The organism is Duganella levis (assembly GCF_009857605.1).
Taxonomy (GTDB): domain Bacteria; phylum Pseudomonadota; class Gammaproteobacteria; order Burkholderiales; family Burkholderiaceae_D; genus Rugamonas; species Rugamonas levis.
Genome location: NZ_WWCT01000012.1, coordinates 1 through 181,070, shown reverse-complemented (window position 1 = coordinate 181,070; position 181,070 = coordinate 1). Strand labels below are relative to the sequence as shown.

Here is a 181,070-nt window from a genome sequence, read left to right as displayed (position 1 = left end):
GTTTCCGCCCAATGGTGGACCGTCTTCGGCTCCGACGACCTGAACCAACTGGTCGCCGCCGCGCTGCAAGCCAGTCCCGACCTGCAAGCCGCCGACGCCGCCCTGCGCGCCGCCAGCGAAACCGCCGCCGCCCAACGCGGCGCCTTCCTGCCAACCGCCGACCTGCACCTGCAACCAAGCCGCCAGCGCGTGGCCGACACCCTGTCCAGCCCAACCGCCTCCGGCGCCAACCTGTACACGCTGCACACCGCACAACTCAGCATCGGCTACACGCCCGACGTGTTCGGCGCCACCCGCCGCCAGGTAGAAGCCGCCGACGCCCAAACCGACCTGGCCCGCTACCAGCGCGACGCCGCCCGCCTGACGCTGACCACCAGCATCGTCAACGCCGCCATAGTCGAAGCCGCCCTGCGCGCACAACTGGACGCCATGCAACAGCAAGCCACCATGGCGCGCCAACAGCTGGACGCCGTCCGCAAACAGCAACAAGCCGGCCAACTCGGCGCCGCCGACGTCGCCGCCCAGGAAGCCGCGCTGGCGCAAGTCGAAGCCACCCTGCCGCCATTGCAAAAGCAACTGGCCCAGCAACACAACCTGCTATCCGCCCTGGCCGGCCGCTACCCGAGCGAAGGCATCGCCGAACACCTCGACTTCAGCAAATTAACGCTGGCGACCGAACTGCCGCTCAGCCTGCCAGCGCAACTGGTCGAACAGCGCCCCGACATCCGCGCCGCCGAAGCGCAACTGCACGCCGCCTCCGCCCAGATCGGCATCGCCGCCGCTGCACGCCTGCCCAACATCGCCCTGACCGGCACGCTGGGCAGCTCCGCCCTGAGCGCCGGCACCCTGTTCAAATCCGGCGGCGGCTTCTGGAGCATCGGCGCCGACCTGGCACAACCGTTATTCCACGGCGGCACCCTGCTGCACCAGCAACGCGCCGCCGAAGCCAGCTACGACCAGGCCGCCGCCCAGTACCGCAGCACCGTGCTGACCGCCTTCCAGAACGTGGCCGACACCCTGCACGCCATCGACGCCGACGCCCAATCGCTGCGCGCCGCCGCCACCGCCGAACAGGCCGCGCACAAAAGCTGGAGCATCGCCCAGCGCCAATGGCAACTCGGCCTGACCGGCTACCCGCCGGTGCTGCAAGCCGGCCAGGCCTGGCAGCAGGCCAGCATCGCCCTGATCCAGGCCAAGGCCAGCCGCTATACCGACACCGTCGCCCTATACCAGGCCCTGGGCGGAGGCTGGCAAAGCGACTAGGCGCTAGGCGACCGTCAGCCGGATCGCGATCGACTTGGCGGCCGGCACCTTGCTCTCCAGCGCGTGGTGCGACAGCGCCATCAACGGATTGCACTCCGGGTAGTAGCCGGCCACGCAGCCGGCCGGCACGTCGTAGGCCACCAGCCGCAAGCCATCGACGCTGCGGGCGATGCCGTCCGACGTCACCGCATGCGCCTGCACCAGCTGATCTTCCGCCAGCCCCAGCCGAGCCAGATCGCCGGCGTTCATCAGCAGCACTTTGCGGCCGCCCTTGATGCCCCGGAAGCGATCGTCCTCGTTGTAGACCGTGGTGTTGAACTGGCTGTCGCTGCGCACCGTGAACAGGCGCAGCACATCGGCATGCGGCGCGGCCTGATCAGGATCGGCGTCCATCGTCTTTGGCACGATGAAATTGGCCTTGCCGTTCGGCGTCTTCCACTGCCGATGCGCGGCCGGCACCGGACGGCGGAAGCCACCCGGCGTCCACATGCGCTCATTGAAGTCATGGAAGATATCCGGGAAGGTCCGCGCAATGGCATCGCGCACGCGGCTGTAGTCGTCCACCCATTCCTGCCATGGCACCGCCGGATTGGCATCCAGCGTAGCGCGCGCCAGCCCGGCGACAATTGCCGCCTCCGAACGTAGCAACTCCCCGGCCGGCTCGACGCGGCCTTTGGAACCGTGCATGCAACCGGTGCTGTCCTCCACCGCCACCGCCTGCTCGCCGCCGGCCTGTCGGTCAATCTCGATCCGCCCCAAGCATGGCAGAATATACGCGATCTCGCCATGCACCAGATGGCTGCGATTCAGCTTGGTCGACACCTGCACCGTCAGCCGCAGCCGCGACCAGGCCGCCTCCATGCGCACCGTATCGGGGATCGCGCGCAGGAAGTTTCCGCCAAGGCCGATAAAGGCACTGACCGATCCGTCCAGCACACCCTCGCAGGCTTCCACTGTATTCAAACCTTTTTCGCGCGGCGGTTCGAAATGATAGAGCTCCTTCAGCTTGTCGAGCGGCGCCAGTTCCGGCTTTTCCGTGATGCCGACCGTGCGCTGGCCCTGCACATTCGAATGCCCGCGCACCGGGCATATGCCGGCGCCCGGCTTGCCAATATTCCCGCGCAGCAGCAGGAAATTGGACACCATCTGCACATTCAGCACGCCGTGCGGGTGCTGGGTCAGGCCCATGCCGTAGATGCCGATCACCTTGTCGGCGGCCGCATAGGTGGCGGCCGCCGCCACCAGGTGGGCCTGCGCCAGCCCGGACTCGGCTTCGATGTGTTGCCAGCTGGTGGCCCGCACCTCCGCCACAAACGCGTCCAGTCCGGCGGTATGCTCAGCCAGGAAATCCACATCCAGCACGCGCGCCGCACCGGCCGCTTGCGCCGCGTCGTCCGCCTCGATCAGCGCCTTGCACAGGCCAAGTAACGCGCCAATATCGCCGCCGGCACGCACTTGCAGGTACTGAGTGCTGATGGTGGTTTCGGCCGGCGTCAACATCTCACGCGGCGACTGCGGATTGGAAAAATTCAGCAGCCCCGCCTCTTTCAGCGGATTGAAAGTGATGATCGGCACGCCGCGCCGGCGCGCCTCCTGCAACTGGTGCAGCATGCGCGGACTGTTGGTGCCGACGTTCTGGCCGAAGAAGAAAATGCAGTCAGTCTGCTCGAAATCGTCCAGCGACACAGTGCCGATCGGCACGCCGATAGTCTTGGGCAGCGCCACCGAGGTGCTTTCGTGGCACATATTCGAGCTGTCCGGCAGGTTGTTATTACCGTACATGCGCGCCAGCAGCTGGTACATGTACGAGGTTTCCAGCGACGCCCGGCCGGAAGCGTAAAACACCACGCCCTTGCGTTTTTCCGCGGGCACCGCGCGCAGCTCGCGGCCGATCTCTGCAAACGCCGTCTCCCAGTCGACCGGCAGATAGCGGTCGCTGGCGGCATCCCATCGCAGCGGCGTGGTCAGGCGGCCGACCGACTCCAGCGCGCAATCGCTCCAGTCCAGCAATTCGGTGACTGTATGGGTGGCGAAGAAATCCGGTTCGCAGCGCTTGCTGGTGACTTCCCAGGCGGTGGCCTTGGCGCCGCTCTCGCAAAACTCAAACGGATGCGGATTGGCCGGCTTGGCCCAGGCACAGCTGACGCAGGCAAAGCCGTCCGTTTTGTTCTGGTGCAGCAGCAATTTGCTGCCCTCGATCAGCACATGCTCGTGCAGCAATGCGTTGCTGACTTCCTTGACCGATCCCCAACCGCCTGCCGCGTGCCCCTGTTCGCCGTGTTTCATCCGCTATCCTCCCAAAAAAGATAGTGTGCGATACGGCTGGCGGGCAAGCTGTACGCCAGCGTACCGAGACGACCTTCACGGCATGACGCTGCGCAGATAAGGCGCGGTTCGGCTGCTCTTGTGACGCGCCACCTCGGCCGGCGGACCGCTGGCGACGATGTTGCCACCCTCCTCGCCGGCGCCGGGACCGACGTCGATCAGCCAGTCGCTGTCCGCCAGCACCTGCATATTGTGCTCGACCACGATCACGCTATTGCCGGCATCCACCAGCTTGTGCAGTTGCGCCAGCAACAGGTCGATGTCGGATGGATGCAGGCCGGTGGTCGGTTCGTCCAGCACGTACAAGGTGTCGCCCCGACTGGTGCGTTGCAGCTCGGTCGCCAGCTTGATGCGCTGCGCCTCGCCGCCGGACAGCTCGGTAGCCGGCTGCCCCAGCCGCAGATAGCCGAGGCCGACGGCGCGCAGCACGTCCAGAGCGTGGCGCAGCGGCGGCACCTCCTCGAAGAATTCCCAGGCCGCGTCCACCGTCAGCGCCAGCACCTCGGCGATGTTGTGATCGCGATAGCGCACCGCCAGCGTTTGCGGGTTGTAGCGCGCACCCTCGCATTCCGGGCACGGCGCGTACACGCTGGGCAGGAACAGCAACTCGACCATGACGAAGCCTTCGCCGGAACAATGCGGGCAACGGCCCTTGGCGACGTTGAACGAGAATCGTCCGGCATCGTAATGCTTGGCCTTGGCCGCGCGCGTGCCGGCGAACAGCTTGCGCACGTGGTCGAACAGGCCGGTATAGGTCGCCAGGTTGGAGCGCGGCGTGCGGCCGATCGGTTTCTGGTCGACCTGCACCAGCCGCCGCAGCTGCTCCATGCCGCCGGCGATATGGCCTTGCAGCTCGCCTGGCTCGGCCGAATCCAGCAGTTCCTCACTCGATTCGACCGGCTCGGCGGCCACCGGCTGGCCCAGTTGCGCCTGCACCAGCTGGATCAGCGCCTGGCTGACCAAACTGGACTTGCCGGAGCCGGACACGCCGCTGACGGTGGCCAGCACGCCCAGCGGAAAATCCGCATCCAGCCCACGCAGGTTGTTGCGAACCACACCGCGCAGTTGTAGCCAGCCATTCGGCTGGCGCGGCTCGCGAGTGGTCCGCTCCGCCGCGCCGAACAGATAATGCGCGGTACGCGACTCCTTTATCGCTTTCAGCCCGTCGGGCTTGCCGCTGTATAGCACCTTGCCGCCATGCTGCCCCGCCTTCGGGCCGACATCGATAATCCAGTCGGCATGACGGATCACATCCAGCGCATGCTCGACCACGAACAGCGAATTGCCGGCTGCCTTCAACCGGTCCAGCGCGCGCAGCAGTGCTTCGGTATCGGCCGGATGCAGGCCGGCCGACGGCTCGTCCAGCACATACACCACGCCGAACAGGCTGGAGCGCACCTGCGTGGCCAGCCGCAGCCGCTGCAATTCGCCCGGCGACAAGGTCGGCGTGCCGCGCTCCAGATTGAGATAGCCGAGACCCAGGTCCAGCATCACTTCCAGCCGCGCCAGCAAGTCGGCGGAAATGCGCTGCGTCACCACTACCTTTTCCGGCGACTGTTTCCCCTTGCGCGCCGGCGGCTTGCCGGCCGCATACGGCTGCAACAACTGCGCCAACTGGCGCAACGACAGGCGGCTGATTTCCGTGATGTCATGCCCGGCAAACGTGACCGATAGCGCTTCCTGGCGCAGCCGCTTGCCCTCGCAAGTCGGGCACGCCATGCTGACCAGATACTGCGCAACGCGCTTCTTCATCAGCGCGCTCTCGGTGCCGGCAAAAGTCTGCAACACATACTTGCGCGCGCCGGTGAAGGTGCCCTGATAGCTCGGCGTTTCCTTGCGCTTGAGCGCGCGCTTGGTCTCAGCCGGCGTCAGGCCGGCGTACACCGGCACCGTCGGCTGCTCGTCGGTGAACAAAATCCAGTCGCGTACTTTCTTCGGCAACTCGCGCCACGGCGTATCGACATCGTAGCCCAGCGTGACCAGGATATCGCGCAGGTTCTGGCCATGCCAGGCGGTCGGCCAGGCGGCGACGGCGCGTTCGCGGATGGTCAGGCTATCGTCCGGTACCATCGATTTCTCGGTGGCCTCGTAGACGCGGCCCAGGCCATGGCATTGCGGGCAGGCGCCCTGCGGCGTATTCGGCGAAAACGACTCCGCATACAGCAGCTCCTGCCCGGCCGGATAATCGCCGGCGCGCGAGTACAGCATGCGCAGCGAATTCGACAAGGTGCTGACGCTGCCCACCGACGAGCGCGTGGTCGGCGTGCCGCGTTGCTGCTGCAAGGCCACCGCTGGCGGCAGGCCGTCGATGGCGTCGACTTCCGGCACCGGCATCTGGTGAAACAGCCGCCGCGCATACGGCGATACCGATTCCAGATAACGCCGCTGCGCCTCCGCATACAGCGTGCCGAACGCCAGCGACGACTTGCCCGAGCCGGACACGCCAGTGAACACAACCAGCGCATTGCGTGGGATGTCGACATCCACATTTTTCAGATTGTGTTCGCGCGCGCCGCGCACGCGGACGTAGCCGTCGAAGTCGGAAGACATGGGCAGTCCATTAAAAGGTGATAGTCAAAGCATAGCCGAACGGCAGTCTCAAGCACTGTACGCAGACGCACCGTGCCTCGGCGGCTCAGCCATTTGCGTGGGCGAGACAGTAGAAATACCAGCCCCGCGCCACGCCATAAGTTTGGCATTACCATCACTTTCCCGCGCTCACCGGCGCGCTCAAAACAGATAACAGGAGACTTCAATATGGCTACTTTCGTCCGGCAGTTCCGTATCCGACAGATCCTTCTTTGCACGCTGACCTGGGCCGCGTTCGCCGCCTCCGCCACCCCGGTATCGCTGCCCTCTTACAACATCGATCCAGCGCTGAGTTCGGTCTCCGGCCTATCGTCCGGCGGCTTCATGGCGGTGCAATTGCATGTCGCGTATTCCGCCACTTTCCGCGCCGGCGCCGGCATCGTCGCTGGCGGTCCGTTCGACTGCGCACAAGGTTCCGTGGTGACCGCGACCGGCCCCTGCATGGCCGCCACCAGCGCCAGCAAGCCCGCCACCAGTACGCTGATCAGCACCACCGACAGTTGGGCCAGCCAGGGTAGCATCGACGCCACCAGCAACCTCGCCGCCTCGCGCGTCTACCTGTACTCGGGCAGCATCGACAGCACCGTCAAGCAACTGGTGATGAACGAGGCCAACACCTACTATCAGCACTACATCAGCAGCGCCAACATCTTCTACAAAAACAACCTGGCGTCCGAACATGCGATGGTGACCGACGATTTCGGCAGCGGCTGCAGCGTCAAGGCCAGTCCCTACATCAACAACTGTAACTTCGACCTGGCCGGCGAAATCCTGAAATGGATCTACGGTCCGCTGAATGCCCGCAACACCGGCACGCTCGGCGGCAGTTTTATCGAATTCAATCAGGCCGAGTTCATCGCCAGCCCGGCCAGCCACGGCATGGCGACCAGCGGCTGGGCTTACGTGCCGGCCAGTTGCGGCGCCGGCCAGCAGTGCAAGGTGCACGTGGTACTACACGGCTGTCAGCAAGACCCGACCAAAATCCAGGACAAGTATTACCGCAACACCGGCTACAACCGCTGGGCCGACACCAATAACATCGTGCTGCTGTATCCGCAGACCGCTCCCAGCAGCAGCGGCAATCCCAACGGCTGCTGGGACTGGTGGGGTTATGACGACGTCAATTATGCGAAGAAAAGCGGCCGGCAGATGGCCGCCATCAAGGCCATGGTTGACCGCGTGGCGGCCGGTACCAGTGGCGGCGATGGCGGCGGCGGTGGCGGCGATGCCCTGCCCGCGCCAACCGGCCTGCAAGTCACCGGCGTGACCACCACGTCCGTCACGCTGGCATGGAACGGCACGGCAGGCGCCGCGGCCTACGATGTCTACCGTGGCGGCGCCAAGGTCAACAGCGCGCCGGTCAGCACCACCACTTATACCGACAGCGGCTTGGCGTCCGGCGCGACCTACAGCTACACCGTCAGGGCGCTGACGGCGGCCGGAGCCGCTGGCGCAGCGTCCACCAGCGTCACGGCGACCACCACGCAGTCCGGCTACGCGTGCACCACCACCACCGCCAGCAACTACGCGCATGTCACGGCGGGCCGCGCGATCTACAGCCTCGGCTATGCGCTGGCCATAGGCTCCAACCAGAACATGGGACTGTATAACGTGTTCATCACCACCACGCTGGCTCAGACCAGCGCCGGTTACTACGTAATCGGCAATTGCCCGTGAAGCATGGCTAGCGTTCGGCGGTCGGCGTGCTGGCGTTGGCATGCCAGCCGGACTGGGTCCGGCTGACGGCGATCAGGCCTGTTTTGGCATCGGGCAGCACCAGCCCGATGCCCTTGCGCAGCGCCTCGTGCAGGTCCATGCCATCATCTATCCATTGATACACTCGCATTGCCAGCATGGTGCGGATGATGTATTCGCCAATGCCGGTGGCAGCAACAGCACCCGCCGGCCCGGCGTAAAAACCGCAGCCGACCAGCGGCGTATCGCCCACCCGGCCCAGCAGCGACGGCGCCGAGCCACCGGTCGAGCCGGCCACGGCGAAGTGGCCATGGGCGTCGCGCACCACCGCGCCGACCGTGTCGCAGCCCTGGCTGCCGGCGACCGTGGGCACGCTGTCGTAATTCCAGAAACGGGCAAACTCGGCGTTATCGACGCCGGCCATCGGCTGTTCGCCGGCCGCCATTTTTGCCAGCAATTCCTTGTGCTTGCGGCGGGCGGTGTCGGCGATCACGTCATACGGCGCATGCCCCATCAGCCGGGCGAAACGCTGCGCGCCTTCGCCGACCAGCAGGTAATGCGGCGTGCGCGCCACGTCGCGCGCCACCAGGATGGGATTTTTGACGGAACGCAGCGCGGCCACGGCAGCCAGCGTGCCCTGCGTATCCATCAGCGCGGCGTCCATCTCGATGGTCTCGCCGTCCAGCCCCAGCGCCGCGCCGGTGCCGGCATTGAAGCGCTCGTCATCTTCCAGCACCAGCACGGCGGCAATCGCCGCTTCCAGCGCCGTATCGCCTTGCGCCAGTGCACGTGCGGCCGCATCGACGGCCAGCTCACACCCATCACTATGTTCCGCCCCGGCCCCGGCACCGCCGTGCACCACGATTGCTGGCCTCATTTCCATTGGTACCGCCTTCAGTATGCTCATCAAGGCATTATCAGGCGTTGTGGCTGCCGGTGGCATCGGGGCGCGTGCTGCGCTCACGTAAGATCAGGCTTACGCTGTTAGTGTTTTACATCCGGCACATAGGCGGTGATGAAGGCGTAACAGACGCGGGCGTCGCTGGCGATGGTGTCAAAGCGCATAGCCGGCCCTTGGCGCTGACGAAAGTCCGGACCGTGGCGGCGCGCGGACATATCGTCCGGCAGCAGCATGCTCCAGTGGGTGAACACGCGCCGCTTGGCGCGCTGATGGATGACTACCCGCACATTGCGGTGCAGCCCATTGCTGCGGATGCGTTCAAACGTTTCCATGACCTTGCCGTGTTCGCCCTCCAGCATCTGCATGAAGTGTTCGTTCTCATACAACAGGCAGCCGGTCAGGCCGGCGCGGGCGTTATTGTCACGGGTGCGTTGCAGCAGCCGCTCCAGCTGATCCGGCGACAGCGGCGTCACCGCCTCGCTGACGTATAGCAGGAAATACAAGCCGGTATCCTTGGCCGGCTCGACGTTGAGCGCTTGCCGCTCGACCGCCGCCACCAGCTCGGCAGCCGGCATCGGCCGGTAGAAATAATAGCCCTGGATCAGATCGCAGCCGTAGCCGCACAGTTCCAGCTGCTGGGCCGCCGTCTCCACGCCTTCGGCCACCAGCTTGAGACCGAGCGCGCGGCCGAGGCCGACCACCGCCTCCACCACCGCCCGGCTCTCGCCGCTCTCGGCAATATCCTTGATGAAGGAACGGTCGATCTTCAGCACATCCACCGGCAGGCGCGCCAGCTGCGCCAGCGACGAGTAGCCGGTGCCGAAATCGTCCATCGCCAGCCGCAGGCCCATGTCGGCGAAGCGGCCCAGCACGCGCAGCTTGGCGTCGATGTCGACCATCAGCATGCTTTCGGTGATTTCCACCAGCAGGCGGCGCGGATCGGCGCCGGTCTCGGCCAGGATGGCGGCAAACACGTCCGCCAGCGCCGGATCGTCCAGCTGCCGCACCGACACGTTGACCGACACATACGGCGCCGCCGCACCCCAGCGCCGGTACCAGTCGCGCTCGGCCACGCATGCCTGGCGGAACACCCAGGCGCCGATGGCGATGATGGCGCCACTGGCCTCGGCAATCGGAATGAATTCGACCGGCGACACTTCGCCCTGCTGCGGGAACCAGCGCAGCAGCAGCTCGGCGCCAACGATGCGGCCGCTGCCGGCGTCGACAATCGGCTGGAAGCGCGGCGCCAGTTCGTCGCGCTCCAGCGCCAGTTGCAGGCCGTGCGCCAGGTCCATGCGCTGCAAGGCGCGTTGATGCATTTGCGGGTCGAAGAATTGCCAGCCGTTGCCGCCCACCGCGCGCGCAGCCTGCACTGCCGCTGCGGCAAAGCGCAACAGCAGGTCGCCGTCTTCGTCGGCGGCATCGTTGGCCGTCGCCAAGCCGATGCTGGCGGTGACCACGGCGCTGTCGCTACCGATGACGAACGGCGCCTGCACCGCCAACTGGATGCGTTCGGCCAACGCCGCCAACGCGGCCGGCGCCGTCACCTGCTCGCAGACAATGGCGAATTCGTCCCCACCCAGTCGTGCCACCAGCTCGCCGGCGCGCGCCAGGTGCTGCAAGCGGCGGCCGATTTCGCGCAACAGCAGGTCGCCGTTGTCCTGACCGTGCAGGTCGTTAATCGTCTGAAAGCCATCCAGGTCGATCAGCACCAGCGCCACCTGGGCGTTGGCGCGCAAGGAGCGCTGGAGGGCGGAACGCAAGCCCTCGCGGAAGGCGGCGCGGTCCGCCAGGCCGGTCAATACATCAAACGTGCTCATTTAACATCCTGCAAAGCAGCTGTGGTAGTCGAAGAAACGACAGTATAAAGGCTTACCAAAAGCAATGCTTTTAACGCGCGTCAACATTGCGCTACTCGGCGTCGGTCACGCAGCGGAAGCCCAGCGTGGCGGCGCGGTCACGGCCCGGCGCCATCACCAACAGCTTGCCGTGCTGGTCGTTGCGGTAGGCCTGCGGGAAGTACCAGATTGACCCTTGCGGCTGGTAGGAACTGCCGCCGCGCAGGATGGCAAAGCGGGTGTGGGCGTCGCTGTACTCGTCGGTCCACTGCCAGACGTTGCCGACCAGATCCTGCACGCCGAACGGGCTGGCGCCTTGCGGATGGGAATCCACGTCGGCCGGCGTGGCCACGGCGCGGCCGGTGGCCGGCTGCGGCACCGCGTCGGCGCGCCAGTCGTTGCCCCACGGGTAGACGCGGCCATCGCTGCCGCTGGCGGCGTATTGCCATTCCCACTCGTGCGGCAGGCGCTTGCCGGCCCAGGCTGCATAGGCGCGGGCGTCCTCCAGGCCGACCCAGGTGACCGGCTTGTTGCCCCAGCCGGCGGGATAGCTGCCGTTCTGCCAATGCTTGAGGAAATTGGCGTCGTCGGCCGGGTGGTAACGGGTAGCGTCGATAAAGGCCTTGAACTGGGCGTTGCTGACCGGGTAGCGGTCGATGAAGAAACGCGGCATCTGCATGCTGCGCTGGTGGAAGCGGCGCGCGCCGTCTTCCCATGAATACTGCACATCCACGCCGACGCTGTTGCCGCCTTCAATCGCCAGCCCGCGCACGCTGAAGTCGAACGAGCCGGCTGGGATCTCGACCATGCCGGCCGGCGCGCTGCTGACCGGTTTGGTGGATGCAACCGGGGTTTGCGTCTGCGGCAAGGCGGCCCACTCGGCGGACCAGTCGCGCAGCGGACGCGCGGTCATCGCCTTCATCTTGTCCAGGCTGGCCACGGTGGCGGCATCCGGCGCGCCGTTGGTCATCAGCACGGCGCCAAAGCCGCGCGCTTCAATCGGGAACGACAGCAGCACGCCGTCGCCGTCACGCGAGGTAGCCAGTTCCACGCCATGATAGGCGTCGAAATAGCGCGCGCCGGCGTGGTACGGCACGCGCAGCTGCACGCCTGCGCTATCGTATTCGTTGCGATTGATGATGGTCCACAGCGTGGCGTCGGCCAGCGGCCAGCGGCTGGTGAACACGCCGTACTGGCGCGCCGGATAATGCGGTTCCCAGTCGGGGCTGACCAGGAAGCGCGCATAGCTGCGCTCCAGCGTGGCGACACGGCGAGTGGCTTCTCCGTCGCGCGGCGTGATGCCGTTCCAGATGCCCCAGATGTTTTCCCAGCTTTCCCAGCCGACGCCGTTGAAGAAGGCGAATTGCAGGTCATCGGTTTTGCTGCGGTTCCAGCGGTCCGAGATATTGACCATGTGGCGCGTTTCCAGCCACTTGTAGCGGTCCACCGTCGGCGCGAACGGGAAGGTGTACTGGCCCCAGGTCATCAGATTCCAGGCCAGCGCCTCGTCGGATGGCAGACCTTCCGGCTGGAATACCAGCGGGTGGGCTGCCTTATCGGCGGCCAGCGTAAAGGCCAGCGGCACGCCGTCCTGCGTATCGCCGTTAATGCCGTCCGCGCCGATTTCCTTCATCAACGCGGCCAGCTCGTCCGGCCAGGATTTCGCCAACGCGCGCGTGCCCTGGTCCCACAGCATCATCGGGAACATCACGCGCACGCCGCGGCGGTGGAAGTCGGCAACCATCTGCGTCACCGCCGGAATGCCGCCTGGCAGCGAGCGCACCATGTCGATGGTGTTGCGGTCGTCGAGACCAATATTCGGATAAGTCGGCCACACCAGCACCGCATCGATGCCGCCGAAGCGCTGGACCAGATCGTCCAGATAGCGGTCCACCGTGTACTGGCGGGTGGCTGGGTCGTAGAAATAGCGGTCCTCGACCATCATCTGTGCCTGCATGAAACTTGATTGCGTCCACGCCGCCGAAGGCCGCGCATAGCGGCTGCCATCGTAGCCAACGCGGATGCGGCGCTCATCGCGCCAGTGACGCAGGTCTTGTAGCCAATCCTGATGATCGGCCGCCGAGCATGGATTCCACTGCCCTTCCCAAGGCTGGTTCATCGTCAAACAAGCCGGCGCCGGAATCGCCAGCTGCGTGTACGACCCATGCGGCACATGCCGCGTATCCTGCGCCTGGGACGGCAACGTCAAAGCCAACAGCAGCGGCCAGCAGAATTTCAATGAAGGCAATTTCATGCAGCGGAGTTCCTGAAAATAGTAAATTTTTCCAATTTAACGTATCCAGCCGGTTTACACTAGGCGGGTTTGCCATCTCATCCACAAGGATTCCATGAAAGCCCGTCTTACCGCCCTTGCCCTGTCGTTGCTGCTGGGGGGCGTGTGCCACCAGAGCGTCCTGGCCGCCGATGCGCCGAAGTACAGCCTGCGCGAGCATTACACCAAGTATGAATTCAACATTCCCATGCGCGACGGCGTCAAGTTGTTCACCGTGGTCTATGTGCCCAAGGACAGCAGCAAGAGCTATCCTTTCCTGATGCAGCGCACGCCGTACAGCGCCGGCGTGCAGTCGGGCGGCGAACTGCATTACGGTGAAGACTACTACCCGGAACACATCGGCCCGTCGCAGGAATTCGAGGACAGCGGCTACATCTTCGTCAAGCAGGACGTGCGCGGCCGCTATATGTCGGAAGGCAAGTGGCAGGAGATGACGCCACACGTCAATCCCAACCGCGCCAAAGGCCAGGGCAACGAGAGCGAAGACATGCACGACACCGTCGACTGGCTGCTGAAGAACGTCGACAACAACAACGGCAAGGTCGGCATCCTCGGCATTTCGTATCCTGGCTTCTACACCTCAGCCAGCATCATCGATTCGCACCCGGCCATTAAAGCCGCGTCGCCGCAGGCGCCGGTGACCGACCTGTTCATGAACGACGACTCCTACCACGGCGGCGCCTTCATGCTGGCCGCCAATTTCGATTTCTACTCGGCCTTTGTGGAAGCGGAAAATCCAACGCCGCTGCCGAAAACCTGGGACCGCTTCGACTACGGCACCGCCGACGGCTATGAGTTCTTCCTCAAGCACCTGACGCTGTCCAACATCCTCGGCACGATGACGCCGAAGCAGCAAGCGCTGCTGCGTCCAACCATCGACCACAGCAGCTACGATGAATTCTGGAAGTCGCGCAATATCGCCGCTCACCTGAAGAACATCAAGGCCGCCGTGCTGACGGTCGGCGGCTGGTACGACGCGGAAGACCTGCAAGGCCCGCTGACCACCTACGCCAACATCAAGAAGAACAACCCGGCTACCTATAGCGGCCTGGTAATGGGTCCGTGGGTGCACGGCGGCTGGGCGCGCGGCGAAGGCAAGCGCCTGGGCTACGTGAACTTCGACAGCAAGACCGGCGAATACTTCCGCACCAAGATCCAGTACCCGTTCTTCGAGCAGCACCTGAAAGGCGTGACCAACAAGAACACGGCCGAAGTCTATGCCTTTGAAACCGGCAGCAACGTCTGGCGCAACTACGCGGCTTGGCCGCCGAAGCCAGCGCAGGCACGCACCCTGTACTTGGGCGATAACGGCACACTGAGCTGGAAACAGCCAGCCGCCGGCGCCGCCTTCGACGAATACGTGGCCGACCCGCGCAAGCCGGTGCCGTTCACCGCCTACCCGGCCAACGGCGCGCCGAAGGAATACATGGTCGGCGACCAGCGCTTCGCCTCCAGCCGTCCGGACGTGCTGACCTATCGCAGCGAACCGCTGACGGAAGACGTCACCTTCGCCGGCCCGGTCAAGCCCAAACTGTTCGTCTCCACCACCGGCACCGACGCCGACTGGGTGGTCAAGCTGATCGACGTCTACCCGCCGGAGTATCCAGCCAGCGATGACGGCGACGAGCGGCCGCGCGGCGGCGACGTCGCCAAACCGCAAGTGACCATGGCCGGCTTCCAGCAACTGGTGCGCGGCGACCCGCTGCGTGGTAAATTCCGCAACGGTTTCGACAATCCGCAGCCGTTCACGCCAGGCAAGGTGGAAACCGTCAGTTACAGCATGAGCGACATCAACCACACCTTCCGCCGCGGCCACCGCATCATGGTGCAGATCCAGAGCTCGTGGTTCCCGCTGGTCGATCTGAACCCGCAAACCTTCGTCGATATTCCGAAAGCCAAGCCGGAAGACTTCCAGAAGGCGACCCAGCGCGTCTATCACGCGCCGGCGATGTATTCGGGCATCGAGGTGCAAGTACTACCGGCAAAACCATAAGTCACCGCAGACGGCGGCGCTGGCGGATTTCATTAGGAAGGTTGGTGAAATTCGTCATTGCGCCGCCGTTGACGTGCTCGCAAAATGGGTTGGCAGTTCACAATAATTCGCACCCATGCGAGCATAAACGGAGACGACATGAAACACATCCTGTTGGCCATCGCGGCCTTCACCACCATCTTGCCAGCCCTGGCGCAAACCACCTCCCCTTTCGTCGCCTACGACGATGAACTCAAGAACGGCTGGCAGAACTGGAGCTGGGCCAAGGTCCAGTTTTCGGCGCCGATCGGCAGCGCCAAGCCGATCAAAGTTGAAGGCGAACCGTGGTCCGGACTGGCACTGCACCATGACGCGTTTTCGAGCGCGCCGTTCACCAAGGTCAGCTTCTACATCAACGGCGGCATGGAAGGTGGCCAGAGCCTGACCGTCAAGGCCATGGCCGACGGCAAGCCGATGGAGGCCGGCTACACCATCCAGCCCAAAGCCAAGACCTGGGCGGTGGTGGTGGTGCCGCTGAAAGAACTGGCCGCCGCCAACAAGACCATCGACGGCATCCTGCTGCAGGGCGGCGCCGACAGCTACAAGCCGTATTACGTCACCCGCATCCAGTTCGAATAATCGTACAACTGTATTTTTATGACGACACTATAGGTAAATTTATTCGTACTGATGTCATAGTGCCGTCATAAATTTTTCTTATTCTCACGGTTTTCCCACGTCGAGAGAGCAAGAAAACCATGAAACGTTTAGCCATGAGCGCCGCGCTGGCCCTGTGCGCCAGCCCTGCCTTCGCCCTGAATATCGTGCTGTCCAACGATGACGGCCTGACCAGCAACCTGAAGGCGCTGTACGACGAGCTGAAGGCCGCCGGCCACTCGGTGATCGTCTCGGTACCGTGCACCGGCCAGAGCGGCCGCAGCGCCGCCATCGTGATGTACAGCACCACCACCATCATTCCGGACAACGACAAGACCCAGATCGAAGCCGAAGGCGGCTGCCACAACGGCGCTGCCGTCACCGGCGCCCCAGCGGTCGGCCAGTTCACCAAGAGCGGCTACACCGGCGGCGACTTCAACTACGTGCACGGCACACCGGTGATGGCCACCATGTACGGCCTGGACGTGCTGGCGCAAGCCCGCTGGGGCAAGGCGCCGGACCTGCTGCTGTCCGGCCCCAACGAAGGCCAGAACGTCGGCAAGGTGGTGATCAACTCGGGCACCATCGGCAACGCCCAGTTCGCTGCTGGACGCGGCATCCCGTCGATCGCGCTCAGCGCCGGCACCGACACCATCGACAACGCCGGCCTGGCCAACGCCAAGTCGAAGACCGTGGCGCAGCTGACCACCAAGCTGATCACCGCCTTGCAGGCCAAGGCCGGCAGTTCCGCCCTGCTGCCGACCGGCACCGCGCTGAACGTCAACTTCCCGGATGCGGTGGCCGCCAACGCCGGCTGGGCCTTCTCGCGCATCGGCACCTACGATACCTACTCGCTGAAATTCAGCAGCGCCGCGCCGTGGGGCCTGAGCGGTTCGCTGCCGGCCGCCGCCACCGCCGACCAGGCGGAAGATGAAGCCATCGTCTACAAAACCAAGATCAGCGTGACCGCCATGCAGGTCGGCTACGACCAGCGTCCGGCCGGCCAGCAGTGGCTGCGCTTGCGTCTGCGTGATCTGTTTGCCCAGTGAGCCGCGCCATGAACCGTTCTCTTACCATTCTGGCCGGCGCGGCCGCACTGCTGTTGAGTGCCTGCGGCAGCAGCAACGATGTGCCGGCGCCTGACGTCAAGGTCACCGAACTGGCGGCCGGCGCTTACGCCGTCAGCTCCGGCGACGCCGCCAATCCAACCGCCGGCAAATACTATGCGGCGGCCGATGGCAGCCGTCTGCTGGTGCTCAACAACAGCGGCCAGCAGGCCAGCGCGCTGTATCGTCGCGACGGCAATGGCAGCTGGCAGATGACGCCTACCGCCACGCAGAACACCACGCTGGATCTGCTGAACAGCAGCGCCACGCCGTCCACCACCGTGACAGTCAGCGCGCTAGCGCGCAGCTACAGCGTGCGCCTGTCCAGCGGCGCGGCGGCCGCGTTTTCCGTCAGTAGCAGCGGCGACATCGTGGCGGGCGGCACTGGTTGTAAACTGTCCGGCAAGCTGAGCGCCGGCACGCTGCCCAACACGCTGAAGGCGTCGCTGAGCACCTCGGGATGCGGTGATTTGCCGGCGCAGTCGGACGGCTATCTGGTGGTGGATGGCGATTACGCGCCAGCCGTGTTCCGCCTGCTGACGTATAGCGGCAGCACGCTGGTTGACCTGTGGGCGTACGCCGAGTAAGCGAAGTCTACGGCTGCTGTTGCAGCCACTGCGCAGCCGCGCCGAACGCTGCGGCGACCGTCTTGTCGGACGCGTCGCCGGGCGGTTCGGTGTTGGTCAGGCCCGTCAGGCCCATCGAGATGACTTGCGCGCACAATGCATCGATGCCGGCCGTCTGCGGCAGATATTTCATGAAGACTTTCGCCAGATTGTTACCGCGCCGGCTACGCATGTCGGCCGTGTAGGTGCTCAGTTCGGGCATTCGCGTTGCGGCGATCGCCACGGCAAAGTTGGCGCGCGCCAGGTCCAGCTGCTTGCCGTCGCCTTCCACGCGCAGGCGTTGCAGCTCAGTCAGGCTGTCCGCGTCCACCGCAAAACGGATGTGGGCGATGATCGATTCCAGCCCGGCAATCACCAGATCGCGCTGCGCCGGATAGCGGTAGCTCAGCGTGGTGTGCGGAATGCCGATCTCCGCCGCAATGGCGCGATGCGTCAGCCCGTGCACGCCTTGCGCCGCCAGCCTGCGGCCGCAGATGCGCGCCGCCTGTGCGGCCCAGGCCGATGCGCCACCTGGCTCCTCTGATAAGTCACCGCTCACCACCTGCATCTGTTCCAGCAGCAGCGCGAACAGCGCGGCGTCGCCGGCATCGGCACGCGTTGCCACACCACCGGCAAACAGGCGGCGCAGGCACAGCCGGCGCAGTGTGCGGTACGACGACACCGGATTCAGCACCAGGCTGTACGCCAGCTCAGCAACCGTGTAGCCATGCCACCAGCCGCTTGTCAGCAAGGCCGGCGCCAATCCGGCGCGTTCGGCGAACAATTGCCAGAAGCTGTGCCGCTGCGCCGACCAGGCGGCAAACAGCGGCCGCAGCGCCTCGTCCCAGGTACAGGCATGCAGCACTTCCAGATACAGCACCGACACCGCGCGCTGTTCGGTAGCGCACTCTTCCAGCATGGTTTCCGCCAGCCCGGCGGCGATCGACGGCGACAGCGTGCCCAGCGTATCCAGCATCGCGCGCCAGCGCTCCAGCAATTGGCGGTCGTGCGCGCAGGCAGCATCGCACACGGCGGCGATGACGTCGGCGCGCGCGCCGTAGTGGCTGGTCAGCACGGTAACCGACACGCCCAGCGCTTCCGCCAGCGGCCGCAGCGTCAGCCCGGCCAGTCCCTCGGTGCTGACGATGCCGCAGGCGGCGGCCAGCAAAGCCTCGGGCTGCGGTGCTTTGCGGGAACGGCGGGTGACGGCGACTTCGGTCACGCCCCGCCCTCGCCTTCGGTCAGCGCCTTGACCCGCCGCGCCAGCACCTCAACGGCAAACGGCTTGGTGATGATTTGCATGTCGCGTTCCAGATGGCCGTGATTCAGCACGGCGTGCTCGGCGTAGCCAGTGACGAACAGCACCGGCAGATCCGGCCGCCGCGCGCGAATGGCGTCAGCCAGTTGGCGGCCGTTCATGCCGTTCGGCATGCCGACATCGGTGATCAGCAAATCGATGTCGGTATGGCCGGCGAACACCTCCAGCGCCGAAGGCCCGTCTTTCGCCTCGATCACGTCGTAGCCGAGATACTCCAGCATCTCGACCGCCACCGTGCGCACCAGCGGTTCATCGTCCACCACCAGGATTTTCTTTCGCCACACAATCGCCGGCGACGCGCTGCCGTCCGGCGCGGCCTCTTCCCACACGTCGTCGCCCACATAGCGCGGCAGCAGCAGGTTCACCGTAGCGCCCCGGCCCGGCTCGGAAGCGATATGCACCGAGCCGCCGGACTGGCCGGCAAAGCCGTACACCATCGACAAGCCAAGTCCCGTGCCCAGTCCCGCCGGCTTGGTGGTGAAGAACGGATCGAAGGCGCGCGCCAGCACCTCCGGCGTCATGCCGACGCCAGTATCGCTGACGGTCAGCGCGACATACTCGCCAGCTGGCAGGCCACGCTGTGCGGCGGCTTCCGCGTCCAGCGTCTGGTTGGCGCTGGCGATGCGCAGCGTGCCGCCGTCCGGCATGGCGTCGCGCGCGTTGATGCACAGGTTGAGCAAGGCGTTTTCCAGCTGGCTGACGTCCACAAAGCTATTCCACAAACCGGCCGGCGCCACCGTCTCAACCGCAATGGCCGGCCCAACGCTGCGGGATAACAGTTCCTGCATGCCGGCGATGATGCGGTTGAGATTGGACGGTTTGGGGTCCAGCGTCTGCCTGCGCGAGAAGGCCAGCAGGCGCTGCGTCAGCGACGCCGCCCGCTTGACCGCCGATTGCGCGGCGTTGACGTGGCGCTCCAGGTCCTCCACGCGGCCCTGCCCGAGCCGGATCTTCATCAATTCCAGGCTGCCGGAAATGCCGGCCAGGATGTTGTTGAAGTCGTGCGCCAGACCGCCGGTCAGCTGGCCGACCGCATCCATTTTCTGCGCCTGCCGCAACGCCGCCTCGGCATCCAGCAGCGCGGCGGTGCGCTGTTCGACGCGCTGCTCCAGCGTTTCATTCAGCCCCCGCAGCGCGGCCAGTGCGCGGTCGCGTTCGGCCTCTACTGCACGCCGTCCCTCAATATCGATCAGTACGCCGGGGAAGGCGCTGGCCTTGCCATCGGCATCCAGCTCGACGCGGCCGTTCGCTTCCAGCCAATAGTAGTTGCCGTCGCGCCGGCGCGTGCGATATTGATGGGCATAGGCGCCGCCGCGCGCCAGCGCTGCCGCCATCGCCGACGCCAGGGCTGCGCGATCGTCAGGGTGGATGGTTTCCACCACCTCGGCCAGCGACAGCCCGGCACGGCCCTTGGCGGGATCGAAACCGAAGGCATCGGCAAATCCCTCATCGACGCTGAACTGGTCCTTCGGCACGTCCCAGAACCAGGTGCCGATGATGGCCCCGGCCGCCAGCGCCAGCTGCACCCGCTGCACGTTTTCGCGCAGCGCCGCCTCGGTTTTCTTGCGCGCCGTGATGTCGCGGAACAGCACCGCCACTTGCGCCATTTCGACCGGCCCGACGCGCATCGCCGACACTTCGATATGCCGGCCGACGGCCTGGAACTCCTGCTCAAAGCGCGCCGTCTCGCCGGTGCGCAGCACGGTGCCGTACAGGTCGAGCCAGGTCTGGGCATTGTCCGGCTCGATCTCGCGCAGGCTCTTGCCGACGATGCCGCCGATGCCGGTATGCCGCTCGTAGCCGGAGTTGGCCTCGATGTGCAGGTAGTCGCTCAACGGCCCGTGCGGACCGTCCATGAACTGGATGACGCAGAAGCCGTCATCAATCGCTTCCAACAGCGCATGGCGCCGCACGCTGCTGTACGCCAGCTGCCGTTCCAGCTCGGCGCGGCTGAGCGATGCCAGTTCAATGTTCAAAGTAACGCCTTTCGTGATCGGAGTGATGGACCGCCGGGAATTATACCTCCGCGTCCGCACGGCGAGCACTACTGTGGCAGCACCTCGAACACCAGCAGCTGCGTCACCTGCTGCGGGCTGAAATTGTCGTCGGAAACCAGCACCAGGCTGCGGTGGCCATTGCGCAGACGCGGTCCCCAGCTCATGCCCTCCAGATTGTCGACCCGATCCAGACCGGCGGCGTTCAGGTCCAGCAGCAGGCGCTTGCCGGCCGGCCGGTAGACGGCGCCTTGCAGCGTGGCGTAAGTGCCGATATCGGAAGCGCCCGCCAGTTCCACCAGATACAGGCGGATATGGAACTCGAAGCGTCCGCCGGCATCCTGCACCCCGGAGCGCTCCAGCGCCAGCAGCCGGTGCGTATCGAGCGCCAGGATTTCCGCGACGCCGTTGTCGCCAAACCGGCCCGGCGCCGGCACGCCTTGCACCGGGTCGAGCGGATAGGCATATTGCGCCAGCATCCTGCCACTGCGGTCGAAGCGGCTGAAGCGGCTGACGGCGCCGTGTTCCGGCGTCGCCAGTGCGCCGTCCTGCTGCATGGGGGCTTCCATTCCCAGCCACAGCGACTGGCCGTCCGGCGCGAACGACAGCCCTTCAAAACTCAGATTGCTGCGCGGCCCGCTGACCTGCGGCACCGGCGTGAACATGGCCGGCAGCGGCAATTGCCGGCGATAGCCGCCATCGGCCGCCGCCTGGCGGATGAATGGCGCCATGCCCAGCGGTCCATTGCCTTCGCTGGCATACCAGATGCCGCCGTCCAGCGGATCGAAACGGATCGCCTCGACGTCCGCCACCTCGCCGCCGCGCGCCGGGTACTCTGCCGCCGACGGATAGCTGCTGCCGTCGGCTTGGCGTAACAGATCCACCGCCTCCAGCGTGACAGCGCGAAACTGCTGGTCGTCATAGTCGAGCCGCGCCGTGTAGAAACGCGCGGGGCTGTACTCGGAGCGGTCATCGCTTTCGATGATCCAGCTGCGGCTGGCGGCATCGTAGTCGATGCCCGACAGGCCGCCCACCACCGTGCCTTGGAACACCTGCCGGTATGGGATGCGCTGTTCGCCGATCAGGCGCAGCCCGGCCAAGGGCTCGTCGCCGGCCGGTGCAGGCGGCGGCGCGGCGGCGCACGCCGACAGCGCCAGCGCCGCCACCAGCAGCGGCACGACGGCGGCGATGCTCAAAACTTCACCCGCATGGTGGCGTACAAAGTGCGCGGGCTGCCGAGGAAATAGCGCCCGGTGGTGAGCGGATTGGAACTGGTCAGTTCAGCACCGACGCCGCCCAGATAGCGCTTGTCGAACAGATTGTCGACGTTGAAGGCGAACTCGGTGCGGCTGCCATAGCCGAACAGGCTGCCGCTCGGCTTGTAGCTGAAGTTCAGGCCGACCAGCGTGTACGCAGGCATGTACTGGCGCGGATAGACGGCCGGGCCGCCGGCGATGACGGTATTGGCCACGTCGCCGTAGGTGCCGGCCGCTTCGCTGACGTAATGGGCGTTGGCCGTCAGGCGCCATGCCTGCGTCGGCTTCCAGGTTGCCTCGGCAAAGGCGCTGCGGCGCGGTGCGCCCAGTACCAGATCGCCGGCCTTGATGCCTTCGCCCGGCGTGTCGGCGGCATAGTGCGCGTCGTTGTACGAGGCGTTGGCGTACAGCTCGTAGCTGGCGCCGCTGGCGCGCAGGGTCAGCTCCACGCCCTTGGAGCTGATGCCGCCCTGGTTGGCAAAGGTGGTGGTGGCGTCGCGCGAGAAAATGTCGCCATTCGGATTGCCGTTCTGGATCGAGATGCGGTCGCGGTAGTCGATCTTGTACGCGGTCAGTGCGGCGCCGTAGCCGTCGTCGCTGGTCCAGCGCACGCCGACATCCTTGTTGATCGCGGTTTCCGGTTTGATGCCGTTTTTCGAATCGACCGCCGCCGTGCCTTCAAACACCGAATCGGGAATCGCGCTGAAGTTCTTGGCGCCGCTGGCGAACACTTCCCAGTCATTGTTCAGGCGGTACAGCGCGGCCAGCTTCGGCAGCAGCCGCGAACTGACTTGCAACGCCCGCACGCCGGCAAACTCCACCGGCGAGGAATAATCTTCCTTGAAGCGCTGATAGGTCGCGCCCAGATCGAGCAGCAGACGGTCGTCCAGCAAGCTGAGTTTGTCCTGCGCGTAGACCATGGCCGTGTCGGACGAATAATGGCGGTCCTGGGTGACGGAGTACAGCGCGCTGTCCTTGTAGGCGCCGCTGACGGTGGGATCGGTGACGACGAACCAGTTGCGGTCCTTGTCGCGGGTGGTCCGTTCCAGCCAGCCGCCGACGCGGATATGCTGGATCTCGCCCAGCGCGGCGGATACTTCCGCCAACGCGCCCTTGCGGTCGATGGCGTTATCGCTGCGGCGCGTGCTGGCTTCGCGCGCGCCCCATTGGCTGATCGGATTCATGGCGTACTTGGCGGCGGCGGGGCAACCGGCGGTGGACAGTGCGGCAGCGCTGGACCCGGCCGGGATGGTCACCGCACTCACCGGAATCAACGCACCACCTGCAGTGCGCTGGTACTGGTTGGCGTAGCACTCCTGCACCACGGCGGTCGGCTTGCCGCCTGCCGCCACCGGGCTGTAGACCAGCCCATTGCTGGGCAGCTGGACATAGGGCACATAGAACCAGCCGTTGCCATCCTGCTTGTGCCAGTACGGCTTGACGGTCAGCTTGCCGCTGTCGCCGAAGCGCTGGGTCCAGTCGATATGCATCAACGTGTCTTCGCTGTTGATGCCGCGCGTGCCACGATAATTCTGGTCAATCGCCGGATTGCCGGTCCAGTGGTCGGTCAGGCCGTCGGTGGTCGGATTGCCATAGAAGGTAGCCTTGTATAGCTTGGACGACTCGGCCAGCAAGGCCACCGCGTCGTAATCGTTATCGCTGAATTTATTGTAGCTGACGGTGGCGCGCAGGCTGGAGCCGCCGCCCAAGTCCTGCAGCACCCGGGCGTCGAGGTGGCGGCGGGTGTTGCGGCCGGATTCATCGCCCGGCCAGGTGCGCACATATTCATGCGAATAATCCAGATAGGCGCTGGTGCCGGCGTCCGACTTGCCGGTGTCGACGCGGACAAATCCACGCTGGTAGCCATAACTGCCGCCGGACAGTTCCACTTCGCCGCCGCGCTGCTTGGCCGGGTCGCGCGTCTTGAAATCGATATAGCCGCCCAGCGCCTGGTTGGACGGCGTGCCCAGGTCGCCGGCGGTCTGCGACGCATCCACCCGCACCAGGTTGGCCGGATCCAACAGGCGGTTCGGCATGGTGCCGCCGTTGGACAAGGTGGAGCCGTTCGGAATGCCGTCGATCGAAATGCCGATCTGCTCCTTGTTAAACCCGCGCATCGACAAGCGCATCGAGAAACTGCCGGTCAGCGCGTCGCTGGAACTGACCTGCATGCCCGGCACGCGGGCCAGCAACTTGAGCGGATCGAGACCGGCCGGCTGTTCGGCGATCACCGTCTGGTCGATCACGCTGTTGGCGCGCGCCTCGCCCTTGCCCAGCACCTGCCCGGTAATCTGCACCACGTTCGGCACCGCCTCCTCCTGCGCGCGCGCCACACCACCCCATTGCAACATCGCCGCCGAGCCGGCCGCCAGCATTCCCAGTTTTTTCGCGTACATAAATCCCCCTGTAGTCATGTGCAAAAAATATTACAGTGGTACGTACCAATTTAAAAGCGAAAAATTCTAATAATGCTGATTATTGTGTAGGGAGAAATCACTTTATTTTTATTGGTACGTACCTATGTCATACGCAGGTCACAAATCACCGCAGCCGGCGCCGATTCGCTACAATACGTCTGCTCCTTATCACATCCTCTGCCAAGCCGAATGCGATCACCAACCACCGAGAATGCCGCCATGCCGAAAACCGCGCAGCCGTTGTACCAGCAACTGGCCGACACGCTGAAGCAGTTGATGGAGTCGGGCAGCATTGGCGCCCAGGAGCCAATGCCGGCGGAGCGCGAACTGGCGATCACCTATCAGGTCAGCCGCGACACGGTGCGCAAGGCGATCCGCCTGCTGGAGCAACAAGGCCTGCTGTACAGCGACCATGGACGCGGCACCTTTGCCGCGCCGGCGGCGGTGCGCCAGATGTCGCGCTTCCTGGACAGCTTTACCGACGACACCATCAAACGCGGCGGCGTGCCGGGGCAAACCATCCTGGCCATGGAAAGCGTGGCGGCCAACATGGCCATCGCCAGCCTGCTGCACATCGAACCGGACGAGCCGCTGCTGCGCATCAAGCGCGTGCGCCTGATGAACGGCAAGCCGGTTGGTTTGCAGGAATCGTTTTTGCGCCTGCCGGAAGGCGCGCAGCTGGAGCGCCAGGAACTGGAACGTACCGGTTCGCTGTACCGGCTGCTGATCGACAAACTGGGCATCAAGCCGTCGGAAAGCCTGGAGAGCGTAGGCGCGGTGGCGGCGGAAGCCGGCGACGCGGCGCTGCTGGAGGTGGCGGTCGGCACACCGCTGCTGCTGTGCGAGCGCGTGATGCTCTCGGACCGGCGCGAGCCGGTTGAATATTGCGAAATGAAGTACGCGCCGCCTTACCGCTACAAGACCCGCATCAGCAAGGGCGGCGTCAACTGAACAGACTTCAGCCGATCTGGCCGCGCAGCGCCAGATACAGCACGAATACGGCATCCAGCCCGATCACCATGGCGCCCGGCCAGCGGCGCCGCGCCAGCAGCATCAGCGTGTAGATAAAGCAGCCCAGCGCCAGCGCCACCATCAGGTCGGCGCTGCAAGCGGTGACCAGCAACATCAGCAACGGCGGCAGGCAGTGTTCCGGCGCGCTGGTGTCGAGCTCCCGCAAGCCGTCCAGCATGCACAAGCCCACCATCACCAGCACCGGCGCCGTGGCGCAGGCAGGAATCGCCGTCAGCACAGGGCCGAACAGCAGCGCAAGACCGAATAACGCCGCCACCACCACCCCGCTCAAGCCGGTGCGCGCACCCGCCTCGACGCCAGCCACCGATTCGACATAGGCGGTGACGGTCGACGTGCCGGCGACGGCGCCGATAACACTGCCCAGGGCATCCGCCGCGAAGGCTGCCCGCGCGCGCGGCAGGTCGCCGTTGGGCTGCAACAGCCCGGCACTGCGAATCACGCCGAACATGGTGGCAGTGCCGGCAAAGAATTCGATCAGCAGGAAGTACAGCGTGACAGGCAACAGCAGCATGAAATGCGAGGCGAAGCCTTTGAAATCCAGCGCGAACAGCAGCTCGCCGCTGACAGCCGGCAGGCCGAACCAGCTGTCCGGCAACGTGGTCAGCGGCTTGCCGTCAGTCCCCGTGACGACCAGCCCCAGTGCGCTCACCAGCAGCATCGTCAGCAGGAACGCGCCTGGTACCCGCCGCACCATCAGCATGGCGGTGAACAGGATGCCGCCCAAGGTCAGCCAGGCGGCGCCGTCGTGCAGGCGCGAGAAGCCCACCAGCGAACCGCCATCGGCCACCAGCAGGCCGCCGCTGCGCAATCCCAGCCAGGCGATGAACACGCCGATCGAACACTGCATGCCCAGCTTGACCGGTTCGGGGAAGGCCGCGACAATACGCGCCCGCCATTTGGTCAGCGACAGCACCAGGAACACCAGGGCGTTCAGCAGCACCATCGCCAGGCCGGTCTGCCACGGCACGCCCATCTGCCCCACCACCACCTGCGCAAATACGATGTTGGTCCCCATGCCTGGCGCCAGCGCGATCGGCAGGTTGGCCCACAACGCCATCACCAGCGTGGCTGTCATGGCCGACAGGATGGTGGCCAGGAACAAGCCGCTGCGGTCCATGCCGGCCGTCGCCAGGATCAGCGGGTTGACCACCAGGATGTAGCTCATGGCGGCAAAGGTGGTGCAGCCGGCAATCACCTCGCGCGCCGGCGTGGTGCCGCGCGCGCTGAGTTGAAAATAGCGGTCGGCCCGTTGAACAATATTCATGGGACGTCCTGCCATCCCTTTGCCAGCAGGGCCTCGACCTGCGCGCGCGTGGGCAGCGCCGATCGCGCGCCGGTTGCCGTGACGGCGATGCTGCCGGCGGCACAGGCAAAGCGCAGCGCCTGCGCCGGCTGCTGCCCTTCCAGCAGCGCGGCCAGGAAAGCGCCGTTAAAGCTGTCGCCGGCGCCGGTGCTGTCGACCACGGTGGCGGGAAAGGCCGGTTGTACCAGCGACTGGCCATGTGCCGCCAGCATCGCGCCGCGCGCGCCGCAACTGACCACCAGCATGCGCGCGCCATGCGCCAGCAGGTCGGTCATGCGCTCCAATTGCGGCGCCTCGCCGAGAATGGCGCGGTAGGTGGCGTCGTTCATGAAGGCCAGGTCGCACAGCGACAACAGCCGGTGCAGGTGCTCACGGTCCGGCACCATGGCCGCCTCGATATCGATCGCCAGCGGCACGCCGGCTGCCCGCGCCAGTTGATGGATATCGACAAATTCCGGCAGATCGTAGGGCATCGCATACAGCAGGCGGCTTTGCGCCAGCGCCGCCGGCAAGCTGTCCGCATCGAGGGTGCGCCCCGGCATCTGCGAATATACCAGCGCCTTCTCGCCGCTGGCGTCGATCAGGATCAGCGCCGTCGGCGACATGGCGCCCTGCACCACCCGCAAGTGGCTGGTGGCGACGCCAAAGCGCTCATATTCGCGGCGCAGGAAATCGCCATCGGCGTCGCCGGCCAGCCGGCCGTAAGCCAGCGTCGGCCGGCCCAGCAGGCTGGCCGCACACGCCACATTGGCGACGGTGCCGCCGGCGAATGATGGCAGGCGCCGGCCCAGCACCTTCTGGTCGGCCAGGGGCACGCGGTCGACCGTGAACACCAGGTCGACATTCGGGTCGCCAACGGCCAGTAAATCGAAACGGCGCTGAGCCGGGAAGCTGAACAAATCATGCATGCACATCACCTGTGGATCCACCATCGTTGGAAAAACCAGATTAAATTCTATCGTGGTACGGACCATATTTCCGATTTATTTTGCATATTTTTGCATTTTCACTGATATCGTGAGATTATGGTACGTACCACTTATTAAATGGCAGCCATGACGACAAACTACTCCGCTCCCGCCTATATCACCTTCACCGGCATCGACCGCGCCGATCTCCTGCCGGGCATGCAAGCACTGTCCGCGCGCTACCCGATTGAATGGGGCGTGCTGCTCGATGCCGCTCAGGAAGGTGCGCCGCTGTTCCCGCCGGCCAGCGTGCGCCAGATCCTGCAAGGCGCGCCGTTGCGCTTGTCGGCGCACATCTGCGGCGACGCCGCGCAGCAGATTGTCGAAGGCATCGATCCAGGACTCGATCTGGCCGGTTTTTCGCGCGTGCAGATCAACCATGCGCGCGCCGGCAGCAGCGACCACCAGATCCGCAACAGCGCCCGCTTCGCCGCACGCCATGGCGTGCGGGCGGCGCTGCAGTGCCAGGGCGCGTTTCCCGACGACCTGCGCGTGGACTGGCTGTACGACGTTTCCTTCGGCACCGGCGTGCGTCCCACCAACTGGCCGACAGCGCAGGCGGAGCTGCCGTTCTGCGGCTATTCCGGCGGCCTGGGTCCGGATACCGTGCGCGCCACGCTGCCCGCCTTCCCTATCGCCGCCGGCGCCAGCTACTGGATCGACATGGAATCGGGCGTGCGTACCGACGGCCGTTTCGACCTCGCCAAATGTGAAGCAGTATGCCGCATTGTATTTGACGAGCTTCCGGTTACACTGTCCGGCAAACTTTCCCCCACCTGACGCGGAACACCGATGCGGCGACTTCTCAACCTGACAGCCGGCCTGCTGGCACTGTGCGCCGCCATCCAGTGCACGGCAGCCAGCATCCCCAAGATCATCATCGACAGCGATTTCGGCACCCTGAACGACGATGGCCAGTTGCTGGCCATCGCCGCGCAATTGCAGGCGCGCGGCCGCGTCGAGATACTGGGCCTGACGCTGGTATCGGGGAATAAATGGCTGCGGCAGGAAAGCGCCGAAGCACTGAAGGCCGTCGAACGGCTCGGCATCGAGCAGCGCGTCGGCGTCTACGCAGGCGCCAACTACGCGCTGTCGCACGACCTGCCCACCATCCTCGCCGAACAACAGCGGCATCCGGGCGGCGATGGCTACCTGGGCGCGTGGAACAAGCCGGAACCGCGCACCGACGCAGAACTGGCATCGCCGCCGGACGGCTTTGCCAGCCACACCACACTGCGCGCGCAAAGCGCGGCTGATTTCATCGCCAACAGCATCCGCCAACATCCGGGCGAAGTGACGCTGCTGGCCATCGGCCCGCTGACCAATATCGCCTTGGCGGTGCGTCAGCATCCTGACATCGTGCCGCTGATCGGGCAAATCATCTACATGGGCGGCGCCTTCGAGGTGCCAGGCAACACCACCCGTACGGCAGAATTCAACTGGTGGTTTGATCCCGAGGCCGCGCGCGAGGTGTTGCGCCTGCCGGTGCGGCATGTGATCTTCCCGCTCGACGTCACCGACACCGTCAAGATCGACAAGCAAGTGTATGACCGCGTGGTAAACGGCGCGGCCAAAGATGGCGCCATCGCCCACCTGTTCCGGCAACTCAATGGCTACGGCTACGACGGCAAGAACGGCTTCGAAACCAACCCGTCTTACAGCACCGATGTGTGGGACACGCTGACACTGGCCTACCTGATGGATGCGGGCTACGCCACCGCCACGGCGCGGCGCTGGGTCGATGTCGACACCACCGTCGGCGCCAACAATGGCCATTCGATCGCCTATGCGACGGCGCAGCCGGGGCTACAGCCCGCCGTGATAGTCCAGCGCTTCGACAATCAACGCTTCTTCGATTTCTACGTCGACGGCTTGACCGCGCCGGTGCCGGTTAAATAAACCGCCAGCTGCGCACGGCAACGTTCGGCGCAGCGCAGCACGGCCTGCTCCACCGTGTTGCGCTGGCGCGCGAAACGTCCGGTCGGCAGCACCACCGAGATGGCCAGCGCCACGCCCTGATGCACGCCTACCGGCAGGCCGATCGCGCTGCGGCCCAGCGCATGCTCCTCCAGGTCGTAGGCGAACGCGCCGGCGCGGATGCCGTCGATTTGCTGCAACAGGGCCGGCATGCTGGCGACCGTATTCGGCGTCAGCTGCTGCAGCGGCGCATCGGCGTACAGCGCCTCGATCTCTTCATTGGACAGACAGGCCAGTAAGCCCTTGCCGCTGGCCATGGTGTAGGCCGGATAGATCGCTCCCACCGACGGCACCGCGCGCTCCGGCTGGTCCGACAGGAAGCGGTCCACGAACAGCACTTCGCCGCCGGTCAGCGTCGACAGGTCGATAGTCTCGTGCGTCGCCTCGAACAATTCATACAGCGCCGCCCTTAACTCCTGGGCGATGCCCGAGCCCGGCAACTCGCCCAGCCGGCGCAAGCCCCAGCCGGGCCGCACCCCACCGGCGCCGGCCTGCACCAGATGCTCCATTTCCAGCGCATCGACAATCCGCTGCACCGTCGAACGCGCCAATCCGGTGGCCTGGGCCAGCTTGCCCAGACTCAGCCCATCCGGCTGCGCGCCGACTGCACGCAAAATCGCCGCAGCCCGTGTGATGACTTGAATACCTTCCATCTTCGATTTTCCCTTGCTCAGCAAACTGTACCGCATCGTGATACACTACTGTACCGCCTAACGATACACCTCCATCATATGTCACGCAACTACATCCGGTCCACTTCGCCGTTCTACATCGTCATGCTGGGACTGCTTTCAGCGCTGCCGCCGCTGGCCATCGACATCGGCCTGCCAGCCATTCCAGCGCTCCAGGCCGCTTTCCACATCAGCATCGGCGAGGCCACGCGCACGCTGACCATGTTCCTGCTGGGCTTCTCGGTCGGGCCGATTCTGTTCGGTCCGCTGTCGGACCGCTACGGCCGCAAGCCGGTGCTGCTGTTTGGCCTGGGCCTGTTCTCGTTGGCCGCGTTCGCCTGTGCCTACGCCGACCAGATCGGCCCACTGCTGCTGGTGCGCCTGCTGCAAGGCGTGGCGGCCGGCGCGGCGGCGGCCTTGCCGGCGGCGATCATCCGTGACGTCTTCAGCGGCCATGCCGCCCTCACGCGGCAATCCTATGTCGCGCTGGTCAACGCCGTGGCGCCGCTGCTGGCGCCGTTACTGGGTGCGGCGCTGCTGCAACTCGGCAGCTGGCGGCTGATCTACCAAAGCCTGGGCGGTATCGGCTTGGTGCTGCTGTTGCTGGCTGCCTGGGGTTACCAGGAAAGCCGGCCGCAGACCAGTGGCGCGCCGCAACGCAATGTGTTCCGCGACGCCGTGCACGCCTATGGTCAGGTGCTGCGCAACCGCCACTACCTGATCCACGCGGCGCTGCTGGCGGCCTCGTTCGGCACCATGTTTGCCTACATCACCGGTTCGTCGGCGGTGTTCATCGATATGCTGGGCGTGTCGAGCGGCGTCTACGGCATGCTGTTTGCGCTGACGGCGGCCGGCACCATCATCGGCGCTGCCGCCGGCGGCCGGCTGGCGCGCGTGTGGAGCGCCGACCGCCTCCTGATCGGCGGCGTGCTCGGCTCCGGCGTCATCAGCCTGCTGCTACTGCTGGCGTCCACGCTGGGCCTCGGTTCGATTGCGCTGATCGCCGCCTGCGTGGTGCTAAGTAATATCTGCGCCGGCATCGTGATGCCCAACGCCACCCACCAGGCGCTGGCCTCGGTCGGCAATGTGGCCGGTAGTGCGGCAGCGCTGTTGCGGTCGATGCAGATGCTGGCCGGCGCCGCTGCCGGTGCATTAGTCGGCATCCTTGCCGGCAACCAGTTGACGGTGATGGCGACCGTGATGACCATCGCCGCGCTGATCGGCGTAGCCCTGATCTTCGTCAGGCAGTCGCTGCTGGGTTCACCGACCAGCCCGGCGGATGCCCGATAAAAACACGTAACGCGTCCAGCAGCGCCGTCACCCGTGCCGGCGGCTGGCGCAAGGCTCGCAAGGCGTAGATGCCGGTGCTGGCGCGCGCCTGCGCCGACCATGCCGGGATCAGTTGCCGCAGCCGGCCCGCCTGAATATCCTCTCCCACCACCCAGTCCGGCAGATAGGCAATGCCCATCCCTTCCTGCGCCGCCAGCCGCATCGCCTCGAAATCGTCGCAGGCGAACACCGGCTGGGCGCTGTAGGCGCGCGCGGGCTGGCCCAGCACATCGGTCCAGCCCAGCAGGTCGGCGCCGTGCAGTTTGTCGATCAGGCGGTGAGAGCTCAGGTCGGCTACCGCCGTGGGCGTGCCGGCCTGCGCCAGATAAGCCGGGCTGGCGCACAGGATGCGGGTCTGGGTGGCGATGCGGGTACCGATCAAGGTGCTGTCGGCGATGTCGCCGATGCGGATCACCAGGTCGAGCCGCTCGGCCACCGGATCGGCCATGCGCTCGGTCAGGTCCAGCTCCAGCCGCAGATCGGGATACTGGCGCGCCAGTTGGCCCATCACCGGCAACACATAGCGCTTGCCGAAAGTCGGAAAGCAGGCCACCCGCAAGATGCCGGTGACCGCGCCCTTCATCGACGCCAGTTCCTGCTGCGCATCGGCCAGCGAATCGAGAATCTGGCGTGCGCGCACCAGCAGCGCCTCGCCGGCATCGGTCAGCGTCAGCAGCCGGGTCGAGCGCAGGAACAGCGCGGTATCCAGATGCTGCTCCAGCATATCAATCTGCCGTCCGACCGACGACGGCGTGCGGCCACGGCGCCGCCCCGCGCCCGAGAAGCTGCCTTCGCGCGCGACATCGACAAACACCCCGAGGAATTCCGCGAATTTTTCTGACTGCATCTGTATTCCTTTCGTGGCCCCCCCCATGCTAGCAAACCCGGCCGCGCCTGGCTATCTGCACAAAGATAGGCGTTCACACGTACTCAGGGATAAGCCGCTTGTGCAAAAGGCGCACAACGGTTTATGGCTAATAGCTAGTTATCACGCCGACAAAACATTGCTAGGCTAAAAAGGATTTCATACTTTTTCAGGAGTAGTCCATGTCATTTACGATCAACGTCAACGGCCGCCAGCATGTGGTGGACATCGATGGCGATACCCCGCTGCTGTGGGCCATCCGCGATGTGATCGGCATGACCGGCACCAAGTTCGGCTGCGGCATCGCCCAGTGCGGCGCCTGCACCGTGCACCTCGACGGCGAGCCAGTGCGCTCCTGTGTGCTGCCGATCTCGGCGGTCGGCACGCGTGAAGTCACCACCATCGAAGCGGTCGGCGCCACCGACAGCGGCAAGCGCATCCAGGATGCCTGGCTGGCGGTGGACGTGGTCCAGTGCGGCTATTGCCAGTCCGGCCAGATCATGTCCGCCGCCGCGCTGCTGAAGCGCAATCCGTCGCCATCCGATGCCGACATTGACGCCGCCATGTCCGGCAATATTTGCCGATGTGCGACCTACGTGCGCATCCGCGCCGCCATCAAGCAGGCCGCCACCGGCAAGATCGTCGTCACGCAAGCGATTCCGGTGAGCGCCGTGGGAGGCCGGAAATGAGCGCCGATATCCTCTCCGCCAAACGCCGCAGCCTGCTGAAAGCCGGCGGCCTGTCGGTCGCCTTCGCCATCATGGCGACGCCGAAAGCGGCAGTTGCCATGATGAGCGCGCATCGCCAGCCCGGTGACGCCGCCGCCGCTGCCGCCGATGGCGCACCGGCCTTCGCCCCCAACGCCTTCGTCCGCATCGACACCAGCGGCACGATCCGGCTGGTGATGCCGATGGTGGAAATGGGCCAATCGATTTACACCGGCTCCAGCATGTTGCTAGCGGAAGAGCTTGATGTGGGGCTGGACCAGATCCAGATCGAACATGCGCCGCCCAACGAGGAGCTGTATGCCATGAAGCTGCTCAAGGGGCAGATCACCGGCGGCTCCACCAGTACCCGCAGCACCTTTGCCGAATTGCGCCTGGCCGGTGCGGTGGCGCGCGCGCTGCTGGTGAGCGCGGCCGCCAGCAAATGGAAAGTGGCGCCGGACACTTGCGTGGTCGAACGCGGCGTGATCTATCACCGCCCGTCCGGCCGCAGCCTGAGCTATGCGCAGGTGGCGGCAGCGGCCGGCAAGTTGCCCGATCCGGGCGACGTCAAACTCAAGCAGCCGGGCGAATTCCGCCTGATCGGCAAACCGATGGCGCGCCTCGACTCACCCGACAAAGTGCTGGGGCTGACCAAATTCGGCATCGACGTCAGCGTGCCCGGCATGCGCATCGCCACCGTCATGGCCTGCCCGACGCGCGGCGGCACGCTGGTGCGCGTCGACGACCGCAAGACCCGCGCCGTGCACGGCGTGATCGACGTGCTGCGCATCGACAACGCGGTGGCCGTGGTGGCGCAGCACTTCTGGGCCGCCAAGCGCGGCATGGAACTGCTGGACATCACCTGGAACCACGGTCCCAACGCCAACCTCAGCACCAGGCAACTGCGCGACGGCCTGGCCGACAGCCAGGCCAACGGCAAGGCTGTCGTCGCACGCGAAGTCGGCAGCAAGCCGCAAGGCGAGCTGGTGCAGGCCACCTACAAGATGCCGATGCTGGCGCATGCCACCATGGAGCCGCTCAACGCTACCGTCCACGTCACGCCGGAGCGTTGCGAAATCTGGGCCGGCACGCAGGTGCCGACGCGCGCGGTAGCCAGCACCGCCAAGCTGACCGGACTACCGGTCGATAAAGTGATCCTGCATCCGCAATACCTGGGCGGCGGTTTCGGCCGCCGGCTGGAAACCGACTATATCGAACAGGCGGTCGCCTTCGCCAAGCTGGCGCCTTACCCGCTGAAAATCATCTGGACCCGCGAGGAAGACATCCGCCACGACATCGTGCGGCCGATGTACCACGACGTGATTTCCGCCGTGGTGGACGCGCAGGGCAAGCCGGTCTGGTTCGGCGACCGCATCTGCAGCGGCACCGTGCTGGGCCGCTGGGCGCCGGCCGCGATGCGCAAGGACGGGCTCGATCGCGACGCCGTGGAAAGCGCGGCCGACCTGCCGTATGCCGTGCCCAACCTCAAGGTCGAATGGGTGCGCCACGACATGCCGCCCGGCCTGGTGGTTGGCTGGTGGCGCGGCGTCGGCGCACTGCACAACCTGTTCGTGGTCGAGAGCTTCTTCGACGAACTGGCGCACCGCGCCAAGGCCGATCCGGTGGCGTGGCGCAAAGCTCTCTTGCGCAACAATCCGCGCAGCACGGCGGTACTGGAACTGGCCGCCGCCAAGATGGGCTGGGGCAGCCCGCTGCCGCCGCGCGTAGGACGTGGCGTCGCGCTGGGCGAGCCATTCGGCAGCAAGGTGTGCGCCATGGTGGAAGTGGAAGTCAGCGCGCAGGGCGACGTCAGGCTGCGGCGCGCCGTGGTGGCGGTCGACTGCGGCGTGCCGGTCAACACCGGCTCGATCGAGGCGCAAGTCCAGGGCGGCCTACTGTTCGGCCTGAGCGCGGCGCTGTACAACGAAGTCACCATCGAACATGGCGTCGTCCAACAAAGCAACTTCAATGATTACCGCATGATACGCATGAACGAAACGCCCAACGTCGAAGTCCACATCGTCCACAGCAGCGAAGCGCCCGGCGGCATTGGCGAAGTCGGCACCGCGATTGCCGCGCCGGCGCTGGCCAACGCCATCTTCGCCGCCACCGGCGTGCGCTTGCGGGAACTGCCGATAAAACGCGAACAGCTGGCGCAGAAAGGCGGTGTAGCATGAAGCGCGGCCTGCTCCTGATCCCGGTCTGCGTGGCCGTCATCGGCGTCGCCGCCTATGTCTGGCTGACGCGTCCCGATCCCTCGCCGGGTACTGCGCCGATGCTGCATGGCGCGCTGGCCACCGCGCCGCAAATCGTGCGCGGCGAATACCTGGCGCGCGCGGCCGACTGCGTGGCCTGTCACACGGTGGCCGGCGGCAAGCCGTTTGCCGGCGGGCTGCCGTTCAAGCTGCCGTTTGGCACGCTGTACTCGTCCAACATCACGGCGGACAAGAAAACCGGTATTGGCAACTGGAGTGACGACGACTTCGTGCGCGCGCTGCATGAAGGCGTGCGCCACGATGGCCAGCGCCTGTATCCGGCCTTTCCGTACACCTCGTACTCGCTGCTGAGCCGCGACGATGTGCTGGCCATCAAGGCCTATCTGTTCAGCCTGCCGACGGTGGAACAGGCCACGCCGGAGCCGGGCTTGTCGTTCCCGTTCAACCAGCGCTGGGCGATGGGCTTCTGGAACGCCGCCTTCTTCCGCAGCGAGCGCTTCAAGCCGTCCACCGACAAATCGGCCGAATGGAATCGCGGCGCTTACATGGCCATCGGCCTGGCCCACTGCGCCGAATGCCATACGCCGCGCAACATCGGCTTCGCGCTGGAGCACCGCAACGAACTGGCCGGCGCCATCGTCAACGGCTGGCAAGCGCCGAACATCACCTCCGACCCGGAACACGGCATCGGCAAGTGGACCGACGCCGACCTGTACCAGTATCTGCGCTTCGGCCACGCCGCCGGCCACGGCCCCGCGTCCGGACCGATGGGCGAAGCGGTCGACAACAGCCTGCAATATCTGGATCCGCAAGATACCAAGGACTTGATCACCTACCTGCGCAGCATTCCGGCGCGCAAGGGCGACAATCCGGTGACGGTCAATCCCAAGCCGGATACCGTGGCCAGTTCCACCGCGTACACGCCAGCCGCCAACACGACGGCCGACTTGCAGAACGGGCTGAGATTGTTTGAAGGCAGCTGCGCCAGCTGTCACCAGTGGAATGGCCAGGGACCGCAAACACCATACGCCGCCTTGCTGGGCGCGCGCTCGGTCAACGATCCAAGTGGCCGCAACGTCACGCAAATGATTCTGCATGGCGGCAAAATGCGCATCGGCACCGAAGACGTCTTCATGCCCGCCTTCAGTACCCTCACCGATGCCGAAATCGCGCAGCTAAGCAACTACGTCATCTTCCAGTTCGGCGGCAAGCTAGGCAAGGTGACGGCCGAGGCGGTGGCAGCGCAACGCAAGGATTGAGCGGCGGACGCCCAACGAGCGCTAGCGAACATCCCGGGGCGCGCATTGGGCGTAGCATGGCGGTATTCTTGTTATTGCTACCATCATGACGCGAACAGACTTCTGCCCCGTTGCCCACATCCTGCCGGTACGCCAGCGCGCTTTCCACGCGCCGGCCTTCCCGCCGCCGCATGCAACGGTGTTGCGGGTGGTGAACCGGCAAGATCGGCGGGCGTCAGCCATCATCGACGAAGGCGTCCGTTATCTGCTATTTCGAGGCAGCAATGCGGCCGTCGATTTTCTGTGCGAGCAAGGCATTTCCCTGCGCATCATCGGGCGGGTATTGTTCCGCCCTCACCTGCGCCGCGCTTGCCCCTAGCGTTACGCCGTGCGGCGCGAACGCAGCCAGCCAGCCACGGCCGGTAAAATCGACAGCACCACAATGCCCAGCACCACCGCCGTCAGGTTGCGGCTGATCCAGGGAATATTGCCGAACAAATAGCCTGCGGCCACCAGGCTGCCGATCCACAGGAAGGCGCCGGTGACGTTGTAGGTGAAAAACACCTTGCGCGGCATTGCCCCCAGCGCGGCCACGAACGGCGCCAGCGTGCGGACGATCGGCACGAAGCGCGCCAGGATGATGGTTTTGCCGCCATGGGTGGTGAAGAACTTCTGCGTGTGCGCGATATGCTCGGCTTTCACGAACGGTATCTTGCTGGTGTCGAGCGCCCGGCGCTTGAACCATGCGCCGATAGTGAAGTTGAGCGCGTCCCCGCTTACGGCAGCGATGAACAGCAGCACGCACAGCGTCAGCGGATCGAGCAGCCCCTTCGCCGCCAGTGCGCCAGCGATGAACAGCAGCGAATCGCCCGGCAGGAACGGCATGATGATCACGCCAGTCTCGATAAAGATCACCAGGAACAGAATCAGATAGACCCAGTCGCCATGCGCGTTGATCAGCTCCAGCAAATGCGCATCCAGGTGGATGAACCATGCCATCAGGGTAACCAGGAAATCTTCCATCACATTAATCCTTAATCAAGTTTCAGCAATTGTAATGGAAAATGCATTAACACAGGGTTAACGTCGCCAGGTGGCGGACGCCCTCATAAGCTGAGGAAATAAACTTATGGCAACACGATTGAAATCATTGCGCTGGCGCCACCTATACTGTGCGGATGACTTCTTTTTCCACGCCTGACCTCAAACCCTGCTGCGCCGCGTCGCGCGCGCGTGCTGATAAATTGGCCGCAGTACCTGCCATCCCCCCTGTCGCCGCGCCAGCGCCGCGCGCTACGGTCGCTTTCCCCGCCGTGACTTTCCTGATGGGCACCGACTACGACCGCGCCAATCGCGGCGACGGCGAAGGCCCGGTGCGGCCGGTCGCGCTGTCGCCATTTTCCATTCACGCTTATCCGGTCACCAATGCCGATTTCACCGAGTTCGTGCGCGCCACCGCGTATGTCACCGAGTCTGAACGCTACGGTAACTCCTTCGTTTTCCAGGGACAGATTCCTGACGGGCTTTACGACGAGCTGGTGACGGACACGCTGGCGGCAGCGCCGTGGTGGTGTCTGGTAGACGGCGCGTCGTGGCGCGCGCCGGAGGGAGCGGGATCGGGCATCGCCGACCGCATGACGCATCCGGTGGTGCATGTATCGTGGAACGACGCCATGGCTTACGCGACTTGGAGCGGCGGCGCCTTGCCGACCGAGGCGCAATGGGAATACGCCGCGCGCGGTGGCCTGGAGCAAAAATTGTATCCGTGGGGCGATGAACTGAATCCTCAGGGCCAATACCTTTGCAACGTCTGGCAAGGTGAATTCCCGGACCTGAATACGGCGGCCGATGGCTACGCCGCCACCAGCCCGGTCGACGCTTTCCCACCAAATGGCCACGGCCTGTATTCGGTCACCGGCAACACCTGGGAATGGTGCCTGGACTTCTGGCACACCGCATTCAGCGCCGCGCCGAGTAGCGATCCACTCGGCCCGCCAAGCGGCGATGCGCGCGTGATGAAAGGCGGCTCCTTCCTTTGCCACCTGTCGTATTGCAACCGCTACCGTCCGGCCGCGCGCACGCGCAACACGCCGGACAGTGCAGCGTCCAACATCGGCTTCCGCTGCACGCGTCCCCTGCCCTAGATCTTGCTCGGCGCCGGGTCCGGATACTCGACAGAGGCGACGTGTTCGCGCGCCATGCCCTCGGCCATGCGGGCCACGATGTCCGGATGTTTGGCGGCCAGGTTCTGGCTCTCCTTCGGATCGCGCTCCAGGTCGTATAGTTCGAGCGGCCCGTTGCGTTTCAGCCGCACCGCCTTCCACTTGCCCCAGCGCGCCGCCTGGCGGAATTCCGGATCGTAGAATTCCCAGTACATGAAGCGCTCGGCCGGCTTGCTGTGCGGATCGACCAGCAGCGGCTTCAGGCTGACGCCATCGGTCCGTTCGGCCCGCGCGCCGGCCAGGTCGAGCGCAGTCGGCAGAAAGTCGGGAAAATACACCGGCACGTCGCTGACGGCGCCGGCCGGGATCTTGCCGGTCCAGCGCACAATCCACGGATCGCGGATGCCGCCTTCGTACATGTCGCGCTTGTAGCCGGTCAGGCCGCCGTTGGAGTCGAAGAAGTCGGCGACGCGGGTCTGCTGCACCGTCGGTTCCGAACGCGGACCGTTGTCGGAGGCGAAGAAGATCACCGTGTCCTGCTCCAGCCCGGCGCTGGCCAGCTTGTCCAGCAGCTTGCCAATGCCCTGGTCCAGATAGTGGATCATCGCCGCATAGTATTTCTCGTCATCGGCCCAGCCGGCGCGGTCAGCATACGGCCCGAAGTCCGGCGCCGTGTACGGCGAGTGCGGACTGTTGTAGGCCGCGTACAGGAAGAACGGCGCGTCCTTGTGGCGCTCTATGAAGTCGACCGAATCCTCGGTTACCATGAAAGGCTCGTAGCGGCCATGCTTGCCGTTGGCGTTTTCCGGAATATCGACCAGTTGGTCGCCATGCACGCGCTGGGTCGGCCAGTAACCGGGCGTGGTGTCGTGCTGGATCAGCCAGCCCTTGAATTCGTCGAAGCCGAATTTGGGCGGCGTGGCGTTGGCCTCGAAACCGTCGAGATGCCACTTGCCCATCAGACCGGTACGGTAGCCGGCCGCTTGCAGATACTGCGCCACCGTGCGGTCTTCCGGCAACAGGTTCGGACGGCGCCAAAGCTGCGGGCTGCCGCCCTTGGTGCCGAGCTTGCCGCCGCCGATGGACGTGTTGTCGCGGATGCGCGTATGGCCGGTATGCAGCCCCGTCATCAGCGAACAGCGCGACGGCCCGCACACCGGCGCGCCAGCATAGCCTTGGGTGAACAGCATGCCTTGGCGGGCCAGCCGGTCGATATTCGGCGTGGCGATCTTGCGCTGGCCGTAGATGGCGGTGTCGCCATAGCCCATGTCGTCGGCCAGGATGAAGATGATGTTGGGACGGCGCGCGCCCGGCAGCGGCGCGGCAAACACCGGCGTCGCGGCAATCGCGGCCAGTGCGCTGAGGATGAATTCTCGACGGATCATGATGTCATCCCTATCAGTAGCGGTAGCCGAGCGTGACGCCGAGCGTGCGTGGATCGCCCAGGTAGCCGGTCACCGAGCCGTATTCATTGTTCACCAGGCGCTTGTAGTAGGTGCGGTCGAAGGCGTTGTTGAGCCATATGGAGGCATTCCATTCACCGCGCTCGGTCTTGCCCGAGGTGCCGGCCGAGAACGCCGCCAGGCCATAGCCATCCACGCGCGAGAACTGGGAATCGTCCACCGTGCCGTACATCCAGCTGCGCCATGCATAGCGGCCGGAGACGAAATTCTTCAGGCCGCCCGTGGTCCACTCGTAGCGCGCGCCGACGTTGGCCGTCACGCGTGGCGCGTTGAACACGCGCTGGCCGTTCAGGCTGCACGATTTCGGCGGTTTGGCGCCGAGCAGGATCTCCGGCGGGCAACGGGCCTGGTCATAGTCGGTGTAGTAGGAGTCGTTGAAGACGGCGGCGGCGTCGAACTGCCAGCTGCGGTTGGGCGCCCAGTGCACAGTGGCCTCGGCGCCGCGCGAGATATAGGCGCCGGCATTCAGCAGATAGACTTGCTGATCAACCGCATCGTAGCCTTGAGTCTGGAAGTCGCGCACCTGTGTGGCGAACAAGTCGGCCTTGATGTTCAGGCGCTTGTTGTCGAAATCGGCCTTGATGCCCAGCTCGCCGCTGGTGGCGCGCTCCGGCTTGATGATCAGCGAATCCAGCCCTGCCTGCGCCGCCGCACCGGACGAGATATTCAGGCCGCCGGATTTTTCGCCGTAGGACAAGGCTGCGTAGCTGCTCAGGCCCGCCGCTGCCCGCCACGTCGCCACCACGGTGCCGGATGGCAGGTTGTTGGTGGTCTCCAGGTAGCCGGAGTTGAACGGCTGGCGGTTGTAACGGACGAAGCTGCCGCCGCGCTCGTCATGGTTGAGGCGCACGCCGGCCATGACGTCCACGTCCGGATTGATGTGCCAGGTGCCCTGCACAAACGGCGACAGCGAACGGTCGCGCAGCAGGCCCAGGCGGATGACGTCCAGCTTGCGGGTGACGCCGGCGGCGGTGCCCAGCCATATATCCGGCACGGTGGTATCGGCATAATAGGTGTGCGCCGTGATGTCCAGTTTCTGGCCCAGGTAGCTCAGGCCGAAGGCGTAATCGACCGGGCCGCCGGTGGGCGAATCCACGCGCAGTTCCTGCGACCAGCTACGGTCATGCTGCTGGAAACCGCTGTTGGAATAAATTTGCACCGACTGGTAATCCGCCAGTGACGGCGCCGAGTGGAAGTAGCGCAGCGATGTGACCGAGCGCAGGCGCCAGCCGCTGTCCAGTTGCCATTCCGCCAGTGCCGAGGCGCCGCCTTGCAGGATATGCGTGTGCGTCTCGTCGTCCAGATCGACGTTGGGGCCGAACACCACGTTGTTGCCGACCGCCTTGGAGCGCGCCAGATAGGTGTCCACGCCGTTGACCGTGTGGGTGGCGACCAGCACCTGGGTCGGTTCGCTGTTGCTGTTGTTATAGTCGGCCGACAGGCGCAGCTTGAAGCGTTCGCCGTCGCGGTACAGAAGCTGGCCACGGGCGCCGTTCGAGCGCGCGCCATTGAGGTTGTGGCCGTTGCGGATATTGGTGATGGCGCCATCGCTGCCGCTGCTGATCAGGTGCAGGCGGCCCGCCCAGTTGTCCGACAGCGGACCTGACAGCACCGCCGTCACCCGCTCGTAATTATGCTGGCCGGCCGAGACTGAAATCGACGCCTCAGGCACAAAGGTGGGTTCCTTGGTGTGCAGGTCCAGCACGCCACCGGTGGCGTTGGCGCCGAACATCGTGCCCTGCGCGCCGCTCAGCACGTCTGCCCAGGCGAGATCGTTCAGGCCGGACAGCATGCCCGGCCGCGCCAGGTAGGCGCCATCGACATAGATCGCCACGCTGCTCGGCATGCCGATATTCTGTTCGCCGCTGGGCTGGCCGCCGCCATCACCCACGCCGCGGATGGTGATCTGCATGTCGGCCGGGTCGGTACTCTGCACGTTCAGGCCGGGCACCAGTTGTTGCAGGTCTTCCAGCGAGTGGATGTTCTTTTGGTCGAACTGTTCGCCGGTGATGCGGTAGGCCGAAGTTGGCGTGCGGCGCGGATCGTCGTCGGCCGCGTCGGTGCGGCGGGTGGCGGCGACGGTTACGGTGGAAATCGGCGCTGCCGACGCGGCAACCTGGGCGACGACGGTCTCCGGGAGGCTGGCCAGCACGGCCAACGCGAGCGTCGTCTTTTGAAGCGTATGGAACATCGGTAATCCTCATGGCTGTCGTTGATACCTCTCTTGTGCAACGAGAAGTCAAAAGCGTCAGCGGCTGAGGAATTTATTTTGCGTGGCCCGTTACAAGGCATCCCGAGGCGTATGGCCGGCCAATGCGTCCATCACGTTGTCCAGCGCCCGGTTGCCCATAGCAGCCCTGGTCTCGACCGTTGCCGTGCCCATGTGCGGGGTCATGAACACATTCGGCAGATGCTGGAAACGCAGGTCGTATTCCGGCTCGGAACGGAACACATCCAGTCCGGCAGCGGCAAGTTGACCGTTACCGAGGGCGGCAATCAGGTCGTCTTCATTGACCAGCCCGCCACGCGCGGTATTCACCAGCACCGCACCGCGCGGCAGAAAATTCAGCATGGCGGCGTCGATCTGGCCGTCCGACTGCGGACCGCCCGGCGCGTGCAGCGACAGGATCTGGCAATGCGGCAACATGGCGCGCACATCGCCGAAGTAACTGGCGCCCTGCTCCTGTTCCGCCGGCAAACGCGTGCGGTTGTGATACAGCACCTTGACGCCAAACGCCCGCGCCCGCCGCGCAACCGCCTGCCCGATCCGCCCCATGCCGATGATGCCCAGCGTCTTGCCGTGGAAATCCAGACCCAGCATATCGCCCAGGCCGAACCGCTGGCGCCACCCTTGTTCCATGATGGCGGCGTATTCGCGGCCTCGGCGCAAGGCACCCAGCATCAGGAACAAGGTCAGGTCTGCGGTTGCCTCCGTGACCACGTCGGGTGTGTTGGTAACGAAAATCCCTTTAGCCCTGGCGGCGGCGAGGTCAATATGGTCGTAGCCCACGCTGCACGTCGCAATCAACCCGATTTGCGGCGGCAACATGGCGATCGCCGCCGCATCAAAACGGATGCGGCTGGAAATCAGCAGCGCCTGCACCGCAGGCTGTTCCTTCAGTACATCCATGATTTGCGGCGCGGACAGCTGGCCTTGCTGACAGGTGATGGCGTCAAACTCGGCCTGGGCGCGGTCGGCAATCGACTGCAACAGCGGCGACGCGCACAGCAGCCGGGGCGTCATGCTGCGCCGCCGCGCTCTGCCATCGCGTCCACCACACGCCGCGCGGAGGGTTCGCTCACCAGCGTTACCGGCGCGGTACTGGCCGGCTCAACCGGCTTCGGCATCGGCAGTTCGTGGCCTGCGGCCGCGGCGGCAAACGCCAGTTTCATCTGCTCGACATCCAATGCACCTTCCCACTTCGCCACAGCGATGGTGGCAATGCCGTTGCCGATCAGGTTGGTGACGGCGCGCGCTTCATTCAGGAAGCGGTCTATCCCCACCAGCAGCACCAGGCCGGACAGCGGAATCTTGTGCATCGACGCCAGCGTCGCCGCCAGTGCCACGAAACCGGCGCCGGCTACACCAGCGGAACCTTTGGAAGTCAGCAGCATCACGCCCAGAATGCCGAGTTGATCCCAGATGGTCATATCGACATTGGTGGCCTGTGCGATGAAGATGGCCGCCATGGTCAGGTAAATAGCCGTGCCGTCGGCGTTGAAGGTATAGCCGGTCGGCAGCACCAGGCCAACGATTTTTTTCTGGCAGCCCATGGCCTCCATCTTCAGCATCATTTGCGGCAGCACGGCTTCGGTCGAGGCAGTGCCCATCACGATCAGGATTTCGTCCTTGATGTATTTGAGGAAGCCCCACAGCGGCACGCCGCAATAGCGCGTTACGGTCCCCAGCACCAGCACCACAAACAGGAAGCAGGTCAGATACACCGCAATCATCAGCTCCGCAAACGAATTCAGCGTGCCGATGCCGTACTTGCCGATGGTGAAGGCGATGCCGCCGAACGCGCCTATTGGCGCCAGGTGCATGACAATCCGCACCACGCCGAACATACCATGCAAGAACATATCGAGACCCTCGATCAGCGGCGCCACTTTGCGGCCGAGGCGGTTCAACGCAAACGAGAACAACAGCGAAAACAGAATAATCTGCAGCATATTGCCCTGCGCGAAAGCACCGACCACACTGTTCGGCACGATGTTCATCAGGAATTCCAGCGTGGTGTTGTGCTCGGCCGCCTGGGTGTAGGACTTGATCGAGGCGGTGTCGATGTGGGCCGGATCGATGTTCATGCCGACACCCGGCTTCATCACATTGACCACGATCAGGCCGAACACCAGCGCGATGGTCGAGCAGATCTCGAAATAAATCATGGCCTTGGCGCCCACCCGGCCGGTCTCCTTGACGCTGCCCATGCGGGCAATGCCGACCACTACCGAAGCAAAGATAATCGGCGCCAGCAGCATCTTGATGAGTTTGATGAACAGGTCGCCCAGGGGTTTCAGCTCGACGCCGATGTCGGGATAAAAGTGGCCGAGCAGGATGCCGGCGGTCAGGCCGACGATGACTTGAATATAAAGCGTGGATGCCAGTTTCTTAAAGCGTTGCGCGTTCATGGGGGGTCTCCTCCAGCGAAACAGAATCAAAGGGCGAACGCCCGCGCAGGGCCGGCAAGCGGGATAACGCTTGCGCCCTGTGCGGCGTTCTGTGGGTAGTACCACCGGCAATGCACCAGTTCTGCGACTGTTGGCATTGCCACTGCCAGCTTATTCCGCCAGCTTGCGCATTTCCGCGTACAGATCGGCTTTGCCTTCAAAACCGATGCCCGGCAGGTCCGGCATGGTGATGTAGCCGTTGTCGACCTTGACGCCGTCCGGGAAGCCGCCGTATGGCTGGAACAGGTCCGGGTAGGACTCGTTGCCGCCCAGGCCCAGGCCGGCCGCGATGTTCAGCGACATCTGGTGGCCGCCGTGCGGGATGCAGCGCTCCGGCGACCAGCCGTGTTCGCGCAGCATGTCCAGCGTGCGGAGGTATTCCACCAGACCGTAGCTCAGCGCGCAGTCGAATTGCAGCCAGTCGCGATCGGCGCGCATACCGCCGTAGCGGATCAGGTTGCGGGCGTCCTGCATCGAGAACAGGTCTTCGCCGGTGGCCATCGGGTTCTTGTAGTAGTTGCGCAGCGTGGCTTGCAGCTCGAAGTCGAGCGGATCGCCCGGCTCCTCGTACCAGAACAGGTCGTACTGCGACAGCGCCTTGGCGTACTGGATCGCGGTGTCGAGGTCGAAGCGGCCGTTGGCGTCCACCGCCAGCTTCTGGCCGTCCTGCAGCACCGACAGGATGCTGTCGATACGGCGCAGGTCTTCGTCCAGCGACGCGCCGCCGATTTTTTTCTTGACCACCGTGTAGCCGCGGTCGATGTAGCTGCGCATCTCATCCTTCAGCTTGCCGTGGTCCTGGCCAGGGTAGTAATAGCCGCCGGCGGCGTAGACGAATATCTTGCGGTCCGGCGTGCCGTTGCCGTAGCGGTCGGCCAGCAGCTGGAACAGCGGCTTGCCTTCGATTTTCGCGACCGCATCCCAGATCGCCATGTCGATGGTGCCGATGGCCACCGAGCGCTCGCCGTGGCCGCCCGGTTTTTCGTTGGTGAACATGCAGTTCCAGATCTTGTGCGGATCGAGATTGCTGCCGTCATCGTTGACCAGCGTGGCTGGGTCCGCTTCCAGGATGCGCGGAATGAAACGTTCGCGCATCAGGGTACCTTGGCCGTAGCGGCCATTGGAATTGAAGCCATAACCGATCACCGGCTTGCCATCGCGGATGACGTCGGTCACCACAGCCACCAGGCTCAGCGTCATTTTGCTGAAGTCGATGTAGGCATTGCGGATAGGGGAGCTGATCGGGATGGTCTTTTCGCGGATTTCAACAATTTTCATAGTAAGTCTCCAGATGAGTAGATGTGCTGTGTTTAGCGCATGCGGTAGCTTACTCTTGAATTTCACTGCTAAAATTAACTTAGATTGAAACCTTTATTCACTTTAAATGAAAATTGAAACCGCCCCCGACCTGGCTTTTTTTGTGCTGCTGGCCAAATCCGGCAGCATGACGGCCACCGCGCGCGAGCTCGGCGTCACGCCGCCGGCCGTCACCAAGCGCCTGAGCCTGATGGAGCAAAAGCTGGGCGTGCGGCTGGTCAACCGCACCACGCGCCGCATCAGCCTGACCAATGAAGGGGAAACCTATCTGGCCCAGGCCTCCCAGATCCTGCACCAGATCCGCGAAATGGAAGAATCGGTGGCCAGTGGTCGCGCCGCGCCGAAGGGGCTGCTGCGGGTCAATGCCACGCCTGGTTTCGGCCGCACCCACATCGCCCCCATCCTGTCGCGCTTCGCCCATGCGTATCCGGAGGTGGAAGTGGAGTTGCACCTGACTGATCGCCCCATCAGCCTGGTGGAGGAAGCGTACGACCTGGCGATCCGCTTTGGCGAACTGCCGGATACCCGCCTGACGGCGCGCAAGCTGATGTCCAACCGGCGCTTTCTGTGCGCGTCGCCTGCCTACCTGAAAAAAGCCGGCGAGCCGCAGAAACCCGCCGAGCTGCACCACCACCGCTGCATCCTGCACCGCCAGAACGATGACGTGTACGGCACCTGGCGCGTTCAGAAGGGCAAGACGGTGGAGCTGGTCAAGGTGCGCGGCGCCGTCTCCAGCAACGACGGCGACGTGGTGATGAACTGGGCGCTCGACGGCCACGGGATTGTGCAGCGCTCCGAGTGGGATGCGGCCAAGTATCTGCAGAGCGGGCGCCTGAAGGAGGTCATGACCGATTACTCGCTGCCGGATGCGGACTTGTACCTGTATTACCTCAGCCGCAGCAACCTGCCCGCCAAGGTGCGTGCGTTTATCGATTTTATTGTCGAGGAATTCCGTGGCAAGGCCTGAAACCAACGCCATGGCCTGCGGTAGAATTGCCGACCTTTCACGCACGCCATGCCTTATGAGATTGCTCCCCCTCCTGGCCCCGCTTCTGCTGCTGGCCGCTTGCGCCGGCACGCCAAGCCGCACCGATCTGCCGCAGGAACCGACGCCGCACACCATCCACGTGATCCAATATGGCTGGCATACGGCCCTGCTGTTCGACGGCAAAGACATCCTCTCCCGCAGTACCAAGCTGGCGCAGGATTTCAAGGATCACAAATACATGCTGATCGGCTGGGGCGATGGTGGGTATTTTGTCGACGATGATCCCGGCGTGTCGCAGGCGGTCAAGGCGCTGGTGGCGTCCGACTACCCTGCCCTGCAAGCCGGCGGGCGCGAAACCAATCCGCCGCTGGGCGTGGCGCCGGGCGACAGCATTCCGCTCGCGGTCACCGAGCGGGGCTATAACCAGCTGGTCGCCTACATCGACCGCAGCATCGCCACCGGCGCCGATGGCAAGCCCGTCTACCTCGGCAAGCGGCTGGCCAACCTCAATCTGTTTTACAAGGGCACCGGCAACTACAGCCTGCTCAACAACTGCAACTCGTGGGTGGTGGGCGCGTTACGCGCGGCGGAACTGCCCGTCTCCGGCTTCAACCTGACCGCGCGCAGCGTTTTCGAACAAGCCCGGCGCATCTCTGAACTGCAACAGACAGATCGCGCCGGCGTCCGGCCGGAATAAATGGACGGACGTCACTCCCGGCGCACCGTCCGGAAACCGATGTGGGCGGCCGCGAGATTACGCTCCTGCGACTCGCGCGCCGAGGCCCGATAGCGCACGCAATAGTCCGGCGCGCACAGGAACGACCCGCCCTTGATCACCATCGCTGCATCAGGCGCATGCGCCGCTCCCGCCGCGACGGCCGTGTCGCCGTTGGCATGCGGCTGGCGCGGTCCCGTGTAGGGGTCGGCTGTCCACTCCCAGGCATTGCCGATCATGTCGTACAAGCCAAAGCCGTTGGCCGCGTAGCAGCCGACCGGCGCCAGGCCGGCATGGCCGTCTGCGCCGGCGTCCATCAAAGGAAACGAGCCCTGCCAATAGTTGGCGGTGGGCTTGCCCTGCGCATCGGTCGGCGCGGTGTCGAGCTGGTCGTCGCTGCGGCCGGCCTTGCCCGCGTACTCCCATTCGGCCTCGGTGGGTAGATCCCGTCCCAGCCAGCGGGCGTAAGCCAGTGCATCCGCCTGCGTGACCAGCGTTACCGGCAGATGGCCGCCGGCCGGCTGCTGGCCGCGCCATTGCGCGCCTTTCTGCAAAGTCCACCAGGCGTAGGGACGCTGCGTCAGCTCCTCGTCGGTCGGCGTATGGAACACCACGCCGGCGCCCTGCTTTTCGGCGTCCGTCACATAACCGGTGGCCGCTACAAACGCGGCGAACTGCGCTTGCGTGACTTCGGTGCGGTCGATCCAGAAACTCTTGACGCGGACCTGGCCAGGCTGCGCCGGCCGCTCGTCGGCATAGCCGCGCGCACTGCCGAAGACGAAACTGCCGGCGGCGACACGCACCATGCCGGCATGCGCATCCTTGCCCCAACCTGCCGGCAAGCCGCTGTAGGCGGCGCAGGACTGCTCGTTGCCCAGCGCCGGGGCCGGTGGCGTGCCGGTCAGCGCTGCGCTGATGCTGGGCAACAACAGCCATCCCAGCGCCGCCAGCAGCACCGCCACGCCCGCGCCTAGCGTCAGGCGCAGGCCACGAGGTACCAGAGACATCAGTAGTAGCCTTGCGGCTTCAGCGGTTCGACGCCGCCAACATGGGTCATGAATTGCTGCCATTGCAGCACCATGCCGCTGGTGACGGCGGGATTTTGCGCCGACACATCGCTGGTCTCGCCGCGATCATGCGTCAAATCGTACAGCTCCCAGTGACCATCAAGCGCGCCTACAGGTGGCTCGTTCCACAACGCCTTCCACTTGCCATCACCGCTGATCAGGAAAGCGCGGCCGTAGGACTCATGCCCCAGCGGATCACTGCGTACCGCCTGCGCGCTGCCTTCCAGCAGCGGCAGCAAGGACTTGCCGGTGACCGGATAGACGTTGCGGCCGTTGTAGACCACCTTGCCCAGGTTGTGGTCCACGCCAGCGGCGTCGACGGCCTTGGGCGCGGCCTCGCTCGGCAAGGGGATGCCGGCCAGCGCCAGGAAAGTGGCGGTGTTGTCGGTCACGTGCGTCAGCGCGCTCAGGTTGGGCAGTCGCGCGGTCTGTCCCGGCAGCTTCACAATCAGCGGCGTGGAGACGCTGCCTTCGCCGGCGTAGCCCTTGGTCAGACGAAACGGCGTGGCGCTGACCTCGGCCCAGCGCAGACCGTATTGCAGCCGCTTGGCCGCTTGCGCGCCATTGTCGGTGCCCAGCGCGGAATAGACCGGCTCGGTGGCGTTGGCTTCATCGGTTGGCTTCGGATCAGCGCCGCTGTCGATCGGCCAGCCTTCGGCGCCATTGTCGGACTGGAACATGACGTAGGTGTTGTCGTATTCGCCGATATCCTTCAGATGCTGGATCAGCAGGCCGATGTTGTGGTCGAGGTTATCGACCATGCCGGCATAGATTTCCATGTAGCGCGCCTGGGCTTTCTTCTCCAGCGGCGTCAGGCTGCCCCACTTCTTGTTCACCTTGCCTGCGCCGTATTCCGTGTAGCCCTGCGCCACGCCATTGTTGGCATTGATGTATTTGGCGCCGGCCTTGCCGTAGCCCGATGTGGCCGGCGTGGCAGCCAAGGTTTCCGGCGCGCCATCGTAAGGCTTGAAGTCGGCCGGCACCAGGCCCAGCTGCTTTTGACGGGCGATGCGCGCGTTGCGGACGGCGTCGTAGCCGGCATCGTATTTGCCTTTGTACTTGGACAGCCACGGCTCCGACACTTGCAGCGGCCAATGCGGCGAGGTGTAGGCGGCGTAGGCGAAGAACGGCTTGCCGTCGGCCTTATGCTGGTCGATATAAGAAATCAGGCGCTTGGTGTAGAAGTCGGTGGAGTAGAACGGTTCCGCCCCCGTGCCGCCTGGTTGGCCCGGCTGGCCCGGTTGCACGAATTTGCCATCCTCAGTGTAATTACTGGAGCCTTCTTTTTCGTGCGCATAGTGATTGCTGGCGGCGCCGGCCAGCAGTGCGTAGCTGTGCTCGAAGCCCCATTGGTCAGGCGTCTTGCCGGCAGTGGTCACGGCGCCGCCGGCGATGGCGGAACCCAGGTGCCACTTGCCGGCCATGTAGGTGTGGTAGCCGCCGTCGCGCAGCAGCTGGGCGAAGGACAGCGCGCTCTCGTTCAGGAAGCCTTCGTAGCCGGGCAAGCCTTTGCGCTCGTCGTTCGGCGCGCCCATATTGCCTTCGCCGACCAGATGGTGGTCGGTGCCGGAGACCAGCATGGCGCGCGTGATGGCGCACACGGTGCCGGTGTGGTGGTTAGTCAGCAGGCGCCCCTGTTTGACCAGCGCGTCCAGATTGGGCGTCTCGATCTCGCCGCCGAAGGCGCCGATGTCTGAATAGCCGAGGTCATCAGCCATGATGTACAGGATGTTGGGCTTTTTCTTGACGACGGGGGCTGGCGCTGCGGCGGTCTCCGGCGGCGCAGCGGAATCACCGCAGCCAGCCAGGATCAGGGCACTGGTGATGGAGAGGCCCAGCATGCCGTGTTGCACGGCGCGCTGTATGCGTGGAGCGAGTGTCATGGATTTCCTTGCAGTCGAAGTGTGCAAAGAATAATTGTTGAGCGGGAGATAACAAACTAAGCATTTCGCGTTACTTCATGCGCGTAACGGATATATCACTGGTTGAATTTTCAGATGGCGTTCAACGAAAAAAACCGCTGGCCCAAAGTGGGCGCAGCGGTTTTCTGTTTTTCTGGCGGAGACGGTGGGATTCGAACCCACGATACAGGTATAAGCCGTATGCATCCTTAGCAGGGATGTGCCTTCGGCCACTCGGCCACGTCTCCTAGTCGATTGCTCAACTATGTTCACTTTTCATGATGCACGAGCGAACGCGAGCCATGATATAGATCGCTAGCCGCTTGGTCAAGGGCAAGCCGCCAAATTCGCCCAGCCCCTCTCCCCACCCGCCGCGATGTTACATGAAAGATACCGGTCGATACTGGCAGGCCCGGCTGCGTAAGGCCATAGTTCGTTAGCGGCATGACAACACCTTGCGGCCGCAATCTTATTTGTTACTTACAACATTCCAAGGGGTTAAAAATGAATATCGTAAAAAAAGCCGCAGTGGGCCTGTCCCTCGCCATCGCGCTGGTCGCCTCCGCCCAGGCGCAGGTTACGCAAACGCTGTCCCAATCCGGCACCGATCAATACGCCTGGCTCAATTCTGGCAGGATTGACTTCGGCGGCGTGACGCTGGCGGCCGGTACCAACACCATCTACGCGCTGACCAGTTCATCGACGCTGGTGGATCAGGGCTGGGGCTACACCGATCCGAACAATGGCGTGTTTATCGGCCTGTTCCAGGGCACCACCCAGGTCTTCGGCTTCCTGGCTGCCGGCGCGTCCCACGAACTGGCGACCCGCAACTTCGATATCGCAGACAACAACGCCTTGCTGGGTCAACTCAACACGGCGCTGCGCGGCGTCAGCGGCAGCGGTCCGCTCAGCGTCCGCATGTACACCGACGCCTGGGGCTATCCGGGCTGGGAACTGCATACCAGCAACAATTCGTTCAGCGTCACCTCCGGCGTCAGCGCCGTCCCTGAAACGGAAACCTACGCCATGCTGCTCGCCGGCCTGGCACTGAGCGGCGCCATCGCGCGCCGTCGCAAAGCGGTGGCCACCGAAGGCGACGTGAAATAATTCTGACAGGAACGGTCTGCACTGGCGGGAGCGTAGTAAAATGCTAACATTGGTCTACTCCAAACCCGCCATGCAGCAACCGCGCACGCCCACCGCCCTGTTGTCACCTGCCTCGCCGCCACCGACGCCGACGGCCAGGTTTCGCTTTGGCGACTGGGTGGTGGAGCCCTCCCTGAATACCATTACCAATCCGCACGAACGGCGCCAGATGGAGCCGCGCACCATGGATGTGCTGCTGGCCCTGTGTGCGGCCGGCGGCGAAATCGTCAGCAGCGACGAACTGCTGGCCCGCTGCTGGGGCGGCGTCTTGCTTGGCGACAGCCCGCTGCACAAGAATATTGCCCAGCTGCGCCGCATATTGGGCGACAGCGCCAGCGCACCGGCTTATATCGAAACCATCCGCAAGCGGGGTTACCGCACGGTGGCGCCACTGGAGTTCTTTGCCGAGCGCGCCAAACATCCGGGCAACTGGGAGTCCGGCTCGCCGTTTCGCGGGCTGCTTGCCTTCGACCAGGCCCACGCAGCGGTGTTTTTCGGCCGCGACGACGTTACCCGCCATCTGGGCGCAACCGTGCTGGCGCAAGCGCGCAGTGGCTTGTCCCTGACGGTGGTGCTGGGGCCCAGCGGCGCCGGCAAGACCTCGCTGATCCAGGCCGGCCTGCTGGCCGGTCTGGCGCCGGAGCGCGCCACCGGGGAATTGGCGGTGCTGGCCGCCACCACGCTGGACTTGATTGACCTCGGCCAGCAATCGCTGCCGACGTCGCTGGCCTGCGCCCTGCTCGACCTGGAATGGGATGATCAACTGGCGTTTCCGGGAGAAAATGCCATGTCGCTCGGCGCGCGGCTCGCCCATGACTGCGCCGGCGTGGTGGCCGAGCTGGCGGCCGCACTGGCGCCCGCCGCCCGCCTGCGACCGGGCTTGCGCTTTGCCATCTTTATCGACCGCTTTGAAGCCCTGTTCAACACCGCACGAACCGACGAGGCCGCCCGCAACGCCTTCCTGGACATGCTGGAATTGCTCGCGCGCAGCCCGGCCCTGATCGTGCTGATCGCCTGCCGCAACGACTACTATCCCAGCATCGCCCGCTGCGCGCTGTTGAGCGAGGCCAGGCGCCTGGGCGGCCATTTCGACCTCGACCCGCCCGGCTTCAACGACATCCCGCAAATCATCCGCGCCCCGGCGGCGGCGGCCCGGCTCAGCTTCGGCGTCGACCGGCTCACGCATGCCCGGCTCGACGATGTATTGTGCGAAAGCGCGATCGCCAGTCCGGACGCCCTGCCTCTGCTGCAATACTGCCTGCAGGAGCTGTACCGGCTGCGCACCGACACCGGCGAACTCAGCTTCGACGCCTTCCGCCAGCTCGGCGAACTCGAAGGCGCCATCGGGCAACGCGCGGAACAGGTGGTGCTGGGCCTGACGCCACTCCAGCGCGATGCCCTGCCCCGCATCATGGCGCAGGTGGTGGTGCTGTCCACCGACGATGAACAGGTCGGCAGCCAGCGCGCGCCGTGGACCGCGTTGCCCGACGAGGCGGCCCGCCAGGCCGTGGCCGCGCTGATCGAAGCGCGTCTGTTTGTCAGCGACCTGGTGGCCGGCACGCCGGTGTTCGGCATCGCCCATGAAGCCATCCTGCGACGCTGGCCGCGCATCAGCGCCTGGGTCGACACCCATCGCGGCGCCCTGCGCGCCCGCAGCCGCCTGACCCAGCACGCCCGCCGCTGGCGCGCCGAAGGCCGTCCCAGCGATCTGCTGCTGCCCAAGGGAACGCTGTTGGCCGAGGCCACGCTGCTGCAACAGGGCGGCGTGGTGACGCTGAGCGATACCGAGCTGGAATGCATCCAGACGTCGGCGCGGCGGGTCCGCCAGCGCGACCGCTTGCGCCTGTCGGCGCTGGCGCTGATCGTGCTGCTGGCGTTGGTCGCCTCGCTGCTGGGAGTGAGCGCGCTGGCCGCCAAACGGTCGGCCGAGACGCGCCGCGAAGAAGCCGAGGGCTTGATCGATTTCATGCTGGGCGACCTGACCGACAAGCTGCGGCCGCTCGGCCGGCTGGACTTCCTCGACACCGTCAGCAGCCGCGCCCTGCAGTACCTGCGCGGCACCAGCAGCAACGAGCTCAACCCGACCGCGCTGACGCTGCGCGCCAAAGGCTTGCAGATGATCGGCGAAGTGCGGCGCTCGCGCGGTGACTCGGCCGGCGCCATCGATGCTCTGCACCAGGCCAGCGCTATTTTGACCCGCCAGCTGGAGCAGGCGCCGCGCGACATCCAGGTGTTGAACAACCTGGGCGCCAATGCTTACTGGATCGGCCAGCTGCACAAGGACCGCAATCAGTGGCAGCAGGCGCAGGACGCCTGGCGTGACTACCTGCGCTTTTCCAACCGCCTGTACGATCTGGAGCCCGACAATACCGAATGGTGGGTGGAGCGCTCGTATGCGCACAACAACCTGGGCAACCTGGCGCTGATGCGCGGCCAGCCCGAGCAGGCGATTCCCGAATTTCTCGCCTCGATCGCGCTCAAGCAGCGCGCGCTGGCGCGCAAGCCGTCGTCGCGCACCGTCATGGTCGAGCTGGCCGACAGCTATTCCTGGCTGGCTTCGGCCACCCAGTCGCTGGGCAAGCTGCAGGCGGCACGCCAGCTGTACGCGGAAGAATTGCAACTGGTGCTGCGGCTGGCCGACAGCGCCCCCGACGAGTCGCTGTGGACGCACCGTCACGCGGTCGCCCTGCAGCATCGGGCACTCAACAGTATGGCGCTCGGCCTGGACCGGGACGCGCTGCGCGACTATGGCCAGGCGCAGCGCCTGTTCGCCCGGATCGTCGAGCGCGATGGCAAACACCGTGGCTGGCAGGCCGAGAAGGCCAACCTGGAACAGGAACGCCTGTGGCTGCTCGCGCGCACCGCGCCTGCCGCCGAGGTGCTGTCGCAGTTCGCGGTGATCCGGCGGACCTGGCAGGACATGATGGCGCTCGATCCGAAAAACGTACTGTGGGCGCGCCGCGCCGCCATCGCCCATACCCACTTTGCCGCGATCCTGCTGAAATCGGGGCAGAACGCTGCCGCCGGCCAGGAGCTGCAGGCCGCGCGGACGACCTTGCAGCCGATCTACGACGCCAATCCAGACAATCTGAGCGGCCGCCTGGCCTTGGCGGAGACACTGTTGCTATCTTCGTCATTGCAACAAAAACAAGGAGATACCAAGCTGGCGATTTCCACGTGCCAACAAATCCGGGACATGCTCAAGAACGAAGGTGCGGCCCCGCCTAATTTTCAAGTACTGGAACTTTGGAGCCGGGTCAACGCGTGCCTCGGCGATCGGCCGGCCGTGCGGCTGGCCGCCGCCAGACTGCAAGACATCGGCTACGCCGATCAGGCCTATCTGCAATTTATTTCCCACCACCCCTAAGGAGCATTATGTCTACCGCACCAGCACAATTCCCGGTATTGGTCTCGATCAACCCCGGCCGCGTCGATTACACCTACTTCGATGCCAGCACCGGCGGGCCGGTAACCAAGCCGTTCATCAACCTGCCCATCGACCGTCCCACCAAGTGTCTGTTTGCCCTGGACTTCCGCTCGTCCGAGGACGGCTGGTGCATCACAGGCATCGAAGCGATCGAGGGCCCGGCGCTGAGCACGGTGCCGGGACCGTTTTCGCTGTCCCTGATGACCATCAATCCTCATCATGACCGCCACAGCATTCACCGTTTCTACCTGCTGTTCTTGAACACCTTGACGACGGACCAATTCAAGGACGATCCGCAGGAGACCAACGTGCCGCCGCAACTGTAAGGTAGCGTGACAAGCCGGCGCAGATGTCGCCGGCCAGCGCCTCCTGTCGCGCCATGCCCAGGTCGCCGTCGCAATCAAACTGCGCCACCCAGGCGATTTTCCCGGCCCCCGTCTCCACCAGCCGCATGCAGGCGCGCGCGCGTCCCGCCTCGACGCGCAGGCTGCCTTCCACCCGGTAGCAGGTGGCGGTCGCGCCGGCGTGCATGCCAGACTGCGAGTCTTGCACCATGACTGCCGCGCCGAATGTCCGGTACAGCCGCGCGCTCAGTTCCTCCTCCAGCCCCCATAAGAAAGCATCGCTGCCGCTGACCCGGCTCAAGTCCCGCAGTGGCGCCAGATGCAGCCTCAGGCCATCGTTGGCGGCCGGGCCAGCCGGGCCGACCACCTGCGGCTCGTAGCCTCCGGTGGGGATGGAAATTTCCGCCAGGTCCGGCTCGCCCACCGCGCGGTAGTAATCCGCAAGCCGCTCGCGCAAGCGCCCGGTCTGCACCCGCACCACCGGATCGAGCGCGGTGTCGTAGACGCGCGGATCGCGCCGGAACACGGCAAGGCCGATGGCGTACTCACTCAACTGGTCGGCGCTGCCGGCCAGTTTGGCATCGATCAGAAAGGACAGCAGCTGCCGCATGCGCGGCGCTTTGGCAAAGGTGGGGCTGCTTAATATCAGTGTGGCGGCGCGGCGCATGCGGTCGGCGGTTGGCGTCGGGCAGACTTCGTTGTTCATCAGCTCAAGATGGGCATTCATGGCAGTCTCCATTAACGGTACGCATTCCCCAACGCGTTCCCAGCAGACTGAACTGTATGATTTGCCTCATCTTTTAGCCTTACGGCTATCTTACGGCCCCACCTTGTGCTGCCTGAGATGACGTCGGCAGCTGGGCGATTCGGAGCGCCTGGGGCCGGCCAAACAAAAAAGCCTCCCGCAGGGGAGGCTTTTTTGTTTGTTCTGGCGGAGACGGTGGGATTCGAACCCACGATACAGGTATAAGCCGTATGCATCCTTAGCAGGGATGTGCCTTCGGCCACTCGGCCACGTCTCCTAGTCGATTACTCAACTATGTCTTTCCAGTCCTTGCGCACCAGAGCAGACGACCGCCATGGTATAGACCGAAAATGATCTGGTCAAGGACAGCAGACCATTTTTTTGAAAAATTTATGCCTTTTCCAGTTCGAACGCTTTGTGCAGCGCGCGTACGGCCAGTTCCATGTATTTCTCGTCGATCAGCACCGAAATTTTGATTTCCGACGTCGAAATCATCATGATGTTGATGCCCTCTTCCGACAAGGTGCGGAACATTTTCGATGCCACGCCAACGTGCGAACGCATGCCCACGCCGACCACCGAGATTTTCGATACTTTGGCGTCGCCGGCGATGCTGGCCGCACCCAGCGATTCCTTCGAGCTGTTCAGCACGTCCAGCGCGCGCTGGAAGTCGTTGCGCGGCACGGTGAAGGTGAAGTCCGTCTTGCCATCCACCGACTGGTTCTGGATGATCATGTCGACTTCGATGTTGGCTTCGGCCACCGGGCCCAGGATGTGGTAGGCCACGCCCGGACGGTCCGGCACGCCCAGCACGGTGATTTTGGCTTCATCGCGGTTAAAGGCGATACCGGAGATGACTGCTTGTTCCATGTTTTTATCTTCCTCAAACGAAATCAGGGTGCCCGAGTTGGCTTCCACTTCCAGGTCCAGCATCGGGTCGGTCAGCGACGACAGCACGCGGGTCGGCACGCGGTAGTTGCCGGCGAATTCCACCGAACGGGTCTGCAGCACTTTCGAGCCCAGCGACGCCAGTTCCAGCATTTCTTCAAACGTGATCGCCTTCAGCCGGCGCGCTTCCGACACCACGCGTGGATCGGTGGTGTACACGCCGTCTACGTCGGTGAAGATCAGGCATTCGTCGGCCTTCATGGCTGCGGCAATCGCCACGGCCGAGGTGTCCGAACCGCCGCGGCCCAGCGTGGTGATGTTGTCTTCCTCATCCACGCCCTGGAAGCCGGTGATGATGACGATCTTGCCGTCGTCCAGATCGCGGTTGACCTTGTCGTTGTCGATCGACTGGATGCGGGCCTTGGTGTAGGCGGAATCGGTTTTAATCGCGACTTGCCAGCCGGCGTAGCCGACCGCTTTCTTGCCGATCGCTTGCAGCGCCATCGACAGCAGGCCGACCGAGACTTGTTCGCCGGTGGCGGCGATCATGTCCAGTTCGCGCGGGTCCGGCTGCGATTGGATTTCCTTGGCGAGGCCGATCAGGCGGTTGGTCTCGCCCGACATTGCCGACGGCACGACCACAATGCGGTGTCCGGCGTCATGCCACTTGGCGACACGCCGCGCGACGTTCTTGATACGGTCCGTCGAACCCATCGACGTACCGCCATATTTGTGCACGATTAAAGCCATAACAGAGAGTTTTCCGCTCAAATAAAGGTAAATAGAACCCTAAACTCTACCTGCCGCAGTGCAAAATAACAAGTCAAAAAACTCATAATCTCATACTGAATAGACATATCTACATACAAAATTCGGCAGAAAGCGCCTCAATGTCTATACAGCTTGCCAACGCAGGCGAATCCGCCCTGCCCCATTGCTCAGATGGTGGCAGTCCATGCCGATGCCGGCGGCGAACAGCAGTTCTTTGGCATTTTTGACCACAGGCAGGCGGCCGCGCTCCCAGGCCGGAATATCCAGCGCCTGGTAGTGGTATTTAATGGCGCGGGTTGGCCGGTTGTGCGCCGGCTTGAGTTTTTCGCCGCCACGGCGGAATTCGATCAGCAGCGGCTGGCTGCGAAGCCAGTCGGGATCGAGGCCATCCTGGCCCTCCTCGACCGCCTCAAAGTGCAGGATGCCGCCGTAGGCCGGGAACGCCAGTTCGGTTTCGCCGTTCCAGCGGAAGGCGGTGCCGGGCTTGTCGTCGAACTGGTCTTCGCGCTGGCCTTCCAGCTCGGCCAGCTTGGGCGTCAGGTGCAGGCGGTCGCGGTAGCGGCGCACGTGGCAGTCGGGGTGGGTGACCAGCAGTTGGGCGTCGTATTTGGCTTCCAGCAGCTGGGTCAGCATCTCGGCCAGCCAGGCGGTGCTCGGCATGCTGTAGCCGCGCGTGGCGAACCAGTGGCGCAGCAGGTTGTAGGCGCGGTCCTGGCTCAGCGCGCGCAGCTTGCTGATGTCGAGCTGGTCGCCGTCTTGCGTGGCGATCAAGTCTTGCTCGGCCAGTTCGGTCAGCAGGCGGGTCGCCGATTGCGCGTGCTGGGCGCTGCGGGCGAAGCGTTCCTGGAAGCCGGGGAAATGCTGCTCCAGCGCCGGCATCACGGTGTGACGCAGCGCGTTGCGGGCGTAGCGCGGGTCGTCGTTGGATTCGTCGTGAATGTGGGTTACACCCTGTTGCGCGACATAGCTTTCCAGCTGCTTGCGCGCGACTTGCAGCAGCGGGCGGGCCATGACGAGGTTGTCGTTTTGCAGCAGGCTGGCGGCGGTGTTGGCGGCGTCCATGCCGGACAAGCCGGCCGGGCCGGAGCCGCGCAGCAGTTGCAGCAGCACGGTTTCAGCCTGGTCGTCCAGGTGGTGGGCGGTCAGCAGCAGTTGGGCGTCGTGTTCCTTGCACAGCGCGCCGAGGGCGGCGTAGCGGGCTTTGCGGGCGGCGGCTTCGGTGCCGGATTTTTTGGCGTCTTGCAGCTGGATGCGGCGCGCTTCAAACGAGATGTTGAGCGCGGCGCATTGCTGTTCGCAGTGGGCCAGCCAGGCATCGGCGTTGGGGCTGAGGCCGTGATGGATGTGGAGGGCGCACAGCGTCAGCTCGTGCTGCTGGGCATAGGCGTGCGCCAGGTGCAGCAGCGCCGACGAGTCCAGGCCGCCGCTGAGGGCGATGGCGATGCGCGGCGTGGCGCCCTCGCCTGTGCCGCGCTGCGCGCGGGCGGCGGACACGGCTTGCTCAAAGGTGGACGTGAGGGTGGGCTTTTGCTGCTTCAATCGTGACTCCGAAATGCAAACCGGGAGCAGCGCAATTGCGTGCTCCCGGCGATGGTGTATGGATCCCGGCTTGCGCCGGGATGACGGCGGGCGTCGCCCCGGCGTAAGCCGGGGTCCATGCTGAGTAAATTATTCCTGCGGCGTGGTCTCTTTGAACTTACCGTAGCTCATCAGTTTTTCGTGACGGGCTTCCAGCAGGTCTTTGGTTTTCATGCCGTGGAACTGGCGCAGCGAGTCCGCCAGTGCGCGTTTCAGCAGCGTTGCCATCTGTTTCGGATCGCGATGCGCGCCGCCCAGCGGTTCGCTGACGATCTTGTCGATCAGGCCGATCGCTTTCAGACGATGCGCGGTCAGGCCCAGGGCTTCAGCCGCATCGGCCGCGCGTTCCGAGGTCTTCCACAGGATCGAGGCGCAGCCTTCCGGCGAGATCACCGAGTAGGTCGCGTATTGCAGCATGATGACCTGGTCGGCCACGGCAATCGCCAGCGCGCCGCCGGAGCCGCCTTCGCCGATGATGGTGGCGATCAGCGGCACTTTCAGTTCCGCCATCACATACAGGTTGTGGCCGATCGCTTCCGACTGGCCGCGCTCTTCCGCGTCGATGCCCGGGAAGGCGCCCGGCGTATCCACAAACGTAAACACCGGAATGCCGAACTTCTCGGCCAGCTTCATCAGGCGCATGGCCTTGCGGTAGCCTTCCGGCTTCGGCATGCCGAAGTTGCGCAGTGCGCGTTCTTTGGTGTCGCGGCCCTTCTGGTGGCCGATCACCATGCAAGCCTGGCCGTTGAAGCGCGCCAGGCCGCCGACCACCGACAGGTCGTCCGCATAGGTGCGGTCGCCGTGCAGTTCGTGGAAGTCGGTGAAGATTTCGTTGACGTAGTCCATGGTGTATGGACGTTGCGGGTGACGCGCGATCTGCGAAACCTGCCATGGCGTCAGCTTGGCGTAGATGTCTTTGGTCAGTTGCTGGCTCTTTTTGGCCAGACGGTCGATCTCCTCAGAGATATCGACTGCCGAATCGTCCTGGACGAAGCGCAATTCTTCGATCTTGCCGTCGAGTTCAGCAATCGGTTGCTCAAAATTGAGGAAAGTCGTTTTGGTCATTGTACCTCCGTGTTTATTCTCGGCTGCGGCATAGTGGCCCGCTTGTGACGGGCACAAAAAGGCCTCGCGCAGCGATTAGAGTATCTATTCTACAGCAACCGGATCCAAACTACGCCATAAGTACCACGTGGCGACGGTCCGGTACGGCTCCCAGTTGGCCGACACCTCGCGCGCATCGCTGCGCGAGACCGGTTCGCCGGAGAAGTAATTCTGGCTGATGCCCTGGATCAGACCGGGGTCGTCCAGCGGCAAAACGTTGGGGCGCAGCAGATTAAATATCAAAAACATCTCGGCTGTCCAGCGGCCGATGCCGCGGATCTGCACCAGCTCGGCGATCACGGCCTCGTCGTCCATCTGGTCCCACTGGGCCGTATGCACGCGCTTGTTCTTGAAGTGGTCGGCCAGGTCGAGGATGTACTCGGTCTTGCGCTTGGACAGGCCGCAAGCGCTCAACTGCTCGGCGCCGGCCTTGATGATCTGCGCCGGCGAGCATTTCGGGCTGATCACCAGCAGCTTTTTCCAGGCGACATCCGCCACCTTGGCGGTCACCTGCTGGCCGACGATGGAGCGCGCCAAGGTGGTAAACGGGTCGTGGTGGCCCACGAGGTGCAGGTCGCCGAACTGCGGGATGAGCTTGTTCATGATGCGGTCCCGCTTCATCAGCTCGATCTTGGCTTGCTCCCAGTACGGCGGAACGGCCGATACCGGGCTGGCTGCGCCCTCGTTATCCTTGGCGTTGACCATAATTATGCGCGGCGCCAGTTGGTGGTGCCGTCAGGCTTGTCTTCGAGGATCACGCCCTGGGCCAGCAGATCGGCGCGGATCTTGTCCGATTCGGCGAAGTTGCGGGCTTTCTTGGCTTCCGCGCGCTGCACAATGGCGGCCTCGATGGCGCCATCGTCGCCGCCGGCGTCACCCACTGCAGCCTGGCGGAATTGCTGCGCGCTGCGCTGCAACAGGCCGATCACGGCGGCCAATTCTTTCAGCTGGCGTGCCAGCACCGGCGATTTCGACTTGTTCAGCTCGGTCACCAGGTCGAACAGCGCGGCCACGGCCAGCGGCGTGTTGAAGTCGTCGTCCATCGCTTCAGCGAAGCGGGCTGCGTGTTCTTCTTGCCAGTCGAGCGGCTGGCCGTCGCCTTCCACGCCGTCCAGCGCGGTGTACAGGCGGGTCAGCGCGCCACGGGCGTCGTCCAGATGGGCGTCCGAATAGTTCAGCGGGCTGCGGTAGTGGGCGCGCAGGATGAAGAAGCGCACCACTTCGGCGTCGTACTTCTTCAGCACGTCGCGGATGGTGAAGAAGTTGCCCAGCGATTTGGACATTTTCTCGTTATCCACGCGCACGAAACCGTTGTGCACCCAGTAGTTGACCATCTGGTGGCCGAACGCGCCTTCCGACTGCGCGATTTCGTTTTCGTGGTGCGGGAACTGCAAGTCCGCGCCGCCGCCGTGGATGTCGAAATGTTCGCCCAGCAGTGCCGAGCACATGGCCGAGCACTCGATGTGCCAGCCCGGACGGCCCTTGCCCCACTTGGAATTCCACTTGGCCTCTTCCGGCTCGGATTCCTTGGCGGCTTTCCACAGCACGAAGTCGAGCGGATCGCGCTTGCCGGTGTTCACATCGACGCGCTCGCCGGCGCGCAGGTCGTCCAGCGACTTGCCCGACAGGCGGCCATAGTTCGGGAAGTTACGCACCGCATAATTGACGTCGCCATCCTCGCCCTGGTACGCCAGGTCTTTCGACTCCAGCGTCTCGATCAGCGCCAGCATTTGCGGCACATATTCGGTGGCGCGCGGCACCTGCGTCGGCGGCAGGATGCCGAGCGCATTGGTGTCTTCGTCCATGTACTGGGTAAAGCGAGTGGTCAGCTGGGTGATGGTCTCGCCATTTTCCACCGCGCGCTTGATGATCTTGTCGTCGATGTCGGTGATGTTACGGGCGTAAGTGACCTGATAGCCGGAGGCCAGCAGCCAGCGGTACATGACGTCAAACGCCATCATCATGCGGGCGTGGCCGATGTGGCAGTAATCATAGATGGTCATGCCGCAGACGTACATGCGGACTTTGCCCGGCTCGATCGGTACGAAGGTCTGCTTGTCACGTGCCAGCGTGTTGTAAATCTTTAAATTGCTCATCGGACTCTTGCGTTTTGCTGGAGGTCCCGGGCAATACGATGGCCTGGCGCACTGGTGAAACCGCGCGCACCTGTCGTCATCATGTGCCTGGGGGAACCTCGGGAATGTTCTTGTTTCCACCTTCTAAGGGGTAGAATGACCAAAGTATAGCATTGATAAAAACAGCATAGGCCTCATCTGTAATCGGATTTTGCCTATCTAACATTGATAAGAGGAAGCTCGATGCACCAAAAACTGATGACCGCCCTCGTCGGCCTGACCCTGTCCGGCGCCGTGCTGGCCGCCACGCCACAAGTAGAGCTCAAGACCACCATGGGCGATATTGTGCTGGAACTGGACCACGACAAGGCGCCCAAATCAGTCGATAACTTCCTCGCCTACGTTAAATCCGGCTATTACAAGAACACCATTTTCCACCGCGTGATCGACGGCTTCATGATCCAGGGTGGCGGCTACGACGAAAAACTCAAGGGCAAGCCGACCAACAAGGCGATTCCGCTGGAAGCCAGCAACGGCCTGCACAACGTCAAGTACTCGCTGGCAATGGCGCGCATGGGCGATCCCAACTCGGCCACGTCGCAGTGGTTTATCAACGTCGAAGACAATGCGGGACTGGACGCGCCGGGGCCGGATGGCAGCGGCGGCTATGCCGTCTTCGGCAAAGTCATCAAGGGCCAGGAGACCGTCGACAAGATCAAGGCGGTGCTGGTGGATGACAAAGGCATGTTCCAGAACGTGCCGGTAGTACCGGTGGTGGTCAAGTCGGCGACGATTTTGAAGACACCAATCCAGCCAAAACAGTAAAATAGCGGCCTTGCCGATATCATTAACCCATTCAGGATAGCAAAATGACCAAAGTAATCATCAAAACCAATCTGGGCACCATGACCGCCGAACTGGACGCGGAAAAAGCGCCTAAAAGCGTCGCCAACTTCCTGGCCTACATGGAAGCCGGCCACTACAACAACACCATCTTCCACCGCGTGATCGACGGTTTCATGGTCCAGGGCGGCGGTTTTGAGCCAGGCATGAAGCAAAAGCCGGCCGACACCACCGTGGAAAACGAAGCCAAGAACGGCCTGAAAAACGAGCCGTACACGCTGGCCATGGCCCGCACCTCGGCGCCGCACTCGGCATCGGCCCAGTTCTTCATCAACGTGAAAAACAACTCCTTCCTGGACTACCCAGGCCAGGACGGCTGGGGCTACGCCGTGTTCGGCAAAGTAGTTGAAGGCACCGACGTGGTCGACACCATCAAGAAAGTCAAAACCACCCGCAGCGGCATGTTCGCTGACGTGCCGGCAGAAGACGTGATCATCGAAAGCGTCACCCTGGCCTGAGCATGAGTGAAGTCTGCGCGCTGTTCGTCTCCGATCTGCATTTGCAGCCTGCGCATCCCGCGACCAGTACGGCGTTTTTCAGCTTTCTGGAGCGGCATGCGCGGCACGCGCAGCAGTTGTATCTACTCGGCGACCTGTTCGAGTATTGGGCCGGCGATGATGACATCGCCGATCCCTTCCACCAGCAGGTGGTGGCGGCGCTGCGCGCCGTCAGCGATGCCGGCGTGGCGGTCTACTGGATCGCCGGCAACCGCGATTTCCTGGTCGGCGCCCGCTTTGCCGAGGCCGCCAACCTGACCTTGCTGCCGGAAACCTGGGTAGCCGACATCGGCGGCCGGCAGGTGGTGGTGCTGCACGGCGACGCCCAGTGCACCCAAGACATCAAATATATGGAATTCCGCGCCATGGTGCGGCAGCCCGCGTGGCAACAGCAGTTCACCGCCATGCCGCTGGCGCAGCGCAAGGCGATTGTCGAAGGCCTGCGCGCCGACAGCCGCAAGGAACAAAGCGGCAAATCGTATGAAGTGATGGATGTGACGCCCGAGGCGATTACCGAGGTGTTTGCGCAGACTGGCGCCAGTGTCATGATCCACGGCCACACGCACCGCCCCGCCCTGCATCATGTCGGCGACAAGCTGCGTTACGTGCTGCCCGATTGGGAGCCGGATGCAACGCCGCCACGCGGCGGCTGGATCGCCATCGATGTCGATGGCGTCATCACGCGCCACGATCTCAGTGGCGCGGTCATTCTCAACGATTAATCAGCGGATCGAGCCCATCGCCGCGTTCAGGCGGCGCACCAGTTGCTGGTTGAGGTCGCGCGTGTGGCGTGCCCATCGCTCCATGGTGCGTTGCAATTCGGTGTTCAGCTGCCGGGCTTTGTCGGCATCGCCGACGCCGGCCGCCCAGATGGCAAATTCGGCCTGTACCGTAAAGCTGTTGTAGCGGCTCAGCGCAAACTCAAACTCTTCCCGCGCCTCATCCTGACGGCCCGCTGCGGCCAGCGCCTGCGCCAGCAGCAACGACACTTGCTCAGGACGGAACTTGTCATCGCTGCTGCGGATGGTTTGCAGATGCGCCACCGCTGCTGCCGCCCGGCCGCTGGCCAGCGTGGCGCGCGCGGCGCCGTAGCGAATTTCCAGGTCACCCGAGAACGGACCGCTGAGGCAAGCCTCGTAAGTCGCGGCCGCTTCTTCAGCGTTGCCGGCTTCCAGCTGGGCGCTGGCCAGCCGCATCTGATTCTGCGCAGTCGGCGTGAACTCGTAGGCGTCGCGCGCCTCGCGCAGTTCGCGACCCGGGTCCAACGTCTTGGCGGCGGCGCTGACCGCCTTGCGGGCGCCGTGCTGCAACTTCGAATTCGGCAGGTAGATGGCGAAGAAATACACCACACTGCCCAAGCCGGGGAACAGGAACAGAATCATTACCCAGTACAGCTGCTGCCCGCTGCGAATGGCATGGATGGCGAAGAAGATCGCCACCAGCACATGCAAACCGATACCAAAAATAGTCATACACGACCTCTACAAGCTTGAGAACGACCGATTGTAGAGGCATCTGCTCCGCATCACAAGGCAGCGACTGCCACCGGCTGACGCTGCCAGGCTGCGGCGTAGCGGGCCAGGCGGCCGAGGAACAGGCCGTTAAACACGCCATACAGCAGAGCGACGGAGGCGGCAAACGGCACGCTATGCGGTAATTCAGGGTGCATGGCCGACATCACAGCCACGGCGTATTTTGTGGCAAAAATCGCAACCATCAGCACCAGCGGCATCCAACTGCCACGCTGCACGATGGTGCCAGCGGCGCGGTTGACCACGATTTCGCCGCTGGAGAGCTGCCAGATCGCCGCTGCCGATGCTGCAACGCCCAAGGCCCACAGTGCCCATACGCCGTCGCCCAGCGGGCCGCTGCTGCTGATGCTGGTCACCGCCAGCCCCACCATCACCAGCGGGATCAGCGCCACTTTGCGCAGCGAGGCTTCACGGTCCTGGCTGGCCAGCCAGCCGCGGTAGATCAGGAAGGCCAGCAGGGCCCAAACGTAGACAGGGGTGTGGGAAACGACTTGCTGAATCATGGTGAGCTCCGTGAAGTAAGTTAAGTGGCTGGGTTGATGTAGCCACTATGCGCTGAAGCTCAGCGCCACGGATCGCCATGCGACGAAATGCGCCGGACCGGCGCGAAATGCAACCGGCCGGCGCGAAATACTCCCTATTGTGCCGGCTGCAACCGGGCCACCAAGCCGCCGGGACGGGTATCGATGCCGGTCAGCACGAACTGCACGCCGGCATAGCGCAAATCTTCCGGACGGAAGGTGTGCAGCGGCACATCGCGGATCACCTTGTCGCTGAGCAGGTTGGCCACGCTGGCGAGTTGCGCCTGCTTGCCCTCGTCCATGTTATCGACGATGAAGCGGTCGACATGGGCGTCGGCAATGTAAATCGCGTTGTGCGGGCTATCCACCCGCAGGCGGCCGGAGATCAGCATGCTGCCATGCCAGGACTGGCGCGCCAGCAGCGGCGACACGCCCAGGTCGACCGACAGCGACACCCGGTCGTTTTCCGCCAGCACCGCCAGGCGCGGATGGCTCAGCTCCACCTCGAACACGCCCAGCACGCGCTGATGCATGGGGAATTTGCGATCCAGGCTGGTTTGCAGACGCTCTTGCGGCAACTCGACCTCGCGCGGACCGATCAGGGTGGCGCAGGCGGTCACCAGGCCGGCCAAAAATACAGCCAACCACAGTGGCGCGGCGATTTTGGCGATGCGTTTAAGATCCATCGGGACATCTTTCAAAAATACGGAATCTGCGCATTATATGACTCTCACGCGATTGGGTTGCGCCGGTTGGAGCATCAGCCGCGACGCCGCCCCCTCCTTCGCCGGTCCCGGCAGCCATCTGGAACGCTACGCCGCCGTGTTCAACGCGGTGGAAATCAACTCCTCGTTTTACCGTCCGCATCAGCCGCAGACTTACGCGCGCTGGGCCGACAGCGTGCCGGCCGATTTCCGTTTCGCCGTCAAGCTGCCGCGCACCATCACGCACGACCGCCGGCTGAAGGACATCGACGCCACGCTGGCCCAGTTCGCCGCCGAAACCGGCACGCTGGGCGACAAGCTCGGTTGCGTGCTGGTGCAACTGCCGCCCAGCCTGGCGCTGGACGCGGCTGTGGCCGATGAGTTCCTGCAACGCCTGCGCGGCCATTTCGACGGCATGCTGGCCTGCGAGGCGCGCCACGCCAGCTGGTTCAGCGACGACGCCAGCGCGCTGCTGCAACGCCACCGCATCACCCGCGTGATCGCCGATCCGCCGGCCGGCCAGCCGGGACCATACGTGCCGACCACTGACGACGCCTACGTTCGCCTGCACGGCAGCCCACGCATCTATTATTCATCGTATGACGAGGCCTATCTGGCCAGCGTGGCCAAATGGCTGGCCGAACGCGATGCCTGGTGCATCTTCGACAATACCGCGTCCGGCGCCGCCATCCTCAACGCCTTGCAGCTGCGCTCAACGCTGGGGCTGTAGCGCCTGCTCAAGGTCGTCGAACCTGGCTGGCTTGACCAGGTGGTAGTCGAAGCCCGCTGCGCGGCTGCGCTCGCGGTCCTGGTCGGAACCATAGCCGGTATGGGCGATCAGCCGCGTGTGCGCGAAGGCCGGCTCGGCCCGCAACATGCGCGCCAGCGTGTAGCCGTCGATGCCCGGCAGGCCGAGGTCGAGCACGATGGTTTCCGGCTGGTGCGCGCGGGCCAGCGTCAGCGCGTCCTCGGCGTTGTTGGCGGTGACCACGTTGTGCCCCATCATCTTCAACAGCTCGGCCATGATGCTGACCGAGTCGACATTGTCGTCCACCAGCAGCAGACGCAGGCTGCCCGGCACGGCCGGTTCCACAACGGCAGCAGGCACCACCACCGCCGGCAGTTGCAACGGGAACTCCAGCACAAAGGTGCTGCCTTTGCCGATGCCGTCGCTATAGGCTTCCACCCGGCCGCCATGCATGTCCACCAGCTTGGACACCAGCGACAGGCCGATGCCGAGGCCGTCGTGCATGCGGTCGCGGGTCGAGGCGCCCTGCGTGAACATGCCAAAGATGCGCGCCAGGTTATACGAGGTGATGCCGATGCCGTTGTCGCCCACCGCGATGCGGATGCGGTCGGTCTGCGGCAGCGTCACGGTCAGCGTAATCTCGCCGCCGGGGTCGGTGAACTTGGCGGCGTTGTGCAGCAGGTTGCCGAGGATCTGCGACAGCCGCACCGGATCGCCATGCAGCCACACCGGTTGCGGCGGCACATCGACGCGCAGTTTATGGCCGCGCGATTCGATCAGCGCCTTGACCGTTTCGACGGCCGGCTCGATCACCGCATGCAGTTCCACATCCTGCTGCCGCAGAGTCAGCTTGCCTTGCGAGATGCGCGCCACGTCCAGCAAATCATCCACCAGATGGGTCAGGTGACCGACCTGACGCAGGATCACGTCGCGCGCGCGCTGGTGCACCTCGGCTTGCGTGGCCGGCACCGTGTTCATCAGCGTGACGGCGTTGCGGATCGGGCTCAGTGGATTGCGCAGCTCGTGCGCCAGCGTGGCCAGGAAATCATTCTTGTGTTCGTCCGCCTGGCGCAGCAGCGCCTCCATGCTCTTGCGCTCGCTGATGTCGCTGCTGATGCGGGCCACGCGATACGGTTGCTGCTGGTCGTCGCGCACCAGGAAGGCACGGTCGCGCACCCAGCGCACCGCGCCTTCCTCGCCCAGCCGGAATTCCTGGTCGTAATGACCCTGGCTGAGGAAAGCCTGCCAGTCGGCCTGCACCACCTGGCGGTCGTCTGGATGGACCGCTTCCAGCCAGTCATCCGGCGCCTGCTGCAGCTGCGTCAGCGAACGGCCGAACAGGCGCTCGTAGGCCGGGCTGGCGTACAGCAGTTGCTGGTCGCTGATGTTGAACATCCAGAACACATCCTCGATGTTTTCGGTCAGCTGGCGGAAACGTTCTTCGCTGTTGCGCAGGTCGGCCTGCGTGCGTTGCAGCCGCAGCAAAGCGTTGACGTTGGCGATCAGTTCGTCGGCTTCGATCGGCGCCGCCAGGTAATTGTCGGCGCCGCCGTCCAGGCCGCGGATCTTGTCGTCGCGGCCGATCAGCGCGGCCGAGGTTTGCAGCACCAGCACCGTGCAGGTGGCCACGTCGGCCTTGATGCGGCGGCACACTTCGATGCCGCTGATGTCGGGCAGCTTGACGTCCAGCAGCACCAGCGCCGGCGCCTGCTTGCGCGCCATGTCCAGCGCGTCGGTGCCGTTGGCCGCTTCGATCACGCGGAAGCCGGCGCTCAGCAGGATGCGCGTCTTGACGTAACGCGCGCCGTCGTTATCGTCCACATTCAGTATCAGGATAGAGCTGTTGTCCATGACGGTATCCTTGTTCATGGGGAGGCGACTGGCAGCCGCAGATAAAACGTCGAACCGCTGCCTTCGGCACTGGAAACATCCACCGTGCCGCCCAGCAGCGTGGCCAGCTTGCGGCACAGCGGCAGGCCCAGTCCGGTGCCCTTGGCGCGCCGTTGCAGCGGGTGCGCGATCTGGCTGAATTCTTCAAAAATCAGTTGCTGGTTTTCAGGACTGATGCCGATGCCGCTGTCGGTCACGGCAAAGGTCACGCTGTTTTCGCCCTCGTCCAGCAGCTGCACCACCACTTGCCCTTCCTCGGTGAACTTGAGGGCGTTGGAAATGAAGTTGCGCAGGATTTGCGTCAGCTTGCCTTCGTCCGACGTCAGCGCCAGCGGCGGCGGGTCCACAAACACCAGCTCGACCGGCGCGTTGCGGGTCAGCGGCCGCAGCATGCCCTTGAGTGCGCTGAACATTTCGCCGATCTGGATCGGCGCCATCGTCACTTCGACCTTGCCGGCTTCGATCTTGGCCAGGTCCAGCAGGTCATTCACCAGTTCCGACAGGTCGCCGGCGGCGCTGGCGATAAAGGCCACCTGGCGTTCCTGTTCTTCCGTCAGCGGGCCGTCCATACGGTCCAGCAGCAGCTTGGTCAGCGCCCGGATCGAGCTCAGCGGCGTGCGCAGCTCGTGGCTGGTGTTGGACAGGAAACGCGATTTCATTTCGTCGGCCTTGCGCAAGCGCTCGGCCTTTTCTTCGATTTCGGCATACAGCGCCACCACACCGCGGTTGGTGTCTTCCAGTTCGCGCGTCAGCGCCAGCAAGTCGTCCTGGCGCTCGCGCAGTTCGGCCAGCGCCTGCGCCAGCTCGCGGTTTTGCTGCTCGATTTCCGAATAGGTGCTTTGGATCGGCGTCGCCACCAGTTGCGCGCTGACCTGCGCCAGGTCCACCGAGACGCGGCCCGGCTGCGCCGGCAAGCTCTTGTTCATCTCCACCTTCAGCTCCAGCGGCGTAGCGCTGATGATGGTGCAGTCGTCCATCAACCGTTGGGCCGTTACCCGCGCGGCTTCCAGCTGCGGCGTCGCCGCCTCGCCTTCGACGGCGGCTTGCGGGCGCTCGGCGCCTTCGGCACTGATGATCACCTTCAGTTGCGCCGGTTGCTCCCGCACGTTGACGGCGAAGGTGGCGCGGCCGCCCTCCAGCCGGCCGTAGGCGCAGCGCGCCACTTCCGACACTGCCGTGGCGATGCGCACCTGGTCCTGCACGCCGAAATTGAGCAGGCCGGCGACCTGGCGCGCGCGCTGGCGCACCGCCACCAGGTCCGGCGTGCTGCCTATGTTCACCTGCAATATGCGCACAAACGACATCACACGTTCTCCAAAGTCCTGACCACCAGTACGCTGGCGTCGTCGCGCCCCCGGCTGTGGTCGCGCAGCAGCACGCCGGCAATCAGTGCCGGTTCGCGTGTCGCCAGGCCGGGATACGCCGCCAGGTCCCACTGGGTGGTAATGCCGTCGCTGGCCAGCACCACCAGCGCGCCGGCCGGACAGGCGAACACCAACTCGTTCACCTTGCGCATATTGTGGCCGACGATGCCGTTATGCGACATCAGTTGCCGCCGCGCGCCATCATCGATGATGCTGGCGCCGATGTTGCCGACGCCGGCAAAACGCAACTGCTGCTGCGCCAGGTCCAGCTCGGCGATGGCCAGTGCCGCGCCACGCGTCGGCCGCAATGCCTGGTGGCATTCCTCCATCAACCGCTGCGGCGCCTGGCCGGAATCGGCCTGCAACACCTTCACCGCCGCCGTCGATGCCTTGGCCGCTTCCACACCATGGCCGAGGCCGTCGGCCATCAGCAAGACCAGACGGCCGTGCTGCTGCGCAACCGCCCAGGCGTCGCCACAGGCCGTCTCGCCGGCCAGGGGCAGGCAAACACCACCGCAGTGAACCGGCTGCGCCGCAGCCGCCGCATCCACCCACAGCCGCGCAAACAGCGCCGTGCCCTTGCCCAGGGGCGCGTAGACATCCAACTGGTCGGCCAGCCGGCGCATCGCGCCCAGGCCAGTGCCGGCGGTGCCGGTACTGGACACCCCGTCCAGCATGGCCTGCGCCAGATTGCCGATGCCGGGACCGTTATCCAGCGCCAGCACCTCGATACAGCGTTGGCCGCCATGCACGGCCATCGTCACCCGCAGCCGGCCTTCGCCGGCGTGCTTGATGATGTTGCTGGCGGCCTCGGTAATAATGATCGCCAACTGGCCGGCGCGCGTCTCCCCCATGCCCAGTTGCTCGGCCAGGGTCTGACCGCTGCGCCGGGCGGCGCCGACATCGCTGGCGTGGCTGATGGTGATCCATTCAGCGGGCGCCAGCGAACTACTTAGATTTTCCATTTAATAATCGCTACTGCAGTGCCCTCGCTGGGGCGTGAATCAATCAGAAAATCATCGACCAGGCGCTTGGTGCCGCCCAGTCCAAGACCAAGGCCGCCGCCGCTGGTGTAGCCGTCGCGCAGCGCCAGTTCGATGTCGGCGATGCCGGGGCCGGTGTCGGCAAACACCAGCCGCAGCCCGTTGCGCAGGCCGTCGATCAGGCGTTCCAGCACCACCACGCCGCCACCGCCGTACTTGATGGTGTTGCGCGCCAGCTCGCTGGCGGCGGTCACCAGCTTGGTCTGCTCCACCAGGCTCAGTTTCAACTCCAGGGCGTGCTCGCGCACCGCCTTGCGCACCGCCACCACGTGTTCGTCGGTTTCCAGCGGCAGCACCTGGTGCAGCCTGGCCTGACTGGCATACTGCGTCAGCAACGGCGAGTGGTAGCGGCTGATATCGGGCGAGGCGAGGCTCATCACGCGTAGTTCTTTCCTAGCAGCTGCATGCCCTTTTCGACATTCAGCGCAGTTTTCACGCCCGGCAGCGTCAGGCCGAGTTCCACCAGCGTAATCGCCACCGCCGGCTGCATGCCGACCAGCACCGTCTGGGCGTCGAGCACGCGCGCCATGGCGGCGGTGTTGCTGATCATGCGGCCGATGAACGAGTCCACCAGGTCCAGCGCGGAAATGTCGATCAGCACGCCCTTGGCGTTGTCGCGGACGATGCGTTCGGTCAGGTCATCCTGCAGGGTCAGGGCCAGGCTGTCATGCATGTCCACCTGGATGGTCACCAGCAGCAGGTCGCCAATCCGCAAAATAGGAATCCGTTCCATGCTGCGCTCACGCCTTGCGGGTGATGGTCGCGCCGACGCGCGCCAGGGCCACAACAAAGGCGTCGGCCAGCGTCGCCTTGGTCACCACGTCCTCCAGATTGACGCCGAGGTGCACGATGGTCTGGGCGATCTGCGGACGAATGCCACTGATGATGCAGTCGGCGCCCATCAGGCGCGCGGCGGCGATCGTCTTCATCAGATGCTGCGCCACCAGCGTGTCGACGGTCGGCACGCCGGTGATGTCGATGATGGCGATGGCGGCGCCGGTTTCGACGATTTTTTCCAGCAGGCTTTCCATCACCACCTGGCTGCGCGCGCTGTCGAGCGTGCCGATCAGCGGCAAGGCCAGGATGTCCTGCCACAGCTTGACGACCGGCGTCGACAGTTCCATCAGCTCATGCTGCTGGCGCACGATGATCTGGTCGCGGCTTTTCTGGAACACTTCCAGCGTGTACAGGCCCAGCTGGTCGAGCAAGGTGCTGATCGCCCACGAGGCGTCGGCCAGCACCGCCGGTTCGGCGTCCAGCTCACGCCGCAACATGGTGAACAGCGGCTGCTTGAGCGAAAACACGAAGGTCGCGGTTTCATTTGGGGACGAGCCCTGCTTGGCGCGCTGGGTCGACACTTCGCCCAGCAGATTGCGCACTTCGTCCCACTGGCGCAGGTTGGTGTCGCCGGTGCCGCCGGTGGCGATGGCGGCCGGCAGCAGCGCCAGGAACTGGCGCGTGTGGCGCTGCATGGTCGCTTCATCGCTGCGGAAGCTCTTGCCCGCCAGCTCAGTCGCCCAGATGGACAGGATATCGCTTTCGTGTTGCGTGATCAGATTGCCGAGGCGCTGATCGATATTATTTGCAGTCATCAAATCCCCTAGAATGTTTATTGAGGTAACTATCAGACTATATAACATTGCCGCAATAATCACGGCGCTCAATCGTGCGCAGCAGGCAAAATTGTTTGCTTTTTTGATTCGTAGTGTTATAGTTCACTACAACACCACTTCATTAACACACGTAAGGGGTAACTATGTATGTGGAATGACAACGCGCCGATCTATCGGCAGCTCAAGGACAAAGTCGTCGGCATGGTGCTGGACGGCTTGCTCAAGCCAGGCGATGCCCTGCCCTCGGTCCGGCAGATCGCCGCCGAGTATCAACTCAACCCAATCACAGTATCGCGTGCCTACCAGGAGCTGGTGGACGAAACGCTGGTCGAAAAACGGAGGGGAATAGGTATGTATGTGACTGATGGCGCCCGCGACAAACTGCTGGCCACCGAACGCGAACGCTTCCTGCGCGAAGACTGGCCCGTGGTGCTGGAACGCATTCGCCGCCTGGGCCTGGACCTGGAATCGCTGCTGAAACCGGCAGCCGGAGGTGCGGCATGAGCGCCGTCATCACCGCCGGCGGCCTGAACAAGCGCTACGGCAAGCAGGCCGCGCTGGACAACGTCAGCTTTACGGTGGAGTCCGGCCGCATCGTCGGCCTGATCGGCCCCAACGGCTCCGGCAAGACCACCACCCTCAAGGCTATCCTCGGCCTGACCCCGTTCGAGGGCCAGCTGTCGGTGCTGGGCATGGACCCGCGCCAGCAGCGCGAGGCGCTGATGAACGAGGTCTGCTTCATTGCCGACGTCGCCATCCTGCCGCGCTGGCTCAAGGTCAAGGACGCCATCGATTTTGTCGAAGGCGTGCATCCGCGCTTCAACCGCGCCAAGGCCGAGAAATACCTGGCCAACACCAAGCTGACGCCGAACATGAAGGTCAAGGCTATGTCCAAGGGCATGGTGGTGCAGCTGCACCTGGCGCTGGTGATGGCGATCGACGCCAAGCTGCTGGTGCTGGACGAACCGACGCTGGGGCTGGACATCCTGTACCGCAAACAGTTCTACCAGAACCTGCTGGAAGACTACTTCGACGAACACAAGACCATCCTGATCACCACCCACCAGATCGAGGAAGTCGAGCACATCCTCACCGACCTCCTGTTCATTGAGAACGGCAAGATCTCGCTGGCGGCGTCGATGGATGAGGTGAGCGAGCGCTTTACCGAGGTGATGGTCGAGCCGCAATTCATCGCCGCCGCCAATGCACTGCAACCGCTGAGCCAGCGCACCGTGTTCGGCAAACCGGTGATGCTGTTCGACGGCGTCAACCGCGCACAACTGTCTAATTTTGGCGAACTGCGCACGCCCAGCGTGGCCGACCTGTTCGTTGCGACCATGAAAGGAAGCTACGCATGAAAACCCTGAAATGGCTGATCAAGCGCGAGATGTGGGAAAACAAGGGCATGCTGCTGTGGACGCCCATCGTCATCGCCGGCGCCGTCGTCGCCTTGATGTTCACCGGCCTGATCCTCGGCAACCTGGATAATATCCGACTGTACAACCAGCCGCTCAGCGTCACCATCGAAGGCACGGCGCGCACCCGCATCGTCGAGACCATGGGCGAGATGTATGTCACGCCCGGCATGCCGATCCTGATGGTGCTCGGCCTGCTGGTGTTCTTCTACTGCCTCGGCGCACTGCACGACGAGCGCCGCGACCGCAGCCTGCTGTTCTGGAAGTCGCTGCCGGTGTCGGACAGCATGACCGTGTTGTCCAAGCTGGTGACGGCGCTGGTCGTCGCGCCGCTGATCACGCTGGGCGTGGCCATCGCGGTCGGGCTGCTGATGGTGCTGCACTTGTGCGGCCTGGCGGCGATGCACGGCACCAATCTGTTCGGTGCGCTGCTGATGACGCCGCAGTTCTATCTGACGCCGCTGCGCATGGTCGCCCTGCTGCCGGTGTACATCCTGTGGGCCTTGCCGACCGTGGGCTGGCTGCTGATGGTGTCGAGCATGGCGCGTTCCAAAGTGTTTCTGTGGGCGGTCGGCACGCCGATCATCACCACCCTGCTGCTGGTGTGGGCGCAAAAAGCGCTGCACTTCGGCGTTGATGCGATCTGGTTCGCCAGCCACATCTCCAGCCGCATCCTGCTGGGCGTGGTGCCGGGCTCGTGGATCGGATTCGACCGGCCGCCGCTGAGCGTGCCGCCGGAAACGCCGGGCGTCTCGGTGTCGACCATCATCTTCGAGGCGTCGTGGAGCACGCTGGGCAACGCCAGCGTATGGATCGGCGCCGCCGCCGGCGTGGCCATGATTGCGGTCGCCATTTACATGCGCCGCCGCCGCGAAGAAGTCTGACAGCATGACCGCCATGACATGGAGCCGCCACGCTGCCATCGCCACCTTGCTGCTGCCGCTGTTGTGGCAACAGCAAGCCCGGGCCGAAGATGACGCCGGACAACTGGTGGTCATCAACGGCACCCGCAGTCCGGAGCTGCAACCGTACCGCTACATGCTGTCCGGGCTGGACGCCTTCGACGACAACCACGAGCTGGCGCCGAACGCATCGCTGGTCCGCTTCCGCCTGTATAAAAGCAGCAAAGCGCCGGCCGACGCTTTCGACAGCCTGACGGTAAGGCTGTTGGGAGACCAGACGGAAATCCCGCTGCCGCTGGCGGAAGACCACAGCTTCTCCCTGCCCCGCAACCGCGCGGCGGAAGACGACAATGCGGACGTGGTGCTGAATCAGAAAAAGAGCTACTACAGCTGGATGCCGGACGTGCGCAGCGCCGGCGTTCCGGCCGGCACGCGCCGGCTGGGCGATATCCGGCTCGAATGCCGGGTGCTGGTAAGTGTGGCGAAGAACTACATCCCGTTCTTCGTACGCGCCCTGATCAATACCCTGACGCTGACGACGGACTGGTGCTCGTTCAAGGACTTCAAACTGAGCGTGCATGCCGACCGTGACATTACCAGCGCCACCCTGATCGACGGCGCCACCCGCGTCGAGCTGAAGGTCAGCAAGGACGGCAAAAGCTACTCCGTCCCCATCGGCAACAAGCAATACGCCAACGACGCCCTGATCCAGTTTGAATAATATCGATCGTTATTCGAACTGCTTGCGGAACTCGGCAAACTGCGCGGTCAGGTCTTCCACCTGGCGGCGCAGTTGCTGCACTTCCTGCTCCAGCGCGCCAACGCGGCTGCCCTGCGCGACCGAACCGCCCAGGCTGGCGGCGGTTTCTTCGCGCGCCAATGCTTCTTCGCCGCCCAGCAACTGGCCGTAACGCGGCTCCTTGGTGCCCGGCGCCAGCGGCAACTTGGACACCAGTGGCGGGTATTTGTCGATCAAGAATTGCAGCGCCTGTTCAACATCGGCCACCGATTTGAAATCATGCAGGCGGCCGCTGCGGGTGCGGATCTCGCCGGCGGTTTGCAGGCCGCGCAGCATCAGGATGCTCAGCACGGCCACCTTGTCCTGCTCCAGCGACCACTTGATGCGCATGCGGTGCTCGTACTTGGTGACGCGCGCGCCAGCCTGGGTGATGCCGTTGACGTACTTGCGCTGCATCAGCCGCTGCAGCACTTCGGACACCGCTTCCTCCGACAGCGCCATCACCGGATCGCGGCTGGACAGCTGGTTGCAGCCGTTGACCAGCGCGTTCAGCGACAGCGGGTAGTTATCGGGCGTCAGCGCTTCCTTCTCGGCCAGCACGGCCAGCACGCGGATTTCAAACGGGTCCAGCACTTCTGCGCCATCGGGCGTATCTTCCATGACTTGCTTCCTTATTCGACGAGCTTGTTCAGTTGGTCAGAATTCAATTTATCACACTCGGGCACGCTCTGGCATTCCAGCCCGGCCGCCCGCATGGTCGCCGCCAGCTGCTCGATGCGCTGCTCCTGCTTGGCGGCGTGTTCGATCAGTCCGCGCAGCGCTTTCGACAGCGGATCGTCGCCGTTGGGCGTGACGCCGTAGGCGGCGAACGGGTTGCCGGCGGCGTTGAGTAAATCCTTTTGTACGATGTGGGCCGGATTGCCGACGGCGGTCGCCCCTGGCGGTACCGGTTTCAGCAGCACGGCGTTGGAGCCGACCTTGGCGTAGTCGCCGACCGTAAAACCGCCCAGCACCTTGGCGCCGGCGCCGATGATAACGCCGCGTCCCAGAGTGGGATGGCGCTTGGCGCCGGTATGCAGCGAGGTGCCGCCCAGCGTCACGCCCTGGTAGATGGTGCAATCGTCGCCGACTTCGGCGGTTTCGCCGATCACCACGCCGAAGCCGTGGTCGATGAAGACGCGGCGGCCGATGCTGGCGCCAGGGTGGATTTCAATGCCGGTGATGATGCGGGCCAGGTAGGAGACGAAGCGGCCCAGCCATTTCAGCTTGTGGGTCCAGTACCAGTGCGCCCAGCGGTGCAGCACGATGGCTTGCAGACCCGGATAGCAGGTCAACACCTCCCAGGCGTTGCGGGCGGCGGGATCGCGTTCGATGATGCTGTTGATGTCCTGGCGGAGGCGGTGGAACATGGTTGTGCGGGGATAACGACGGTAACGCTGTAATGGTAGCGTACTTCCAACCCGGAACCCCGGTGAGACGGGGTCAGACCCCGTCCGGGGTCAGACCCTGGACGGCGGAACGCCCCGGGGGTCAGGAAGGCTGTTAGCCTTCCTTGGCGATACGTTGACGGCGTGCTTCGTACAGGCAGACACCCGACGCCACCGACACGTTCAGACTCTCAACCGAGCCGAACATCGGAATGCTGACCAGCATGTCGCACGTCTCGCGCGTCAGGCGGCGCATGCCCTCGCCTTCCGAACCCATCACCAGCGCAGTCGGGCCGGTGAAGTCGGCTTCGTACAGGCCTTTTTCGCCATCATCCGACGTACCGATCAGCCAGATATCGCGATCCTTCAGGTCACGCAGGGTGCGCGCCAGATTGGTCACGGTGATGTATGGCACGGTCTCAGCCGCGCCCGACGCCACCTTGGCCGCCGTCGCATTCAAACCAACCGCGCGGTCCTTCGGCACAATCACCGCATGCGCGCCAACGCCATCGGCCACGCGCAGGCAAGCGCCCAGGTTATGCGGATCGGTAATGCCATCCAGCACCAGCAGCAGCGGCGGACCATCAATCGCATCCAGCAGCTCATCCAGGTTGCGCGCCAGCGCCAGCTGCGACGCAAACGCAATCACGCCCTGGTGACGACGGGTGCCAACAATCTTGTCCAGACGTGCCGAATCGACCGGCATCACGCGCACGCCAGCCGCTTTCGCGTTGGCGATCAAATCCTTCATGCGGCGGTCGTCACGACCGGCATCGACGAAAATTTCTTCCACAGAGGCGGCCTCGTGACGCAAACGCGAGGTCACCGCGTGAAAACCAAAAATCATTTTGTTCTTACTCATTATCGCTTCTTCTTACTATTAGAGGCAGCTTTGACTGCTCTGGGTTTGGCTGCGGGTGCAGCCTTGGTCTTGGCTTTCGGCCGGGCCGCGCTCGGCTGAGCAGCAGCCGGCTTGGCGGCTGCTGGCTTGGCGACAGCGGCTGGCTTGCGCGACGGCTTGCCCGCCTTGGCGGCCGGCGCCGGGATCGCCGGAGCCGGCTTGATATTGGTCTTGCGATCTTTGGCCTGACGCTCACCCTTGTCAGGACGTGGCGGCGGCGCATCGGCCCCTGCCAAGCGCAGATCGATCTTGCGCGACTCCAGGTCCACGCGCACCACCTGCACGCTGACGTGGTCGGTCAGCTGGAAGGTCTTGCCGGAGCGTTCGCCTTTCAGCTCATGACGCGCATCGTCGTACTGGAAGTAATCCTGGCCCAGGTCGGTGATGTGCACCATGCCTTCGACGAACAGCTGATCCAGCTGCACGAAGATGCCGAAGGTGGCCACGCCGGTGATGACGCCGGTGTATTCCTCGCCCAGCTTGTCCTGCATGAAGTAGCACTTCAGCCAGTTCTCGACATCGCGCGACGCTTCGTCGGCGCGGCGCTCGTTGGCCGAGCAGTGCACGCCCAGCGCGTCCCACACGGTCAGGTCGCCGGCTTTTTTCTCTTTGCCCTCGGCCTTGTCCTTGGCTTGCTGCTTGCGGGTAGCGTTCGAGACGTTGGTGTTCAGCACGCTGGTGCTGGCAATCTTCGGCTCGTATTTTTTACCCAGCAGGATGGCCTTGATGGCACGGTGCGTCAGCAAGTCCGGATAACGGCGAATCGGGCTGGTGAAGTGGGCATACGCCTCATACGCCAGGCCGAAGTGGCCGATGTTGTCCGGCGAGTAGACCGCCTGCTGCATCGAGCGCAACAGCATGGTCTGCAGCAGCGACGCGTCCGGACGCCCTTTGATCTCGCGCATCAGCGCAGCGTAGTCGCCCGCAGCCGGCTTGTCGCCGCCCGCCAGATTCAGGTTGACCTGCTTGAGGAAGCTGCGTACTTGCTTGAGCTTCTCACCGCTCGGCGTCGCGTGAATCCGGTAGGTGCCTGGATGCTTGTTGCGGATCAGCAGGTCGGCCGCGCAAACGTTGGCGGTCAACATGCATTCTTCAATCAGACGGTGCGCATCATTGCGGGTGCGCGGGATGATCTTCTCGATCTTGCCGTTCGGATTGCAGACGATATAGGTTTCGGTGGTCTCGAAATCGATGGCGCCACGTTCCGCGCGCGCTTTCAGCAGCGCCTGGAACACGTCGTACAGATTCAGCAGATGCGGCACGATGCCTGGGCGGCGCGCGGCTTCCGGGCCCTTGGTGTTACCCAGGATGTCGGCCACTTCGGTATAGGTCAGGCGCGCAGCCGAGTGGATCACGGCCGGATAGAACTGGTAAGCCTTGATCTCGCCCTTGGCGGTGATCACGGCGTCGCACACCAGCGTCAGACGGTCGACCGCCGGGTTCAGCGAGCACAGGCCGTTGGACAGTTTTTCCGGCAGCATGGGAATCACACGGCGCGGGAAGTAGACCGAGGTGCTGCGCTCCAGCGCGTCGGCATCCAGCGCGTCGTTCGGCTTGACGTAGTGGCTGACGTCGGCAATCGCGACGATCAGGCGGTAGCCGTTGCTGCGGCCGATCTTGACCGGTTCACAGTAGACCGCATCGTCGAAGTCGCGCGCGTCTTCGCCGTCGATGGTGACCAGCGGCACGTCGCGCAAATCGACGCGTTCGCCCCAGTCGGCTTCACGCACATGGTCCGGCAGCTTGGCGGCTTGTTTCAGCGCGGCGTCCGAGAAGATGTGCGGCACGCCGAACTTGCGCACGGCAATTTCGATTTCCATGCCGGGATCGTCCAGCGAACCCAGCACTTCGACGATCTTGCCGACCGGCTGCTTGAAGCGCATCGGCTGCTCGGTCAGCTCAACGCTGACCACCTGGCCAGCCTTGGCCTTGCCGACCGAACCTTCCACCAGCACGTCCTGTGAAATGCGCTGGTCTTCCGGCGCGACCACCCACACGCCGCTCTCGTTCAGCAGGCGGCCGATGATGTGGGTATTGGCACGCTGGGTGACTTCGACAATCGTGCCTTCCGGGCGGCCGCGGCGGTCAACGCCGATGACTTTGGCCAGCACGCGGTCGCCATGCAGCACTTTCTGCATTTCCTTCTCGGGCAGGAACAGGTCTTCGCCCGGCTCGTCCGGGATCACAAAGCCGAAGCCGTCGCGGTGGCTGCTGACGCGGCCGGCGACGAAGCCGGTCTGCGCGGCCAGCGTGTAGTGGCCAGCGTCATCGATCAAGATCTGGCCGTCACGCTGCATCGCGTTCAGGCGACGCGACAGGATGGCCTGGGCGTCGGTGCCGACTTTCAGCGATTTCGACAAGGCGCGCAGGTCCAGTGGACCGTCGACGCTGCGGAAGATGCCGAGAATTTCCTCACGGCTGGGAATGGTGTGTGTAGATTGGCTCAAAAGTTTTCTTATTTTTACAGTGTTAGCATATATATGGCACGACGACAGGCGTAGTGTACTTGGAATCGCCTTGCTTGACTAATTCATGCCGGATCGAGGGTGTCTCAAAAAATATTCTTGGGAGGTATTTGACATCGCCGGGGATTGCTCTATAATTCTGGTCTCTCGCAGCGCAAGCGGCGGGATCTGCAAGACGGGTTGATGTGCAGTAAGGAATGTAAAAGTTCATCTGGCGCAAAACTCTCCCGGTCGATATAATAGCAGAGTTGTTGAGCAGTATCAGTGCCCACGTGGCGGAATTGGTAGACGCGCATGGTTCAGGTCCATGTGCCGCAAGGTGTGGGGGTTCGAGTCCCTCCGTGGGCACCATAGAATTCCGTGTTAAAAGCCTCCTTCGGGAGGCTTTTTTCATTTCTACTCCGTCCATTCCAGTTTCAGGTGCGCGCCGATCTCGCGCAGCAGGTCGTGTTCATTGACCGGCTTGGACAGGAAGGCGTTGGCGCCCACCTCCAACGATCGCTCCTCCTCTTCCGGCGTGGAACTGGCGGAAATCATCAGCACAGGCGTATCGGCGGTGCGCACGTCACCACGCAGGCGGCGCATGATTTCCAGGCCGTCCATGCCGGGCATGATCATATCCAGCAGCACCATGTCCGGCCGCACCGACTGCGTTTGCGCCAGCGCCGACATGCCGTTTTCCGCCTCAAAGGTGCGGAAGCCGAGCGCACCCAGCAGGTCGCGCAGCAATGCTCGGTTGGCCGCCACGTCGTCCACCACCAGAATCGTCTTGCGCGGACCGACATAGCCGGTGGCAACGCGCTCGCCGCTCATCAGCACACCGGGCGCGTCCACCACTTTCAGCGTCACATCAAACCAGAAACGGCTGCCTTTGCCGGGCGCACTTTCCACTTGCAAGGCGCCGCCCATCAGCTGCACCAGCTGGCGGCTGATCGCCAGCCCAAGACCGGTGCCGCCGGCGCGCCGCGACGCATCGCCCACCTGCTCGAACGGCCGGAAAATGGCCTCCTGCTGATCGGCGGCGATGCCGATGCCTTCGTCGACCACTTCGAAGCGCAGGCGCGCTACGTCGGTCGCCTGATCCGGCGCCGGCGGCAACGGCGACACGCGCAGCCGCACCGCACCGCGATCGGTAAATTTGACGGCGTTGCCGAGCAGGTTCAGCAGCACCTGGCGCAGCCGCGTCTCGTCCACGCTAACCGCCAGCGGCAAGGCGTCCATCAACTCCAGCTCGAAGTACAGATGCTTTTGCTCGGCACGCACGCGCATGATGTCGGCTACCACCGACAGCAGATCGCCCAGCCGTACCGGGCGCGGATGAAATTCCATCTTACCGGCATCGACCCGCGACAGGTCGAGCACGTCGTTGATCAGCGCCAGCAAATGCTGCCCGCCCTGCTGGATGGTGCTGATGCCGGTCTGCTGCGGCACGCTCAACCCCTTGTCGCGCTTGAGGATCTGGGCATAGCCGAGAATGGCGTTCAGCGGCGTGCGCAACTCGTGGCTCATCGACGTCAGGAAGGCGCTCTTGGCGCGGTTGGCGACCTCGGCGCGCTCCATGGCGCTGCGCAGGTCGTCGTTGGCTTTTTGCAGCTCGGCATTGACCGCCGCCAGCTGCGCCGGGCTTGGGATGCGCAGCGCGATCGGAATCAGGCGCACCATGGCGATGGCCGTCACCACCGAGGCGACGGCGGTTATCGCCTTCAAGCCAACAGCCACCACATAATCAGGCCGCCAGATCACCCACACATCCATGACATGGGTGGCGCCGCAAGCGAGAATAAATACGCCAAAAGCGATGAACATCCAGTCGAACGGCATGTCGCGCCGCTTGCGGATGAAGTACACCAGGCTGATGGGAATGGTGAGATAAGCCAGCGCAATCAAGGCGTCGGAAACCACACTGGTCCACAGAATGGACTGCATCCACAGGAAGCAATGCCCATGCGGCATGAAGTTCTGGCTATCGAACCAGTTGCTGATGATATCCATCGCACTCCCCGGTGTTATCGCAATGACAGCACCCAGCTTACGAAAGTGCATCGCAACTGGCAAGCACAAAAACACTTGCAGAAAAGGAGTTGTTACCGTATAGTGCTGGCCTCTGACGCGTTCTACGCAGCAGAGCAAGTAGTAAAATGCCCACGTGGCGGAATTGGTAGACGCGCATGGTTCAGGTCCATGTGCCGCAAGGTGTGGGGGTTCGAGTCCCTCCGTGGGCACCATAGAATTCCGTAGAAAAGCCGCAGACATATTTCATGTGTCTGCGGCTTTTTTCATTTCCGGTGCGCTGAAATCACCTCCAGCACCATGCTGCGGAACCAGATGAAACGGCCATCCATCTGATCGGTGCGCCGATACAACATTGAGATCGGCTCCGTCGGCAGCGCCAGCGGCGCCTCGCTGACCGCGAGACCGTACAGTGGCGCCACGCACATCGCCGTCACCTCGGGCACGGTGGCAATCGCCGGCAACGCGCGCAACAGCGACGCCACGGACGCATGGCGCGAGACGCCGGCAACAATATTGCGGCGGATGCCCGCAGCGGCCAGCACCTGGTCGAAGTTCGCTTCCTCGCTACCTTCCGACGACACCACCACGTGTTGCGCCTTTGCATAGTCCTCGATACCCAGCGGCGATGGCAGGCTGAGCTGACTCGGATCATAGAGGCAGACCAGGCGCTGCTCGAACAGCGGCTCACGGATATGCCATGACGGCGGCTCCTCATGCACCGCGAGGCTCATGTCATGCGCGCCACTTTCCAGCAACTGCACCGCATCGCGCTTGCTCGACGCCACCGCCAGCACGCGCGCAGCAGGCGCCAGTTCGCGCACGCGCGCCGCCAGCTGACCAAAAAACCCCGCCTCGAAGTTGTCGCACATGCCGATGCGAAACTCCCCCTCCCAGCCAGCCGGATCGAACGCCTCGGGCGCCTGCACCGCGCGCTCGATGGTCGCCAGCGCCCGCGCGATTTCCGGCGCCAGGGCCAGCGCCCTCGGCGTCGGTTGCAGGCCGCGTCCGACGCGGACAAACAATTCGTCGCCCAAGGCCTCGCGCAGCCGCCGCAGCGCGCCGGACAGGCCGGGCTGGCCGATGTACAGCCGCTCAGCCGCTCGGCTGACGCTTTGCTCCTCCATCAGGACGGAAAACACATGGAGAAGGTTGAGATCGAGATTGCGTAGTGTCGTTGGTTTCATCGCTGTCAGAGATACATTTCATCATAACGATCAATTTGTCATATATTTACCGATCGGTCAATATCTCCGTACTGAACTTTACGGAGAATCCAAGTGATCAAAGTCGCAATTCTGGACGACTATCAGGACGTCGCGCTGTCCTGCGCAGACTGGTGGGAAGTCGCCGCGAGGGCGGAACTCACCGTCTTCCGGGACCACATCGCGGACGCCGACCTGCTGGTGGAGCGGCTGTTGCCGTTCGACGCCATCTGCGTCATGCGCGAACGCAGCCCGCTGACCGCCGCCATCCTGCAACGGCTCCCCAAACTCAAATTCATCGGCTCGAACGCCGGCCAGAACGCCTCGATCGACCTTGCGGCGGCGGCGCGGCAAGGCGTGCTGGTCAGTGGGACGGGCGGCCGCGCAAACGGCGCGGCGGAGCTGACCTGGGCCTTGATCCTGGCGTCGGCCCGGCATCTTTACGCCGAGCAGCAATCGCTGCGCGCGGGCGCATGGCAAACCGCCCTCGGCAACGATTTGCAAGGCAGCACGCTGGGGCTGCTCGGACTGGGCCGGATCGGCGCCAGCGTCGCTGCCGTCGGCCGGGCTTTCGGCATGCAGGTCATCGCCTGGAGTCCGAACCTGACCGCATCCAAGGCCGAGGCTGCCGGTGTCACGCTGGTGGATAAAGCGACGCTGCTGCAGCAATCGGATTGGCTGTCGCTGCACCTGGTGCTGTCGGAGCGCAGCAAGGGCATCATCGGCGCGGCGGAACTGGCACAGATGAAACCGGGCGCCTGGCTGGTCAACACGGCGCGCGGCGGACTGGTCAATGAAGCTGCACTGATTGCCGCGCTGGCACAACGCAGCATCGCCGGCGCCGCGCTGGACGTATTCGATATCGAGCCGCTGCCCTCCTCCCACCCATTCCGTACCCTGCCCAACGTATTATCGACGCCACATCTCGGCTACGTCACCCGCGGCACGTACCAGATCTTTTACCAGGAGACCGTGGAAAACCTGCTGGCGTGGATGGACGGTGCGCCGATCCGCTTGATGGCGGCGGCGTAATGAAGACCGGAAGTACGGGCATCAGCCCCGGCCTGGCATTCCTGCTGGCGGCAGCCACCGGCCTGTCGGTCGGCACGCAGTATTACAACCAGCCATTGCTCGGCCTGATCGCGGACGACTTCAGCATCGGCGCCGATGTCAGCCTGATTCCGATCGCCACGCAGGTCGGCTACGCGCTGGGCCTGCTACTGCTGGTTCCGCTGGGCGACCGCGTCGACCGACGCCCGCTGATCCTGCTCCAGTGTCTGGGCCTGACGATCGCGTCGCTGTGCGCCAGCGTCGCACCCGGTCTGTACAGCCTGGCGCTGGCGTCGATCCTGATTGGCGTGTTCGCGACGATTGCGCAGCAAATCATTCCGCTGGCGTCCGAGCTGTCGCCGCCGCTGCGGCGCGAACGCATTCTGGCGACCATCACCAGCGCCCTGCTGGTGGGCGTGCTGCTGGCCCGCGTGGTCAGCGGCTTCATCGGCGCCTGGTACAGCTGGCGCGCGATGTTCCTGGTCGGCGCCCTGCTGTCGCTGACGATGATGGCGTCGCTATGGGCCAGACTACCGCATAGCCAGCCGCAGTCGCGCGCGCCCTATCCACAATTGCTGGCGTCGCTATATCAGGTGGTGCGCGATGTCGCCGCACTGCGCAATGCCGCCATGGTGCAGAGCCTGATCTTCTTCGGCTTCAGCGCCTTCTGGACCATCCTCACGCTGCTGCTGCAAGGGCCTCGGTTTGGCCTGAGCAGCGGCTCAGCCGGCTTGTTTGGCGTGGTCGCATTGCTCGGCGTGGTGCTGGCGCCCTTGGGCTTGCGACTGGCCGGCCGCCGCGCCGGCCTGGCGGGGATTGGACTGGTCTGCATCAGCTTCATGGTCATGATCCCCCTCGTCAATCTGGCTGGGTTGAGCCTCGGCGCCGTGCTGATGACCACCGGCCTGCAAATGTCGCTGGTCTACAACCAGTCGCGGATTCTGGCCATCGCCGGCACCGCGCGCGGACGCTTCAACACCGTCTTCATGGCCTCCCAATTTGCCTGCGGCGCCGCAGGTTCCGCCGCCGCCAGCATGGCCTGGGGCAAAGGCGGCTGGAGCGCCGTCATGGCCATGGCCCTGGCGGCCAGCGCCGCAGCACTATTCCTGCAACTTACTACCATCAATGGAGAACCGAAATGATTGAACACCACACCATCGGCGAATTTACGCTGACCACTATGCTGGATGGCATTTTCCTGTGTAGCACCGACATGATTACCGCCGCCGCTTCGGACGAAGGCGCGGCGCTGTTCAAGCGTGCGGGCCTGCCCGCCGCCGGGCCGTCACCCGAGCCGATCAACGCGTTTTTACTGAAGAAAAACGATGAGCTGTGGCTGATCGACGCCGGCTGCGGCCGCGAGCTGGGGCCACGTTTCGGCAAGACGCCGGCGGCGCTGAAGTCCGCCGGCTATGCGCTGGACCAGATCCAGGGCATCATCCTGTCGCATATGCACGAGGACCATATCGGCGGCCTGGTCACGGAAGACGGCAGCGCCGTCTATCCCAACGCCACTTTGTACCTGGCGGAAGAGGAACTGGCATTCTGGAGCGACAAGACCTCGCCGGAACACCATCCGGTCATGGCGCAGCTCGGCCTGTTCACATTGGCGCACTCGGCATTGCGAGCCTACCAGGGACGCATCAAGCCGCTGCCCGCCAACGCCCAAGTGATGCCCGGCGTCAGCATGGTGCCGCTGCACGGGCACACGCCGGGTCACAGCGGCGTGCAGATCGAGAGCGGCGGCCAGCGCGTGCTGATCTGGGGCGATGTGATTCATTCCACGCTGTTGCAACTGCGTTATCCGGACTGGAGCATCGGCTTCGACATGGACCCGGCGCAGGCGCTGGACACCCGCAAGCGCCTGCTGGAACGCCTGGCGCACGAGGATACGCTGGTGACCGGGCCGCACGTCACCGGGATCGGGCACATCCACTGTTGCAGCAGCGGCGGCTATGAACTCAAGCTGAAATGAAATAATTTCACAAAAGCAGCAGATTGCTATTGACGGGGGTTCGGTCGCCCCTTAAGATGCATGCCTTCTGTTGCAGAGCAAGCAGCAGAAAGTAGCTAAGACAGATTCAGCGCCCACGTGGCGGAATTGGTAGACGCGCATGGTTCAGGTCCATGTGCCGCAAGGTGTGGGGGTTCGAGTCCCTCCGTGGGCACCAAGCGCTGATGACTGTTGAAACTACAATGCCCACGTGGCGGAATTGGTAGACGCGCATGGTTCAGGTCCATGTGCCGCAAGGTGTGGGGGTTCGAGTCCCTCCGTGGGCACCAAAAATTCCGCAAAAAAGCCTCCATCAGCGTCAAGCAGATGGAGGCTTTTTTCATTCCAGCGTCTGATTACAGCGCTGCTTTCACCGCATCGGCCAAGGAGATGGTCGGGCGGCCGATCAGTTTGCCCAGGGTACGGCTGTCGTCGAACAGTGCGCCTTGCGCGGCCTGGGCGTCGGAGTCGGCGATCAGGTCGGCCAGCGGGGCTGGCAGGCCTACATTCACCAGCAACTCAGCGTAGTCTTTCTGCGGCAGATTGTGGAACGGGATGGCTTTGCCGCTCTGGCGCGAGACTTCGGCTGCCAGTTCGGCCAGCGTGAAAGCGGTGTCGCCGGCCAGTTCATAGACCTGCTCCACCGCACCGCTGCTGGCCAGCACCACGGCTGCCGCTTCGGCATAGTCGGCGCGCGCGGCGGCCGAGATGCGGCCCTCACCGGCGCCGCCAGCCAGCGCACCGTGCGCAATCGCGCCCCCCAGGCTGACCGTGTAGTTCTCCACATACCAGCCATTACGCAGCAGACTGTACGGCAGGCCAGAAGCGCGTACCGCCTCTTCGGTGGCGCGGTGTTCGCCGGCCAGGCCCAGCGTGGAGCTGTCGGCGTGCAGCACGCTGGTGTAGGCCAGCAGGCCGGCCTTGGCGCGGGCGGCGGCATCGATCACATTGCGGTGCTGCGACACACGGTTGCCCAGGTCATTGGACGAGATCAGCAGCACCTTGGTGGCGCCTTCAAACGCCGCATCCAGCGAGGCGGGATCGTTGTAGTCGGCATGGCGCACCAGCACGCCCTGGTCGGCCAGGTCGACCGCTTTGGCCGGGTCGCGCACGGCGGCGACGATGTTCTCGGCAGGCACGCGCTTGAGCAGCTCAGCAATCACCAGACGGCCCAGTTGGCCGCTTGCAGCAGTAACGATAATCATCAGGTCTCTCCTAAAAAGTGAATGAGACCATCATATAGGCTATACTTACGAATTGTAAGTACGCACATTTTAGTAAGTACCCTAGGAGCTTCCGATGACCAGCAAATCCCTGCGCAAGACCATCCAGCAAATGCAACAGGACCCGCAGCGGGCCCAGGTAATGGCGGCCGACTGTCCGTCGCGCGCCGTGCTCGGCCATATCACCAGCCGCTGGGGCGTGCTGGTGCTGGTGATGCTGCTGGAACGCACCCACCGCTTCAGCGAGCTGCGCCGCGCAGTCGGCGGCGTCAGCGAAAAGATGCTGGCGCAGACGCTGGACGCCCTCGCCTACGACGGCCTGGTATTGCGCGTCGCCCTGCAAGTGGTGCCGCCGCACGTGGAATACAGCCTGACGCCCCTCGGCCGCGAAGCCGCCACCCGGCTGGAAGTGCTGGTCGACTGGATCGAAGACAATTTTCCATTGATCCAGCAGGCACAAGAAGCTGCCGCACTGCAAGCCGCATGATGCCGCCCACGCAAGCCGATCTTGTAATACACTGGCCTCACGCCGCACTGCGGAGCCGCACCAGCCACACATGATGCCGCCGTTCTCATCCGATCAGCCGCACACCATCCTGATAGCCGCCAGCACCGCCTATGACACGGCCGCGCTGCAACGCATGCTGGCGCGCCACCATCTGACCGTGCAGGCTGTCAGCCGCGGCGACGAGGCGCTGGCAGCCGTGCGCGGCGGCCACGTCGCGCTGGCCCTGCTGGACGTGGCGCTGGCCGGCAGTGCCGACCTGGAGTTATGTCCACGCCTGCAACAAGCCAGCCAGACGCCGCTGCCGGTGTTCCTGCTATCGGCCCATACCAGCCCGGAAGAGCGCCTGCGCGCCGACGAGGCCGGCGCCGCCGCCTACCTGCCGCTGGGCTTTCAGGCGGACGAGCTGGCCGAGAAAATCCTGCTGCATTTGCAAGTGATCGCGCCGGCGCCGATGCTGGCTGGCATGCCGACCATGGCCACGCTGGAAGTCAACTACCACACCATGCTGGCCAGCTCGCCGGACGCCATCCTGCTGCTGCAACGCGGCAGCTACCGCATCCTCGACGTCAACCGCCGCACGCGCCAGCTGTTCGGCATGACCGAGACCGAACTGGTGCAGACCGATTTGCTGGCGCTGTGTCCGCCCCTGCAGCCGGACGGCCAGCCCAGCGCGCACGTATTCAACACCGCCATCGAACAGATCATGTCGGGCGATATCCAGATGGTCGAGATGGAACTGCGCCACAGCTCCGGCCGCGCCATCGCCTGCGAACTGAGGATGGTGCCGCTGACCACCGCCGAGCACCGCCTGATGCATGTGCGCATCGTCGACGTCACGCCGCGCCAGTTGGCCAACGCCCTGCGCGACGGCAAGAACGCGCTGCTGGAAATGATCGCCGGCGGCGCTCCGCTGCCGGACACTCTGGACAAGCTGGTGCGCCTGATCGAAGCCCAGCTGGATAACGGCCATTGCACCGTCATGCTGCTCAATCCGGACGGTGTGACAGTGACCAGCGCCGCCGGCCCCAGCATGCCGCCCGACTACCTGGCCGCGCTCAACGGCCTGCCGATCGGCCCGGCGGCCGGCTCCTGCGGCACCGCCATGTTCCGCAAGCAGACGGTGATCGTCACCGACATCCTCACCGATCCGCTGTGGGCGCCGTATCGCAACGCCGCCGTCCACTTCGGCCTGCGCGCCTGCTGGTCGATGCCGATCCTGCTGGACCAGGACACGGTGCTGGGCTCGTTCGCCATGTACTACCACGAGGTGCGCGAACCCAACGAGGACGACCGGCGCCTGATCCACACCGCCACCCATCTGGCCGGCATCGCCATCGCCCGCACCAAGCGCGAGGAAGAACTGCAACGCCACCGCGAACACCTGGAAGAACTGGTGGCGGCCCGCACCGCCGAGCTGCGCCAGGCCAAGGAAGACGCCGAACACGTCAACGAAGAACTGAGCACCGCGCTGGACAACCTCAGCCTGACGCAGGAGGAACTGGTACGGCGCGACAAGCTGGCCGCGCTGGGCGCGCTGGTGGCCGGCGTCGCCCACGAACTGAACACGCCGATCGGCAACAGCCTGACCATGGCCAGCAGCATGAGCGAACGCACCGCCGCGCTGCGTCACGACCTGGAAAGCGGTCTGCGCAAGTCGGTGCTGGCCGCCTACCTGGACGAGGCCGCCAGCGCCGACGAGGTGGTGCTGCGCAACCTGAACCGCGCCGCCGCGCTGGTCGACAGCTTCAAGCGGATTGCGGTGGATGGCGCCGGCAGCCAGCGCAGCCGCTTCATGCTGGGCGACGTGGTGGCCGAGCTGATGCAGTCGGTGCAGGGCGAAGTGCGCCAGCGCGAACTGGAACTGATCGAAGACGTCGACCACTGGCTGGAAATGGACAGCTATCCCGGCCTGCTGGTGCAGGCGCTGCACCACCTGATCGACAACAGCCTGGTACACGGTTTCAGCAGCCGGCATCAGGCCAACGACCACGGCAGCATCACCCTGTCCGCGCACGACAGCAATAATGGCGAAATCACCATCACCCTGAGCGACACCGGCGCCGGCATTACGCCGGAAAACCTGCCGCGCATCTACGATCCGTTCTTCACCACACGCATGGGCGCGGGTGGTTCCGGCCTCGGTTTGTATATAACACACAACATCGTCACGGGCGTGCTGGGCGGACGGATCGACGCCGCCAGCACGCCAGGACACGGCGCCAGCTTCATGTTGCGCCTTCCCAAGAGCGCGCCTCTGTAGCCACTCTGCGAAGATTTTTCCGCTCCGCAACTGTTGCAGCCGTATAATCTGAAGTGACAGACCGGCAAGCAGCCGGCCGCAAGCGGAGACCTGCAGCCATGCCCCCACATCCTGTTTCGTCCAGGACAATCAAAGTCGCACCGCTGAAGTGCGAGTTTTGCGACGCCACGACGGAAAACGATTTCCTGCGCCATCACCTGGCCACCACCCAAGCCCAATTGCGCGTAACTTTCCTGTTTTGCGCGCTGTTTTACCTGTGCTTTGCCGTTACCGACCTGATCTGGGTGGGCTACGAACTAAAAACCTGTCTGCTGGTCGGCGCGCGGATTGCCGTCGCCGCCACAGTGCTGGCCTGCCTGGCGCTGGTGAAACGGCGGCCGGACGCGATTCCCATCACCCGCCTGGCCGCCACCATTGTCGAAGTGGCCGGCGCGGCCGGATTCCTGCTGATTGCGGCGCTGCGGCCGAGCGAATTTTCACTGCACGCGATCTCGATGTCGATCGTGATCATCGTCATCTACATCTACATCCCCAACCGACTGCTGTACGCGGTGGCGATTGCAGCGGCCGCCACGGCGCTGTTCATCGCCCTGGCGTGGGCACTGGGCGACGTGCACGGCATGCAACTGGGCACCATGGCTGCATTGCTGACGCTGTGCAACGTGTTCTGCTACGTGGCGGCGCGGCGCTATGAAATCCTGTCGCGCGAGGAATACAGCGCGCAGATGGTGCTGAAAAACCTGTCGGTGCGCGACCCGCTGACCGGCTGCTACAACCGACGCCACCTGCACGAACAATTGCTGGAGACGGAAATCTCACGCGCCCAGCGCTACAAGCTCAGCCTGACCGTGATCATGAGCGACCTCGACCACTTCAAGGCGGTCAATGACACCTACGGCCACTACGGTGGCGACGCCGTGCTGCAACGCTTTGCCGTGCTGCTGCAATCGATGACGCGCGACAGCATCGACAGCGTGGTGCGCTACGGAGGCGAGGAGTTCCTGCTGATCCTGCCAGAAACCGACCTGGCCGGCGGCGAATTGCTGGCCGAACGGCTGCGCCAGACGCTGGCCGCCATGCCCGTCGAGCACGCCGGCCAGCAGATCGCCGTGACCGCCAGCTTTGGCGTCGCCAGCGTGGATTTCGCCGCCTCCGCCCCCAACGCCCATGTCAACATGATCGCAGCCGCCGACGATTTGCTGTACGCTGCGAAAAACAGCGGCCGCAATCGCGTCTGCGCCCAACAACTGGTGTAAGGTATGAACCGATTCAAAACCAAGACGACACTGCTGCTGGCCCTGCTGCTGGGCTGTGGCACGCTGACGGCGGCACCAGCGCCGTGGTGGAAGTGGCGCAGCAAGATCGACGGCGCGCTGGCCTGTTCGCAGACGCCGCTGGGCGAAGGCTGGGAAAAAGCTTATGGCCCTTTCCGCGACGCTCGTTGCGAAAAATTAATTGTTAATAGATAATAAAATCAGAACAACACGGTAAACCCGGAATCGCTGCATCCCACCATTCTTTTGATGAGGAGACTGTATGTTCACGAATCCCGAGCAATTTGCCAACGCCACCAAAGCGTTGTTTGAGTTTCAGCTTGAAACCTTCAACACGCTGACCAGCAAGACCGTGCAAGGCGTCGAGCAAGTCATCGCGCTCAATATGTCGACCGCCAAGTCGCAGCTGGAAGATGGCCTTGCCGCCGGCAAGGAAATCAGCCAGGCCAGCGACGCCAAGGCCGCCATCCAGGCCGCCGCAGAAAAAATCCAGCCCGGCGTTGCCAGCGCAGCCGCCTACAACCAGCAACTGGGCGACATCATCGCCGAGATCCGCCAGGAATTCACCCGCGCCGCCGACGCTCACGTGGCCGAAGCCAAGAGTAACCTCAGCGCCCTGATCTACGACGTCACCAAGAACGTCCGCCCCGGCTCGGAAAACGCCGTGCAGATCGTCAAGACCGCGATCGACAACGCCTTTGCCGGCTACGAGCAGGTGACCAAGGCCACCAAGCAAGCGGTGCAGGCCGTGGAAACCGAAATCGCCAAGGCCAACGCCATGGTCACGCCAGCAGCCAAGGCCAGCGCCAAGAAATAACTGGGCAAGCGGGGAGGAAGACGGTACACTGTACATAAATACAGTTATCGTCGCCTTATCGTCTTATCGCCTCCCCGCTGCAATGATCAAAGTCCTGGAAAATCCGTTCTACTACCTGGAGAATTTTCACCAGGTACTGGTGTGGATCGGCGAACGCTACGACGATCTGCTGACCGCCGACGAGCGCCATTTCCTCGCCACCTTCTCTACCCTGCCGCAATCGTCGCGCGCGCTGTTTGTGCGCATGGTGATGCGCAAGGGCACGGTATTCCGCGCCAGCAAGCTGGTCTACGCGGAAATCGGCAGCACGCATGAGGCGGCGCGGCCGCTGGCTCAAGCCGGCCTGATCGAGGAAGATCCGCAGCTGGAACTGGACGCCCTGTTCGACCTGCTGCAAAAGCCGGAAATCGTCAAAGTGTTCCAGCTGGGCGCGCACGTCAAGCACCTGCGCAAGGCCGATCAGCTGGAAGCGCTGCGCGAACAGTACGACTGTGCGCACCGCTTTTCCGGCTGGTACGCCAATTCCGGCGACCACGTCTACCGCAACCTGACGCAGCAGCTGTGCGACCGCCTACGCCTTATCTTCTTCGGCAACTACCATCAGGACTGGACCGATTTCGTGCTGTCCGATCTCGGCATCTACCAGTACGAAAAAGTGGAGTTCTCGCCGGCCGCGCGCGGTTTCCGCAGCCGCCGCGACATCGACGATTTCCTCGCCATCCACCAATGCCACGAGCGCTTTGCCGAGGGCGAAGACCCGGCCGCCGTGATCGCCGACCTGCCGCCGTGCGCGCCGGATAACGAATGGCTGCGCAGCCGCCGCAACAAGCTGCTGTTCGCCATCGCCCAGCATGTGGAAAAGCTGCGCGACTGGCCCACCGCGCATGCGATGTACGCCGATTGCGATTATCCCGGCGCCCGCGCCCGCGCCATCCGGGTGCTGGAAAAGAACGAGCAGCCGCGCGAGGCCTTCGACCTGCTGCAAATCGCGCTGCAAGCGCCCGAGAGCGAGGCCGAACGCCAGCAGTTGCTGCGCATGGCGCCCCGTCTGGCGCGCAAGCTGGGCCACGCCAAGCCGCCGCCAGTGGTGCTGGCGCAGGCAGAGCGCATCGACCTGAGCCTGCCGCCGCCGGAAGAAGCCAGTTACGTCGAATTCGTGGTGCGCGATCATCTGAGCCGCGATGATGCGCCGGTCTACTACGTCGAGAATTCGCTGATCAATTCGCTGTTCGGCCTGCTGTGCTGGGACGCGGTGTTTTCGCCGATTCCCGGCGCCTTCTTCCATCCATATCACCGCGGCCCGGCCGACCTACACAGCGCCGATTTCCAGCGCCGCCGCGCGCAGCAATTCGGCGACGCGCTGTCGCAGCTGGACGGCGACCAATACCGCGCCACCATCCGCACCAACTTCGCCGCCAAGTACGGCATCCAGTCGCCGTTTGTGTTCTGGGAGGCGGTTGACGAAGAACTGCTGGACCTGGCGCTGGACTGCATTCCGCCGCAGCACCTCAAGCGCGCCTTCGAGCGCATCCTGCTGGACGTTAAATCCAACCGCAGCGGCTTCCCGGACCTGATCCAGTTCTGGCCGGCCGAGCGCCGCTACAACATGATCGAAGTGAAAGGTCCGGGAGACCGCCTGCAGGACAACCAGTTGCGCTGGATCGAATACTGCGCCGCGCACGCGATGCCGATCTCGGTTTGTTACCTGCAATGGGCGGCATGACGCCGGCCCGCTACACCGTCGCCGTGCGCGCGCTGTGCGAGTTCACCGCCAAGACCGGCGACCTCGATCTGCGCTTCACGCCCTCGCCCACCGCTCAGGAAGGCATCGCCGGCCATGGCGTGGTGACCTCGCGCCGCGATGACGATTACGAAACCGAGATCTCGCTGTCCGGCGACTTCGGCCCGCTGCACGTGCGCGGCCGCGCCGATGGCTACGATGTCCGCGCCAACCGCCTGGAAGAAATCAAGACCTATCGCGGCGATTTGAAGAAGATGCCGGACAACCAGCGCGCGCTGCACTGGGCGCAGGTCAAAGTCTACGGCCACCTGCTGTGCAAGGATCGCGGACTGGAAAAAATCCGCCTGGCGCTGGTCTACTTCGACATCGGCAGCCAGAAGGAAACCGTGCTGCATGAAGATCACACGGCCACCGATCTGCAAGCCTGGTTCGAGCAGCAGTGCGGCCTGTTCATCAGATGGGCGGAGCAGGAGCTGGCGCACCGCGCGGAACGCGACCTGCAACTGAAGGCGATGCGCTTCCCCTACAGCGACTTTCGTCCCGGCCAGCGCCAGCTGGCGGAAGCCATGTACCGTGCCAGCAACCGCAAGGTGTGCCTGCTGGCGCAAGCGCCCACCGGCATCGGCAAAAGCGTCGGCAGCCTGTTCCCGATGCTGAAGGCCAGCGCCGACCATGGCGTCGACAAGATCTTCTTCCTGGCCGCGAAAACCTCCGGCCGGCAAATGGCGCTGGATGCGGTGGACCTGATCCGCGAAGGCGCGCCACTGCTGCCACTGCGCACGCTGGAGCTGGCGGCCAAGAGCACCGCCTGCGTCAATCCGGACAAGGCCTGCCACGGCGACTCCTGTCCGCTGGCGAAAGGCTTCTACGACCGCCTGCCGGACGCGCGCGCATCGGCGCTGGCCTTGATGGCGCCATCAGGCAGCGAAGGTTCCGGCAGCGCCCCGCCGGCCCTGGACCGCGACACGCTGCGCGCCATCGCCCTCGCCCACAACGTCTGCCCGTATTACCTGAGCAGCGAAATGGCGCGCTGGTGCGACGTCGTCATCGGCGACTACAACTACTACTTCGACAGCAGCGCCATGCTGCACAGCCTCACGCAGCTCAACGACTGGAAGGTCAACGTGCTGGTGGACGAGGCGCACAACATGGTGTCGCGCGCGCGCAAGATGTATTCGGCCGACATGGAGCACGACGGCGTGCGCCTGCTGCGCAAGATCGTCCCCGAGGAATTGAAAAAGCCACTTGATCGCGTGCACAAGCAATGGAACCAGCTGGAGAAAGACCAATCGGCCGAGTACCAGTCCTATGCCGCGCTGCCGGAAAAATTCATGGGCGCCTTGCAGACGGCGGCCACCGCCATCTCCGACTATATGGCCGACCATCCCGGCTATGTGGAGCCGGATCTGCAAAGCTTCTACTTCAACGCGCTGATGTTCGCCAAGCTGGCCGAGAGCTTTGGCGACCACGCGTTGTTCGATATTGAAAAGTCGCCCGGCGCGCGCGCCAGCAATAGCAACTCGGTACTCTGCATCCGCAACATCGTGCCGGCGCCGTACCTGAAGCCACGCTTTGACAGCACGCACACCACGGCCCTGTTCTCGGCCACGCTCAGTCCATGGAACTACTTCGGCGACATGCTCGGCATGCCGGAGACCACCGCGTGGGTCGATGTGGAATCGCCGTTCGCGGCCGAGCAGCTGTCGGTGCAGGTGGCGTCGCACATCTCCACGCGCTACGCGCACCGCCAGCAATCGCTGCGTCCCATCGCCCACTTGATGGGCAAGCAGTACGCGGCGCAACGCGGCAACTACCTCGCCTTCTTCAGTAGTTTCGATTACATGGAAAAGGCGGCCAACCAGTTCAGCGAACTGTATCCGGATGTGCCGGTGTGGCGCCAGTCGCGCCGCATGGATGAAGCGGAGCGCGCGCAATTCCTCGACCGTTTTACGCTCGATAGCGAAGGCATCGGCTTCGCGGTACTGGGCGGCTCCTTCGGCGAAGGGGTCGACCTGCCGGGCGCGCGCCTGATCGGCGCCTTTGTCGCCACGCTCGGCCTGCCGCAAATCAATCCGGTCAACGAGCAGATACGGGCGCGCATGGAGACCATCTTCGGCGCCGGCTACGACTACACCTACACCTATCCCGGCATGCAGAAGGTGGTGCAAGCGGCGGGCCGCGTGATCCGCACCACGTCGGACCGTGGCACCGTCTACCTGATCGACGACCGCTTCGGCCGGCCCGAGATCCAGGAGCTGATGCCCAGCTGGTGGAGCATAGAACGCCATTCGCCCCTCGCAAACCGCGATTCGTCGGAAAACGCGGAAGCCTAGACGGTAGCTCAATTAAGATGGCCGCTCATCGCAACCACGAGGAGACGGACATGAAGAAACTAGCCATCAGCATTCTGTTATGCGCCGGCAGCGTGCAAGCAGCCGACAACGCGGCGCTGACCGCCACCATCACGCGGCTGGACAGCGAGATGTTCACCGCCTTCAACCAGTGCGACAAACCGGGGCAGCTGGACAAATACGCCAGCTACTTCGATCCCAACGTCGAGTTCTATCACGACAACGCTGGCGTCACCTGGACGCGCGACGTCATGATCGCGCAAACCGGGAAGAACGTCTGCGGCGATTACCAGCGCGAACTGGTGCCCGGCAGTTTAAAGGTGGTGCCAGTGAAGGACTTCGGCGCCATCGCCACCGGCTCGCACACCTTCTGCCAGTTCGGCAGCGGCAAATGCGAAGGCATCGCTGAATTCACCATTATCTGGCGTCAGCGCGGCGACGAATGGCAGGTCACCCGCGCGCTGAGCTACGGGCACCGCGCCAACAAATAATTTATCAGGTCGTCCGCGCTGAATAGTTACTGCATCACAGTCCTGATTTTCTGATAGCCGGTGCGGCTGATGGGGAGCTTGCTGCCATCCTTGAGGATTGCAGCATAACTGTCTTTGGTCGCCTGCTCGATCCGCTCGACATGGGCGATATTGACGATATAGGAGCGGTGAATGCGCAGGAACTGCTCGGGGTCGAGCTGTCCTTCAAGCTCCGTCATGCGCTGATTCTTCAGGTACGATTTGCCCTCCGAGCGGATCTGCACGTAATCGTCCTGCGCTTCGATCGACACGATTTTGTCGGCATTGATGACGTGAACCTTGGCGCCGTCCCGTATCAGCACGCGGCCCAGTGGCTTGCTGCGGCCAGCGGCTTCGCGCACCATCTTCTCGACCGCGTCGCCGCCGGCGCCGAGGTTGGCGCGCGCATGCGCCAGGGCCTGGTCAAAGCGCTGCTGGCTGAATGGCTTCAGCAGATAATCCAGCGCGTGAAATTCAAACGCCTTGATCGCATACTGGTCGAACGCGGTGGCGAAGATATAGCGCGTCTTGCTGCCGGCCAGTTCGGCCACTTCAAAACCATCCAGCTTGGGCATCTGGATATCCAGGAATACCAGGTCCGGTGATAGTTCGGTAATCGCTTTCACCGCTTCGAAACCATTGGCGCATTCGGCCACGATCTCCACGTCCGCATGCTCGGACAAATATTCGCGCACCACGCCGCGCGCCAGCATTTCATCGTCCACGATGATGATACGCATTGCTCTACTCCCCTTGTTCGCTTGTTTGCGCGGGCATTGTGATGTCCACGCCAAAGCTGTTGTCATGCCGGCCCCAATGGATGCCGGCTTCGTGTTTGTAGGCGCCGGCCAGACGCTGGCGCACGTTGGTCACGCCGATGCCATGGCCTTCGCTGCGGACCGAGGACATATCCTCGTCCACCGGATTGGTGACGCTGATCTGCAAGATCGAACCAGCCCGCCGCGCGGTGATGCGTACCGTGCCGCCTTCAGGCATATTGCAGATGCCGTGCTTGACGGCGTTCTCCACCAGCGGCTGGATGATCATCGGCGGTACCAGGCATTCCGCCGCGCCTTCGCCCATCACCTCTTCCACCTGTAAGCGCTCGCCAAAGCGCACCTGCTCGATCGCCAGGAAGTGACGGATCAGGATCATCTCCTCACCCAGCGTCACCTTCTTGTGCGCCTCCATGCCGAGGCTCTGGCGGAAGAAGCTGGCCAGCTCCAACGTCATGCGGCGCGCCGCCTTGGGATCTTGCGACGTCAGCGCGCTGATGGAATTCAGGCTGTTGAACAAAAAGTGCGGATCGATCTGCGTGCGCAGCATGCGCAGTTCGGCCTCCTGCGCCATCAGCAGCGATTCCAGTTCACGCTGTTCGGCGTTCTTGGCGCGCACGAATTCAATCACCAGATAATGCAGCGCCGCTGCGAAGCCATACAGCAGCACGCCCAGCACCACCATCAACACCGACAGCTGCGAGGTGATGACGATGCCGCTCCATGTAGCTCCCAGCAGCAGGCAAAGCCCGTTCCACAGATTGGCGATGCTCAGCCAAAGAAAGCCGGACACCACGCCCGCCACCGTCAGCACCAGCGCCAGCTGCCCTGGCCGCGGCCCGCCCAGCGGATAGGCGCGGCACACGTAGTAAGCCGAGTAGCCCGCCGCAAAGGCGTACAGCACATTCAGCGGAATCGCGAACAGCAGCGCGTTGACCAGTGGCGTGTCACTGGCGACGCGAATCACGCCGGCCAGCGCACAGCCGAGAAACAGCCAGACCAGCAGGTAGATCGCCAGTCCGCGCCGGCTGGAGGAAATCTCCAGCATCAGTTACGCACTTCCAGGCCGCCCATGATGACGTAGCCGCGCACGATCAGGCGCTTGCCGACGGCGGCAGGCGGCACGGTTTTTTCTTCAAAGCCTCCCATGATCGGCGTCCCTTCCAGCATCACGGTCCAGTCGATCGGCACTTTGACGGTGATGCCGCCGAACAGCGCGTAGACATTCAGCACGGCGTCGCCGTTGATGCTGGACTGGCGCAGGTCCAGTTCACAGCCGCCCATGATGGCGGTGATTTCGCCGCCTTTAAAATCCTGCGTCGTGATGCGGCGCTTGAAGCCGCCCATGATGGCGGTGGCGTTGATCACCGTATCGTCAGCGTCCTTGTCCAGCGATGGCGCATTCGCCGCCGGCGCATTGCGGTTGATATTGGACTTGATCACCACCGCCACGCCGGCCGCGATCATGAACACCGGCCACAGGTTGCGCCAGTCTATCCCCAGGTAGCCCATTTCCTTTAGCATGAACAGGGAACCCGCCGCTATCAGCCCGCCGCCCACCACCACGCCGGACTGGGTGCGGGTTTGCAGCACTTTAAGGATGCCGGCGGCGATCAGGATGGTCGGGAAGATGTGGATGCGCAGGTCCAGATCCAGCCAGCCCAGGTTATCCAGCAGGAACAGCATGCCGACACCGATGACGAACAGGCCGATGATCATTTGCGTGGCGGGATTGCGCTCGCGGCGACGGTTTCTCATGCCTGCTCCTTGATCGATGGTGGGAAGATGTTATCCAACAGGGGACGCAGCATCATGCCAACACCCCAGGCGACGATCAGCGCCGGCCAGGTCTGGCCGAAGCCCAGGCCCCACAGGTGATTGAAGGAGACGTACCACCAGCCGGCGAAGAAGATCTCCCACCAGCCTTCGGTGAAGTAGCGTGAGGTCGTCGGAGGAATGATTTTGGTGACGCCGCTGATGACCACCAGCCAAGGCCACCAGCGCCAGAAATGGGCGGGATTGAGGTCGATGTCCAGCACGTCGATTTGCGCCAGCAGGATGACGGTGCCGGCGATGATCAGGGCCAGGCCCCAGACCAGCTGCTTGCGCCAGCGATAAGCGGTTGCTACGTTCATGTTAAGTCCCCCAAGTCGGTATGAATGTAACAATACCGGGGAACTGCTGGCGGGGAAACTGCTATTCGGCGAACGGCGGAAATGGGCCGGTGAACGGCGAAGAATCGGCGAATTGCGCGATCAACGGATTGATCAACTGCGGCCGTTGCCGACCTTCTGTTCAAAGCCCATCAAACCCCAGCCCAGTTGCCGGCGAATTTCTTCCGGCGTAGGCGGCGGCTTCACCTCATGGGTGCGGCGCTCAAGGTAAGCACGCACGGCGTGCTTGGAAGGGTGGGTAGTTTGCGTCATGATGACCTCCATAAGGCGGCAACATCGTTTGTCTGGTGCCGATACTTGAGGCTATCGGCTCACCTGCTGCGGAGCGTAGAACTCCAAGCACGCAAGGCCAGTGTAGCCGTCCCTGGCGCGGGCCTCTGTACGGGCCCGCACACTGGATAGCTCAGAGTTTTTGCTGCAAAAACTCGAGGAAGCAGCTAATGCGCTGCGCCAGCTGGGTATTGCGGTAGTAGACCGCGTGAATCTGCTGGCGGTAGCCGGTGTAATTCGGCTCCAGCACCTTGACCAGGCGGCCGGCGGCAATGTCGTCGCGGGTCATGAAATCGGCCAGGCAAACGATGCCCTGGCCGGCCAGCGCCAGCTGCCGCAACGTCTCGCCGCTGGAGGCGGAGATCGACGGCGTCACCGGCAGGCTGTTGCCGGTGGCATGCTGCAACGGCCACTGGTTGCCCAGTTCATACTGCACAAAGCCTAGCAGCGAATGCTGCGCCAGGTCTTCCGGCGTTTGCGGCGTGCCGTGCTGCGCCAGATATTCCGGACTGGCCAATACGTACAGCGGGCTGGAAGTGAGCGGACGCGCATGCAGCGTCGAGTCATTCAGCGCGCCGATGCGGATGGCGATGTCGGTGCGGTGCTCGATCAGGTCGGCGATCTGGTCGTTGCTACTCAGTTCGAGCCGGATGTCCGGATACATGGCGCGGAATTCGGCCACGTGTGGCACCACGCAATGCAGCATGAACGGCGAGGCCGCATCCACGCACAAACGGCCGGCCGGCTTCTGGCGGCGGATGCGAATGGTTTCTTCAGCCTCCTCCATCGCGCCGAGGATGGCGCGGGCCTTTTCCAGGAACAGGTGGCCTTCCTCGGTCAGCTCCATGCGGCGCGTGGTGCGCGTCAGCAGCGAGGTGGCCAGCTTGTCCTCCAACCGCGACAGCGCGCGGCTGACGCCGGAGGTGGTTTGCCCCAGGTGCACCGAAGCGGCACTGAGGGTGCCGCTGTCGATCACGGTGATAAAGGTTTTTAAATCGTCCGAATTGATTTCCACGGGTGTTCTATCCTTACGCCACGTAGAGCATGACAGCGCCGAAATGACAGGCGCTGCCGCCCAGTACAAACAAATGCCAGACGCCGTGTCCATAGCGCCATTTATGGTCGGTGACGAAGAAGGCGATGCCCACGGTATATACCAGGCCGCCGATCGCCAACCACATGAATCCATTCCAGCCCAGCGCGTCGATCAGCGGGCTGGCGCCGATCACGCCCACCCAGCCCATCGCCACGTAAATCAGCAGCGACAGAACGCGCGCGCCCTTGGCAAACCACAGTTCCTGCAGGATGCCGATCAGCGCCAGTCCCCACACCACGCCAAACAGCGACCAGCCCCAAGGTCCGCGCAGGCTGACCAGCGTGAACGGCGTGTAACTGCCGGCGATCAGCAGGTAGATGGCGCAATAGTCCATCTGCCGCAGCACGTCCTTGGCGCGGCCACGCAGGCTGTGATACAGCGTGGACGTGAGGTACAGTGCCAGCAAGGTGGCGGCGTAGATGCTGCAGCTCACGATCTTCCAGGCATCGCCGCTGCGGGCCGCCTGGACGATCAGCAGGGTGCCGCCGATGGCGGCCAGCGCGGCGCCGACGGTGTGCGTGATGCTGTTGAAGCGCTCTCCGTAATACATAGTGTTTCCAATGCAGAGGTGGCTGCGGCTGGGATAGCTGCGGCCACAACCATTGTATAGCGCCCCGCCGCTTCTCGCCGCCGGTTAAGCCAATACCCGCCTGGCGATACCTTCCGTCCTGCTGCGTACGACCGTGTTTTATTGATAATTATCAATTAATTCATCGTAACATATTTGGAATTTATTCAAAGCAATGTTACAAAATCTTATACATCTTTGGTTATTTGGTGGTTGACGCGATTGCGACAGTTGTCGCATAATCATCCCATTAGTCGCATAGGGGTAAACCATGTCTGTCACGATTCCTTCCGTCAGCGAACTGACGTTGCTGAAAGTGCTGTGGAAACAGCAACCGTTGAGCGCGCGCGAAATCCACGATGCCGCCGCTGATGAGCTGGGCTGGTCGTTCTCGTCCACCCGCAAGACGCTGGACCGGATGCTGGAAAAGCAGATGATCGGCATGCAGACGGTGCACGGCATCAATGTGTATAGCGCGGTGCTGGAAAAAGTGGGCACGCTGGCCGCCTTCGCGCGCGACTTCGGCCGCCGCGTGATGGAGCTGGATGCGCCGCTGCCGGTGGCCATGTTCACCGGCAGCAAGCTGGTCGACCAGAAAGAGCTGACACAGCTGGAACAGATGCTGAACGACTGGCCAGCGGACAGCGAGTGATGAGCGGCGCGTATCTGCTGGAGTTACTGGTGACGCAATGGCTGCTGGCCTGTGCGGGCTGCGTGGCGGTCGGACTGGCCGCGTGGCTGCTGCTGAGCGGCGCCACGCGTCTGTGGCCGGCGCTGCGGACGCGGCGCGGCGTATGGCTGGCAGCGCAAGGCGTAGTGGCCGCAGCCGCGCTGCTGCCCTTCCTGCCGCATCCAGCGCAAACCAGCATCACGCTAGGCCCGGCAGCGATCGCCGCGAGCAACGTCGCGCCATCCTCACTGGCAGCGCCCATCCAATCTGCGACCAGCATACGGGTGGAGGCGGCTGCGAATGAGCCGGAGAACAGCGCGCCGTCCGCGAATGAGCTGCCAGGTGGCGCCTCGCCCGCCGACGCGCCATCTGCCGTAGCTCGCGCCGTCCCGTTGATGGCCATCGTTTGGCTGCTTATCTACGCCGTCGGGCTGACCGTCGCCATCACGCGCCAATGGCAAGCACGCCGTATGTGGCGCAAGCTGCGCGCTACCGCACAACGCCTGTCACCGGCCGACCTGCAAGCTCACGGCGCCTTCACCGCCGTCCAACTGCGCGAAATCGTCCAACGCAAACTGACCGTACTGCGCACCGACGTCCCGATCTCGCCAATGCTGCTCGGCGTGCGCCACCCGCACCTGCTGCTGCCCGCCCATCTGGACACATTGAGCACCACGCAGCAGCAAATGATCATCGCCCACGAGCTGCATCACTGGCGCATGCGCGATCCGCTGTGCCTCGCCATCGCAGCCACTTTGCAGACCGTCTTCTGGTTCAATCCCACGCTGAGCTGGATGGCGAAGCAGATGGAATGGGCGCTGGAATTAAGCTGCGACCAGCATGTACTGAACGGCCGCCCACAGCACCAGCGCAAACAATACGCCGCCTCCCTGCTCCAGCAATGGACAACGATGACGCCAATCGGCGTGGCCGCCTTCAACGGCGCCACCATCGCCGCCCGTATTCGCCATATGCAGAAGGACAGCCTACCAACATTGAGCGCCACTGCGGCATGGCTCACCGGCGGCGTGCTGACAGCCTTGCTGGCGGCCGGCGCAATGCTGCAACCGGCGCTGGCGTTCAATATTCCATCCACCGCCAGCAGCGTGCCAACGCCAGCGACAGCACTAGTCGCAGCAGCGGCCGAGCCTTGGCGCGCACCACTTGATAACGTCCGCGTCACCAGCTTCTATGGCGTCATGCGCAGCGTGCTGCCAACGCCGCATAAAGGCATCGACTTCGCCGCCACCAAAGGCACGCCGGTACACGCCGTCGCCGGCGGCACCATTATCTCCGCCGGGCACATCGCCGAGAATGACGGCCGATACGGCAACGTCGTCATCATCGAGCACGGCGCGCAACGCTCGCTCTACGCACACCTGAACAGCATCAACGTCAAAGCCGGCCAACAGGTGCAGGCCGGCCAGTTGATCGGCGCCGTCGGCCAGACCGGTTTCGCCACCGGTCCGCACCTGCACCTGGAAATGCGACAGAACGGCCAGATCGTCAATCCGGCCCCCATGTTCGCCAACCTGGACGCCTACGCCACACCGCGCGCACTCAAGGTCCGCCGCCAGCAACAAGCCTCTAAGGGATAAACCATGCCAGTACCACGCATCACCAGCAGCTTGCTGCTGGCGGTGTCCGCTTGCGCCTGCGCGACGGACGTCCCCGACCCGCAGCAAGTCGTGATCACCGGCGCCCGCGCCGACCAGCGCCAGCGCGAGACCACCACCGCCATCGTCATCAACCATGCCGATATCGTGCGCCAGGGCGATCTGGCGCTGTCCGATGTGCTCAAGCGCCTGCCCGGCGTCAGCATCAGCGGAGCGCCCGGCCAGGGCGGCGCGATCCAGATGCGCGGCCTGGGCAACGGCTACACGCAGATCCTGCTCAACGGCGAGCCAGTACCGAACGGCTTTTCACTGGACGCCATCTCGCCCGAGACCATCGAACGCATCGAAATCCTGCGCAGTCCCACGGCGGATTTGAGCAACCAGGCGGTGGCCGGCGCCATCAACATCATCCTGAAAAAGACGGTGACACGCGGTCAGCGCTCGGTCACCGCCAGCGTCGCGCGCCAGCATGGCGTCAACACGCCGGCGTTGAGCGCGCAGCTGTCGGATCAAAGCGGAGCTTATTCCTACAGCCTCGCCGCCACCTTGACGCGCAAGCGCAGCGAAAAACCGTTCACCGACTGGCAGGAGCAGCGTGATCCCGATGGCGTCCTCACGCTGCTGCGCCGCACGCCGCAAACCGAATCCGGCCGCACCGACGCGCTGACGCTAACGCCGCGTCTCAACTGGAAGCTGGACGGCGGCGATACCCTCAGTTGGCAAAGCTTCGCCTACGTGCGCCGCGTGGACAACCTGGCCCGCGCCGACGAAACGGTGCTGCTCGGCGACCATAGCGAATATCCACGCAACACGGCCAACTTCGTCGCCAACTTCGTTATGCTGCGCAGCGATGTCAATTGGACGCATCAGCTATCCAATGGCGACAAACTGGAGATGAAACTGGGCGCCAGCACCAACCGCCGCACCGGCACCTTCGACTTCCACGGCATGGATGCGGACGGCCAGCCGCTGGGCCGCCACCATGTGGATTCCGGGCCGGTGGAGAACAGCATCACCAGCACCGGCACCTATCGCCATCCGATCGGCGACAGTCACGCGCTGGCCGTCGGTTGGGACGCCAGCCATGCACGCCGCAGCGAAGACCGCAACGAGACGCTGTTCGACGCCAACGGCCTGCTCACCAGCGCCAACGACGCCGACTACACGGCCAACGTCAATCGCCTGGCATTGTTTGCGCAGGATGAGTGGCAGGTGACCAAGCGCTATTCGCTGTATCTCGGTCTGCGCCATGAGCGGCTGGATACTGCCAGCCGGGCGATTGCGGCCAATGCGCCGGATGCGCTGGACAGCAGCGCTGCGGTGTGGAGTCCTTCGTTGCAGTCGCGCTATGAACTGGCCAACAAAGACGTGCTGCGGCTGGCGATCAGCCGCACCTACAAGGCGCCGGAACTGGTCAAGCTGGTGCCGCGCCGCTACACCAAGGACAACAACAATAATCCGACCAATCCGGACGAGCAAGGCAATCCCTTGCTTAAGCCGGAACTGACCTGGGGGATGGATGCGGCGTATGAACATTATCTCGGTGATGGTGCGCTGGTCAGCGCCAGCGTCTACGTGCGCCGCATTCGCGATGTGACGCAATCGCGCTTGTTCCGGCAGGATGGCGTGTGGGTGACGGCGCCGTTCAATGACGGTAACGCCAATGCGCATGGCGTGGAGCTGGAGGCCAAGCTGCCGTTATCCAAGGCGCTTGATCTGCGGGCTAACCTTGCGCGCAACTGGTCGCGCGTGGACAATGTGCCAGGGCCGTACAATCGGCTGGAGTCACAGACGCCGGCCACGGCCAACCTGGGGATGGACTATCGCTGGTCGCAGCTGACGGTTGGCGGGAATCTGAACTATCAGGCCGGTGAGCACGCGCGGGAGTCGGTGCAAACGCTGAGCAGCACCAGCGCCAAACGGGAGCTGGATTTGTACGCGGTGTGGAAGTGGCGCGCGAAGACGCAGTTGCGGGTGGCGGCCAGCAATCTGCTGCATCAGCAGGCCACGGAGACCTACAACTACACCGATGCCAGCGGCACCACCCGCAGCCTGCGCCTGACGCCAACGCAGCCAACCCTGCGCGTCATGCTGGAGCAGCAGTTCTAATCAGTGCACGTTGCGGGCGATGTAATACACGGCGCCGGTAAGCCCGGAGCACACGGCAGTCAGCCAGACCAGCAAACGCCAGGTCTGCGCCTCCAGCGCCTTGTAGAGCTCGGAGCGAACGGACTCTACGTCCGCCTTCGTTGCATAATAGGTCATCCGTTCGTCTGCCTGCGCTGCATGGTAGGTCATCCGCTCGCCCATCTGTGCTGCATGGTGAGTCATCCGTTCGTCCATCTGCGTTGTATGGTGGGCCAGTCGTTCTTTAAGCGTGCCCACCTCGGTCTGCAGTATGCCAACCGAAACCTGCGTCGCAACCTGCGCATCTCGGAGCACCGCGAATTCCTTTCTCAGCGCATCCTGCCCCTCTTGCAATCCTCGCAATGCTGCAAGTATTGCGTCGTTATGTGCCTGCATGACGGCCGTGCGGACTAGCAGAGTCTGCAGTGTGTCTTCCGTCGATGTAAGTGGGCTGTCCATATCGTCATAATTCTCCTCATACCCAAACGCGTCAAGCGGAGCGGTGAGGGAATATCGAATCGATCAAACTTCGGTGTGATATCGTTGTGGTCTATGACGCAAGAATTGTATAAACCGTATCAACGTTGCATGGTGCTTGGTGGGGGCGGATTCCGTTTCGGGATTTATATCGGCATGTACGCCGCGCTGCGGCAGGCCGGCAAGGCACCCGATGTGCTGCTGGCCAGCTGCGGTGGCGCCATCGCCGCCGCCATCATCCACAACCTGCCCGATCCCGACGCCCAACGCGCGTGGCTGTCTTCCGAGACCATGTACCAGTTCTGGTGCGGCCTGCGCTCCACCGAACACGCCGCGCTGCGTGGCACCTTGCTGCGCGCCGCAAGACGCAAGCTGTCCCGCGCCAGCGCGCCGCTCATCCCGGACCTGTTCAACGATTACCTGTTCGAGATTCCGCCGCAGTTGCCCTTCCCGCCCGCCACCGGCGCGCCGCATGTGGACGTGGCCATCATCGGCGGCAAGCTGCTGTTCGCCCCTGAAGACGTCGGCCAGCCACGCGGCCAGCGCAAGCTGTATGCGGAAACGATCTTCTGCAACCAGCGCGCCGCCGCTGCGCTCCAAGGCATGGATTCGCCGCTGGCCGACGCCCGCTGGGGCGAACACGCGATCGCCCGCGAACTGCGGACCGACGACAGCGTGCCGGTCACCGAAGCCGCCCGCATCTCCATCGCCGATATGATCTACTTCCGCTGCGCGCAGTATCGCGGCGACGAATACATCGGCGGCGTGCTGGATCTGTTCCCGGTCGAAATCGCCCGCCGCCTGGGCCAGGAAGTGATCATGGAATTCAAGGAAGCGTTCGACCAGGTATTTTCGATTCCCGCCTGGCGCGCGGTGCTGGGCGTGGACGGCAATGCGCGCCTGCGCTACGCCAACAGCCACCTGGCCGACATGCGCATCGATTCGTCGGACGTGTCAGTGGTATTGGAAAAGCAGCAGCTGCAGCAAAAGCTGGACTGGCGGCGCAACCGCATCGAACTGCAAATGCCGCCGTCCTACGAAATCTTCGTGCAGCACATGAACGATCAGTGGCAGTACGGCTACGACCGCGCGCGGGAAGCACTGGCGCGGCCGGCACTGCAACAGCCGCCGATCCGCCGCGCCAACCGTCACAGCAAACCGCTGCGCAGCATCGAACCTTAGAGCAGGTCCGAAGCCAGCGCCTGGTGCAGCGACGCCACCGCTGCCGAGCCTTCACCCACCGCCGCCGCCACCCGCTTGACCGAACCGCTGCGCACATCGCCCACCGCGAAGATGCGCGGGCGGCTGGTCTCCAGCAAATGGCGCGGCCGGTCAAGTAGCCAGCTGGCCGCCGGCACATCCGGCCCGGTGAGCACAAAGCCCTTATCGTCCAGTACCACGCAATCGCCCAGCCATGCGGTGCTGGGGTCCGCGCCGAGGAACAGGAACAGATGGCGCGCCGGCGCCTCGCGCGGTTCGCTGCCTTCGCTTTGCCACAGGATGCTTTCCAGCCGGTCGGCGCCGCGCAGTTCGACGATCTGCTTGTGGACGTGCAGCGTGATCTTCGGTGACGCCTCGATCCGCTGAATCAGGTAGCGCGACATGCTGGCCGCCAGCCCACCCGAGCGCACCACGATGTGCACATGCTTGGCGTGCGAGGCGAGGAACACCGCCGCCTGCCCGGCCGAATTGCCGCCGCCGACGATCACCACTTCCTCGTCGGTACAGAAGTTAGCCTCCATGAACGAGGCACTGTAATAGACGCCGCGTCCTTCAAAGCGCTCCAGCTCCGGCAAGGCCGGCTTGCGATAACGCGCGCCGCTGGCGATGACGATCGAGCGCGCGCGCAGCTTCTCGCCGCTGTCGACCTGGATGCCGTATTCGGCGCTGGAGCAATCGACCCCGCTGACCTTGACCGGCACCGCCACCTCGGCGCCAAACTTGCGCGCCTGCGACAGCCCGCGGCCAGCCAGCGCCTGGCCGGTAACGCCGGTCGGGAAGCCAAAGTAGTTTTCGATCTTGGAACTGGAACCGGCCTGGCCGCCGGGCGCTTTCGCATCCAGCACCGCCACCGTCAAGCCTTCGGACGCTGCATACACCGCCGCCGCCAGTCCCGCCGGGCCGGCGCCGACCACCACCACATCGAACAGGCGGCCATCGAGATCGTCCGGGCTGATGCCAAGGCCATCGGCCAGCTGGCGCAGCGTGGGCCGGCGCAGCACCTGGCCGTTGAGCAGCACCACCGCCGGGATATCTTCGGGCTTGACGTCAAAGCGCGCCATCAGCTTGTGCGCCTCTTCGTCGGCGTCGTATTCGGAATCGAAATAGGCGGTCGGCTGACCGTTCCGGTTGAGGAACTGGCGCAGCAACAGCGTTTCCTGCGAATCGCGGGCGCCGAACAACACCACGCCGCCGGTCTGGTCCTGCATGTAGGCCACGCGTCGCAGGATGAAGGCGCGCATGATGGTTTCGCTCAGCGCCGCCTCGGAAATCACCAGCGTGCGCAGCGAGTCTTCGCTAATGACGATCAGTTCACTGTCCTCCACCACGCGCGCAGTGGCCACGGCCGCAAGACCCGCCAGCGCGCCCATCTCGCCGGTGAACATGCCGGGGCCGTGGATGCCCAGCACGGTCGATCCCAGCACCGAGCCGCGTTCGATCTCGATCGAGCCGGAGACAATCACGTACATCGAATTATGGCGCTCGCCCTGGCGGAACAGCACCGTGCCCGCAATAAAGCGCTGGCGCTCGCCGTAGCGCAGGATCACGTCGAACTGGTCTTCGCTCAGAGTGGGGAAAATCTGATGGCGGCGGTTGCCGATGTCGGACGACGCCAGATGGGGAGCGATGTTCTTGCCAGTCCCGGATTGCTTTTCCATACCGTATCCTCGCGATGTGATACGGTCATGATAGCGCTAATTGCCCATGCCGGCAGCCTCCCTTCCGGCAGGTCGCCGAGGCCTCTGCTTTTACCGGCAGAGCTGCTGCCACTGCGCCTCAAACTCGGCGGGAGAGACATCCTGCGCCAGCAAGGTCAGGTCGCGCGCCACCGAAATATAACGCTGGAAGCCGATATAGCCGCCAAACGCATCCTTGGCGTTGACTTCGCCGCACGGCGCGCCGCCCTTGCCGACGAACTGATTGCGAAACTGCGCCTTGTTCGGCTCCAGGATTTTTTCCTTCACATATTTTTCGCCCAGCTGGGTCAGCGTTGCTGCTTCCTCTTGCTGTTTCTGTGCCGCCGTCTTACCGCAAGCGGCCAGCGCCAGCATTAATGCCATCGTGATAGCCAATCTCATATATTTTCTCTATTATATTTTTCCCGCGATCCTGACTTAACGCGGCAACACCCCGCATTGTTGACACGCGGCGCTTTTGTTACTATCCCAAGCTTTACTGCCCGATCAGGAGATCGCATGCCTTACCCTCAAACCGCCCGCTGGTACACCGCCCTGCTGACCTGCGCAATGTTGCTCAGTTCCTATGCCGGGGCAGCTGACAAACTGGCCCACGTGACCATTCTGGCCACCGGCGGCACCATTGCCGGCAGCGGCGCCACCAGCACCACCACGGTCGGCTACACCGCCGCCACCGTCGGCGTCGACAGCCTGATCGCCGCCGTGCCGGAACTGGCCAAGGTCGCCGACGTCAAGGGCGAACAAGTGTTCCAGATCGCCAGCGAAAACATGAGCAATGAACATTGGCTCAAACTGGCCAAGCGCGTCAACACTCTTTTGGCCGATCCAGCAGTTGACGGTATCGTCATTACGCACGGCACCGACACGCTGGAAGAAACCGCCTACTTCCTGGACCTGACCGTCAAGAGCCACAAGCCGGTGGTGCTGGTCGGCGCCATGCGCCCGGGCACCGCGCTGTCGGCCGACGGTCCGATCAACCTGTACAACGCCGTGCTGCTTGCGGCCAGCAAGGAAGCCGTCGGCAAAGGCGTGCTGGTGGCGATGAATGACCAGATCCACGCCGCCCGCGACGTCACCAAGACCAACACCTCGACCCCGGACAGCTTCAAGACGCCGGAACTCGGCATGCTGGGCTACATCCAGGGCAACAAGCCGTACTTCTACCACGTGTCGGCGCGCAAGCACACGGCAGACACCGAGTTCGACGTCAGCAAGCTGGACGCGCTGCCGCAGGTCGATATCGTCTACGGTTATGCGAATGTTAGCCCAGTGGCGCTGAACGCGCTGGTGGCGGCTGGCGCCAAGGGCATCATCCACGCTGGCGTGGGCGACGGCAGCCTGGCCACGCCGGTCAAGGCCGGCCTGATCGCTGCGCGCAAACAAGGCGTGCTGATCGTGCGTTCCAGCCGCGTCGGCCAGGGCATTGTGGCGCGCAACGGCGAAGCAAATGACGATGAGCTGGACTTTGTCGCGTCCGACACGCTGAACCCGCAGAAAGCCCGCATCCTGCTGATGCTGGCGCTGACCAAGACCAGCGACAGCAAGCAGATTCAACGCATGTTCTACACCTACTAATCGTTACGGATAGCTGGGCCGCGTCATGCGGAACAGCTGCTCCGGCGTGATTTCGAAGTAATCGGCCGGGCCGCCGCCACGCAGGATGGTGCGCGAGCCGGCCGTATCATAAACGCCGTCGCGTAGCAGCGCGCGCGCAATGTGCACTCCCACCACTTCCCCGAGTATCAGCCAGCTATCGGTCTCCGCGCCGGACGCGCCTTGCAGGCGGATGATCTGGCTGCACTTGCACTCGAACGACACCGGACTTTCCGCCACGCGCGGCACGCTGACGATAGTGGATGCCTGCGGCGTCAGGCCAGCCAGCTGGAACTCGTCCACCTCCGGCGGCGCAGTGGCGCAACTGGCGTTCATGGCGTCGGCCAGCGGCCGGGTCGCCAGGTTCCATACAAATTCCCCGGTTTCCTCGATATTGCGCAGCGTGTCCTTGCGGCCCAGGCTGGCAAAACCGATCAGTGGCGGCGTGTAATTGAAGGCGTTGAAGAAGCTGTAAGGCGCCAGGTTGAGATTGCCGTTGGCGGCGCGGGTGGAAATCCAGCCGATCGGGCGCGGGCCGACGATGGCGTTGAAGGGATCATGCGGCAGGCCGTGGCCTTGCGCCGGTTCATAGAAGTATTGGTCGCTCATTCAGTATTGTCGCACAAGACAAAAACGAAACAATTTATACAAATCGGGTATTGCGCTCCTGCGGTGCGGGCCTTAATCTAAGTAAAATACTTAGATGAAACACATATATGGATCTTGACCTGCAGTTTCGCCCAATGAAGGCGCCTCCGACCGACAAAGTGCTGTTGGCATTCCGCAAAGATGCCGGCTTCAAGGGTGGACTCCCGCAAAAGCAGGCAGGTGATGCGCGCGGCACCATCCAGTGGGTGGCGGTAGACCTGAAGAACAAGCAAATCGGCATCGCCAGGCTGGAAATGGCGCCGCCGATGTTCTGCTTTGTGTCGGAATTGATGATTTCGAGCCAGTATCGCGGCCGTGGCGTAGGTCACTGGCTTATCAAGCGAATCGAACAATACTGCCTCGGAACCGGCATCCAGCGACTGATCCTGGAGGCCGCCGAAGGCACCGACGATTTCTACAAGTCGCAGTCCTTCGTGCCCGATCCCCTGCTGCCGCGCTTGTGGCGCAAGGAAATCAGCCCCTTGCAGCGCAGGATATTCACGCCGATGTTCGGCTAAGGTTGTGTCGCCAGCGGTTGTTAACAAATTCTGTGGATAAGCCTGTTAACAAGCCACAGGCGGCACAAACAAGTGCTTGTTTTAAAAGGACAAATGTTTACTGCGTAATTTTTCCGCAGTAAAAGTTATCCACCGCGCGGTCGATCGATCAATTCGTACAGCGCCATGCCGGCCAGCATGGCGGCGACAAAGATCAGCGCCTTCGGCAAACCCATGCCAAGACCGACCAGCGCCGGGCCGGGACAGAATCCGGCAATCCCCCAACCTATTCCAAACATCACAGCGCCGATAATCAGCCGGCGATCAATCCTGGTGGCGGAAGGTAATTTCATTTCCGCACCCAACAGCGTGGTGTTACGCGATTTCGCCCATAGAAAAGCAAAGAAGCCCACGCCAATTGCTCCAGCCATCACGAATATCAAGGATGGATTCCATAATCCTGTGATGTCCAGAAAAGCCAGCACCTTGGCCGGATCTGCCATCCCGGAAATAATCAGACCGATACCGAATATCAGGCCAGCCAGAAAAGAAATAATAATCATAGATGGCGCACCAAAAATACGGTAATAAAACCCATCGCCATAAACGTCAGGGTTGCGGCAATTGATCGCGGCGATAATCTGGATATGCCACATACGCCGTGGCCGCTGGTACAGCCCGAACCAATTCGCGTGCCAACGCCGACAATCAAACCGGCAATAATCAGCGTGGCGGGATTCGCTTCGATATGAATATCCGGCAGTCGCCAGAATAAGCTGTAAATCACCGGCGCACCAACCAGGCCGCCGATAAATGCCAGGCGCCAGCCTATATCGCCGCGACGTGGTTTGATCAGACCGCCGAGTATGCCGCTAATGCCGGCAATACGGCCATTGAATAAAACAAATATGGCGGCAGCCAGGCCGATCAGCAACCCGCCGGCCAGCGCGGCGCCGGGGGTGAAAGCCATGGTATCGATGTTCATCAGGTACTCCTCCGGGACAAGTCTCTCGGAGTATGCCAGAAATGGGCTTCTTCACGCCAATTTTTAGCATGGAGGCGAGGCAACAAGGCACGCGGCAGGTCGCCCTGCCACGCCGGTTTTAATCAACCATTTGCCAATCGAAGACGGGGACGAGTGCGCGCGGGAGTATGGCCATCAGATTGCGCGGCTAAATGAGAAACCGATGCCACCGAGGCATCCAGTTTAAACTGGCCGACGATTTCGTTTAAATGGATGGCTTGCTCTTTTAATTCTTCCGCTGCTGCACTGGCTTCTTCCACCAACGCAGTATTCTGCTGCGTCATACCATCCATTTGGCCCAGCGCCTGGCTGACGTCCTGAATACCAATACTCTGCTCCTGGCTGGCATGACTAATTTCGGACATGATTGCAGTAACGCGGCGCACGCTATCGACCACTTCATGCATGGTAACGCCGGCTTTTTGCACCAGCTCCGAACCGGAGCCGACTTTCACTACCGAATCATCAATTAATACCTTAATTTCCTTGGCAGCCTGCGCTGCACGCTGCGCTAATACCCGGACCTCACTGGCCACCACGGCAAAACCTCGGCCTTGTTCACCGGCACGCGCTGCTTCTACCGCCGCATTCAATGCCAGAATATTCGTCTGGAATGCAATGCCATCAATCACAGAAATAATATCGACGATCTTTTTAGAGGAATCATTAATCGATTCCATGGTATCGGTCACCTGGCGCATTACCACACCGCCCTGCTCCGATACATCCGACGCCGATTGCGATAACTGATTGGCCTGCTGCGCATTGCTGGCGTTTTGCTTGACGGTCGAGGTCAGTTCTTCCATGGCGGTTGCCACCCGCTCCAGCGATTGCGCCTGCTGCTCGGTGCGCTGCGACAGGTCCACGTTGCCGGTCGCAATCTCGTTTGACGCATGGGTAATCGCCTCGGTACCGTGGCGCACTTCGCTGACGATGCCCGCCAGGCTGTCGCGCATGCCTTTGATGGCGAACAGCAAGCTATCCTTGTCTTCCGGCGCCAGATGCACGCTGACCGCCAGATCACCCTTGGCGATGCGGCTGGCGATCTCGGCAGCATACACCGGCTCGCCGCCCAATTGTTTCAACAGCAGACGCTTGATCAGGCCGGCAATCACCACGCTCAGGACGAAAGCCACGCCCGCCAGCACCGTTACCAGGCGCTGGGCGCCGGTGGCGGAGTCTGCCACAAGCTCGGCAGAGCCTTCAGACTCTTTCTGGGCGGAAGCCACCAGCACCGCCATGTCCTGCACGATGCGCCGGCGCAGAGGGCTGCATTCATTGACCAGGAAGCGGCCATATTCCTCCATCTTGCCGGCTTCGCGGTACTTGCGCGGACGTTTTAGCTCCTCCGCCATCGCCAGCAAGCCATCCTTAACCTTGGCGAATTGTGGATCGCCAGCATAGGCCGGTGTCATTTTCTCGACGGCGGCCAGATAAACGGCTTTTTGCTCATCAACGATGGCCAATTCCTTGGCGGCCTGCGCCTCATCGGTAAAGATATAGGCGTTGCGCGCCGCCAGACCGGTCTGCGCCAGCGCCTCGCGCGCCACGTACAGCGGCTCCAGCCGTTCCGCCGAAATACGGTTATCTTCCTGAAAAGCCTTGGCTAGCGACGACACCCGCATGACCGAAAACACGGCCAGCACCAGCATCAGCGCCGTCAACATGCCGAAACCCAGCGACAACTGGGTACCGATTTTTAATTTTTTGAACGAATCCATGGGACGCTCCTGAAAGTGGCAAAGTTGGGTTGATAACCAAACTCGCGGGTTCAGGGCGATGGACAACGGGAATGTGGCGGAAGCGGCGGCTAGGGCAAGGTCGGCGCATCGGTAGAGAAACTATGCTGATACTATGCCCTAAAAGATTCCACAGATCAATAACAATGAATCTATCGGCATGATAGCTGTCGCTAAAAATCGTATGCGGCGGAGTCGCGGAATTAACCTCCTATAGAATGATGGGATGTCAAAAACTCCCAAATTCCCCGGCCCATTGACCGCGCGTGGCGCCGTGCTGGCGGTGCTGTTGTCAAACGCCGACCAGACCGGCGCTGAGCCGCTGCAAGGCCGCACCTCGCTCGCCGCCATCATCAAAACATTGAAGCGCAAATACCACTGGCCGATTGAGTCCAGCAGCTTTCCCTCCAATGCCAGCGACGGCAGCGCCACCTGGGCCACGGTGTACAGCCTGCCGCCAGCATCGGTCACCAAGGCATTGAACAATGGCGGCAGTGAATGGCTGGAACGCAGGACGGAGGCCAAGGCGTGATTTCAGTTCACTAATTGGCTCCAAGACAAACGTTACATGCGGCTTCAGTAAAGCGGCCTTCACAATACTGTCGGCCCAAACCTGGCGATTCCGCTTTTTTGTATTCTGCACAAATATCGGGAGAAGGACTGACTTCGGGCTGTTGTATCTTCACTTTTTTTGAATCAGCAATCGTCAGTCGAGGACCGCTCGCATCACTCCGCAATTCAATCGAGCCACCCTTATTCCATAGGCGTAAAGCGCTGGCTTCGCTCTTCTCTCCCGGTCCAGCGACGAACAGCGCCAATTGACGGTATTTGGAATCCAACGTGAGCATCGCATTACTTCCCTGGTCTTGCGTGACGTAGCCCCCGCGCTCAATCCCTTCCTCGTCGTAAATGATGAGTCCACCCGCCTTCGCACCGCGCTTGGCAACGTGGCCATTGGCCATAACACCATCCGGCAAGTCCCCGCCGAGCCGAGCTCGTACGATGCCAGCCGAATCGACGACGACGATTTCTTTCGCCGTAACGCTTTCGAATGTCTCTTGTTTCAACCCTACGCTTGCAACGGCGCCGCCCCCCAGCGCTAGAAGGAAAGCCACGGACCAAAACTTATTTTGTCGGTTGATTTTTTTACGCAAGAATGAGTTTTCCAACTCACACATCTGGATACGTTTTTCCAAATCAGTCATCAACAGGTACACGGAAAAACTAAAGATACAAAAAAAGGACTTGAGATACTCTCTAAGTCCTTGATTTTATTGGCCTGCCCAGCAGGAATCGAACCTGCGACCCTCAGCTTAGAAGGCTGATGCTCTATCCAACTGAGCTATGGGCAGAGATATGCTGCAGGAATCTGCGGCGGAAATGAAAAACGGGCTGTCTTTCGACAACCCGTTTAAAAGTTCTTGGTCGGAGTACAAGGATTCGAACCTTGGACCCCCTGGTCCCAAACCAGGTGCGCTACCGGGCTGCGCTACACTCCGAAGACCAGTATTCTAGTCGTTGTCCGCGAATCCGTCAATCAAAGCGGTCGATTTAATTTTCGACCCTGTCGGCGATGCGGCGCGCCATCGACTGGGCGGCGTCGGCATCGCGTGCCTCCACCATCACGCGGATCAGAGGCTCGGTGCCGGAGGCGCGGATCAGCACGCGCCCGCTGTTGCCCAGCTCAGCTTCGACCTTTTCTTTTTCCGCCACCATGGCGGCGTTTTTGGTCCAGTCGAAGCCGGCCGGCACGCGGACGTTGATCAGCGTTTGCGGGAAGATGGTCAGCTCGGCGCAGCACTCTTCCAGCGATTTGCCGGCGCGTTTGAGGGCCGACAGCACTTGCAGCGCGGAGATGATGCCGTCGCCGGTGGTGTGCTTGTCCAGCGCCAGCAGGTGGCCGGAACCTTCCCCGCCGAGAATCCAGCCCTTGTCCTGCATCACTTCCAGCACGTAGCGGTCGCCGACCTTGGCGCGGGCGAAGCCGATGCCCTTCTCTTTCAAGGCGACCTCGACCGCCATATTGGTCATCAGCGTGCCAACGGCACCCGCGACCGGGCCGGTAGCCAGGCGGTCCATCACCATCAGGTACAGCAGCTCGTCGCCGTTGTACAGGCGGCCGTTGGCGTCGCACATGATCAGGCGGTCGGCGTCGCCGTCCAGCGCGATGCCGAGGTCGGCGCCGTGGGCGCGCACGGCGGCGGCCATGGCGGCCGGTGCGGTGGCGCCATGATCGAGGTTGATGTTGAAGCCGTCCGGCTTGTTGCCGATGGCGATCACTTCCGCACCCAGTTCATGGAACACGTGCGGGGCGATGTTGTAGGCGGCGCCGTGGGCACAATCGACCACAACTTTCAGGCCGCGCAGGTCCAGCTCGTTCGGGAAGGTGCTCTTGCAGAATTCGATGTAACGGCCCTGGGCGTCGTCCAGGCGCTTGGCGCGGCCCAGTTTTTCCGACGGCACGCATAGCATCGGCTGGTCCAGCTCGGCTTCGATGTCGAGTTCCACCGCGTCCGGCAGCTTGGCGCCCTGGGCCGAGAAGAATTTGATGCCATTGTCCTGGAACGGGTTGTGCGAGGCCGAGATCACCACGCCGGCCGACAGGCGCAGCGCGCGGGTCAGGTAGGCGATGGCCGGGGTCGGCATCGGGCCGGCCAGCATGACGTCGACACCAGCGGCCGAGAAGCCGGCTTCCAGCGCGGCTTCCAGCATGTAGCCGGAGATGCGCGTGTCTTTGCCGATCAGCACGGTTGGACGGCTGGCGCCGCTGCGCTTGCTGGCCAGGACCTTGCCGGCGGCATAGCCGAGGCGCATGACGAAGTCAGGAGTGATGGGTGCTTCGCCGACCAGGCCGCGAATGCCGTCGGTGCCAAAATATTTACGTGCCATATGTGTGCTCTTTTAAGTTGTTATTTTAGTGTGCTGCGTGCCAGACCTTGAGGGCGTCGACCGTCTCGGCAACGTCGTGCACGCGGACGATCAGCGCGCCCTGCGCCACCGCCGCCAGCGCACCGCCGACGCTGCCGGCCATGCGTTGCTCGACCGGCCTGCCGGTCACCGCCCCCACCATCGACTTGCGCGACAAGCCCGCCAGCAGCGGCAGGTTGAGCTCGTCGATAAGCCGCGCGGTGGCCTTCAGCAAGGCGTAATTATGCTCCACAGTCTTGCCAAAGCCAAAGCCGGGATCGATGCACAGTCGACGTGGATCAATACCGGCCGCCAGCAGCGCTTCGGCGCGTTCGCGCAGGAAGGCGATCACCTCGGCCACCACGTCGGTGTAAGCCGGTGCCAGCTGCATGTGCTGCGGGTCGCTTTGCATGTGCATGATGCACAGCGCGCAGTCGCTGTCGCGCACGGCGTCGAGCGCACCCGGTGCGCGGAAGCCGTTGATGTCATTGATCATGTCCACCCCGGCGATGATGGCTTCGCGCATCACCTGCGGCTTGTAGGTGTCGACCGAGATGGCCGGGCCGAGGTCGCGCAGCGCGTACAGCACCGGCATGACGCGTTGCAGCTCGTCTTCCAGCGACACTGGCGGCGAACCGGGCCGGGTGGATTCGCCGCCGACGTCGATGATGTCGACGCCGGCCTCGATCATCTGCTCGGCATGCGACAGCGCAAATTCCAGCGACTGGTAGTTGCCGCCGTCGGAAAACGAATCGGGCGTCACGTTGAGGATGCCCATCACGCGGGCGCGCACGCCCTGCCCCCGCCACGGGAAATTAAAACGGCCAAACTGTAAGGTAGATTGCATGTGAAACTGGAATAAAAAAGGGCGAGGATCGCTCCTCACCCCTTGGTGGTTGATGCAGCCCGGCGTGCTTAGGCCGGTGCGGTCACGCTTGGCGATACACCGCTGCCGCCATCGCTAGGTGGCTGTTTGCGGATCGTCACGCCGGCTTTCGGCGGACGCGGCTCCAGGCCGGCCATGATGTCGTTGATCTGGTCTGCATCGATGGTTTCCCACTCCAGCAGCGCCTTGGTCATGACTTCGACTTTGTCGCGGTTGTCCGACAGCAGCTTGCGGGCCAGCGCGTATTGCTGGTCCAGGATGTGGCGGATTTCCGCATCCACTTTCTGCTGCGTGGCTTCCGAGATGGTCTTGTTGCTGCCGCCCATGAAGCCGTCGTTCTGGGTATCTTCATACACCATCACGCCCAGCGCATCCGACATACCGAACTTGGTGACCATCGAGCGGGCCAGCTTGGTGGCGCGCGAGAAGTCGTTCGATGCGCCGGTCGACATTTGACCGACGAAGATCTCTTCCGCGATACGGCCGCCGAACAGGATCGAAATTTCTTCCAGCATCTTGTCCTTGTAGCCCGAAATATTATCGTGCTCAGGCAGCTGCCAGGTCAGGCCCAGGGCCCAGCCGCGCGGCATGATGGTCACTTTGTGGACCGGATCAGCCTTCGGCAGCAGCTTGGCGACCACCGCGTGACCGGACTCGTGGTACGCGGTGTTGCGGCGTTCATCTTCGCGGATGACCATCGATTTACGCTCAGGACCCATGTAGATCTTGTCCTTGGCATCTTCGAAGTCGGCCATATCGACCAGACGCTTCGAGCGACGGGCGGCAAACAGCGCAGCCTCGTTGACCAGGTTGGCCAGGTCGGCGCCCGAGAAACCAGGCGTGCCGCGGGCCAGGATGTCGGCCTTGACGTCGGTGCCGATCGGCACTTTGCGCATGTGCACGTTCAGGATCTGTTCGCGGCCGCGGATATCCGGCAGGCCGACGCTGACCTGACGGTCGAAACGGCCCGGACGCAGCAGCGCTTTATCCAGCACGTCGGCACGGTTGGTCGCGGCAATCACGATCACGCCGGACTGGGCTTCAAAGCCGTCCATTTCCACCAGCAGCTGATTCAGCGTCTGTTCGCGCTCGTCGTTACCGCCGCCCATGCCGGCGCCACGGTGACGGCCGACAGCGTCGATCTCATCGATGAAGATGATGCACGGCGAATGCTTCTTGGCGTTCTCGAACATGTCACGCACGCGGGAGGCGCCGACACCGACGAACATCTCAACGAAGTCCGAACCGGAGATCGAGAAGAACGGTACCTTGGCTTCGCCGGCAATGGCGCGCGCCAGCAGGGTTTTACCGGTACCTGGAGGACCAACCATCAGCACGCCGCGTGGGATGCGGCCGCCCAGTTTCTGGAACTTGCTCGGATCCTTGAGGAAGTCGACGATCTCGCCGACCTCTTCCTTGGCTTCATCGCAGCCTGCCACGTCGGACAGGGTGACGGTGTTATTGGTTTCATCCATCATGCGCGCCTTCGACTTGCCGAAGGAGAACGCGCCGCCCTTGCCGCCGCCCTGCATCTGGCGCATGAAGAAGATCCAGACACCGATCAGCAGCAGCATCGGGAACCACGACACGAACACCTGCGACAGGAACGATGGTTCCTCTGGCGGTTTGATGTCGAAGTGGATGCCGTTGTCGCGCAGGTCGCCGATCAGGCCGCGATCGTACAGCGTGGCCGTGGTGCGGACTTTGGTGTCGTCGCTGCGGGTGGCGGTGATGGTGCCGCCCTCAATCACGACATCCTTGATGCGTTTGGCTTTCACATCATCCAGCAAGTCGGAATACGCGATTGGTTTCGCTCCGCCGGTTACGCCATGGCTATCAAACTGCTTGTACAGCATAAGCAGGAGCAGTACCACGACTACCCAGATGGCTGATTTAGAAAACATGTTATTCACGAAAACTCCTTGGATGCGAGACGCATCGATAAACCTGGCTGAACTCTGATTTTACTCGCAATAGGCAGGCGTTGCCAGAAACCTGCCGTGCGCCGGTCAAAAACCGGCTGAAAAGCACATTATTTAACCAAAATCTTACTGCAATCAAGGCAAAAACGGCTTTCCCGGGGTTTGATGTGCGGGTTGTTCAGCAAATATCAAGGGTGCCAGCCATCAGATTCCAAAGGTTGCGCCGACGCCATGCCGTCGGTAGGGTTTTTCAGACCACGGCCGAGCAGGAAAATCTCGGACGACTTGTCGCGGCTGGCTTTAGGTTTCTTTTGTACTACTGTTTTAAATTCGGCACGGAATTTCAGCACGATATCGTTGAATCCCATGTCCTTGAAACATTTGACCAGCAAGGCGCCGCCGGGTTTTAAATGGGCCTGCGAAAATTCAATCGCCAGGTCAATCAGATGTTCCATGCGGGCGGCGTCGGAATCATGGATGCCGGACAGGTTGGGCGCCATATCCGATAACACCAGGTCAACTTTTTGCCCTTGCACCAGGTTTTCCAGCTGCTGAATCACCTCCGGCTCGCGGAAGTCGCCTTGAATAAAGTGGAAATCGGCAATCGGCTCCATCGGCAGCATATCCAGGCCGATCAGCGTGCCGTTGATGCCGCCGCCTTCCTTGCCCGCCAGCTTGCGGCGGGCGTACTGACCCCAGCTCCCCGGTGTACAGCCCAGGTCGACAATGACCTGGCCGGGCTTGATCAGTTTCTCTTCTTCATCAATCTCTTTCAGTTTGAAAGCCGCACGGGCGCGATAGCCCTCTTTCTGGGCCAATTTCACGTAAGGGTCGTTAATATGGTCGTGAATCCAGTTTTTGTTTAATTTGTTCTTAGCCATTCGCGTAGAATACTGCCTTTAAGGAACCTACTAAAAGAATTTTATGATCAAACTTACTCCCGCCGAGCGCAGCGCGCTGCGCGCCGAAGCCCACGGCCTGAATCCAATCGTCATGATTGGCGCCGACGGACTGACTGCCAACGTCCTCAAGGAAATCGCGCTGGGTCTCGATTCCCACGGCCTGATCAAAGTGCGCGTGTTCGGCGACGACCGCGAAGCCCGTATCGCCATGTACGAAACCATCTGCGAACAGCTGAAGGCAGCGCCGGTGCAACACATTGGCAAGCTGCTGGTGCTGTACCGTCCGAAAGTGGAGACCGAGAAAGCCCGTAGCGGCAGCGCCGGCAAAGGCATGCGCGAAGTCACCATCGTCAAGCCTAGCCCGAGCGGCACCAAGCGACCATCGGTCACCAAAGTCGTGCTGAAGGGGAATGAGCGCGTTACGCAGGGCGGTAATATCAAACGCGCCAAGGCGCGTCAGAAGTCGACCAAAAAGACTGTCTTGGGCTAATCACCCGGGGTCAGTTCTGCCAAACGTACACGAGCTCATGTACATTTGGCAGAACTGACCCCGAATTTAGCTTATTGTTTTACTACCAGCCATGCAGCCAGCAGGCTTTGAATCAGATAGATCACGCTGGAAATGCCGTGCAGGACGCCGAATTTATTCTTCGCCGCTTCCTCCATCACCCCGCCCGGCCCCGCCGCCGCGCGCAACGCCGCCATCATCGGCTGCAAGCCGAAATGCGACACCAGCGTGCAAGCCAACATCACCAGCACAATAATCAGCAAGGTACGGCGCGATTTGGCCGCCATATTCGCTGCCGGACCGGCAAAAATGCCGCCGGTGCTGGTCTGGGTCGCCCACAGCAGCACCAGCATCACCAGTGCGCACGCGATCGACAACCAGGCCTGGTTGGTGAACAGATTGCCGGCAATGGTGCCGGCCAGCACGCGGTCACTCAGCGTGGCGAACAGGGTCGGTGCGGCCAGATAGCCCACCGCCCATAAACTGCCGGCCCACAGGGTCGCGACCAGCAGACGTGTGCGGGCGAGTAGCATCAGATATAACGCACTTCCAGAATCTCGTATTCGCGCGGACCCGATGGGGCCTGCACTTCCACCACGTCGCCGGCCGACTTGCCGATCAGCGCGCGGGCGATCGGCGAGGTCACCGACACTTTGCTCAGTTTCAGGTCGGCTTCATCGATGCCGACGATCTGGTAGGTCACCTTGGCGCCCGATTCCAGGTCTTCCAGGTCCACCGTCGAGGCGAACACCACGCGGCCTTCAGCGTCCAGCGTGGCCGGGTCGATGATTTGCGCGGCGCTCAGCTTGCCTTCCAGTTCCGCAATGCGGCCTTCCACGAATGCCTGGCGCTCTTTTGCGGCATCGTACTCGGCGTTTTCCGACAGGTCGCCATGCGAGCGTGCTTCGGCAATCGCGTCGATCACGATACGGCGTTCTTTGGTCTTCAACTGGTGCAACTCGTCTTTGAGGAGCTCTGCGCCGAACTTGGTAAGTGGAACTGAAGTCATGTTGTCTATTTACTCTGTTTTTACAATGGAAAACCACAGAGGCCGCGCCAAGCTGCAGCGCGAGCTCTGTGGTTCGTTAACTACCTAAACCTTAGTGTAAGGTTTTATGCAGCCCTTGTAAATCGTACACACGCAATTCGTCGAGATGGCGGATGCCTTCGACCGCCGCTTCGGCGCCGGCGATGGTGGTGTAGGTGGTCACGCGCGCGGCCAGCGACGAGGTGCGGATGGCGCGCGAGTCGATGATGGCGTTGCGTTTTTCTTCCACCGTGTTGATGACCAGGACCAGTTCATGGTTCTTGATCATGTCGACGATGTGCGGACGGCCTTCGACGACCTTGTTGACCGCAGTGACCGGAATGCCGGCAGCCGCAATCACCGCTGCCGTGCCTTTGGTGGCGGCCAGCGTGAAGCCCATGTCGACCAGGTCGCGCGCCACTTTCACGGCACGCGGCTTGTCCGACGATTTCACCGACAGGAATACCTTGCCCGATTTCGGCAGCTTGACGCCAGCGCCCAGCTGCGACTTGACGAAGGCTTCGCCGAAGGTTTTGCCGACGCCCATGACTTCACCGGTCGATTTCATCTCTGGGCCGAGGATGGTGTCCACGCCTGGGAATTTCACGAACGGGAACACGGCTTCCTTGACGCTGTAATACGGCGGCACCACTTCGGTGGTCACGCCCTGGTCTGCCAGCTTCTGGCCGACCATGCAGCGCGCCGCGATCTTGGCCAGTTGCAGGCCGGTGGCTTTCGACACGAACGGCACGGTGCGCGAGGCGCGCGGGTTCACTTCCAGCACGTAGACCACGTCCTGGCCCTCTTGCTTCTGGATCGCGAACTGCACGTTCATCAGGCCGACCACGTTCAGGCCCTTGGCCATCAGCGCGGTCTGGCGCTTCAGTTCATCGATGGTCTCTTGCGCCAGCGAGTACGGCGGCAGCGAGCAGGCCGAGTCGCCCGAGTGGACGCCAGCTTGTTCGATGTGTTCCATCACGCCGCCGATGAAGGTGGTTTCGCCGTCCGAGATGCAGTCGACGTCGCACTCGATGGCGTCGTTCAGGAAGCGGTCCAGCAGCACCGGCGAATCGTTCGACACCTTGACCGCTTCGCGCATGTAGCGCTCCAGGTCACGCTGTTCGTGAACGATTTCCATCGCGCGGCCACCCAGCACGTAGGAAGGACGCACCACCAGCGGGTAGCCGATTTCCTGTGCCAGTGCCAGCGCATCGGCTTCGGTGCGCGCGGTGCGGTTAGGCGGCTGACGCAGACCCAGGTCTTGCAGCAGCTTCTGGAAACGCTCGCGGTCTTCGGCGGCGTCGATCATGTCCGGCGAGGTGCCGACGATCGGCACGCCGTTGGCTTCCAGGTCGAGCGCCAGCTTCAACGGAGTCTGGCCGCCGTACTGCACGATCACGCCGACCGGTTTTTCCAGTTCGACGATTTCCAGCACGTCTTCCAGCGTCAGCGATTCGAAGTACAGGCGATCCGAGGTATCGTAGTCGGTCGACACGGTCTCCGGATTGCAGTTGACCATGATGGTCTCGTAGCCGTCTTCGCGCATCGCCAGCGCCGCATGTACGCAGCAGTAGTCGAATTCGATACCCTGGCCGATACGGTTAGGACCACCGCCCAGCACCATGATCTTCTTCTTGTCGGTCGGATTGGACTCGCACTCTTCATCGTAGGTCGAGTACATGTACGCGGTGTTGGTCGCGAATTCCGCCGCGCAGGTATCAACGCGTTTGTAGACCGGACGGATGCCCAGGCCATGACGGTACTTGCGCACGTCGGCCGGCGTGGTTTGCAGCAGGAAGGCCAGACGGCGGTCCGAGAAGCCCTTCTGTTTCAGCTTGTACAGCGTGGTCTTGTCCAGCTGTTCCAGCTTCTGCGTGTCCATCCACAGTTCCAGGTCGACGATCTCTTTAATCTGGATCAGGAACCATGGGTCGATCTTGGTCAGCTGGTGCACTTCTTCCATGGTGAAGCCTTGCGCGAAGGCGTCGCCCACGTACCAGATGCGCTCAGGACCTGGCTCGCCCAGTTCCTCTTCGATCTTCTCGCGGTCCTTGGTTTTTTCGTTCAGGCCATCCACGCCCACTTCCAGGCCGCGCAGCGCTTTCTGGAACGATTCCTGGAAGGTGCGGCCGATCGCCATCACTTCACCGACGGATTTCATCTGGGTGGTCAGGTGGTGGTCGGCGGTCGGGAATTTCTCGAACGTGAAGCGCGGGATCTTGGTCACGACGTAGTCGATCGACGGTTCGAACGACGCAGGAGTGGCGCCGCCGGTGATCTCGTTACGCAGTTCGTCCAGCGTGAAGCCGACTGCCAGCTTGGCCGCCACTTTGGCGATCGGGAAGCCGGTGGCTTTCGACGCCAGTGCCGACGAACGCGAGACGCGCGGGTTCATCTCGATGACGATCATGCGGCCATCGGCCGGGTTGATCGAGAACTGCACGTTGGAGCCGCCGGTATCGACGCCGATTTCACGCAGCACCGCCAGCGAGGCGTTACGCATGATCTGGTATTCCTTGTCGGTCAGCGTTTGCGCAGGCGCCACGGTGATCGAGTCGCCGGTGTGCACGCCCATCGGGTCCAGATTTTCGATCGAGCAGATGATGATGCAGTTGTCCGCCTTGTCGCGCACCACTTCCATCTCGTACTCTTTCCAGCCCAGCAGCGATTCTTCAATCAGCAGCTCGTTGGTTGGCGAAGCTTCCAGGCCGCGTTTGCAGATCGCTTCGAATTCTTCTTCGTTGTAGGCGATGCCGCCGCCGCTGCCGCCCATGGTGAACGATGGACGGATGATGGTCGGGAAACCGACTTCCTTCTGTACCGCCCACGCCTCGTCCAGCGAGTGCGCCACGCCGGAACGGGCCGAGCCCAGACCGATCTTGGTCATCGCGTCCTTGAACTTGGAGCGGTCTTCGGCCTTGTCGATGGCTTCCGGCGTCGCGCCGATCAGCTCTACCTTGTACTTGTCCAGAATGCCGTTGCGGTGCAGGTCCAGCGCGCAATTCAGCGCGGTCTGGCCGCCCATGGTCGGCAGGATCGCGTCCGGCTTTTCCTTGGCGATGATCTTTTCGACGATTTGCCAGGTGATCGGCTCGATGTAGGTCACATCGGCCATTTCCGGGTCGGTCATGATGGTCGCAGGATTGCTGTTGACCAGGATGACGCGGTAGCCTTCTTCGCGCAGGGCCTTGCAGGCCTGGGCGCCGGAATAATCGAACTCGCAGGCCTGGCCGATAATGATGGGGCCAGCGCCAATAATCAGAATACTTTTAATGTCTGTACGTTTTGGCATTTATTTTTTCTCCGTAGCTTCCATCATGCCGATGAAGCGGTCAAACAGGTAAGCGACGTCAGTCGGGCCAGGCGATGCTTCAGGGTGGCCCTGGAAGCAGAAGGCCGGGGTGTCGGTGCGGGCAAAGCCCTGCAGCGAACCGTCGAACAGCGACACGTGGGTCACGCGGCAGTTGGCCGGCAGCGTGTTCGGATCGACCGCGAAGCCGTGGTTCTGGGACGTGATCAGCACTTGTTTGCTGTCCAGGTCCTGCACCGGGTGGTTGGCGCCGTGGTGGCCGAACTTCATCTTCAGCGTTTTGGCGCCGGAGGCCAGGCCCATGATCTGGTGGCCGAGGCAGATGCCGAACAGCGGCAGCTTCTTGTCCATGAAGACCTTGGCGGCAGCGATGGCGTAGTCGCAAGGCTGCGGGTCGCCAGGGCCGTTCGACAGGAACACGCCGTCCGGATTCAGCGCCAGCACTTCTTCAGCGGTGGTCTGGGCCGGCACCACGGTGACCTTGCAGCCGCGCGCGGTCAGCATGCGCAGGATGTTGCGCTTGACGCCGAAGTCGTAGGCGACGACGTGGAACTTGGTGTCTTCTGCGGCCAGCTTGCCGTAGCCTTCACCCAGCGTCCATTCGGTTTCGGTGTATTCGTAGGTCGATTTGACCGTCACCACCTTGGCCAGGTCCATGCCGGACAGGCCCGGGAAGGAACGCGCCAGGTCCAGCGCTTGCGACGCCGACGGCTCGTTGCCCTGGGTGCCGACCAGAATGGCGCCGGACTGGGCGCCTTTTTCGCGCAGGATGCGGGTCAGTTTGCGGGTGTCGATACCGGCGATGGCGACGATATTCTCGGCCTTCAGGTAATCGCCCAGCGACTGGGTGGAGCGGAAGTTCGACGCGATCAACGGCAGGTCACGGATGATTAGACCGGCAGCGTGGACTTTGGACGACTCGACGTCTTCGGGATTGACCCCGTAGTTGCCGATGTGGGGATACGTCAGCGTGACGATCTGGCGGCTGTAGGAAGGATCGGTGAGGATCTCCTGGTAACCGGTCATGGAAGTATTGAAGACCACTTCACCGGTCGTATGACCGGCAGCGCCGATCGAAAAACCTTTGAAAATGGTTCCGTCAGCGAGGGCCAGTATGGCTGGAACGGCGGGGCCAGAAAAAAATGGCGGCAAGGGCAACTCCTGATAAAGTTACCGTAGCTGCGCCACGTCAGACGACCGTCGAGTATCCCCGGCCGTCGCAGGCCCGGGTGGATGGTCAATTGATGATGGAGTGAGTGGTAGTCGCTACGGTAGAGATGTGATTTGGCTAAACCTTTGAATTATAACCAAATCCACCCTATCTGACAAGGCAGCGCCGGCAGATTATTTGTCTGCGCTACCTCTTCGCCGCATTATAAGCATCCATTTCACAGATGAAGTTCTGAGCAATGATAAATACCGTAACATAGTCATATTGGCGGCCAAACTTGGGTGTCCAGTAACGGCCATGTGCTAACCAGTGACGGTACTGGAATGCGCCCAATAGGCCAGATATCAGCACCTTCGGTAAAGCCGCGACATCACCCCAGAGATAAATCAGCTCCTCCTCTAGGCGAGCTCTGCTGCCTTTGCGTTGGTACACCTTCCGCATTGCCTTGGATAGCGGATCTCGCCAACGATCATATGCCCGGCGCAAGTAATCCAGCCTCACAGCAGCTTCTACCGAAGACAATACTGCCAGCGAACTTGAATAGTCCAACTCCGCCAATGAGCGATCACGCGCCTCTTCCCTTCCGACGTCGGCATAACGATCAAGCAAAGCTTGCGAAGTCCCTGAGAAAAAATCAAAGAGCGCAGTCTCAACATCTGTATGGTAAATGGCGATCTCATCCAAGCTTAACTCCTGGTGAGAGAAACTGAGTCGTTCAACCATTGACAACCCCCATCAATGCATCCCTGAAGGCGTCCTCGGTTAAGTCCATGTAAGTGATACGAGGTGGGGGACTTGAAATCTTCCAGATCCAGTCCCTCGGCAATTCAAGACTGGCAGCGCTATCAAGCATGCGAAACCTTGGCTCGGTAGAATCACGCGGAACGATGACAAACCGGACTACACCGCGCGGCCCCGTCATATCCACGCGCCCTGCCACGCCGATTAAGAAAGTACCCTTGGGAATCAGTTTGACGACCTGCCTACCTATTGTGATAGTCGCAAAAGGCACAGCATACGTCCCAAGCTGATCTTCGTATATATCAACCTCCGACAAATCAAACTTGATTCCACCGCCATTTTCCAGATGACCAGAGAGGCTCGTTTTCACCAAGGCATACAACTCATCGAGTTTGCTAAGCCAAATCTTTTTCTCTTCCTGGAGGTCTGCGCCGTTTTCAGCCAAAGCATTAACATGCTCTTTAACAAAAAGATCAAATTTTGTATTCATGCCCCTCTCCTTCGCACTCAGGACTCATGCTTCATTATCTTACAGAGCAAGGCGAGGACAATAAAAAATGCCGCTTGGCGTTGAGCCAAACGGCATTCTTGTCTTACGGGCAAAGCGGCTTAGTTCAGCGCAGCGATGCCGGCTTTGGCGATTTGTGCATCTTCGTTCGATTTGACGCCCGAGACGCCAACGGCGCCGATGATGTGGCCGTCCACGATGACCGGTACGCCGCCTTCCAGCATGCCATCCGCCATCGGCGCCGGCGCGGTCAGGAACGAGACGCGGCCGTTGTTGATCACGTCTTCATACAGTTTGGACTCGCGGCGGCCCAGCGCCGATACACGTGCCTTGGCCGGAGCGATGTGCGACGACAGCGCATTGGCGCCATCCAGACGCTGTTGCCACAGCAGGTGGCCGCCGTCGTCGACGATGGCGATGCTCACCGCCCAGTTATTGGCCACGGCTTCCGCTTCTGCGGCCACAGCGATTTTCTTGACGTCGGCGAGAGTGAGGTATGGCTTGGTTTGCATAATGCTTCCTTATGGTTTGCGTTTCGCTTCGAGTTTTTGTTTGATCTGGGCCATCACCTGTGCGGCGGCCTGCTCGCCGGCCAGCACCGCCTGGTTGCGGCCATTGAAGTCATTGCTGGCCATCTTGCCCAGCGGCGGCGTGATGACGATGTCGGCATCGCGCAGTTCATAGTCGTTGATGCGCTGGCCCATGATGGAGAAGGTCTGCATGATCACGTCCAGCGAACTGACGGTGGCCTGCACGTCGGCCTGCGTGGAGATATTGACGGCGATGACGAAGTCCGCTCCCATGTCGCGCGCAAAGCGCACCGGCACCGGCGCCACCAGGCCGCCGTCCACATAGGTATGGCCGTTGATGGTCACCGGCTGAAACACGCCCGGCACCGCCGACGACGCCCGTACCGCCATGCCGGTATTCCCGCGCTGGAACAGGATCGGCTTGCCGTCTTTGAGGTCCGTGGCCACCGCGCCGAACGGGATCTTCAGCTTCTCCATCGGCAGGTTGTTGACCGCCTTGTTGACGTAGGATTGCAGCGCCTCGCCTTTCAGCACGCCGGTATTCTTGCGGAACAGCGGCACCGCCCAGTCGGAGATCGAAGCCTCGTCCATCTCCATGGCCAGTTTTTGCAGCTGGAAGCCGGTATTGCCGGCCGCGTACAGCGCGCCGACCACGCTGCCGGCGCTGGTGCCGACCACGATGTCTGGATAAATGCCCTGCGCCTCCAGCGCCTTGATCACGCCGATGTGGGCAAAGCCACGCGCCGCACCACCACCCAGCGCCAGGCCGATTTTGATTTTCTTCGGGGGCAGCATCTCCGGCGGCGGTTGCACGACCGGGGTCTCCGCAACCGGAGTGGTTTTACAGCCGACGATGGCGGCTGCGGACAGGATGGCTAAACTGGCAAGGGCAAGACGGCGTGAGGGCATGGGCAGTGTATGGGATGGGGGACTAAGCGCCCAAATTGTACACCGCCCCGCTCTGCTCTATTAATACCGGTCGTCGAAAGCGAAAATCGGCTTGCGCGACTTCCAGGCGCCGGCGGTAAAGTCCGGGAAATCCAGGGTCTGGAAATTCTGCGCAATCGACTGTTCGGACAGCGGCGTAATCGCGCTCCACGTCACCGCATCGTAGATATCGATCGGCATCGGCGCCTCCGCCTTCAGCGCTTCCACAAACGCATGGATAACGAAGAAGTCCATGCCGCCATGGCCCGCGCCTTCCGCGTTCTTCTCGTACTTGCGCCACAGAGGATGATCGTATTTGTCCTGCCATACCTGGAAGTCATCCCACTGGTGCGGCTTGCTCTTTCCCTCGACGTGGATCGAGTGGTTCACATCCATCCACAAGCCGTTGGTGCCCTGCACGCGGAAGCCCAGTGAATAAGGGCGCGGCAGCGAGGTGTCGTGTTCCAGGATGATGGTCTCGCCGTTTTCGCACGCCAGCGTGGTGGTCACCACGTCTCCCAGCTTGAAGGTGGTCTTCGCGTTCGGATGATTGGCGCCGCCCTCCTTGACGATGTAGTCGTGCAGGCCGCGCGCCTTGCTGGCAAACGAATTAATCCGCGTGAAGCGGTTGCCGCGATTGATGTTGGTGTACATCGCGCACGGGCCGATACCATGGCTCGGATACAGTTCGCCGTTGCGCTGCACCGAGTGCTCGGTGCGCCAGCGCGCTTCCGACCAGCCCTTGGCGCCATACTCCACGCCACCACCATATGGCTTGGCCGGATCGCCACTGTTGAATTTCACCGCGCGCAGGTCGTGCTGATAGCCGCCCTGCAAATGCACCAGTTCACCCAGCACGCCGGCGCGCACCATCTGCAGCACCGCCATCACGTCGCGGCGGAAGCAGACGTTCTCCAGCAGCATATAAGGCGTTTTGGTTTTCAGCTGGGTGTTCAGCACATCCCAATGGTCTTGCAGCGTGATGCCGGCCACCACCTCACAGCCGACTGGAACCTTCGCCTGCATGGCGGCGATGGCCATCGGCGCGTGCCATTCCCATGGCGTGGCGATGATCACGCCATCCAGCGCGCCGGCATCCAGCATGCGCTTGTAGGCTTGCGGATCGCGCTCTTCGCCAAAGGTCTTCGGCTTCGGTTTGTTGAACTTGCCCACCTGCGCCAGCGCCATGCCCAGCATGAGCGGTTCGATATCGCACAGCGCCACCACTTCCACGTCATCGCGGCGCAGCAGCCCCTGCAACAGCACCTGGCCGCGCATGCCGGTGCCGATCATGCCGATGCGGACCTTCTGGCGCGTGGCGCCAAAGGCCGATGGCAGCATCATGCTGCCCGCCAGCGCGGCGCCTGCCGCGATAAAGTCACGTCGATTCATTTGATTGCTCATTCGTTTGCCTCGTTTATTTTTTATTAACTGGAGTGGCTTTGCTGCCCTCCGTACCGATTAAAGCCGCATTGGCCCAGTTCCCGCATACCTGCGCCGGCTTGCTACCACGCGCACCCAGCGTGCGCAGGCTGATCTGACTCAGTCCGCGCACATCGATTTCCGGCTTGACCACCGCCGGTGCGCTAATCAAGCCGCTGTCGTACAGCAGGCGCTCGCCGCTCCAGACCTGGAACTGCAAGCCGCCAGCATCGCGGCAGCTATCGTCCACACCCAGATCGGCGCGCAGCAGATTCCATTCGCCGGCCAGCTGCAGGTCGATGCGGCTGGTTGCGCCTACGCCCAGGCCTTTGCGGAACTTCAGGCCGTTCATACGCATCTCGCTGCCATGCAGCGGCTTGTCGCGGCTGACGTTTTTCGGCAAGGCCAGGTCGGACAGGTATTGCTGCTGTTCCGGGCCTTCCTTGCTTTCATGCGCCATCACATGGAAGGTCGACAGCGTGATCGGGCCGACGTCGCTGGCTACTGCGGCGTTGAAGGCGCACGCGGTGGAGGCGCTGGCGGCGGTCACCATTGGATCGGTGGCGGATGCGCCATCGCCTTCCGGGTTCTGCGTACTGAGGACGCGGAAGCGCAGCAGGCGGCCAGCGGTCGGCGCGAAGCTGATGGTCTGCAGGTCTTGCTGCAGCTTCAGTTGTCCGCGTTTGACCGGCGCACCCCAGTCGCCGTTGTTATCGCCCATGTAGATTTCGTAGTCGCGGATTTGACCGTTCTTCCAGTGCTGGTCGTTGCGCGGTGCGATTTCGATACCGTCGATCAGGCGGCGTTCGGTGAAGGCGATGACCCATTCGTGCGGTCCGCCCTGCACTGCGGGCGTGCGCGGCGTGCGGAACCAGGTGGCCGGGTCGTTGTCGAAGGCGTTTTCCAGTGGCGAGCTGCTTTCTTCGGCCGGGCGGTTGATGACCACCATGCTGTCCGCAGGGATGGCGCGGCCCAGCACTGGCGCGGCCGGGAAGGTGTCATCGGCGACGGTCAGCGTGGCGGCGGTCTGCAAGGTGAAACGCAGCGGCTGGCGGATGTCCTGCGCGACGGTTTTGACGTGCAGCGTGCCTTGGCGATCGTCGGCGTCGAAGTACCAGCCCTCGGCGGCGGCATCAAACGCCGCGCGGTCGGCCAGCGGCGGCAGCACGGCGGTGGCAATGCTGACTGCGGCGGGACGTTGGCGCAGCAGCACGCGCAGGGCGTAGGCGCGGCGGGCCAGTTGGCCGTCATAAGCCCCGACCACTGGCGCCACATCAACCTGCACGCCATCCGCGCTGGCATTCATGCGGATCGTCTGCTGACTAAACGCACCATCCTGATAACGGCGCGTGTTGCCGTCATCCTCGTACAGCGTGTACTCGGAAGCGCCTTGCGGATACAGATCCAGGGTCAGCACATCCTTCGGCTTCTGGCCGTCGTACAGCATCTCCGGATACATCGGCAGAATCGCGCCGGCGCGCACGAACACCGGCAGCTTGTGCAGCGTCACCGCCAGATCGATATCGCGTCCATCCCTGCCTGCCGTGGCTTGCCGGCCATCCCAATAATCGAACCAGCGGCCTTCAGGCAAATGAATCGCCCGCCGCCAGCCCTGGCTAACCGCCTGGCTGCGATACACCGGCGCCACCAGCAAATCGCGGCCCAGCAGATACTGGTACTTATACGCTTCGCTGTTGGCGGCCGGATCGTTTGGATAATCCCACATCAAGCCACGCACCAGCGGCGCGCCGCTTTGCTCCGCCTCCCGCACCAGCGTGTACATATAAGGTGTCAAGCGCATCTTCAACTTCAGATAGCGACGATTGATGCTGACATACGGCTCGGCAAACCACCACGGATGCTTGCGCTCCGCCGCCGACCAGCCGGACATCCCCATCAACACCGGCGTGAACGCCTTCCATTGCAGGTCGCGGGTGTAGGTCTCCGGACTGCCGCCGAAAATCGCATCCACATCACCGGCAGCGTAGGCCTGGCCCGACAAGCCGGAGCCGATCAGCGTCGGCACATGCCAGCGGATGTAATCCCAGCTCGCACTCTGGTCGCCGGTCCACGCCACCGCATAACGCTGCGTGCCGGCCCAGCCCATCACCGTCCAGATAAACGGCCGGCCATCCGAATTATTCAGAATGCCGTCGTAAGCCGACTTGTTGGCGTCCAGCGAAAACTGATAGCCCTTGCCGGTCCAGGCCACATCCAGCTTCTGCACGCGGGTGCCGGCGGTGCCGACTTCCCACGCCATCTTCTCGACGCCATTCTCGGTCCACAGGCCGGTACGGAAACCATACTTTGCAAGACCCTGCACCGTCTCCGGCAGCGACGCATAGCCGCAGCCATAACCGTCATTCGGCAGAATCCAGCCGCCCGGCATATCATGCTCGCGATACTGGCGCGCCACCGAATCCACCACATCCGGCGTCTTGCCGGTCGGACCATCGGTCCAGCCTTTCGGCACCGTGCCCGGCTTCTTCACATTGTCGCCATCGTTGTAGCAATCAGCATCGCCATATTCCAGCGCCCAGCGTGGCAGCATGCGCGCGCGGCCGGTCCACTCCGTGTAACGCGCCAGCACATCGTGCATATCCTTGCCGACGAAGTAGTACGCATCAAAGCGCGCCTCGTCATGCTCTAGCGAGATCTGATCGCCCTGACGCAGATCATATTCGCCATTGGACCAGGTATTACGCAGCATGCCCCAGCCGCGAGAACTCATCAGGAATGGCGCAGGACTCGGACGATCGCCCTCCTCCCAGCCGCCCGAATACGAGATCGGCAACTGCTTGCCCTTGAACTCATACCGGCCATTCTGCTGGCCGCCGCCGAAGAAGCGCTCCGCCTTGTCGCTGGACAGCGTCTGCACGCTTTGCTTGTCGCCCAGTTCCAGCGGCTGCACCTCGCGCCACAAGGGCTGGGCATCGCCGGCGCGGGACAGCGTAAACCGCAGCGGCTTGCGATCGATGCGCAGACTCAACGCCGGCGTGCGGATCAGAATATGGTCCGCCTGCTCGCTGACACTATGCTCCACCGTGGCGGCCGGCGTGGCCACCACGATAGGCGCGGCTTTGTCGCCAGGGCCGGTCAGGCCGGATTTCGGCCCGGCCCAGATGTGCAGCACATCGGCGCGCGGCAGGCTGACCTGCACATGCGCGCCGGTGTCGGTGACCAGATCCCACTGCTGTCCGCCGGTGGCGGTCATCTTGCTGACATTGCCGATCGGCGCCGCCAGCACCGGGGCGCTGGCAAGCATGGCGACTATGGCTGATACTGATTTCATGTTGCTCCTATTACCGCGATAACTGCGATTACTGCGGCAGACTGCTAACGTCCACCGCCGGTTGCTGGCCAGTAGCCGGCCGGGTAAAGTTTTGATTCACTGGCACGTAATCGGCAAAGAAGCCGCCGTTACGCAGATAGAACCGGCCGCTATCCAGCCCGCCCGCGTAATCCATGCGCTGCACATTGGTCACGGTGGCGTCGCCGGTGAAGCGCGCGGTGGTCACTTCAGACCACGTTCCGCTCGCATTGCGCGCCCACTGATTGCCATACAGGGCGCGGCGGCCAGTATAGCCGTTGGTATCGACGAAGTTTTCCAGGAACGAGTAGCTGCCGGTCAGGTAAGTCGTGGTTTCGGGACGCTTCCAGGTCGCGATGTAGCGCCACGCCCCGGTCTCCGGCGCGTAGAACCATGCCGAATATTTCGTCGCGCCAGCGCCGTCCGGCGTTGCGCGGATGATGAAGCGGTAGGTATTACCAGCCTTCCAGTTGTACACCAGGTAGCTCTGGCCGCCGGTGCCCTCGCCGCCAAAGCTGTTATCCACCACGCCCGCGCCCTTGCTCACCAGCGTGGTCTTGGCGCCGCTGTCGGCGTCCCACACCGAGAACAGGATCCAGCGCTCGGTATCGGACTTGACCTGGATGCCGAAGTAGCCCTGTCCAAAGCCATTGGCCATGAAGTAGGAACCCACCGGATCCTGCCCGGCCGGAATCGTCACCTCGTTGTAGAAGTACTCTGTGTTGGCCGGCGTGGTGTAGCCCATGTGGACCGACGGGCCACGGCGCGACCAGTAGTAATTGGCGGCGTCGTTGGCGTAGTTGACGGTGGCGTCGGCCGTGACCTTCAGTGCCGACACGTCGCCGAAGTAGCCGCCGTCCTTGCTCACGCCTTGCAGGTCGACCTTCACATAACCCGCTGCCGCCACGTTGACCGTGCCGACCGTATAGGTTTTGCTGGCGGTGCCGGCCAGCGGCACCGTGAACGGCGTGCCGTTGACCGTCACCTTCACCGTGCTGTTGTTGCTGCCGGCAAGGCGCGCATCCATCGCCACCTTTACCGGACCGGCGGCGGCCACGCGGAAGTAAGCGCTGGTGACAGCACCGGCGTTGCTCCAGTTGGCCAGGCCGCTGTCAGTGATGATCTCCTCGGCGCCGGACGGCAAGGTGGTGACGAAGGCATTACCGGCCAGCGCCACGGTGGACGTCACCGCAGCGGCGCTGGGCGTGGCCACCGCCGCCACTGACGCTGCAGCCAGCGATTGCGCCGCCGGTGCGCCGGCATTGCTGGTGCTGTCGCCGCCGCAACCAGCCAGGAACAGTGCTGCTGAATACAAGAACATGCGTCGTTGTTTCATCATCTCTCCTCTTAGAATTCGTATTCGGCGGTCAGGCGCACGGAGCGCGGTGCGGTGCGGCTGGTCACCTGCAGATAGGTGCGCGAGATGGCGCCGCCGTCTTCACGCGTTTCGTTGTAGCGCTGGATGGTGGTGCGGTCCAGCAGATTGAACACGTCCACCTTCAGGCTCAGACCTTTGGCGAAACGCGGCAGATACGCCACGTTCAGATCGACCTGAGCCTGCCATGGCAAACGTCCCTGGCTGCCGCGCGGCGTGGCCACGCCATTGCAGTAGAAGTAGGCCGCGCCGTAGTCGTTGTCGAATTTCAGGTCGGCCGGCAGTTCGCCGATGCAGTTGCGCGGCGCGCCGGAGGTCAGCGCCAGGTTACCGCCCACCATCCACTCGGGCGTGATCTGCATATAGCCATAAGCCTTGATGGCGTGGCGATGATCGCCCGGCAGGTAGCCGTAGGCGTTGTACATCAACTCCTTGTGGTCGTCGCTGACGGTCAGGCCGACATCGCCGCCGCCGATGGTATCGGTCTGGCCTTCCATATTGCCCTTCAAGGCGGACAGCGTGTAGGTGACCTTGCCGTACCAGCCGTTGCTGAACGGGTGCTCGACGAAGAAGTTCAGCGCCTTGTAGGTACGTTCCGGTTTCGGATCGCCCCACTCGGCCGCCGTGATGTCGACGCGGCGCAAGCCAGCACCGTCGGCGAAATTGATCCACAGCGAATTGTCGCGACCCGGATTAATGATGGCGCACTGGAAGCCGCCCCATTTGCTGGTGTCGACATTGTTGCCCGCCGCCCAGGCGTCGATCGGACGCTGGTCGCAAGTATCGTCGTTGGTGTCGTTCATGCGGCGATACAGCAGGCTGGCGCCGGCCACCAGGTTTTTATTGAAGGCTTTTTCAAAGCCCAGCGACAGTTCGTCCTGCGACAGCGGTTTGAGGCCGATGGCGGTGACTTCTCGCGCATCGCGGCTCTGGCCATAGGCGTTGTTGGCCGAATAAGGATTGCCGATGGCGTGCAGGCCGGTCGGCGCGCCGGTGGTTGGATCGACACCGGTGTAGGTGTAGAACTGGCTGGTGGAGGTGAACGGCGCCGCCATATTACTGGACAGGTTGGACGGCACCGGCAAGTGATAGCGGCCGGCATTGGCAAACAGCTTCAGGGAACCGTCGCCGTTGTAGTCCCAGGTCGCGCCCAGGCGCGGCGCGATCATGTTCCGCTGCGAGATGAACGCATCGCCGGTGCTGGTGTAGTTGGTGAACTGCTCGCGGCGCACGCCCAGATCCAGCAGCACGCGCGGCGTCACCTGCCAGTGATCCTGGATGTATTGCGCCGATTGCTCACTGGTTGGATTGGCCAGATTGCTGTACACATCGCGGCTGACGTAGTAGCCCTGGGTGCCGTAGCCGCCGCCCTGCGCCGGCGTTTCATTGGCGCCGTTGATGGCGCGGTTTGGATCGGTGGCCTTGCGGTAGGTCCAGCGGTAGCCGCCGGCCAGCGAGAAGCCAACCATCGAGTCCACATCAATGCGGTCGATACCGCCGCGCAGCGAGTGGTCGCCGAGCCGGTATTCCAGATCCAGGCGCTTGGCCTTCTGGCTGTCGCGCGAGGCCGTGTCGACCAGATTGCCAGTCACGGTTTGCGGCACCGGATAGCTGATGCCCGGTACCTGCACGGTGGCGCCGGTCGAAATCTGCGGCAGCGACGGGTCGTAGCCTACCGGCGTGCGGCTATGGCTGGTGCGCGATTTGCCATACAGCGCGGTCACCGTCAGGTTGTCGGTCAGGTAGCCGGTGTATTTGTAGATATCGACATTGGAGCCCGGCGCCGACGACGAACCGCAGCAGTTGACGGTGGTTTCGCCGGCGCTGGCGGCAACGTTGTTATGCGTTTGCGTGCTGTAGTCAAAGCCGTAGGCCTGGCTGAATACCTTGGTGCGGTCATACAGCTTGGTGTATTCGAAGTGATGGTCTGCGGTCAGGTTGTAATCGAGCTTGAACAAGCCGCGGTCCACGGTGGTCTGGCCGGTGCTCCAGCCGCCTTTCAGGCTGGCGGCCGAGGCGTCGCTGGTGGCGGCGATGCCTTCGCTATTGGTGCGGGTGCGTTCCAGGCCGATAAACGCGAACAGCTTGTTCTGGATGATAGGACCGCTGGCGTACACGCCGGCCACCTTGCTGGTGCTGGTATTGTCCTTGTTCCAGTACAGCAGTTTGCCGTCGGTGTCCGGATTGGCGCCGGTGTTGGGGTAATAAGTATTTTGCTGCGAGCCGCGCAGGCCGGATGGAATCGTCGACAGCTTGCCGCCGATGTGGAAGTCGTTGCCGCCGCTCTTGGTGGTGATGTTGACCACACCACCGGTGGAACGGCCGAACTCCGAGCCATAGCCGCCGGTCAGCACCTGCATATTAGAGATGGCGCCGAACGGCAGTTCCGACGCGCCGACCTGGGTCAGGATATTCGTCACCGGGAAGCCGTTGATATAGAACGCGTTCTCCGACTGGCCCGAACCGCCGATCGACGGCGCGTTGCCGTACTGGCTGTTGGTGCCGCGCGCCACGCCGGGCGTCAGCTGCACCACCGAGGCGATGTCGTTCGCCACCGGCAGCTTGTTGAGTTCCTTGGCGGTGAACACCACGCCGTTGTTGGTGTTGGAGACGTCGATATACGTACGTGCAGCACGTACCACCACGGTCTGGCCGTCGCCCTGCTTGGCACCGAAGTTCACTTCCGCACCGCTGCCGACCACCGCTTCGATTTCACGCGTGTCCTGCACCGCACCGCCACGCAGCATGCGCAGCGCATAGCGGCCCGGCGGCATCGAGTTGGCCACGTAGCGGCCCGACGCATCGGGCGTCAGCGTGCGCTGCGCGCCGGTATCCAGATTCTCCAGCACGACGGTGGCGCCGGCCGGCGACGCCACTTCGCCATAGATGGTGGTGGTGGCGTTAGACTGGGCCATTGCCTGGTTTCCGGCAGCAGCCATGGTCAGGCTGATCAAGATTGCCGTCGCCTGGCGGATGGCGCTATTGCGTGGTTTAAAGCGGCTGTGCTGCATGCTGAACTCTCCCTCGGTTGCGTGTTTTGGTTTTACTTTCGAAAGACTCTGCATTTACTCTAGAAATAAAAGCAAACCCGGTCAACAAAAAGAAAGAACAATTCGAAAAATAATCGAAATAATCTTTCGTATTGGGTGGCTATAGCATGCATCACTTTCGATTTCGTAGCAAAACGGTCACAATGTTACGCCATACCCCAGCGAAACATCTTTCTTTTTGCTTTCGTATTTGACATATCGAAAATAAAACCTTACTCTTCACCTGACTTCCAACCGAAAAAGTTTTCAATGACTACCTTATTCCAGCGCGCCACCACCGACTGGCGCGATATCGGCGGCCTCGATACCGCAGAAGAAATCGCCCACCAGCCCGCCATGTGGCGTGCTCTGGCGGCGCACCTGGTCGCTGAACAAAGCCGCATTGCCGCCTTCCTTGGCGACAGCCTGCGCGATCCGCAACTGCGCGTGATCCTCACCGGCGCCGGCAGCTCGGCCTATGTGGGCGAGATCATCGCGGACGAAATCAACACCGCCTGGCCATGCCAGGTGCGCGCCATCTCGACCACCACCCTGCTGACCCACCCGGCGCTGTACCTGGAAACCGCCGCACCGACGCTGCTGGTCTCCTTCGCCCGCAGTGGCAACAGCCCGGAAAGCATGGCGGCGGTGCAGCTGGTGCGCGACCTGGTGCCGGATGCGCGCTTCCTCAATATCACCTGCAATGCGGACGGCGCGCTGGCACAGCAAAGCAAGGCGGATGCCAACAGCTTCAACCTGCTGATGCCGGCCGCCAGCTGCGACCGCGGCTTCGCCATGACCAGCAGCTTTAGCTGCATGCTGCTGGCTGCGTTGTCGGTGCTCGATCCCGATTTCCAGCCGGAGCGGTTGCATACGCTGGCGGCGCTGGGCGACCAGGCGATGGTGCAGTGGTCCGCACCGGTGGCGGCGCTGGCGGCGCAACCGGTGTCGCGTGTGATCTACCTCGGCAGCGGTCCGCTGGAAGCGCTGGCCAAGGAAGCGGCGCTGAAGATCATGGAACTCACCGCCGGCAGCGTGATGACGATGGCGAACAGCGCGCTCGGTTTCCGTCATGGTCCGAAAGCGGCCGTCAATAAAGAGACGCTGGTGCTGCTGTTCCGCAGCGCCGATCCGCTGTCGCGCCGCTACGAGCAAGACCTGCTGGACGAATTGCGCCGTGACGGCGTGGCCACCAATGTGCTGACGGTAGGCGCCGGCGGCGAGTTCACGCTCGACACCCCGGCCTGGCCGGACGCCTGGCTGGCGCCTTTGTGGCTGCTGATGGCGCAGCAGTACGCGCTGCATCAATCGGCGCAGCTGCAACTGCGTCCCGATAACCCATTCACCGGCGGCATCGTGAACCGCGTGGTCCAAGGCGTCACCATTTACCGCCATGACGAATTTTAAAAACGGCTATCACGGCATCGACATCGGCGGCACCAAGATCGAACTGGTGACGTTTTCCGAGGAAGGCGCGCAGCTGCGCGAAGTCCACCGCGAGCGCATCGCCACGCCGGGCACCGACTTCGCCGAATTCATCGCCGCCATGCATGGCCTGATCGCGCGCGGCGACGTCGCGCTGGGCTTGCGCGCGGCGGTCGGCATCGGCCTGCCGGGCGTGATCGACAGCGACACCGGCCGCCAGCTCAGCTCCAACGTACCGGCGCTGAATGGCCGGCTGGTGGCGCAATCGCTGCAGGAGGCTTTGCAACGCCCGCTCGCCATCGGCAATGACTGCCAGTGTTTTGCGCTGTCCGAAGCACAGGGCGGCGCAGCCGATGGCTTGCCCAGCATGTTCGGCGCCATCATCGGCACCGGCGCCGGCGGCGGTTTCTGCGTCGACGGGCGCCTGCTGCGCGGCTCAAATGGCGTGGCCGGCGAATGGGGCCACTGGCCGCTGGCCGCTTCGCTATTGGCGCAGCACCAGCTGCCGCTGTACGACTGCCCATGCGGCCGGCGCGGCTGCCTGGAACGTTATGTCTCCGGCCCCGGCATGAGCCAGATTTACCGCCATTACAACCAGGCCGACGAAACGCCGCTGTCCATCGTGGCGCGCGCGCAGAGCGGCTCCACCGCCGCCCAGCACACGCTGGACGTGCACCTTGACCTGCTGGGCAACGCGCTGGCCACGCTGGTGATCACGCTCGATCCGCACGCGATTGTGCTGGGTGGCGGCTTGTCGCTGCTGGCGCACCTGTACCAGCAACTGCCTGCCGCCATTGGCCGCCACCTGTTTTCCGGCGTGCGCACGCCACCCGTGCTGCCGCCAGCCTTTGGCGACGCCGGTGGCGCGCGCGGCGCCGCCCTCCTCGCCCGTCAACAACTGACCGACTGAATATGAACACTACCGATTCCCTGTCCCCCGTCCAGCAGATCATTGCCGCGCACCGCCGTGGCGTTCCCACCGGCTTGTACAGCGTGTGCTGCAGCCATCCGAGCGTGCTGCGCGCCGCCATGAAGGTGGCCGCCAGTTACGACACGGTGCTGCTGGTGGAAGCGACATCGAATCAGGTCGACCAGTTCGGCGGCTACACCGGCATGACGCCGATCCAGTTCGTCGCTTATGTGCACGAGCTGGCGCGCCAGCAGGACTTCCCGCTTGAGAAGCTGGTGCTGGGAGGCGATCACCTCGGTCCGAACGCCTGGCAGGGACTGGACGCCGTCACCGCCATGGCCAACGCGGAAGTGCTGATCGCCGCCTACGCGGCGGCAGGCTTCCACAAGATCCACCTCGATTGCAGCATGCGCTGCGCCGACGATCCCCAATACCTGAGCGACGAAGTGATCGCCGCGCGTTCGGCGCGCCTGTGCATGGTGGCCGAGGAAGCCGCCGCCGGCGCCGGGCTGCCGCCGCCGGTGTATGTGATCGGCACCGAAGTACCGATTCCGGGCGGCGAGGCCAATCTGGCGCAGGCCGGCGCGGTGACAGCACCGGAGGCTGCGCGCCGCACGCTGGAGGTCCATTGCAAAGCCTTCCTGGAGCAGAACCTGCACGCCGCCTGGCGCCGCGTGATCGCCATGGTGGTGCAGCCGGGCGTGGACTTCGACCATAGCCGCATCCAGCACTACGATGCGGCGCAGGCGGAAGCGCTGTCCGCATTCGTGGCCAACCAGCCGGGCATTGTGTTCGAGGCCCATTCCACCGACTACCAGCGCGAGACCGCGCTGCACCAGATGGTGCGCGACCATTTCGCCATCCTCAAGGTCGGCCCGGCCGCCACCTTCGCGCTGCGCGAAGGCCTGGCCGCGTTGTGCCACATTGAAGAAGAGCTGGTGCCGGCCGGCCAGACCTCGCGCCTGATGCAAGTGCTGGACGACACCATGCTGGCGCAGCCCAAGCATTGGGCCAAGCACTATCCCGGCAGCAGCGCCGAGCAGCGTTTGCTGCGCCGCTATGGCCTGAGCGACCGTTGCCGCTACTACTGGGGTGAAGCGCCGGTGGCGGCCGCAGTCGCGCAGCTGTTCGCCAACCTGGCGCCGCTGGAGATTCCGCTGTCGCTGCTCAGCCAGCACCTGCCGGAACAGTATCTGGAAGTGCTGCAAGGCCAGTTGCCGGCCAGCGCCAGCGCCCTGCTGGAGCACAAAATCGGCCGCCTGCTGGCGCAGTATGCGCGCGCCTGCAACCGCAACGCCGCCGCAAATAGCACGGCGCCAGATGGCGTCACGGCTGCGATCTGTTAAGCTGCCATTTTTGACAAATTGATAGCACAGCAAATGCGACATACCAGTCAACGCCGCGCCGCGATCTTGCAGGCGCTCACCCAACACGGTTCGGTGCAGGTCACTGAACTGGTGGCGCAAATGGGCGTTTCCGCAGTGACCATCCGCACCGACCTGAGTGCACTGGAAACCCAGGGCCTGGTCACGCGCAGCCACGGCGGCGCCACACTGGCGCGCACGCCGCCGACCGAACACACGGTGCCGCAGAAGGACGCCATCAACCACGAGCAGAAGTCGCGCATCGGCGCCTATGCCGCGCGCATGGTGGAACCGGGCGACAACATCATCATCGACTCCGGCACCACCACCATTTCGCTGGCGCGCCATCTGCGCGATGCACAGAACGTGACGGTGATGACCAATGGCCTGAATATCGCCTGGGAGCTGGCCGACGCACCGGGCGTGGACCTTATCCTGACCGGCGGCCTGCTGCGCAAGCAGTCGCTGTCGATTCAAGGCACGCAGGCCGAAGCCTGTTTGCAGGCCTACAGCTTCGACAAGCTGTTCCTCGGTGTCGATGGTTTCGATTTGCAGTTCGGCGTCACCACCCACCACGAGGCGGAAGCCAGCCTGAATCACAAGATGGTGGAACGGGCCAAGAAGATCATCGTGCTAGCCGACGCTTCCAAGTTCGGCCGCGTCAGCCTGCACCGCATCGTCCAGCTGGACCGCGTGCACGCGGTGATCACCGACGCCGGCATCAGCGCGGAATACCGCGACGGCCTGCGCGAGGCTGGCATCGAATTGCTGATTGCGGAGTGATGCAATGCTGAGCGGACGTATTCTCACCCCGAACGGCTGGATCACCGGCAGCATCGATTTCGACCAGCGTATCCATCACATCACTGAAGACAGCAACGCCGACGGCGCGCTGACCATCCTGCCCGGCTTTGTCGACCTGCACGTGCACGGCGCGGCCGGCGTCGACATCATGCAAGGCGGCGACGCCGGCGCCACCGTGGCGCGCGCGCATGCCAGGCATGGCACCACCGCCATGCTGGGCACCACCATGACCGCCACCGACAATTCCATCCGCCGCGCACTGCGCGGACTGGCGCCGGTGATCGCAGAACGTCCGGCCGGCGCCGCGCGCATGCTGGGCGTGCACCTGGAAGGCCCGTTCCTCAGCATCCACCGTCTCGGCGCGCAGCCGGCCGATGCGGTCGCAGTCGGCAGCATGGATCTGGTGCGCGACTACCACGCCCTGGCGCCGATCCGCGCCATGACGCTGGCCACCGAAGTGGCCGACCATCTGGCGCTGATCCCGCAACTGAATGAGCTGGGCATCCGCGTGCAGATCGGCCATAGCAACGGCACTTATGAAGACGGCGTCGCCGCGCTGAAGGCCGGCGCTGCCGGCTTCACGCACCTGTACAACGGCATGACGGCGCTCAACCACTACAAGCCCGGCATCGTCGGCGCGGCGCTGGCGCATGCGGAATACGCAGAGATCATCCCCGACCTGGAACACGTCGCGCCGGGCGCCATCCGCGCCGCGCTGCGCGCCATCCCGCGCCTGTACGGCGTGACCGACGCCACCGCCGCCACCGGCATGCCGGACGGCGAATATGCGCTGGGCAGCCAGCGCGTGTACAAGTGCCTGGGCTGCGTGCGGCTGGCCACCGGCTCGCTGGCCGGCAGCGTGCTGACCATGGACCAGGCCTTGCGCAATTTCGTCAGCCTGGGACTGGAGCTGGCCGACGCCTCCAACCGCCTGTCGCTCTACCCCGCCGACTATCTGGGCGAGACAGAACGCGGCCGCCTGGCGCCGGGCGCCTGGGCCGATATCGTTGTATTGAACGCAGAACTACAACCGGTGGCCGTCTTCATTGAAGGCGAAGCCGTCGACCTGTCCATCAACTAGCCGGAGACTCGATGCAAAAACGCGCCATGGGATTTTTGTTGTTCATTGCAGGCATGGGTGGACTGCTGTACGGGATCGATGTCGGCATCATCGCCGGCGCCTTGCCGTATCTGGAATCGACAGCATCGGTGGCGTGGCGACTGAGCGCGCAGCAGTTGAGTTTTATCGTGGCGGCGGTGTTGCTGGGGTCCGTGCTGTCGTCGCTGTTTGCCGGCGCGCTGGCCGACTGGATCGGCCGCCGCTGGGGCATGGTGTTGTCCGGCGTGCTGTTCACGCTCAGCATCCCGCTGATCGCGCTGGCCGACGGTTATACGCCGCTGCTGCTGGGCCGCCTGCTGCAAGGCGTCAGCGGCGGCTTGATCGGCGTGATCGTGCCGTTGTACCTGGCCGAGTGCCTGCATGCGCGCCAGCGCGGACGCGGCGCGGCCCTGTTCCAGCTGCTGCTGACCATCGGCCTGGTGGCGGCGGCCATCATCGGCCTGCTGCAAGCGCACAGCGTGGAAAGCGCCACCGCCGCCGCGCAGCATCTGGGCGAGGATCAACGCGCCGCCGCCGTCTTCGCCGCCAAGGATCACGCCTGGCGCAGCATCTTCTGGTGGTGCCTGACGCCGGGGATCGTATTCAGCGCCGGCGCGCTGCTGCTGGCGGAGTCGCCGCGCTGGCTGGCGCGCAAGGGACGCATCGAGGAAGCGCGCGCCGCCCTGCTGCGCACCCGCTCCGCCGATGAAGCCGAGGCCGAGCTGCGCGAGATCCGGCAGGCGCTCACGCCGACCGCGGCCGCCAGCAAGGGGCCGGCCGCCAGCGATTCGCTGCTAAGCCGCCGCTACATGCTGCCGTTCCTGCTGGCCTGTCTGATCCTGGCGCTGAACCAGGCCACCGGCATCAACTCCATCCTGGCCTACGTGGTCAACATCCTCAATCAGGCCGGCCTGTCCGGCGCCACCGCCAACAGCGCCGACGTGGTGCTGAAAGTGGTCAACGCGCTGATGACCATCGTCGCCGTGGTGCTGGTCGACCGCAAGGGCCGCAAGTTCCTGCTGATGCTGGGCACCGGCGGCATTGTCCTCTCGCTGCTGGCGGCCGGCCTGCTGTTCCGCAGCGCCGAAGGCCAGCAGCGTGACGTGCGGCCGATGCTGCAAGCCCGCATGCAGTCCGACAGCCTGGCGCTGCGGCTGGACGCTGAAACGCTGCAATCGTTCGGCGCCGCCGGCATCAGCGCCAACGGCGCGCCGCTGCAACTGACGGTAGCCTATTCCTACGGCCCGTTCACCAACGTGCAGACGCGCCGCAGCGATGATGGCGCCTTGCCGGTGCTGCGCATGAACCGCGAAGACACGGTGCAGCCGGACAGCGTGATCGGCGCCTTCTTCCGCAAGCTGCACCTGAATCCCTTCGCCAGTCCGGAAGCAGGCCTGCGCGCGCCGTTGCGCATCCAGCGCGCCGACCTGGCGGCGGTGCCGCCCGCCGCGCATGGCTGGCAGGTGATGCTGATGATGTGCTTATTCGTGGCCAGCTTCGCCGTCGGTCCCGGCGTGTGCGTGTGGCTGGCGTTGTCGGAGCTGATGCCGACCCGCATCCGCTCGAATGGCATGAGCGTGGCGCTGCTGATCAACCAGTTTGTCTCGACCATGATCGCCGCCGTGTTCCTGCCCACCGTGGGGCAGTACGGCTACGCCACCATGTTCTTCTACGGCGCCGGCTGCACGCTGCTGTACTTCCTCACCGCCGCTTTCCTGCTGCCCGAGACCAAGGGCAAGACGCTGGAGGAAATCGAGGCGCGCTTCGCCGGTAAGTAATCAGGCAGGAGACAGGCAGGCTTCCAGCGTCAGTTCCAGCAGCGGGAAGTGGCCGGTTTCCACCTTGAAGAAGGCGGCCTGCGGGAAGATCACTTCCCAGATGGCGCGATCCTGTTCGGCGTCGATCATCGGATCGTAGGCGCCGAACAGCACCGACACCGGGCCTTCAAACGCGCTGCGCACCGGCGTGTGGTCCAGCGCCGAGAAATCGTCCGAGGTCGCGACCGAGGTCGGACCGTCGAAGGCGCCCGGCTGCTGGATCAGTTCCGCGAACGAACGCGACGCCTCGGCGCCGCCGTTGGGGCCAAAATACAGTTCCGTCACATCCGGCAGCTGCGACAGCGCGCCGAAGACATCCCAGAAACGCGGACGGCCCGGATCATCCTCGTACATCCCCAGCGCCACGGCCAGCTTGCCGGCGTTCGGATGGTCGGTATGCACGCGGAAGGCGCGGCGCGCCAGGCGCAGTGCGGCCTGCTCCGGATTGAAGGTAGGGGCCAACAGCACGATGTCCTTGATCAGCTCCGGCGCCTGGCGCGCCAGATGCACCGCCAGGTGGGCGCCGAAGGAACTCGCCATCACCGTCAGCGGCTGGCCGGCTTCGGCGGCCACGCGGCGGAATTCGGTCAATGTCGCTTCCAGCAGGTCCAGATAGGGACGCGCCGCGCACGGTTTGGCCAGCGGCTGATGCCACCAGTGGACGTGCGTCGCGTCCGGATAACGGGCACGCTCAAACACCGGACCCAGTGCCGGACCGCCGTGCAGATAAAAAACCGAAGGTGCTGCCATGTCTTCTCCTTAGCGAATGCAACGTGCATTATAAATACTGTTGATTGACATTGGCAAAAACCGCCAGCACTATCTGAGCATGAAAAAAATTCTCCTTGCCCTCACCATGCTGCTGGCGGCGCCGGCATCCGCTGACGTGCTGCCGCTGCGCGCCCAGGCCGTCGTCGTCAATCAACTGCTGGCGGAGCGCTTCGACCAGCTGCTGCCGGACATGATGGCGCAAACCGGCATCGATATGTGGGTGCTGGTGTCGAGAGAATACAACGAAGACCCGGTACTGAAAACCATGCTGCCGGCCGAATGGCTCAACGCCCGCCGCCGCACGATACTGGTGTTTTATCGCGACGCCGCCAGCGCCAAGGTGGAACGGCTGGGGGTGACGCGCTATGACGTCGGCGCCAGCATCAGGCAGTCGTGGGACAAGAAGAAATTCCCCAACCAGTGGGATGCGCTGGCGGACATCATCAAGACCCGCAATCCGCGCAAGATCGGCCTGAATACCTCGGCCACCTTTGGCCACGCCGACGGCATCGACCACACCGAGTACACCGAACTGCTGGCGGCCCTGCCGGCGGCGCTGAAAAGCCGCGTGGTGTCGGCCGAGCCGCTGGCGGTGCGCTGGCTGGAAACGCGCACGGAACGGGAGATGCAGATCTACCCGCAGATGGTCAACGCCACCCATAAAATCATCGAGGAAGGCTTTTCCGAGCGCGTGATCACGCCCGGCGTCACCACCACCGAAGACGTGGTGTGGTGGTTCCGCCAGAAGATCCGCGACCTGGGCTACGATACCTGGTTCCATCCGTCCGTGGAAATCCAGCGCCAGAATAACGAGCGCGCCAACCCGGACGTCATCATCCCCGGCGACCTGCTGCATGTCGACATCGGCATCACCTACCTGCGCCTGAACACCGACATCCAGCAGCATGTCTATATACTGAAACCAGGCGAAACCGCTGCGCCGGCCGCGCTACAACAAGCCTTTGCCGGCGCCAACCGCGTGCAGGACATTCTGCTGTCGCAATTCCAGGCTGGCCGCAGCGGCAACGCCATGCTGGCGGCGGCGCTGCAACAGGCCAAGGCCGAGGGCTTGCGGCCAACCATCTACAGCCACCCGATCGGCTATCACGGCCACGCGGCCGGCCCGGCCATCGGCATGTGGGACGCGCAAACCGGCGTGCCGGGCAGCGGCGACGAGTTGCTGCGGCCGCGCACCGCCTATTCGATCGAACTGAGCAATACAGCCGGGATTCCCGGCTGGCGCGAGCCGGTTAACATCATGCTGGAGGAGGATGCCTATTTTGATGCTAGTGGCGTGCGTTACATCAACGGCCGGCAGAAACAGCTGCTTCTCCTGCCACGGCCGTCGCCATCTGTTGAGTAGAGAAAACAAATAGTTCCGGCAAGCTCAGGAGTGCCATAAAGCGGCGACATTTGCGATGATAGCGGGGTGGACGCAAGGCCAAAACGTCCCGCCTCCCCCGCTCGCAATTCTCCTTTTTTGGCCCCCACCAGGAGCAAAGCTTATGAACTCGTTTGTTGAAACGCTGTCCCCGGCAGCACGCAATCATGCGGAAGCCCGCATCGACTACTACGCCGACCTGAACCAGGCGGTACTGCGCTCGCTGCGCCAACTGACCGAGGTCAACGTGCAATTCAGCCGCGACTGGCTGAGCGAGTCGACGGCAGCGCTGCAACGTGCGGTACAGACGACGCCATCCGCCAGCGGCGCACAAGCCGCTCCACAGCAGGCTGGCGCGCTGCTGCAAAAGCTGCAAAGCTACCACCAGCAACTGGCGCAGGTCGCCACCGACTTCCAGGCCGAGATCAACAATGTGGCGCAGCAGCATGTGCCACAGACCACGCGCACCGCCACCGAACTGGCCGATGCCGGCCGTCAGGCCGCCAGCAAGCACATGTCGGACGAAGCCAGCAAGTTCGCCAACATCGCCTCGCAGAACCAGGCTTTCCCGCAGGCCGCGTCGGTGCAGAGCGCCGATGAGGGTAACAAGAACTGATCCCCGCGCCGCCACTGTCTGGGCGGCGCATGGATTCCCGCCTGCGCGGGAATGACGGCTTACGGGCCGCCGTGGCCGCCGACCGCCGCATACACCTGGCCGGTGGCGTAGCTGGATTCATTCGACGCCAGCAATACGTACACGCCGGCCAGTTCGGCCGGCTGGCCCGGCCGTTTCAGCGGCGTGTCGGCGCCGAATTGCGGCAGTTTTTCCGGCGGCTGTCCGCCGGTCACCTGCAACGGCGTCCAGAACGGCCCCGGCGCCACCGCATTGACGCGAATGCCCTTGCTGGCCAGCTGCTTGGCTAATCCCTTTGTAAAAATCATGATCGCGCCCTTGGTGGCGGCGTAGTCGATGATGTTCTCGCCCGGATCATAGGCGTTTACCGACGCCGTGTTGATGATGGTCGATCCCGGCTTCAGCAGCGGCACGGCCGCCTTGGTGATCCAGAACATCGCGTACACATTGGTCTTGAAGGTCTCGTCAAAATCTGCGGTGGTCATGTCCAGGATGGAATCGCGCGAGAACTGGCGCGCCGCATTGTTGACCAGAATATCCAGCCCGCCCAGTTCGCGCGCGGCGTCGGCCACCAGCTTGTTGCAGAACGCTTCGTCCTTGATATCGCCCGGAATGGCGACCGCCTTGCGGCCCTCGGCGCGGATCAGCGCCACCACCTCGCGCGCATCGGCCTCCTCGGCCGGCAGATAATTGATGGCCACATCGGCGCCCTCGCGGGCGTAGGCGATGGCGGCGGCACGGCCGATGCCCGAATCGCCGCCGGTCAGCAGCGCCTTGCGGCCCTTGAGCCGGCCGGAACCCTTGTAGCTGGTCTCGCCATGGTCGGGGCGTGGATCCATCTTGCTGGTCAGGCCAGGCCACGGCTGCTGCTGCGTGGGGAACGGCGGCGCCGGATAGGCAGTCACCGGATTTTTCGGCGGCACCGCAGCGCCGTCAGCCGCGCCGCCGTGCGCGCCGGCCGGCGCCACGGCAGCACCCAGCAGGCCAGTGGCTGCCGCGCCAACCAGCGCGCGACGCGAGGAATTCGGATGATCCATGGTGTATCCTTTTTTGGAGAAGAAAGGCCATGATTCACCCATCCGCGCGCGCACACTGTGCGGCAATACGCTTACAGGAAGCGCTCGGGAATTTCCTGCGCAAACGGGTACATATTGAAGTACGGCTTGGCCTCCTCCAGCACCTGCTGCACCGACGGCCGCGTCACCAGGCGCTCAAAATAACTTTGCAGGTGGTGGTACTCCTCCGGGAACGGCAGCAGCGTGCAGGCATAGAACAGCGCCGGCGCCGCCGCGCAATCGGCCAGGCTGAACGCTTCGCCACACAACCAGCCGCGCGTGGCCATGCGTTTTTCAATCATCTTGTAGGCGGTCTTGAGCTTGGTGCGCTCCTTGGTCTGGTCGCAGCTCAGGCCGGTCAGGTGGGCGCTGACGATGGTTTGCACCGGCCCCTGCACATAGTTGTCGAAGAAGCGGTCCCACAGGCGCACGTCCAGCGCATCGTCCCAGTCGGCAGGGATCATCAGCGTCGGGCCCGGATAATGGCGGTCCAGATATTCGATGATGATCGAGGTTTCCGGCACATCGCGCACCTGCGCGTGGTCGCGCAGCACCGGGAATTTGCACAACGGCCAGATCGCTTCCAGCTCGGCGCGGTCGGCGTCATCGCCCAGATTGATCACGCGCTTTTCGAATACCGTGCCGTTCTCATACAGCGCGATCAGCACTTTGTGACAGAACGAGGCCAGCGGATGGTAATACAAGGTCAGGGACATAATCAGCTCCAAAGTGCATCAGGCGATACCAAAGATTGCAGCCAATGATACTTCAGCTATGCCGATGGTGTCGGAACGTATTCAGTGGGAAACTCTCGCCCGTCTGCGCCGGCCCCTCGCGCCGGCGGACAACCTGAACGGACCCTCCATGCGCCACGCGATCACCCTCACCCTTCTCTCCCTCTGCGCCTTCAGTAGCCGGAGCTTTGCCGAAGACGCACCGGCAGCGCCCGCCGCGTCGGCCAGCGGCGACAGCTTCACCGCCGGCCTCGGCCTGGCCTATGTGCCGGAATACGCCGGCAGCGACAAAAGCCGCGTACTGCCCTTGCCGGTGCTGGAGCGCACCTTTAGCAACGGCATCTTCCTCAGCACACAGAGCGGCATCGGCTATCAGACCAAGCTGGGCGACTTCTCGCTGAGCGCGGCGCTGGGCTACGATGGCGGCCGCAAGGACCACAAGGAAAATTACTTCTCCGGTTCCGACGCGCTGAAAGGCATGGGCGACATCGACGGCTCGGCACAAGCCGTACTGAGCGCTGGCTATCAACTGGGCAAGGTCGGCCTGAGTGTGAGCACCAAGCAGAACCTCGGCCATCGCGAATACGGCAGCACCTACACCTTTGGCGTCAACGCACCGCTGTACACCGACACCACCGACCAGATCGGCTTTGGCGCGTCGGCCGTCTACGGCGACGACAAGCACATGCAGACCTACTTCGGCGTCACCGCCGCGCAGAGCGCCGCCTCCGGCTACAAAGCCTACAGCGCCAAGGGCGGCTTTGAGAACGTCGCGGCCGGTGTGCACTGGAACCATGTGTTGGACAGCAACTGGTCGGTGCGCAGCGCCATCGGCGTCACCCGCCTGACCGGCGACGCCGCCGATAGTCCGCTGACCAAGCGCAAGACCACGCCGATGCTGATGACCGCACTGATCTATCGCTTCTAAATGCGAACATGGGCAAAGTGATATGATTAAGGGAAACTTAAGCGCACCTGATTTCCCTGCCTCCCCTGCTTGATGCCCATTCCTACACTGCTGACTTTCCTCCTGCTGGCCGGCGCCATCGCTGCCGTCTGGTCCCATCCGCTGCTGCCGGCGCTGCTGTTTGCGGCGGCGGTGGGCGCCGGTCTGGTGGCCGGCGTGCTGCATGCGCCGGCGCTGATCGCGCTGCTGCTGTTTGCCGGCGCCGCCTGGCTGGCTGGGCATGCGCGCGCCGCGACGTTGCGGGCCGTTGCGCAGACCATCACCATCCTGCTGGCCCTGGCGCTGGCCATGCACAAGCTGCCGGGCTTCAACAACCCGGTCCTGATCGACCGCGTGCAGTTGTCCGCCAACGCCCTGCCCTTCACGCAATACGCCAATTTCGACAAGGGCGCAGTCGGCCTGATCTTGCTGGCCTGGCTGTGCCAGCGCATCAGCTCGTGGTCCGAACTGGGCACGGTGCTGCGCCAGACCCTGCCGGTGCTGGTGCTGACGGTGGCGGCCACGCTCGGTTTTGCACTGGCTGCCGGAGTGGTCGGCGCTGACGTCAAACTGCCGCAGCAGACGCTGGGCTTCATCGTCGTCAACCTGCTGTTCACGGTGATTGCCGAAGAAGCGTTCTTCCGCGGCCTGCTGCAAGCACGCCTAGCCGCCGCGCTGCAGCGCTTCCGCTGGGGGCCATGGCTGGCGGTGGCCGTTTCGGCCCTTTTGTTCGGCGCCGCGCACCTCGGCGGCGGCCTGCGATATGGCATACTCGCTGGCATTGCCGGCATCGGCTACGCTTGGGCTTACCACCGCACGCAACGCATCGAAGCCGCCATACTGGTTCACATCGCCCTCAACGCGGTGCATTTTATTGGCTTTACTTACCCTGCCAGGATAGACGGTGTCTGATTCTCTTACTTCCCGCACTTTACCCAGCGCTGTAGCTGGCCTGGTGGGCACGGCCACGGTGCTGGCCCTGCTCTACTTCGGCCGCGACGTGCTGATTCCCATCACGCTGGCCTTCATCTTCAGCTTTTTGATTGCACCGTTCGTGCGCGCGCTGCGCCACCTGGGGCTGGGCCAGACCACCTCGGTCTGCACCGGCGTGCTGGTGGTGACAGTGACGCTGCTGGCGATCGGCGCGGTGATCATCCAGCAGGTCGGCATGATGGGCGCCAGCCTGCCGCAGTACCAGGACACCATCGCCAGCAAGATCGAAACGCTGGACCAGCTGACGCGCGGCACGCTCGGCAGCCTTGGCGGTCCGGCCGGGCAATTGATCGAGCACTTCACCGGCGACAGCCTCGACGGTCCTACGCCCGTGCTGCAAAACGATGGTAGCGCCAAGACGCCGGTGCTGGTGGAAATCCACGAACCGGCGCTGAAGCCGTTCCAGCTGCTGGCCAAGATAGCATCCTCCGTATGGCCGCCGCTGGAAACGGCCGGCATCGTGTTCGTGGTGCTGATCTTTGTGCTGCTGGAACATGAATCGCTGCGCGACCGCTTCATCCGCCTGGCAGGCGGCGGCGATTTGCGCGCCACCACGATTGCCGTCAACGATGCCGGCGAGCGCCTGTCGCGCTTCTTCATCTCGCAATTCCTGGTCAACCTCGCCACCGGGCTGGCGATCTGGTTGGGGCTGAGCCTGATGGGCCTGGGCCAGGCGCTGCTGTGGGGCACCATGACGGCCGTGCTGCGCTTCATTCCCTATGTGGGCGTATGGATGGCGGCGTTCTGCGCCACCGTGCTGGCGGCTGCCATCGATCCCGGCTGGTCGATGGCGCTGATGACGCTGGGCCTGTTCCTGGCGGTGGAAATCATCGTCGCCCAGACCATCGAGCCCAAGCTGTACGGCCATACCACCGGACTGTCGCCGCTGTCGGTGGTGGTGTCGGCGATTTTCTGGAGCTGGATCTGGGGTCCGGTCGGGCTGGTGCTGTCGACGCCGCTGACCTTGTGCCTGGTGGTGGCCGGCCGCTACATCCGCGCGCTGAAGGTGCTGGAGATTATGTTCGGCGAACTGCCGGCGCTGACCATGCCGCAGAATTTCTACCAGCGCGCGTTGTCCGGCGACGCGCACGAAATCGTCACCAGCGCCAAGCGCTACATGCAACACAAATCGCTGGCCGAGTATTGCGACGGCGTGCTGCTGCCGGCGCTGCATCTGGCCAGCTTCGATTTCAAGGACGGTTCGATCACGCCGGTGGAAGAAGAGAAAGTATCCGGCTCCATCATTGCCGTGATCGAGGCGCTGAGCGGCAGCGTCAAATGGTGGAAGAAGCGCAAGCGCCCCAGCGTGCTGAAGCGCGGCGGCATCGGCCGTGAGTTGCGCGAGCAACGCATTTCCGACAGCGGCGAATGGCAGGGATCGTTCGACGTGCCGGCTGGCAGCGTGGTACTGAGCATGGGCCTGGGTTCGTCGTATGCGGAACTGGCTACCGAGATCCTGGTGCGCATCCTGCGCGAGCAGAAGATCGATGCACGCAGCATGAGCCTGGAAGATCTGGACAAGGATACGCCGCCGGAAGCATCGGCTGAACTGGTATCGATCGTTTGCCTGGTCAGCGTCGACCCGCTGAACGACTGCGCGCTGATGGCGCAGACGCTGGAACGGATGCGCCAGGAACTGCCGAACTGCAAACATTTCGCGCTGCTGCTGCCGAGCCCGTTTGAGAATCCCGACTTGAAAACCTGCGTCTTCCCCACCGCCGACCACGTGTCGCGCTCGTATGAAGACGTGCTGCACAGCTGCCAGTTGGCCATGAAAGGAAGCGGTACTTTATGAAACGCCTGATCCTCCCCCTGTTGCTGGCCGCCAGCGCCGGCAGCAGCTACGCGCTGGACTGCGACAAAGCCTTCAGCACGATCGACCTCAATCAATGCGCGTCGCAGGCAACGGAGAAAGTCGAGCGCCAGCTGAATGCCACCTACCAGCAGACACTGAAGGAAGTTGCCACCATGGATGACGCTGCTGGCATCAAGGCCAAACTGGTCGACGCCCAGCGCCTGTGGGTCAAGTTCCGCGAAGCCGACTGCCAGGCAGAATACGCGAAGTGGCAAGGCGGCAGCATCCGCAACGTCATGTACAGCGAGTGCATGCAAGACCGCGCCAAACAGCGCATCCAGCAACTGGAACAATTCCCCGCCCGAGGCTGATGAGGAGACCACGCATGGCAAAACATCTGCTGATCACAGGACTGGTACAAGGCGTCGGCTACCGCGCCTCGTTTGCACGGCAAGCCGTCGATCTCGGCCTGCGCGGCTGGGTCCGCAACCTGAGCGATGGCTCGGTGGAAGCCGAAGTGGACGGCGACGCCGCCGCAGTCGACGCCATTATCAACTGGAGCCGCCAAGCCCCACCCGCCGCGCGCGTCGACAACGTTGCCGTCGAAGACACCACTACCAGCCACGATGCATTCAGGATATTGCTGTCTTGAGTGGTCTGCCAAAAATCCTGGGGCAAGCCAATTTTGGGGAAGGTTTTGACATGCACCAGCTAACTATGCGCGCAGCAAGGCAACGATACGCAACAACGCTGTGCATGCTGGCTCTTGCGGCTAGCGCGTTCTCACCGCCTTCGCGCTCCGCCGACGCGCCGCCGGTCTATCCGTGGCACCTGGCGGATCTTTGGTGGACTTTGCCTGCACATGAACGGCTCGATTCGCTCAGTATCGCGTTCGATATCTCGAACGACGTGCCGGACGATGCCGATTTTTATATCGCGCCACTCGGCTTGATAACTGTGGGCGGAGCGAACTTCTACGGTGGCGTGCAGACCCATGTGGCCGGTTGGCCAAGTGCCAGCGAACGCACCTTGGTGCCGCTTGGACGCGGCACCTTGTTTTCGCGTTGGGCCACCGGCCAGGCGATCGATCTGGACTATGCCAAGGGGCCACCGGGAGCGCATTTCGAGGCCGCTGGATACGAAGGAAATTTCGTGAGCGTCCGCAATTCCTGTAATTGGCACAAAGGCCGATATATTTACTCGGTCACCCGCGAAGTAAACGGTACCCAAAGTTGGCTTACCGCCACGGTCCAAGATGCAAGTGGCAAGAATATATGCACGCCAGGCTCGCTACGGATGGATAGTGCCGATGGATTGCTCGGCGCCCAGTTGGCGTCATTTGTCGAAGTCTACGGATCAAACTCAGCGATTCCGGCCGTGACCGTCACCTTTCATCGTCCGTCGCTAAACGGCCGTGCTATCGAGCCGTCCGATGTAGTCGTGAATTACCCGGAGAATGGCGTCCCGCAGGCACCGCGTTTCGCAGTGGCCGGGATCGCGGGCGACGGCGTACAAATAGCCGTCGCACCAAGACCGTTGAGTGACGGCATCCGGCAGCAGGTCGTCCAATTTAAATAATGGGCAGACCATGAGCGCTTTCACCTCATTCACGACGAGTGCGAGAAGAATGCGCGCTCCAAGGAATACTTCGGTTAGCGTCCGTACAGACCCGGCGCGGCGGTACGGCTAACTTGCTCCTATAGACCTCAAGGGACCTCAAGGAGCCAATATGCCCGCCGCCATCAACACTTCATCCGAACCTCACACCATCAGCCAGCTGTTCTTGCTCAGCACCGCCGAGCAGCGCGCCGATATCGTCAACCGCCTGCTGAGCAATGTCAGCCACGAAATGGTGGCATCGCTGGCGGCCAGTATCGGCGACTTTGGCGACGACCAGCATCCGAGGGTCACGCCAGAGCAAACGGAACAAATCACGCCAGCGCAAATGGAAGAAATTGCAACCACCGCCGAGCAGCATTCGCCCGGCGTGGTCAACAAGGTAGCGGCGTTCTACAACCGCTAGAGATCAGCCCAGCAGCAGCTCCGGCTGTTGCTGTACGACGGCGGTTTTCGGCAGGCAGACAATGAAGCTGCTGCCCTTGCCCGCTTCTGATTTGATTTGCAGCGTGCCGCTGTGGCGCAGCAGGACGTGCTTGACGATGGCCAGCCCCAGGCCGGTGCCCTGCGTTTCGCGCGAACGGCTCTTGTCGACGCGGTAGAAGCGCTCGGTCAGGCGCGAGATGTGCTCCGGGCTGATGCCGATGCCGGTATCTTCCACCTTGAACTTGACGCCGCCTTCGTGTTCCTTCCACACCAGGTGGATCTTGCCGCCGGCCGGCGTGTAACGCACGGCATTCGAGGCCAGGTTGCCGAACGCGCTGTGCAGCTCTTCGTACGAACCCATCACATTCGGCCCATCGACCGACAGCGTAATCTCATGCTTGCCGGCCGACAGCGCGCGCGCATCGCGCGCCACTTGCTCCATCAGCTGGTGTACATCGACCGGGTCCGGCCGCATCGGATAATCCACCGACTCCAGCCGTGACAGGGTCAGCATGTCCTCGATCAGATGCTGCATGCGGTGGCCCTGCTCCGTCATCAGCTTCAGGTGGGCGGCGCGGGTGGTCGCATCCAGGCCTTCCTGCGCGGCGATTTCGAGGAAGCCGACGATCACCGTCAGCGGCGTGCGCAGTTCGTGCGAGGCGTTGGCGATGAAGTCGCGGCGCATTTCCTCGATGCGCTCGGTTTCGGTCGCATCGTGCGTCACCAGGATCTGGCGGCGGTTTTCAAACGGAATGATATGCACGATCAGCTTGCGTTCGCGGAAGCTGATGGTCAGCGGCTGCTCGTAACGGCCGAGAATGATGTAATCCATGAAGTCCGGATTGCGCACCAGGTTGGTCACGCGCATACCCTTGTCGCGCTCGTTGCTGAGGCCCAGATGCTGTTCGGCGGCCGGATTGCACCACTCCAGGAACAGCACGTCGTCCATGATCACCACGCCGTCCGGCAGCAGGTGCATGGCCTGGCGGAAGCGCGCCAGCCATTCGGTCAGTTCGGCCTGGTTCTTTTCATCGTCGCGGCGCATGCGGTACAGGCGCGAGAAGATGTTGGTCCACTCGCCCCAACCGTCCGGCAGCTTGAAGCTGCGCGGATCGTCCATCCAGTTGCTCAGTTGGTAGAGATAGTTCAGCTGGGTGAACACCAGCGCCATCATGGCCAGCAAGGCCAGCACCAGTCCGGTCGTCCAGCCGAACATCCAGCCCGCCAGCGCGCACGCCGCCAGGATGATGGCAGTACGCAGCGCAGCAGGCACCCAGAACACCAGTTTTGGATTCATTTGAAACTCAGGTTTTTTCCGACAGCATGTAGCCTACACTACGCACGGTTTTGATCAAGTGTTCAGCCTCTTTCAAGGCCTTGCGCAGGCGCAGTACGTGGACGTCCACCGTACGCTCCTCGATCACCACATGATCGCCCCACACTTTGTCCAGCAGCTGGCTGCGCGAGAACACCCGTTCCGGATGCGCCAGCAGGAATTTCAGCAGCTTGTATTCGGCATGGCCGATGTCGATCTTCTGCTCGTCCATGGAGACGGTGCAGCTGACCGGGTCCAGCATGATGTTGGCGGCGCGCATGGTCGCTTGCGCGTGTTCCGGCGCCTTGCGGCGCAGCAGCGCCTTGGAGCGGGCCAGCAATTCGCGCGGCGAGAACGGCTTGGTGATGTAGTCATCGGCGCCGCTGTTCAGGCCGGCCAGCTTGTCCTCTTCCATGCTCTTGGCGGTCAGCATGATGACCGGGATGTCGTTGAATTGACGGTCCGAGCGGATGCGCGACAGCAGGCGCAGGCCGGTCGAGTCCGGCAGCATCCAGTCGAGCAGGATCAGCTGCGGGGTCTTGGTCTGGATGAAATCCCAGGCCTCGCCCGCGCTTTGCACGTTGCAGCAGTTCCAGCCGGCTTCACGCAGCGAGAACGTCACCAGCTCGACAATCGCCGGTTCGTCTTCAACGATCAGTACAGTTGTTTTATCAGATGCCATGTGTATTTATTCAGCTTGCGCAGGGACGTCGTCCGGCAGCGGGACGGTTTTGGTGTGGCGGATGTCTTTGCCTTCCACCACGTAGATCACGTATTCCGCGATGTTCTTGGCGTGGTCGCCGATGCGCTCGATGGCCTTGGCCACCCACAGCGTGTCCAGCGCGGCCGAGATGGTGCGTGGATCTTCCATCATGAAGGTGATCAGGTTGCGCATGATCGAACGGAATTCGTGGTCGATCACGGCGTCCTGGGCGATCAGTTGCAGCGCCTGCTTGCCATCGTTGCGGGCAAACGCGTCCAGCGCATCATGCAGCAGGTCCGAGGTGTTGTTGGCGATGCCGCGCACCATTTCGTAATGGTTGACGGTCACCGCGCCGCGTGCGTGCAGCTGCTTGGCGGTGCGGGCGATCTTGGTGGCTTCGTCGCCGATGCGCTCCAGGTCGGTAATCACCTTGATGGTGGCCATGATGGTGCGCAGGTCGTTGGCGGCCGGCTGGCGGCGCACGATCAGGTGGCTGCAGGCGTCGTCCAGCGACACTTCCAGCTGGTTGACGGCGTCGTCTTCGCGCATCACGCGGTCGGCGCGCTCGGCGTTACCAATGCGGAAGCAGGTCATGGCGTCGAGGAACTGCGTCTCGACGATGCCGCCCATCAGCAGCACTTTGCTGCGAATGGCTTCCAGTTCGTTGTCATACTGCTTGGATGAATGCTCACCGATCATGCTGCTCTCCAATTCCGATTTGATATTATAAAGGTGATCAGCCGAAGCGGCCGGTGATGTAGTCTTGCGTTTCCTTGCGTGCCGGATTCATGAAGATCTGGTCGGTCTCGCCGAACTCGACCAGCTCGCCCAGGTACATATAGGCGGTGTAGTCCGAGCAGCGCGCGGCCTGCTGCATGTTGTGGGTCACGATGGCGATGGTGTAGTCCTGTTTCAGCTCGCTGATCAGTTCTTCCACTTTCGAGGTCGAGATCGGGTCCAGTGCCGAGGTCGGCTCATCCAGCAGCAGCACGTCCGGTTTGACGGCGACGCCACGGGCGATGCACAGACGCTGCTGCTGACCGCCGGACAGCGACAGGCCGCTCTTGCTCAGCTTGTCTTTGACTTCGGTCCACAGCGCGGCCTTTTTCAGCGCCCATTCGACGCGCTCGTCCATCTCGCCTTTCGACAGGTCTTCGTACAGACGCACGCCGAAGGCGATGTTGTCGTAGATCGACATCGGGAACGGGGTCGGCTTCTGGAACACCATGCCGACCTTGGCGCGCAGCATGTTCAAATCCTGGCCGCCTTCGAGGATGTTACGGCCGCGGTACATGATCGACCCTTCGGCGCGCTGGCCTGGGTACAGGTCGTACATGCGGTTCAGCGTGCGCAGCAGGGTCGACTTGCCGCAGCCCGACGGGCCGATGAAGGCAGTGACCTGGCGCTCATGGATGTCCAGGCTGACGTTGTGCAGGCTCTGGGTCTTACCGTAGAAGAAGTTCAGACCCGAAATCTCGATGGTTTTGCGTTTGCCTTGGTTCATGGCGACGACGTTCTCTTGGCTCAGTTGCGTATTCATTGTATGGATTCGCTTTATTTAATTAGTTCGGGGCTTTTTGGGCAAACAGGGTACGCGAAATCACGTTCAGGGCCAGCACGCTGAAAGTTACCAGCAGTGCGCCACCCCAGGCCAGTTCGCGCCAGTTGTCATATGGGCTCATGGCGTAGCCGTAGATCACCACCGGCAGGTTGGCGATCGGCGCGTTCATGTCGACGCTCATGAACTGGTTGTTCAGCGCGGTGAACAGCAGCGGCGCGGTTTCGCCGGACACGCGGGCCACCGCCAGCAGCACGCCGGTGATGACGCCGGCCTTGACGGCGCGCAGGCGCACCGTCATCGCGACTTTCCAGCGTGGCGCACCCAGCGCAAACGCGGCTTCCAGCAGGTTGTTCGGCACCAGGCGCAGCATGTTGTCGGTGGTGCGCACCACCACCGGCACGGCGATCAGCGCCAGTGCTACCGAACCAGCGTAACCGGAGTAGTGCTTGGCAGTAGCCACATACATGGCCCAAACGAACATGCCGATCACGATCGATGGCGCCGACAGCATGATGTCGGTGACAAAGCGGGTGATGCTGGCGACCTTGTTTTCTTCGCCGTATTCGGCCAGGTACATGCCGGCCAGGATGCCGATCGGGGTCGAGATCAGGGTCGACAGGCCGACGATCATCAGGCTGCCGACGATCGCATTCAACAGGCCGCCGCCTTCGCTGCCCGGGGCCGGCGTGGTTTGCGTGAACAGGTCGATGCTCAGTGCGCCGAAGCCCTTGACGATCAGGGTCACCAGAATCCACGCCAGCACGGCCAGGCCGATCGACATGGCGAACACCGACATGGCGATGCCGATGCGGTGCGTCAGCAGACGCTTGCGATAAACCGGATTCATCGCGGCTTTTTCCAGAGTTGCGCTCATTATTTGACGCCTTCCTTGCGAGACATGCCAGCCAGCATCAGCTTGGCGGCGGACAGAACGATAAAGGTGATCACGAACAGGATCAGCGCCAGCGCAAACAGCGACGAGGTGTGCAGCACGGTGTCCGATTCGGCGAATTCATTGGCCAGCGTCGAGGCGATCGAGTTACCGGCAGCGAACAGCGACCACGACAGCTTGTTGGCGTTACCGATGACGAAAGTCACCGCCATGGTCTCGCCCAGCGCGCGGCCGAGGCCCAGCATGACGCCGCCGACCACGCCGGTCTTGGTGTAAGGCAGCACGATCTTGCGCACCACTTCCCAGCGGGTGCAGCCCAGGCCGTATGCCGATTCCTTCAGCACGGCCGGCACGATCTCGAACACGTCGCGCATCACCGAGGAGATGAACGGGATGATCATCACCGCCAGGATCAGCGCGGCGGTCAGGATGCCGATGCCCATGGTCGGGCCGCTGAAGAACTGGCCGATCAGCGGCAGGTGGCCGATAGTGTTTTTCAGGAATGGCTGCACGTAGTCGCCGAACAGCGGCGCAAACACGAACAGGCCCCACATGCCGTAGATGATGGACGGGATGCCGGCCAGCAGCTCAACCGCCGTGCCCAGCGGGCGGCGCAGCGAGGCCGGGCAGATTTCGGTCAGGAACAGCGCGATGCCGAACGACACCGGGAACGCGATCAGCAGCGCCAGGCCGGAGGTAACCAGGGTGCCGACGATGGCGATCAATGCGCCATACTGGTCATTGACCGGGTCCCATTCGACGGTGGTAATAAAGGCCGGACCGAACTCCTTGAAGGCTGGCCAGGCGCCGACCATCAAGGAAAAGATAATCCCCAACAGCACCGCCAGAACCGACAGCGCGAAGATCATGGTGGTTTTGTGGAAGAAGAAATCCTGGATGCGCTGTTTGCGCATGGTGCGGAGCATGGACTGCATGGCAGCTTGTTCCGCAGCGGACATAGGTCCGGTGCTGGTTTGCATGGCTGGCCCTTGCTTGGATAGTGGCGTGGAAGTGATATCTGCGCTCATATTTTTTTCTCGGTGGATGTAAGCTAGCCTGCGGCGTCCAATTGGGCGCAGCAGGCTAACCCCCTCGCCGCCTGACTGGGCGGCGAAGGGACGGTCCGGATTAGTAGATTGCTTTACCCGAAGCGTCTTTCAGGTTGGCTTTCCATGCGTCCTGCACCAGTTTGACAACTGCTGGTGGCATCGGCACGTAGTCCAGTTCGGTAGCAGCGGTGCCACCGTTTTTGAAGGCCCAGTCGAAGAACTTGACGACTTCTTTGCCTTTGGCAGCGTCAGCCTGCGATTTGTGCATCAGGATGAACGACACGCCGGTGATAGGCCACGAGTTTTTGCCAGCCTGGTCGGTCAGCACCACGCCGAAGCCTGGGGTCTTGGTCCACTCGGCGTTGGCGGCAGCAGCTTTGAAGAACTCGTCGTCAGGTTGCAGGAAGTTGCCATCCTTGTTTTTCAGCTGGGTGTGCGACATTTTGTTCTTTTTAGCGTAAGCCCACTCGACGTAGCCGATCGAACCCTTGATACGCTGCACGTTGGCGGCGACGCCTTCGTTACCCTTGCCGCCCACGCCGACGATCCACTTCACAGCGGTCGAAGCGCCGATCTTGGTTTTGAATTCCGGGCTGGTTTTCGACAGGAAGTCGGTGAACAGGAACGAGGTGCCCGAGCCGTCGGCGCGGTGCACCACGGTGATGTCTTCGCCAGCCAGTTTCACGCCTGGGTTCAGCGCGACGATTGCCGGGTCATTCCACTTGGTGATCTTGCCCAGGTAGATGTCCGCCACAACCGGACCGGTCAGTTTCAGTTGGCCAGGGGTGACGCCGTCCAGGTTAACCACGGTCACAACGCCGCCCATGATGGCAGGGAATTGCATCAGGCCATCAGCGTCCAGGTCGGCAACGCTCAATGGCATGTCCGACGCGCCGAAATCGACGGTCTTGGCTTTGATCTGCTTGATACCAGCGCCCGAACCGACGGATTGGTAGTTCAGGCCGTTACCGGTAGCGGCTTTGTACGACTCTGCCCATTTAGCGTAGATTGGGTATGGGAAGGTAGCGCCGGCGCCGGTCATATCGGCGGCGTGAGCAGCCGACGAGAAAGCCATTACAGCTGCTGCGCCGACCATCAGGGAGGAGATCAATTGTTTCAGTCGCATTTCAAGTCCTTTTTTATGACAGGTTAGGATGCTGCGAAGTCTAACGGCCATTTATGACATGTTTATGACATGGCCAAAATATTTCAAAAATAGTTAAGCAGACCGCTGTTCCCTCTGTAAACTGACTGTGTTGCCGCTATATGTTACGCCGCCTTGTCATAATCGGCGGTCATTTATGACAGAGTTTGTCATGGGGCTGTCATATTTCTTCTTTACACTGTTGCAATCATTCTTGGCTTAAACACGCTAGAATGGAACTACCTGCAAAGTGAACAAAAACACATGAAGCCTGACTTGCATGCTGAAGTAAACAAGAACTCGGCTTTCCTGGACCGGGAACTGTCGCAACTGATGTTCAACCGCCGCGTATTGGCGCAGGCGGAAGACAAAAGCATTCCTTTATTAGAGCGGCTGCGTTATCTGTGCATCGCCAGCAGCAACCTCGACGAATTCTTTGAAGTGCGCGTGGCCAGCCTGCTGGCGGCCGGCGCCGGCGACGGTGCGCTGTCCAGCCACCCTGCCCTGGTCGCCACGCTGTCGCGCATCAGCAATGAATGCCACGCGCTGGTGACCGATCAATATGAACTGCTGAATACCCAGATCCTGCCCGAGATGGCGGCACACGGCATTCACCTGGTGCGCCACAACGAGCGCAACGACGCGCAGCGCTCCTGGGTCAAGGAATACTTCGACACCGAAGTGCGGCCGCTGCTGACGCCGATCGGCCTCGATCCGGCCCACCCGTTCCCGCAAGTGGTTAACAAGAGTCTGAATTTCATCGTCCAGCTGGGCGGCAAAGACGCCTTCGGCCGCGGCACCGCGATCGCCATCGTCAAGGCGCCGCGCGTGCTGCCGCGCGTGATCCGCCTGCCGGATCATTTGTCGAAGAGCGGCGGCATGTCGTTCTGCCTGCTGTCGTCGGTGATCCACGCCCACATTTCGGACCTGTTCGCCGGCCGCGAAGTGATCGGCTATTCGCAGTTCCGCGTGACCCGCGACAGCGACCTGTGGGTCGACGAGGACGAAGTCAAAAACCTGCGCCAGGCGCTCAAGGGCGAGCTGGTCGGCCGCCAGTTCGGCGCCTCGGTGCGGCTGGAAGTGGCGATGAATTGCCCGCCCGAGCTGTCACAATTCCTGCTCGACCAGTTCGGCCTGCATCAAAGCCGGCTGTACGCGGTCAACGGCCCAGTCAACCTGGTGCGGCTCAACGAGATCATGGACCACGTCCACAATCCGGAACTGCGCTTCCCGCCGTTCTTCCCCGGCCAGGCTTACAAGCCGGGCAACCAGGATATCTTCGCCGCGCTGCGTGAAAACGATATCTTGCTGCACCACCCTTACCAGTCGTTCCAGACCGTCATCGACTTCATCCGCAGCGCCGCCTTCGATCCGGCGGTGGTGGCGATCAAGCAGACGATTTACCGCACCGGCATGAACTCCGACCTGATGGAGTCGCTGATCATCGCCGCCCGCGCCGGCAAGGAAGTCACCGTCATCGTCGAGCTGAAAGCGCGCTTCGACGAAGAAGCCAACATCAATTGGGCCGACAAGCTGGAACAGGCCGGCGCGCAAGTAGTGTACGGCGTGGTCGGCCTGAAGACCCACGCCAAGGTGGCGCTGGTGATCCGCCGCGAAGAAGGCAAGCTGCGCTATTACGCCCACCTCGGCACAGGCAACTACCATCCGACCACCACCAAGTTCTACACCGACTTTGGCCTCTTGACCTGCCATCCTGGCATGAGCCAGGAAGTGAACGAAGTGTTCATCCATCTGACCTCGCTGACCAAGCCGCATCGGCTCACGCACTTGTGGCTGGCGCCGTTCGCGCTGCAGAACGAAATCATCAAGGCGATCCGCAACGAGGCACGCATCGCGCGCGCAGGACGGCCGGGCCGGATTATTGTTAAAATCAATGCATTGGTGGACGAATCGGTGATCCGCGCGCTGTACGCGGCGTCCAAGGATGGCGTCAAGATCGACCTGATCGTGCGCGGCGCCTGCACCCTCAAGCCGGGCGTGCCGGGACTGTCGGAAAACATCAAGGTGCGTTCGGTGATCGGCCGCTTCCTGGAGCACAGCCGGATTTACTACTTCCGCAACGACCTGGCGCATGACACCTATCTGGCCAGCGCCGACTGGATGAGCCGCAACCTGTTCCGCCGCATCGAAGTCGCCTTCCCGATCCTGGACAAGGCGCTCAAGCGACGGGTAATGGCCGAGGGTTTGACGCCGTACCTGAAGGACAATATGAATGCATGGGAGCTGGAAGCGGACGGCCACTACCAGCGCCGCAAGGCGCGCAGCAAGCAAGTCCACTTCAGCGCCCAGCAGCATCTGATGGAAACGCTGGGCACGCCCAACGCCCATCTGGGAGAGTAAGCCGCCGCGCGCCGGGAGGTGCGTGTGCGCAGTCTGCGGGATCTGTTTTCTAATGTGTTTCCAGCTATAACTCAGGAGAAAAGCATGGATCTCATTTTGTGGCGGCACGCCGAGGCCGAGGATGCGGCGCCCGGCATGACCGATCTGGAACGGGCGCTGACGGTCAAGGGCCAGAAACAGGCGCGTCGCATGGGCCAATGGCTGAACTCGCAACTGCCGGACAGCTGCCGCATCCTGTCCAGCCCGGCCGTGCGCACCTTGCAGACGGTCGAGGCGCTGGGCCGCAAATTTAAAATCCATACCGACCTGGCGCCGGGCGCCGATCCGGACGACATCCTCAAGGCGGTCAACTGGCCGGGCAACAAGGAGTCGGTACTGGTGGTCGGCCACCAGCCGACTTTGGGTCAGGTGGCGTCGATGCTGATGACCGGCGATGACCTCGAATGGGACATCCGCAAGGCCAGCGCCTGGTGGTTTGCGCAACGCGAACCGGGCGATCCGCTGAGTGTGTATCTTAAAGCCGTCATGGCAGCCGACCTCGTCGTGAAATAGGCTTGTAAAGCCTCCGCCATCTGCTAGAGTTTAATTGTATCAACTACTCGGGGGAGGCCATCATGATGTTCACCTTGCTCACCATGGGGATGTTCGGGGGCATGATCGCCCTCGTGGTATATGAACTGGTACAGGAAATGCGTGGCAGTAAAAATCGCTTGCTAGACCGCTATCACGAATAGCCATCCGCTTCACAGAAGCTTACGGCGCCAGTGGCGTGCCCTCGCGGACACTGCCCCTCGCGCCGTTCATCGTTTACCTTCGCTGATTACACGCCGGTTTTGAACTTGGTGTAGATGCGCGTGATGTTGCGGCGAATATCCGCCGGCACCGGTTCCGGCGCCGCCATCTTCTTCTTGTCCTCTTCCGACAGGAACACCGTCTTGTTGCCGGCGATATCCTTGCGCACGAACTTGACGCTGGCCGCATTCGGATTGGCGTAGAACACCTTGTTGGTCAGGCTGGCGTGTACTTCCGGACGCATGATGTAGTTGATCCACAAATGCGCATTGTTCGGGTGCGGCGCATCGGCCGGAATCGCCATCGTGTCGAACACCAGCGCGGCCGAGGTCTTCGGCACCAGCACCTCGATCACATTGCCGTTCTTGGCATCGATGGCGCGCTGACGGGCGATGTTGATGTCGCCCGACCAGCCCAGCGCCACGCACACGCCGCCGTTGGCCAGGTCATTGATGTAGCCCGACGAGCTGAACAGCGTGACGTAAGGACGAATCGCTTGCAGCACCTTGCCCGCTTCCACGTAGTCGGCGGCGTTTTTCGAGAAGGCCGGCTTGCCGGCGTAGATCAGCGCCGGCGGCAGCACTTCCGACGGCGAGTCGAGGAAGGACACGCCACACGATTTCAGCTTGGACGCATATTTCGGATTGAACACCAGCTCCCAGGCATTGTCCGGCATCGGCATGCCGCCCAGCGCGGCCTTGACCTTGTTCACATTGATGCCGACCGTGGTGTAACCCCACAGCCAGTCGACCAGATAGTCGTTGCCTGGATCGATATTGGCCAGCTTGGCCTGGATGGCCGGGTCGAGATTCTTCAGATTCGGCAGCTTGGACTTGTCCAGCTTGCGCAGCTGCTTGGCATCGATCTGCAACCGCGCCCATTGGGCGGTCGGCACCACGATGTCGTAGCCGGACTTGCCGGCCACCAGCTTGGAGTTCAGGATTTCGTTGTTATCGAACAGGTCGTAACGGACCTTGATACCGGTTTCTTTTTCAAAATTCTTAACCGTATCTTCGGCGATGTAGTCCGACCAGTTGTAGATATTGAGGACTTTTTCCTCTTGCGCCTGGACCGCGCCTACCATCAAACCAGCAGCCACCAGCGCCGCGCCAACGAACTTCCCTGCCATAACACCTCCGAAAATGGATACACGCACAAGCCGTGATGATCGGGCATAGCCGGTCTGGATGCAAGCAATGTCTGCGCAATCAGCCCGGATACGGAACGATTACCCTGATATTTTCATATCCAGTTGGAACTTTTATCAACGACGGGAAGTCGAGAGGATTGCGCGTAACGATATCCCACCCATTCAGAATGGCACTCGCGTGGATGACTGTATCCGGCAATTTTTTGTGCGTTTGCTTGCGCACTTCGATGGAAAAGTCCGCGGTCTGATCATCAATCGGCATAATCTTGAATGTAGAGTGCATCCATTGCCGCGTCACGCCTTCAACCGCTGCCAACGCACTCTCATAATCCCCAGGCTCCGCACCCGTGATTGAGTATTTACATCCGACCATCACTTCCATGTAAGTGATTTTGCTGATAACTGGATGCGCGCAAGAGTCGATCACAGCGAGAGCATCGAAGTTGCCGCAAAGGTAGTCAATTAGGATGTTGGTGTCGAATACGAGATGGTTCATTTAGACCGGAGGTCCATTTGATAGGCGACGCCATCAATGTCCGCACCACGCCACGCGCCAAACATGCCGTTATCGCGATGGGGATGCCTTAACGCAGCGAAGGCGGTTTTGCGTCGCATTTCGTATTCGGCATCCAGCAAATATTTTGCGACCGCCTCTCGAACCAATTGCTGCGGGACCTCATTACGTCTCAATGCCAGCGCAACGATTTCAGCGTTCAGCGCAGCGTCCAATTCATATGTTGTATGCGGTGCAGCTTCGTCCATGACACACCTCAGCGGAGTTCTCTTGGATCCAGTCTACACCTTCTGATATGAAGCATCAGCCCAGCATATCGAACAAGGTGCCGGTGCCGGTACTGGTGCCGTTCAGTGCACTGCCGGAGCCGGTTTGGGCCTGGGCGGTGTACAGGGCCGCCAGCGCGTTGGCCTGGGCGGTCAAGGCCTTGGTCATGCTGGCTTTCTTGGCGGTCAGGCTCTTGATCTCGTTGGTGACCAGCGAGGTTTCCTTGTTCAGCACGCTGCTGGTGGAGCTCAGCGAGCCAGCCTTGGCCGACAGCAGGTCGGCGATGCCGCGGCCGTCGCTGGTGGTGAACAGTTTGGCCACGGCCGACGAATCGGTGGTCAGCGCGGCTTGCAGCTTTTTGTCGTCCAGCACCAGGTTGCCGTCCTTGTCCTGGCTGAGGCCGGCGGCGGCCAGCTTGGTAACCGAGACGCTGCCGCCACCGGTCTTCAGTATCTGACTCAGCTGGTTGGCGGCCTGGTTCAGCGCGGTGTCGGACTTGAGGTCGCCCTTTTGCAGCTTCTGCATTTTGGCGTTGAGGTCGTTATACGCGGTGACGAAGGATTTCAGGTTGTCGCTGATCTGGCTGGCGCCGGCGGCGACGGTGACATCGCTCTTGCCGGCCGTAACCAGGTTCAACGTGGCGCCGGCGATGGCGGTGTCCTTGATGGTGTTGGTGGCGCTCTTGATTTCCTTGCCGCCGTCGACGGTGAGGATGGCGTCCTGCGCTGCGCTGGTCTGGGTGAGTTTTTGCGTGCCGGTCGGATCGTAGGCCAACAGGTTCTTCAGCGTGGCGTCACCGCTGACGCTGATGCGCATGCTGTTGGCGGCGCCCGAGTCGCCCGCGATCGACAGCGAATATTCGCCGTTCTTGCCCTTGACCACGCTGACGTCGACGCCGGCCGCCTTGAACGCGGCGGCGATGCCGTCCGGCGTGTTGTTGCTGGCGTCGATGGTGACGCTCTTGCTGGTCAGCGCCGCGTTGGCGACAAAGCCCTTGTCGCCGCCGGCGGTGCCGAAATCGATCTTGACCGTTGTGGTGGCGCCGGTGCCGATCTTGCCGTTGGCGTCGGTGGCGAAATCATCGCTGGTCAGGAACTGGCCCTGGGCCAGCTGCTTGACGTCTACCGCGTAGGTGCCGGCCTTGGCGCTGCCGGTCGAGGTGGCGGTCAGCACCGACTTGGCCGAGCTGGCGGCGCTGGTGCTGAGGCCGTCACCAGTCAGGCCGGCGACCAGTTGCTGGAAATTGGATAAGGCGCTCTGTAACTGTCCCAGCGCCGACAGCTTGGTCTGGTCCTTGGTGATGGACGCGTTGACCTTATTGGCAGCGGCGGATGCCGGGGCCATGGTTTGCGCGACGCGGTTGTACACGTCGGTCGAAACGCCTGAGCTGGTAGAGCTAGTCGTATTGCTGATAGTTGTCATGATGGGTCCGCCATGTTGGTACTTACATAGTATGCAACATGGATACATGCACCAAAGCGGTGAATAGAGATAGATTCTACCCTTATTCCTGGCCCCAGCGCGCTGCGGATGAGCCAAGGCTGCTTGCCGGGCGGTCCCAGACCATGGCGGCGCCGGCAATTTCGACCGGCGGCCGGTAGCGGCGCGCCGGGCCCCACTCGGTTTGCTCCAGCTGTGGCGCGAAGTCGCGGTCGCCGGTTGGCGCGAGGGTATTGACCAGCGGAGCGGCGGCAGGCGCCAGCGCGTCGGTCAGCAACATGGCGGTGCGGGCCAGTGACAGTCGGGCATGCAGCGCGCGGCCTTCGTTGAGGCGGACGATCAGCGCGCGCACCACAGCAGCGGCCATCAGATAGCCGGTGGCGTGATCGAGCGCCTGCACCGGCAGCGGCACCGGCTTGTCGGCGCCCTGTATCTGCATGCCGTGCTGGGCGATGCCGCAGCTCATCTGCACCAGGCTATCGAAACCGCGTCGACCGGCCAGCGGGCCGGTCCAGCCGTACGCATCCAATGAGATATCAATCAGGCACGGATTGAGCTGCTGCCGCACTTGCTCGCCAAAACCCAGCCGCTCCAGTGCATCGGGGCGATAGCCATGGACCAGCACGTCAGCCTCCGTCAACAGACTTTCAAACACAGCGCGATCGGCCACCTGCGTCAAATCGAGACGCGCGCAGCGTTTGCCGAGCGACACCTCCGGAATCACGCCCGGCTCGTTCCAGCTGGGCGGATCGATGCGCAGCACGTCGGCGCCATAGCCAGCCAGAAAGCGCGTCGCCACCGGACCGGCCAGCACGCGCGTCAGATCCAGCACCTTCAGCCCTGCCAGTGGCCGTCCCGCCGTCCAGGCCCACTCGCGCCGTCCGCCAGCGCCTGCGTCAGCGAAGGCAATCAACGGCTCCCTGGCGACGCTTTGGCCTTGCGGGTGTGCCCGCCACGCGTCCAGCGAACGCATCACCGCTGCACAGCCGCCTTGCGCCACCACCGCTTCTTCCAGCGCCAGCCCGGACCAGCCGGCCACCGCCCGCGCCACTGCTGCGCGCTCCGCAGCGCAACCAAGCACCGTCAGCGCCGCCGCGCGGTGATGCGGCGCGTTCGTATGCAAACGTATCCAGCCATCGGCAGTCGCGTAATCGCCGGCCACCTCATCCCACAACGGCGGCCGCTCCCAGCCCACCGTATCAATCGACCAGCTGAACCACATCGACGCCAGCCGCCGGTCCGCCACCACGCGGCCCGGTGCAGAACCCTGCGCCAGCATCAGCTCGCGCACCGCCAGCGCCGCCGCACCGACCGAGGCCGCCGCCAGACCGGTCACGTCAAAATATGACGGCAACGCACCATCGCCCACCAGTTGCACGGCGTCCAGCGCCGCAGCGGGCAAGTCCAGCGCCGTCCACACAGCGTTCAGCAGGGAATCAGGCATGACAGCTCCAGGTAAGTTATGCTTGCCCGCAGCTTAGGACTGCCGGTCCACAAGCGTCAATCTTGACTTGAAGTGTCAACATAGGAAGTGATGATGGTCTGGATGACCGCCGCCGAGGCTTTGGATGTGCTCAACGTTCGTCCTCAAACGCTGTACGCCAATGTCAGCCGGGGGAAGATTCGCGCCAAGGCGGATGGGGATGATCCGCGCCGCAGCCTGTATCACCGCGACGATGTGTTGCGCATGGCGCGCCGTGCCAACGGACGGCGCAAAGTGGAAATCGTCTCCAGCGAGGCGATGCAGTATGGCGACCCGGTGCTGCCGTCAGCCATCTCCACCGCGCTGGAAGGCCGCCTGCTCTACCGTGGCCACGACGCCGCCACGCTGGCCGAGACTGCCAGCCTGGAAGACATCGCCGCGCTGCTGTGGGAATGTCCGCCGGATGAAGCCGCCGCCATCTGGCCCGCCAGTGCCAGCCAAGCCACCGCAAGCAGCGCCAGCGGGCAGACGTCCACAGACAGCGCGCTGGCGGCCGGCCTGCTGATCCTCGCCCGCCGCAGCGCAGTCGATGCGCCCTCGCTCGGCCGACCTGTCGCCGAGCTGCGCGCCGAAGCCGCCGGCGTCCTCGCTACACTGGTCGACGCCATGATCGGCGCCGGCCCAACGTCCGACGGCATACCCATCAGTCGCCGTCTCGCCCGCGCCTGGCGTGCCGAAGCACATGAAGACCTGATCCGCCGCGCGCTGGTGCTGATGGCCGATAACGAACTGAACGCCTCCACATTCGCCACCCGCGTCGCCATCTCCACCGGGGCCTCGTTGGCGGCTGGTGTGCTGGCCGGCTTCACCACACTCACCGGCCCCTTGCACGGCGGCGCAGCGCAGCAGTTCGCCCAACTGATCGCCCAGGCAAACGCCAGCGGCGCCACCCAAGCCGTCCACGACTGGCTGGCCAGCAACCGCGCCCTGCCCGCCTTCGGCCACCCGCTCTACCGCGACGGCGACCCGCGCGCCAAGGCCCTGATCAAACTACTACCAAAGATGGAACCACATGAAGCACTAGCGGTGGCCGCAGAACAACAGGCCGGCGAACTGCCGAACATCGACTACGCCCTCTCCCTGCTGACCACTGCCTGTGGCCTGCCGAAAGACGCCCCGTTTATCTTGTTTGCTGTGGGTCGCTGCGTCGGCTGGCTGGCGCACGCGCTGGAGCAGGTGCAAGCCAACCGCCTGATCAGGCCACGCGCCCGTTACACCGGGCCCGCGCCTGTCACCGCAGGAATTTATTGACGGTGGCCATGGTGGCCATGTCCGGATTCATAAACTGGAATCCGATTTTGAAGTGGTCACCGCTGAAAATGCAGTAATTCACCCGCGAGCGGCAAGACAGCACCTGCGCCTTGCCCTCGACGAACAACTCAAACGACACCATACCGATATCGCCCGCCGCCAGTTTATGATCAAACGTGAGCGACAAGCCAGTACTGGCGATGTCTAACGTGCGCCCTTGCATGGGCGGCATGCCATCCATCACCACGACTGCCTTCGAACGCACGATCTTGCGCGCGCCTGTCCTTTGATCGACTACCACTTTCTTATCCCTTTAGTTACGTAATGTGCACTATTAACGATTACAACACGTAACAATACAACGTTATTGGATTTCGCGCAGCTTATTGAAGGCATCATCGATTCGATCAACAGCAATAATTGTCAGGCCGTCAATCGGCTGTTTAGGCACGTTGGCGCTCGGAATCATGGCGATCGAGAAGCCCAGCTTGGCCGCCTCGCGCAGCCGCTCCTGGCCACGCGGCGCCGGCCGGATCTCGCCCGCAAGGCCAACCTCGCCAAACACCACGAAACCGCGCGGCAGCGCCTTGTTGCGCATCGACGAGTTAATCGCCAGCAGCACCGCCAAATCGACCGCCGGTTCGCTGATCTTGACGCCACCCACCGCATTGATGAACACGTCCTGGTCAAACGCCGCAATGCCGGCATGACGGTGCAGCACCGCGAGCAGCATCGCCAGCCGGTTCTGCTCCAGCCCGACCGACAGCCGGCGCGCATTCGGCAGATGGCTAGCATCGACCAGCGCCTGGATCTCCACCAGCAGGGGCCGCGTACCCTCCTGCGTCACCATCACGCACGAGCCCGGCACCTGATTATCATGCTGCGACAAGAACAAGGCCGACGGGTTGGATACGCCCTTCAGCCCCTTCTCCGTCATGGCAAACACGCCCAGCTCGTTGACCGCGCCGAAACGGTTCTTGATCGCCCGTACCAGACGGAAGCTGGAATGGCTGTCGCCCTCGAAGTACAGCACAGTATCGACAATGTGCTCCAGCACGCGCGGACCAGCCAGCGCGCCTTCCTTGGTCACGTGGCCGACCAGGATAATCGTCACGCCGGTCTGCTTGGCCACGCGCGTCAGTTGCGCCGCGCATTCGCGCACCTGCGCCACCGAACCCGGCGCCGAACTCAAGGCATCGGAATACACCGTCTGGATCGAGTCGATCACCGCCACCTCCGGCTTCAAATCCGCCAGTGTGCCGAGGATTTTCTCCAGCTGAATCTCAGCTTGCAGCTTCAGGTCGCGCGCATCGACTTGCAGCCGCTTGGCGCGCAACGCGATCTGCGCGCCGGATTCCTCGCCGGACACGTACAGCACCTTCTTCATATGCGACACATTGGCCAGCGCCTGCAACAGCAGGGTCGACTTGCCGATACCGGGATCGCCGCCGATCAGCACCACGCCGCCCGCCACCAGGCCACCGCCCAGCACGCGGTCGAACTCCTCGATGCCGGTGCCGAAGCGCGGCACATCGATGGCGTCGATGTCGGCCAGCGACAGCACCGGCGCGGTCTGCGCCAGCGCCAGATGGGCCGGTTGCGAATAGCGGTTATTGCCAGCGGCCTCGATGGTCGTCTCGACCATCGTATTCCACTGCTGGCAGGACGAGCACTGGCCGGTCCACTTGTTGGCGATCGCGCCGCACTCGTTGCAGGTGAAATTAGTTTTTGCCTTGGCCATCGGCTCAACCTTCCACGACCGGCACGCGCAGCGCCAGTGCACACATCAACTCGTAGCCGATGGTGTCGGCGGCCTCGGCCACCTCGTCAATCGGCAAACCCTGGCCCCACAACGTCACCTTGCTGCCGAGGCGGGCCTGCGGCAGTTCGGTCAGATCAACAGTCAGCATATCCATCGACACCCGGCCAACAAGGCGCGTGCGCACGCCATCGACCAGCACCGGCGTGCCGGCTGGCGCCACGCGCGGATAGCCGTCGGCATAGCCGCACGCCACCACGCCGACGCGCATCGGCACATCAGCCTTGAAGCGGCTGCCATAACCGACCACCTCGCCGGCGGCGATGTCCTGCACGCCGATGATTTCGCTGCTCAGCGTCATGGTTGGCTGCAAGCCGAAGTCATCGGCAGTGCCGCCGCCCGGTGTGCCGCCGTACAGCATGATGCCGGGACGCACCCAGTCGCTCTTCAATTCAGCATGCAGCAGCACGCCGGCCGAATTGGACAGGCTGCGCGGACCGGGCAAGCCGGCCGCGCCCCGCTCGAATCGGCGCAGTTGCTCGCCGATCGGCAGCAGCGGATGGTCGATATCGTCGGCATTGGCAAAGTGCGTCATCAGCGTGATGCTGGCGACACAGGCAATCGCGCTCAGCCGCGCATGGGCGGCCGCGAACGCCTCCGGCGTAAAGCCGAGACGGTTCATGCCGGTATTCATTTTGAGGTGCAGGTCGAAGCGGATGCCGCGCGCGCTCAGTTGCGGCGCGGCCGCTTCCAGCCACGCCAGCTGCTCGTCGCAATGGACCGCCGCCTGTAAATCATGGTCGGCCATGGTGACCAAGTCTTCCGGACCGAAGAAACCTTCCAATAACAAAATCGGCTTGGTCCAGCCCAGCTCGCGCAGCTTGACAGCGTTGTCGAATTCGATCAGCGCCAGGCCGTCGGCGGCGGCAAAACCGCGCATCGCGCGCTCCAGGCCGTGGCCATAGCCATTGGCCTTGAGCACGCCCCAGGCCTTGGCGCCGGGCGTTTTGGCCTTGGCCAGCGCCAAGTTCTGCTTCATTGAATCAACGTGAATAGTTGCTAAGATCGGCCTCGGCATACGACGCATTTCTACAGAGTAAACGAAGGCGCTATTTTAACGCCTGCGGCCCAGTGCGCACCGCTCAATTCTTGGGGGTTACGATCAAAGCATGGTATAAAGCAAGCCAGATAAGTTTTCCAGGCTATCCCAGAATGAATCGTGGTTTCTATACCATCATGGCAGCGCAGTTCTTTTCGTCATTGGCGGATAATGCGCTGCTCTTTGTTGCGATCGACCTGCTGGTAAACATGAAATCTCCAGGGTGGATTACGCCGCTCCTGAAGCTGTCATTTACCCTCTTTTATGTGCTGTTGGCTGCATTTGTCGGCGCTTTCGCCGATTCGATGCCCAAAGGCAAGGTTATGTTCATCTCCAACCTGATCAAGGTTGGCGGTTGCCTGCTCATTTTCGCTCACGTTCATCCCTTGCTGGCGTATGCCATCGTCGGCTTTGGCGCGGCCGTGTATTCGCCTGCCAAGTACGGCATCCTGACCGAACTGCTGCCGGCGGAAAAACTGGTGGCGGCCAATGGCTGGGTAGAAGGCTTGACCGTGATTTCGATCATCTTCGGCACCGTCATGGGCGGCGCGCTGGTGGGCGACCGCGTGTCGTCGATGCTGCTGGGCTTTGACCTGCCGCTGATCGACACCGGTATCGAGACGCCGACCCAGGCCGCGCTGTGCGTGGTGGTCGGTATCTATATGCTGGCGGCACTGTTCAATACGCGAATTCCGGACACCGGCTGCAAGTACGGCCACCAGGAACGCAATCCTATCAAGCTGATCACCGATTTTGCCAACTGCTTCAGCATGCTGTGGAAAGACAAGCTCGGCCAGATTTCGCTGGGCGTGACCACGCTGTTCTGGGGCGCGGCGCAGACGCTGCAATTCATCGTGCTGGAATGGGCCAGCCGCACGCTGCACCTGAGCTATGAACAGTCGACCAGTCTGGTTGGCGTGGTGGCGATCGGCGTGGCGCTGGGTGCGGTGATTTCGGCGCGCTTTGTGTCGCTGCGCAAGTCGCTGACGGTGATCCCGGTCGGCATCGCCATGGGCGTGATCGTGATGAGCATGACCATGGTGCACTCGGTCAAGGTCGCCTACCCGCTGCTGGTGCTGGTGGGGCTGCTGGGCGGCTTCTTCCTGGTGCCGATGAATGCGCTGTTGCAGCATCGTGGCCACGTGCTGATGAGCGCCGGCCATTCGATCGCGGTGCAGAACTTTAACGAGAATCTGTCGATCCTGACGATGCTGGCGGTGTACTCGCTGATGCTGCGCGCCCACTTGAACCTCGACATCATCATTCTGCTGTTCGGCCTGTTCCTGGCTGGCACCATGCTGTACATCCTGCGCAAGCATCAGCGCAATCAGCGTGAGTTTGACTCGGTCGCGCTGATTGGTGAAGCCAAGCACTAAGCCTTAGGCTGGCAGCACGCCGTCATGGCGGCGCTGCGCAGCCTGTGCGCGCCAACCGTCGGGGACGATAAAGCCCCGGCGCTCCTCGATTAGCCACTCCCCTTTTTCCTGCAAGGCGACGATCATCACCGGCACTTGCTGTCCGGTGATGGCTGCCAGCAGCGCTTCACGGCCCATGCCATTTGCGGCTGCCGTCTTCAACGGCGCCAACCACTGCAGGCGCGGCAGGACGGCGTAGTGTTGCGGCGGCAGAGTTTGCGCTGCCTGCGTTTGCGTCATCCAGAAGCCGTGGCAATGCTGTTGCGAGATGCCGGGCATCGGCTGCACGCCGTCCGGATAGAACAGCCAGCCTTTGACCAGCGCCTGCGTGCGGGCGACCGGTTGCGGCAGCAAGGCTTGCGCGACCGGGTGCTGCGACAACGACAGTTGCTTGTCGAAGATCTTGCGCATTTTGAGGCCCAGCGTATCGGCCAGGTTGGGGCCGATCAGGCCGTTGAGGTTGCCGGCGCCGTCCAGCAGGTAGAACTTGGTGGCGAATTCAATGTGGACCAGTTGCTCGCCTTCGTGCAGCAGGAAGTCGAATTCGCCGATGGTGTCGGTGCGGTCGGCGCGGACTTGCAGACCGTGGGCGTACAGTTGGCCTTGCTCGGCAAAGTAGAAGGCCATCAGCTTTTCGGCGTACAGGCCGAGGCGGGAGTAGTGCTTGCTGCCTAAAGCGGCTTCCAGCGGCGACGGGTCGCACTCCAGCGCGTTCAGCCATTCTTGCGTGGCTGGAGAGATCGCACCCAGCGTGGCGATGCGGCCTTGCCAGTGGGGCGATGCAGGATCGAGCAAGTCAGGCGCTTCCAGCAGCCACGCCAGCGCGCGTACGTGTGGATTCGTCAGATGCGGCCAGCGGGCTTCGAATAGCGATTGGTAGCTCACGGCCGGCACGACGGGCGCGTCCGCTGCCGCCGGTTCGGCCACGGCAGTCATTACCGGGCCAGGCACGGCGGCGATATCGCCCGGCGGCAGCGAGGCTGGCGCGCCGGGCGGCTGGTCAGCCATGACTGGCTTTCGCCAGGCACAAGTCGGCCCAGGCTTTGGCTTTGTCTTCCGGTTTGCGCAGCAGGTCGTCGGGATGGTAGGTGGCGACTACTGGCAGCTGGTTCGCGCCGTAGTGCATCACCTTGCCGCGCGCGGCCGGGCCCATCATCAGGCCTTTGGCGGCGAACTGGCCGAAGGTCATGGCCATGGCAGCGCCGGTCAGCGCCAGTTCCCGCTCCAGGAATGGACGGCAGGCAATGACTTCGTCGCCGCTCGGATTGCGTTCCGGCGGGCGGCATTTGACCACGTTGGTGATGTAGACGTCGGCTTCCGGTTTCAGCTCGATGGCTTTCAGCATGTTGTGCAGCAGCTGGCCTGCCTCGCCGGTGATGGCTTGCACGTCCTGCTCGTCAGCCTGCGACGGCGCACCGGCGACGGCGATCCAGGTCGCGCGCTCGGCGCCTCGGCCATTGACTGCGGCAATGCGCGTCTCGCACAAAGTGCAGCGGGTGCAGGACGACACGGCGGCTTGCAGCGTTGGCCAGTCCATGCCGGCAATCGCTTCGTCGCTGACTGGCTTTGAAGCCAACTCGGGCATAGCGCGCGAGGCGGCTTCCATATCTGACGGCGCAGCGGTCGACAGCGATGCATCCGCAGCTGCGTTGGCCGCTGAGCGCGATGGTGTGGCGGATGGTGGCGGCATCGGCGCATCATCAAACCAGGCGGTGTCTTCTCCCGCCGGTTCGGCTTCCACCGGCGCAGCGGCGCGGGCTGCAGGCTTTGCTGGCGGCGCTGAGCGCGGCGCGACGGGCGGTACCGGCGCATCGTCGAACCAAGCCATCGAATCGTCGTCAGACGTCGCGGCGGACGCTGCGGGCGGCTGCACCGGTGGGGCCGTGCGAGCGCCAGCTGAAGCGCCGGCATGCGACTCGGGCGAAGCCGACGGC

The 181,070-nt window shown here is 63.2% G+C and carries 160 protein-coding genes and 8 tRNA genes; 70 read left to right on the top strand and 98 right to left on the bottom strand.

All coding sequences use genetic code 11. The annotated features are described in order from the left end of the window. Nucleotides 1–1,263: efflux transporter outer membrane subunit (locus GTP69_RS16270; protein ID WP_161055838.1), on the top strand; the 1,263-nt coding region annotated here is incomplete at its 5' end. Between the two features lie 3 nt (nt 1,264–1,266). Here GTP69_RS16270 and GTP69_RS16265 read toward each other — a convergent pair. Then, a complete protein-coding gene (locus tag GTP69_RS16265; protein ID WP_161055837.1) occupies nt 1,267–3,549 on the bottom strand; it encodes an FdhF/YdeP family oxidoreductase in 2,283 nt (760 codons plus the stop codon). A 75-nt stretch (nt 3,550–3,624) separates the two neighbouring features. After that, entirely contained in the window at nt 3,625–6,138 is a 2,514-nt protein-coding gene (locus GTP69_RS16260; RefSeq protein WP_161055836.1) for an excinuclease ABC subunit UvrA, read from the bottom strand. 207 nt (nt 6,139–6,345) lie between these two features. On the opposite strand from GTP69_RS16260, the gene GTP69_RS16255 reads away from it, so the two are divergent. Next, on the top strand, nt 6,346–7,854 hold the full coding sequence (locus GTP69_RS16255; RefSeq protein ID WP_161055835.1) for an extracellular catalytic domain type 2 short-chain-length polyhydroxyalkanoate depolymerase: 1,509 nt from the start codon (nt 6,346–6,348) through the stop codon (nt 7,852–7,854). Nucleotides 7,855–7,861: 7 nt separating this feature from the next. Here the strand turns inward: GTP69_RS16255 and GTP69_RS16250 are convergent, their stop codons facing one another. From GTP69_RS16250 to GTP69_RS16240, 3 genes are all read right to left on the bottom strand, one after another. Further along, the gene (locus GTP69_RS16250) at nt 7,862–8,749 is read right to left on the bottom strand and encodes an isoaspartyl peptidase/L-asparaginase (RefSeq protein WP_229260979.1); all 888 of its coding nucleotides are present in this window, start codon (nt 8,747–8,749) and stop codon (nt 7,862–7,864) included. Between the two features lie 107 nt (nt 8,750–8,856). Further along, nucleotides 8,857–10,593, bottom strand: a complete 1,737-nt coding sequence (locus GTP69_RS16245) for an EAL domain-containing protein (protein WP_161055834.1) — start codon at nt 10,591–10,593, stop codon at nt 8,857–8,859. Nucleotides 10,594–10,684: 91 nt separating this feature from the next. Further along, nucleotides 10,685–12,865 carry a formylglycine-generating enzyme family protein gene (locus tag GTP69_RS16240; RefSeq protein ID WP_161055833.1) on the bottom strand — a complete coding sequence of 727 codons (2,181 nt, stop codon included), beginning with the start codon at nt 12,863–12,865 and terminating at the stop codon, nt 10,685–10,687. Between the two features lie 94 nt (nt 12,866–12,959). On the opposite strand from GTP69_RS16240, the gene GTP69_RS16235 reads away from it, so the two are divergent. The 4 genes from GTP69_RS16235 (at nt 12,960) to GTP69_RS16220 (ending at nt 17,226) form a co-directional block, all read left to right on the top strand. Further along, nucleotides 12,960–14,897, top strand: coding sequence for a CocE/NonD family hydrolase (locus GTP69_RS16235; protein WP_161055832.1), 1,938 nt, complete (start codon nt 12,960–12,962; stop codon nt 14,895–14,897). 138 nt (nt 14,898–15,035) lie between these two features. Continuing rightward, the gene (locus GTP69_RS16230) at nt 15,036–15,515 is read left to right on the top strand and encodes a hypothetical protein (protein WP_161055831.1); all 480 of its coding nucleotides are present in this window, start codon (nt 15,036–15,038) and stop codon (nt 15,513–15,515) included. 119 nt (nt 15,516–15,634) lie between these two features. Further along, entirely contained in the window at nt 15,635–16,582 is a 948-nt protein-coding gene (locus GTP69_RS16225; RefSeq protein ID WP_161055830.1) for a 5'/3'-nucleotidase SurE, read from the top strand. Nucleotides 16,583–16,590: 8 nt separating this feature from the next. Further along, nucleotides 16,591–17,226 (top strand): hypothetical protein, encoded by a 636-nt coding sequence (locus GTP69_RS16220; protein WP_161055829.1) that lies wholly within the window; start codon nt 16,591–16,593, stop codon nt 17,224–17,226. Nucleotides 17,227–17,233: 7 nt separating this feature from the next. Here GTP69_RS16220 and GTP69_RS16215 read toward each other — a convergent pair whose 3' ends face one another. From GTP69_RS16215 to GTP69_RS16200, 4 genes are all read right to left on the bottom strand, one after another. Continuing rightward, a complete protein-coding gene (locus GTP69_RS16215; protein WP_161055828.1) occupies nt 17,234–18,466 on the bottom strand; it encodes a TetR/AcrR family transcriptional regulator in 1,233 nt (410 codons plus the stop codon). Continuing rightward, the gene (locus GTP69_RS16210; RefSeq protein WP_443093253.1) at nt 18,463–20,532 is read right to left on the bottom strand and encodes a response regulator; all 2,070 of its coding nucleotides are present in this window, start codon (nt 20,530–20,532) and stop codon (nt 18,463–18,465) included. The genes GTP69_RS16215 and GTP69_RS16210 overlap by 4 nt, the downstream gene beginning before the upstream one ends. A 74-nt stretch (nt 20,533–20,606) precedes the next feature. Continuing rightward, the gene (locus tag GTP69_RS16205) at nt 20,607–21,752 is read right to left on the bottom strand and encodes an esterase-like activity of phytase family protein (RefSeq protein ID WP_161055827.1); all 1,146 of its coding nucleotides are present in this window, start codon (nt 21,750–21,752) and stop codon (nt 20,607–20,609) included. After that, complete coding sequence (locus GTP69_RS16200) at nt 21,749–24,208, bottom strand: TonB-dependent receptor domain-containing protein (protein ID WP_161055826.1); 2,460 nt, start codon at nt 24,206–24,208, stop codon at nt 21,749–21,751. The genes GTP69_RS16205 and GTP69_RS16200 overlap by 4 nt, the downstream gene beginning before the upstream one ends. A gap of 210 nt (nt 24,209–24,418) precedes the next feature. Here GTP69_RS16200 and GTP69_RS16195 point away from each other — a divergent pair, with 210 nt between their 5' ends. Then, the gene (locus GTP69_RS16195; RefSeq protein WP_161055825.1) at nt 24,419–25,180 is read left to right on the top strand and encodes a GntR family transcriptional regulator; all 762 of its coding nucleotides are present in this window, start codon (nt 24,419–24,421) and stop codon (nt 25,178–25,180) included. 7 nt (nt 25,181–25,187) lie between these two features. On the opposite strand, the gene GTP69_RS16190 is transcribed toward GTP69_RS16195, so the two are convergent. After that, entirely contained in the window at nt 25,188–26,525 is a 1,338-nt protein-coding gene (locus GTP69_RS16190) for an NCS2 family permease (protein WP_202424446.1), read from the bottom strand. After that, nucleotides 26,522–27,472: a carbohydrate kinase family protein gene (locus tag GTP69_RS16185; RefSeq protein ID WP_161055823.1), complete on the bottom strand. Its 951-nt coding sequence runs from the start codon at nt 27,470–27,472 to the stop codon at nt 26,522–26,524. The genes GTP69_RS16190 and GTP69_RS16185 overlap by 4 nt, the downstream gene beginning before the upstream one ends. Before the next feature lie 147 nt (nt 27,473–27,619). On the opposite strand from GTP69_RS16185, the gene GTP69_RS16180 reads away from it, so the two are divergent. Further along, the gene (locus GTP69_RS16180; protein ID WP_161055822.1) at nt 27,620–28,312 is read left to right on the top strand and encodes a beta/alpha barrel domain-containing protein; all 693 of its coding nucleotides are present in this window, start codon (nt 27,620–27,622) and stop codon (nt 28,310–28,312) included. Nucleotides 28,313–28,324: 12 nt separating this feature from the next. Then, on the top strand, nt 28,325–29,431 hold the full coding sequence (locus GTP69_RS16175) for a nucleoside hydrolase (protein ID WP_161055821.1): 1,107 nt from the start codon (nt 28,325–28,327) through the stop codon (nt 29,429–29,431). Here the strand turns inward: GTP69_RS16175 and GTP69_RS16170 are convergent. Further along, nucleotides 29,392–30,162 carry an IclR family transcriptional regulator gene (locus tag GTP69_RS16170; protein WP_161055820.1) on the bottom strand — a complete coding sequence of 257 codons (771 nt, stop codon included), beginning with the start codon at nt 30,160–30,162 and terminating at the stop codon, nt 29,392–29,394. The two genes, GTP69_RS16175 and GTP69_RS16170, sit on opposite strands and share 40 nt — an antisense overlap. Before the next feature lie 78 nt (nt 30,163–30,240). On the opposite strand from GTP69_RS16170, the gene GTP69_RS16165 reads away from it, so the two are divergent. Then, nucleotides 30,241–31,470 carry a Bcr/CflA family efflux MFS transporter gene (locus tag GTP69_RS16165; protein WP_161055819.1) on the top strand — a complete coding sequence of 410 codons (1,230 nt, stop codon included), beginning with the start codon at nt 30,241–30,243 and terminating at the stop codon, nt 31,468–31,470. Here GTP69_RS16165 and GTP69_RS16160 read toward each other — a convergent pair. Then, on the bottom strand, nt 31,421–32,356 hold the full coding sequence (locus tag GTP69_RS16160) for a LysR family transcriptional regulator (RefSeq protein ID WP_161055818.1): 936 nt from the start codon (nt 32,354–32,356) through the stop codon (nt 31,421–31,423). The two genes, GTP69_RS16165 and GTP69_RS16160, sit on opposite strands and share 50 nt — an antisense overlap. A 200-nt stretch (nt 32,357–32,556) precedes the next feature. On the opposite strand from GTP69_RS16160, the gene GTP69_RS16155 reads away from it, so the two are divergent. The 4 genes from GTP69_RS16155 (at nt 32,557) to GTP69_RS16140 (ending at nt 36,914) form a co-directional block, all read left to right on the top strand. Next, a complete protein-coding gene (locus tag GTP69_RS16155) occupies nt 32,557–33,063 on the top strand; it encodes a (2Fe-2S)-binding protein (RefSeq protein WP_161055817.1) in 507 nt (168 codons plus the stop codon). Next, on the top strand, nt 33,060–35,258 hold the full coding sequence (locus GTP69_RS16150) for a xanthine dehydrogenase family protein molybdopterin-binding subunit (protein WP_161055816.1): 2,199 nt from the start codon (nt 33,060–33,062) through the stop codon (nt 35,256–35,258). Before GTP69_RS16155 ends, GTP69_RS16150 begins: the two co-directional genes overlap by 4 nt. Beyond that, nucleotides 35,255–36,556, top strand: a complete 1,302-nt coding sequence (locus GTP69_RS16145) for a cytochrome c (protein ID WP_161055815.1) — start codon at nt 35,255–35,257, stop codon at nt 36,554–36,556. Before GTP69_RS16150 ends, GTP69_RS16145 begins: the two co-directional genes overlap by 4 nt. An 85-nt stretch (nt 36,557–36,641) precedes the next feature. Further along, the gene (locus tag GTP69_RS16140) at nt 36,642–36,914 is read left to right on the top strand and encodes a hypothetical protein (RefSeq protein ID WP_161055814.1); all 273 of its coding nucleotides are present in this window, start codon (nt 36,642–36,644) and stop codon (nt 36,912–36,914) included. Between the two features lie 2 nt (nt 36,915–36,916). Here GTP69_RS16140 and GTP69_RS16135 read toward each other — a convergent pair whose 3' ends face one another. Then, a complete protein-coding gene (locus GTP69_RS16135) occupies nt 36,917–37,558 on the bottom strand; it encodes a VTT domain-containing protein (protein WP_161055813.1) in 642 nt (213 codons plus the stop codon). A 221-nt stretch (nt 37,559–37,779) separates the two neighbouring features. Here GTP69_RS16135 and GTP69_RS16130 point away from each other — a divergent pair, with 221 nt between their 5' ends. Beyond that, nucleotides 37,780–38,679: a formylglycine-generating enzyme family protein gene (locus tag GTP69_RS16130; protein WP_202424445.1), complete on the top strand. Its 900-nt coding sequence runs from the start codon at nt 37,780–37,782 to the stop codon at nt 38,677–38,679. On the opposite strand, the gene GTP69_RS16125 is transcribed toward GTP69_RS16130, so the two are convergent. From GTP69_RS16125 to GTP69_RS16105, 5 genes are all read right to left on the bottom strand, one after another. After that, nucleotides 38,676–40,082, bottom strand: coding sequence for an arylsulfatase (locus GTP69_RS16125; protein WP_161055811.1), 1,407 nt, complete (start codon nt 40,080–40,082; stop codon nt 38,676–38,678). The two genes, GTP69_RS16130 and GTP69_RS16125, sit on opposite strands and share 4 nt — an antisense overlap. A gap of 13 nt (nt 40,083–40,095) precedes the next feature. After that, a complete protein-coding gene (locus tag GTP69_RS16120; RefSeq protein ID WP_161055810.1) occupies nt 40,096–42,351 on the bottom strand; it encodes a TonB-dependent receptor in 2,256 nt (751 codons plus the stop codon). A gap of 90 nt (nt 42,352–42,441) precedes the next feature. Beyond that, nucleotides 42,442–43,404: a 2-hydroxyacid dehydrogenase gene (locus tag GTP69_RS16115; protein ID WP_161055809.1), complete on the bottom strand. Its 963-nt coding sequence runs from the start codon at nt 43,402–43,404 to the stop codon at nt 42,442–42,444. Then, a complete protein-coding gene (dctA, locus tag GTP69_RS16110) occupies nt 43,401–44,792 on the bottom strand; it encodes a C4-dicarboxylate transporter DctA (RefSeq protein ID WP_161055808.1) in 1,392 nt (463 codons plus the stop codon). The genes GTP69_RS16115 and dctA overlap by 4 nt, the downstream gene beginning before the upstream one ends. A 150-nt stretch (nt 44,793–44,942) precedes the next feature. Beyond that, nucleotides 44,943–46,109 (bottom strand): mandelate racemase/muconate lactonizing enzyme family protein, encoded by a 1,167-nt coding sequence (locus GTP69_RS16105; RefSeq protein ID WP_161055807.1) that lies wholly within the window; start codon nt 46,107–46,109, stop codon nt 44,943–44,945. Between the two features lie 106 nt (nt 46,110–46,215). Between GTP69_RS16105 and GTP69_RS16100 the strand changes: the two genes are divergently transcribed. After that, nucleotides 46,216–47,115: a LysR family transcriptional regulator gene (locus GTP69_RS16100; protein WP_161055806.1), complete on the top strand. Its 900-nt coding sequence runs from the start codon at nt 46,216–46,218 to the stop codon at nt 47,113–47,115. A gap of 55 nt (nt 47,116–47,170) precedes the next feature. Further along, a complete protein-coding gene (locus GTP69_RS16095; RefSeq protein WP_161055805.1) occupies nt 47,171–47,833 on the top strand; it encodes a DUF2459 domain-containing protein in 663 nt (220 codons plus the stop codon). A gap of 11 nt (nt 47,834–47,844) precedes the next feature. Here the strand turns inward: GTP69_RS16095 and GTP69_RS16090 are convergent, their stop codons facing one another. The 3 genes from GTP69_RS16090 to GTP69_RS16080 all read right to left on the bottom strand — a co-directional run bounded on the left by GTP69_RS16090 (nt 47,845) and on the right by GTP69_RS16080 (nt 51,067). Further along, nucleotides 47,845–48,858 (bottom strand): formylglycine-generating enzyme family protein, encoded by a 1,014-nt coding sequence (locus GTP69_RS16090; protein ID WP_161055804.1) that lies wholly within the window; start codon nt 48,856–48,858, stop codon nt 47,845–47,847. Continuing rightward, complete coding sequence (locus tag GTP69_RS16085; protein ID WP_371867966.1) at nt 48,858–50,759, bottom strand: arylsulfatase; 1,902 nt, start codon at nt 50,757–50,759, stop codon at nt 48,858–48,860. The genes GTP69_RS16090 and GTP69_RS16085 overlap by 1 nt, the downstream gene beginning before the upstream one ends. A 215-nt stretch (nt 50,760–50,974) precedes the next feature. Beyond that, nucleotides 50,975–51,067, bottom strand: a tRNA-Ser gene (locus GTP69_RS16080). Nucleotides 51,068–51,323: 256 nt separating this feature from the next. Here GTP69_RS16080 and GTP69_RS31370 point away from each other — a divergent pair. From GTP69_RS31370 to GTP69_RS16065, 3 genes are read left to right on the top strand one after another with little or no spacing between them, the layout of a single operon-like run. Further along, nucleotides 51,324–51,926 carry a hypothetical protein gene (locus tag GTP69_RS31370; protein ID WP_229260978.1) on the top strand — a complete coding sequence of 201 codons (603 nt, stop codon included), beginning with the start codon at nt 51,324–51,326 and terminating at the stop codon, nt 51,924–51,926. Between the two features lie 40 nt (nt 51,927–51,966). Further along, on the top strand, nt 51,967–55,332 hold the full coding sequence (locus tag GTP69_RS16070) for an nSTAND1 domain-containing NTPase (protein WP_161055802.1): 3,366 nt from the start codon (nt 51,967–51,969) through the stop codon (nt 55,330–55,332). Nucleotides 55,333–55,340: 8 nt separating this feature from the next. Further along, complete coding sequence (locus GTP69_RS16065) at nt 55,341–55,718, top strand: hypothetical protein (protein WP_161055801.1); 378 nt, start codon at nt 55,341–55,343, stop codon at nt 55,716–55,718. Here the strand turns inward: GTP69_RS16065 and GTP69_RS16060 are convergent. The 7 genes from GTP69_RS16060 to cysS form a co-directional block, all read right to left on the bottom strand. Further along, entirely contained in the window at nt 55,675–56,463 is a 789-nt protein-coding gene (locus tag GTP69_RS16060) for a hypothetical protein (RefSeq protein ID WP_161055800.1), read from the bottom strand. The two genes, GTP69_RS16065 and GTP69_RS16060, sit on opposite strands and share 44 nt — an antisense overlap. Before the next feature lie 202 nt (nt 56,464–56,665). Then, nucleotides 56,666–56,758 (bottom strand) — tRNA-Ser (locus GTP69_RS16055). Between the two features lie 113 nt (nt 56,759–56,871). Further along, entirely contained in the window at nt 56,872–58,119 is a 1,248-nt protein-coding gene (locus GTP69_RS16050; protein WP_161055799.1) for an aspartate kinase, read from the bottom strand. 144 nt (nt 58,120–58,263) lie between these two features. Then, on the bottom strand, nt 58,264–59,679 hold the full coding sequence (gene tilS, locus GTP69_RS16045; protein WP_161055798.1) for a tRNA lysidine(34) synthetase TilS: 1,416 nt from the start codon (nt 59,677–59,679) through the stop codon (nt 58,264–58,266). Between the two features lie 129 nt (nt 59,680–59,808). After that, the gene (locus GTP69_RS16040) at nt 59,809–60,783 is read right to left on the bottom strand and encodes an acetyl-CoA carboxylase carboxyltransferase subunit alpha (RefSeq protein WP_161055797.1); all 975 of its coding nucleotides are present in this window, start codon (nt 60,781–60,783) and stop codon (nt 59,809–59,811) included. Between the two features lie 84 nt (nt 60,784–60,867). Next, complete coding sequence (locus GTP69_RS16035) at nt 60,868–61,527, bottom strand: DNA-3-methyladenine glycosylase family protein (RefSeq protein WP_161055796.1); 660 nt, start codon at nt 61,525–61,527, stop codon at nt 60,868–60,870. Between the two features lie 2 nt (nt 61,528–61,529). Then, a complete protein-coding gene (gene cysS / locus GTP69_RS16030; RefSeq protein ID WP_161055795.1) occupies nt 61,530–62,918 on the bottom strand; it encodes a cysteine--tRNA ligase in 1,389 nt (462 codons plus the stop codon). A gap of 222 nt (nt 62,919–63,140) precedes the next feature. On the opposite strand from cysS, the gene GTP69_RS16025 reads away from it, so the two are divergent. From GTP69_RS16025 to GTP69_RS16015, 3 genes are read left to right on the top strand one after another with little or no spacing between them, the layout of a single operon-like run. Next, nucleotides 63,141–63,722: a peptidylprolyl isomerase gene (locus GTP69_RS16025; RefSeq protein WP_161055794.1), complete on the top strand. Its 582-nt coding sequence runs from the start codon at nt 63,141–63,143 to the stop codon at nt 63,720–63,722. A 44-nt stretch (nt 63,723–63,766) separates the two neighbouring features. Then, entirely contained in the window at nt 63,767–64,258 is a 492-nt protein-coding gene (locus GTP69_RS16020) for a peptidylprolyl isomerase (RefSeq protein ID WP_161055793.1), read from the top strand. A gap of 2 nt (nt 64,259–64,260) precedes the next feature. Further along, nucleotides 64,261–65,019: a UDP-2,3-diacylglucosamine diphosphatase gene (locus GTP69_RS16015; RefSeq protein ID WP_161055792.1), complete on the top strand. Its 759-nt coding sequence runs from the start codon at nt 64,261–64,263 to the stop codon at nt 65,017–65,019. Here GTP69_RS16015 and GTP69_RS16010 read toward each other — a convergent pair whose 3' ends face one another. The 3 genes from GTP69_RS16010 to GTP69_RS16000 form a co-directional block, all read right to left on the bottom strand. Continuing rightward, on the bottom strand, nt 65,020–65,769 hold the full coding sequence (locus tag GTP69_RS16010) for a tetratricopeptide repeat protein (protein WP_161055791.1): 750 nt from the start codon (nt 65,767–65,769) through the stop codon (nt 65,020–65,022). A gap of 53 nt (nt 65,770–65,822) precedes the next feature. Beyond that, nucleotides 65,823–66,332: a DUF6622 family protein gene (locus GTP69_RS16005; protein ID WP_161055790.1), complete on the bottom strand. Its 510-nt coding sequence runs from the start codon at nt 66,330–66,332 to the stop codon at nt 65,823–65,825. Between the two features lie 134 nt (nt 66,333–66,466). Further along, nucleotides 66,467–67,036 carry a DUF1439 domain-containing protein gene (locus GTP69_RS16000; protein WP_161055789.1) on the bottom strand — a complete coding sequence of 190 codons (570 nt, stop codon included), beginning with the start codon at nt 67,034–67,036 and terminating at the stop codon, nt 66,467–66,469. Between the two features lie 37 nt (nt 67,037–67,073). Between GTP69_RS16000 and GTP69_RS15995 the strand changes: the two genes are divergently transcribed. Further along, nucleotides 67,074–67,784: a DUF72 domain-containing protein gene (locus GTP69_RS15995; RefSeq protein ID WP_161055788.1), complete on the top strand. Its 711-nt coding sequence runs from the start codon at nt 67,074–67,076 to the stop codon at nt 67,782–67,784. Here the strand turns inward: GTP69_RS15995 and GTP69_RS15990 are convergent. Genes GTP69_RS15990 through GTP69_RS15965 form a run of 6 tightly spaced genes read right to left on the bottom strand, consistent with a single transcriptional unit; the run spans nt 67,767 to nt 73,691 of the window. Then, nucleotides 67,767–69,653: a hybrid sensor histidine kinase/response regulator gene (locus tag GTP69_RS15990; protein WP_229260977.1), complete on the bottom strand. Its 1,887-nt coding sequence runs from the start codon at nt 69,651–69,653 to the stop codon at nt 67,767–67,769. The genes GTP69_RS15995 and GTP69_RS15990 overlap by 18 nt on opposite strands. 14 nt (nt 69,654–69,667) lie before the next feature. After that, entirely contained in the window at nt 69,668–70,996 is a 1,329-nt protein-coding gene (locus GTP69_RS15985; protein ID WP_161055786.1) for a sensor histidine kinase, read from the bottom strand. Beyond that, entirely contained in the window at nt 70,996–72,021 is a 1,026-nt protein-coding gene (locus GTP69_RS15980) for an ATP-binding SpoIIE family protein phosphatase (protein ID WP_161055785.1), read from the bottom strand. Before GTP69_RS15980 ends, GTP69_RS15985 begins: the two co-directional genes overlap by 1 nt. Beyond that, on the bottom strand, nt 72,009–72,476 hold the full coding sequence (locus GTP69_RS15975) for an anti-sigma regulatory factor (RefSeq protein WP_229260983.1): 468 nt from the start codon (nt 72,474–72,476) through the stop codon (nt 72,009–72,011). Before GTP69_RS15975 ends, GTP69_RS15980 begins: the two co-directional genes overlap by 13 nt. Beyond that, nucleotides 72,476–72,832 (bottom strand): STAS domain-containing protein, encoded by a 357-nt coding sequence (locus GTP69_RS15970; protein ID WP_110848345.1) that lies wholly within the window; start codon nt 72,830–72,832, stop codon nt 72,476–72,478. Before GTP69_RS15970 ends, GTP69_RS15975 begins: the two co-directional genes overlap by 1 nt. A gap of 7 nt (nt 72,833–72,839) precedes the next feature. Next, nucleotides 72,840–73,691 carry an STAS domain-containing protein gene (locus tag GTP69_RS15965; protein ID WP_161055784.1) on the bottom strand — a complete coding sequence of 284 codons (852 nt, stop codon included), beginning with the start codon at nt 73,689–73,691 and terminating at the stop codon, nt 72,840–72,842. 168 nt (nt 73,692–73,859) lie between these two features. Here GTP69_RS15965 and GTP69_RS15960 point away from each other — a divergent pair, with 168 nt between their 5' ends. Genes GTP69_RS15960 through GTP69_RS15945 form a run of 4 tightly spaced genes read left to right on the top strand, consistent with a single transcriptional unit; the run spans nt 73,860 to nt 76,750 of the window. After that, nucleotides 73,860–74,216 (top strand): GntR family transcriptional regulator, encoded by a 357-nt coding sequence (locus GTP69_RS15960; protein WP_161045751.1) that lies wholly within the window; start codon nt 73,860–73,862, stop codon nt 74,214–74,216. Then, the gene (locus GTP69_RS15955; protein ID WP_161055783.1) at nt 74,213–75,070 is read left to right on the top strand and encodes an ABC transporter ATP-binding protein; all 858 of its coding nucleotides are present in this window, start codon (nt 74,213–74,215) and stop codon (nt 75,068–75,070) included. The genes GTP69_RS15960 and GTP69_RS15955 overlap by 4 nt, the downstream gene beginning before the upstream one ends. Further along, nucleotides 75,067–76,011 (top strand): hypothetical protein, encoded by a 945-nt coding sequence (locus GTP69_RS15950; protein ID WP_161055782.1) that lies wholly within the window; start codon nt 75,067–75,069, stop codon nt 76,009–76,011. Before GTP69_RS15955 ends, GTP69_RS15950 begins: the two co-directional genes overlap by 4 nt. 4 nt (nt 76,012–76,015) lie before the next feature. Next, nucleotides 76,016–76,750: a hypothetical protein gene (locus tag GTP69_RS15945; RefSeq protein ID WP_229260976.1), complete on the top strand. Its 735-nt coding sequence runs from the start codon at nt 76,016–76,018 to the stop codon at nt 76,748–76,750. A gap of 9 nt (nt 76,751–76,759) precedes the next feature. On the opposite strand, the gene GTP69_RS15940 is transcribed toward GTP69_RS15945, so the two are convergent. The 4 genes from GTP69_RS15940 to rnr form a co-directional block, all read right to left on the bottom strand. Next, a complete protein-coding gene (locus GTP69_RS15940) occupies nt 76,760–77,428 on the bottom strand; it encodes a YceH family protein (protein WP_161055781.1) in 669 nt (222 codons plus the stop codon). An 11-nt stretch (nt 77,429–77,439) separates the two neighbouring features. Continuing rightward, complete coding sequence (gene cysE / locus GTP69_RS15935) at nt 77,440–78,177, bottom strand: serine O-acetyltransferase (RefSeq protein ID WP_161055780.1); 738 nt, start codon at nt 78,175–78,177, stop codon at nt 77,440–77,442. 133 nt (nt 78,178–78,310) lie between these two features. Further along, the gene (gene rlmB, locus GTP69_RS15930; RefSeq protein WP_110848355.1) at nt 78,311–79,057 is read right to left on the bottom strand and encodes a 23S rRNA (guanosine(2251)-2'-O)-methyltransferase RlmB; all 747 of its coding nucleotides are present in this window, start codon (nt 79,055–79,057) and stop codon (nt 78,311–78,313) included. Beyond that, complete coding sequence (gene rnr / locus GTP69_RS15925) at nt 79,057–81,543, bottom strand: ribonuclease R (RefSeq protein WP_161055779.1); 2,487 nt, start codon at nt 81,541–81,543, stop codon at nt 79,057–79,059. The genes rlmB and rnr overlap by 1 nt, the downstream gene beginning before the upstream one ends. Nucleotides 81,544–81,827: 284 nt before the next feature. On the opposite strand from rnr, the gene GTP69_RS15920 reads away from it, so the two are divergent. After that, a tRNA-Leu gene (locus tag GTP69_RS15920) sits at nt 81,828–81,912 on the top strand. A gap of 45 nt (nt 81,913–81,957) precedes the next feature. On the opposite strand, the gene GTP69_RS15915 is transcribed toward GTP69_RS15920, so the two are convergent. Next, complete coding sequence (locus tag GTP69_RS15915) at nt 81,958–83,553, bottom strand: ATP-binding protein (RefSeq protein WP_161055778.1); 1,596 nt, start codon at nt 83,551–83,553, stop codon at nt 81,958–81,960. Between the two features lie 148 nt (nt 83,554–83,701). Between GTP69_RS15915 and GTP69_RS15910 the strand changes: the two genes are divergently transcribed. After that, nucleotides 83,702–83,786: transfer RNA gene (locus tag GTP69_RS15910), tRNA-Leu, on the top strand. Nucleotides 83,787–83,837: 51 nt separating this feature from the next. Here the strand turns inward: GTP69_RS15910 and GTP69_RS15905 are convergent. Continuing rightward, a complete protein-coding gene (locus tag GTP69_RS15905; RefSeq protein ID WP_161055777.1) occupies nt 83,838–84,758 on the bottom strand; it encodes a LysR family transcriptional regulator in 921 nt (306 codons plus the stop codon). A 93-nt stretch (nt 84,759–84,851) separates the two neighbouring features. Here GTP69_RS15905 and GTP69_RS15900 point away from each other — a divergent pair, with 93 nt between their 5' ends. The 5 genes from GTP69_RS15900 to GTP69_RS15880 all read left to right on the top strand — a co-directional run bounded on the left by GTP69_RS15900 (nt 84,852) and on the right by GTP69_RS15880 (nt 88,109). After that, a complete protein-coding gene (locus tag GTP69_RS15900) occupies nt 84,852–85,808 on the top strand; it encodes a D-2-hydroxyacid dehydrogenase family protein (RefSeq protein WP_161055776.1) in 957 nt (318 codons plus the stop codon). Beyond that, nucleotides 85,808–86,968, top strand: coding sequence for an MFS transporter (locus tag GTP69_RS15895; protein ID WP_161055775.1), 1,161 nt, complete (start codon nt 85,808–85,810; stop codon nt 86,966–86,968). Before GTP69_RS15900 ends, GTP69_RS15895 begins: the two co-directional genes overlap by 1 nt. Continuing rightward, on the top strand, nt 86,965–87,801 hold the full coding sequence (locus GTP69_RS15890) for an MBL fold metallo-hydrolase (RefSeq protein ID WP_161055774.1): 837 nt from the start codon (nt 86,965–86,967) through the stop codon (nt 87,799–87,801). Before GTP69_RS15895 ends, GTP69_RS15890 begins: the two co-directional genes overlap by 4 nt. A gap of 111 nt (nt 87,802–87,912) precedes the next feature. Next, nucleotides 87,913–87,997, top strand: a tRNA-Leu gene (locus GTP69_RS15885). Between the two features lie 27 nt (nt 87,998–88,024). Beyond that, nucleotides 88,025–88,109 (top strand) — tRNA-Leu (locus GTP69_RS15880). Between the two features lie 66 nt (nt 88,110–88,175). On the opposite strand, the gene GTP69_RS15875 is transcribed toward GTP69_RS15880, so the two are convergent. Continuing rightward, nucleotides 88,176–89,024: an NmrA family NAD(P)-binding protein gene (locus GTP69_RS15875; RefSeq protein WP_161055773.1), complete on the bottom strand. Its 849-nt coding sequence runs from the start codon at nt 89,022–89,024 to the stop codon at nt 88,176–88,178. Nucleotides 89,025–89,118: 94 nt separating this feature from the next. Here GTP69_RS15875 and GTP69_RS15870 point away from each other — a divergent pair, with 94 nt between their 5' ends. The 8 genes from GTP69_RS15870 (at nt 89,119) to GTP69_RS15835 (ending at nt 98,484) form a co-directional block, all read left to right on the top strand. Next, nucleotides 89,119–89,529 (top strand): winged helix-turn-helix transcriptional regulator, encoded by a 411-nt coding sequence (locus GTP69_RS15870; RefSeq protein WP_161055772.1) that lies wholly within the window; start codon nt 89,119–89,121, stop codon nt 89,527–89,529. A gap of 70 nt (nt 89,530–89,599) precedes the next feature. Then, complete coding sequence (locus GTP69_RS15865; protein ID WP_161055771.1) at nt 89,600–91,810, top strand: ATP-binding protein; 2,211 nt, start codon at nt 89,600–89,602, stop codon at nt 91,808–91,810. A gap of 98 nt (nt 91,811–91,908) precedes the next feature. Continuing rightward, nucleotides 91,909–93,066, top strand: coding sequence for a GGDEF domain-containing protein (locus GTP69_RS15860; RefSeq protein WP_202424444.1), 1,158 nt, complete (start codon nt 91,909–91,911; stop codon nt 93,064–93,066). A 3-nt stretch (nt 93,067–93,069) separates the two neighbouring features. Next, nucleotides 93,070–93,279, top strand: coding sequence for a hypothetical protein (locus GTP69_RS15855; RefSeq protein ID WP_202424443.1), 210 nt, complete (start codon nt 93,070–93,072; stop codon nt 93,277–93,279). A 67-nt stretch (nt 93,280–93,346) separates the two neighbouring features. Further along, complete coding sequence (locus GTP69_RS15850) at nt 93,347–93,901, top strand: phasin family protein (RefSeq protein WP_161055770.1); 555 nt, start codon at nt 93,347–93,349, stop codon at nt 93,899–93,901. 82 nt (nt 93,902–93,983) lie between these two features. After that, nucleotides 93,984–95,624, top strand: a complete 1,641-nt coding sequence (locus tag GTP69_RS15845; protein WP_161055769.1) for a VRR-NUC domain-containing protein — start codon at nt 93,984–93,986, stop codon at nt 95,622–95,624. Continuing rightward, nucleotides 95,621–97,975 carry an ATP-dependent DNA helicase gene (locus GTP69_RS15840; RefSeq protein WP_161055849.1) on the top strand — a complete coding sequence of 785 codons (2,355 nt, stop codon included), beginning with the start codon at nt 95,621–95,623 and terminating at the stop codon, nt 97,973–97,975. The genes GTP69_RS15845 and GTP69_RS15840 overlap by 4 nt, the downstream gene beginning before the upstream one ends. Before the next feature lie 50 nt (nt 97,976–98,025). Continuing rightward, on the top strand, nt 98,026–98,484 hold the full coding sequence (locus GTP69_RS15835) for a nuclear transport factor 2 family protein (RefSeq protein ID WP_161055768.1): 459 nt from the start codon (nt 98,026–98,028) through the stop codon (nt 98,482–98,484). Nucleotides 98,485–98,510: 26 nt separating this feature from the next. On the opposite strand, the gene GTP69_RS15830 is transcribed toward GTP69_RS15835, so the two are convergent. The 7 genes from GTP69_RS15830 to trhA all read right to left on the bottom strand — a co-directional run bounded on the left by GTP69_RS15830 (nt 98,511) and on the right by trhA (nt 103,368). Next, the gene (locus GTP69_RS15830) at nt 98,511–99,242 is read right to left on the bottom strand and encodes a LytR/AlgR family response regulator transcription factor (RefSeq protein ID WP_161055767.1); all 732 of its coding nucleotides are present in this window, start codon (nt 99,240–99,242) and stop codon (nt 98,511–98,513) included. 4 nt (nt 99,243–99,246) lie between these two features. After that, nucleotides 99,247–100,326 carry a sensor histidine kinase gene (locus GTP69_RS15825; protein WP_161055766.1) on the bottom strand — a complete coding sequence of 360 codons (1,080 nt, stop codon included), beginning with the start codon at nt 100,324–100,326 and terminating at the stop codon, nt 99,247–99,249. Next, nucleotides 100,326–101,036 (bottom strand): LiaI-LiaF-like domain-containing protein, encoded by a 711-nt coding sequence (locus tag GTP69_RS15820; RefSeq protein ID WP_229260975.1) that lies wholly within the window; start codon nt 101,034–101,036, stop codon nt 100,326–100,328. The genes GTP69_RS15825 and GTP69_RS15820 overlap by 1 nt, the downstream gene beginning before the upstream one ends. After that, entirely contained in the window at nt 101,033–101,413 is a 381-nt protein-coding gene (locus tag GTP69_RS15815) for a LiaF transmembrane domain-containing protein (protein WP_161055765.1), read from the bottom strand. The genes GTP69_RS15820 and GTP69_RS15815 overlap by 4 nt, the downstream gene beginning before the upstream one ends. Before the next feature lie 132 nt (nt 101,414–101,545). Beyond that, the gene (locus GTP69_RS31095; RefSeq protein WP_202424442.1) at nt 101,546–101,704 is read right to left on the bottom strand and encodes a hypothetical protein; all 159 of its coding nucleotides are present in this window, start codon (nt 101,702–101,704) and stop codon (nt 101,546–101,548) included. A gap of 151 nt (nt 101,705–101,855) precedes the next feature. Continuing rightward, nucleotides 101,856–102,737 (bottom strand): LysR substrate-binding domain-containing protein, encoded by an 882-nt coding sequence (locus tag GTP69_RS15810; RefSeq protein ID WP_161055764.1) that lies wholly within the window; start codon nt 102,735–102,737, stop codon nt 101,856–101,858. 13 nt (nt 102,738–102,750) lie between these two features. Next, nucleotides 102,751–103,368 (bottom strand): PAQR family membrane homeostasis protein TrhA, encoded by a 618-nt coding sequence (trhA, locus tag GTP69_RS15805; protein WP_161055763.1) that lies wholly within the window; start codon nt 103,366–103,368, stop codon nt 102,751–102,753. 289 nt (nt 103,369–103,657) lie between these two features. On the opposite strand from trhA, the gene GTP69_RS15800 reads away from it, so the two are divergent. Genes GTP69_RS15800 through GTP69_RS15790 form a run of 3 tightly spaced genes read left to right on the top strand, consistent with a single transcriptional unit; the run spans nt 103,658 to nt 107,781 of the window. Further along, nucleotides 103,658–104,038, top strand: a complete 381-nt coding sequence (locus tag GTP69_RS15800; protein ID WP_110848372.1) for a BlaI/MecI/CopY family transcriptional regulator — start codon at nt 103,658–103,660, stop codon at nt 104,036–104,038. After that, a complete protein-coding gene (locus GTP69_RS15795) occupies nt 104,038–105,654 on the top strand; it encodes a M23/M56 family metallopeptidase (RefSeq protein ID WP_161055762.1) in 1,617 nt (538 codons plus the stop codon). The genes GTP69_RS15800 and GTP69_RS15795 overlap by 1 nt, the downstream gene beginning before the upstream one ends. Nucleotides 105,655–105,657: 3 nt before the next feature. After that, nucleotides 105,658–107,781, top strand: a complete 2,124-nt coding sequence (locus GTP69_RS15790; protein WP_161055761.1) for a TonB-dependent receptor plug domain-containing protein — start codon at nt 105,658–105,660, stop codon at nt 107,779–107,781. On the opposite strand, the gene GTP69_RS15785 is transcribed toward GTP69_RS15790, so the two are convergent. Next, entirely contained in the window at nt 107,782–108,258 is a 477-nt protein-coding gene (locus GTP69_RS15785; RefSeq protein ID WP_161055760.1) for a hypothetical protein, read from the bottom strand. It lies immediately after the preceding gene. 93 nt (nt 108,259–108,351) lie between these two features. Between GTP69_RS15785 and GTP69_RS15780 the strand changes: the two genes are divergently transcribed. Then, entirely contained in the window at nt 108,352–109,458 is a 1,107-nt protein-coding gene (locus tag GTP69_RS15780; RefSeq protein ID WP_267874599.1) for a patatin-like phospholipase family protein, read from the top strand. Here the strand turns inward: GTP69_RS15780 and GTP69_RS15775 are convergent. Beyond that, entirely contained in the window at nt 109,455–111,155 is a 1,701-nt protein-coding gene (locus tag GTP69_RS15775; RefSeq protein ID WP_161055758.1) for an FAD-dependent oxidoreductase, read from the bottom strand. The genes GTP69_RS15780 and GTP69_RS15775 overlap by 4 nt on opposite strands. Nucleotides 111,156–111,245: 90 nt before the next feature. After that, on the bottom strand, nt 111,246–111,575 hold the full coding sequence (locus GTP69_RS15770) for a hypothetical protein (protein WP_110848377.1): 330 nt from the start codon (nt 111,573–111,575) through the stop codon (nt 111,246–111,248). A gap of 168 nt (nt 111,576–111,743) precedes the next feature. On the opposite strand from GTP69_RS15770, the gene GTP69_RS15765 reads away from it, so the two are divergent. Further along, entirely contained in the window at nt 111,744–112,769 is a 1,026-nt protein-coding gene (locus GTP69_RS15765; RefSeq protein ID WP_371867965.1) for a type II asparaginase, read from the top strand. 3 nt (nt 112,770–112,772) lie between these two features. On the opposite strand, the gene GTP69_RS15760 is transcribed toward GTP69_RS15765, so the two are convergent. After that, the gene (locus GTP69_RS15760; protein ID WP_161055757.1) at nt 112,773–113,396 is read right to left on the bottom strand and encodes a flavin reductase family protein; all 624 of its coding nucleotides are present in this window, start codon (nt 113,394–113,396) and stop codon (nt 112,773–112,775) included. 134 nt (nt 113,397–113,530) lie between these two features. Between GTP69_RS15760 and GTP69_RS15755 the strand changes: the two genes are divergently transcribed. Then, the gene (locus tag GTP69_RS15755; protein WP_229260973.1) at nt 113,531–113,953 is read left to right on the top strand and encodes a GNAT family N-acetyltransferase; all 423 of its coding nucleotides are present in this window, start codon (nt 113,531–113,533) and stop codon (nt 113,951–113,953) included. 125 nt (nt 113,954–114,078) lie between these two features. Here the strand turns inward: GTP69_RS15755 and GTP69_RS15750 are convergent, their stop codons facing one another. From GTP69_RS15750 to GTP69_RS15740, 3 genes are all read right to left on the bottom strand, one after another. Further along, nucleotides 114,079–114,495: a DUF6691 family protein gene (locus GTP69_RS15750; protein WP_161055755.1), complete on the bottom strand. Its 417-nt coding sequence runs from the start codon at nt 114,493–114,495 to the stop codon at nt 114,079–114,081. Continuing rightward, complete coding sequence (locus GTP69_RS15745; RefSeq protein ID WP_161055754.1) at nt 114,492–114,917, bottom strand: YeeE/YedE family protein; 426 nt, start codon at nt 114,915–114,917, stop codon at nt 114,492–114,494. The genes GTP69_RS15750 and GTP69_RS15745 overlap by 4 nt, the downstream gene beginning before the upstream one ends. Nucleotides 114,918–115,039: 122 nt before the next feature. Next, the gene (locus tag GTP69_RS15740) at nt 115,040–116,677 is read right to left on the bottom strand and encodes a methyl-accepting chemotaxis protein (RefSeq protein ID WP_161055753.1); all 1,638 of its coding nucleotides are present in this window, start codon (nt 116,675–116,677) and stop codon (nt 115,040–115,042) included. A gap of 244 nt (nt 116,678–116,921) precedes the next feature. On the opposite strand from GTP69_RS15740, the gene GTP69_RS15735 reads away from it, so the two are divergent. Then, nucleotides 116,922–117,227 (top strand): hypothetical protein, encoded by a 306-nt coding sequence (locus GTP69_RS15735; protein ID WP_161055752.1) that lies wholly within the window; start codon nt 116,922–116,924, stop codon nt 117,225–117,227. A 10-nt stretch (nt 117,228–117,237) separates the two neighbouring features. Here the strand turns inward: GTP69_RS15735 and GTP69_RS15730 are convergent, their stop codons facing one another. The 7 genes from GTP69_RS15730 to GTP69_RS15700 form a co-directional block, all read right to left on the bottom strand. Continuing rightward, nucleotides 117,238–117,900: a hypothetical protein gene (locus GTP69_RS15730; RefSeq protein WP_161055751.1), complete on the bottom strand. Its 663-nt coding sequence runs from the start codon at nt 117,898–117,900 to the stop codon at nt 117,238–117,240. A gap of 70 nt (nt 117,901–117,970) precedes the next feature. Beyond that, a tRNA-Arg gene (locus GTP69_RS15725) sits at nt 117,971–118,047 on the bottom strand. A gap of 70 nt (nt 118,048–118,117) precedes the next feature. After that, nucleotides 118,118–118,194, bottom strand: a tRNA-Pro gene (locus GTP69_RS15720). 52 nt (nt 118,195–118,246) lie between these two features. Beyond that, the gene (glmM, locus tag GTP69_RS15715) at nt 118,247–119,584 is read right to left on the bottom strand and encodes a phosphoglucosamine mutase (protein ID WP_161055750.1); all 1,338 of its coding nucleotides are present in this window, start codon (nt 119,582–119,584) and stop codon (nt 118,247–118,249) included. A 25-nt stretch (nt 119,585–119,609) separates the two neighbouring features. Further along, the gene (gene folP / locus GTP69_RS15710) at nt 119,610–120,449 is read right to left on the bottom strand and encodes a dihydropteroate synthase (RefSeq protein WP_161055749.1); all 840 of its coding nucleotides are present in this window, start codon (nt 120,447–120,449) and stop codon (nt 119,610–119,612) included. A 68-nt stretch (nt 120,450–120,517) separates the two neighbouring features. Then, the gene (gene ftsH, locus GTP69_RS15705; protein ID WP_371867960.1) at nt 120,518–122,401 is read right to left on the bottom strand and encodes an ATP-dependent zinc metalloprotease FtsH; all 1,884 of its coding nucleotides are present in this window, start codon (nt 122,399–122,401) and stop codon (nt 120,518–120,520) included. A gap of 197 nt (nt 122,402–122,598) precedes the next feature. Next, nucleotides 122,599–123,291: an RlmE family RNA methyltransferase gene (locus GTP69_RS15700; RefSeq protein ID WP_161055747.1), complete on the bottom strand. Its 693-nt coding sequence runs from the start codon at nt 123,289–123,291 to the stop codon at nt 122,599–122,601. 43 nt (nt 123,292–123,334) lie between these two features. Here GTP69_RS15700 and GTP69_RS15695 point away from each other — a divergent pair, with 43 nt between their 5' ends. Beyond that, on the top strand, nt 123,335–123,802 hold the full coding sequence (locus GTP69_RS15695) for a YhbY family RNA-binding protein (RefSeq protein ID WP_110848389.1): 468 nt from the start codon (nt 123,335–123,337) through the stop codon (nt 123,800–123,802). A gap of 71 nt (nt 123,803–123,873) precedes the next feature. On the opposite strand, the gene GTP69_RS15690 is transcribed toward GTP69_RS15695, so the two are convergent. The 12 genes from GTP69_RS15690 to GTP69_RS15635 all read right to left on the bottom strand — a co-directional run bounded on the left by GTP69_RS15690 (nt 123,874) and on the right by GTP69_RS15635 (nt 141,152). After that, nucleotides 123,874–124,353: a DUF4149 domain-containing protein gene (locus GTP69_RS15690; protein ID WP_110848390.1), complete on the bottom strand. Its 480-nt coding sequence runs from the start codon at nt 124,351–124,353 to the stop codon at nt 123,874–123,876. Next, nucleotides 124,353–124,829 carry a transcription elongation factor GreA gene (gene greA, locus GTP69_RS15685; protein ID WP_154359891.1) on the bottom strand — a complete coding sequence of 159 codons (477 nt, stop codon included), beginning with the start codon at nt 124,827–124,829 and terminating at the stop codon, nt 124,353–124,355. Before greA ends, GTP69_RS15690 begins: the two co-directional genes overlap by 1 nt. Nucleotides 124,830–124,920: 91 nt before the next feature. Then, the gene (carB, locus tag GTP69_RS15680; RefSeq protein WP_161055746.1) at nt 124,921–128,139 is read right to left on the bottom strand and encodes a carbamoyl-phosphate synthase large subunit; all 3,219 of its coding nucleotides are present in this window, start codon (nt 128,137–128,139) and stop codon (nt 124,921–124,923) included. After that, on the bottom strand, nt 128,140–129,309 hold the full coding sequence (carA, locus tag GTP69_RS15675; RefSeq protein ID WP_161055745.1) for a glutamine-hydrolyzing carbamoyl-phosphate synthase small subunit: 1,170 nt from the start codon (nt 129,307–129,309) through the stop codon (nt 128,140–128,142). It lies immediately after the preceding gene. A gap of 205 nt (nt 129,310–129,514) precedes the next feature. Continuing rightward, nucleotides 129,515–130,012, bottom strand: coding sequence for a hypothetical protein (locus tag GTP69_RS15670; protein WP_161055744.1), 498 nt, complete (start codon nt 130,010–130,012; stop codon nt 129,515–129,517). 31 nt (nt 130,013–130,043) lie between these two features. Further along, a complete protein-coding gene (locus GTP69_RS15665; protein ID WP_161055743.1) occupies nt 130,044–130,559 on the bottom strand; it encodes a hypothetical protein in 516 nt (171 codons plus the stop codon). Between the two features lie 119 nt (nt 130,560–130,678). Beyond that, a complete protein-coding gene (locus GTP69_RS15660) occupies nt 130,679–131,089 on the bottom strand; it encodes a GlcG/HbpS family heme-binding protein (protein WP_110848394.1) in 411 nt (136 codons plus the stop codon). Between the two features lie 9 nt (nt 131,090–131,098). Then, a complete protein-coding gene (locus tag GTP69_RS15655; RefSeq protein ID WP_161055742.1) occupies nt 131,099–132,016 on the bottom strand; it encodes a patatin-like phospholipase family protein in 918 nt (305 codons plus the stop codon). A gap of 60 nt (nt 132,017–132,076) precedes the next feature. Then, a complete protein-coding gene (locus GTP69_RS15650) occupies nt 132,077–133,426 on the bottom strand; it encodes a Gfo/Idh/MocA family protein (protein WP_161055741.1) in 1,350 nt (449 codons plus the stop codon). 25 nt (nt 133,427–133,451) lie between these two features. Then, nucleotides 133,452–136,748: a TIM-barrel domain-containing protein gene (locus tag GTP69_RS15645; protein ID WP_161055740.1), complete on the bottom strand. Its 3,297-nt coding sequence runs from the start codon at nt 136,746–136,748 to the stop codon at nt 133,452–133,454. Between the two features lie 28 nt (nt 136,749–136,776). Further along, complete coding sequence (locus GTP69_RS15640) at nt 136,777–138,105, bottom strand: DUF3472 domain-containing protein (RefSeq protein WP_229260972.1); 1,329 nt, start codon at nt 138,103–138,105, stop codon at nt 136,777–136,779. Nucleotides 138,106–138,113: 8 nt separating this feature from the next. Then, on the bottom strand, nt 138,114–141,152 hold the full coding sequence (locus GTP69_RS15635) for a TonB-dependent receptor (RefSeq protein ID WP_161055739.1): 3,039 nt from the start codon (nt 141,150–141,152) through the stop codon (nt 138,114–138,116). A 288-nt stretch (nt 141,153–141,440) separates the two neighbouring features. Between GTP69_RS15635 and GTP69_RS15630 the strand changes: the two genes are divergently transcribed. Genes GTP69_RS15630 through GTP69_RS15605 form a run of 6 tightly spaced genes read left to right on the top strand, consistent with a single transcriptional unit; the run spans nt 141,441 to nt 148,550 of the window. Further along, nucleotides 141,441–142,577 carry an SIS domain-containing protein gene (locus GTP69_RS15630; protein WP_161055738.1) on the top strand — a complete coding sequence of 379 codons (1,137 nt, stop codon included), beginning with the start codon at nt 141,441–141,443 and terminating at the stop codon, nt 142,575–142,577. Continuing rightward, complete coding sequence (locus GTP69_RS15625) at nt 142,564–143,505, top strand: ROK family protein (protein WP_161055737.1); 942 nt, start codon at nt 142,564–142,566, stop codon at nt 143,503–143,505. Before GTP69_RS15630 ends, GTP69_RS15625 begins: the two co-directional genes overlap by 14 nt. A gap of 2 nt (nt 143,506–143,507) precedes the next feature. Then, nucleotides 143,508–144,851: a D-tagatose-bisphosphate aldolase, class II, non-catalytic subunit gene (locus GTP69_RS15620; protein WP_202424439.1), complete on the top strand. Its 1,344-nt coding sequence runs from the start codon at nt 143,508–143,510 to the stop codon at nt 144,849–144,851. A gap of 33 nt (nt 144,852–144,884) precedes the next feature. Next, the gene (locus GTP69_RS15615; RefSeq protein WP_161055736.1) at nt 144,885–145,652 is read left to right on the top strand and encodes a DeoR family transcriptional regulator; all 768 of its coding nucleotides are present in this window, start codon (nt 144,885–144,887) and stop codon (nt 145,650–145,652) included. 4 nt (nt 145,653–145,656) lie between these two features. Then, complete coding sequence (nagA, locus tag GTP69_RS15610) at nt 145,657–146,754, top strand: N-acetylglucosamine-6-phosphate deacetylase (RefSeq protein WP_161055735.1); 1,098 nt, start codon at nt 145,657–145,659, stop codon at nt 146,752–146,754. Between the two features lie 11 nt (nt 146,755–146,765). After that, the gene (locus GTP69_RS15605) at nt 146,766–148,550 is read left to right on the top strand and encodes an MFS transporter (RefSeq protein ID WP_229260971.1); all 1,785 of its coding nucleotides are present in this window, start codon (nt 146,766–146,768) and stop codon (nt 148,548–148,550) included. Here GTP69_RS15605 and GTP69_RS15600 read toward each other — a convergent pair whose 3' ends face one another. Next, nucleotides 148,551–149,339, bottom strand: a complete 789-nt coding sequence (locus tag GTP69_RS15600) for an alpha/beta fold hydrolase (protein WP_229260970.1) — start codon at nt 149,337–149,339, stop codon at nt 148,551–148,553. It lies immediately after the preceding gene. Between the two features lie 79 nt (nt 149,340–149,418). Between GTP69_RS15600 and GTP69_RS15595 the strand changes: the two genes are divergently transcribed. Then, nucleotides 149,419–150,723: a M24 family metallopeptidase gene (locus tag GTP69_RS15595; RefSeq protein ID WP_161055734.1), complete on the top strand. Its 1,305-nt coding sequence runs from the start codon at nt 149,419–149,421 to the stop codon at nt 150,721–150,723. Between the two features lie 142 nt (nt 150,724–150,865). Beyond that, entirely contained in the window at nt 150,866–151,357 is a 492-nt protein-coding gene (locus tag GTP69_RS15590; protein ID WP_161055733.1) for a phasin family protein, read from the top strand. 59 nt (nt 151,358–151,416) lie between these two features. Here the strand turns inward: GTP69_RS15590 and GTP69_RS15585 are convergent, their stop codons facing one another. Further along, nucleotides 151,417–152,412, bottom strand: coding sequence for an SDR family oxidoreductase (locus GTP69_RS15585; protein WP_161055732.1), 996 nt, complete (start codon nt 152,410–152,412; stop codon nt 151,417–151,419). Nucleotides 152,413–152,483: 71 nt separating this feature from the next. Then, nucleotides 152,484–153,146, bottom strand: a complete 663-nt coding sequence (locus GTP69_RS15580; RefSeq protein WP_161055731.1) for a glutathione S-transferase family protein — start codon at nt 153,144–153,146, stop codon at nt 152,484–152,486. A gap of 148 nt (nt 153,147–153,294) precedes the next feature. Between GTP69_RS15580 and GTP69_RS15575 the strand changes: the two genes are divergently transcribed. The 7 genes from GTP69_RS15575 (at nt 153,295) to GTP69_RS15545 (ending at nt 158,921) form a co-directional block, all read left to right on the top strand. After that, nucleotides 153,295–154,092 carry a MipA/OmpV family protein gene (locus GTP69_RS15575; RefSeq protein ID WP_161055730.1) on the top strand — a complete coding sequence of 266 codons (798 nt, stop codon included), beginning with the start codon at nt 153,295–153,297 and terminating at the stop codon, nt 154,090–154,092. A gap of 72 nt (nt 154,093–154,164) precedes the next feature. After that, a complete protein-coding gene (locus GTP69_RS15570) occupies nt 154,165–155,022 on the top strand; it encodes a CPBP family intramembrane glutamic endopeptidase (RefSeq protein WP_161055729.1) in 858 nt (285 codons plus the stop codon). Next, nucleotides 155,015–156,898: an AI-2E family transporter gene (locus GTP69_RS15565; RefSeq protein WP_371867958.1), complete on the top strand. Its 1,884-nt coding sequence runs from the start codon at nt 155,015–155,017 to the stop codon at nt 156,896–156,898. Before GTP69_RS15570 ends, GTP69_RS15565 begins: the two co-directional genes overlap by 8 nt. Next, complete coding sequence (locus tag GTP69_RS15560; protein ID WP_161055728.1) at nt 156,895–157,269, top strand: lysozyme inhibitor LprI family protein; 375 nt, start codon at nt 156,895–156,897, stop codon at nt 157,267–157,269. The genes GTP69_RS15565 and GTP69_RS15560 overlap by 4 nt, the downstream gene beginning before the upstream one ends. Nucleotides 157,270–157,283: 14 nt before the next feature. Next, complete coding sequence (locus GTP69_RS15555) at nt 157,284–157,550, top strand: acylphosphatase (protein WP_202424438.1); 267 nt, start codon at nt 157,284–157,286, stop codon at nt 157,548–157,550. Continuing rightward, nucleotides 157,547–158,476 (top strand): hypothetical protein, encoded by a 930-nt coding sequence (locus tag GTP69_RS15550; RefSeq protein ID WP_161055726.1) that lies wholly within the window; start codon nt 157,547–157,549, stop codon nt 158,474–158,476. Before GTP69_RS15555 ends, GTP69_RS15550 begins: the two co-directional genes overlap by 4 nt. Before the next feature lie 151 nt (nt 158,477–158,627). Next, nucleotides 158,628–158,921, top strand: a complete 294-nt coding sequence (locus GTP69_RS15545; RefSeq protein ID WP_161055725.1) for a hypothetical protein — start codon at nt 158,628–158,630, stop codon at nt 158,919–158,921. 3 nt (nt 158,922–158,924) lie between these two features. Here the strand turns inward: GTP69_RS15545 and phoR are convergent, their stop codons facing one another. From phoR to pstS, 7 genes are all read right to left on the bottom strand, one after another. After that, complete coding sequence (gene phoR, locus GTP69_RS15540) at nt 158,925–160,238, bottom strand: phosphate regulon sensor histidine kinase PhoR (RefSeq protein ID WP_161055724.1); 1,314 nt, start codon at nt 160,236–160,238, stop codon at nt 158,925–158,927. A gap of 7 nt (nt 160,239–160,245) precedes the next feature. Continuing rightward, the gene (locus GTP69_RS15535; protein WP_110848419.1) at nt 160,246–160,938 is read right to left on the bottom strand and encodes a response regulator; all 693 of its coding nucleotides are present in this window, start codon (nt 160,936–160,938) and stop codon (nt 160,246–160,248) included. 6 nt (nt 160,939–160,944) lie between these two features. After that, the gene (phoU, locus tag GTP69_RS15530) at nt 160,945–161,658 is read right to left on the bottom strand and encodes a phosphate signaling complex protein PhoU (protein WP_161055723.1); all 714 of its coding nucleotides are present in this window, start codon (nt 161,656–161,658) and stop codon (nt 160,945–160,947) included. Nucleotides 161,659–161,695: 37 nt separating this feature from the next. Continuing rightward, complete coding sequence (pstB, locus tag GTP69_RS15525; RefSeq protein WP_229260969.1) at nt 161,696–162,499, bottom strand: phosphate ABC transporter ATP-binding protein PstB; 804 nt, start codon at nt 162,497–162,499, stop codon at nt 161,696–161,698. 22 nt (nt 162,500–162,521) lie between these two features. Then, the gene (gene pstA, locus GTP69_RS15520) at nt 162,522–163,394 is read right to left on the bottom strand and encodes a phosphate ABC transporter permease PstA (protein ID WP_161055722.1); all 873 of its coding nucleotides are present in this window, start codon (nt 163,392–163,394) and stop codon (nt 162,522–162,524) included. Next, the gene (pstC, locus tag GTP69_RS15515; RefSeq protein WP_161055842.1) at nt 163,394–164,392 is read right to left on the bottom strand and encodes a phosphate ABC transporter permease subunit PstC; all 999 of its coding nucleotides are present in this window, start codon (nt 164,390–164,392) and stop codon (nt 163,394–163,396) included. The genes pstA and pstC overlap by 1 nt, the downstream gene beginning before the upstream one ends. Before the next feature lie 148 nt (nt 164,393–164,540). Further along, a complete protein-coding gene (gene pstS / locus GTP69_RS15510; RefSeq protein ID WP_161055721.1) occupies nt 164,541–165,587 on the bottom strand; it encodes a phosphate ABC transporter substrate-binding protein PstS in 1,047 nt (348 codons plus the stop codon). A 282-nt stretch (nt 165,588–165,869) separates the two neighbouring features. Between pstS and ppk1 the strand changes: the two genes are divergently transcribed. Beyond that, entirely contained in the window at nt 165,870–167,966 is a 2,097-nt protein-coding gene (ppk1, locus tag GTP69_RS15505; RefSeq protein WP_161055720.1) for a polyphosphate kinase 1, read from the top strand. 84 nt (nt 167,967–168,050) lie between these two features. After that, nucleotides 168,051–168,518, top strand: a complete 468-nt coding sequence (gene sixA, locus GTP69_RS15500) for a phosphohistidine phosphatase SixA (protein WP_161055719.1) — start codon at nt 168,051–168,053, stop codon at nt 168,516–168,518. A 268-nt stretch (nt 168,519–168,786) separates the two neighbouring features. On the opposite strand, the gene GTP69_RS15495 is transcribed toward sixA, so the two are convergent. The 5 genes from GTP69_RS15495 to GTP69_RS15475 form a co-directional block, all read right to left on the bottom strand. Then, nucleotides 168,787–169,887, bottom strand: a complete 1,101-nt coding sequence (locus GTP69_RS15495; protein WP_161055718.1) for a polyamine ABC transporter substrate-binding protein — start codon at nt 169,885–169,887, stop codon at nt 168,787–168,789. 79 nt (nt 169,888–169,966) lie between these two features. Then, a complete protein-coding gene (locus GTP69_RS15490; protein ID WP_161055717.1) occupies nt 169,967–170,404 on the bottom strand; it encodes a PIN domain-containing protein in 438 nt (145 codons plus the stop codon). Further along, a complete protein-coding gene (locus GTP69_RS15485; RefSeq protein ID WP_161045825.1) occupies nt 170,401–170,670 on the bottom strand; it encodes a hypothetical protein in 270 nt (89 codons plus the stop codon). The genes GTP69_RS15490 and GTP69_RS15485 overlap by 4 nt, the downstream gene beginning before the upstream one ends. 55 nt (nt 170,671–170,725) lie before the next feature. Then, on the bottom strand, nt 170,726–172,111 hold the full coding sequence (gene fliD, locus GTP69_RS15480) for a flagellar filament capping protein FliD (protein ID WP_161055716.1): 1,386 nt from the start codon (nt 172,109–172,111) through the stop codon (nt 170,726–170,728). Nucleotides 172,112–172,193: 82 nt separating this feature from the next. After that, the gene (locus tag GTP69_RS15475; RefSeq protein WP_161055715.1) at nt 172,194–173,573 is read right to left on the bottom strand and encodes a CoA transferase; all 1,380 of its coding nucleotides are present in this window, start codon (nt 173,571–173,573) and stop codon (nt 172,194–172,196) included. Nucleotides 173,574–173,663: 90 nt separating this feature from the next. Here GTP69_RS15475 and GTP69_RS15470 point away from each other — a divergent pair, with 90 nt between their 5' ends. Further along, the gene (locus tag GTP69_RS15470; protein WP_229260968.1) at nt 173,664–174,863 is read left to right on the top strand and encodes a citrate synthase family protein; all 1,200 of its coding nucleotides are present in this window, start codon (nt 173,664–173,666) and stop codon (nt 174,861–174,863) included. On the opposite strand, the gene GTP69_RS15465 is transcribed toward GTP69_RS15470, so the two are convergent. The 3 genes from GTP69_RS15465 to alr form a co-directional block, all read right to left on the bottom strand. Beyond that, a complete protein-coding gene (locus tag GTP69_RS15465; protein ID WP_110848430.1) occupies nt 174,844–175,164 on the bottom strand; it encodes a PilZ domain-containing protein in 321 nt (106 codons plus the stop codon). The genes GTP69_RS15470 and GTP69_RS15465 overlap by 20 nt on opposite strands. A gap of 63 nt (nt 175,165–175,227) precedes the next feature. Then, nucleotides 175,228–176,604, bottom strand: a complete 1,377-nt coding sequence (gene radA, locus GTP69_RS15460; RefSeq protein WP_161055714.1) for a DNA repair protein RadA — start codon at nt 176,602–176,604, stop codon at nt 175,228–175,230. Between the two features lie 4 nt (nt 176,605–176,608). After that, nucleotides 176,609–177,700, bottom strand: a complete 1,092-nt coding sequence (alr, locus tag GTP69_RS15455) for an alanine racemase (protein WP_161055713.1) — start codon at nt 177,698–177,700, stop codon at nt 176,609–176,611. A gap of 134 nt (nt 177,701–177,834) precedes the next feature. On the opposite strand from alr, the gene lplT reads away from it, so the two are divergent. Beyond that, a complete protein-coding gene (gene lplT, locus GTP69_RS15450; RefSeq protein WP_161055712.1) occupies nt 177,835–179,097 on the top strand; it encodes a lysophospholipid transporter LplT in 1,263 nt (420 codons plus the stop codon). Nucleotides 179,098–179,100: 3 nt separating this feature from the next. On the opposite strand, the gene GTP69_RS15445 is transcribed toward lplT, so the two are convergent. Both GTP69_RS15445 and GTP69_RS15440 read right to left on the bottom strand, forming a co-directional pair. Next, nucleotides 179,101–180,072 (bottom strand): DUF1853 family protein, encoded by a 972-nt coding sequence (locus tag GTP69_RS15445; protein WP_161055840.1) that lies wholly within the window; start codon nt 180,070–180,072, stop codon nt 179,101–179,103. A 64-nt stretch (nt 180,073–180,136) separates the two neighbouring features. Beyond that, a partial coding sequence (locus GTP69_RS15440) for a uracil-DNA glycosylase (RefSeq protein WP_229260967.1) occupies nt 180,137–181,070 on the bottom strand: 934 nt, incomplete at its 5' end.

Coding starts and splice junctions, on each gene's coding strand:
- carB (WP_161055746.1), bottom strand. CDS start 128,139: ATGCCAAAACGTACAGACATTAAAAGTATTCTGATTATTGGCGCTGGC.
- GTP69_RS15840 (WP_161055849.1), top strand. CDS start 95,621: ATGACGCCGGCCCGCTACACCGTCGCCGTGCGCGCGCTGTGCGAGTTC.
- GTP69_RS15570 (WP_161055729.1), top strand. CDS start 154,165: ATGCCCATTCCTACACTGCTGACTTTCCTCCTGCTGGCCGGCGCCATC.
- lplT (WP_161055712.1), top strand. CDS start 177,835: ATGAATCGTGGTTTCTATACCATCATGGCAGCGCAGTTCTTTTCGTCA.
- GTP69_RS31095 (WP_202424442.1), bottom strand. CDS start 101,704: ATGACGCAAACTACCCACCCTTCCAAGCACGCCGTGCGTGCTTACCTT.
- pstB (WP_229260969.1), bottom strand. CDS start 162,499: ATGAATACGCAACTGAGCCAAGAGAACGTCGTCGCCATGAACCAAGGC.
- GTP69_RS16035 (WP_161055796.1), bottom strand. CDS start 61,527: ATGGTCAACGCCAAGGATAACGAGGGCGCAGCCAGCCCGGTATCGGCC.
- GTP69_RS15665 (WP_161055743.1), bottom strand. CDS start 130,559: ATGAATACAAAATTTGATCTTTTTGTTAAAGAGCATGTTAATGCTTTG.
- GTP69_RS15790 (WP_161055761.1), top strand. CDS start 105,658: ATGCCAGTACCACGCATCACCAGCAGCTTGCTGCTGGCGGTGTCCGCT.
- GTP69_RS15555 (WP_202424438.1), top strand. CDS start 157,284: ATGGCAAAACATCTGCTGATCACAGGACTGGTACAAGGCGTCGGCTAC.
- GTP69_RS15940 (WP_161055781.1), bottom strand. CDS start 77,428: ATGGAAGATACGCCCGATGGCGCAGAAGTGCTGGACCCGTTTGAAATC.
- GTP69_RS15645 (WP_161055740.1), bottom strand. CDS start 136,748: ATGAAATCAGTATCAGCCATAGTCGCCATGCTTGCCAGCGCCCCGGTG.
- GTP69_RS15745 (WP_161055754.1), bottom strand. CDS start 114,917: ATGAACATCGATACCATGGCTTTCACCCCCGGCGCCGCGCTGGCCGGC.
- GTP69_RS15765 (WP_371867965.1), top strand. CDS start 111,744: ATGTTGCTCAGTTCCTATGCCGGGGCAGCTGACAAACTGGCCCACGTG.
- GTP69_RS15475 (WP_161055715.1), bottom strand. CDS start 173,573: ATGCCTGATTCCCTGCTGAACGCTGTGTGGACGGCGCTGGACTTGCCC.
- GTP69_RS16235 (WP_161055832.1), top strand. CDS start 12,960: ATGAAAGCCCGTCTTACCGCCCTTGCCCTGTCGTTGCTGCTGGGGGGC.
- GTP69_RS16020 (WP_161055793.1), top strand. CDS start 63,767: ATGACCAAAGTAATCATCAAAACCAATCTGGGCACCATGACCGCCGAA.
- GTP69_RS15835 (WP_161055768.1), top strand. CDS start 98,026: ATGAAGAAACTAGCCATCAGCATTCTGTTATGCGCCGGCAGCGTGCAA.
- GTP69_RS15915 (WP_161055778.1), bottom strand. CDS start 83,553: ATGGATATCATCAGCAACTGGTTCGATAGCCAGAACTTCATGCCGCAT.
- GTP69_RS16050 (WP_161055799.1), bottom strand. CDS start 58,119: ATGGCTTTAATCGTGCACAAATATGGCGGTACGTCGATGGGTTCGACG.
- GTP69_RS16225 (WP_161055830.1), top strand. CDS start 15,635: ATGAAACGTTTAGCCATGAGCGCCGCGCTGGCCCTGTGCGCCAGCCCT.
- GTP69_RS15770 (WP_110848377.1), bottom strand. CDS start 111,575: ATGAGATTGGCTATCACGATGGCATTAATGCTGGCGCTGGCCGCTTGC.
- GTP69_RS15760 (WP_161055757.1), bottom strand. CDS start 113,396: ATGAGCGACCAATACTTCTATGAACCGGCGCAAGGCCACGGCCTGCCG.
- GTP69_RS16000 (WP_161055789.1), bottom strand. CDS start 67,036: ATGGATCTTAAACGCATCGCCAAAATCGCCGCGCCACTGTGGTTGGCT.
- GTP69_RS16015 (WP_161055792.1), top strand. CDS start 64,261: ATGAGTGAAGTCTGCGCGCTGTTCGTCTCCGATCTGCATTTGCAGCCT.
- GTP69_RS16060 (WP_161055800.1), bottom strand. CDS start 56,463: ATGAATGCCCATCTTGAGCTGATGAACAACGAAGTCTGCCCGACGCCA.
- GTP69_RS15970 (WP_110848345.1), bottom strand. CDS start 72,832: ATGGAACGGATTCCTATTTTGCGGATTGGCGACCTGCTGCTGGTGACC.
- GTP69_RS16240 (WP_161055833.1), bottom strand. CDS start 12,865: ATGAAATTGCCTTCATTGAAATTCTGCTGGCCGCTGCTGTTGGCTTTG.
- GTP69_RS15890 (WP_161055774.1), top strand. CDS start 86,965: ATGATTGAACACCACACCATCGGCGAATTTACGCTGACCACTATGCTG.
- pstA (WP_161055722.1), bottom strand. CDS start 163,394: ATGAGCGCAACTCTGGAAAAAGCCGCGATGAATCCGGTTTATCGCAAG.
- GTP69_RS15730 (WP_161055751.1), bottom strand. CDS start 117,900: ATGACTGATTTGGAAAAACGTATCCAGATGTGTGAGTTGGAAAACTCA.
- GTP69_RS15735 (WP_161055752.1), top strand. CDS start 116,922: ATGTCAAAAACTCCCAAATTCCCCGGCCCATTGACCGCGCGTGGCGCC.
- GTP69_RS15620 (WP_202424439.1), top strand. CDS start 143,508: ATGAACACTACCGATTCCCTGTCCCCCGTCCAGCAGATCATTGCCGCG.
- GTP69_RS16185 (WP_161055823.1), bottom strand. CDS start 27,472: ATGCATGATTTGTTCAGCTTCCCGGCTCAGCGCCGTTTCGATTTACTG.
- GTP69_RS15585 (WP_161055732.1), bottom strand. CDS start 152,412: ATGGATCATCCGAATTCCTCGCGTCGCGCGCTGGTTGGCGCGGCAGCC.
- GTP69_RS15470 (WP_229260968.1), top strand. CDS start 173,664: ATGATGGTCTGGATGACCGCCGCCGAGGCTTTGGATGTGCTCAACGTT.
- GTP69_RS15630 (WP_161055738.1), top strand. CDS start 141,441: ATGACTACCTTATTCCAGCGCGCCACCACCGACTGGCGCGATATCGGC.
- GTP69_RS15955 (WP_161055783.1), top strand. CDS start 74,213: ATGAGCGCCGTCATCACCGCCGGCGGCCTGAACAAGCGCTACGGCAAG.
- GTP69_RS16245 (WP_161055834.1), bottom strand. CDS start 10,593: ATGAGCACGTTTGATGTATTGACCGGCCTGGCGGACCGCGCCGCCTTC.
- cysS (WP_161055795.1), bottom strand. CDS start 62,918: ATGAGCAATTTAAAGATTTACAACACGCTGGCACGTGACAAGCAGACC.
- GTP69_RS15865 (WP_161055771.1), top strand. CDS start 89,600: ATGATGCCGCCGTTCTCATCCGATCAGCCGCACACCATCCTGATAGCC.
- GTP69_RS15590 (WP_161055733.1), top strand. CDS start 150,866: ATGAACTCGTTTGTTGAAACGCTGTCCCCGGCAGCACGCAATCATGCG.
- phoR (WP_161055724.1), bottom strand. CDS start 160,238: ATGAATCCAAAACTGGTGTTCTGGGTGCCTGCTGCGCTGCGTACTGCC.
- GTP69_RS15580 (WP_161055731.1), bottom strand. CDS start 153,146: ATGTCCCTGACCTTGTATTACCATCCGCTGGCCTCGTTCTGTCACAAA.
- dctA (WP_161055808.1), bottom strand. CDS start 44,792: ATGAACGCGCAACGCTTTAAGAAACTGGCATCCACGCTTTATATTCAA.
- GTP69_RS15640 (WP_229260972.1), bottom strand. CDS start 138,105: ATGATGAAACAACGACGCATGTTCTTGTATTCAGCAGCACTGTTCCTG.
- GTP69_RS16250 (WP_229260979.1), bottom strand. CDS start 8,749: ATGAGGCCAGCAATCGTGGTGCACGGCGGTGCCGGGGCCGGGGCGGAA.
- GTP69_RS15495 (WP_161055718.1), bottom strand. CDS start 169,887: ATGGCAGGGAAGTTCGTTGGCGCGGCGCTGGTGGCTGCTGGTTTGATG.
- GTP69_RS16100 (WP_161055806.1), top strand. CDS start 46,216: ATGAAAATTGAAACCGCCCCCGACCTGGCTTTTTTTGTGCTGCTGGCC.
- GTP69_RS15995 (WP_161055788.1), top strand. CDS start 67,074: ATGACTCTCACGCGATTGGGTTGCGCCGGTTGGAGCATCAGCCGCGAC.
- GTP69_RS16230 (WP_161055831.1), top strand. CDS start 15,036: ATGAAACACATCCTGTTGGCCATCGCGGCCTTCACCACCATCTTGCCA.
- GTP69_RS15605 (WP_229260971.1), top strand. CDS start 146,766: ATGCAAAAACGCGCCATGGGATTTTTGTTGTTCATTGCAGGCATGGGT.
- GTP69_RS16090 (WP_161055804.1), bottom strand. CDS start 48,858: ATGTCTCTGGTACCTCGTGGCCTGCGCCTGACGCTAGGCGCGGGCGTG.
- GTP69_RS16265 (WP_161055837.1), bottom strand. CDS start 3,549: ATGAAACACGGCGAACAGGGGCACGCGGCAGGCGGTTGGGGATCGGTC.
- trhA (WP_161055763.1), bottom strand. CDS start 103,368: ATGTATTACGGAGAGCGCTTCAACAGCATCACGCACACCGTCGGCGCC.
- GTP69_RS15965 (WP_161055784.1), bottom strand. CDS start 73,691: ATGACTGCAAATAATATCGATCAGCGCCTCGGCAATCTGATCACGCAA.
- GTP69_RS15780 (WP_267874599.1), top strand. CDS start 108,352: ATGACGCAAGAATTGTATAAACCGTATCAACGTTGCATGGTGCTTGGT.
- greA (WP_154359891.1), bottom strand. CDS start 124,829: ATGACTTCAGTTCCACTTACCAAGTTCGGCGCAGAGCTCCTCAAAGAC.
- GTP69_RS16070 (WP_161055802.1), top strand. CDS start 51,967: ATGCTAACATTGGTCTACTCCAAACCCGCCATGCAGCAACCGCGCACG.
- GTP69_RS16220 (WP_161055829.1), top strand. CDS start 16,591: ATGAACCGTTCTCTTACCATTCTGGCCGGCGCGGCCGCACTGCTGTTG.
- alr (WP_161055713.1), bottom strand. CDS start 177,700: ATGCCGAGGCCGATCTTAGCAACTATTCACGTTGATTCAATGAAGCAG.
- GTP69_RS15895 (WP_161055775.1), top strand. CDS start 85,808: ATGAAGACCGGAAGTACGGGCATCAGCCCCGGCCTGGCATTCCTGCTG.
- GTP69_RS15545 (WP_161055725.1), top strand. CDS start 158,628: ATGCCCGCCGCCATCAACACTTCATCCGAACCTCACACCATCAGCCAG.
- GTP69_RS16160 (WP_161055818.1), bottom strand. CDS start 32,356: ATGCAGTCAGAAAAATTCGCGGAATTCCTCGGGGTGTTTGTCGATGTC.
- GTP69_RS16195 (WP_161055825.1), top strand. CDS start 24,419: ATGCGATCACCAACCACCGAGAATGCCGCCATGCCGAAAACCGCGCAG.
- GTP69_RS15815 (WP_161055765.1), bottom strand. CDS start 101,413: ATGAACGTAGCAACCGCTTATCGCTGGCGCAAGCAGCTGGTCTGGGGC.
- GTP69_RS15950 (WP_161055782.1), top strand. CDS start 75,067: ATGAAAACCCTGAAATGGCTGATCAAGCGCGAGATGTGGGAAAACAAG.
- GTP69_RS15755 (WP_229260973.1), top strand. CDS start 113,531: ATGAAGGCGCCTCCGACCGACAAAGTGCTGTTGGCATTCCGCAAAGAT.
- GTP69_RS15785 (WP_161055760.1), bottom strand. CDS start 108,258: ATGGACAGCCCACTTACATCGACGGAAGACACACTGCAGACTCTGCTA.
- GTP69_RS16010 (WP_161055791.1), bottom strand. CDS start 65,769: ATGACTATTTTTGGTATCGGTTTGCATGTGCTGGTGGCGATCTTCTTC.
- GTP69_RS15775 (WP_161055758.1), bottom strand. CDS start 111,155: ATGGAAAAGCAATCCGGGACTGGCAAGAACATCGCTCCCCATCTGGCG.
- GTP69_RS15655 (WP_161055742.1), bottom strand. CDS start 132,016: ATGCCCTCACGCCGTCTTGCCCTTGCCAGTTTAGCCATCCTGTCCGCA.
- GTP69_RS15855 (WP_202424443.1), top strand. CDS start 93,070: ATGAACCGATTCAAAACCAAGACGACACTGCTGCTGGCCCTGCTGCTG.
- GTP69_RS15695 (WP_110848389.1), top strand. CDS start 123,335: ATGATCAAACTTACTCCCGCCGAGCGCAGCGCGCTGCGCGCCGAAGCC.
- GTP69_RS16095 (WP_161055805.1), top strand. CDS start 47,171: ATGAGATTGCTCCCCCTCCTGGCCCCGCTTCTGCTGCTGGCCGCTTGC.
- GTP69_RS15615 (WP_161055736.1), top strand. CDS start 144,885: ATGCGACATACCAGTCAACGCCGCGCCGCGATCTTGCAGGCGCTCACC.
- GTP69_RS15960 (WP_161045751.1), top strand. CDS start 73,860: ATGTGGAATGACAACGCGCCGATCTATCGGCAGCTCAAGGACAAAGTC.
- GTP69_RS15830 (WP_161055767.1), bottom strand. CDS start 99,242: ATGCGTATCATCATCGTGGACGATGAAATGCTGGCGCGCGGCGTGGTG.
- ppk1 (WP_161055720.1), top strand. CDS start 165,870: ATGAAGCCTGACTTGCATGCTGAAGTAAACAAGAACTCGGCTTTCCTG.
- GTP69_RS16125 (WP_161055811.1), bottom strand. CDS start 40,082: ATGATCCGTCGAGAATTCATCCTCAGCGCACTGGCCGCGATTGCCGCG.
- GTP69_RS16150 (WP_161055816.1), top strand. CDS start 33,060: ATGAGCGCCGATATCCTCTCCGCCAAACGCCGCAGCCTGCTGAAAGCC.
- GTP69_RS15845 (WP_161055769.1), top strand. CDS start 93,984: ATGATCAAAGTCCTGGAAAATCCGTTCTACTACCTGGAGAATTTTCAC.
- pstS (WP_161055721.1), bottom strand. CDS start 165,587: ATGCGACTGAAACAATTGATCTCCTCCCTGATGGTCGGCGCAGCAGCT.
- GTP69_RS15975 (WP_229260983.1), bottom strand. CDS start 72,476: ATGAGCCTCGCCTCGCCCGATATCAGCCGCTACCACTCGCCGTTGCTG.
- GTP69_RS15625 (WP_161055737.1), top strand. CDS start 142,564: ATGACGAATTTTAAAAACGGCTATCACGGCATCGACATCGGCGGCACC.
- GTP69_RS15905 (WP_161055777.1), bottom strand. CDS start 84,758: ATGAAACCAACGACACTACGCAATCTCGATCTCAACCTTCTCCATGTG.
- GTP69_RS15945 (WP_229260976.1), top strand. CDS start 76,016: ATGACCGCCATGACATGGAGCCGCCACGCTGCCATCGCCACCTTGCTG.
- GTP69_RS15820 (WP_229260975.1), bottom strand. CDS start 101,036: ATGAGAAACCGTCGCCGCGAGCGCAATCCCGCCACGCAAATGATCATC.
- GTP69_RS15650 (WP_161055741.1), bottom strand. CDS start 133,426: ATGAATCGACGTGACTTTATCGCGGCAGGCGCCGCGCTGGCGGGCAGC.
- GTP69_RS16200 (WP_161055826.1), bottom strand. CDS start 24,208: ATGTACGCGAAAAAACTGGGAATGCTGGCGGCCGGCTCGGCGGCGATG.
- GTP69_RS16140 (WP_161055814.1), top strand. CDS start 36,642: ATGACGCGAACAGACTTCTGCCCCGTTGCCCACATCCTGCCGGTACGC.
- GTP69_RS15445 (WP_161055840.1), bottom strand. CDS start 180,072: ATGACTGCCGTGGCCGAACCGGCGGCAGCGGACGCGCCCGTCGTGCCG.
- glmM (WP_161055750.1), bottom strand. CDS start 119,584: ATGGCACGTAAATATTTTGGCACCGACGGCATTCGCGGCCTGGTCGGC.
- pstC (WP_161055842.1), bottom strand. CDS start 164,392: ATGCAAACCAGCACCGGACCTATGTCCGCTGCGGAACAAGCTGCCATG.
- GTP69_RS15700 (WP_161055747.1), bottom strand. CDS start 123,291: ATGGCTAAGAACAAATTAAACAAAAACTGGATTCACGACCATATTAAC.
- GTP69_RS16260 (WP_161055836.1), bottom strand. CDS start 6,138: ATGTCTTCCGACTTCGACGGCTACGTCCGCGTGCGCGGCGCGCGCGAA.
- GTP69_RS16135 (WP_161055813.1), bottom strand. CDS start 37,558: ATGGAAGATTTCCTGGTTACCCTGATGGCATGGTTCATCCACCTGGAT.
- GTP69_RS15990 (WP_229260977.1), bottom strand. CDS start 69,653: ATGGACAACAGCTCTATCCTGATACTGAATGTGGACGATAACGACGGC.
- fliD (WP_161055716.1), bottom strand. CDS start 172,111: ATGACAACTATCAGCAATACGACTAGCTCTACCAGCTCAGGCGTTTCG.
- folP (WP_161055749.1), bottom strand. CDS start 120,449: ATGCAATCTACCTTACAGTTTGGCCGTTTTAATTTCCCGTGGCGGGGG.
- GTP69_RS15870 (WP_161055772.1), top strand. CDS start 89,119: ATGACCAGCAAATCCCTGCGCAAGACCATCCAGCAAATGCAACAGGAC.
- GTP69_RS15750 (WP_161055755.1), bottom strand. CDS start 114,495: ATGATTATTATTTCTTTTCTGGCTGGCCTGATATTCGGTATCGGTCTG.
- GTP69_RS16120 (WP_161055810.1), bottom strand. CDS start 42,351: ATGTTCCATACGCTTCAAAAGACGACGCTCGCGTTGGCCGTGCTGGCC.
- GTP69_RS15800 (WP_110848372.1), top strand. CDS start 103,658: ATGTCTGTCACGATTCCTTCCGTCAGCGAACTGACGTTGCTGAAAGTG.
- GTP69_RS15980 (WP_161055785.1), bottom strand. CDS start 72,021: ATGGAAAATCTAAGTAGTTCGCTGGCGCCCGCTGAATGGATCACCATC.
- GTP69_RS16105 (WP_161055807.1), bottom strand. CDS start 46,109: ATGAAAATTGTTGAAATCCGCGAAAAGACCATCCCGATCAGCTCCCCT.
- GTP69_RS16085 (WP_371867966.1), bottom strand. CDS start 50,759: ATGCTGGGCCTCTCCATCACCAGTGCCCTGATCCTGGCTGGCTGCGGT.
- GTP69_RS16175 (WP_161055821.1), top strand. CDS start 28,325: ATGCGGCGACTTCTCAACCTGACAGCCGGCCTGCTGGCACTGTGCGCC.
- GTP69_RS15485 (WP_161045825.1), bottom strand. CDS start 170,670: ATGGACGAAGCTGCACCGCATACAACATATGAATTGGACGCTGCGCTG.
- GTP69_RS15860 (WP_202424444.1), top strand. CDS start 91,909: ATGCCCCCACATCCTGTTTCGTCCAGGACAATCAAAGTCGCACCGCTG.
- GTP69_RS16170 (WP_161055820.1), bottom strand. CDS start 30,162: ATGGAAGGTATTCAAGTCATCACACGGGCTGCGGCGATTTTGCGTGCA.
- cysE (WP_161055780.1), bottom strand. CDS start 78,177: ATGTTCCACCGCCTCCGCCAGGACATCAACAGCATCATCGAACGCGAT.
- GTP69_RS16180 (WP_161055822.1), top strand. CDS start 27,620: ATGACGACAAACTACTCCGCTCCCGCCTATATCACCTTCACCGGCATC.
- GTP69_RS15740 (WP_161055753.1), bottom strand. CDS start 116,677: ATGGATTCGTTCAAAAAATTAAAAATCGGTACCCAGTTGTCGCTGGGT.
- GTP69_RS16040 (WP_161055797.1), bottom strand. CDS start 60,783: ATGACCAAAACGACTTTCCTCAATTTTGAGCAACCGATTGCTGAACTC.
- GTP69_RS15690 (WP_110848390.1), bottom strand. CDS start 124,353: ATGCTACTCGCCCGCACACGTCTGCTGGTCGCGACCCTGTGGGCCGGC.
- GTP69_RS16155 (WP_161055817.1), top strand. CDS start 32,557: ATGTCATTTACGATCAACGTCAACGGCCGCCAGCATGTGGTGGACATC.
- phoU (WP_161055723.1), bottom strand. CDS start 161,658: ATGATCGGTGAGCATTCATCCAAGCAGTATGACAACGAACTGGAAGCC.
- GTP69_RS15825 (WP_161055766.1), bottom strand. CDS start 100,326: ATGCTGGAGATTTCCTCCAGCCGGCGCGGACTGGCGATCTACCTGCTG.
- GTP69_RS15490 (WP_161055717.1), bottom strand. CDS start 170,404: ATGAACCATCTCGTATTCGACACCAACATCCTAATTGACTACCTTTGC.
- GTP69_RS15985 (WP_161055786.1), bottom strand. CDS start 70,996: ATGTCGTTTGTGCGCATATTGCAGGTGAACATAGGCAGCACGCCGGAC.
- GTP69_RS16065 (WP_161055801.1), top strand. CDS start 55,341: ATGTCTACCGCACCAGCACAATTCCCGGTATTGGTCTCGATCAACCCC.
- GTP69_RS16255 (WP_161055835.1), top strand. CDS start 6,346: ATGGCTACTTTCGTCCGGCAGTTCCGTATCCGACAGATCCTTCTTTGC.
- GTP69_RS15575 (WP_161055730.1), top strand. CDS start 153,295: ATGCGCCACGCGATCACCCTCACCCTTCTCTCCCTCTGCGCCTTCAGT.
- nagA (WP_161055735.1), top strand. CDS start 145,657: ATGCTGAGCGGACGTATTCTCACCCCGAACGGCTGGATCACCGGCAGC.
- GTP69_RS15560 (WP_161055728.1), top strand. CDS start 156,895: ATGAAACGCCTGATCCTCCCCCTGTTGCTGGCCGCCAGCGCCGGCAGC.
- GTP69_RS16025 (WP_161055794.1), top strand. CDS start 63,141: ATGCACCAAAAACTGATGACCGCCCTCGTCGGCCTGACCCTGTCCGGC.
- GTP69_RS15875 (WP_161055773.1), bottom strand. CDS start 89,024: ATGATTATCGTTACTGCTGCAAGCGGCCAACTGGGCCGTCTGGTGATT.
- GTP69_RS15535 (WP_110848419.1), bottom strand. CDS start 160,938: ATGGCATCTGATAAAACAACTGTACTGATCGTTGAAGACGAACCGGCG.
- GTP69_RS16190 (WP_202424446.1), bottom strand. CDS start 26,525: ATGAATATTGTTCAACGGGCCGACCGCTATTTTCAACTCAGCGCGCGC.
- rlmB (WP_110848355.1), bottom strand. CDS start 79,057: ATGAGTAAGAACAAAATGATTTTTGGTTTTCACGCGGTGACCTCGCGT.
- GTP69_RS16145 (WP_161055815.1), top strand. CDS start 35,255: ATGAAGCGCGGCCTGCTCCTGATCCCGGTCTGCGTGGCCGTCATCGGC.
- GTP69_RS15850 (WP_161055770.1), top strand. CDS start 93,347: ATGTTCACGAATCCCGAGCAATTTGCCAACGCCACCAAAGCGTTGTTT.
- GTP69_RS15660 (WP_110848394.1), bottom strand. CDS start 131,089: ATGCAAACCAAGCCATACCTCACTCTCGCCGACGTCAAGAAAATCGCT.
- GTP69_RS16005 (WP_161055790.1), bottom strand. CDS start 66,332: ATGATTCAGCAAGTCGTTTCCCACACCCCTGTCTACGTTTGGGCCCTG.
- GTP69_RS16115 (WP_161055809.1), bottom strand. CDS start 43,404: ATGACGCCCCGGCTGCTGTGCGCGTCGCCGCTGTTGCAGTCGATTGCC.
- GTP69_RS15635 (WP_161055739.1), bottom strand. CDS start 141,152: ATGCAGCACAGCCGCTTTAAACCACGCAATAGCGCCATCCGCCAGGCG.
- radA (WP_161055714.1), bottom strand. CDS start 176,604: ATGGCCAAGGCAAAAACTAATTTCACCTGCAACGAGTGCGGCGCGATC.
- GTP69_RS15595 (WP_161055734.1), top strand. CDS start 149,419: ATGAAAAAAATTCTCCTTGCCCTCACCATGCTGCTGGCGGCGCCGGCA.
- GTP69_RS15600 (WP_229260970.1), bottom strand. CDS start 149,339: ATGGCAGCACCTTCGGTTTTTTATCTGCACGGCGGTCCGGCACTGGGT.
- GTP69_RS31370 (WP_229260978.1), top strand. CDS start 51,324: ATGAATATCGTAAAAAAAGCCGCAGTGGGCCTGTCCCTCGCCATCGCG.
- GTP69_RS16165 (WP_161055819.1), top strand. CDS start 30,241: ATGTCACGCAACTACATCCGGTCCACTTCGCCGTTCTACATCGTCATG.
- sixA (WP_161055719.1), top strand. CDS start 168,051: ATGGATCTCATTTTGTGGCGGCACGCCGAGGCCGAGGATGCGGCGCCC.
- GTP69_RS15795 (WP_161055762.1), top strand. CDS start 104,038: ATGAGCGGCGCGTATCTGCTGGAGTTACTGGTGACGCAATGGCTGCTG.